Consider the following 226425-nt stretch of genomic DNA (forward strand, 5'->3'; position numbering starts at 1 on the left):
CGCTCCACTCCTTCGCCCGTGCAGCAAGTCCCTTCATCTGGGCCCCGTTACTCCACGCTAGGCTCTGCTCCGCAAGCTGCTTGAGCTGAGCACTTTCGCTCCACTCCTTCGCCCGTGCAGCAAGTCCCTTCATCTGGGCCCCGTTACTCCACGCTAGGCTCTGCTCCGCAAGCTGCTTGAGCTGAGCACTTTCGCTCCACTCCTTCGCCTGTGCAGCAAGTCCTTTCATCTGGGCCCCGTTACTCCACGCTAGGCTCTGCTCCGCAAGCTGCTTGAGCTGAGCACTTTCGCTCCACTCCCTCGCCAACGCAGCAAGTCCCTTCATCTGAGCGCTGTTACTGAAAGCCCGACTCTGATTAGCAATCTGCCTGAGCTGAATTTGTGCGGTGTCGATCTCGCTCACTACGTAGCACCTTGCCGAATTGTGTCTGGGTCTAGCGTAACCCAGCTTGCCTACCTGGGCGTAGTTAGGGCTGGAAGGAGGATTTTCGAGATTTTTTTCGAGATTTCCTCTCGCTTCAACCTTTCAAAGAATGGTCACTGTAAGTGCCGTCCAAATGACGGAGCTAACAGAAGTGGCCACCCATACATTCAAACATAAATTTGAAACATTTCTACTATCACTGAACCCTGCCGACCTCCCCGAAGCACGGCATCTCTCCATTGATTTTGTTCGCATGTATGCAAAAAGAATTAGCGAACACTTCATCACACACCCACCAACCCCAACAAAAAACAAAGAAATCTTCGAATATAAAAGCGATTTCTATGGAATAACAATAAGGTCAAAAATTCCTGAAGGGGTCATCAAGCGAGCCAAATGCAAAAAATTTTGGACACGATCAATCGAGAACAAAACAAACGAAGGCCGTCTACTTCATGAAGCCAGAAACCAAGTAGTCGGCGAGCAAAAAAACAAAAATGATAGCTCAGGCAAGCCAGTCGGTAATCCCCCCTGAAAACAGTGCTCGTCAGAAGTAGAATTTTCTCCTAATCGGATCAAGGAAATTTTGCGTGAAGACATCGCGTTTTTCGGACAGCCAGATCATCGCCATCCTCAAGCAAGCCGAAGCCGGCAGCCCAGTGCCAGAGCTGTGTCGCGAGCACGGCATCAGCTCGGCGACCTTCTACAAGTGGCGCGCCAAGTTCGGCGGCATGGACGCCTCATTGATGGCTCGGCTGCGCGAGTTGGAAGAGGAAAACCGTCGCCTTAAGAAGATGTACGCCGAAGAGCGCCTGAAGGCCGAGATCATCCAGGAGGCGCTGCAAAAAAAGTGGTGAAGCCATCTCGACGGCGAGAGATGGCGCAGCAGGCCGTTCGTTCAGGCCGGGTCAGCATCAAGCTGGCGTGCTTGGCCTTCGGGGTCAGCACCACCTGCTATCGCTACCAGCCACGCTTGTCGGCGGAGAATGCCGAGATCGCCGATCAGCTGATTCGGCTCACACACAACCAGCGCAACTGGGGTTTTGGCCTGTGCTTCCTGTATCTGCGCAACGTGAAGGGCCATCGCTGGAATCACAAACGGGTGTATCGGATCTATCGGGAGCTGGAGTTAAACCTGCGGATCAAACCGCGCAAGCGCATCGTGCGGGAGAAGCCTGAGCCGCTTGCCGTGCCGCCGGCCATCAACCACTGCTGGTCGATGGACTTCATGCACGACCAACTGGCCGATGGCCGCAGTTTCCGACTGTTCAACCTGATCGACGACTTCAATCGCGAAGCCCTGGCGATGGATATCGACTTGTCGCTACCGGCGGAACGCGTGATTCGCGCACTGGATCAGGTGATCGAATGGCGCGGTAAGCCGCAGGCCATTCGCAGCGACAACGGGCCGGAGTACATCAGCAGCAAGCTCGTGCTCTGGGCGGAAAAACATAGCATCCGCCTGGAGTACATCCAACCCGGCAACCCGCAGCAGAACGCCTACGTCGAGCGTTACAACCGCACGGTGCGTTACGACTGGCTGGGGCATTATTTGTTCGAATCCATCGCCGAGGTACAAGAGCACGCCACGCGCTGGATATGGACCTACAATCACGAGCGGCCAAACATGGCCCTGGGAGGCATCACCCCCAAACAGAAGTTGGCCCTCGTGGCCTGACCCCTACTTCTGGCGAGCACTAAAAATGGGGGGATTACCAGTCCAGCTGTACTGCTCTGATAAAACCTTAAAAAGAATTAAAGAAAAATCTGACAGAAACAAAAAAAGCCTATCCAAGCTGGCAGTCAAAAATATTAAAACCGGAGAAACAAAAAACCTCTTAGAGATTGCAACAAAAAACGAAGAAACCAGGGCTTTGGAGACGTATCACATCATCAAAAACCTTGAGCATCTCGCAGACGAAAATGGCTTTAAGTGGTTATTTATAACCCTAACAGCACCAGCGGAATACCACCCCAACCCCGCCAAAGGAAAGAGGCGCTACAACTATCAGCTGGGCATAGTCGCAAGCCATAAATATATAAGCACTAAGTGGGGACAAATTCAGTCAGTTCTTAGCGCACGAGACATCCCAGCATGCTCTGAGTCATATTTTGGAGTAAGGACAGTAGAACCGCATAAAGACGGAAGCATGCACTGGCACATACTGCTATTCGCAAGAACCACATTGATTGAGAATATAATCAAAGCAATAAGAGAGAAATTCAAGACCGAAGCATCAGCCACAATTGTTATCGGTAAAGACTACACAGAAAAAGGAAGTGCAAAAGCAGCATCATATATTTACAAATACATTTCAAAATCACTATCACAGAAAGAACAAGAGCAATGCGCACAAGACGAAATGCACGATGACATCCGTGAGGAAAACGACCTGGCAACCATCAGGAATAAAAGTCGAGTGCAAGCCGCCATCAAAGCAATCCGAGCACGCCAGTATCAGTACATTGGCGTCAATAGGCTAACAACCATGTACAGAAAAATAAACAAGCTAAAGATGGATAAGCTAGACATACCCCCAGGAAGCTTACCGGCCTTCATAAAAGAAAAAATCTGGAGAAATAGGCTTGGCTTTTACCACATGCTAAAAAACATCGAGCCATTTAAAAAGGGAGGTGACATACGCCTAGTAACTGAACCCTCATGCAACAGCTATGGCGAGCCAACCAAGAGGGTAATAGCTATCAGAATAGGAGACATGATGATTAGCACCGAGTCCGAATACAAGATAGAAAGGATCCGCCACATGAAGAGTTAGAGTTATACATAGTTATCCAAGTTCCGATCCCGATGGGATCGGCAGCACAGCAACCTACACTAGGAACCATAAATGAATAATCTTGATCAAACGATCTACCAAATTGAGCAGCTCCTCAGCCATGGGGGTGGTAGCTCGCAATGGTTCGCCCAAGCGTTTCTGTCTTGGTTGAGTCATGACACACCCTACCTGGTAAATCTTAGCGGTATAGATCGGCTCGACAGCGCGAATCTGGAGCTATTCACGACGATGCTTCGGATTCGCCGTGACCAACAATTGAACGAGTCGGAACGGCAAAAGCTGATAGCACTGGCCGATTATGCAAGACAGCGCTTCGGATTAGCCGCCAACTAAGTCAGGCGCTAGCTCAAGATTATCCAGGGATCTATTTCGTGGACGCCTAACGGGCCTCTCAGTCAAGGCCCGCTCCTGATTCAGCAACCGCTCCAGCATCTCGGCTTTGGCCTGAATAATCTCCAACTCCGGCAACCGTCTGGCCAGCATCTTCTCCCCCCGAGATAGCGACCGCTCGCGTTGTGCCAGCGCTACCTGCTGCTGTCTCAATAGGGTTGCGGCAGACTTCAATTCCAACGCGTTGCGCTCAAGTTTCTTGGCTCTTGCCTCCCGAGCTTTCTTGCGTTTTAACTCAACCGCTATCCCTTGAGCGTGAGCCTTTGAGATCGTTTCAGCATGCTGCCACGCGGGCGTCTGATGACCCAATGCCTTGGCTGCATAGTCGATGGCACTCAGCCGAGGAGCCGCGCCCGCATCGGCGAGCGTCCTGTAAAAGCTAGCAATATCGCTGTGCTTAGCCTTAGCCCCTTTGACTCCTCGTGATAACCCACGAGGTGCACCACAAGCAGCGTAGAAGCTGTCCTGCATAGCGGAAACAACCTTCGGGCCGCCCAAATAATCACGGGCGCTCAAACGTCCATCTTGGGTCAATGGAACCACGTAAGCCACCATGTGAGGAGTAGATTCATCCAGGTGAACTGCTGCGCAAAGTACCTGATCATTGCCGTGACGATGCCGCAGCCAAGCGAGGGCGTCCCGAAAATAGCCATTGCCGAGGTCATCCAAGGGGCCACCATAGCGCTGGAATGCTTCAGGGGAAGCGGTGATCAGATACTCAATACAAAGCACTGCGTCACGCCGTCTTCTGACTGGAAGCCGATCATTCAGCGCCCGAATCAACTGCTGGCAACTAGCGGCCCCCACCACACGGTTCTGACTCTGCTGGGCAGGATCAGCATTAGGCGTAGGTTGCTCTCTGAATGTATGCCGTGCTGACCGAGAGATGGCCGCCAAACTCTTGTGCTTATTCGCCCGAATGATCGAGTACATGTCAATCACCCCAGCTCGGGGGAGTCAATCTCGTTTCCTCGCTGGTAGCGGTGCCTTCGCCTTAATGCTGGCGAAGGCTCCAGCGTCCCAGTTAGTGCTGGCTCAGGAGCTTGCCCGGTCAGTAGCTTTACTATCCCCTCAAGGAGCAGTCGAATCGCTTTGATCACCAGTTCAAACAAGGCTTTGTCGGCAAGCAAAATTTCTCCGAGGTCAGGGTCAGCTGAGCGACGTGCGATACCCCAATCTTCAAGCTCTAAAAGGGCATTCCAGGCACTTGTGGGGAGGGCTTTGCGCGGAATGGCATAGACAAACTCGCCCATTTGCAGGCCCGGGCCCCATGTAATCGTTCGCTCAATCTCCTCGCGCAACTGCTGCTCTGGAAGAGCTAGGGCGGCTCTGATGAGGACTGTTTGATCCTCAGGGTTTAGCGGTATCACTTGGTTTGCCATGGCGCTTCTCCGTCACCTTAATACTGTATGTATGTACAGTATTATCCAGATAAGTGCGGAGCCGTGCAACTCCATTTTCACGATGTGTAACCCACTACACATCGGCAAGCCGATGGTGGGCCAGCGTGCCGCTGGGGTATCTGTGCGGAGCGATGCTCCTTGCAAGGTCGCGCCCCTTTGGCGCAGCCGGCGTGGGGTCTCGCCCCCACACGGCGACCGGGGAAAGCCCCCGGTGCTACTACGCGACGCCACTGCGTGCCGTCTTTGTCTTGTGATGTTTTTAAAAGCAGCTTCGAGGTTGCTCAGGAAAAGAACAGAAATCCTGTAGGCCTTTACCTGTCCAGATCATTTACCGTCGGCATCAATGAACTGCGGAGACAAGTTACTGCCGTGGGCGTGGGGCAGTAATCGGCCAGAAGATGCCCCTCAGAAATGTTGGCTAATGCCCCGACGCAAGCAGCAGTAGCCGGTCACAAACAGACCATGGACACGCCGCTACCGAATCCGTAGTCTCCGTTCAGGCTATGCCGCTTTTCTTTCCGCCTCATGTCGCGTTTAAACGCGCCCTGCACGCCGCTGAAGGAGTTGCTCATGGACACGGAACGTTATCAGCCACAAGTGACGGAAATTATTACCCCGCCTACGTCATCTACTTATAGTTAGGCAGCCTCCGGAAATTCATCTCCGGTTGGTTTTGATCGCAACACCGCGTCGCCTGTGAGGCGCCATTGTTAGTGGCATTATCAAAAGGAGTTGGTTTATGCCGGACAACGTAACAATTAACTTACCGCGCTCACCGTCTGTCTTGGCGGCGTCTGCCTTTTCTTTCTGCGTTGCGGCGGCTACCGTGTCGGGCAGGCCCGGCCTAACAACTGCTTCAAGTCGTTCGCTGCGCTCACTTGGACGGGCTAAAGCCCGCCCCTTAACCAAACGTTAGCAGGCACTCGCCATGATCTGGAAAATCAAGTTTGAGTCCGAATCCCTAATTTCACTCGAAACAGGTATGAAACGTGGCTATATCATTGAGCTCGCAGAAGAGCGCAGTGATGGAAATGAATATGTTTACTTCGAAAAAGCCGCTATAGGTGCACTCGGCGGTTTGAAAATGCATATCTATGCGGATGAGCACCCGCCTCCTCACTTCCACGTAAAATATAATGGCGAGGAAAATAGCTTTCGCATTGATGACGCCAGCCCACTTTATCCAGATGGCGGCTTGAAAAAATGGTTCAAGAATATTAAGAAATGGCATATGCAAAATAAGAGCGAGCTTATTTCTGCATGGAATTCAATGAGGCCTGAAGGATGTCCTGTTGGCCCTATCCGCTGCTAACTTTTTTACTCTCTGACATTATGCGTTAGACAATTTTAAATTTGGAGAAACCATGTACGAAAACACAAATGAAGTCCTCAATAAAATCAAGAATCACCTTGAAGAGAAGTTCGGAGAAGCATTTGAATTCTCAAAGAGCCGCTGCGATACCTTTGCATCATACAAATCGAATAGCTATTTCTTTGATGTAATGGCCGCTTTCATCCAGGCTCGTGTGCAAGCAGATTTTTCAACTCCAATCGAAATGCGTATTGATGAAGTTTTGGCAAAAGAAAAAATCGAGAAAGACACACATTACAAGCTGACATCAAAAATCGTATCAGCACCAATTCCTATTGAGTACTGCATCGAAACAATTTAAAACCGCATCCGTACATGCCTGCTAACAACCAGTTAAAACCGCTCACTTCGTTCGCTGGGACGAGCTAAAGCCCGCCCCTTAACCAAACGTTAGGGCCCAAGGATGTACCTCTATGAACCTAGATACAGAAGAAATATTTAACGCAATAGCTGAAGAAGTTAGCTATATAAATCTTCACTGGAAATATCTAACAGAGCTATTCATAGACGGCCCTGGCGAAAGAAAACAAGAAATACTAAATCGAGCCTCGCCAATTTTTTTCGACTTTGCATTTCACCTCTTCTACGACCACGTTATTCTTAAGTCTGCAAAACTTGCAGACCCCGCTATACAGGCAGGAAGCGAAAATCTGAGCATTCACAATCTAATCTCAAAGCTAGAACCTATCCCACAAGAAATAAGCTCTGACATTCAAAAGCATCTCGACCAAATCACGAGCAACCTTACCAGCATTAAATCTCATAGAAATAAGCGCATTGCACATAACGATCTAGAAGCAAGGTTAGCCAAACAACAGCTGCCGCAAGTTAATGAAACAGAAATATCATCCGTCATTAACGGACTAGGAGAGCTTCTTAATGCAATATCACTCCATTACTTCGGGTTCAGCCGAAACTACAAAGCTTCAGTCACAGCCAGTTGCGAGCCATCTCATTTGCTTAATATATTGAAATCTGGAGTTACGCTCTAACAATGTACCTGTTTCTGGCAGGGTTGAAATTGAAACTGAGCCGAGTCAAATACTGACCTTTCATCCATCTGCACCTTGGGGTAGCCTAGATGAGGCTAGAGATGACATTATCGTTCAAATAAAAAGGGTGATTGATGCCTGCGCTCCGTGATTTACCTTCTTCAAACTAATGCCTACAAGTGAATGTACCCGCACCGGAGCAACTGACCTCCAACGCCAGCCACCTAAAACCGCCAAAAATCACCCTGTTACCTCCACCAAGTTAATACAGGCACGTAGAACATGAGGACATTAAAAGCAGTCGGAACATCATTCCAGAAAGATAACTGGAAAAATCTCTTTAAAGAAGATACGAACCTCATAAATTGCAACATAAAGCTCGCCCCCGAATACGACAACCAATTCGACAAAAACGCAGTCAGAGTCACCTATGAGAACACTCACCTGGGTTATATGAGCAAACCTGATGCCGCGCTATATAAATCGAGATTTGGAGAGAGAAGCACTGAGCTGAAAGGGCAAATAGAAGTCAAGGGAGAAACAAACACCGTAACTTTTAATATTGATTTATGTGACATAAAAAATCATTATGTCTACAAAATCATCAACAACGTTAATGGGTGTTATTACATCGGAAAACGCTCCTGCTCTTGTGATATTGAAAAAGATACAAAATATATGGGAAGTGGGAGGCGACTCTTAGCTGCTATTTATGAGTATGGAATAGAAAACTTTACAAAGGAAATCTTGTATTCCTGTGAAAGCGAAAGAGAAGCGTATGAGAAAGAGGCTGAGCTTGTTACATTTAAGGGGATCCAAGATCCTCTTTGCTACAATTTAGTAGAAGGTGGCTCTGACGGGCATCAAAGAACCTTAAAATCCTTAAATGAACTATGGGAACAAATAGACATTATTAGCTATTTATCATTCTATAGAAATCTGGAAGATATGCCTCAAAACGAACTCGATACTATGGAAAAATCTCTTCGCGCCGAAAACTTAAATCTTAAAAGCTCTAACTCCAAAATCCGATCAGATGAAGATCGCATGAAGATCTGGGATATGAATTTCAAACGGGAACTTATTCGATTAAAAAAAGGACAAACAACAAAAGAAAGAATGGTTAACGTATTTTGCACCTGTGACATCACTCCACTTTTGGACGCTATTTCTGCACAACCATGTCATTGACCACATCAACCACTAAGTGCAATACCCGTGATTGGCTAGAGAACATCCCTAACATGACGTCTAGTGCTTTCCTTGACGCCCTCAGTTGCTGAATATATTTCATCAAGAAATTCTTTAACCCCACTAATCGGATAAAGGGGCTCATTACCAAACTGTACGTATTTTGGCCCCTGCCTTCTCTTTCTCCAGGCCTCAATAGTAGTAACTTTAACCCCTCCCAGGATAGCCAACTCACTAGCAGTCAGAAACCCTAGTGACCGAGCAATTTCTTGGCGCTTCTCAATATTAAAATTCGGCTCATTTACCATCGTATCTCACCCCAACTCGATCTGATGGCCCCAATTTAACCAACCAGCCGCTGTAGGCAGAGAAGGGAAATTCAGAAAAAATCCAAGATTTCCCTCCTCGTCATTTAGGCCGTTGCCAGACGAGCGCTAGCGCTGTGCACATCCGCTGCGTTTATCTCGGTATAGCGCTTAAGCATTGCCCAGGTCTTGTGCCCCGTCATAAGGGCCACATGCGGAATTGCCAGCCCATGGCGAAAGAAATCCGCTGTCGCCTTATGCCGTAGGTCATGGAACCTCAAGTCCTGGATCCCCAGCTGCTTACAGGCACGAGTAAATGCCGCACTAACTGAAGCCTCCTTAACACCAAAAATACTGCCGCGCATTCTATTAGACAAATAGGGCTCCAGTATTTCCCAAGCATCACCGAGCAATGGAACCACTTGATTGTTGCCATGTTTCTTCTTGGGATCTTTCCTATCCCTGATCAGCACAGTTCTTAATCGCCTATTAACATCCTCCACTTTAATTCTGGCTATTTCCCCTTGCCTCATCCCGGTAGCAAGTGCAAATTTCACCATGATAGTCATATCAATAATCTGCCTGGGATTTTGCGCCCAGTGCGCATAAAGCTGATCAAGTTCAGCATCTGTGGGCTCCCTTGACCGCTCAGAGCTTCTCGTCATAAGCCCCATATGCTTAAGACTCTCTCTAGCTTCAAGCGCTAGCCGAACAGGAATATCAAGCCGCCGCGAGTGTCGCGCCCACTTAAGCACGGAAGACAGAAAAGACAAATCCGCCGCAATTGTCACTCCACCGGCTCCGTCCTCAATCCTAGAGTCCACAAAGTCACGCATAACCAGCGCATTCAATTCCCTCAAGCGGACATGACCAATTTTCTTAATTAGCATATCGAGAGTGGCTGTCTTGGTTTTTCCAAAGCGAGCAACCGACATTTCAATGTATTTGCAAATCAAATCATCGACAGTCGCATCCTTCGGCGGCTGAGAGTAGCCTACAGCAGCCACATGTATTAGTTGCCGCTCAACCACTTCGGCCCAAGCCTTAGCTTCTGTTTTTGTCGTAAATGTCGCCCCTCGATAGACGCCAAACTTCCTGACCTGCGCGCGCCATTTCCCACTCTTCAGTTTAGTGAAAGTTGCCATATTCAATTCCTCATTCATTAGCGGTTGACTGCCTGCCGCCATGATTCTGAGAAAGCTTGCTAAACCCGAAGAGGAGGGAAATTCAGAAAAAAACTCCATTTCCCCCGCTGAACCTCCAGCACTCGACCCAACCAGCGTGTGCGCTACGATGCATCTGTATAATGCCCAGCACCTGTACCCGTTATGCCCCTTGTGTGCACCTCGTGTGCACCAATGCAGCAAAACATAGCTTTTTCCCTGGTCGCCAACTTGAAAAATATCCTTATAAATCAAATACATATAAGCAGGAAATTCAGCGTCGCCCCGATGATGGATTGGACCGACCTGCATTGCCGGTTCTTCCTGCGCCTGCTGTCGCGGCATGCCCTGCTGTACACCGAGATGGTCACGACCGGCGCCTTGCTGCGCGGTGATCACGAGCGTTTTCTGCGCCATACCGAAGCCGAGTACCCGCTAGCCCTGCAGCTCGGTGGCAGTGTGCCGGCCGAACTGGCGGCCTGTGCGCGGCTGGCTGAGGAAGCGGGTTATGACGAGGTCAACCTGAACGTCGGCTGCCCGAGCGATAGGGTGCAGAACAATATGATCGGCGCCTGCTTGATGGCCCATCCGGGGCTGGTAGCCGATTGTGTGAAAGCCATGCGCGATGCGGTCTCGATCCCGGTAACGGTCAAGCACCGGATCGGCATCGACGGCCGTGACAGCTACGCCGAACTCTGCGACTTCGTCGGTCAGGTGCGCGAGGCGGGCTGCCGGAGTTTTACCGTGCATGCTCGAATTGCCATCCTCGCCGGCCTGTCACCGAAGGAAAACCGCGAGGTTCCACCGCTGCGTTACGACGTGGCGGCGCAGCTCAAGCAGGACTTCCCGGACCTGGAAATCATCCTCAACGGCGGCATCAAAACCCTGGAGGAATGCCAGGAGCAGCTGCAGAGGTTCGACGGGGTGATGCTCGGCCGCGAGGCTTATCACAACCCCTATCTGCTGGCCGAGGTCGATCGGCGATTGTTCGGCAGTACGGCCCCGGTCATCAGCCGGGTTGGCGCGCTAGAACTGCTGCGCCCGTATATCGAAGAGCATCTGGCAGACGGTGGCGCCATGCACCATATCACCCGGCATGTGCTGGGTCTGGGTCAGGGCTTTCCGGGAGCACGACGTTTCCGCCAGTTGCTGTCCGTCGACATTCATAAAGCGGCCAACCCACTGGCACTGCTTGACCAGGCAGCCGATTTGCTCAGAGGTCGCTAGCCAACAGCAGTTGGATTTTACTCGGCGACTTGCAGCACCACCCGCCCATGTTTCGGGCAGCCTTCCATGTAGCGATGGGCTTCGACGAATTGCGTGAAGGGGTACACCCGCTCGATCCGTGGCAGCAGTACGCGATCACGGGTCAGTTGGTTCAATGCGTTCAGGGCACGCTCCAGTGCCACCTGATCCTGGGGAATGCCCAGTTCCGGCTTACCGGTGAAGTTGCCCAGGCAATGGACGAAGAACTGGATGTTCTTCTGGAACGCCGCACAAGCCGGGAATGGCGTTTGGTTGCCACCCTGCAGACCGTACAGCACCAGCCGCCCACGCGGCGCCAGCACATCGCCGAGCAGGCACATCTGCGGGCCACCCAGGCCGTCCAGGACCACGTCGACGCCACGCCCATCGGTGTACTTGCTGATTTGCGTCACCAGGTCCTGCTCTTCGGTGACTATGACTTTCTCGGCGCCGAGGGCCAGCAGTTGCTCACGATCTTCCGGGTCTTTGGTCGCCGCGATGATCCGCGCGCCCAGGGCCTTGCCCAACTGTAGGAATGCCGGTCCCGCACAGTGCGCGGCGTCCGTCACCAGCACGGTTTGCCCTGCTTTAATGTTGGCCAGATCGACGTAGGCGAAATAGGCGATCAGCAGCGGCGTGTAATGCCCGCTGGCTTCAATCGGGGTCAACAGTTCCGGATAGCGGGTCAATGAGCTGCGCGGCAACAGCACCTCATCGCCATACCCCGGGTATTGATTGGGGCTGTGGGCCGGGAAGCTGGCCACCTTGTCACCCACGGCCAGGTCATCCACACCCTCGCCGAGCGCCAGCACTACGCCGGCCAACTCATGCCCCAGCCCCGCCGGCAAATGCGCCTGCGAAGGCGCCAGGTTCTGCCGCCACAACACGTCGTACCAGCTGACGCTGATAGCCTCGACACGCAGCAACACCTCACCCGCCGCGGGTTGTGCGGTTGGTTGTTGCTCCAGCTTGAGCACTTCAGCCGGGCCGAACTGATGGAAACGAATCACGCGGGACATCTCTCACCTCGCATAGGGATCCCTAATGCCATGGACTTTATCGGGGCTTTGCCGGCAAAACCACCCGCGGCTATCGATAGTCGACATAAATGCCAATGATGCGGCGACTTGACGCCAACGGCGCAGCCCTTCAGCCTCATGCGCAAGGGATTTTTGAGAGCCGTCGAATGAATCGTAACGACCTGCGCCGCGTTGACCTGAACCTGCTGATCGTCTTCGAGACACTGATGCACGAGCGCAGTGTGACGCGGGCGGCGGAAAAACTGTTCCTCGGCCAGCCGGCGATCAGTGCCGCCCTGGCCCGTTTGCGCAGCCTGTTCGACGACCCGCTGTTCGTTCGCACCGGCCGCAGCATGGAGCCGACCGCCCGCGCCCAGGAAATCTTCGGCCTGCTGTCACCGGCGCTGGACTCGATCTCCACCGCCGTCAGCCGCGCCTCGGAGTTCGACCCGGCCACCAGCACCGCGGTGTTTCGCATCGGCCTGTCGGACGATGTCGAGTTCGGCCTGCTGCCTCCGCTGCTCCGTCGATTACGCGCCGAGGCCCCCGGCGTGGTGTTGGTGGTGCGCCGCGCCAACTACCTGCTGATGCCAAACCTGCTCGCCTCCGGGGAAATTTCCGTGGGCGTCAGCTACACCGATGAACTTCCGGCCAATGCCAAACGCAAGACCTTGCGCCGCAGCAAGCCCAAGCTGCTGCGCGCCGATGCCGCGCCCGGGCGGCTCAGCCTCGACGACTATTGCGCGCGCCCGCATGCCCTGGTGTCCTTCGCCGGCGACCTGAATGGTTTTATCGATGATGAACTGGCAAAGATCGGCCGCAAACGCAAAGTGGTACTGGCCGTGCCGCAATTCAACGGCCTGGGGACCCTGCTCGCCGGCACCGACCTGGTGTCCATAGTTCCGGATTACACCGCCGCGGCCCTTACCGCAGCGGGCGGGGTGCGCGCCGAGGACTTACCCATGGAAATCCCCACTTTCGAGTTATCCATGGCCTGGCGTGGCGCACAGGACAACGACCCCGCCGAACGCTGGCTGCGCTCACGCATCCAGATGTTCATCGGCGACCCGGATAGCCTGCAATAGAAGCCTCCCGTACTGAATCATCATTCCCGCTGATAGTCATCTTTAGCTCGTTCGATTCGCCGTCCCGGCGGCCCCACAGCACACTCCGTCCATTCAGAAAACCGATTGGCGGAGACACACATGGAACAGTCATTCAAGGCCTTGCGCGTGCCCCTGGCGGCACTTGCCCTAGTCATCATCAGCGCGTGCGGCAAAGCCCCGGAAGCGACCAGTGCGCTCCCCGCCGCCAAAGTCAGCGTGGCCCAGGTCCTGCAACAATCTATCAACGAGTGGGACGAGCTCACCGGCCGCCTCGAAGCGCCGGAAGCCGTGGATATCCGCCCACGCGTGTCCGGCTATATCGACCAGGTGGCCTTCACCGAAGGTTCGCTGGTGAAGAAAGGCGACCTGCTGTTCCAGATCGATCCGCGCCCCTTCGAAGCCGAGGTACGTGGCCTCGAGGCTCAGCTGCAACAAGTACGCGCCAACCTTGGGCGCACCGAGAACGAAGCCCGTCGCGGCGAACGCCTGCGTGCCAGCAATGCCATCTCCGCCGAATTGGCCGATGCCCGTGCCAGTGCCGCCCTCGAAGCCCGCGCCGGTGTGGCGGCGATCCAGGCGAAGCTGGAAAACGCCCGGCTGAATCTCAGCTTCACCCATATCACCGCGCCTATCGATGGTCGCGTCAGCCGTGCCGAGATCACCGCCGGCAACCTGGTCAACGCCGGGCAGACCCTGCTCACCAGCCTGGTATCGACCGATAGGGTCTACGCCTACTTCGATGCCGATGAGCGGGTCTTCCTCAAGTACAACGACCTCGCCCGCCAGGGCCAACGCGGCCAGAGCAGCCCGGTCTACCTTGGCCTGAGCGATGAAGAGGGCCACCCGCACCTCGGGCAGATGGACTTCGTCGACAACCAGGTCAACCCGCAAACCGGCACCATCCGCGCTCGCGCCGTGTTCGACAACAGCACTGGCCGCTTCACCCCGGGGCTCTATGCCCGCCTGAAGCTGGTCGGCAGCGCGACCTATGCCGCCGTGCTGATCAACGATGAAGCCGTGGGTACCGACCTGGGCAAGAAATTCGTGCTGGTCCTGGGTGCGGACAACCGCGTCAGTTACCGCAATGTCGAACTGGGGCCCAAGCTCGAAGGCCTGCGCATCGTCCGCAGCGGCCTGGCCAAGGATGAACGCATCGTGGTCAAGGGCCTGCAGCGCACCCGTCCAGGCATGGCCGTGGAGCCGCAGGTCATTCCGATGGCCAACGCAGCGACAGTCGCCGCCCTGGCCGAACAACGCAAGGCCGTGGAAGCCGCCAACCCGCCACGGGTTGTGCAGAAGTCCGACGCCCACTCCTCTGATCCACGCGGCTAAGAGACGACTCCGATGAATTTCTCGCAATTCTTCATCCAGCGGCCGATCTTCGCCGCCGTGCTATCACTACTGATCCTGATCGGCGGCGCGATCTCGCTGTTCCAGCTGCCGATCAGCGAATACCCGGAAGTCGTGCCGCCTACAGTCGTAGTACGCGCCAACTTCCCCGGCGCCAACCCCAAGGTCATCGGCGAAACCGTGGCCGCGCCCCTGGAACAGGCGATCACCGGCGTCGAGAACATGCTCTACATGTCCTCGCAATCCACCGCCGACGGCAAGATCACCCTGACCATCACCTTTGCCCTCGGCACCGATCTGGACAATGCCCAGGTGCAGGTGCAGAACCGGGTCACCAGGACGCAGCCCAAGCTGCCGGAAGAAGTCACGCGGATCGGGATCACCGTGGACAAGGCATCGCCCGACCTGACCATGGTCGTGCACTTGACCTCGCCGGACCAACGCTACGACATGCTCTACCTGTCCAACTACGCCTTGCTCAATATCAAGGACGAGCTGGCGCGGCTGGGCGGTGTCGGTGATGTGCAACTGTTCGGTATGGGCGATTACTCGCTGCGGGTCTGGCTCGATCCGAACAAGACCGCCTCACGCAATCTCACCGCCACGGACGTGGTCAACGCCATCCGCGAGCAGAACCGTCAAGTCGCCGCCGGCGCCCTCGGCGCACCACCCTCGCCGAGTGCCACCAGCTTCCAGCTGTCGGTCAATACCCAGGGCCGCCTGGTCAGCGAAGAGCAGTTCGAGAACATCATCATTCGCGCAGGTAGCAATGGCGAGATCACGCGCCTGAAGGACATCGCGCGGGTTGAACTGGGCTCCAGCCAATACGCCTTGCGTTCGTTGCTCAACAACCAGCCGGCGGTAGCGATTCCGATCTTCCAGCGCCCTGGCTCGAACGCCATCGAAATCTCCAATGAAGTGCGCGACAAGATGGCCGAGCTCAAGAAGAGCTTCCCCCAAGGCATGGACTTCGAGATCGTCTATGACCCGACCATCTTCGTTCGTGGTTCCATCGAAGCCGTGGTTCACACCCTGTTCGACGCCCTACTGCTGGTCGTCCTGGTGGTCATTCTGTTCCTGCAGACCTGGCGCGCCTCGATCATCCCGCTGGTGGCCGTGCCGGTCTCGCTGATCGGCACCTTCGCGGTGATGCACCTGTTCGGCTTCTCGCTCAACGCGCTGTCGCTGTTCGGCCTGGTGCTGGCCATCGGCATAGTGGTGGACGACGCCATAGTGGTGGTGGAAAACGTCGAGCGTAATATCGGCCTGGGCCTGACCCCGGTCGAGGCCACCAAACGCGCCATGCGCGAGGTGACCGGGCCGATCATCGCCACGGCGCTGGTGCTCTGTGCGGTGTTCATTCCGGCGGCGTTCATTTCCGGGTTGACCGGGCAGTTCTACAAGCAATTCGCCCTGACCATCGCGATTTCCACGGTGATCTCGGCCTTCAACTCCCTGACCCTGTCGCCAGCTCTGGCTGCCGTGTTGCTCAAGAGCCACGATGCGCCCAAGGATCGCTTCTCGAAATTCCTCGACGCGCTGTTCGGCGGCTGGCTGTTCCGCCCCTTCAACCGCTTCTTCGACCGCGCCAGCCATGGTTATGTCGGCGCCGTTACCCGCGTCATCCGTAGCAGCGGCATTGCCCTTTTGCTGTACGCCGGCTTGATGGTGCTGACCTATTTCGGCTTCGCCACTACGCCAACCGGTTTCGTACCGCCGCAAGACAAGCAATACCTGGTGGCCTTCGCCCAATTGCCGGATGCGGCGAGCCTGGACCGCACGGAGGCGGTGATCAAGAAAATGTCCGAGATCGCTCTGCAGCACCCTGGCGTCGCCAACTCGGTGGCCTTTCCCGGCCTGTCGATCAACGGTTTCACCAACAGCCCCAACAGCGGCATCGTCTTCACCCCGTTGAAGCCGTTCGATGAACGTACCGACCCAAGCGAGTCCGCGGGTGCCATCGCGGCGGCCTTGAATGCCAAGTTCGCCGGTATCGAAGACGCCTATATCGCGATCTTCCCGCCACCACCGGTACAAGGCCTGGGGACCATCGGCGGCTTCCGCCTGCAGATCGAAGACCGTGGTGGTCTGGGTTATGAGGAGCTGTACAAGGAAACCCAGAACATCATCGCCAAAAGCCAGAGCGTGCCGGAACTGGCCGGGTTGTTCACCAGCTATCAGGTCAATGTGCCTCAAGTCGATGCCGCCATCGACCGGGAAAAGGCCAAGACCCATGGCGTGGCGATCACCGACATCTTCGACACTATGCAGGTCTACCTGGGCTCGCTGTATGCCAACGACTTCAACCGCTTTGGCCGCACTTATCAGGTCAACGTCCAGGCCGAGCAGCAGTTCCGCCTCGAACCCGAACAGATCGGCCAGTTGAAGGTGCGCAACAACCGTGGCGAGATGGTTCCGCTGTCGACTTTCGTCAAGATCAGCGACACCTCAGGCCCGGACCGGGTGATGCACTACAACGGCTTTATCACTGCGGAAATCAACGGCGGTGCGGCCCCCGGCTACAGCTCCGGCCAGGCCGAGGCGGCAATGGAAAAACTGCTCAAGGAAGAACTGCCCAACGGCATGACCTTCGAATGGACCGAGCTGACCTATCAGCAGATCCTTTCCGGCAATACCGCACTGTTCGTGTTCCCGCTCTGTGTGCTGCTGGCCTTCCTGGTGCTGGCGGCGCAGTACGAGAGCTGGAGCCTGCCGCTGGCGGTGATTCTGATAGTGCCGATGACCCTGCTGTCGGCCATCACCGGGGTGATCATCTCCGGTGGCGATAACAACATCTTCACCCAGATCGGCCTGATCGTATTGGTGGGGCTGGCCTGCAAGAACGCGATCCTGATCGTCGAGTTCGCCAAGGACAAGCAGGAGGAAGGTCTCGGTCCTCTGGCTGCGGTGCTGGAAGCTTGCCGCCTGCGGCTGCGGCCGATCCTGATGACCTCCTTCGCTTTCATCATGGGTGTGGTGCCTCTGGTGTTCTCCAGCGGCGCCGGTGCCGAAATGCGCCATGCCATGGGTGTTGCGGTGTTCTCCGGGATGCTCGGGGTGACCTTCTTCGGCCTGCTGCTGACGCCGGTGTTCTATGTTCTGATCCGTGGGTTCGTGGAGCGCAGAGACTCCCGAAAAGTTGCCCTGCTGGAGGCAAAAGCATGACGTTCAAAGCCTTCACTCCTGCCCTCCTGGCCCTCGCGCTGAGCGCCTGCACCGTGGGCCCGGACTACCAGACCCCGGATATCGAGCCGGCGAAAATCAGCGCAGCCGAACAGCTCAATGAAGGGCGCGGCGACTACGACCGCAGCACATTCGAGGTCAGCTGGTGGCAACAGTTCGAAGACCCGACGCTGAACCAGTTGGTGGCGCAATCACTGCGCGAGAACCGTGAGCTGCGTGTCGCCTTCGCCCGCCTGCAGGCGGCGCGGGCGATCCGTGACGATGTCGCCAACGAGCGCTTCCCCACGGTCACCAGCCGCGCCAGCAGCGAGCACCGCAAGGCCCAGCAACCGGGCGTTAGCGAGCGACGGGTAAACAACGAGCGCTACGACCTCGGTCTGGACATGCTCTGGGAAATCGACCTGTTCGGCCGTATCCAGCGTCAGCTGGAAGCCAGCGATGCCGAGCAGGAAGTCGCCGAAGCCGAGCTCTATCAGTTACAGGTCAGCCTGATCGCCGAACTGGTGGACGCCTACGGCGAACTGCGTGGCGCCCAGCTACGTGAGCGGATCGCCCACAGCAACCTGAAAAACCAGCAGGAGTCCCGCGACCTTACCGAACGCCTGCGAGATGCAGGCGTTGGCAACGAACTCGACGTACTACGGGCCGATGCCCGTCTGGCGGCTACCGAGGCCAGTGTGCCGCAGTTGCAGGCGCAGGAAGTGCGAGCCAGAAACCGCATCGCCACCCTGCTCGGCCAGCGCCCGGAAGAGCTGCAGCTCGACCTCAGCCCGCGTGAGCTGCCAGCCATTGCCAAGGCCCTGCCGATTGGCGACCCGGCGGAGCTGCTACGCCGTCGGCCCGATGTGCATGTCGCCGAACGCCAACTGGCGGCGGCGACCGCGAATGTCGGGGTAGCCACCGCGGATCTGTTCCCACGGGTCAACGTCGCGGGCTTCCTCGGCTTTACCGCTGGGCGTGGCTCGCAGCTGGGTTCCTCGGCGGCACGCGCCTGGGGTGTGGCACCGACCATCAGTTGGGCGGCCTTCGATCTGGGCAGCGTGCGGGCCCGTCTGCGCGCTGCCGAGGCAGACGCCGATGGTGCCCTGGCCAGTTACGAACAGCAGGTGCTGGTGGCCCTGGAAGAGTCGGAAAACGCCTTCAGTGACTACGGCAAACGCCAGCAGCGCCTGATCTCGCTGCTGCGCCAGAGCGAGGCCAGCCGCGCCGCGGCCGAGCAGGCGTCGATCCGCTATCGTGAAGGCACGGTGGATTTCCTGGTGCTGCTCGACGCCGAACGCGAACGCCTGGCCGCCGAAGACGCCCAGGCCCAGGCGGAAGTCGAGTTGTACCGCGGCATAGTGGCCATCTACAAGGCCCTAGGCGGTGGCTGGCAACCTCAAACCTAACTCATTGCATTTCGTCCTCACGCTCCCCGGTCCCGCGGCTCCGCTCCTTGCCGCGGGGCCTTTTTCTGTTCCGCGGGGGCGCTCAACTGTCCTTCAGGCCGGCCTGTAGGCGTCGCGGCCAGGCTTAAACAGGGGCGGTAATCCGCTGACTGCCCCTTGGAAATGGCGAGAATTCGCCATTTCTGCCTCCCCCACCCCCGTCAGTTCTCCGCTGGAGCACGGCCGTGCTCATCACTAGGCGATTGGCACAGGCATTGCGTTAGACAGCCGGCTCCGCCCCGAACGAACAAGCGCGGCTATCGGCGCCGGCCGCTTCTGCCTTGGCCGGCCAGCCCGCTTCCAGGCCTGAGCCAGGCCGCAGCCGGTGTTCCGCGATGAACCCCGCCGCGCTAACTGCCCCATAACAAGAAAGGAATATGTATGCTCAAGTCGCTGTTCGCCGTGGCCGCCTGTGCCCTGGCCTTAACCTCTACCAGCACCCAGGACGCGCAGGCCGGCGCCCCCATCCTGATCAAGTTTTCCCACGTGGTGGCCGACGGCACGCCCAAGGGCCAGGGCGCGCTGTTATTCAAGAAGCTGGCCGAGGAGCGCCTGCCCGGCCAGGTGCGGGTCGAGGTTTATTCCAACTCCAGCCTGTATGGCGATGCCGACGAGCTGCAAGCCCTGCGTAACGGCGAGGTGCAGTTGCTGGCGCCGTCGCTGGCCAAGTTCGAGCAGTACACCCGGCAGTTGCAGGTGTTCGATCTGCCTTTCCTGTTCGACGACCTGGAGGCGGTCAACCGCTTCCAGAAGCGCGCCAAGGGCCGCCAACTGCTGCGCTCGATGGAGCAGCAGAACATCGTCGGCCTGGCCTATTGGCACAACGGCATGAAGCAGCTCTCGGCCACCCGCGCCTTGCGCCTGCCGACGGATGCCGCCGGCCTGAGCTTTCGCATCCAAGCCTCGACGGTGCTCGAAGCGCAGTTCGCCCAGCTCGGCGCCAGCCCGCGCAAACTGGCTTTCGCCGAGGTGTTCAAGGCCCTGCAAAGCGGCCAGGTGCAAGGCGCGGAGAATCCCTGGTCGAACCTCTACAGCCAGCGGCTGCACAGCGTGCAGCCCTATATCACCGAGACCAACCACGGGGTGCTCGACTATATGCTGGTGAGCAACCCGCGCTTTTGGTACGGCCTTCCGCACAGCGTTCGGGTCGAGCTGGAGACGATCATCGACGAGGTCAGCCTGGCCGTTAACCTCCAGGCCGAAACGCTCAACCGCGCCGACCGCGAACGCATCCTGGCCTCCGGCAGCAGCCAGCTGATCGGCCTCAGCGCCGAGGAACGCGCAGCCTGGCGCAGCGCCATGCGCCCGGTGTGGCAGCAGTTCGAAGCGGCGATAGGCGCGGACGTGCTGAAGGCCGCCCAGGCAGTCAATCGCCAGCCACGCGATTGAGTCTGACGCACTAGCTACTCAGGCGGTCAGGCGGTCAGGCGGTCAGGCGCGGATATAGCGAATCACCGCCTCGCAGATCATGTCCTTGTGGCGGGCACGGATGGCCGGGGCGCCGAGGTCGATCTGGTAGATGGTCGAGAAGGTATGGCGGTTGGAGACGCCCTGGCCGGGGAAACAGCGGAAATGCCGGCTCCTCTCCAGCACGTCCATGGCCAGCAGCGGCGCATCGGCCAGTTGCACGAAGAAGATCTTGTCGCCGGGAATCTGCGCGATGGCGCGCGGATCGACCTTCAGCGAGAGGGTGTGGCCACCGCGGATCTGTTCCCACGGGGCAACGTCGTAGACTTCCTCGGCTTTACCGCTGGGCGTGGCTCGCAGCTCGACTCCGCCGCCGCGCGCGCCTGCGGTGTGGCGCCGACCATCAGTTGGGCGGCCTTCGATCTGAGCAGCGTGTGAGCCCGTCTGCGCGTTGCCGAGGCGGACGCCGACGGCGCCCTGGCCCAGGCTGAAGTCGAGGTCTACCGCGGCATAGTGGCCATTTACAAGGCTCTGGGCGGCGGCTGGCAACCACAGGCCTGAGAACCTGTTCAATGTCTGCTGCGCTTGGTGATGTTGCGTTGAAAACAGGCTCGGACTGCTCATTTACAGCTCGTAAATTCCGCGTCCTCGCCTGTTTGACTCGCTACGCTCGCCCTGCGGGCCAGCCTTCGGCTGTTACTTCGCTCCGCTGCGTTGCGCCTTGTGACCCACATGGAAGTGGGGAATGCCGCTACCCGTAGGGAACGGGTGCGGCCCTGACCTGCGCTCGCGACGACCTTGAACAGGTTCTGAAGCAACTGATGGCAGTATGCATTCGTTGAGTGGCTTCGACGGCTCGGGTAAGGTCATAGCATCCGCCACGACAAGGCTTTGCCATGACCTCCAAGCTGGATCAACTCAAGCAGTTCACCACCGTGGTCGCCGACACTGGCGACATCGACGCCATCGCCCGCCTCAAGCCGGTAGACGCCACCACCAACCCCTCGCTACTGCTCAAGGCCGCCGCTATGCCCGGCTATGCCGAGCTATTGGATAGCGCGGTAGCCGGCTGTGGCGGCGACCTGGGGCTGGCCTGCGATCGTTTTGCGGTCGCCGTCGGTCAGGGCATTCTCGAGGTGATCCCGGGGCGTATCTCCACCGAAGTCGATGCACGCCTGTCATTCGACACTCAGGCAACCTTGCGCCGTGCCGAACGACTGATTGGCCTGTATGAGCAGGCCGGCATCGGCCGCGAACGGGTGCTGATCAAGATCGCTGCCACCTGGGAAGGTATCCGCGCGGCCGAACAGCTGGAGCGCGCCGGCATCCAAACCAACCTGACTCTGCTGTTCGCCTTTGCCCAGGCCGCCGCGTGCGCCGACGCCGGTATCTTCCTGATCTCGCCCTTCGTCGGACGTATCTACGACTGGCACAAGAAAGCCGAAGGCCGCGACTTTGTTGGGGCGGATGACCCCGGCGTGCGCTCCGTCACGCGGATTTATAACTACTACAAAGCCAACGGCTACAGCACCGTGGTCATGGGCGCGAGCTTCCGCAATCTGGGGCAGATCGAGCAATTGGCCGGCTGCGACCGCCTGACCATCAGCCCCGAATTGCTGCAACAACTGGCGGACGACCAGAGCCCGCTGGAACGTAAACTGGCCGCCGGCAACCCTGGCGAAGCACGCCAGGCATTCGATCAAGGCCGCTTCCGCTGGGCACTGAATGAAGAGGCGATGGCCACCGAGAAACTGGCCGAAGGCATCCGCCTGTTCGCCCGCGACCAAGAGAAGCTCGAGGCCCTGCTCGCCGCCAAAAGCTAGAACGCACAGCGCGCGAGGCCCATAAGGCATCGCGCGCTGTCATACGGATTTAGGGGTGCGCTTAGTCAGCTGCGTTCGAGCGCGTTGACCAGATCGTGGAAGGCTTCGCGATTGGAGTCATTGAGCCCCATCAGAATACGGTGAGCTTCCAGCACTTTGGCTTTCACCACCTCTTCCGATTGATCCTGCGACGGCAAGTCAGTCAGGCTCTCCGGGCATGGAACGGGGCGATCGACGATATTGAACACCTGATCGAAGCCCATCGACTGCAACAACCGGGTGATATCCGGGTGAGTCGTCACCACCGTCGGCAGCAGGCCGATCTTCTGCCGCGAGAGAATCGACAGCTTGGCCAGCAGCCCCAGCGTGGTGCTATCAATACTGCGCGTCTCCGTCAGGTCGATGACGATCGCCGAAAAATTCAGTGCAGTGAAGATTTTTTCAATCGTGGCATCCAGCGCCGAACAGAGAGTCAGGCGCACTTCACCGACAAACTTGAGAACGAAAGTGCCGTTCTGCTCGGCGAATTGAATTCTACCGGTACTCATGCAGCGGTACTCATGCAAGGTTCCTGCTTAACACCAGCAAGGCAATATCATCTGGCATATCACCTAGATTGGCCAGCCCAAGCACCTGGCGCAAACCATCCAGACTGCCGCCTGCCGCGCATACCAATTGCGGTAACAGTGCTTCCTTTTCTTTGAGTGTATCGCCCGGCAAAAGGTCCAAAATGCCGTCCGAGAGCAAGGTCAAACTGAATGACTCAGGCAGTTCCAGTACATGGTCGGTGTAGGTCGCGTCATTGAATAAGCCCACCGGTAGACCACGCCCATCGAGGTAGTGCGCCGCACCTTGGCTATACAGCACAGGCAGCGGCAGATGACCGCCAATGCTGTAAGTCAACTTACCGCTCTGCTCATCGATCACCCCGCCGAGCATGGTCACGTGCTTGCCCAATTTGCAGTTGATCAGCCCGCGGTTGATATGGCCGAGCACATCCGAAGGTTTGAACTCCGGCAGTATGCCGCCGCGGCGCGACTCGTACAGCAACCGGGTGGTCATGAATTTCAGCAGCACTGTGATGAACGCCGAGGAAGCGCCGTGCCCGGACACATCGGCCAGATAGAAGGCGATGCGCCGATCATCAAGGCGGAAGTAGTCGACGAAATCACCCGACAGGTACAGCGAAGGAATGATCTGATGGGCGAATTGCAGACCGTCGACCGCCCAGGGCGTGACCGGCAGCATGTTCATCTGCACCTGCCGCCCGGCGTTCTGATCTTCCTGCAACAGATGCAGACTGGCTTGCAGCTCGCGGTTGGCCACCTCGAGCTTCTCGCGATAGCGACGGTTTTCCAGCCGCAGGTGCGAGCGATCCAGCGCACGGCGCACCGAGTGCTCAAGCACTGCGAGGTCTTCTAAAGGCTTGATCAGGTAATCGGCGGCGCCAAGGCGCAAAGCTTCGACTGCGTCGCTCATCACGCCGGCACCGGAGACAACGATCACCGGCGTCTCGACTTCCAGCGCATTGATGCGGCGGATCAGCTCTAAGCCGTCGACCTGCGGCATGCGCAGATCGCAAATCACCAGATCGGGTTTTTCCTGTTCGAAGACCTGCAGTCCCTGCAAGCCATTACTCGCTTGCAGAACGCTGAAGCCACTGTCTTCCAAATAGGCCGCGAGGCTCGCGCGCACTACTTCGTCGTCATCAATAATCAGCAGCGAGGCACTGGAATTGTGCATGGGGTACCAGGCAAACGGCGCCAGGGAGAGTTGGCATAAACGTCAGGCCGATAAACCCGGACGCGTGTACTCGCAGAGCACTTCAAGGCGCAGACGGTACTCCCATCCGTTCATCGATTCAAGCTTAGGCCGATCATCGTCAGGCGCCTTTACAGCTTAAATAGGCGAAGGTTATAAGAAGCCTATAAAACCAGAGGAGCGGGTCAATGAGCCAAAGCGATCATGCTGACACTGAGAAACGCGACTACATTCGCATGCGACTGGAAGCATCCGTCACTTTGCAGCACGCCGGCCGGGACATCCCCGCACTCTGCCTCGACCTGTCTAGCACCGGTATGCAACTGGAAGCCGAGAGCACGCTGAGCGTGGGGGAAAAGGTTCGGGTGCATATCGCCTCCGAGCACAACGAACTCAAGGGCCTCGACACCGAAGCTGAGGTGGTACGGGTTAGCGCGCTGGGGGATGGTCGCCAGTCCTTGGGACTGGCGATCCTGTCGATGAACTAGCCCACACTCAGACATGACAAAGGCGGCTTAGGCCGCCTTTGTCATGTCTAGAATTGTTAAATCTGCACCAAGCGTTAGAAATCGTCTTCGACCTGACCGTCTTTCACCTTGAACTCTCGGTTCTGCAAAAAAGCGTTGCGGATAAACAGATACTTGTCGCCGCTGATCAACTTCTCAGCCGACAGCAGGCTGGCACGGGTATCGACCACATCCACCGCACGGGTCAGGTTACGCGCTGGCACATCATCGATGTAGGGATAGGGTTCGAGGAAGCTATCGGGAATCTTGCCCGCGGCATCCCGCACGGTGCTTGGCCCCAACAGCGGCAAGACCAGATAAGGACCGCTGCCCAAGCCCCAGGCGCCAAACGTCTGGCCGAAGTCTTCATCGTTGCGTTGCAGGCCCATTTTATTGGCCACATCGAAGAAGCCCAGCAAACCGAAGGTGGTGTTGAACATCAGGCGGCTGGTATCGACGCCGGCGTTATAAACCTTACCTTGCAGGAGGTCGTTGGCCAGGTTGCCGACATCGCCAAGGTTGTTGAACACGTTATGTATGCCATCCTCGAGAAACTGCGGAGTCACAGCCTGATAGCCCTGCGCCAGCGGCTTCAGCGCGTAGATATCGAGGGTATCGTTGAAACTGAACATCGTGCGATTGAAGCCCTCCCACGGGTCTTCTTCAGCGGCCTGCGCCACCACTGGCAGCAGCGCCAAACTGGCACAAACAAAAAGTTGACCTAGACGATCGACCCAACTGGTGGCGATCAAACGCATGTGCAATCTCTCCGTGAACAAAAGTAGTGTGGCGGCCCTGGGCCAGCCAGATAAGCGGCGCAGTATAAAGCCACAAACACCTGTCTTGGCAGCATAGCGAAGATCCGCGCAGCGAGAAAAACACCGCAAACTATTCTGGATCGACCTCAGCAGTGATCATTCCTCTCAACCCGAATAAACAGCCTCCAGCTCGATTTCCAAGGCATCCGGACGCCAGAATTCCTGATCGAACTCTACCGCTCGCCCGTCCTGAGCAAAGCTCAAACGCTCCAGATAGAGCGCCGGCGAACCTGGAGCCAACTGCAAGGGCTCTGCCTGCGCGGCACTCAATACCGTCGGGTGCGGCCAACTGGCAACGTGCCGGGACCAAGCCAAAACGCTCGCGCAGCAGGTTCATCAGCGATGTGTCCAAGTCGTGCTCGAGCAAGCCTGGGCACCAGCTAGCGTCGAGGGCGATCAGCTCGATCAGCACCGGGCGTTCGTCGACCCAACGCCGACGCTGCAGAAAGAACACCAGATCGCTCTCCGCCACCGTCATCCGCTGAGCCAGCCAGGCACCGGCCGGGCGACATTCGGCGAGTAAAGTTTCCGTGCGCGGCACTCGCCCCTGAGCGCTGACGTACTCCATGAAACCGGTGGTACGAGTCGGGTTGTAGCGAATTCGTGGCGGCGCGACGAACCAGCCGCGACGGTTCTCACGATACACCAGCCCTTCGACCTCCAACTGCTGCAACGCCTCACGCAGGGTGACACGGGTACAGGCGAAGCGCTCCGCCGGCAGCTTATTGCTGGCGAACACGCCTTGGGCAATGTCCACGGCCAACTGGTCGCGGATGCGCAGGTATTGCGGGGGCCGATTAGCCGGCATAAGAAGCACTCGAATCTTGGCACGGCGATTATAACGATAGGCGGGCGTTAGCGGCGCCCGTCACACAGCCTTCATCTAACCGTCATCCGCGCTGCTTACCTTGGACTAGGCCATTACCCGGATGCTCACCATGCCGCCCCTCGCCATACCCTCTCCCGCCTTTACCGCCGTGCTGTTCGGCCTGTCCGGCTGCTTGGTGGATTTCGGTGCGCGCACCCTGCCGGTGACGCTACTGCGCCTCCGCCCCGATGCCGCCAGCCAACGCCTGCCCACTCAGTTTGCGCCTGCCACGGCTTTAGCCGTCGTGCTTGGGCGCGACCCGCAGCCCGCGGAGTTACTCGGCCTGAACCAGGCGCTCGTGGAGACCGCGAGCGAGCACGCCGAAGTCACCCCGGGTGCGCTGGCGCTACTCGATCAACTGCAGCAGCAAGGCGTGCCCTGCGCCTGGCTCGATGAGCTGCCGTGCGATGCCGGCACCCGCCTGGCCACCCCCCTGCCCAGCTGGCTCCACGCGGCACAACTCTGCAACTCTCGGCCCTGGCCGGCACCGGATGCCTGCTGGCAGACGCTGATGGAGTTAAAAGTGGCTAATCTCGACGGTTGCGTACTGATCAGCGGCGAGCCGCGTTTGCTGCAGGCCGGGCTGAATGCCGGTCTCTGGACCGTCGGCTTGGCGGCCTGCGGGCCATTGTGCGGCCAGGCACCCGCCGACTGGCAGGCACTCCCGGCACGCGAACGCGATCAACTACGCGCACAAGCCACCCTCGAGCTGTACCGCCTGGGCGTCCATTCGGTAGTCGACCATTTGGCCGAACTGGGTCCAAGCCTGGCCGATCTTGCCATGCGCCGACAGAAAGGAGAGAAACCTTGATGCTTAATCGCCAGCATTTTACCGAGTAACTGGCTGAACTCTTCGCCCGACGTGCCGGCGAGCCGCTGCGTCTGCTGCGCGTTTGATCGAGATCAGGCAAAGCTGCCGCGCTTGGATTAACCTCTAAAGAGGCAGCGATCTTTCGCGTAGGCGCAGGATCAATGCTTTTGCCTATTACGGAGGAAGAACGCCATGCCTGCCCGCGAACTGCAGCAGCAATTGAACCAACTACGCGAGCAACTGGAAAAAGGCCCGCCACTCTCCGCCGAGGAACATGCGCATCTGCTGGAACTGGCGAAGCAGATCGAACTGCAACTTGAGCGCGAAGCCAGCGCACCGGATACCGGTCTGGTGGATGGCGTTAACCTCGCGGTGGAGCGTTTCGAAGTCGCACACCCAACCCTGGCCGGGACCCTGCGCAACATTGTGCAAAGCCTGGCCAACATGGGGATCTAAATCCCTAGCAAGCCCCCCGGCTGCGGCCGGGGTTTTCGTTATTGGCGCACCAGCCGGCGATTGTCCGGCTTGATCGGCCCAGTACTGCGGTAGGGGTTGATGTCCAAGCCACCGCGGCGCACATAACGCGCATACACCGTCAGCTTTTCCGGCCGCAGCAGACGCTGTAGATCGAGAAAGATGCGCTCCACACACTGCTCATGGAAGTCCGCGTGTTGGCGGAAGCTCACCAGATAAGCCAGCAGGCTGGCGTGATCCAGCGCCGCACCACGGTACTCCACCACCACACTGCCCCAGTCCGGCTGACCGGTAACCGGGCAGTTGGATTTGAGCAGATGACTGTGCAGGCTTTCCTCGACCACCCGCGTCGCGTCGCAGCGCAGCAGCTCGGGTTGCGGCTGCTGGTAACTGCTCACCCTGACATCCAGCTCGTCGATGCAGACGCCTGGCAATCGCCTCACGCCCTCCGCCTCCACTTCCGCCAGACTGCGCACGCGCACGCTGACCGGCTTACCGGCAGCAGCGGACAGGTCTTTCTCGAGGATCGCCAGCAGCGCAGCCGGATCGGCAAACACGCTCTGGTTGAGCGAGTTGAGGTAGAGCTTGAAGGATTTGGACTCGATGATATTCGGCGAATCCGCCGGAATCGCGAACTCACCAATCGCCACCACCGGCTTGCCCGAGGGCAGCAGCCAGGACAGCTCGAAACAGTTCCAGAAGTCCACGCCTTGATAAGGTAGCGTCTGCGCCGTCAACCCCAGCTCGGCCCACTTCGGCGCCCGCGGAATCGGAAACAACAGGGACGGCGTGTAGGTGGCGATGTATTCGCTGGATTTGCCTAGCGGCGAGTGTTCGGCGGCGGGGTGCATGGCGGGAACCTGGCTGATAAAACGCGGCAAGTGTATACAGTTTCCAGCGTTTTTTCAGCCATCAAAGCCAGTCCGCAGTGCCTGGCCGACAAAGCCCCTTATCGGCTGCGTTACCCGCAGGAACAACGCAGCAGATAGCTGGTTCAGCGGCTAAACATCTATCCCTGCGTCACCCCGAGCCTGCTTTTCCGAAGGTTACTGACGCATTCCACGACCACTCACCAGCAGGCGGACGCAGATCCCATACAACACCGCCGTAGCGACCAGCATAAAACCGATGGCAATGCTGATGCGGATATCCGAGACGCCCAGAATGCCGTAACGGAAGGCGTTGACCATGTGCAGCACCGGGTTGGCCATGGACACCGTCTGCCAGAACGGCGGCAGCAGGTTGATCGAATAGAACACCCCGCCCAGGTAGGTCAGCGGCGTCAGCACGAAGGTCGGGATGATCGAAATATCATCAAAATTGCGCGCGTACACCGCATTGATGAAGCCGCCCAGGGAGAAAATCGTCGCGGTCAGCAACACCACCAGCATGGTGATCCCCAGGTGATGCACCTGCAGCTCGGTGAAAAACAGCGACAGCAAGGTGACGATCAGCCCCACCGCCAGGCCGCGCAGCACGCCGCCGATGGTGTAGCCCAGCAAGATGGTGTGCGGCGAGACCGGCGCCACCATCAGCTCCTCGACCGAACGCTGGAATTTGCTGCCAAAGAAGCTCGACACCACGTTGCCGTAGGCGTTGGTGATCACCGACATCATGATCAGGCCCGGCACTATGTATTCCATGTAGCTGAAGCCACCCATGTCGCCGATCTGCCGGCCTATCAGATTGCCGAAGATGACGAAGTACAACACCATGGTGATCGCAGGCGGCAGCAGGGTTTGCGGCCAGATCCGCATGAACCGGCGGATTTCCCGATAGACGATGGTATTCAGGGCGACCCAGTTCGCCTGCAGCTCGGTATTGATTAGTTCCGAATTCATACCGCCACCTTCGCCAGATTTTTCTCCACCAGGGAGACGAACAGCTCCTCCAGGCGATTGGTTTTATTGCGCAAGCTGAGCACCTGAATGTTCTGCTGTGCCAGTTGGCGGAACAGTTCGCTGACCCCCTGGCTCTTCTCCACCTGCACCTCGAGGGTATGGCTATCCAGCAGTTGCGCGGGATAACCGATCAATTGCGGTGGGATCAACAGCGAGTCCTTGAGGTCAAGCAGGAAAGTTTCCACATGCAGTTTCTTCAGCAGTTCACGCATGCTGGTGTTCTCGACGATCCGGCCGTGGTCGATGATGCCGATATTGCGGCACAGCTGCTCGGCCTCTTCCAGATAGTGGGTGGTCAGAATGATGCTGATGCCCTGCTCATTCAGTTCGGTGAGAAAGGTCCACATCGAACGCCGCAGCTCGATATCCACACCGGCGGTGGGTTCATCGAGAATCAGCAGGCGCGGCTGATGCACCAGCGCGCGGGCAATCATCAGGCGGCGCTTCATCCCACCGGAGAGCTCCCGCGAGGGCGCGTTGCGCTTGTCCCAGAGCCCCAGTTGAGTCAGGTACTGCTCAGCGCGCTCCTTGGCGATACGCGCCGGAATACCGTAGTAACCGGCCTGGGTCACCACTATGTCGAAGGTCTTCTCGAACTGGTTGAAGTTGAATTCCTGCGGCACCACGCCCAGGCAGCGCTTGAGCGCGGACGGATTGCGATCGAGGTCATGGCCAAACACGCTCACCGTGCCACTGCTCTTGTTGACCAGGGTCGACAGGATGCCAATGGTGGTGGATTTACCAGCGCCATTGGGGCCGAGCAACGCAAAAAAGTCGCCTTCGGCCACTTCCAGGTCAATACCATGAAGGGCCTGAAAGCCATTGCCGTAGGTTTTGGTCAACTGTCGGATGGACAGAGCGGTAGTCATGAGGGGCACGCACACAATGAAAGGGGCTGGTTAGATAGAGGTTGACGCGGGCAATTGCAACCACCTGTTTTCAGGTTAGCGGAGTCATCACGCCGCGGCGGAAGGCCGGCCTGCTGCGCAGCCGTTCGTACCAGGCAGCCAGATGCGGCAGCTCGGGGCGGACGATGGGCATCTCAAACCAGGCATAGGCGATGCTGCCCAGAGGGATATCGCCCATGGCGAACTGCTCGCCGGACAGATATGGCCGACTGGCCAAAGCCTTCTCGGGGATCGCCAACAGCTCGCCACAGCGCTCCAGGGCAGCCTCGATCAGCACCAGGTCGCGCTGCTCCTGCGGCGTACGCACGGTGCCCACGAATAGATCGCTGAAGGGGTCGATCAGGCTGGAGGAGACCCAGTCCATCCACTTGTCGCCTTCCGCGCGCCGGGCGGGAGACTCCGAGTAAAGGCTGCCTGGCGCATACCGGGCGGCCAGGTAGCGAACGATGGCGTTGGACTCCCAGAGCACCAGGTCGCCGTCCTCGATCATGGGGATCAGGCCGTTAGGGTTCTTCGCCCGGTATTCCGCTTCATTCACCAGGCCGAACGCGCCGCCGGCGTCGATGGACTGATAGACCACCCCAGCCTCTTCGGCACACCACAACACCTTGCGTACGTTGGAAGAGTTCTTCCGCCCCCAGATCTTCAGCATGTCGTCCTGCTCCTCATTCGCGCTAGCTCAGGTGCGGGACCATGCCTCAGGCGGCCCCGGAGCAACGCACCCTAGCATGTCGATACCAGGAAGGAAGACACGAATTCTGATCTTAACTATCGATCCGCTTCATGCTGGTCACCTCGGCCTGCAGGTCGCCGGTCATGAACAGCGAGCCCGCCTCGAACAGGTGCGGGTAGCACTTCTCCAGATAGCCGAAGAACAGCGCCTCAGGCAGATCGGCGAACTGACCATGATCGGCCAGGTACTCCATATGGCGTTCGCCCTGCTGGTTGAACGGCTGAAACACGCTGTCGGTTCGCCCATCGAACTCCAGCGGCGCCACCTTGAATAGCCGACACTGGCTCAGATTGAACGCAGGCGTGGCCTTGATCCAACGCCCTTCGAGATAAAGTTCGGTGTAGCCGTGCATGGCGAACCGCGTAGTACAGGCTCACCGCCTGCGCGAGCGGGTCACGGCTGCTGCCGCGCATGCGCTCGGCGAACTCCACCAACGTCGGGTGGTCACTATCGATGAAGCGGCCGGGTTCGAGATATTCGCGCATGGGGACGTTCTCCTGGCGGCGTAGCGTCAATAAGGCAGGGTTTCATTCAAACCGAACCTCAGCCTAACGGCGCCAGTTCTGCCGCGCTCACGACGATTCGGCCAAGATCACCGCCCTTGTCGCCATCTTCTGTCGATGCCGACTAAGCTCGTGACGGCTGGCTATAGCCCCGCTGTCTTCATGGAGGATTCTGCATGCTCGCTGCCTGGTTGCTCGTTCTGCTTCTCGGCGTCGCCTTTCTGGCTCACCGTCGCACCGCCCCGCTACCTGCCCTGGCATTGGTCGCCACCTATTTGCTGGTGATGGCCGCGTTCAGTCGCGCGCCTATAGTGCTGCAAGCGATTTTCTGGTTGCTTTGGCTCGGCGTGGCTTTACCGCTGGCGTTGCCAGAACTGCGCCGCAAGTGGATCAGCACGCCGCTGTTCGCCTGGTTCCAGCGCACACTGCCAGCCATGTCGGAAACCGAGCGCGATGCCATCGAGGCCGGCACCGTCTGGTGGGACGGCGAACTATTCAGCGGCCGCCCGAACTGGGACAAGCTACTCGCCTACCCCAAGGCGCAACTGACGGAAGAAGAACAAGCCTTTCTCGACGGCCCGACCGAAGAGCTCTGCGCGATGGTCAGCGACTGGGAAATCGGCCAACTGCTGGATCTGCCGCCCGCAGCCTGGGAACACATCAAGCAACACGGCTTCTTCGCCCTGATCATTCCCAAGCAATACGACGGCAAGGGCTTCTCCGCCTATGCCCACTCGCAAGTCGCGATGAAACTGGCGACCCGCAGCGGCGACCTGGCCTCCACCGTGATGGTGCCCAACTCCCTCGGCCCCGCCGAACTGCTGCTGCATTACGGCACCGCTGAACAGCGCCAACACTACCTGCCACGCCTGGCCCGCGGCGCTGACATCCCCTGCTTCGCCCTCACTGGCCCGCTGGCGGGCTCGGATGCCGGCGCCATGCCGGATGTCGGGATCATCTGCAAAGGCCAATGGCAAGGCCAGGAAGTCATAGGCCTACGCCTAACCTGGGAGAAGCGCTACATCACCCTTGGCCCGGTCGCGACGCTGCTCGGCCTGGCGTTCAAGGCCTATGACCCCGAGCACCTGCTGGGCGAGAAAGAAGATCTCGGCATCAGCCTCGCACTGGTGCCCAGCGAAACCCCGGGAGTCGAAATCGGCCGCCGCCACCTACCGCTCGGCGCCGCCTTTATGAACGGACCAAACTCCGGCAAAGACGTGTTCATCCCGCTAGACTATTTGATTGGCGGACAGGCCATGCTCGGCAAGGGCTGGATGATGTTGATGAACTGCCTGTCGGTCGGCCGCTCCATCTCGCTGCCGGCAGTCGGCACCGGCGCGGCCAAGTACACCAGCCTGGTGACCGGCCAATACGCGCAGATCCGCGAGCAGTTCAACCTGCCTCTGGCGGCCTTCGAAGGGATTCAGGAAGTCCTGGCGCGGATCGGCGGCAATGCCTGGCTGATGGACAGCGCGCGCATCCTCACCGCCAATGCGGTGGATCTGGGCGAAAAACCCTCGGTGCTCTCCGCCATTCTCAAGTACCACCTGACCGAGCGCGGTCGTGAATGCATCAGCCACGCCATGGATGTGCATGGCGGCAAGGGCATCATCATGGGCCCGAATAACTACCTGGGCCGCGCGTGGCAAGGGGCGCCGATCTCCATCACCGTGGAAGGCGCCAATATTCTCTCGCGCAACCTGATGATCTTTGGCCAGGGCGCGATCCGCTGCCATCCCTATGTACTCAAGGAAATGGCGCTGGCTGGCCGTGAAGACCAGAAGCAGGCGCTGCTCGAATTCGACCGACTGCTGCTGCAACACATCGGCTTCGCCGTCAGCAATACCGCCAGCAGCTTGATCCTCGGACTGACCCTCGGCGGTTTCGCGCAGGTGCCCGGCGACAACCTCAGCCGCCCTTACTTTCGCGCACTGAACCGCCTTGCCGCCGCCTTCGCCCTGCTCGCCGACTTCAGCATGATGCTACTCGGCGGCGAGCTGAAACGCCGCGAACGCCTGTCCGCGCGGCTGGGCGATGTGCTCAGCCACCTGTATCTGGCCTCTGCGGCACTCAAGCGTTATCACGACCTCGACTCTCCCGAATACCTGCGCCCCTCGGTGCGCTGGGCACTTGAAGAAAGCCTGGGACAAGCCGAACAAGCGCTCGACGGGCTACTCAGCAACTTCCCCAACCGGGTATTTGGCTACCTGTTACGCGTCCTGGTGTTTCCCCTCGGGCGCCGCCACAAGGGCCCATCGGACGCACAGGATGCCGAGATCGCCGGCATTCTCGGGCGCGCCAGTGGCGACCCGGCGCTGGAGGCGCTGCTCGCCGGCTGCTATCGCCCGCCAGCGCAAAGCGACCCGGTCGGCGCCTTGCAGCATGCCGTCAACCTGCTGAGCGCCAGCCAACCACTGCAGAAAAAACTGCAGCAGGCGCTCAAGGATGACCGGGTACAACCGGCCGCAGGCGAAAACGCCATTGACGCCGCGCTCGCCGCTGGCGTGCTACTCCCTGAAGAGGCGCAGACCTTGCATCAGGCCGAAGCGGCGCGGCGCCAGGTGATCGATGTCGACGACTTCGCCAAGGACGAGCTCAAGCTCAGCCACGGTAAAGTCCGCTAGGAGCCTGTCGGGCTTAGGGACAGTTCCAAGTCCGACAGGCTTCTGGGGGACAGCGGGCGCCGGGAGCTCTATACTTGCGCGCCCGTTTTGCTCTTGAGGATTTGCGCATGGCCAGCCCCTATCTCGACCACCATCTCGCCTTGCTCGCGCACCTGCGCGGCATCCTGGTCGCCTTGGGCGAGGCCGAGCAGGTTCCCGAGGAAAGCCATGCGCTGTTCCTCGACCGTTTCGATGAGCTGCTGACACTGCTGCAGGCGTCTCCGGAAGAAAGCCTCTACCTGGGCCAGGATCTGCTCTGCCAGGTCATCCACCGCTACCCTCAAATCGCCCATCTGGTACCACGCGACCTGCTGTGGTTCTTCGGCGGCGATTGCCTGCATTTCATGCCGGATGAGGAAATCAGCCTGTTCCAGGCCCTCGACGAGCGTCGCTACGAAGCCGCGCAAAATGACGAACCCTTCGACTGGGAACAGGAAAAGCGCTTTCTCGCCATCCCCGAGGAAAGCAGCAAGCACTAAAAGCCCGGACGCAGAAAAGAGAAAGGCCCGCACGGCAATACCGGCGGGCCTTTTTCATATTTCATGCGCATACCCCACAAAGTATGCGGAAACAAAAACGCCGCTCAGAGAGCGGCATTTTTGTTTATTTGGAGCGGGAAACGAGACTCGAACTCGCGACCCCGACCTTGGCAAGGTCGTGCTCTACCAACTGAGCTATTCCCGCTTGGGTTGCATCTACAACTGCGAATCTACAACTGAAAATGGCGTCCCCTAGGGGACTCGAACCCCTGTTACCGCCGTGAAAGGGCGGTGTCCTAGGCCACTAGACGAAGGGGACAAACAACGCTTATCAGCATCGTTTGGAAAATCTGGAGCGGGAAACGAGACTCGAACTCGCGACCCCGACCTTGGCAAGGTCGTGCTCTACCAACTGAGCTATTCCCGCTTGGGTTGCATCTACCACGCTACATCTACAACTGAAAATGGCGTCCCCTAGGGGACTCGAACCCCTGTTACCGCCGTGAAAGGGCGGTGTCCTAGGCCACTAGACGAAGGGGACGTTGCCCGGAACTCATGACAAGCCATGACGCACATTTTCCGTGCTTTGCATGCTCTACCTGTTGGCCTAGCGCTGCAAAGTGGCGCGAATTCTAGGGAGCCTTTCCAAGGCCGTCAACACTTGAGTGAAAATTACTTTAAATCAACGACTTCAGGGCAGAAACAGATGCGTATCTAAGCGATCGCTCAAACAGCTGGAAAGCCAATTGGCGCGGCCAATTCGATGACGCTGGAAAATATTAAGCCAGAGGTCGACGAACCCAGCCAACTGACTGACGGTCTCAAGTCACTGGCAGGCGATGACGATTAGAAGAAGAATGTGCACGACTAAGGCCGGCGCTTTGCCCTTAGAACCTGTTCATGATCTGCTGCGCGTCGGCCATGCCGCGTTGAAATCGGGCTCAAAATGCTCATTTACTACGTGTAAACTGCGCTGCGCCTTGTGACCCACATGGATGAGGGGAATGCCGTTATCCGTAGGGAACGGGTGCGGCCCTGACCTTAGCTCGCGAGATCGTGAACAGGCTCTTAACACCAACCTGAGCAGAAGAGGACACTCCACATGAGCCTGACCGTCTACGGCGCACCACTCTCCCCCTTCGTACGTAAGCTGCGGCTGTTTCTGGCCGAGAAAGGCCTCGACTATCAGCTGGAAATCATCACCCCGTTCGGTCAGCCCGCCTGGTACCGCGAACTCAGCCCGCTCGGCCGCATCCCCGCGCTCAAGGACGGCAATTTCACCCTCGCCGACTCCAGCGTGATCTGCCAGTACCTGGAAGACAAACACGCCAACCTGCCGCCACTCTACGGCCACGATGCCGAACAACGCGCCCAGGTGCGTTGGCTGGAGAAATACGCCGACTACGAGCTGGCGCCGCTGACCACCTTTGCCATCTTTCGCAACCGCGCCCTCAAACCAACCATGGGCCAGCTCTGCGATGAAGCCGCGGTACACACCGCACTGAACGACAAGCTACCGACGCACTTCGACTACCTGGAGAAGACCCTGGGTAGTGCCGCCTACTTTGTCGGCGAGGCGCTGAGCGTGGCCGACCTGGCCTTCGCCTGCCAGTTGATCAACATGGAGCACGGTGGCGAACAACTGGATGCCCAGCGCTGGCCCGGACTGACGGCGCTATACGCCCGGATCAAGGCGCGTGAGTCGGTACAGGCAGTGCTTCCAGGCGAGCAGAAGATGCTGGCCAAGTTGAGCGGCAAGGCTTAACCGCCACAGCAACCAAGAAGCTCGGTGATGCCGGGCTTCTTGGTTGCGCGAATTTTATACCGACTGTTCAGCAGTCGGTCAGGCGCAGAAATAAAGTCGCGCTCATCGGCCAGCAATGACTCCAGCTGCGCCGCCAACAAACCATAGCCCTCCAGCCCCGCTGCACTTTGCTGTAGATCGATCAGCCCTGCACCTCCAACAACTTCAGCCCCACCCAATACCGCGCGAACTGATAGGCGCAGCAGCCATTGCGATTACCACGACCCAGCGCCCAGCGAATAGCGAGTATTGCCAACTCGTTATCCCACGCCCAAATCAGCCCGGCCTGCGTCGCCAACACGCCGATCCAGTGGCGCACCACGTCGAGGAAATGCTCCTGGCTAAAGGGATAGAACGGCAGCCACAGGCCGAAGCGGTCGGACAGCGCAATCTTGTCCTCCACCGCCTCATTCGGGTGTAGCTCGCCATCGACCATCTGCCAGTTTTCGTTGTCGCTTTGCTTTTCCGGCAGCAGATGGCGGCGGTTTGACGTGGGGCATACAGCAACACATTGTCCGGAGCGCGTTCCAGCGAGCCATCCAGCACACTTTTCAGCACGCGGTAGTCACCCTCGCCAGCCGCGAAAGACAGGTCATCACAGAACAACACGAAGCGCTGCGGCTGCTTCGCCAGCAGTTCGACCACGCGCGGCAGATCGGCCAGATGATCGCGCTCAATCTCGATCAACCGCAGCCCGGTGCCAGCGTGCCGCCAAGCTCTGACTCCAATCGAGCGGCACCCGCAGCGCCGGCAATAGGGGCTCGAGACGTGCCAGCACGGCATCCGCACGTTCTAGGAAAGCACTCAAACGGGAGTCCATGGCTTGCTCCTCAGGATCGATCAGAGGCATTGCGCCCCGCCAGCCAGCGAGTCAGATCGGCTATGCTTGGCGAGCGCACGGACACGAGGCTGGCCCAGCTACCCATGGATATATCGCTCACCCATCGCCTGTCATTCAAACAGGCCAGCCTGACGGTACTGGTAGCGTTTATCCTCGGCACCTTGCTCAGCCTGCTTCAGGTGAGCAGCGATTATGCCAGCGAAGATGCCTCCATCAACCGCGAGATGCGTGCGTTACTGGAGATCAGCCACAACCCCGCTACCCGCATCGCCTACAACATCGATACGGAGTTGGCCCAGGAGTTGGTTGTCGGCCTGTTGCGCTCGCCCGCCGTAGTCCGTGCCGAGCTCATCGACGACAGTGGCGTGAGCCTGGCCAGCGGCAAGCGCCCACGCATCGAGAGCGACTATCGGCTCTTCAGCGACTACCTGTTCGGCGAGCGCCGGCAGTTCGAAGATCCGCTGTTCATTGCCCACGCCCCCCATGAAACCCTCGGCCTACTGCACCTGGAAGTGGACACCTACGCCTTTGGCAGCCACTTCCTGCGGCGCGCCCTGCTCACCTTGCTCAGCGGCTTTGCCTACAGCTTACTGCTCTCGCTAATCCTGCTGGTGCTGTTCTACTTCATGCTGACCAAACCGCTCATCGGCGTCATCCACGCCCTCAGCGCGCGCGACCTACGCAGCCCGACACGCCAAATGCTGCCCTGCCCGGTCGGCCATGAGCACGATGAAATCGGCATTCTGGTGGATGTCACCAACCAGCAACTGACTAGCATCGCCGAGGAAATCGAACAACGGCGTGCGGCCGAGGATCGCCTGACCCAGTACCTCAGCGAGCTGGAGAACATCATCTCTGCCCGCACCACCGAGCTGAAAGCGAGTAACACCCGCCTGACTTTGTCGAATCAAGAACTGGAGGTCGCGCACAGCATGGCCCATGAGATAGCCCTGGCGCGCGCCACCTTTCTGGCCAACATGAGCCACGAGATCCGCACGCCCCTCAACGGCCTGCTTGGCATGCTCGCCCTGGCGCTCGACAGCCCGCTGAATACCGAGCAGCGCCAACAACTGTCGATCGCCCACGACTCCGGCAAGGTACTGGTGGAACTGCTGAACGACATCCTCGATCTGTCCAAGTTCGAGGCCGGCCAGCTGGAGCTGGAGTGCATTCCCTTCGACCTCGGCGCACTGGTCGAGGACACCGCCAGCCTGTTGTCGCAGAACGCCGGCCCCAGTGTCGAGTTAACCTGCCTGATCGATCCACTGCTGCCGGCGCAGCTGCTTGGCGACCCGACCCGTATCCGCCAGATCGTCAGCAACCTGCTGTCCAACGCCCTCAAGTTCACCCACTTCGGCCGCGTCGATCTACGCGTCAGCGCCACTGCCCTGGGCGTGCAGATCATCGTCGGCGATAGCGGCATCGGCATCGCCGAAGCGGCCCAGGCGCGGATTTTCCAGCCATTTGCCCAAGCCGGCGCGGCTATCACCCGCGAGTACGGCGGCACCGGGCTCGGCCTGACCTTGACCCGGCAGCTCTGCGAAGCCATGCACGGGCAACTCAGCCTGACCTCGCAGCTAGGCGTTGGTAGCCAGTTCTGCGCCGCGCTGCCGCTAACCGGTTCCACTCCTGCACTGGAGCTGCCGCCGCTGCAAGGCCGCGTGCTCGCACTCAGCCCCGCCAGCAGCGGCCTGAGCGAGCTACTGGGCAACCTGCTGCCGGCCTGGGGCCTGGATTATCAGCGCCTGGACGCCACCGCCGACCTTACGGAAATCGAGGCCGACCTGCTGATTAGCGACTACCCGGAAGCGCTGCTCGGCCTGCGCCCGGCCCTTTCGCAGCCAATCCTGCTCATCACCGCCTACGGCAACTTTATGCCCAGCGAGCAAGCCGCCGCCCTGGCCCCCATGGAGCAGCTGGCTCGGCCCTTGGCGCGCACGGCACTCTATCAAGCCCTGCAGCGCGTCCTGCAGCCGCACGCCGAGAGAGTTGCCAGCCCCGCTCACGCAGCGCCACAGGTACAAAGACAGGGACGCGTGCTCCTGGTGGAAGACAACCCGGTCAACCAATTGGTGGCCAAAGGCATGCTGAGTAAAATGGGCTACCAGGTGCTGATCGCCGCGCACGGTGGCCAGGCGCTCGACAGCCTAGAGCAAGAGCGCGTCGATCTGGTCCTGATGGACTGCAATATGCCGGTGATGGATGGCTATGAAGCCAGCCGCAGGATTCGCCAGAGCGGGCGCTGGCCGGACTTGCCGATCATTGCCCTGACCGCCAACGCCCTGCCGGACGAACGCGAGCGCTGCGCCGCCGCCGGCATGAACGACTACCTGGCCAAACCCTTTCGCCGTGAAGAGCTGGCCGCCTTACTGGAGCAATGGTTACCAGTTACGGCAAGGCCATAAGCCGATCGAGCAGATCGCCGATCCGGCTGCGCAACTCATCCAACTCATCCAGATTGACCCCGCTTGCGCAGAGCAACTGCGTCTTCAGCGGCAACACCTGCTCGCGCAAGGCCAAGCCCGCGGCAGTTAACGCCAGATGCACTTCGCGCTCATCCCGTGTCGCCCGCTGGCGCAGCACCAGCCCCAACTGCTGCAGACGCTTGAGCAGCGGAGTCAGCGTACCGGAGTCCAGCAGCAGACGCTCGCCCAAGGCCTTCACCGTCGGCTGCTCAGGCGCTGCACCCTGCCACTCCCAGAGCACCAGCATCACCAGGTACTGCGGGTAGGTCAGGCCGAGTTGATCGAGCATCGGCTTATAGGCTCGGGTCACCGCACGCGAGGCAGCGTACAGCTTGAAACACAGCTGATTGTCGAGCTGCAGCGCCGTTAACGCATCGAGTTGCGGCACATTCATCTCGGTCATTTCAAGAGGGCTTCGATCTCGGCAGTCAGGTCCTCTGGCTTGGTCGTCGGCGCGAAACGCTTGACCAATTTGCCGTCCCGACCGATCAGGAACTTGGTGAAGTTCCATTTCACGCCCTGGCTACCGAGCAGGCCTGGCGCGCGCTTTTTCAGCTGGACGAACAGCGGGTGAGCGCCCGTGCCATTCACATCGATCTTCTTGAACAGCGGAAAGCTCACGCCAAAGTTCAACTCACAGAATTCGGAGATCGCGCCTTCGTTGCCCGGCTCTTGCTTACCGAACTGATTGCAGGGGAAACCCAACACCACCAGCCCCTGATCCTTGTATTCCTGCCAGAGGTGCTCCAGACCTCTGTATTGCGGGGTGAAACCGCATTGACTGGCGGTGTTGACCACCAGCACAGCCTTGCCGCCGAAATCGGCCAGGGTCTTCTGCTCACCTTTGATCGTGGTACAGGGAATGTTGAGAAGTGCGTCGCTCATGGAATGGCTCCTGAATAGAGTGGGGACAACAATCAAAATAGCGAGCAATTCAATTGCGTGCAATTGAATTAACCCAAAATAAGGCCCACTGATCAGCAGGCCTTCTCTTGACTACTTATGGCCGCGGCTTGAGTTTGAGCGACGCCGAATTGATGCAATAGCGCAGCCCCGTCGGCTTCGGCCCATCCGGGAACAGATGCCCCAGGTGCGCATCGCACTTGGCGCAGGTCACTTCGATACGGTGCATGCCGTGGCTGAAGTCATCCTTGCTGGCGATCGCACTGTTGGACGCGGGCTGGTAGTAACTGGGCCAGCCGGTGCCGGAATCGAATTTCGCCTCGGAGTCGAACAACGCCGCGTCGCAGCAGGCGCAGTGGTAAACGCCCGGGGTTTTGTCAGCGTGATACTTACCAGTAAACGCGCGCTCCGTCCCGCCCAGCCGGCAGACGTGAAACTGCTCGTCGGACAGTTCGTCACGCCAGGCATCCAGGGGTTTCTCGAGCTTGTCCATGGGTACACCTCTTGATCTGAAAAAAGCCCGACCTGTACCTTTTCCGAGGCTCGGGCCACACGTATGATTGCCGCACTTTAGACGCCAGTCTGTCACCCGCGTTACAGGCTGCCAAGCCGCGCCCAGCTGACTTTTACCAGCCTGTTCTACGGCGTTCGTTCATTTCGGGATTACACACATGCAGGTCAGCAAATCGAACAAGCTCGCCAACGTCTGCTATGACATTCGCGGGCCGGTGCTCAAGCACGCCAAACGCCTGGAAGAGGAAGGCCATCGCATCCTCAAGCTGAACATCGGCAACCCGGCGCCGTTTGGCTTCGAAGCCCCGGAGGAAATTCTCCAGGACGTGATCCGCAACCTGCCGACCGCCCAAGGTTACAGCGACTCCAAAGGCCTGTTCAGCGCCCGCAAGGCGGTGATGCAGTACTACCAGCAGAAGCAGGTGGAAGGCGTCGGCATTGAAGACATCTACCTCGGCAACGGCGTGTCCGAGCTGATCGTGATGTCCATGCAGGCCCTGCTCAACAACGGCGACGAGGTGTTGATCCCGGCCCCGGACTACCCGCTGTGGACCGCCGCAGTCAGCCTGGCCGGCGGCAATCCGGTGCACTACCTGTGCGACGAGCAAGCCAACTGGTGGCCGGATCTGGACGACATCAAGGCCAAGATCACGCCGAACACCAAGGCGCTGGTGATCATCAACCCGAACAACCCGACCGGCGCCGTGTATTCCAAGGAAGTGCTGGAAGGCATGGTCGAACTGGCGCGTCAGCACAATCTGGTGCTGTTCTCCGATGAGATCTACGACAAGATCCTCTACGACGAGGCCGTGCACATCTCCACCGCCGCCTTGGCGCCGGACGTGCTGTGCCTGACCTTTAACGGGCTGTCGAAGTCCTATCGCGTCGCCGGTTTCCGCTCCGGCTGGGTCGCCATCTCCGGGCCGAAGCAGAAAGCCCAGAGCTACATCGAAGGCATCGATATCCTCGCCAACATGCGCCTGTGCGCCAACGTGCCGAGCCAGCACGCGATCCAGACCGCCCTCGGCGGCTACCAGAGCATCAACGATCTGGTGTTGCCGCAAGGCCGCCTGCTCGAGCAGCGCAACCGCACCTGGGAACTGCTCAACGCCATCCCCGGCGTCAGTTGCGTCAAGCCGATGGGCGCGCTCTATGCGTTCCCGAAAATCGACCCGAAGGTCTGCCCGATCCACAACGACGAGAAGTTCGTCCTCGACTTGCTGCTGTCGGAGAAACTCCTGGTCGTCCAAGGCACCGCCTTCAATTGGCCGTGGCCGGATCACTTCCGCGTAGTCACGCTGCCGCGCCTGGACGATCTGGATCAGGCCATCGGGCGAATCGGCAACTTCCTCAAGTCGTATAGCCAATAAGCAACTGAGCACTATGAGCCAGGCCAAACACTGATGGATCTGCAGATCGACGACTTTTATAAAGATGCCGCCGCCGGCCTGCTGCTGCTCTACCAAGCCTTCCCGCGCAGAGTCGGCCTGTATGTCGAGGACCTGATCGGCCGCGAAGAACCCGACGAGTTCGGCCTGCCGAGCAAACGGCACCAAAGCTGCTTTGGCGCCCTGCTCTGGCTGGCGGATGAAGGCTATCTGCGCTACGACTCGACCATCCACCAGGACGCCCTGGATCAGGCCGTGCTCAGCGAAAAGGGCTTCCTGCGCCTGTCGCGTGGCACCCCTCAGGCCCCGCGCGAAGGCGAAGCCCTGCCGCCTAGCGTGCGTCGCGTACACGCCAGCCTGGCTCACCAACTGCGCGAAGCGCTGGCCAGCCAGCACAGTGAACGCGTCGCGCGCCTGACCCGCCTGCTGTTCGCCAGCAACCTGCTTGGCGCAAGCGACACAGTTTGAAATAGTCCCTCGGTTGAATAGCGAGGGCGCGCGCCCTTATATAGCCCGCATTAGTCATACGTCTTTCGCCGTGAGGAGAAGCTTCACACCATGATGCGCATTCTGTTGTTCCTGGCCACCAACCTGGCGGTACTGTTGATTGCCAGTATCACCCTCAAGCTGCTCGGGGTAGACCGCTTTACCGGCCAGAATTACGGCAGCCTGCTGGTTTTTTGCGCCGTGTTCGGTTTCGCCGGCTCGCTGATCTCGCTGTTCATCTCCAAGTGGATGGCGAAGATGAGCACCGGCACCCAGATCATCAGCCAGCCACGCACCCGCCACGAACAGTGGCTGCTGCAAACCGTCGAGGAACTGTCCCGCGCAGCCGGGATCAAGATGCCCGAAGTCGGCATCTTCCCCGCTTACGAATCCAACGCCTTCGCCACCGGCTGGAACAAGAACGACGCCCTGGTAGCGGTCAGCCAAGGTCTGCTGGAGCGCTTCTCGCCGGATGAAGTGAAAGCCGTACTGGCCCATGAAATCGGCCACGTGGCCAACGGCGACATGGTCACCCTGGCACTGATCCAGGGCGTGGTGAACACCTTCGTGATGTTCTTCGCACGGATCTTCGGCAACTTCGTCGACAAGGTGATCCTCAAGAATGAAGAGGGCCAGGGTATCGGCTTCTATGTGGCGACCATCTTCGCCGAACTGGTACTGGGCATCCTCGCCAGCATCATCGTCATGTGGTTCTCGCGCAAACGTGAGTTCCGCGCCGACGAAGCCGGCGCCCGCCTAGCCGGCACCAGCGCGATGATCGGCGCCTTGCAGCGCCTGCGCTCCGAACAGGGCGTACCGGTGCACATGCCGGAAAGCCTGACCGCCTTCGGCATCAACGGTGGCATCAAGCACGGCCTGAAAAGCCTGTTTATGAGCCACCCACCGCTGGAAGCACGCATCGAAGCGCTGCGTCAGCGCGGCTAATCACCCTCGATGATGAAGATAGGGCGGCGTGAGCCGCCCTTTTTATTGCCTCAGATAAACTAACGTCGAACCATGCGATAAACCCGCTCATCCAGCCGATCCAACCCACGCTGCAGAAACTTCCAGTTCTGCGCCGGCAACACATCCCGCGCCTCGAGGAACTGCAGCTGCCAGCCCGCCGCTAGCAGCCGCTGCACCTCTTCATCGGCCACGGCAAAGGGCGGGCCATCCATCAGCGTCTGGTCATAGTCGAGAGTAATCAATAAACCCTCGCAGCCATGCGGCAGGATACTCGCCAGATGCAACCCATAACGCTCGCGCATCTCCAGCGGCAAGGCAATCAGCGCGGCGCGGTCATAGAGCGCCACGCAATCGGCCACGTCCTCGGCCGCCAGGGCGAAGAAGTCGCCACACCAGAGCTGCACGGCCCCAGCCCGATACACCTTGAAGGCGCCCCGCTGGCTGATCTGTGGCTGCAGCTGTTGCTCATTGAAGAAGTCCTCAACCGCCCTCTCCGCCAACTCGATACCCACTACCTGCAGGCCTTGCGCTGCCAACCACACCAAGTCGAGGCTCTTGCCGCACAACGGCACCAGCACTCGCGCACCCTCAGGAATACTCAGTGCAGGCCAATGCTGCTGCAGGCAGGGATTAATCTCGGTCAAATGAAAGCCAATCTGGTTGCGCGACCAACGCTTCTGCCAAAACTCTTCGTCCACTACACCCTCACAAATTCGATCAAATAGCCCAAAATTTTATACTGGATATCGATATATCCAAGCGTGAAGATGCTGGCATCCCACTCGAGGAACCGCTCATGCTACCTAGTCTGTTCATTTCCCACGGCTCTCCCATGCTCGCCCTCGAGCCTGGAGCCAGCGGCCCGGCGTTGTCCCGGCTGGCTGCCGAACTGGCCAAACCGCGCGCCATTCTGGTGGTTTCCGCCCACTGGGAAAGCAGCGAACTGTTGATCAACAGCAATCCTAAACCGGACACCTGGCATGACTTCTATGGCTTTCCAGCCGAGCTGTATGCCGTCCAATACCCCGCCCCAGGCGATCCCGAGCTGGCTACCGAAGTGCTGCGTCTGCTCGCCGCCGCCGACCTGCCGGCACGCCTGGACCCCGAACGCACGCGCGATCACGGTGCGTGGGTGCCGCTGTCATTGATGTACCCGCAGGCGGACATCCCCGTGACCCAGGTTTCCATTCCGACTCGCCTTGGCCCCGCCTTTCAGACCCGCGTCGGCCGCGCCCTGGCCTGCTTGCGCGAACAAGGCGTACTACTGATTGGCTCCGGCAGCATCACCCACAACCTCGGCGAACTGAACTGGCGCGCTGGCCCCGAGGTGATAGCACCCTGGGCCAAGGAATTCCGCGACTGGGTGGCAGCCAAACTCGCCAGCGATGATGAAGACGCCCTGCACGACTACCGCCGCCAGGCACCCTCGGCCGCCCGTAACCACCCGAGCGACGAACACCTGCTGCCACTCTACTTCGCCCGCGGCGCAGGTAAGGTCTTCAGCCTGGTGCACCAGGGCTTCACCCTGGGTGCGCTGGGCATGGATATCTATCGCTTCGACTAAGGCTTTTCTGGGTCCCCGCCTTCGCGGGGATGACGGGGCTCACGCCGAGCGTGGGAACTATCCGTCAGGCACAAAAAAGCCCCGCACTAGTAGGCGGGGCTTTTTCTATTCAGCTGATCAGCGCAGATCAATCTTCGCGATAGCGACGCAGCTTCAACTGCTTACCGGCCACGCGAGTGTCCTTGAGCTTGGTCAGCAGACGCTCAAGCCCATCTTCCGGCAGCTCAACCAGGCTGAAGCTGTCACGCACCTGAATACGACCGATCGCCTCGCGAGCCAGACCGCCTTCGTTGAGGATGGCGCCGAGCAGATTCTTCGCGGCGATACCGTCACGAGCGCCCAGCGCGGTACGGCAACGCGCACGGCCATCGGCCAGCGGCATCGGCGCGCGACGCTCACGCACATCACCACGCTCGGAACGCTCACCGCTACGCTCGCTACGTTCACGCGGCGCACTGTTCGGCACCAGCGGCTGCTCACGCTCGACTTCAGCCAGGGTCAGCGCCTGGCCGTTGGTGGCCTTGCGCAGCAAAGCCGCGGCCAGCGCACGCGGGCTGCAACCGATATCGGCGGTCAGGCGATCGAGCAGATCGCCATGGGTCGCTTCGGCATCGGCCACCAGCGGCGCCAGGCTGCTGGTCAGCTTCTTGATGCGTGCGGTTAGCACGGCGGCGGCATCCGGCAGGCGCACTTCGGCGACTTTCTGCCCAGTCACACGCTCGATCACCTGCAGCATGCGGCGCTCGCGCGGGGTTACCAGCAGCAAGGCGCGACCGGTACGACCGGCACGCCCGGTACGACCGATACGGTGCACATAGGACTCCGGATCGTAGGGCATATCCACGTTCATCACGTGGGTGATGCGCGGCACGTCAAGGCCACGGGCCGCGACGTCGGTAGCGACGACGATGTCCAGACGACCATCTTTCAGCGACTCGATCACACGCTCGCGCTGATTCTGCGCGATGTCACCGTTCAAGGCCGCGGCCTTGTAGCCTTTGGCTTCCAGCGCGGCGGCCAGATCCAGGGTGGCTTGCTTGGTACGGACGAAGGCGATCAGCGCATCGAATTCTTCCACTTCCAGCAGACGCAGCACCGCAGAATGCTTCTGGTCGGCATGCACCAGCAGGTGGGCCTGCTCGATGGCGGTCACGGTCTGGGTCTTGGTTTCGATCTTGACGTGCTTCGGGTTGCGCAGGTGCTTTTCCGCGATGGCGCGGATCGAATGCGGCAAGGTCGCGGAGAACAGTACGCTCTGGCGGGTTTCCGGCATGGCCTTGAAGATCACTTCGAGGTCATCCATGAAGCCCAGCTTGAGCATCTCGTCCGCTTCGTCGAGCACTAGGTGCTGAACGGTGGACAACACTTTCTCGTCACGACGCAGGTGATCGACCAGACGACCCGGGGTCGCCACCACGATCTGTGCGCCATTGCGAATAGCTTTGAGCTGCGGGCCCATCGGCGCGCCGCCGTAAACAGCAACGACGTTAACGCCCGGCATTTGCTTGGCGTAGGTTTCGAACGCGGTGGCCACTTGCAGGGCCAGCTCGCGAGTCGGCGCCAGAATCAGCGCTTGCGGCTCGCGCTTAGCCGGGTCGATGCGACTGAGGATCGGCAGGGCGAAGGCCGCGGTTTTACCGGTACCGGTCTGCGCCTGGCCGATCATGTCGTGGCCAGCAAGAATCACGGGGATGGACTGCAATTGGATCGCCGAAGGCTCTTCGTAGCCAGTGGCGATAACAGCAGCAAGAATATTGGGGTGAAGTCCGAGTGCGGCGAAGCCGCCGAGTACTTGGGTCATGGGTCTGCCTCTAGTGCATCCGCAAAGACCCATGTTCCAAAGCTGCGCATGCCGTGTAAGACCCGAAAGTCACCCTGGCAGCCCTGTCGGCGGGGATTTGCGAAAACGTATTGATGAATGAATCGTCAAGGACGCCCGCTGAGCGGACATGCAGCCGAAGCTGACTTCGGAGGGATTGCATTACCTGAACGCGGCCAGTCAAATGGCCGGCGCGCACTATACCGGAAAAACCTGACCGCTGTGCGGGTTTTTCCCATAAAAAAAGCCTGGCTCCGCCAGCCGGTCGGCAAACACGCTGGCCGCTGATCGGATCCGCGAATACTTTGGACAAGCCAAACCGGGGCGGCTATACCCCTCGGGTCATCCCTCCTGCACAAGGATTTCTGCCATGACTCAAAGCTCCAGCGGCCGTGTCAGCCGTGAAAAACGCGGCCATATCATGCTGATCGGCCTGGATCGTGCAGCTAAACGCAACGCCTTCGATCTGGACCTACTCAATGACCTGACCCTGGCCTATGGCGAGTTCGAGCGTGACAGCGACGCCCGTGTGGCCCTGGTATTTGCTCACGGCGAGCATTTCACCGCGGGGCTGGATCTAACCAATGTCGCGGCAACCTTCGCCAGCGGCTGGACACTCCCGCAAGGCGGCTTTGACCCCTGGGGCGTGTTCGGCGGCCCGCGGGTGAGCAAACCGGTGATAGTCGCCGCGCAGGGCTATTGCTACACCATCGGCATCGAACTGATGCTGGCCTCGGACATCAACCTGTGCGCCAGCAATACCCGCTTTGCGCAGATGGAAGTGCAGCGCGGGATCTTCCCCTTCGGCGGCGCCACCTTGCGCCTGCACCAAGTGGCGGGCTGGGGCAACGCGATGCGCTGGCTGCTCACCGGCGACGAGTTCGATGCCCACGAGGCCTACCGCCTCGGCTTGGTGCAAGAAGTGCTCGCCAGTGAAGAGTTGATGCCCCGCGCCCTGCAACTCGCCGAACGCATTGCCGCACAGGCGCCGCTGGGTGTACAGGCGACCCTGGCCTCGGCCCGCCAGGCCGTGCGTGAGGGTGACGCGGCGGCGGCCCTCGGCCTGGCGCCAACTGCACGCACCTTAATGGCCACTGAAGACGCCCAAGAAGGCGTGCGCGCCATGCAAGAGCGCCGCCCCGGTCACTTCAAAGGGCGTTAATTCGCCGACAGGTAGGCTGGGTAGAGCGTAGCGAAACCCAGCCTAGGTCGCCGGGCGCAGCACCTCAATCAGCGGCTGCAAGGAGTAACCCAGGCGCGACTTCAAAGCCTCGGCCCGGCGCTCCAATTCGTCAAAATCGAGCTGCTGTTCCAGATCGGCCGGCACCAGCAGGATCACATTGCCCTCCTTCACCGGGCACTCCCAATAATGCCGATGGAAGAGACCACGCAGCAAGGCGGCGCCGAGGGGCTTACCGTCATCTGTGGCCCACTGATTGATCACCAACCAGCCCCCCGGATTCAGGCGCTTCTGGCAACTGTCCAGAAAGCGCCACGCCAGATGGCCAACACCGGGGCCGTGATCGGTATACAGGTCGACGAAGATCAAATCGGCAGGCTCGGCGCTCTTAAGCAACTCCAGCGCATCGCCAATGCGCACATAGAGACGCGGGTCATCGTCCAGACCGAGGAACTCCATCGCCAGGCGCGGCACGGCCGGGCGCAGCTCGATGGCTTCGACATCTTCCAGCGGCAAGAATTTGAGGCAGGCCTGGGTCAGCGTGCCGGCGCCCAGACCGAGGAACAGCGCGCTTTCCGGTGCCTCGTGGCATAACGCACCGATCAGCATGGCACGGGTGTAGTCGTACTCCAGCCAGCTCGGGTCGGCGGTGAATACGCAGCTCTGCTCGATGGCATCACCGAACTCGAGGAAGCGGTATTCGCCGACTTCCATCACCCGGATCACGCCAAACTCGTCGTGCACCTCGGCAAGCAGAAGTTCCTCAGTCAGTTCATCCCGCGGCGGCAGCCCAGGCATTACGCACCCTCCAACCATGACACCCCCGACCAGCATGAATCCGGGAAAGGCGCCGATTGTCATTGAAGAGCCCGGCCTGGGTCACGCGCTAATTCGCCAACGGAAAAAACCGGCGCCACACTGCTGCAACGACAGAACAAAAACACTCTCGGGGTTCCCCTAGGTAGGCCATTAATAGCCAGCCTATGGCCGCCATCGGCTGGCAGCGCCGAGGCGAGCTGTTACCATGCAAGTTCCTAGAAAAGCAGCCGTATCGAGTCCGTGATGAGCCAAGCCTGGAGCCCCGAAAGCTGGAGAGCCAAACCGATCCAGCAGCAACCCCAATACCCCGACGCCGCGCACCTGGCACAGGTCGAGCAGACGCTGGCCGGTTATCCGCCGTTGGTATTCGCCGGCGAAGCCCGCGAACTGCGCCGCCAGTTTGCCGAGGTCACCCAGGGCCGCGCCTTCCTGCTGCAAGGGGGCGACTGCGCCGAGAGCTTTGCCGAGTTCTCCGCGGCGAAAATCCGCGACACCTTCAAGGTTCTGCTGCAGATGGCGATCGTCATGACCTTCGCCGCCGGCTGCCCGGTGGTGAAAGTCGGGCGCATGGCCGGCCAGTTCGCCAAGCCGCGCTCGGCCAACGATGAAACCATCGGCGGCGTGACCCTGCCGGCTTATCGCGGCGACATAGTCAACGGCATTGGCTTCGACGAGAAGAGCCGCGTGCCGGATCCGGAGCGCCTGTTGCAGGCCTACCACCAGGCCACCGCCACCCTGAACCTGCTGCGCGCCTTTGCCCAGGGCGGCTTTGCCGACCTGCATCAGGTACATCAGTGGAACCTCGACTTCATCGCCAACTCGGCGCTGGCCGAGAAGTACAGCCATCTGGCCGACCGCATCGACGAGACCCTGGCCTTTATGCGCGCCTGCGGCATGGACACCTCGCCGCAACTGCGCGAAACCAGCTTCTTCACCGCCCACGAAGCCCTGCTGCTGAACTACGAAGAGGCCTTCGTCCGTCGCGACAGTCTGACCGGCGGCTACTACGGCTGCTCCGCGCATATGCTCTGGATCGGCGATCGCACCCGCCAACTGGATGGCGCCCACGTCGAGTTCCTGCGCGGCGTCGGCAACCCGATCGGGGTGAAAGTCGGCCCGAGCATGGACAGCGAAGAGCTGATCCGCCTGATCGACATCCTCAACCCGGACAACGACCCCGGCCGCCTCAACCTGATAGTACGAATGGGCGCGGACAAGGTCGAAGCCGGCCTGCCACGCCTGATCCAGACCGTGCAGCGTGAAGGTTGCCAGGTGCTGTGGAGTTCCGACCCGATGCACGGCAACACCATCAAGGCCTCCAGCGGCTACAAGACCCGCGACTTCGAGCAGATCCTCGCCGAGGTCAAGCAATTCTTCGCCGTGCACCAGGCCGAGGGCAGCTACCCCGGCGGCATCCATATCGAGATGACCGGGCAGAACGTCACCGAGTGCATCGGCGGCGCCCGCCCGATTACCGAGGATGCTCTGTCGGATCGCTACCACACCCATTGCGACCCACGGATGAATGCCGACCAGTCGCTGGAATTGGCCTTCCTGATTGCCGAGACGCTGAAGCAGGTACGGCGCTAAAGAATGTCGGGTGAAATGACCGCAGGCCTTTTCCACCGCCGGGCTTCGTAGCCGGCGGCGGATGGGGAAAGCGTCAGCCACCCTACGCTGCTGCTCGATAACGCCTCTTACAAAGACGCCAGTGCGGCCTTTAACCGAGCCGCGCTGGCGCTTTTGCAGTTCAGCTGGATAGCCGCCAGCCCGAGCCAATCCGCCAGTTGGCGTAGGTTCAGCGACAACGCCGCCATACCCTCATCGTCCAAACCCCTTTCTTCCTCATGCACGGCATGCACCGCCAAGCGGCCATGGGCCCGCTCGGCACGCAGGTCGACCCGCGCGGCCAGGCGTTCGTCGTGCAGAAACGGCAGCACGTAGTAGCCATAGACCCGTTTGTGCTGCGGGGTGTAGAGCTCCAGACGATAACGAAAAGCGAACAGCCGCTCGGTACGCGCCCGCTCCCAGATCAGCGAATCGAACGGTGACAGCAATGCAGTGGCGCCGACCCTACGCGGGATTTTTAGCTCGCCCAGGCAGTAAGCCGGCTGCCGCCAGCCTTGCACCTGTACCGGCAGCAATTCACCGGCCTCGACTAACTCAACCAGCCGCGCCTGGCTGTCGGCAGCCTCCAGGCGGTAGTAATCGCGCAGATCCTTTTCCGTGGCAACCCCCAGCGCCGTGGCTGAGCGCAGCAACAATTGGCGTTGCGCCTCGGCTTCATCCAGCTCGGGATGTTCCAGCACGGCACTCGGCAGCACGCGCTCCGGCAGGTCATAGAGACGCTCGAAGCCACGGCGCCCGGCCACCGTCACTTCCCCTGCGGCAAATAACCATTCCAGCGCATGCTTTTCGGCGCTCCAGTCCCACCACGGTCCGGCCCGCTCCTCGCGCGTCGTCAGCGCACCGGCGCCCAGGGCGCCCTGCTCGCGTACGGCCTGCAGCACCCGCCGAATCACGCTTTGCTGCTCACGCCCAAAGCGCGCCAACTGGCCGTAGATACCTTCACCTTGGGCCGCACGGCGCATGCGCCAGCGCAGCAACGGATAGACCGACTGCGGCAACAACGAGGCTTCATGCCCCCAATACTCGAACAAGGTGCGCCGCCGCCCACTGCTCCAGGCCGCCTGCTCCAGCAGTTCTGCGGAGTAGTTGCCCAGGCGGGAAAACAGCGGCAGGTAATGCGAACGCACCAAGGCGTTAACCGAGTCGATCTGCAGCACACCCAGGCGCTCGATCATCTGATTGAGCCGCTGTGGTTTGACCGCTGCAGACGTAACCCGCCCAGCGAAGCCCTGGGCATTTAGAGCCAGACGACGGGCTTCACTCAAGGACAGGGAAATCGTGGCGGACATCGAGTCACTCCTGCCAGCTGAGCGCTCAATCGACCTCGAAGGCGGTGGATTGAAAGCTCTGCTCGGACGCAGCCGGCGAGTCAGATGGATGCGGTGCAGGATAAGGCTTAGTGAAGATAAATGCTGCCGGTGATGGGCCATTTTCCTGCAGCGCTGCCAGCGCCAGCTTAGCCGACTCGGGGGATGGGATATGCCCTTGCGGCACCCACCACAACACCAAGGAGGGAGAGTCGAGCTTCTCCATCCAGCTCTTCTTATTTCTTAACAGCGCCAAATGCTCGCCGCCATACACATAATCCTTGAGCGCTTCGAACGTCTCCCACACCGACATATTGACGATAATCCGCTCATCGTCGAACAGCTTGATCGCGGTCGCATCGCCCTCTTCGGTCTGCAAGCGCCAGACAAACCCCGGGCTGTTTTCTGCCAAGCGATTAATCGGCTCCAGCTGCTCCACAAAGCCCCTCATCAGCGGATCGTCGAGAGGGGCTTTGGCCCGAGCAATGTTGACCTGAGCGAGTTGGTATTTCTGACTCATTTATCCTTCCTTGATTACCAGCATCTTGCGTTAACCGCTGCTCACTTGTTTGTTTTAGCGCATTCAGCGCTTGAGCGGATCATCCCAGAACGGCCGCTCGCTTTCCCCCATCACATCAGCCCGACTGAAGCCAAGATCCTTAAGCGCTGCGTCACTCAAACTCGCCAACTGACGACGCTGTGCGGCTAACTGATGCCAGCGCTGCACTTGCAGCCAAACCCGGCTCAACAACCGCCCGAGACTAAAATGAGACTTGGGCAGTGCAGCGGCGATGGCATAACCTTTTTGACCTTTCATCATCAATCCCTCCGTTCGGCTCTGCTCCCCAAGGGTTGCGCGACTGCCTGCTGCGCTTGGGGATGGCGTAAGTGTCCGGCCGGGACTAAGATCAATCCAACGAATGTTTCTTATGCAACCCATCTTGGAGATTGATGAGATGAGCAGCTATCCAGGCATCGACAGCGAGCTATTGCGCACTTTCGTCGCGATTGCCGATTTGGGCGGCTTTACCCGCGCGGCCGAAGCGGTCAACCGCACGCAATCGGCGGTCAGCATGCAGATGAAACGCCTCGAGGAAGACGTGGTGCAGCGCTCACTGTTCGAGCGCGATGGACGTCAGGTTCGCCTGACCGCCGAAGGCCAAGTGCTCCTCGGCTATGCCCGACGCATCCTCAAGCTGCACGGCGAGGTCATCAATACCTTGCGCGAGCCACACATGGTCGGCTCGGTGCGCATCGGCACGCCGGATGACTATGTGATGCGCTTTCTGCCGGGGATTCTCTCGCGCTTCGCCCAGGCCTATCCGATGGTGCAGGTGGAAGTGCACTGCGAGTCTTCCTCGCAGCTCTTGCAACGCCAGGATCTCGACCTGTCGATTGTCACGCGCATGCCGGGCGATGAGATCGGCCAACTGCTGCGCCAGGAGCGCTTCGTCTGGGCCGAGGCACAGGGTTTCAGCCCCCATGAACAAACGCCGTTGCCGCTGGCCATGTTCAACAGCGATTGCTTCTGCCGCACCTGGGCCTGCAACGCGCTGGATGCCATGGAGCGTGACTATCGCGTTGCCTACACCAGCCCCAGCCTATCGGCGATCATGGCGGTGGTTAGCGCCGGCCTGGCCGTGACCGCGCAGTTGCAAAGCCTGATCACTCCTGACCTGCGCATCCTCGGCAAAGCCGAAAACCTGCCGGAGCTGCCTATGTCCAGCATCGTTCTGCTGCGCAACACTCGCACCCAATCACCGGTGACCGAATGCCTGGCCGAGCATATTGCCGAGGGTTTTCGTCTCTAACAGGCCGTTGAAAAACTACCTACGTTGCCGATACGGCGTTAAAAACGGCCTCAAAATGCTCATTTACAACACGTAAACTGCGCTTTTTCGGCCGTTTTTGCCTTGTCTCGGCTGCCTCGCCTACATTTTTCAACGGCCTGCTAAAGCCAAACGCCGTTCAGCCAGAGTTATCTACCGCAGCGCCAGCGACACTGCACAAAGCACCAGAAAGCCACAGAACAGCGAGCGCAGCACCCGCTCGGGTAGGACATGGGCCAGCTTTACACCCCAACTGATACTGAGCAAGCCGCCCACTGCCAAGGGGACTCCCATGGCCCAGGCCACATGGCCGTGCAGCCCGTAGGCCAGCAAGGTGACCGCCGTACTCGGTGCTGCCAGCGCCAGTGAAAGGCCCTGGGCCACGACCTGAGTGGTGCCGAACACGCTGGTCAAGACCGGTGTGGCCAGCACCGCGCCCCCGACACCGAACAGGCCGCCAAGCACCCCGGAGCAACTGCCCAACAGGCCAAACCAAGGCCAGGGATAACGCAACTCGCTGCTCGGCGGAGTCGGCCGGATAAACAGCCGACTCAGGTTGTAGACGCTCAGCGCCAACAGGAAACCGACGAACGCCATGCGCATGCTCCCGGCATCCAGGCTCACCGCATAGGTCGAAGCCAGCCAGGCACAGAAGAAGCCGGAGAGCCCCAGCGCCAAGGCATAGCGCAAGTCGATGCGGTTGTGCTGGTGATAGCGCCACAATGCCAGCAGCACATTGGGCACCACCATCACCAGTGCCGTGCCCTGAGCCAACTGTTGATCGAGACCAAAGAGTATGCCAAGCGCCGGAATGGCGATCAGACCACCGCCGATGCCGAAAAGCCCACCCACGGTGCCTAGCGCCAGGCCCAGGACTAAATTTATCAACAAGTCGATCGGGCTCATCGGCAACTCCAATTCTCAAGCTGCCTAGGGTACGCAGTGGCCGCTAGCATGGAAAAGCACAGCCACGCACAATACCTATGCGCTAACCGCACAGGCAAAAGTACCGCCATGAATCCAGATGCCCTGACCGACCAACTCAGCCTGTTTCTCGACGTACTGGAAAGCGGTAGTTTTTCCGCCGCCGCGCGCCGCCATCCCTTGACCCCGTCGGCAGTGGCACGCCGGATCGATGCCCTGGAACGCTCGCTGGGCAGCCGCCTGTTTAGCCGCAGCACCCACGCCGTGCGCGCCACGCCCGCCGGCCTGGCATTTGCGGAGCGGGCCAAACGCGTGCTGGCCGAGTTGCGCCTGGCACGCGCCGAGGCGGTATCCCTGAGCAGCGCGCCGGAAGGCTTGATCCGCATCGACGCCCCCTCGCCGTTCGGCCGCCGTCACCTGGCACCGGCGATTGCCGAGTTCCTGCTCGCCTACCCAGGCCTGGATGTACAGCTGCGGCTGATCGACAGCTTCGTCGACCTGCACGGCGAGCATCTCGGTGAAGTCGATCTGGTGCTGCGCATCGGTCCGCTGGCCGACACCCGCCTGGTCGCCACCCCCTTGGCGCCGCTGGTACGGGTGGTCTGTGTCAGCCCTGAATACCTCAAACGGCGCGGGGTGCCGCGCAATCCGAGTGAACTCGTCGAGCACGATGGCCTGGATTGGGATGCGCTGGCGCCGCCCCACGCCTGGCGTTTCGAACAGGACGGGCGGATCCAGGTTTTTCGCCCGCAGCGCCTGCGGATGACCGCCAACAATGCCGAAACGCTGGTCTTCGGTGTGCTGGCAGGCCTCGGCATCGCCCATCTGCCAACCTGGCTGATCAGCGAATACCTGCTGCGCGGCGAGCTTGTGCCGTTGTTTTGCGAAAATGGCCTACCACCGCCGGAGCCCAGCGGCATCTATGCCTTGCGCCTGGACAGCAAAACCAGCTCACGCAGCCGCTTGCTGCTGGAGTTTCTGAAAACCCGCTTCGGCCCGGTGCCGCCTTGGGATCTGGCGCTCCAGAGCGGCCTGGGCCGTAGCTAAGAACAGCACTAAAAACATGGCGAACGAAAGTTAAGCGCGCTAACTTTAGCCGCATCACCTGATGGAGGCTTTTATGGACCACCCCGCCCCTTGCGCACAGCTGCTGCTCGACAACCAACTGTGCTTTGCCCTCTATTCCACGTCCTTGATGATGACCAAGGCCTACAAACCTCTGCTCCAAGAGCTCAACCTGACCTACCCGCAATACCTGGCGATGCTGGTGCTATGGGAAGGTGACGGCATCACCGTCGGTGAACTCAGCCAGCGCCTGCTCACCGATCCCGGCTCGGTCACCCCGCTGCTCAAGCGCCTGGAAGGCGAAGGTCTACTGACCCGCACCCGCAGCAGTGTCGACGAGCGTGTAGTGGAACTGCGCCTGACGGACAAGGGCCGTGCGCTGCAACAACAAGCCCAAGCCGTACCGACCTGCATCCTCAAGGCCACCGAACAGTCAATCGAGCAACTGAAAGCCCTCACGAAAGACCTGGTCAGCTTGCGCAGCAGCCTGCAGAAGGCCGTTTAGAGCCTTATTCCAAAAAGCCGTAAGGCTTATCGAAAATCTCTCCATTAATTATCTTGCGCGCAAAGTGAATTAGCACTAACTTCTGCCTCGCTCAATTATTTAGCGCGCAAACATTTAGCTAACAAACATAATTTGGAGATACCCCCATGCAAACCATCAAAGCCCTTTACACCGCTACCGCTACTGCAACCGGAGGCCGTGACGGCCGCGCGGTTTCCTCTGACGGTTTCCTCGACGTCAAGCTGACCACCCCGCGTGAACTCGGCGGCCAAGGCGGCGAAGCCACCAACCCCGAGCAACTGTTCGCGGCCGGCTACTCGGCCTGCTTTATCGGCGCCTTGAAGTTCGTCGCCAGCCAGGGCAAACGCCAACTGCCGAACGACACCTCGATCACCGGCAAGGTCGGCATCGGCCAGATCCCGGGCGGTTTCGGCCTCGAAGTCGAATTGAACATCAGCCTGCCGGGTCTGGAGCAAGCCGACGCAGACGCATTGGTAGCCGCAGCCCACCAGGTATGCCCCTACTCCAACGCCACCCGCGGCAACATCCAAGTCAGCCTGAACGTCACCGTTTAAAACGTGACCCAGCCACCCCGGACACGAGAAGTTCGATGATGAAATCGTTTAGCGACGTTCTGACCGGTAGCGCTCTTGCCCTCTCCATCAGCAGCGCTTTCGCGGCGGGCAACGTCGACGGCTCACGCCTGGCCGTGGCTGGCAACAGCGTCGGCGGCAACATGGCCGCAGTGGTCAGCACAGTTCCAGCAGTTCGCTCGGCCCTGCTGCAAGCCAGCCAAGAGCTGAAAAACACCTGAAATAAACCATCGCCCATAAAAAAGCCCGACTCGCTGGTCGGGCTTTTTTATGCTCGCAACTTAAGCCAAGGCTCAGGCCTGTGGAGCCTTGGTGCGCCCTTTATAGGAGCCACCTTCGCGGGTATCGATTTCGATCCAGTCACCGATTTCCACGAAATCGGCAACGCTCATTTCGGTACCGTTCTTCAGTTTGGCCGGCTTCATCACCTTGCCCGAAGTGTCGCCGCGAGCGGAACCTTCGGTGTAGTCAACCTGACGGACGATGGTAGTCGGCAGATCGACGGACACCAGTCGGCCTTCGAAGAACACGGCTTCGCAGATATCGTTCATGCCTTCTTCGATGAAAGGCATTACCGCTTCCAAGTCTTCGGCATTGAGCTCGTACATGGTGTAGTCGGTGGTGTCCATGAACGTGTAGGTGTCGCCGCTGATGAAGGACAGGGTCGCTTCTTTACGGTCGAGGATCACGTCGTCCAGTTTGTCGTCTGCGCCGTAAACGGTTTCGGTCTTGTAACCGGTCAGCAGGTTTTTCAGCTTGGTCTTCATGATCGCGCTGTTACGACCGGACTTGGTGAATTCAGCTTTCTGAACCAGCCAAGGATCGTTGTCGATACGGATCACGGTACCGGGTTTCAGTTCTTTTCCAGTTTTCATTACGAATATCCGAATTTGGATGGAGATTTACAAAAATCTAGGCCACATATCATATCCAATTTAGGTAAAACTGCACCAGAGCCGCTGCAAGGTCAGGCTGGGAGGCCTGCCCCAGACACCATTTCTCGGCATGTTCGGCCACCTCCGGCCACTCCTGCAACAACGCCTGCCAGCTTTCAGCCATTCCTTCGCCCGCATTCCAGGCCCGCCACAGACCACTCAGCGCAGCACTCGCGGCAGGCGACAAACCCACGGTATAGAGCGCAAGAAAGGCTTCGAGCTTGTCCAGATGGACATCTTCATCCTGCTGGTAAATGTGCCAGAGCAGCGGGCGCCCGGCCCATTGCGCCCGGACGAAAGAGTCTTCACCGCGCACGGCATTGAAATCGCAGCTCCACAACAAACGGTCGTAATCATCCTGCTGGACGAACGGCAGCACGTGGACACTCAAGGTTCCGCGCGTCTGGCTATCGCCTGCCTTTAAGCCCTGCACGCCCAGCCAGCGCTCAAGATCCGCCAGGATCCGCCCCTCCGGCACCAGCAGCTGAGTGGGCTGGACGTCCCTGCACAGGGCATCCAGCCAACTGGCCAGCCCAGGATTCTCGTAGGCAAACAGCGAGATCAACCGCGCACCGGGCAGTGGTTGCACGCCCAATGAGCGCAAAAAAGCTACCCGCGCTGCCGCATCGGCTTGAAACGCCTGACGTCGCGCCAGCAGATCACGCTCACGCAGTAAGCCCCCCGTGTCGGTGCCAAAGCCTGGAAAAAAGAAGAACTTCTGCAACCCACCCGACTGCAACGAAGGCAAGCCGTGACAACCAGCCACCCAATCCTCGGCGCTGAGGTATTCCAGATTCAGCCACACCACTTTCGGCTTCGCCGCCATGGCGGCGATATAGGCTGCGGGTAAGTGGCAGGCAAAAGCTCCGATCACCACCTGCGCTGGCTCGACTGGCTGCCACTGCTTAGACCACAGGCAAATCTCTACCCCCTGCTGCCACTGACACGCTGCGCTGGCGTCGGCTTGCGGACAGAGCCGGACGAAAGCCTGCAGATCATCCACCCACAGCCGCACGGCTTGCCCCTGCTCGGCTACCAACTGCCGGGCCAAGCGCCAGGTCACGCCAATATCGCCGTAGTTATCGACAACGCTGCAGAAGATGTCCCAGGTGGCTTTCATGCCGGGCTCCGATGAAGGGATAGGAGGAACCTTAAGGGGTTGGCGGTCATTGGAGAAGAGCTTGAGTTGCCTTGATCCGGATGGCTCATCCTGCCAACCAGCAACGCCGAATGCAGAAACGCAAAAACCCGGCACATGGCCGGGCTTTTGCGTATTTCTATATGGCGGTGAAGGAGGGATTCGAACCCTCGATACGATTTCTCGTATACACACTTTCCAGGCGTGCTCCTTAAGCCTCTCGGACACCTCACCGAAGTCTCGACAGACTGTCAGGTCCGTCGAGGCGCGCTAATCTAGCCGAACAGCCCGCTAAAGGCAAAAGTTTTTTACAGGAGATTCATGCGCTTAAGCTAAATACTGATCCCAACCAGGGCTGGCTGAGTCTGCACCGCGAAACACTGGTTGCCGAACAGTAGCACCACGCCCGCTGCGCTGTGGCTGACTGGCCAGTCAGCCACAGCGCTTTACCTTGGCTGGACGGGTCGGTAACGTCTGCCCACCTTTCAGTACATGCCTCAGCAAGGATTCCCGCCATGAGCGACCTGATCAGCTACCAACTCGAAGACGGCATTGCCACCCTGGCCCTGAGCAATGGCAAGGTCAACGCCATCTCCCCCGACGTGATCGCAGCCTTCAATGCCGCGCTGGATCGTGCCGAGCAGGACAAAGCGATAGTGATCATCACTGGCCAGCCGGGCATTCTCTCTGGCGGTTACGACCTCAAAGTGATGACCTCCGGGCCGCAGAACGCGGTCAATCTGGTGGCTGCCGGCTCCACTCTGGCGCGCCGGATGCTGGCTCACCCGTTCCCGATCATCGTCGCCTGCGGCGGCCATGCGGTGGCCAAGGGCGCGTTTATCCTGCTCTCGGCGGACTACCGCATCGGCGTCGAAGGCCCGTTCAGCATTGGTCTGAATGAAGTGCAGATCGGCATGACCATGCATCACGTCGGCATCGAGCTGGCCCGCGACCGCCTGCGCAAATCGGCTTTCCACCGCTCGGTCATCAATGGCGAGATGTTCGACCCGCAAGGCGCCGTCGACGCCGGCTTCCTGGATAAGGTGGTGCCGGCCGAGCAACTGATGGCAAGCGCGATTGCCGCCGCCCAGCAGTTGAAGAAGATCAACATGACGGCGCACAAGAACACCAAGCTGAAAGTGCGCAAAGCGCTGCTGGAAACCCTGGACCGGGCCATCGAGCTGGACCAACAGCAGCTCATCTAAGACGCCCGCCTTGGGCTAGAAGCCCGGCCAAGTGCCGGGCTTTTTATTCGATTTAAATCCCGAGAAAGCTCGCGATCCACCTCTGATCGCCGTCGATTGCCGAAAATAGTGCGCATCCGTACACTGCGCGCCCTTTGTTCAGACGGGCGTATCCATGCTTTTTCTTCTACGCATGCTGCTTATGGCCCTGCATTTTATCCTGGCCGGCGTCCTCGGCATTCTGCTTGGCCTGTGCCGCCCGTTTAATCCGGACAACAGCCGCCTCTGCGCCCGCCTCTACTCTTGGCCAGCGCTGCGGATCTTGCGTCTACGCCTGCAGACCGACAGCCAAGCGCTGCGCGATCATCCACACGGCTGCGTGATCATCGCTAACCACCAATCCAACTTTGACCTGTTCGTGCTGGGCAGCGTGGTGCCCAGGCGTACCGTCAGCATCGGCAAGAAAAGCCTCAAATGGGTGCCCTTCTTCGGCCAGCTCTACTGGCTCGCCGGTAATGTGCTGATCGACCGTGGCAATGCCCGCAAAGCCAAACAGGCGATGCTCACCACCACCGACACCCTGCAGCATAAAGACACCTCGATCTGGGTTTTCCCGGAAGGTACGCGCAACCTTGGCAAAGGTTTGCTGCCGTTCAAGAAAGGCGCTTTTCAGATGGCCATCGCCGCTGGGGTGCCGATCATTCCGGTATGCGTCAGCACTTACAGCACGCACATGCAGCTGAATCGCTGGAGCAGCGGCGAGATCATGATTCGCGCCCTACCCGCTATTCCCACTGCGGGATTGACCCTCGAGGAGATTCCGGCCTTGATCGAACAGTGCCGCACGCAGATGCAGCAATCTATCTATGAGCTGGATCAGCAGATCGCTGCCACCTGGACAGGGACAGCCAAGCACGCGCTCCAGTGATCGGCAAAGCCCAAGCTCTAGCGAGGCCATGCGCTAACAGGCAAGACATTCCCGCCGGCTGAGGTAAGCTGCCAATGGGCCTCGCCCGCCATCTTCAACTGGAGAGAATGGATACCAACATGGGTCACGTCGTTGCAGCTGTGGTTTACGCCAAAGGCAAGAAAGTCACCGATATTGCTCTCGACGAAGGCATCAGCTGGGCCACAAAGCCTGGCCACTTCGTCTGGATTGGCCTGCATGACCCCACGACCGAAGAACTGCTCAACCTGCAAAAGCAGTTCAACCTGCACGAGCTGGCCATCGACGACGCGCTGATGCAGCACACTCGACCCAAACTGGAAACCTTCGGCGATGCGCTGTTTATGGTGCTCTACTCGCCCATCCTCGAAGACGGCGAGTTGCAGTTCATCGAGACCCAGTTGTTTGCCGGCAAGGGTTACGTCATCAGCGCCCGCTACGGAGAATCGCCCTCCTACGCCCACGTACGCCGACGCTGCGAAGCCCAGCCGCTGATGCTCGAGCACGGTGAAGACTTCGTGCTGTATGCGCTGCTCAGCTTCGTTATCGAGAATTACCGGCCGCTGATGGAACAAATCAACGATGAACTGGAAGAGCTCGAGCAGAACGTCCTGAATAATCCGATCACCCAGGCCAATGTCGAGCAAATCCAAGGCATGCGCCGCAACTTGCTGCGGATACGTCGCTACATCGCGCCCATGCAGGAGATTTGCCAGGAACTGCAACAGCTGGACTTCCCATTTATAGAAAAACAGATGCGGCCGTACTTCCGCGACGTCTCGACCCACGTCAAGCGCTCGCTGGAAGACCTGACCGGGCTGCGGGAAATGGCCGATCACGCGATCGAGATCGGCCTGCTGCTGCAGTCATCCCGGCAAAGCATCGTACAACGCAAATTCGCCGCCTGGGCCGCGATCCTGGCCTTCCCCACCGCCATCGCAGGGGTTTACGGGATGAACTTCAACAATATGCCGGAGCTGAGCTGGCAATACGGCTACTACGGCATTCTCGGCATCATCGCGGTTGGTTGTGTGGGTTTGTATGCCAACTTCAAGAGAATGGGCTGGCTGTAGCCCGGCGCCCGAATAGAAAAGCCCGGCAGCTAGCCGGGCTTTTTCGTGCAGAACGACAGGCGGCTTAAGCCGACTCAGCGGTCCGACTCTGCGCAACGAAGCGCATCATCCATTCCGCCACCGTGGTGCCCTGATGGTCGTGCTGCAGGCTGGCGATAGCTTGCTGGTAAATCTGCTCGCCCAGGTGCTGCTGACGAATCTCCAACAACGCCTTGGAGTAGTCATGGATGAACTCCGGATGGCCCTGGAAGCACAGCACCTGATCATCGATGCAGTACGCCGCAATCGGGCAGAACTCACTGGAAGCGATCACCGTCGCGTTTTCCGGCAACACCGTGACCTGATCCTGATGGCTGATCAGCAAGGTCAACTCGTCCATCGCCGGGCTCATCCAGGCTGGCTGTTCCGCCACCTGATAGCGGTGGGTGCCGAGGCCCCAGCCTTGGTGCGCACGCTCACTTTTACCGCCGAGCAACAGCGCCAGCAGTTGATGGCCAAAGCAGATGCCGAGCAATTTATCGCCGCGCTCGTAACGCTCCAGCAGGTAGGTCCTAAGCGTTTGAATCCACGGATCGGTGCCAAAGGAATCGGCCTTGCTGCCGGTCACCAAATAGGCGTCATAACGCTCGTCATCCGCCGGGTAATTGCCTTCCACCACGTTGTACACAGTGAAAGTGGCCGCTATTGGCTGCTGAGCAAACAGCTGCTCGAACATCCGCCCGTAGCCTTGGTATTGGTCAACCAGTTCCGGGCGGAGAAAGTCTGTTTCCAGAATGCAGATGCGTAGCGCCATGGGGGATTCCTGAAACGATGGGGGCGGTGCGGTTTGTGTGCGTTATTTTTAACACACAGAGCTCCACAAAAAAACCTCCGGGCAGCGCCCATCGGGTTTTTCAGACAGCTGCGTTCCCGCGAACTGGCGCGACGGCTTGCGCCGAAGCGGACTGCCGAACGACCAGCGTCAATAGAACTCAACAGCGACACACAAGGCCTAGGGTAAGCCACCCTAGCGTCCCACATAGGCAAAGCCCGGCATAAAGCCGGGCTTTCGCTTTCGCGTTTCGGACTCAGGCACTAAACCCCGCTCTTGTCGTCCTCTGGTTTACCTGCCGGTGTGCTGGGCAGGATCGTCACCCGACTAGTCATCGTCAACTTCGGCAACATCAACATCGGGTTCATCCGGAGCATCGGGTTCATCGGCAACATCGGGATCATCCGGTTCATCTGGATCATCCGGTTCATCGGCAACATCAGGATCATCCGGTTCATCTGGATCATCCGGTTCATCGGCAACATCGGGGTCATCTGCAGCATCTTTGGCAGCGTCTCTGGCTGCATCTGCGGCAGCTCTGGCAGCGTCTCTGGCTGCATCTGCCTCATCTTTGGCAGCGTCCCTGGCTGCATCTGCAGCAGCTCTAGCAGCATCTCTGGCTGCATCTGCGCCCTCTACGCCAGCCGCTTTGGCAGCGTCTCTGGCTGCATCTGCATCAGCTCTGGCCGCATCTCTGGCTGCATCTGCATCAGCTCTGGCAGCGTCTCTGGCTGCATCTGCATCAGCTCTGGCAGCGTCCCTGGCTGCATCTGCAGCATCGTTGTCATGCGCATTGCCTGGGCCTCTGTTCCCAGCAATACCACCATGGTCAGCGTCGCCGCGTCCCGGGCCTCCATGGTCTCCGCCGCCATCACCTGCATGGCCGCCACCGCTGCCACTGCCACTGCCACCGCCGCCTCCACTGCCGCTGCCACCGCCGCCTCCACTGCCACCGCCACCGCCGCCTCCACTGCCGCTGCCACCGCCGCCTCCACTGCCACCACCTTCACTGGCGTATGCGCTTGAGTAATCGGGCAGGCCATCGAGCAGCAGTGACCCCGAAGCGGACAGCGCCGCAAAAATCGAAACAGCCAACAAGCTTTTCTTGAGTTTCATGATTAACCTCCACATCAGGTCCCCATAACAAAACCCTATACGCTCCCACCAGCGGCGTGACCTGGGCTGACCAATGGCCGGGCTGCGCGAATAAAGGCGCAAAGCCGCGGCGCAGAGCCTCGGAGCCGGCAGGACCGGGAGTCCGAGCAGATTTCAGGCCGACCGTCCGGCAGAAAATCGCAAACTACCTTCGCCCTAACCGGTTCGTTTAACAGCCGACCGCCCTTTGCGGGAGGCCTGCGCAAAGGCGTCTTCATGGGGCAGGCCAGCCACCCCATAAAGACAAAACCGGCTCACAAGGAGCCGGTCTTTTTACATCACCTGAGCCAGCATCCCTGCCACTCAGGCCCATCACCACAAGCACTCAGACGCTCAAAACACCTCGCCCTTGGTCGCCTTCTCCAGCAACAGCGCCGGCGGCTCGAAGCGCTCGCCATACTGTTCGGCCAAGTACTGCGCCCGGGCGACGAAGTCCTGCAAGCCGTATTGGTTGATGAACTGCAACGCACCGCCGGTCCAGGCGGCAAAGCCGATGCCGAAGACCGAGCCGATGTTGGCGTCGGCGGTCGAGAGCAGTACGCCCTCTTCCACGCAACGCACGGTTTCGATGGCCTGGATGAACAGGATGCGGTCGCGCACATCGATCTGCGGAATTTGCGCATCAGGCTTCTCGAAGCGGGCTTTCAGCTCCGGCCAGAGCTGTTTCTTGCCGTTCGCCGGGTAATCGTAGAAGCCGCCATTGGCCGCTTTGCCTGGGCGTTTGAACTCATTGACCATCAGGTCGATGACCTTGAATGCCGGGTGCTGCACTATGGTTTTGCCTTCCGCTTGCAAGTCCTTGATGGTCTGCGCGCGGATGTGGGTCATCAGGCTCATGGAGACTTCATCGGCGATCGCCAGCGGGCCGACCGGCATCCCGGCTTTGCGCGCTTCAGTTTCGATCATCGCCGCACTCACCCCCTCACCGAGCATGGCCACACCTTCGTTGGTGAAGGTGCCGAACACGCGGGAGGTGAAGAAGCCACGGCTGTCGGTCACGACGATCGGCGTCTTCTGGATCTGCAGCACGTAGTCGAAGCCCCGCGCCAGGGTTTCCTCGCTGGTGTGCTTGCCCTTGATGATTTCCACCAGCGGCATCTTGTCCACCGGGCTGAAGAAGTGCAGGCCGATGAACTTGTCCTGCCGCTGCACCGCCTTGGCCAGGCCGCTGATCGGCAAGGTCGAGGTGTTGGACGCGATCACCGCATCGCTCAGCGCATTGCGCTCGGCGGCGGCGGTGACCTTGGCTTTCAGCTCACGGTCTTCGAACACCGCTTCGATGATCAGATCGCAACCGGCGAAATCCACATCAGAGTCGGTCGCCTTGATCCGCGCGAGGATGCCGTCACGCTTCTCGGCGCTCATCTGGCCACGGGCAACTTTCTGCTCCAGCAACTTAGCGGAGTAATTCTTGCCCTTCTCGGCCGCTTCCGCGGAGAGGTCTTTCAACACCACGTCGATACCGGCAAGCGCCGAAACGTAGGCGATACCCGCGCCCATCATGCCGGCGCCGAGCACGCCGACTTTCTGGGTGACATAGGCTGCCGGACCTTTCGGGCGCGAGCCGCCGGCGTTGATTTCATTGAGCTGGAACCAGAAGGTGCCGATCATGTTCTTCGCCACCTGGCCGGTGGTCAGCTCGGTGAAGTAACGCGCCTCGATGATCTGCGCGGTGTCGAAGTCGACCTGGGCGCCCTCCACAGCCGCGCACAGGATCTTCTCCGGCGCCGGGAAGCAGCCTTTGGTCTTGTCCCGCAGCACGGACGGAGCGATGGCGAGCATCTGGGCCACGTTCGGGCTGGACGGTGTGCCGCCGGGGATCTTGTAGCCTTTGACATCCCAGGGTTGCACGGCAGTCGGGTTGGCGGCGATCCAGGCGCGGGCCTTGGCCAGCATCTCGTCGGCGTTAGCGGCGAGGTCGTGGATCAGCCCGGCTTTCAGCGCATCCTGCGGCCGGACTCTTTTGCCTTCAAGCAGGTAGGGCAGCGCCTTTTCCAGGCCGAGGATGCGCACCATCCGCACCACGCCGCCGCCACCTGGCAACAGACCCAAGGTGACTTCCGGCAGGCCGAGCTGCACGCTGCTGTTATCCAGGGCGATCCGCTGATGGCACGCCAGGCAGATTTCCCAGCCACCGCCGAGAGCCGCGCCGTTGATGGCGGCGACCACGGGCTTACCGAGCGTTTCCAGACGGCGCAGTTGGCCTTTGATGCGCAGGATCATCTGGTAGAAGTGGTTGGCGTCGGCTTTGCCGACCTTGATCAACTCGTTCAAATCGCCGCCGGCGAAGAAGGTTTTCTTCGCCGAGGTGATGATTACACCGGCGATGGAGTCCTTCTCGGCTTCCAGCCGCGCAACGGTTTTGCCCATGGCCTCGTGGTAGACCGCGTTCATGGTATTGGCGCTCTGGCCGGGCATGTCGATGGTCAGGACGACGATATTGTCCTGGCCTTTTTCGTAGCGAATGGCGTCAGTCATTTTTATAACCCCATAGGTGGGGGAGCTCTTCAGGGGCGGCGCGAGCGAAGATCAGGCAAGGCGGAAATCGGCTGGGAAGCGGAGTTTACAACTGTAAATGAGCATTCCCGGACGATTTCAGCATGGTGCGCGTAGCCCGCAGCAGCCACTGAAAGCTCCTTAGATTCGTTCAATAATCGTGGCAATACCCATACCGCCACCGACGCACAGCGTGGCGAGGCCATAACGCAGATTGCGCGTCTCCAGCTCATCCAGCAGGGTGCCGACGATGGCGCAGCCGGTGGCGCCGAGGGGGTGGCCCATGGCGATGGAGCCGCCGTTGACGTTGACCTTGTCTTCCGCCACGCCCATGTCTTTCATGAACTTCATCACCACCGAGGCGAAGGCTTCGTTCACTTCGAACAGGTCGATGTCGTCCACACTCAGCCCGGCCTTGGCCAACGCCTTGCGGGTGGCCGGCGCCGGGCCGGTGAGCATGATGGTCGGGTCGGTGCTGGTAACCGCCGTGGCGACGATCCGCGCACGCGGCTTGAGGCCCAGTTCCTTACCTTTGGCCGCAGAGCCGATCAGCATGGCCGCGGCGCCATCGACGATGCCCGAGCTGTTGCCTGGGGTGTGCACGTGGTTGATGCGCTCGACATGGCTGTACTGGCGGATGGCCGTCGCGTCGAAGCCCATCTGGCCCATCATCTCGAAACTTGGCTTGAGCGCGCCCAAACCGGCGAGGGTCGAGTCGCCACGAATGAATTCGTCGTGGTCGAGCAGGACGATGCCGTTCTGGTCGGTGACCGGGATCAGCGATTTCTTGAACGAGCCGTCGGCGCTGGCACGGGCGGCTTTCTGCTGCGAGCGCAGGGCGAAGGAATCGACGTCGGTGCGGCTGAAGCCTTCGAGGGTGGCGATCAGATCGGCGCCAATACCCTGCGGCACGAAGTTGCTGCTGATGTTGGTTTCCGGGTCCATGACCCAGGCGCCGCCGTCGGAGCCCATCGGCACGCGGGACATGGACTCGACGCCACCGACCACTACCAGGTCTTCGAAACCGGAACGGATTTTCATCGCGCCGAGGTTGATCGCTTCCAGGCCCGAGGCGCAGAAACGGTTGATCTGCAGGCCGGAAACGCTCACGTCCCAGTTAGCCACCATCGGCGCGGTCTTGGCGATGTCGGCGCCTTGATCACCCACTGGGGTTACGCAGCCGAGGACAATGTCATCGACCTGGCTGGTATCGAGCTGGTTACGCTCTTCCAGGGCCTTGAGCAGGCCGGCGATCAAGTTGACGGGTTTGACGCTGTGCAGCGCGCCATCCTTCTTGCCTTTGCCGCGGGGGGTGCGCACCGCGTCGAAAATGAATGCTTCGGTCATGGCGTCCTCTGTCCTCCAATTAGGAGGTGTAGGTAGCGGCGTAAACCTCAGATTGCACGTCAGCAAACCTGAAATCGCCTGTTCTTGTTTGGCCGGTACACCTTAACGTTAGAGGTGACACGCTCAATGACCGAAATGCTCAGGGCCGTTGACCGCTTTGCTCAGACGAACGGTCGATAGCCACCCGGCCATTGGCCAGCATGAAAGAAATGTGTCTGGCGCAAGGCTTGCCCGAGCATTGTGCGCTGACTGGCATAACTGAGTGCTACTAGCCGCAAGCTGCTTGATACCAAGTCATCTAAGCGAAGTGTGATGCGGCCCCTAGAGTTGAAAGGGCTAGGTGTCGTTGCCGGGTTTTGCCGGAACGATTTGTGAGTCCACGCCTCGGCGTGACGCGGTGACCCGACGAGCCTTGAGAGCGGGTACTCGGCGCCACACCAACAAGAACAAAAGGCAGAAGGCCATGTTTAAACAGCCAAAAATCCGGCAAGCCAGCTTGATTGTGTTTGCCACCGCGGTGATTTTGATTCTTCCCAACCTAACGCGTCTGATCAGCTGACCGTCAGCCTTTCCAGTCGCTGCGCACTGCCTTTGGCAGTCAACGCAGCGCTGGCAGCCGCCACGGCAGCGGCAAGCAACTGAACGGCAAAAACGTCAAACAGCCTACGTGTCGCTTCACAGAACACAGCCTACAGACACCCTGTGCAGCCCGCGCGGTTCTGGCGCGGCTACTACCCCCAGTAGTCGCCCGGCGGCGCCGGCAATTGACCGAGCAACTCGCGCAGACCGCGGCACCATTGCTGGCGAATCTCTTCGAAGTAAGCATCGCCCTCGTGCACCCGAAAGCCTGTCGGCACTTCCAGGCTGTCGGCTCGGTACACCAGCAAGTCCAGGGGCATCCCCACCGAGAGGTTGCTGCGGATGGTCGAGTCGAAGGAAATCAGCGCGCAACGCAACGCCTGCTGCAAGGTCGTCTGGTGGCTGAGGGCGCGATCCAGGATCGGCTTACCGTATTTGCTTTCACCGATCTGGAAGTACGGCGTGTCCTCGGTGGAGGCGATGAAATTGCCCTGCGGATAGAGGTTGTACAGCGCCGGCGCTTCGCCGCGGATCTGCCCGCCGAGCAGAAAGGAGCAGCCCAGGTCTACGCCCTGAGTCAGGGTGGCCGCCCCACCGTCACGAGTCAGCACTTCACGCACGGTATCGCCCACCAGCGTGGCGGCGGCGAACAGGCTCGATACAGAGTGCAAATGCTCGCCCTCCCCGTTCAGACGGTGGCGCAGCAGGCTGATCACCGATTGCGAAGTGGCCAGGTTGCCGGCGCTTTGCAGCACGATCAAACGCTCACCCGGCACACCGAACACATGCAGCTTGCGGAAGGTCGCGATGTGATCGACCCCCGCATTGGTGCGTGAATCAGAAACGAACACCAGCCCTCCGGCCAGGTTCATGGCAACGCAATAGGTCATGCTTCACCTGTAACGAACAGATGCGCCCGCTGCAGCTGCAAAGGCTGCACCGGGCGCTATTGAGTATCCTGCTGGCGCAGTGCTACTGCTGTTGTACGCGCAACAGCGGGGAAACTTCCACATGCGCGTGCATCTGTTCGCTGCCGCCGCCGCGCCGCATGCCGCGCACCGGGCATGCGTCCAGGTAATCCAGACCGACTGCCAGCTTCAAATGCCGCTCGGGTTTGGCCAGGCAGTTGGTCACATCGAAGCTGTACCAGCCGCCGTCCAGCCAGGCTTCGGCCCAGGCGTGGCTGGCCAGGTGGGCGCTGCTGTCGGTGTACAGGTAGCCGGACACATAGCGCGCCGGAATGCCCAGGCTGCGGGTGCAGGCGAGAAACGCGTGGGCGTGATCCTGACACACCCCCTGACGCCCGGCGAAGGCTTCGGCCGCGCTGGTCTCGACCGCCGTAGTGCCCGGCAGGTAGCTGATGTGCGCATTCAAGGCGTGCATCAGTTCAATCAACCCGGTGCGGTCACGACGGTTCTTGCTTTGCTCTTTGGCGAACTCGCGCAGCGCCTGATCCGGCTCGGTCAGACGGGTGACGCGCAGAAACGGCAAGGCCGACTGGCGCTCGTGCTCGGCCTCGCTCAGCTCATCGATCTCGACCTGGCCGCGGGCACCGATGACGATGGACTCATGGGGCTCGTCCAGGGTCAGCACGTGCAGGATATTGCCGTAAGGGTCGAGCTGGGCACGCACCGGGCGCGGCAGGTTGAGCTGCCAGTTGAGCACCCGCTGGCGCTCACTGTCATGGGGGGTCATACGCAGGTACTGGATGCTCGCGCGCACCTGATCTTCGTAGTGGTAGGTGGTGTCGTGGCTGATGGACAGTCTCATGCGACCTCCAGGTAGGAACTGTGAATGGCTTGGCCCAACTGGCGCACCAGCAGGATGAAATCGGTGAGCCAGCCATGCAGGCCCTCACCCAGGACTTCGTTGATGCTGGTGTAGCGCAGGCGCGCCTCCAGCTCCGCCGCCAGGCGCTGAGCCGGGCGACCGTTCTCGCCCGGCAAGCTGGCGAGCATCAGGTTGAGTTCATCCATACAGGCGCGCAACGAACGCGGCACCTCTGGACGCAGCAGTAACAGCTCGGACACTTTGCGCGTGCCCGGCGAGCCCCGGTAAATCTCGGCGAAGGCCTCGAACGAGGACAGCGCGCGCAGCAGTGCGCTCCACTGGTAGTAGCTGCGCGCCGGGCGACCATCGGTTTCGTCGATATCCTCGCCGAGCATTTCGTAGCGCGCATCGAGCAGGCGCAGGGTGTTGTCGGCCCGCTCGATAAAGGTGCCGAGGCGGATGAAGCGGTACGGGTCACCCCGCATGATGGTGCCGAAGGTGGCGCCACGGAACAGGTGCGAACGCTCCTTGACCCACTCGCAGAAGCGGCTGATGCCATAACGCCCCAGCCCCTGCTCGGCGATGCCGCGAATCTCCAGCCAGGTGGCGTTGATGTTCTCCCACATGTCCGCGGTGATGCGCCCGCGCACCGCATGGGCGTTGCTGCGCGCCGCCCCCAGGCAGTTGTAGAGGCTCGCCGGGTTCTGCGCATCCAGGGCGAAGAAATGCAGCATGCGCTCGGCATGCAGCGGGCCGTGACGAGTCAGGTACTCGTCCAGGGTGCCGGTGATCAGCAGCGGCAGGGCCAGTTCTTCCAGGCCATCGCCGCGACCGTCCTGCGGCATCAGCGACAGCGAATAGCTGACCTCGAGCATCCGCGCGAGGTTCTCGGCACGCTCCAGGTAACGCGACATCCAATACAGATCAGAGGCAGTTCTACTGAGCATGATGCGATTCCTTAATCCTCGACGACCCAGGTGTCCTTGGTGCCGCCGCCTTGCGACGAGTTGACCACCAGCGAGCCTTCGCGCAGCGCCACGCGGGTCAGGCCACCGGGCACCAGGCGGGTTTCCTTACCGGACAGGACGAAGGGCCGCAGGTCGATATGCCGCGGCGCTATGCCGTTCTCGACAAAGGTCGGGCAGGTCGACAGACACAGGGTCGGCTGGGCGATATAGGCCTCCGGCTTGGCGATCAGCCGTGCGCGGAAGGCTTCGATTTCCGCCTTGCTCGCCGCCGGCCCGACCAGCATGCCGTAGCCGCCGGAACCCTGGGTTTCCTTGACCACCAGCTCCGACAGGTTAGCCAGCACATGGGACAGCTCTGCGGGCTTGCGACACTGCCAGGTCGGCACATTCTTCAGGATCGGCTCCTCGTCCAGATAGAAGCGGATCATGTCGCCGACGTAGGGGTAGATCGACTTGTCGTCCGCCACGCCGGTGCCGATGGCGTTAGCCAGCACCAGGTTGCCGGAGCGATAGGTCGAGAGCAGCCCCGGCACGCCGAGCATGGAGTCCGGGTTGAAGGCCAGCGGGTCGAGGAAGGCGTCGTCGAGCCGCCGGTAGATCACATCCACCTGTTTGGCGCCGGCGGTGGTGCGCATATAGAGCTTGTCGTCGCGGACGAACAGGTCGGCCCCCTCGACCAGTTCCACCCCCATCTCACGGGCGAGGAAGGCATGCTCGAAATAGGCACTGTTGAAGCGCCCTGGCGTGAGCACCACCACGTTGGGATTATCCAGCGGGCTGGAGGTCTTCAGGGTGTCGAGCAGCAGGTTCGGGTAGTGATCGATGGGCGCGACGCGCTGGGCGGCGAACAGCTCGGGAAACAGGCGCATCATCATCTTGCGGTCCTCGAGCATGTAGCTGACACCGCTCGGCGTGCGCAGGTTGTCTTCCAGTACGTAGTAGCTGCCGTCGCCGTCGCGCACCAGGTCGACGCCGGCGATATGCGCATACAGATCGCGGTGCAGGTCGAGGCCCTGCATCGCCAACTGGTAGCCCTCGTTAGCCAGCACCTGCTCGGCGGGAATGATCCCGGCCTTGATGATGCGCTGGTTATGGTAGAGGTCGGCGAGGAACATATTCAGCGCCTGCACCCGCTGGATGCAGCCGCGCTCGACCATGCGCCACTCGCTGGCCGGAATACTGCGCGGAATGATGTCGAAGGGGATCAGTCGCTCGGTGCCCTGGTCGTCACCGTAGAGGGTGAAGGTGATGCCTGCGCGATGGAACAGCAGGTCGGCCTCTCTGCGGCGCTGGGCCAGCAGCTCAGCCGGGGTGTCCGCCAGCCAGCGGGCGAACTCCCGGTAGTGCGGGCGGCAGTCGCCGTTCGCCTGGTACATCTCGTCATAAAAGGTGCGGTTCATGCCGTACTCCTTGTCACCCGGACGTACTAGAGCACTGCAAAGCCCGAGCCAGCAGACTTATTCCATACAGATCAAAAGGTTACAGGCAGAGCAAAAATTCGACGCACCACTACCGCGCAGCGCAGTACCCGCCTCGGTTCGCCACGCCCCATGGCGCAGCGGCCCGTCTCTGGCTCTAGCTTGGGCAGGCTCGATTTCACCGGGGGGGCGAGCTACGCATAATCGGCAGGACTATGTCTGAGTTAGCGGTTACAGGGCGCGCATTGGAAAAACGCAAACTCGTAGGCTGGGTAGAGTGCAACGAAACCCAGCCAGAACCGTTGCTGGGTTTCGCCGAAAAACGGCTCTACCCAGCCTACATCCTGTCGATGTTATGGCAGCACAGGGCCAGTGAAACCCGCGCTCCTTGTCGGCCGCTCGCCCCAGTCCCTGGAGGCTACGTCGGCGTTAGCGGTTACAGGACGCGGATTGAAAAAACGCAAAAACTGTAGGAGCAAGCTCGCTCCTAGGAGGAGCTGCAGTCCAGCGCCATCGGCAGCCTTTGGCGTGGATGTCGGCAGATCCGACTCAAGCAAACGCCAGTTTCAACCAATGCCGATAAAACCCTTCCGCCACCTGGTTGAGCGCCGCCACCTTAGTGGGCAGGTCGTCGAGCATCTGCCTGCGGGGCTGCTGGCTCGGTTGCGTTTCGTCGAGCAGATGAACCCAGTCGGTCAGCCACAGGCGCACCAACTCTTCGGTCATTTCCGGGTGGCCTTGTAGTGCTAGCACCTTCTCGCCCCAGGCAAACGCCTGGTTGGGACACCAAGGGCTGGATAACAGACGCTGCGCGCCTTCGGGCAGGTCAAAGGTATCGCCATGCCACTGATAAACCGGGAACTCCTCCGGCAGGTGTGCCAGCCAGGGGTTGCCTGCCGCTTGACTCGACTGACAGAGCGGCTGCCAACCAATCTCGCTGTAAGGCATGCGGTGAATTGGGGCGCCCAACGCCTTGGCCAGCAGCTGGCCACCCAGACAGTGACCGATCAGGGGAATATCGCGCCGAATAAAATGCCGCAATGCGGCAATTTCTGCCCCAATCCAGGGCAAGGGATCATTGACGCTCATCGGCCCACCCATGATGGCTACCGCCTTGGGCCGGTCGAGGTCATAGCCCTGCAACTCGCCTAAGTCGGCGCGTAACACGCAGAAGTCGAGCTGCTGCGCATCCAGCACACGGGCCAGATGACCGGCAGGACAAAAATCAGCATGGGTGAGAATCAGGATATCGGTCATGACTGAACTACCTCTTTTTCTCAGTCTGACGCAAACGCCGTGCCGTGGTCGAGTAAAGGAAACGTCTGATTTGGCGGGGTATTTGGCAACACCGACCAACCTCGCGGTCAGCCGGTGCGTTCTGGCCGAGGCTGCGCCTTAGAACCTGCTCACGATCCGCTCCGGGCTTCGCGCGTGATGCTGCAAAAATTGGATCGTGAACAGGTTCTTAGACTCGCAGCCCCTCGATCTCCTGAGTCACGCCCCAGCCATCGAGCACACCTCCGAGCGGTGCGACCACTAATTCCAAATCCTGCTCGAAGTCGCCAATGCCGTCGTAGGTGGCATACATCACTTTGCTGATCAGTAGGTGCCAGGCCCCGTCTTCGCGCGCGGTTACCTGGGCGTTTAACGACTCACTGCGAAAGTTTTTAGCCGCCATCCGGGCCCGCTCCTCGTCCGGGAAAATGGCGTAGAACTCGATAGGATGAATACGGGCGAAATCAAAGCCGCCCTCTTTCATGCGACGCAGAACAGTACTGCTGACATCATTGTGCAAGGACGTGTTCATGAAGCGACCCCCTCTCAAGCGATGGATGGATAGACCGCTTTCCCATTGCTGCTGCCAACCCAACGGCGCTGGCGTCGCGACACGCTCGTCAACCGTGTCGCCCGAGGATCAAGCGTGTGGCTGCTTGATATGGCATAAGCCAGACCTACGACAGAAGTCTGGTCGACGGCGGGCACTCAGAGCGAGTGACCAGAGCCGTCTCCTTCAGGGTAGTGCTCCCGGGTAAGGTCTGCTGGCCCGCGAGACAACTTATGGCAAGAGCGGCGACCGGCGGCGCCCAGCTCTGCCGCCAGACTGGCGAGCGCGGCATGGTTGATCTCCAGCAAGCCGACCTTCCAACCCCGCGCATGGAACAAGCGCGTGGTCGCGGCGCCGATGCCGGAAGCGGCACCGCTAATCAGAATATTGTCCATCTCAGCGCCCCGGCTGCTGGAGAAAATCCGCCACCCGGATCAAGGCCAGATCGGCCACATCGAGCAGGCCGGCATGAGCCTGGAAGACATGCCACAACCCCGCATAGCGCTCCAGTTTGACCGTCACCCCGGCGGCATCGGCTTGCTCGGCGAAGCGCAGGCTGTCGTTCAACAGCAACTCATCCTCGCCCACCTGAATCAGCAAAGGCGGCAACCCCGTCAGGTCGGCGTACACCGGCGACAGACCCGGATCGCGGCGATCCATGCCCGCCGGGCAATACAAGCCGACCGCCTGCTGAATCCAGGCCGGGTGAAGCAAGGGATCGCCGGCTGGCGGCTTATGCAGTTGGCTGCAGCTGGCATCCGTCCAGGGCGAGAAGCACACCAGCGCGGCCGGCAGCGGTAGCCCCAGCTGTTTTAAACGCAGCGCGGTGATCAGGCTCAGATTGCCGCCAGCCGAGTCGCCGCCGATCACGATCTGCGCAGCCGTATAGCCCTGCCCGAGCAACTCGCGATAAGCCGCCAGCGCATCCTCCAGCGCCGCCGGATAGGGGTGCTCGGGCGCCAAGCGGTAATCCAGCGCACACACCGCCATGGCGCAGCGTTTGGCCAAGTTGCCGGTGATGCTGCGATGGGTCGCCGGTGAGCCGATCAGGTAGGCGCCGCCATGCAGGTACAGCAGCACACGGCCACTGTCCTGCGCCGGACGATGCCACTCGCAGGCTCTGCCCGCCAAGGTGCCGCTGGAGCGTTCAACGTCACGTGGCGCCACGGAAGTAGCGGTGAGGCCACGGATAATCGCGCGCTGCCCGGCAATCGGCATCGGTGGGCGTACCAGGCCACGGAACAACAGGCGCAAGCTGCTGCGCAATACGCCAGCCAGCAGGCGTTGGCTCAGGCGCGGGCGGTCTGGCAGTTCAACGCGTGCAGTCATAGTGCTTCAGCTCCGGCGTGCGCGCGTGTTGGCGATAGGTGAAGGTGAAGCCCGGCCAGTTATTGGTGTTCTTGCCGGCCGCGGTCTTGTACCAACTGGTGCAGCCTTGCTCCCAGATCGAGTGCTGAATCACCTTCTGCAGACGCTGGTTAAACGCCTGCTGCACCGCCGGTTTCACATCCAGATAGCGCAAGCCCTGCGCAGCGAGTTGCTGGATGCAACCCAGCACATAAGGGAACTGGCTCTCGAGCATATAAATGATGGAGTTGTGCCCCAGGTTGGTGTTCGGCCCATACAGAATGAACAGATTGGGGAAGCCGCTGACGCTGATCCCCAGATAGGCCTCGGCGCCCTCCTGCCAGGCCTGATTCAACTCACGCCCGCCGAGCCCCTTGATCCGCATCGGCGCGAGAAAATCCGTGGCAGCAAAACCGGTGCCGTAGATGATCGCATCCACCTCGCGCTCGCGGCCGTCCGCCGTCACCACGCCCCGCTCCGTCACCGCGCTGATGCCGTCGTTGACGATCTCTACATTCGGCCGGGCCAACGCCGGGTAATAGTCGTTGGAGATGAGGATGCGCTTGCAGCCCATCGGGTAATCCGGGGTCAGTCGGCGGCGCAAGCCTGAGTCTTGGATGCCGCGCGTCAGGTGCAGGCGGAAGGCCAGTTTCATCAGCCGCATCAGCGGCGGAAAGGTGGAAAAACCCAACACCCGCGACTCGTGCTGGAGGTACTTGAGCATCCGGTCGAGCTTCTGCAACCCAGGCAAGCGGCGCATCACGGCCAACTCCCAGGGGCGGTAAGGACGATCCGGTTTAGCGATCACATAGGCCGCCGAGCGCTGGAACAGGTGCAACTGCGCCACCTGCGGCGCAATTTCCGGGATGAACTGGATGGCACTGGCCCCCGTGCCGATCACCGCCACCCGTTTACCGCTCAGGTCGTAGGCGTGGTTCCAGCGCGCCGAGTGGAAGGCCTCGCCCTGAAACCTCTGCAACCCCGGAATTCGCGGGTAAGCCGGGCGATTCAGCTGGCCACAGGCGCTGACCAAGGCCTGCGCAGTGAACAGCTCGCCCGCCACGCTGGTGACCCGCCAGAGCCCTGCCGACTCATCGAACTCGGCGCCGGCCACTTCCGTGTTGAAGCGGATCTGCCGACGCAGGCCGTACTTGTCCGCGCAGTGCTTGAGGTAAGCGAAAATCTCCGCCTGCGGGGCGAACTTGCGCGACCAGTCGGTTTTCGGCTCGAAGGAAAACGAATACAGGTGCGAAGGCACATCGCAGGCGGCGCCTGGGTAATGGTTATCGCGCCAGGTGCCACCGACTTCGGCGGCCTTCTCCAGCAACAGGAAGTCGCCGATGCCGGCCTTCTGCAACTGGATGGCCAAACCCATGCCGCCGAAACCGGAGCCGATAATCAGCACGCGCAAAGGCGCGGCCGATGGGGATGCTTTATTCATTGTTTGATCCCTGATGGTTCTCTGCGCTGACAGTGCAACCTGTGCAGCACCGCAGGCAATGCGGATCAGTAGATGCTAATGCGCCACTCGCCGGACCGTTATGGCATAGTCGGCCAATAATTGTGCGATTCGGACAAAGATGTCGGACAAGATGTCGAACAACCCGCAAACCACCTGGCCGCCCCGCCGCAGTGCCATCAGCGTGCAACTGCTGACCCAGTTCGGTCTCGACCAGGGGCTTGCGCTTGAGCGCTGCCTGGCAGGCACCGGCCTGGATCTGGCGTTATTGGCTGATCCGGGCGCGGAGATCGATGCCGAACAGGAGCTGAGCCTGATCCGCAACCTGGTGGTTGCCCTCGGCCACCTGCCCGGTATCGGCCTCAAGGCCGGCCTGCGCTACCACCTCAACACCTATGGCATCTGGGGCTTCGCCCTGCTCAGCAGCCCGACCTTTCGCAGCGCCGCGCAACTGGGCCTGCGCTACCTGGATCTGACCTACGCCTTCCACGGCATGCGCCTGGAAGAAATCGGCGATGAAGCGCATCTGCTGCTCGACGAACGCAAGGTGCCCGATGACCTGCGCAGCTTCATCCTCGAACGTGACGCCGCCGGGATGATGAGCATCCAGCGCGATCTGACCAACATCCGCCTGCCGCTCAAACGCGCCAGCTTCCGCATCCCCGCCCCCAGCGACTTGACGCCCTATCAAGAGTTGTTCGGCCTGACGCCAAGCTTCGACGCCACGGACAACCGCATCGTCTTCGCCCGCGACCTGCTCGACCGCCCCCTGCCCGGCGCCAACCCACAGGTAGCCCTGCATTGCGAACAACAATGCAATGCCTTATTGGCCAAACGCCGAGTACGGGCCGGCCTGAGTGGGCGCATCCGCAATCGCCTGCTGGCCCAACCCGGGCAACTGCCGGCTATGGAGCAACTGGCCAGCGAACTGCACATGACCTCCCGCACCCTGCGCCGCCGCCTGGAGGAGGAAGGCAGCAGCTTCCGCCACTTGCAGGAAGAAGTGCGCCAGGCCCTGGCCGAAGAACTACTGGCCACCGGCGGCCTGACCCTGGAAGAAATCGCCGAGCGCCTGGGTTATGGCGAAGTCTCCAACTTTATCCACGCCTTCAAACGCTGGAAGGGCGTGACGCCCAGGCAGTACCGGACGCAGCAACAGCTGTAGCCTTGTGGGCGGGTTTTACCCGCCCTACCAACTTTCACCCTTATCGACCAACCACTAAAAAGGGACCTCACGGCCCCTTTTTAGTGCTCAAGCAGCTGCCATCAATGGCTACCCGGCTTGCCGTCCACGACCCCTGCGGTGTTATCCAGCAAGCTCTTGGTCGCCGTTTGCAGGAAGGCTTCGAGGTTTTTCTTCAACGCGGGATCGATATCGCCCGGCACGCGTTCGGCTTTGGAGTTGGCCCCTAGCTGGTAATCGTACAGGCGCGGCTCGAAGCCCTTGGGCTGGATCAGGATGCGGTTGGGCGTGACGATGGCGACGGTCTGTTCGCCGCCAGAAGGTTTGATCACGCCAATACCCTGATCGCCTTTCGGCAGGTTGAGCAGGTCGCGGCCCCAGCACTGGTGGCGTACTTCGCCACCGAGGCGGCCCATGATGGTCGGCACTATGTCGATCTGGGTGCCGACGGTGTCGCGGCTGGCGCCGAATTTCTCCTGAATGCCCGGGGCGATCAGCAGCAAGGGCACGTTGAAGCGGTACAGGTCCATCTCCGTCAGTTGTTCGTTGCTGGCAAAACCGTGGTCACCGACGATGACGAACAGGGTGTCCTTGAAGTACGGCGCTTTGCGCGCCTTCTCGAAGAACTGACCCAGGGCCCAGTCGGAATAACGCATGGCGGTCAGGTGCTCATCCAGTGAGCCGTGACCGCTAACGCGCTCTACCGGCAGGTCTTTCGGCAAGGCGTACGGCGTGTGGTTGGACAAGGTTTGCAGCAAGGCATAGAAGGGTTTTTCGCCAAAGTTCTGCTCCAACTCTGCCGCGCCGCGGTCGAACATGTCCTGGTCGGACACGCCCCAGGTCGGGTCCATGAACACCGGGGCGACAAAGTCTTCGCGACCGATGAAGTCGGTCATGCCTTGGTTGCTGAAGAACCCCGACTGGTTGTCCCACTGGAAATTGCCGTTGTAGACATACAGGTTGTCGTAATCGCGGCCGCTGAGCAGTTGCGGCAAGCCGGAGAACTTGTGGCCGCCTTCCGGCATGCGCATCAGGTACTCGAAGCTGGGCAGGTTGGGGAAGCAGGCCATGGTGGCGAACATGCCCTGGTGGGTATGGGTGCCATTGGAGAAGAAGCGCTCGAACAGCAGGCCTTCCTTGGCCAGTTTGTCGAAGTTCGGGGTGATGTTGTCCGGGCTGCCCAAGGCGCCGACGTAGTGGCCGGCGAAGCTCTCCATCAGGATCACCACCACATTGCGGATCGGCAGGGTGCCATCGGCCGGCGGCGTGAAGTCGCGGCGGATGGCGGCCTGGCCGGCATCCACCAGCTTGTCGTTCGGCGTCAGTAGCATTGCACGGACCGCCTGCAGGGCTTCGGCATCCGCCATGGTCGACTTCCAGGCATTCTCCCGGTGCGACGAAAAGCTGGCCTGGGCCGCCGACACCAGGGTCAGGGTGCCGTTCAGGCCCAGCTGATTGGCGAACATCGAGTCGGTGGTGAAGGCATCGCCCCAGCGCAGCGGTGGCCCCTGACGTACGGTGCCGCGCGCCGCCAGAACGGCCAGTGCCAGACACAGCACAAACGCCATACCACGCCAGTGCCAAGGCGCCGAATGGCGGGCGGCAGAGGACGGCCGCGCCGCCGAGGCTGGCGGCCGGCTGAGGGAGTCGAGGCCCTTGAACAGATTGGCCAGCAGCCAGGTCGCCAGCGCCCAGCCCAGCAGGTAGCGGCCAACCGGGAAGCCGTGCCAGAGCATGCTGAGCACCGTCTGCGGGTCTTCCTGGAAGTACTGGAACACCAGGCTGTTCAGGCGCTGGTGAAACTGGCGGTAGAAATCCAGTTCGGTCAGCCCGAGAAACAGGGTGAGGCTGGCGAACGCCGTCAGCCAGAGGCAATGCAGGCCACGAGCCGCCATGGCACGAACGCTGAACAACGCCAGCAGCAACGGCACGCAGGCAAACACCACCACCCGCAAGTCGAAACGCACGCCGTTGAAAAAAGCTTCGGCAAAAGTCGCGGCGGGAGTGACACCGATCAACTCTCGGTTGTAGACCAGCAGGGCCACACGCAGCAGCGAGTACATCAGCAGCAAGACCAAGGCGCTCAAGAGCGTGAACGCGAGGTGACTCTTCACCGTGGGGCGGAATAAGCGCGATGAGGAATGCTGGTTACTCAGGGCGTCCGTGTTAGCCATGTTGTTTAGGATCCGTTCGGTAGACGTTTGATTTCGAGAATGCGGTTACGCCCTTGTTCGGCCAACAAATAGCGGCCAGGTTCCAGGGCGATGATGGTCTGAATCGAGCGCAAGTGCTGGAGAATGACTTGCAACTGTCCCGCCGGGTCGAGCAACAGCACCCGAGCCATATGGGTGGCGTCTTCGGTGATCCACAGACCGTCGGCGCTGCACAGCAGAAAGCCCGGCTCGTTGAGGTTGGCCTGCACCAGCTTGTCCTCGCCGGTGGCCTGCCACTGCTTGATCCAGCCTTTCTTCTTCTCGGTGAAGAACAGCCGACCATCGGCGCAGGCGGTGATGGCTTCGCCTTCATCCAAGCCGTCGCGCAGGGTCACGACCTCGCCGTTTGACGGGTCGTAACGCAGCAGGCGGCCGAGTTTCTTGTCCTCGATGGCATAGAGGTAGTGTCCGTCGCTGGCGACGCCTTCGACGTTATCGGCACTGAACAGCGGCTCGGCCTGGTTGCCCTGCAACAGCAGCACGGGCAAGCGCCCGCCTTCCTGGCTGACCGCCACGCCATCGCGATACAGGGCCAGGCCATCGGGTTTCGACAGGCCGCTCAACACTGCCTTGAGGCTGCCGTCGGTGCTGCGTCGGAGGATAGTGCCCTTGCCGTCGGCAAACTCCTGGCTGATGAACAGCGCGCCCTGCGCATCACGCACCAGCGCGCTGACCCGCTCGATGCCATCGTGAAAGACTCGGTAGTCCCAGCCAGGAGCGGCCAGCACCGGGCACAAATGCCGCCACGCCGGATAAGCCAGAGCAGGAACCAGCGCGGTGACGACAAAGAGCATCAGCCAACGCCGGAACTTAGGACGCAGTTGCATCGACATAACCCCAATCAGCAGCAGACGACTCGAAAAAAGCCGCGAGAGTCTCCTAAATGGGATGTGAAAATTCTGTCGAAAGGCCCTGGTCCAGCGTTCTGACCTGTAAATACAGGTTCCAACCAGGCACAAAAAAGGGCCCGAAGGCCCTTTTCCTGACGCAGTTTTGATTCAGTCGTTACTCGGCTTGTTCACCGCTTGCAGCACGTACTGCGGCAGGGCGAATGCGCCCAAATGAACTTCCGGGTTGTAATAACGAGTCACGATACCGCTGCCGGCGAAGCGCTGGCGCAGGGTGTCCAGCGGCAGCTTGCGCAGCTCGGCGTTGGTCGCGCCCCAGGCGAAGGTCATCGCGCCGCCGATATAGGTCGGCACTGCCGCCATGTAAAAGTGCCAGTCGGCGAACAGGCCATCCATGCGGCTGGCGGTGGTCTGTACCTCACTGAGCTGCATAAAGGGCGTACCGTTCTGGGTGACCAGGATGCCGCCCTCGTTCAGGCAGCGGCGGCAGGCCTGGTAGAAGTTCTCGGAGAACAGCACTTCACCCGGGCCGATCGGGTCGGTGGAGTCGGAGATGATGACATCGAACTTCTCCTCGGTGGTCGCGACGAACCGCATGCCGTCGTCGATCACCAGCTTCAGCCGTGGGTCGTCATAGGCGCCCTGGGAGTGGTTCGGCAGAAACTCTTTGCACATCTCGACCACGGTGCCGTCGATCTCGACCATGGTGATGTGCTCGACGCCGCGGTGCTTGCTCACTTCCCGCAGCATGCCGCCGTCGCCACCGCCGATGATCAGCACCCGCTTGGCCGCGCCGTGGGCGAGGATCGGCACGTGGGTGAGCATCTCGTGGTAGATGAATTCGTCGGCTTCGGTGGTCTGGATCACGCCGTCCAGCGCCATCACCCGGCCCATGCGCGGGTTCTCGAAAATCACCAGATGCTGGTGTTCGGTGCGCACTTCGTGCAACAGCTTGTCCATGCGAAACCGCTGGCCATAGCCTTCGTAGAGGGTTTCTTGATAATCGCTCATGGGTCTATCTCCTCTGTCCTGCCGTCAACTAAGGGCTATCGCCCCATGAAAGGCGCGCATTCTACGTGGGCAGCCCTGACAGGTCGAACCTTGGATCGGCTGCAACGGGCCAGAAGGCGCCGCGAAAAGCGGCCAAAGCGGATTCGAAAGCAAGTTTCGGGAAGACAATCCAGGGCGCTGAACGCTATCGTCAACCCATGAACGACGCCCCTGAACTGCCCGCCACCCTAGTCCGTCTCCCCTATCTGCCGCCCTGGAACTGGCAGCAGTTCCAGCAGTACTTCGCCCTGCGCTGCCTGCCCGAGGTGGAACGCCTGACGCCGCACGGCTACCAGCGCAACTTCCAACTGGGTACGACCAGCGGTTGGTTCAGGCTGCGCCCGCTGGCCGAAGAGGCGGCTCTGGAGCTCAGCCTGAGCCCTTCCGCCAGCAGCCTGACCCAGCCGCTGGTGACACGGGTGCGGCGGATGTTCGACCTGGATGCCGACACCGCGCCGATTGCCGCGCATCTGCGCAGCGACCCGCTGTTGGCGCCCTTGGTCGAGCGCTACCCAGGCCTGCGCCTACCCACGGCCTTCGATCCGTTCGAACAGGCGGTGCGCGCCATCGTCGGTCAGCAAGTCACAGTCAAGGCCGCGGTGACCATCACCGGACGGCTAGTGACGCGGCTGGGCGAAACGCTGGCGGACGCGCCGGCAGATAGCCCGCAACGGCTGTTCCCGACTGCCGAAGCCATCGCCGCTAGCGTGCTGGACGGCATCGGCATGCCCGGCAAGCGCGTGGAAACCCTGCAACGCTTCGCCCGCGCCGTACACGAGGGCAGCCTTGCCCTGCATGCCGATGACGGCGTGGAAGCACTGGTCGGGCGCCTCTGCGCACTGCCGGGCATCGGCCCCTGGACCGCTGAATATATCGCCCTGCGCGCGTTCGGCGTGGCGGATGCCTTCCCGGTTGCCGACTTGGGCCTGCTGAAAGCACGGATCTGGGGCGACGGTGGCATCAGCGCCCGCACACTCGCGGCCCGGGCCGAAGCCTGGCGCCCCTGGCGCGCCTACGCCGCCATGTATCTCTGGCAAAGCTACGCAGAGGATTGAAGCCATGTATTACCGCTACCACGACAGCCCACTCGGTCCCCTGCTGCTCGCCGCTGATGACCAGGGCCTGCGCCTGCTGCATATGGATGCGGCGCAACCCTGGGAACTGGCGCAGGACTGGCGAACCGCCACACAGCAACTGGATGACGCCTGCCGGCAACTCGACCAGTACTTCGCCGGCCAGCGCCAACAGTTCCAACTGCGCCTGGCGCCGGCCGGTACGCCGTTCCAGCGTGAGGTCTGGCAGGCCTTGCTGGAAATCCCTTTCGGCCGCACCTGTAGTTATGCCGATTTGGCCCAGCGGATTGCTCGGCCGCAAGCCGTGCGCGCCGTCGGCACCGCCAATGGTGCCAACCCGATCGCGGTGGTCATCCCTTGCCATCGCGTGATCGGCAGCAACGGCACCCTCACCGGTTACGCCGGCGGTTTGGAGCGCAAGCAACTGCTGCTACAGCTGGAAGGCGCGTGGTTGCTCTAGGCTCTGTTGACGTAAGCGAGCAATGTAGGGTGGGTTAGCCGCAACGCGGCGTAACCCACCATCGGCACCCAAGGTGTCGCCAATCGCCGGCCTACCGGGCCGGTTGGTGGATTATGGCCGGTGGCCTAATCCACCCTACGTCGAGATGCTTTAGAAGCTGTTGAGGTCGATCGGCGCAAAACTGGCCACAGTCGGATGCCCCGGCAATTCACCCCCCTCGCGGGCCAGGCCACAGGTCGGCATACCGGCCTGCTGCGCGGCGTCCAGCTCTTGCACTATGTCCGAGAGGAAGAGGATTTCATCCGCCGGGCGACCGATGCGCTCGGCGATGCGGGCGTAGGACGCGGCCTCGCGCTTGGGCCCGGAGGTGGTGTCGAAGTAGCCGGAGAACAGTGGCGACAGGTCACCGGCGACCGAACAGCCAAAAATCAGCTGCTGCGCCTGGATCGAGCCGGAGGAATAGACGTACAACTCATAGCCCTCCGCCTTCCAACGTTTCAGCGCTTCCACCGCATCCGGGTAGACGTGCCCCTTGAGCTGGCCCGCCTGATAGCCCTCGGCCCAGATCATGCCTTGCAGCGCCTTGAGCGGCGTGGCCTTGCGGTCTTCGGCGATCCAGCCCAGCAGTATCTCGATCAGCCGCGGCAAATCCGCCTGCGCTTCGCCACTCTCGGCCCGCACAGCCGCCAGTTGCGCCGCCACGTCCGGTTGCTCGGCATTCTTCCGGACAAAATCCGGCAGATGGCGCGCGGCATAGGGAAACAACACCTCGAAAACAAAACTCACCGCGCTGGTGGTGCCTTCGATGTCGGTGAGTATGGCTTTGATCGACATGATTAACTCCAGAAATTGCTGCTTAGGCGTCAGTCTTCCAAGCGCGGGAAGTGGCTGGCGATGTCTTCGCCCGTGAACTGCGCGACCCAGCCCTCAGGATTATTGAACAGCCGGATCGCCACGAAATGCGGATGTTCACCCATATCGAACCAGTGCCGGGTGCCGGCGGGCACCGAAATCAGGTCGTTCTTCTCGCAGAGCACGGCGTAGACGTAATCCTCGATGTGCAGGGTGAACAAGCCGCGACCGGCGACGAAGAAGCGCACTTCGTCTTCCGCATGGCGGTGTTCAGCGAGGAACTTGGCGCGTAGTTCGGCCTTCTGCGGGTGATCGCGGGTCAAGCTGACCACATCGACGGTGACATAGCCGCGCTCGCTCATCAGTTGCTCGATCTGCGGGCGATAGGCAGCGATCACTTCATCCTGCCCCGCGCCGGCGGCTATCGGTGCGGCGGCTTGCCAGCGTTCGAAACGTACGCCGACCGCCGCCAGGGTCGAGGCGATGTCTTCCAGATGGGTCAACACCTTGTTCGGCAGATCGGGGGAGGATTCGTGGTAGACGGTCAGGCTGCTCATTTTTTTATACTCGATGCTGGATGCTCAACACTTTCAATTCACATTCGAAGAGAAACTCGAAAGCCTCTATCTGGCGCAACGCGTCGCTCATGCTCGGCCCCCAAGTATAAAGACCGTGGCCACGGATCAGGTAACCGACGCAGTCCGGGTTGGCCTCCAGCCAGGGCTGCACCTTGCCGGCCAAACGGGCGATGTTCTGGTCGTTGTCGAAGATCGGCACCACGACTTTCGATTCATGGGTCGAGACACCGGAAAAAGCCTTCTGCAGCTCGTAATCTTCGAAGACCAGATGATCGCCTGCGGTCAGCCGCGACAGCACGGTGGCGTTGACCGAGTGAGTGTGCAGCACCGCGCCGATCTCCGCCTTCCAGGCATACAACTGCGTGTGCAGCAAGGTTTCCGCCGAGGGCTTCTTACCCGCTTCCAGGCTGTTGCCGGCCAGATCGGTGGCCAGCAGGTCATCCATGCCGAGCCGGCCCTTGTGCTTACCGGACACGGTCAGCAGCGCTTCGTGAACCGACAAGCGCGCCGAATAGTTGCTGCTGGTGGCCGGCGACCAGCCACGGCCGTAGAGAAAGCGTCCGGCTTCGATGATTTCCTGGGCCAGTTGTTCGCGATTGGCAGTCATGCCCCCTCCTCTTTCAGACCAGTGTCTTTTAACTGGCTGGCAATGATAACGGCGGCGGCCAAGGCCGCCAGGCTGGCGATGGCAAAGGTCCAGGCCGGGCCCAGGGTATTCCAGCTGTAGCCGGCGTACAGCGCCCCCAGTGCACCACCGATGCCGGAGACGCTGGCATACATTGCCTGGCCCTGGCCCTGCTGCTGGGCGCCGAAGCTGCGTTGCACGAAATGGATGGCGGCGGCGTGGAAGCTGCCGAAAGTCGCCGCGTGCATCAGCTGCGCGACCAGCAGCACCGGCAGGTGCTCGGCCAGATTGCCCAGCAGCAGCCAACGCACCACCGTAATCAGGAAGCTGGCCAGCAGCACCTGGCGCAACGAAAAGCGCTGGAGTATCCGCGCCATGCCGAGAAACAGCACGATCTCCGCCACCACACCGAGCGCCCAGAGCTGACCGATCAGACCTCGACTGTAGCCGAGCGCTTCCAGATGCAGGGTCAGAAAGGTGTAGTAAGGGCCATTGCTCAGCTGCATCAACGCCACAGCCAGGTAAAACGCCAGCACCCCAGGCCGGCGCAGCTGGGCGATAAAACCGCCCTCGCCCAGCCGGTTGGCCCGCGCCTGCGGCTGGGCGTTGGGCACCCAGCAACTGCTGATGACGATGCCGGCCATGATCAGCACCAGGGCCCAGGGGTAGACGTCCAGACTGAGCAGCTCGAACAGCTTGCCCAGCCCGACCACCGTGAGAATGAAGCCGATGCTGCCCCACAGGCGGATCTGGCTGTAACGCGCGGCCTGCTCTTTCAGATGAGCCAGGGTGATCACTTCGAACTGCGGCAACACCGCATGCCAGAAGAACGCATGCAGCGCCATGATCAGCGCCAGCCAGGCATAGCTGGTGCCGATGAAGATCAGGCAGAAGCAGAACAGGGTACAGAGCGCACCAAAGCGCACGATAGCCAACCGCCGTCCCGTGTGGTCACCGAGCCAGCCCCAGAGATTCGGCGCCACGCAGCGCATCAGCATGGGGATCGCCACCAACTCGCCGATGCGGGCCGCAGAGAACCCCAGGTGATCGAAATACAGCGCCAGAAACGGCGCCGTGGCGCCGAGCAACGCGAAGTAGAACAGGTAGAAACCGGATAGGCGCCAGTAGGGAATATCGCTCATAGGCACAACGTGGGCTTGTCGCTCACAGCTGCCCAAGCACCGGTGTAGCCACCCGCACTTCGGCGTTCTGCCCACGCTGACGCAGCAGGTGATCGAGCAGCACTATGGCCATCATCGCCTCGGCGATCGGCGTGGCACGAATGCCGACGCACGGGTCGTGACGCCCCTTGGTGATCACCTCGACCGGATTGCCGTCGACATCGATCGAACGACCCGGCGTGGTGATGCTGGAGGTCGGCTTCAGCGCCAGGTGGGCGACTATCGGCTGACCGGAGGAAATCCCGCCGAGAATGCCGCCGGCGTTATTGCTGAGGAAACCTTGCGGGGTCAGCTCATCCCGATGCTCGGTGCCGCGCTGGGCGACGCTGGCGAAGCCGGCGCCGATCTCCACGCCTTTCACCGCATTGATGCTCATCAGCGCGTGGGCCAGCTCGGCGTCTAAACGGTCGAAAATGGGCTCGCCCAGGCCGGGCATCACGCCTTCGGCGATAACTGTGATCTTCGCGCCGACCGAATCCTGGTCGCGGCGCAGCTGGTCCATATAGGCTTCCAGCTCCGGCACCTTGTCCGCGTCGGGGCTGAAGAAGGCGTTTTCTTCGACCGAGTCCCAGCTCTTGAACGGGATCTCGATCGGGCCGAGCTGGCTCATGTAACCGCGCACGCTGATGCCCAGAGTCGCCAGGTATTTCTTGGCGATGGCACCCGCCGCCACGCGCATGGCGGTTTCACGGGCCGAACTGCGGCCACCGCCGCGGTAATCGCGGATGCCGTATTTATGCTGGTAGCTGTAGTCGGCGTGGGCCGGACGGAACAGATCCTTGATCGCCGAGTAGTCCTTGGACTTCTGGTCGGTGTTGCGGATCAGCAGGCCAATCGGGCAGCCCGTGGTCTTGCCTTCGAACACCCCGGAGAGAATCTCGACCTCGTCGGCTTCCTGGCGCTGCGTGGTGTGGCGGCTGGTGCCCGGCTTGCGCCGATCGAGGTCGCGCTGCAAATCGGCCAGCGACAGCTCCAGCCCCGGCGGGCAGCCGTCGACGATGGCGACCAGGGCCGGGCCATGGCTCTCGCCAGCGGTGGTGACAGTGAACAGCTTGCCGTAGGTATTGCCGGACATGCAGGACGCTCCGCGAAAATCAGCCACAAACAAAGGCCGAGGAGTATACCCGCCGTGCCCAAGCAGTTCATCCTCGAACCTTATCCCCTGCGGCACGTCCAACCCCTGACTGTCCCTTGAAGTAGCTGCCCCATGCTGCGAGTGCTCGCCTTGATCCTCCCTCTGCTGACCGGCCTGGCCCAGGCTACGCCCTACACCCTGTTGCAACGCCCGATCAGCCTGGACACCGGCAGCGGCGAGTTGCACGGCACTCTGCTGCTGCCGAAAACCGCTGTCGCGGTGCCGGTCGCCCTGCTGATCGCCGGTTCCGGCCCGACCGACCGCAACGGCAACAACCCCAGCGGCGGGCATAACGACAACCTCAAGCGCCTGGCCCAAGCGCTGGCCAAACACGGGATTGCCAGCGTGCGCTACGACAAGCGTGGGGTGGCCGCCAGTCAGGCGGCCACCCCGGATGAGCGCGACCTCAGCGTCGAGCAGTACGCTGCCGATGCCGCAGCCTGGGGACAGCAGCTCAAGGCCGACCCGCGCTTCGGCCAATTGATCCTGATCGGCCACAGCGAGGGCGCGCTGATCGCCAGCCTCGCCGCCGCAACCGCAGGCGCCGATGCGCTGATTGCCATCGCCGGCAGCTCGCGCCCGATCGACCAGGTGCTGCGAGAACAACTGCGCTTGCGCCTGCCGCCGCCACTGCTGGCCAGGAGCGAACAGCTGATCGACAGCCTGAAAGCCGGGCAACCGGTGCCAGAGGTGCCCGCCGAGCTGCAGGTTCTGTTCCGCCCCAGTGTGCAGCCCTACCTGATCTCGCTGTTTCGCCAAGAGCCGGCCGCGGCCTTCGCCAAACTGCGGATACCGACCCTGATCATCCAGGGCAGCCACGACATTCAGGTCGGCATCAGAGATGCTCAGGCGCTTAAAACGGCCAAGCCGGATGCCCAACTGGTGCTGATCGAGGGCATGAACCATGTGCTGCGCATAGTCCCGAATGATGCCAAGCAGCAACTGGCGTCCTATAACAACCCGCAATTACCGCTGGCACGAGAGCTGACCGAGCAGATCATCGGCTTTATCCTGCGCAATAGCACAGTGCCAGCCTCCAGCGCCGCAAGCACTGGCCGATAGGTCTTAGGCCTGCACCTGTCTGGTGGCGTTCTGTGTGTTTCAGGCCGGCTTATTGATCTGGATGGCCACGCGCTAGCGGACGGCCTACGGCTTAGCCGTTAAGCCGCGAACGAAATAGCGCCTGATGCTGACGGCACTGCTCGGCAGCCAGGAGAAACACGCCATGGCCGCCGCGCTCGAACTCCAGCCAGGTGAAGTCCACCTCCGGATACAACGCCTCGACATGCACCTGGCTGTTGCCGACCTCGACAATCAGCACGCCCTTCTCGGTCAAATGCTCGGCCGCCTCAGCCAGCATGCGGCGCACCAGATCCAACCCATCATTCCCGCAAGCCAGGCCCAGGGCCGGCTCGTGATGATATTCCGCCGGCATCTCGGCGAAATCTTCGGCGTCGACATAGGGCGGATTCGACACGATCAAGTCGAAACGCTGCCCCGGTAGACCGGCAAAACCATCGCCTTGCACGGTGTAGACGCGCTCTTCCAGGTCATGCCGTTCGATATTCTGGTTCGCCACTTCCAGGGCCTCGAACGAGAGATCGGCGAGCACCACTTCGGCCTGGGGGAATTCATAGGCACAGGCGATGCCGATGCAACCGGAGCCGGTGCACAGGTCGAGAATCCGCACGGGCTCCTGTGGCAGCCAGGGCTCGAAGTGCCGCTCGATCAACTCGGCAATCGGCGAACGGGGGATCAACACACGCTCATCGACCACGAAGGGCATCCCGCAGAACCAGGCCTCACCGAGCAAATAAGCCGTCGGCACGCGTTCCTCGATGCGCTGTTTGAGTAGCGTCTGCAGATACTCGCGCTCATCGTCCTCCAAACGACAATCGAGGTAACTGTCGGCAATGTCCCAGGGCAGATGCACGGCGCCGAGCACCAACTGGCGCGCCTCATCCCAGGCATTATCGGTGCCGTGGCCGAAAAACAACGCTTCGGCATGGAAGCGGCTGACGGCCCAGCGGATATGGTCGCGCAGGGTGCGCAATTGGGAGGTCGAAGCAGTCACGGCGGCATCTCCAGAGTGAAGGCGAGCATTTTAGCCGAAGCCGCGCGCGCCTCCGTTGATTTCTTCCGGCGGCTCTGCGCCCGCGTCTGCAGCCGGACACAGGACGACAAAGAGTCTGCAAAAAGGTTCACAGCCAACACCGCGGAGGCGACAATGGTGACAATCTGCGTCTGTCAGGAGCCATGTCATGTCCCAACCACAAACCTTACTCCAGCTTACCGGCCGAAGTTACGCACCGGCCAGCCTGAGTCACGCCTGCCTGCTGATCATCGATGCACAGGAGGAATACCGCAGTGGTGCGCTGCCCTTGCCGGGCCTGGATGCGGCTGTCGGCGAAATCGCCAATCTACTCGCCGCCGCCCGTGCCGCCGGCTCGCCCATAGTGCATGTGAGACACCTCGGTGTGCCTGGCGGCTTTCTCGACCCGCAAGGCCCACGTGGGCGCTTCCTCCCCGAACTGGCACCACTGCCGGGTGAAATCGTGGTCGAGAAACGTCTGCCCAATGCCTTCTCCGGCACCGAACTGCACGACCGGCTGCAAGCCCTCGGCCGCCTCGACCTGATCGTCTGCGGTTTCATGACCCACTCCAGCGTCAGCACCACCGTGCGCGCCTGCAAGGATTACGGCTATCGCTGCACCCTGGTCGATAGCGCCTGCGCCACCCGCGACCTGCCCTATGGCGACGGACTGATCACGGCCCAAGCCCTCCATCGCGCCGAAATAGCCGCCCTGGCGGACAATTTCGCAGCCCTGGTGCCGCACGCCAAGGCGTTGGTCTAACAGGCCGGCTAAGCAACTCGCCCGGCACTTTGTCGCGGCGCCCAGGTCTACTCAGCAGCGCTGGCTGAACCTCGCCACCAGGTGTCGGTCATAGCGCCGATACCCTTAAAGGAAAGCGGCATGAAAATATCCGGTGGTTTCGATGCTCGCCGCCTCCGCCAACGCGGCCCGAGTAGCTGGCGCTGGCGCCTCGGCGCAGGCCTTAGCGCGCTGTTCGCGGCGCTCGGAGTCCTGCTGGCCATGGCGGGCGCCGCGACCCTGCTCGGCCGCCCGCCGGCATTAGGCTCGCTGAATGCGACCCCCAGCGCCGCCGGCATCTGGTTGGTGGTTGGCTTGTTGCTGCTGTGGGTCGGCGTGATTGCCTGGCGCAGGTGTCGGCGGCGTTTGCGCCGGCCCAGCGACCTGAGCCTGGCACCCCACCTGCTGAAGAAGCGCGACTGACGCCACTGCCGCGCGAATGGTTACACTAGGCGCCTTCGCGGAGGCCTCTATGCAAGACGACGACTTTTCCCTGTTCAAATCCGAGATTCGCGGCGTCAAGCCGATCCAGCACGACCGCGCCGACACCGGCAAACCCAAGGCCGATCGCGCGCGCATCGCCACCCTGCGCCAGGCCGCGACCGTGCGCGAGGGCTCGCTGAAAGTCGACGGCCTGTCCGATCAGTTTGTCATCGACGTCGGCCCGGAAGATGCCCTGAACTGGGCCCGCGACGGCGTGCAAGAAGGCCAGATGCGCAAACTCAAGCTGGGCCAGATCGGCTTCGAGGGCAGCCTCGACCTACACGGCATGAGCGTGGAAAAAGCCCGCGACACCCTGTGGGAATTCCTCGCCGAGGCGACCAAGCTCGAAGTGCGCTGCGTGCGCATCACCCATGGCAAGGCGGTGCGCCTGGATGGCAAACGGCCGATGCTCAAAAGCCACGTCAACACCTGGCTGCGCCAGCACCCGCAAGTGCTCGGTTTCACCTCCTGCCTGCCCAAACACGGCGGCACCGGGGCGATTTACCTGATGCTCAAACGCACCATGCTGGACGGTCGCGACGAGTAATCAGAAAGCTACTGCGCTTGCTCATACTGCGTTGAAAACCGGCTCAGGCTGCTCATTTACACGCAGTAAACTCCGTGCCCTCGCCGGTTTGACTCGCTACGCTCGCCCTGCGGGCCAGCCTTCGGCTGTTACTCCGCTTCGCTACGTTGCGCCTTGTCTGAGCGGCGCTCGTCACGCTTTCGAAAATCTCATGAAAGGGGAAACCGCGGCGCATGGGCCTCATGCTCGACCCTGAGGCCGTTCACCACGAAGGACACCGCGTGGTAGAGGCCGACCAGCATCAGGCATTCGATCAGTTGCTCCTCGGAGTAATGCCCGCCGAGCCGCGCCCAGAGCGCGTCATCCACCTGGGCCGTCCCATGCAGGCTGTCGGCCAGGGCCATCAAGGCCTGCTCCGGCTCGCTCCAGAGCGCCAGATCGGGCAGCGGCTGGCAGGTGTCGGCCAGTTGTTCGCGGCTGAAACCCACCTTGCCGTTGAACGCCGCCACATGCACGCCCCATTCGTATTCCGCACCGCACAGCGCGGTAGTGCGCAGGATCAGCAGCTCGCGTTCGCGCAGGCTGATGCTGCCGCGGTCCAGCAGTCCGCCGGCCATCATCCGCTGCAGCACGCGCGAGTTGCACGCCATGCTGCGGAATAACTTAAGCGGCGGCACACCAGCTGGCATGACACGGTCGAAGGCCGCCTGGATGGCCGGCTCATAGGGTGGGTTCAGAGGGGCGATACGGGGCGTACTCATGGTCAGTGCTCCTGGTGGGCTGTTATGCTATTAAAAACGTAGCATGCAAATTCGAGGCTAGCTACTAAAAAAGTAGCTACCTAAAAAATCAGCAAAAGGAGTGTCCGATGACCTTTCCTCGCCCCGGCCGTGCCGTACGCGGTTCCGACACAGGCCGCCCGATCATGGCGCTGCTCGACCTCCTCGGCCGACGCTGGAGCCTGCGCGTGTTGTGGGAATTGCAGCTGCACCCGGCAACCTTCCGTGAACTGCAAGCCCGCTGCGAAGGGCTGTCGCCCTCGGTCCTCAACACCCGCCTGAATGAGCTGCGCGAGGCGCTGCTGGTGCACAATGGCGATGCCGGTTACCAACTGACGGCCCAGGGCGAAGAGCTGATCCGCCGTTGCCTGCCGCTGACCGAATGGGCTGAAGGCTGGGCCGCGCAACTGCCGACCCAGCCGGAAAACTGACGCGATCTGTCGCGCGTCGCCCTTGCCAGCGTGGCGGCCGCTGCCCTACCCTGCGTCTTTGCACCCTGTCCACAAAAGCCTCACAGGTAGATCCATGTCCCTGGAACAGAACTACACCGCGATTCTCGGCCAGCTTGGCGAGGACGCTTCCCGAGAGGGCCTGCTCGATACGCCCAAGCGTGCTGCCAAGGCCATGCAGTACCTCTGCCGCGGCTACCAGCAGTCGCTGGAAGAAGTCGTCAACGACGCCCTGTTCAGCTCCGACAACAGCGAAATGGTGCTGGTGAAGCACGTCGAGCTGTACTCGCTATGCGAGCACCACCTGCTGCCCTTCATCGGCAAGGCGCATGTCGCGTACATTCCCAACGGCAAGGTGCTCGGCCTGTCCAAGGTCGCGCGGATCGTCGACATGTACGCGCGGCGCCTGCAGATTCAAGAAAACCTCACCCGCCAGATCGCCGAAGCCATTCAGCAGGTCACCGGCGCCCTGGGCGTCGCGGTAGTCATCGAAGCCCAGCACATGTGCATGATGATGCGCGGCGTGGAGAAGCAGAACTCCACCATGGTTACCTCGGTGATGCTCGGTGAATTCCGGGAAAACGCCGCCACCCGCAGCGAATTCCTCAGCCTGATCAACTGATCGGCTGCTCGTATGAAAACCGGTCTTGCGCCGGTTTTTTTATGTCTTGCAGGATTGTCCGACTCAGGTGCGCGTGATCGAGGCGCCGCCATCGACCAAGGAGGCCGTACCGGTCACAAACGCGGAGTCGTCGGAGGCGAGATAGAGCACCGAGCGGGCCAGCTCTTCCGGTTTAGCGACACGCTTCAGGGCGTGCAGGTTGGTGATAAAGGCTTGCGACTCCGCCGTGTCGTTCATGTCGCGGTACATCGGAGTATCCACCGCGCCCGGTAAAATCGAATTGACGCGTACACCCTGTGGACCGTATTCGGCGGCCAGCGCCTGGGTCAGCCCGATCAAGCCCGACTTGCTCGCGGCATAGGCGGCAACACCAGGGAAGGCGAAGGAATAGCCGACAAAGGTCGAGGTGAAAATAATCGAACCGCCACCCTGCTTGATCATCTCGGGGATCTGGTGCTTGGCGCCCAAAAAGGCACCGGTCAGGTTGATGGCCAAGGTCTCGGTCCAGCCTTTTTCAGACAGCTCGGTGGTCGGCGCCTGCTCGCCCAGAGTACCGGCGTTATTGAAGGCGATGTCGAGGCGCCCAAAGCGGCCGACTGCCAGGGCCACCAAGGCTTTCGCGAAGTCTTCCGACTGCACGTCACCGGCCAGGGCGACGGCCTCGCCACCGGCGGCGCTGATCTCGGCGACCAGCTTCGCCAGCTCGGCTTCACGGCGGGCGGCAACTACGACTTTGGCCCCCTCCTCGGCAAACAGTTTGGCGGTGGCCAGGCCAATGCCTGAACTCGCGCCTGTGACTATGGCTACTTTTCCAGTTAAACGTCCCATTTTTCACCTCAGCTCTGCGTTGTATCGGCTGGCGCCGGCTGCGCCAGTCGTTGGAGGTAAATCTATGCTTCAGATTGAGTTGGAAGAAGGCAGTAAAAATGCTCTTATCGTTCATCTTTTATGAACAAAGCGAGGGTGAAAAATGGACCGCTTGCGCGCCTTTGAGGTGTTCGTGACGGTGGTGAGTCGCGGCAGTTTCACCCGTGCAGCCGATGCCCTCGACACCTCGCCCGCCAACGTGACCCGCTACGTCAACGAGTTAGAGTCGCACCTCGGTACCCGCTTGCTGAATCGTAGTTCACGCAAACTCTCGCTCACCGAGAGCGGCGAAGCGCTCTTCGAACGGAGCAAATCCATCCTCGACGAGGTCGCGGAAACCGAGGCGCTGGTCTCATCCAGTTCGTTGCAGCCACGCGGCCGGCTGCGGATCAACGCACCGCTGAGCTTCGGCATTCTGCACCTGGCGCCACTGTGGCCCGAGTTCATGCAGAAGTACCCCGACGTGGAGCTCGATGTGGTCTTGATCGACCGGGTTGTCGATCTGGTCGAGGATGGCTACGACTTGGCCATCCGCATCTCCCGCGCCGGTACGACCAGCCACGCGGCGCGCAAACTGGCGACCTCGCAAAATATTCTGTGCGCCTCGCCTGACTACCTGAAACGCCACGGCCAGCCCCAGACCCCGGCTGATCTGCGCGAGCATGCTTGCGTTTGCTACACCTACTCGGGCGACGAGTGGCACTTCAGCGACGCTGACGGCAAGACCCATAGCGTGAAAGTGGCTGGCCAGATGCACTGCAACAATGGCGATACCGCTCGGGCTGCGGCATTGGCCGGGCGCGGGGTGATCTGGCAACCAACCTTTCTGATCGGCGACGACCTACGCTCAGGCCGGCTGGTGCCGCTGCTGCCAGGCTATCGCTTAGCGGAAATCGACGTACTGGCCATGTACCCAAGCCGTCGTCACCTGAGTGCCAAGGTGCGGGTGATGGTGGATTTTTTGGTCGAGGCGTTTAGCGGCGTGCCGCCCTGGGATCGCTAAGCGCCGTTTCGAATCAATAGCCTTGCTCCACGACTCGATCCAGGCTCGGCGCACGCATTGGTTGATCTGTGTCAGGCCGCGTTCTAGACGCCCTGGGTAGTCTTGGCGAAGCGCTCACATGCAGGTGAGCGGCACGCTAAGGAATGAGTTAAATGGCCTATTTGACCTGGCAAGACGACCTGAACACCGGCATTCAAGTCATCGACGATCAGCACAAACGCATCGTCGACATGATCAACCTACTGCACCAAGCCCAGGAGCATGGGCGCAGTCGCAGTGAAGTGGGCGATGTGCTGAACGAACTGGTGGATTACACCCTGTCGCATTTCGCCTTCGAAGAATCGCTGCTGGAGGAGGCGGGTTACGAGTTCAGCCGCCCGCACAAGCGCGTCCATGAAATCTTCATTGGCCGGGTGAGCGACTACAACCTGCGCTTCAAGGCCGGCGAAGACATTACCCAGGAACTCATCGGCTTACTCTCGCGCTGGCTGTTCAACCATATCCGCACCGACGATGCCGGCTATGTGCAGGCGGTGAAGGACAACATGAACACCCTTGTCAGTGATAAGCGCGCCGGCGGCTGGTTCTCGCGCTCGATCAAGCAGTTTTTCAACTAGGCCGGGCTTTTGTAGGGTGGGCTTCAGCCCACCGATACAGGCTGCGTGGTGGGCTGAAGCCCACCCTACGCCTACCTGCTGTCCTTAACTGGGGCCAGCCTCGGCACATTCAGGTAAGCTGCCACCCTCGAATCGTCACCGAAAGGGCAGGCTGCAGTGTTTATCAAGGCATTAAGAGTTGGCTTGGGCCAGCTGATCGTGTTCATCGACTTCATCACCCGGCCACGCAAGCTGCGTCGCCCCGCCGAAGCACAGGCCCAGGTCAATCAGGCCGCCGCGGGTCTATCGCTCTACCAATTTCACGCGTGCCCCTTCTGTGTGCGTACCCGTCGCACCCTTCATCGCCTGAACCTGCCAATCGCCCTGCGCGACGCGAAGAACAACCCACAAGACCGGCAAACCCTGCTGGCCGAGGGCGGTGCGATCAAGGTGCCGTGCCTGCGCATCGAAGAAAACGGCCAGGTCACTTGGATGTACGAGTCCAAGGTCATCATGCAATACCTGCAAGAGCGCTTTGCGGCGTACTAAACCGCTCTAGCTCATAAGCTCATGGCCTGGCGATGCTCGGGCTATGAGCCAGGGGGAGCTGTATGAAAACCGCTGCTTCACCGCTCAATACGCAACGCCCCCAGCGCTGCCGAACCCGCCGACGACTAGCGGCTGCGGCCATCGACCTTAGTCACCTTCAGCGTCTCCAACTCCACCCCAGCCAGGCAACGCACATTCACCGCGGCCATCTCGCCATTTCTGCCGGCAGAAAAAAACCGGCCAATGGCCGGTTTTAGTCTTAGTCCGCACGACGCTCAGTCGAGCATAGCGACATGCCGCGGGTGACTGGCGACGCGCTGCAACCAGGCCTGAATCGCCGGGTAGCCGCTCAAATCAAAACCGCCCTCGTCGGCCACATGGGTGTAGGCATAGAGCGCGATATCGGCAATCGAGTAACTCTCGCCGACCAGATACGCGGTGCGCTTGAGCTGCTGCTCCATCACCTTCAGCGCCTTGTGGCCGCGCACCTGGCAGGTCTGGTACTCCTCCAGACGCTCGGCCGGCATGCCCTGGTACAGCTGGATGAAGCGCGCGACGGCGATATAGGGCTCATGGCTGTATTGCTCGAAGAACTGCCACTGCAACACCTGGGTGCGCAGGCGCGGCTCGCTCGGCAGGAACTCGCTGCCGTCGGCGAGAAAATTCAGGATGGCATTCGATTCCCACAAGCAGCTGCCGTCTTCCAGTTGCAGCACCGGAATCTTGCCGTTGGGGTTCATCTCGAGAAACTCGGGGGTCTGGGTCTCACCCTTGAGGATATCGACCGGCACCCACTTCGACTCTTTGCCGAGCAGATGCAACATCAGCTTGATCTTGTAGCAGTTGCCCGAGCGGTAATCGCCGTAAACCTTGTACATCGCAACCTCCTGTTAAGCCGCCTCGGCGGCTTGTGCTTGGCGAATCACCTTGGCCAGTCGTTGGAGCCCTTCGCTCAAACGCTCCGGCGCGATATGGCTGAAATTCAGCCGCAGATAGCCCGGATTCTGCTCCGGATGGGTGAAGAACGGCTCACCCGGCATAAAGGCCACGTTCTGCTCCAGCGCCGGCTTGAGCAGCGTGCGGGTATCCAGCGGCTGCTTCAGGGTCAGCCAGAAGAACAGCCCACCCTGGGGAATGTTCCAGCTCGCCAGCTCGCCGAAATGCTCGTCCAGGGCGACCTGCATGGCATCGCGGCGCACCCGGTAGAAATCCCGCAGCTCGGCCAGATGCTCACGGTAATGCCGGGTGCCGATCCACTGCAGCGCCTGCCACTGGCCGATGCGGTTGGTGTGCAGATCCGCCGACTGCTTGAGCCGCAGCAGGTGCGGGAACAAGTCCGGCGTGGCAATCAGGAAGCCCACCCGCAGGCCCGGCAACAGGGTTTTCGAGACGGTGCCGGTGTAGATCCAGCTGGCCTTCTGCAGCCGGCTGACGATGGGCGTGGCACTGCCGGCGTCGAACACCAGCTCGCGGTACGGCTCGTCTTCGATCAGGGTCACGCCGAACTCGTCCAGCAGCGCCGCCACGGCATCCCGCTTGGCTTCGCTGTAACGCACGCCGGACGGATTCTGGAAGGTCGGGATCAGATAGGCGAACGCTGGCTTGTGCTGCTCCAGGCGCTGGCGCAGCGCGAGCAGTTCCGGACCATCGGCTTCCTGCGGCACTGTGATGCAGTCGGCGCCGAACAGCTGGAAGGCTTGCAGCGCAGCCAGGTAAGTCGGCGCCTCGAGCAGCACCTCGGTGCCCGGATCGATGAACAGCTTGGCGGCCAGATCCAGCGTCTGCTGCGAGCCGCTGACGATCAGCACCTGGCTGGCGTCGCAGGGTACGCCCAGCTCACGCGCTTCGGCGGCGATGGCTTCGCGCAGCTCCGGCTCGCCTTCGCTCATGCCGTATTGGCCCATGCCCGCCGGCATATCCGCCCACTCCACCCGCGGCAGCATCGGCTCGGCCGGCAGGCCACCGGCGAACGACATCACTTCCGGACGCTGCGCCGCGGCCAAGATTTCGCGGATCAAAGAGCTTTTTAGGCGGGTGATACGTTCGGAGAAGGCCATTCAAGTCACCGGTAGCAAAGGCAAAGAAAAATAAGTCAAACTGATTGACCGAAACTACGACGGCGCGGGCAGATACGTCAATATGCTTGACCTGAATGTTTAACCTAAAAAGCACAACCACTCAGCAGGCCGCCATGGAGGCGTTCTTCTTCGGCTACCAGGCGTTCACCGCCAAAGCCGACGAAATGCTGGCGCGCCGCGGACTGAGCCGGGTACACCACCGCATCCTGTTTTTCATCGCCCGCCATCCAGGCTTGAGCATGAAGGAGTTGCTGGCCGTGCTCGGGGTCAGCAAGCAAGCGCTGAACATCCCGCTGCGGCAACTGATGGAAATGCACCTGGTGCAGAGCATGACCGCCGAGGATGACAAACGTAAACGCCTGCTCGGATTTACCAGCGAGGGCGCCAAGCTGGAACTGGCCCTGCGCCGCGAACAGGCCAAGCTGCTGCAACGGGTGTTCAATGAGGCCGGCGAAGCCGCGGTCAACGGCTGGCTGGAAGTCAACCAGGCACTCGGTCGAACCCGCCAGCCGGGCGGCGCCGAAGACTAATCGCAACACCACCTCGCCACACTCTCGATAAGCCGAGCCAGCTCCGGCAGAGCTCCCATGCTCACCCCCGCGGGCAATCCCAGCCGGTCAGCCCATCGGCAAAATCGAGCGCACCAGGCTCCAACAGTTAACCGACTAGAGCCGATCCCGAGCGACTGTATGGCCAATTGCGCCAACCGCTGTATCGGGACGCCGTCCACCGCCGCGCTTAGGCTGAGCGCTGTCGCTGGAGAGAGCCACCATGAGCCCGGAACTGCTGATCGCCTTTATCGCCTTTGCCTTCGTCACCTCGGTGACGCCCGGGCCGAACAATATGATGTTGCTCGCCTCCGGCGTGAACTTCGGCCTGCGCCGCAGCCTCCCGCACATGTTCGGGATCAGCCTGGGCTTTATGCTGCTGGTGTTGGCCGTCGGCTTTGGCCTGGGCCAGCTGTTCGAGCAAGTGCCGCTGCTCTACACCGTGCTGCGCTATGCCGGCGCCGCGTACCTGCTGTACCTGGCCTGGAAAATCTCCCGCTCCGGTGCACCGGACACCGGCGGCACAGAACACGGCAAACCCTTTACCTTTCTCCAGGCGGCCGCCTTTCAGTGGATCAACCCCAAGGCCTGGGTGATGGCCATCGGCGCGATCACCACCTATACGCCGCAAGAAAACTTCCTGGTTAACGTGCTGCTGGTCGCCGGGTTGTTTGCCTTGGTCAATTGCCCCAGCGTCGGCTTGTGGACCGTCGCCGGCAGCCTGCTGCGCAACTGGCTGAGCAATCCGCGGGTGCTGCGCGGCTTCAATGTCGGCATGGCGCTGCTGCTGGTCGTCTCGCTCTATCCTATTCTCGGAGACTTTTAAGTGAGCGACGCCAGGAACCCTGCAATGACCGAAGCCTCTGACTCCCGGGCAAATCCTGCACCGCTGCGCCCGCTGGCCGACTCCTCGCCCTCGGCCGTGGTAGCGGGCTTTATTGCGATGATGACCGGCTATACCAGCTCGCTGGTGCTGATGTTCCAGGCCGGCCAAGCCGCCGGGCTGAGCAGCGGGCAAATCTCCTCCTGGATCTGGGCGCTGTCGATTGGCATGGCGATCTGCAGCATCGGCCTGTCGTTGCGCTATCGCACGCCGGTCACCGTGGCCTGGTCGACCCCCGGCGCGGCGCTGCTGATCACCAGCCTGTCCGGCGTGAGCTACGGCGAGGCGATCGGCGCCTACATCACCTGCGCGCTGCTGGTGACCCTCTGCGGCCTGACCGGTAGCTTCGAGCGCCTGGTGAAGCGCCTGCCCGCCTCGCTGGCCGCGGCCTTGCTGGCCGGCATCCTGTTCAAGATCGGCAGCGAGATTTTCGTCGCCGCGCAGCATCGCACCGGCCTGGTGCTCGGCATGTTCTTCACCTATCTGCTGATCAAACGGCTGCAGCCGCGCTACGCCGTACTCGCCGCCTTGCTGGTCGGCACCGCACTGTCCGGCGCGCTGGGCCTGCTGGATTTCAGCGGCTTCAGCCTGGAAATGGCCACCCCGGTCTGGACCACGCCGTCGTTCTCCCTGGCGGCCACCATCAGCATCGGCATTCCGCTATTCGTGGTGGCGATGACCTCGCAGAACATGCCCGGCATCGCCGTGCTGCGTGCCGACGGTTATTGGCTGCCCGCCTCGCCTTTGATCACGGTGACCGGTATCGCCTCGTTGCTGCTGGCGCCATTCGGCTCCCACGGGATCAACCTGGCGGCGATCAGTGCCGCGATCTGCACCGGCCCGCACGCCCATGAAGATCGCCGCAAGCGCTACACCGCCGCCGTCTGGTGCGGGATCTTCTACGGTATCGCCGGGATCTTCGGCGCCACCCTGGCGGCGCTCTTCGCGGCGCTGCCCAAGGAGTTGGTGCTGTCGATTGCGGCGCTGGCGCTGTTCGGCTCGATCATCAACGGCCTGACCAATGCCATGAGCGAGGCGAAGGAGCGCGAAGCGGCGCTGGTCACCTTTATGGTCACCGCCTCGGGCTTCAGCCTGTTCTCCATCGGTTCGGCGTTCTGGGGCATAGTCGCCGGCGTGCTGACGCTACTGATCCTGAATTGGGGCAAGGACTGAGCGACTCAGGCACAAAGAACCAAGCCCTGGCCGCGCGTCAGATCGCCGTAGCCCCGCCATCCACCGCCAGCGCATGGCCGGTGGTGAAGGCCGCACCGTCGCAGCACAGATACAGCACCGCCGCGGCGATTTCCTCGACCTTACCGATGCGCCCAACCGGGTGCATGGCCGCCGCGAACTCGGCCTTCTTCGGGTCGGCCTCATAGGCGCGCCGGAACATGTCGGTGTCGATCACCGCCGGGCATACCGCGTTGACGCGGATTTTCTTCTTCGCATACTCGATGGCGGCGGATTTGGTCAGGCCGATCACCGCATGCTTGGAGGCGCTGTAGATGCTCATCTTCGGCGCGGCGCCGAGGCCCGCGACCGACGCGGTGTTGACGATGGCACCGCCACCCTGGGCCAACAGCAGCGGCAGTTGGTACTTCATGCACAGCCACACGCCTTTGACGTTGACGCCCATGATCGCGTCGAATTCCGCCTCGCTGCCCTCAGAAAGCCGGCCCTTCTCGATCTCGATGCCGGCGTTGTTGAAGGCATAGTCCAGGCGACCGTAGGCCGCGACCACGCCGTCCATCAGCGCCTTGACCTCCGCGTCCTTGGTCACGTCGCAGCGGATAAAGGTCGCTTCGCCACCGGCTGCGCGGATCGATGCAACCGTGCCTTCGCCGCCCGCGGCATCGACATCGGAAACCACTACCTTGAGGCCTTCGGCTGCGAAAGCCTGTGCGCTGGCGCGGCCAATACCGGCGGCACCGCCAGTTACCAGGGCAACCTGGCCGGAGAAGGTCATGCTCATCTATCAGTCCTCTGAAGCAGTGGGGGGGGTGGATTCGCGTTCAGTCTAGCCACGCCGAAGAATGACGTGGCAGCACTATTACGAGCCGCGCTATGAGCTTATCCAAAAAAATGATAAAGCCCCGGATCACTTCATCATCCAGATGGATAAAGCCCCATTCCGCAACTCGCCAAGCCTTGCTCGATGGCCCGCAGAGGTTTATCACCGAGGCTTTCCCGCCATTGAGTGCCTGCCATGCCTGTCCAGCTCAACCGTCAGTTCCTCCTCGCACAGCGCCCAGTCGGTCTGCCGAGCCGCGAAACCTTCAGCTATGTGGAAAACCCGCTGGGCGAGCCTGGCCCCGGGCAAATTCTGGTCAAGAACGAATACCTGTCCCTCGATCCGGCCATGCGCGGCTGGATGAACGATGCCAAGTCGTATATCCCGCCGGTCGCTATCGGCGAAGTGATGCGCGCGCTGGGCGTCGGCAAAGTCATCGCCTCGCAGCACCCGAACTTCGCGGTTGGCGACTACGTCAACGGCGCCCTGGGCGTGCAGGACTACTTCCTCGGTGAGCCGAGAGGCTTCTATACCGTCGACTCCAGCCGCGCCCCGCTGCCACTGTACCTCTCGGCCCTGGGCATGACCGGCATGACCGCCTACTTCGCCCTGCTCGACGTCGGCCAGCCGAAAGCCGGTGACACCGTGGTGATTTCCGGCGCCGCTGGCGCGGTCGGCAGCGTGGTCGGGCAGATCGCCAAGATCAAAGGCTGCCGGGTGATCGGCATCGCCGGTGGGACGGAGAAATGCAAACTGCTGATCGACGAACTCGGCTTCGACGGCGTCATCGACTACAAGAACGAAGACCTTCACGCCGGCCTCAAGCGCGAGTGCCCGAAAGGTGTCGATGTGTATTTCGATAACGTCGGCGGCGACATCCTCGACGCCGTGCTAACCCGCATCGCCCCCAAAGCCCGCATAGTCATCTGCGGCGCCATCAGCCAGTACAACAACAAGGAAGCGGTGAAAGGCCCGGCCAACTACCTCTCGCTGCTGGTCAACCGCGCACGCATGGAAGGCTTTGTGGTGATGGACTACGCCGCGCAATTCGCCGACGCCGCGAAAGAAATGGCTGGCTGGATGGCCAGCGGCCAACTGAAGAGCAAGGAAGACATAGTCGAAGGCCTGCAAACCTTCCCGGAAACCCTGTTGAAACTGTTCAGCGGGGAGAACTTCGGCAAACTGGTGTTGAAAGTCAGCTAAACCCGCGCGGCAAACAAAAAGGGCAGTCTGCGAGAGACTGCCCTTTTTTATTCAACCGGAGCCTTACAGCCCGATTACTTGTATTTAGCGTGAAACGCCTTGATCGCCGCCTCGGGCTTCTTCTCTTCCTTGGCCAAGACATAAACGATACGTTCGCCTTTAGGCCCACCGCCGACTTCTACATAGCTAAAAGTGGGCTCGCCAATCTTGGCCATGTCGACCATGTCACCGTAACGGCTGAACACATAGATCACCTGTTCTTCGCGAATCTCGCCATAGAAGGGGTAGGCCGGAGCCATACTGACATTCCACAAGCGACTGGCCGCGATGGCATCCAAGCTTTTGCTTTGATCTTCGGCGGCCAATGCCAAAACGATGCTGCGGTCGAAGTTATCTTTCTTGTCCAGCGCCTTGGTGTAGGGCGCTTTGCCGGTTTGCAGGAACTGGCTGAACACCGCGTAATCATCGAACAGGTACAACTCAGTTTCCGTACGAACCTGATACCAATCCGTATTGTTCTGCACCACGTCCACGGCTTTGCTACTCGCTGGCTTGCTAGCAGTCGCAGCGGTGGGCGTATTCGTACTGCACGCGGCGATTGCTGCGGCGAGCAATGCGATGGATACGGGTTTGATGAAACGCGGTTTGATGAAAGACATAGCAACTCCTGCTCAAGAAAACACTGGCTTGCAAAACTGCCTGAGTTCCGTGACGGAGGAATTAAATCTTTATGTAGGATTGATGACAGCCCCTGTTGTGCCGGAGCTCCCGCCTGCGCGGGAGCCCCGCGCCAGGCTTATGCCAGTTCCGCGACCACTGCCGCCAAGGCCTGCGCCGGGTTGGCGGCTTGGCTGATGGGGCGGCCGATCACCAGATAGTCGGAGCCGGCCTCCAGCGCCTGACGGGGCGTGAGGATGCGGCGCTGGTCGTCCTGCGCACTGCCGGCGGGCCGAATCCCCGGAGTGACCAGTTGCAGCCCCGGGTACGCGGCTTTCAGCGCCTGCGCCTCCTGGGCCGAACACACCAGGCCATCCAGCCCGGCTTTGGCCGCCAGACCGGCCAAACGCAGCACCTGCTCCTGCGGCTCGATATCCAGGCCGATGCCGGCCAGATCCTCGCGCTCCATGCTGGTCAGCACGGTGACGCCGATCAGCAGCGGCTTCGGCCCAGTGAACTTATCCAGGGTTTCGCGGCACGCGGCCATCATCCGCAGGCCACCGGAGCAGTGCACGTTGACCATCCACACGCCCATCTCCGCCGCCGCCTTCACCGCCATCGCCGTGGTATTCGGGATGTCGTGGAATTTCAGGTCGAGGAATACGTCGAAACCCTTGTCGCGCAAGGTCGTGACTATGTCCGAGCCGCAACTGGTGAACAGCTCCTTGCCGACCTTGACCCGGCACAGCCGTGGGTCCAGCTGATCGGCCAGCTGCAACGCGGCTTCGCGAGTGGGGAAATCCAGGGCGACGATGATAGGAGTCTGGCAGGCGGGCATGGTCGGGCTCTCAGGCAAGTCGAAATCGGCGCGCATTGTAGCGCAAGCGCCCGCCTCCCGCCTCCGCCTGGGTGGCGTGGCTGGCGTGGCTGGCGGGAATGGCGGGCCAGCGGCTCGACTGCGCACGCCGGCTTGGCCAAGCCTGGGTCGGAGCGGGCATACTGGCCTAAATTTCCGCCTATCACTCGGTGTTCAGTTTCCCCGCATGCGCATTCACGTCACCTTTATCGACCGCGTCGGTATCACCCAGGAAGTGCTCGCCCTGCTCGGCGGGCGCAACCTCAATCTGGACGCGGTGGAGATGATCCCGCCCAACGTCTATATCGACGCCCCGACCCTCAGCCCGAACGTGCTGGAAGAACTGCGCACGGCCTTGCTCGGCGTGCAGGGGGTGGAGGACGTGCATGTGGTGGACATCCTCCCCGGCCAGCGGCGGCGCCTGCAACTCGATGCCCTGCTGGCCGCCATGGCCGACCCGGTGCTGGCGGTGGATGACTCCGGCCATGTGCTGCTGGCCAATCCGGCGTTGATCGCCCTGTGTGGCCGCGAACCCGCCGGCGAGCCGCTGGCGGCGCTGTTCGACGATCCGGCCCTGCAACGCACGCTGATCGAGCACGGGTTTCGCCTGCCGCTGCGCGAGGTCTCGCTCAAGGGCCAGGCTCTGCTACTCGATGCCATGCCGATCAGCGAAACGGGCGAAAAGGCTGGAGAGGGCAACCAGCCACTGGCCGGCGGCCTGCTGACCCTCTATGTGCCGAACCGCATCGGTGGCCGCCTGGCCGCCCTGCACCACGACCATGCCGAGGGCTTCGACGCCCTGCTCGGCGACTCGCCGCCGATCCGCACCCTCAAGGCCCGCGCCCAGCGCGTCGCCGCCCTAGACGCGCCGCTGCTGATCCAGGGCGAAACCGGCACCGGCAAGGAGCTGGTGGCGCGCGCCTGCCACGCCCTCAGCACGCGGCGCGACGCGCCCTTCCTGGCCTTGAACTGCGCGGCCCTGCCGGAGAGCCTGGCCGAGAGCGAGCTGTTCGGCTACGCCCCGGGGGCCTTCACCGGCGCCCTGCGCGGCGGCAAACCCGGCCTGCTGGAGCTGGCCAACCAGGGCACTGTGTTCCTCGACGAGATCGGCGAGATGTCGCCCTACCTGCAGGCCAAGCTATTGCGATTCCTCAGCGATGGCTGCTTCCGCCGGGTCGGCGGCGACCGCGAAGTGCAGGTCGACGTGCGCATCCTCAGCGCCACCCACCGCGACCTGGAGAAGATGGTCGGCGCCGGCAGCTTCCGCGAAGACCTGTTCTACCGCCTCAACGTGCTCAACCTTCAGGTGCCGCCGCTGCGCGAACGCGGCCAGGACATCCTGCTGTTGGCGCGTTACTTCATGCAGCAGGCCTGCACCCAGATCCAGCGCCCGCCCTGCCGCCTGGCCCCGGGCACTTACCCGGCGCTATTGGGCAACCGCTGGCCGGGCAACGTGCGCCAACTGCAGAACGTGATCTTCCGCGCCGCCGCCATCTGCGAGAATCCCCTGGTGGACATCGGCGACCTGGATATCGCCGGCACCGCCGTGGCGCGTCAGGGCGACGGCGAAGTGAACAGCCTGGAAGAGGCCGTCGAAGGCTTCGAGAAGGACCTGCTGGCCAAGCTCTACAGCAGCTATCCCTCCAGCCGGCAACTGGCCGCGCGCCTGCAGACCTCCCACAGCGCCATCGCCACCCGCCTGCGCAAATACGGCATTCCCGGCAAGGGCTGAGTTCCTGGCCACAGACCAAGCGGCCCCTATTGGCCGCGGTGACCGGCCCGCAAGGCATGCGTTAACGGGCTATTGGACAGCGGCCACTGCCGGTCGTAGCCCTTCTACTCTAGGTTTCCCTCGCGCTGAACAGCTTCGTCGGCTTAAACCCCGACATTCCGTTTCGGCGAACTTGTCCGCTGGCGAGTTTGCCAATTCTCGGCAAGACCGACTGGCGCAGCGGACTCGGGCAAGAGCCGACGCCCGCGCACCAGATCGGCGGCGCGCTCGGCGAGCATGATGGTCGGCGCGTTGAGGTTGCCGTTCGGCTCGGTGGGGAACACCGAGGAGTCGATCACCCGCAAGCCCTCGATGCCGCGCACCCGCAGCTGGGAATCGACCACCGCCATCTCGTCCTCGCCCATGCGACACGAACCGCAGGGGTGGTAGGTGCTCTCCAGGTTGGCGCGGACGAAGGCGTCGATCTCCGCGTCGCTGTTCACCTGCGGGCCGGGGGCGATCTCGCCGTCGCGGAAGCGGTCCATCGCCGGCTGGCCGATGATCTCGCGGGTCAGGCGCACGCAACGGCGGAAGCCCTCGCGGTCCTCCTCGCGTTGCAGATAGTTGAAGCGGATCTCCGGATGCTCGTAGGGGTCCGCCGAGCGGGCCCGCACATGGCCGCGGCTCTTGGGTTTGTTCGGCCCGGTGAGGACCATGAAGCCGTGGCCCTTGATCGGCTTCTTGCCGTCGTAGCGCATCGCCGCGGGGAGGAAGTGGAACTGGATATCAGGCCAACGCAGCCCCTGCTCGGAGCGGATGAAGCCGCCGGCCTCGAAGTGGTTGGTGGCCCCCAGGCCGTCCTTGAACAGCAGCCAGCGCAGGCCGATCAGCAGCTTGCTCAGCGGGTCCATCTTGCTGTTCAGGGTCACCGGCTCCTTGCAGCCGAACTGGATGTAGATCTCCGCGTGATCCTGCAGGTTTTCCCCCACCCCAGGGAGTTCGTGGCGGACTTCTATTCCGGCCTTCCTCAGCACCTCGAGCGGACCGATGCCGGAGCGTTGCAGCAGGTGCGGCGAGCCTATGGGCCCGGACGCCACCAGCACTTCCCGGTTGCAATAGACCTTGCGGGTTTCGCCCTCGCAGTCGTATTCGACGCCCACCGCGCGCTGGCCTTCGAGGATGATCCGGCGGGTCATCGCCTGGGTCACCACGGTCAGGTTCGGCCGCCCCATGGCCGGCCGCAGGTAGGCGTTGGCGGTGGAGCAGCGCACGCCATTCTTCACCGTCATGTGCATGGCGCCGAAGCCTTCCTGCATGAAGCCGTTGGTGTCCTCGGTCTTGATGTAGCCGGCCTCGGCCCCCGCCTCGACCCAGGCGCCATACAGCGGGTTCTGCATGTTGTTGCCGTTGTTGGTGTGCAGCGGGCCGGCATCGCCTCGATAGGCGTCGCCCCCCGCCTCGTAGCACTCGGCCCGCTTGAAGTACGGCAGACAATTGCGGTAGCCCCAGTCGCGGGCGCCGAGCTCTTCCCACTCGTCGAAGTCGTAGGCATGGCCGCGGATGTAGACCAGGCCGTTGATCGACGAGGAGCCACCCAGCACCTTGCCCCGCGGGCAGTGGATCCGCCGCCCATCGAGATAGGTCTCTGGCTCGGTCTCGTAGCGCCAGTTGTACTTCTTGGTATTCATCGGCATCGAGAATGCGCTCGGCATCTGGATGATCACGCTGCGATCGCTGCCGCCGTACTCCAGGACCAGGACGGAAGTGCCGGCATCCTCGCTCAGGCGGTTGGCCAGCACGCAACCGGCGGAGCCCGCACCGATGATGATGTAGTCAAAACGCTTAGTCATTGCTGTAACTCCGCGCATTCAGGTCGAGAGTCCGGGTCTTGCCGGTCTTGCTGTTCGGGTAGGCGCCCCAGCCCATGCGCTCCGCCAGCACGCGGGTCAGCACGTAGTGGACGACGCCGGCGAGCAGGCAGGACGGCAGCGAGGCGCTGACGAAGGTGAACAGCGTGGTGTTGGCCAGCGTCTGTGGGTTGAACACCAGCACGTAGATGCCGAAGCCGAGTGCCAGCGCCACCAGGGCGATGGGGTTGAAGCCCTTCCAGTAGCGATAGGGCGACTGCTGCTCGGGCGCGTACAGGTGGCGCAGGTTCATGCGCTGGCGGCGCAGGAAGAAGTAGTCGGCGATGCCGATGCCGGCCAGGGCACTGTTCAGGGCCGAGGTCCAGACCAGGAAGATGAAGAAGCCATCGTAGATACCCGGCGCGAAGCAGACGATCAATGCCGGCACCACGCAGAACAGCGCCACCAGCAGCTCCCAGTTCATCTCCCGGAGCTTCTTCCCGGCGAGCTGACGCAGGCCGACTATCGAGGTGTAGAGGATGTTGATCATGCTGGTCACGTTGGCGAAGGCCACGAACCCCAGGGCGATGACACCGAAGGCGATGCCGCCGATATGGGTCATCCACACGGTCGGGTCACTGTTGCCGAGCGCGGCGGCGGCCAGCAGGCCGACCACCTCGCCCAGTGCTGCGGCGCCGAAGATGCCGATGATGTTCGGCCAGAACGCCGTCCTTTCGTTCTTGCTCAGGCGCGCCAGGTTGCCGACGTAGGGCCACCAGGAGAAGCCCGCCGCCATGTTCACTTCGACCGCGATCATGAAGTTGACGCGTTTATCCGGGAACGGCGCATCCAGTGCCGGCATTGCCATCAGCTCGGCGAAGGAGTGTTTGCTGAGGATCATGTAGAGCATCACGCCCATGATGATCACCAGCGCCGGCGCGACTATGGTGTTGAACACCTTGATCGAGGTGGGCCCCTTGGCGACCACGAAGCCGGTCAGCAGGATGGCAACGAAGCCCGCGGCCAGGACCAACATTCCGTTCGGATCGGTCTGGTGTTCTGCGACCAGCCCGGCCAGCCCGTCGATCGAGCGCCCGAACATCAGCCCCAGCACCGCCAGCCAACCCATGGTCAGGAACACCACCGCCAGCACATAGACCAGGCGGCTGCCATTGCTGCCGAACATGCTGCGCAGGAAGGTGAACTGCTCGGTGCCATACTTGCCACACGGCACGCAGGTGGCGAAGGTCGCCAACAGCACGCCGAAGATGTTGCCGATGACGATGGCGGCGATGCCCTCCATGGGGCCGACGAACAGCGCCGTGGCGCCACCGATCAGGAAGGCCCAGGTGGCGATGGCCAGGGCCGAGTTGGCGTAGGTGAACTCCCAGAAGCCCCACATCCGCTCCGTGGGTAACAGCGGGGTATCACCGCGTTCAGCCTCGAGGCTGTGATCGACTTGCTCATGCTTGGCCATGGTTCAGTACCCCCATAGGTAGAAGCCGGCGACCAGCACCAGCGTCATCAGGGTGATAGCGGTGTAGTCGGTGGCATTTAGCGCCCCCGGCCAGTCGTTGCTGTTCTCCAACTCCTCATAGACGCGGATGCGTCTTTCCAACTCTTGCGCTCTTGCGATGTCCGCTTGGCTGTTCATCTGGCATAACCTCATCTGGTTCTTGTTGTGAGCTACGCGATGCATCCCGGCATATCGACGTTCTGTCGTGCTGCAGGTGAGTGGACTGCCCCGTCTCTCAGGGCAGTGTGATCCACACCGCCTTGGTCTCCAGCAGGTGATCGAGTTGTTCGGCACCCAGGTCCTTGCCGAACCCGGACTGTTTGTAGCCGCCAAACGGCATGGCCGGATCGATGGTGCTGTGGGCATTGACGTACACCGAGCCCGCGCGCAACCGCGGGATCAAGCCGTGCACGCGGCCCAGGTCGTTGGAGTAGAGCGCGGCGGCCAACCCGTAGGGCGAGTCGTTGGCCAGGCGCAGCGCCTCGTCTTCATCGTCGAAGGGCGCGGTGACCAGCACCGGGCCGAAGATCTCCTCCTGGACGATGCGCATGTCGTTGCGGCAATGGGCGAAGATGGTCGGCTCGACGAAGTAGCCGGGGCCCTCGATAGGCTGGCCGCCGTAGACCAGCTCGGCGCCCTCGCGTTTGCCGGTTTCGATGTAGCCCAGCACCCGCTCCTGCTGCTGCTTCGATACCAGCGGGCCAATAAAGCAGTCGGGATCGAGGCCGGGCGCGATTTTCAGGGTGCGCGTGTAGGCGACCAACTCACGCAGGAATTCGTCGTAGATGCTGCGATGGATATAGGCGCGGGTGCCGGCATCGCAGACCTGCCCGGAGTTGAAGAACACCCCGTTGGCCACCGCCTGGGCGGCGGCCTTGATGTCGGCATCGTCCAGCACTATGACCGCCGACTTGCCGCCCAGCTCGAGGGTCAGCCGCTTCATCTGATCCATAGCAGACTTGCCGACCGTGCAGCCGACCGGGGTCGAACCGGTGAAGCTGAGCTTGTCGATCCCTGGGTGCGTGGCCATCGCCGCACCGACCAGGCTGCCGCGCCCGGTGACTATGTTGACCACCCCGTCCGGGATGCCGGCTTCCTGCACCAGCTCGGCGAAGCGCAGCGCCGACAGCGAGGTCAGCTCGGCCGGTTTGACCACCACGGTACAGCCGGTGGCCAGGGCGGCGCCGAGCTTCCAGGCCATGGTCTGCAATGGGAAGTTCCACGGCACTATGGCGCCGACCACGCCCACCGGCTCCTTGCGCGTATAGGCCAGGTAGTTGCCCGGTAGCGAGGGCTCGACGGTGCGCCCGTGGATCTTGGTGGCCCAGCCGGCGAAATAACGGAAGCAGTCGACGGTGCCCTGGATATCGACGTCGCGCGCCTGGGCGGCGGATTTGCCCATGTCGATCGACTCGATTTCGGCCAGCTCGGCGGCGTTGGCCTCGATCAGGTCGGCCAGACGCTGCAGCAGGCGCTCGCGCTCCAGCGGCTTGAGCAGGCGCCAGGCGCCACCGTCAAACTGTGCACGGGCGGCTTGCACGGCGCGATCGAGATCGGCCGTGGTGCCCATGGGGATACGGGTGAGCAGGCCCTCGGTCGAGGGCTCGATCACCTCGGCGCTGCCGCCGTCGCTGGCATCTACCCACATGCCGCCGATGAACATCTTCTGCGCCTTGGCGAGGAACCGCTGGGTGGCCTTGGATACCCCGAACTTCTGCAGGTACTGCTTAACGATTGTGTCCACTGTCATGCCCTCTGGTTAGCGCGTGCCTGGGCGCGCTCGTGGAAGATGAAACCGATGCTGTTCAGCAGCAGTTGCGCGGCGAGAATCGAGGTGACACCCGCCGGGTCGTAGACGGGCGCGACCTCGACCAGGTCCATGCCGATGATCTTGCCTTTGCTGCGTTTGGCCAGGGCCTGGATGATTTCCAGCACCTCGTAGTAGAGGAATCCACCGTGACTGGGCGTGCCCGTGCCGGGCGCGATGGACGGGTCGAAGCCATCGATGTCGATGGTGATGTAGTAGTCGATGCCTTGCGGAATCAGCTCCAGCACGCCCTCGGTGCCGAGGCGGCGGACATCCCGTACCGAGAGGATCTTCGAGCCGGCGCCACGGGCGGCCTCGTAGTCATCGCGATTGGAGGAGGACACGTTGCGGATGCCCATCTGGGTCATGCCGACTATGTGGTTCATTTCCGAGGCGCGGCGCAGCGGGTTGCCATGGCCATAGCGCACGCCATGGCGCTCATCGACGAAATCCAGGTGCGCATCGAAGTGGATGATATGGATCGGCCCGCGCCCCTCGAACGCCTTGATCACCGGCGCGTGGACCGAGTGGTCGCCGCCGAGCACCACCGGCATGGCGCCGGCTTCGAGAATCTTGCGCACGGCGAACTCGGTGTTCGCGTTGCTCGTGGCCATGTCGGTATGCACGATATCGGCGTCACCGACGTCCACCATGCGCAGGTCCGACTCGGTCAGGTACATGACATCATCTTCGTGGTCATAAGCCCCGGCGTGGCCGAAGGAGAACAGCGTCGATGCCTCGCGAATCCCACGCGGTCCGAAGCGGGCGCCGGAACGCCACTGAGTACCCATGTCGTTGGGCGCACCAAGGATGGCCACGTCCGCATCGAGCGCATCCCAATCGGTGCAAACTGGGGATTTGGCAAAGGTGCAGTGACCTACGAACGGCAGGTTCAAGCGACCCGATTCATAACCGTGCTTCGACATGCTCATGCTTCTCCACTTCTTGTTATCGGCGAGGGGCGGAGCTAATAAGCGACCGCCGTTGAAGTGACTATGGGCGCAGGTTTTCATGGAAAAAATGCTAAACATCAGATACTCATATCGGCATTACCGATGCATCAACGGGCGGGAGGTTTGGGGTGATTCAGCTGCACGATGTCGACCTGAAGCTACTCAGGGTCTTCGCCACTATCGTCAAGTGCGGGGGATTTTCCGCCGCGCAGGCGGCCTTGAATGCCGGCCAGTCGACCATCAGCGAGCAGATGACCCATCTGGAAACCCGGCTCGGGGTCAAGCTCTGTGAGCGCGGCCGCAGTGGCTTTCGCCTGACCGAGCAAGGCGTGGCTATCCATGAGGCCACCCAGCGCCTGTTATCGGCAGTGGAGAACTTCTGCATGGATGCCGATGTGCTCAAGCAGTACATCACCGGCAAGCTCAACCTCGGCATCATCGACAGCACCATCAGCGACCCTGACTCGCCCCTGCCGAAGACCACCCAGCGCTTCGTCTCCAGGGGGCACGACGTGCACCTCAACGTCTATGTCGGCTCCCCCGCGGAACTGGAGGAGCGCGTGCTCGACGGCCGCCTGCACCTGGCCATCGGGCACTTCCCCATCCACGTGCCCGGTCTGTCGTACCTACCGCTGTATCAGGAGGCGCTCGGGCTGTATTGCGGTCGGCGCCATCCGCTGTTCGGCAGCCAGGCCGAGGATGCCGAGCTGCTCGAGGAGATCGGCAGCAGCCGTATAGTCGCCAGGGGTTATATGCAGCAGTACGACCTGGAGCATCTGGGCGTCAGCAAGGCGGCGGCTACGGTAGACAACATCGAGGCCCTGGCCATCCTGATCATCTCCGGGGCCTACATCGGCTTTCTGCCCGTGCACTTCGCCACCCAGTGGGTGAGGACCGGCGACATGCAGCAATTGGGGCCGGAGAGCCTGCGCCTGATGTCGCCCTTCGACGCGATCACTCGTCGCGGCGTGGCCCCACCGCCGATTCTCCGGGCCTTCCTCGAGGATCTGGCGGCCTGTTCCCACAACCCGCTTCGCGCCTGAGCCCCGCTGCGCGCCCGCCGTCAGGCAAGCGCGGAAACCGCACCACAAGCTGTCGGCTGCCCCCTGCACCTGGCCAGGGCTGACCACGGCGCTTGCCCCTGCGCCCCTAGGTTGGCGCCGAGCCCAGCGCAGCCGAACAATAGCTTCCAGCACACAAGCATTCCGACACTGTATTTAAATCAATACAGCGTATCGAACTCCAGACAACGAGCCCTAACCAGCGCCCTCCGTGGTCTTGCCCACCGCAAAGCTTGTTCGGCTCGGACATCTGTATTGAATTCACTACGGGAAACGACCACTCGCCGCCACAAATACAGGCTAACTATTTGATTATTAAAGAATAAATACAGATGGCACCACACTTGCTATGGACCCTTCAGCACCGCTCGCTGCCCGGCACGAGCACCCGAATCATCGTCTGGCACAAGAACCGGGCGAGTCATACCCGTTGAGGAGTTCACATGAGCGAATTGCGTTTTACCGTCGATCACGAATGGCTGCGTCTGGAGAATGATGGTCTGGTCACCGTTGGCATCACGCCCTTCGCCCAGGAAGCGCTGGGCGACGTGGTCTTCGTGCAGCTGCCGGAACTCGGCGCACACAGCGCCGGCGCGGAAGTCGCGGTACTGGAATCGGTGAAAGCCGCCAGCAACATCGCCATGCCGCTGGACGGCGAAGTGGTCGAAGTGAACCAGGCACTGGAAGACTCCCCCGATCTGATCAACGAGGACGCTCTCGGCGCCGGCTGGTTCTTCCGCATGCGCCTGGCCGACACCAGCCAGCTGGCCGAGCTGCTCGACCAGGCCGGCTATGAAGCACTCATCAAAGCCAACGGCTGAGGACCGACCATGACCATCAACACCTCCTTCCTCGGCACCGCCAACGAATTCATCGCCCGCCACATCGGCCCGCGTGACGCCGATGTACAGGCGATGCTCGACCTGCTCGGCTTCGCCGACCTCGAAGCCCTGAGCGCCAGCGTCATCCCCGACAGCATCAAGGGCACCAGCGTGCTCGAGATGGGCGCCGGCCAGAGCGAGGCCGACGCCCTCGCCGCGATCAAGGCCATCGCCAGCAAGAACCGGCTGTGCAAGACCTACATCGGCCAGGGCTACTACGGCACCCACACGCCCTCGCCGATCCTGCGTAACCTGCTGGAAAATCCCGCCTGGTACACCGCCTACACCCCGTACCAGCCGGAAATTTCCCAGGGCCGCCTGGAAGCCCTGCTGAACTTCCAGACCCTGATCAGCGACCTCACCGGCCTGCCGATCTCCAACGCCTCGCTACTCGACGAAGGCACCGCCGCCGCCGAGGCCATGACCTTCTGCAAGCGCCTGGCGAAGAACAAGGCCAGCAACGCCTTCTTCGCATCAAAGCACTGCCACCCGCAGACCCTCGACGTGCTGCGCACCCGCGCCGAGCCGCTGGGCATCGAAGTGGTGGTCGGTGACGAGCGTGAAATCCTTGATGCCAGCGGCTACTTCGGCGCCCTGCTGCAGTACCCGGCGAGCAATGGCGACATCTTCGACTACCGCGAGCTGGTCGCGCGCTTCCACGCAGCTGGCGCCCTGGTGGCGGTGGCCGCCGATCTGCTGGCCCTGTGCCTGCTCACCGCGCCCGGCGAGTTCGGCGCCGACCTGGCTATCGGCAGCGCCCAGCGCTTCGGTGTGCCGCTGGGTTTCGGTGGCCCGCACGCCGCCTACTTCGCCACCCGCGACGCGTTCAAGCGCGACATGCCGGGCCGCCTGGTCGGCGTCTCCATCGACCGCCACGGCAAGCCGGCCCTGCGCCTGGCCATGCAGACCCGCGAGCAGCACATCCGCCGCGAGAAGGCCACCAGCAACATCTGCACCGCGCAGGTCCTGCTGGCCAATATCGCCAGCATGTACGCCGTCTACCACGGTCCGCAGGGGCTGACCCGCATAGCCCAGCGCGTGCACCAGCTCACCGCGATCCTCGCCCAGGGCCTGGCCAAGCTCGGCCATGCCGTTGAGCAGCAAAGCTTCTTCGACACCCTGACCGTCGCCAGCGGCAGCCAGACCGCCGAACTGCACGCCAAGGCCCGCGCCGCGCAGATCAACCTGCGTGAAGTGGATGGCGGCCGCATCGGCCTGTCCCTCGACGAAACCAGCAGCCAGGCCGACATCGAGCAGCTCTGGGCGCTGTTCGCCGAAGGCCAGGCGCTGCCGGACTTCGAGGCGCTGGCCGCGAGCATCCCCAGCCGCCTGCCGACCGCGCTGCTGCGTGAGTCGGCAATCCTCAGCCACCCGGTATTCAACCGCTACCACTCGGAAACCGAGCTGATGCGCTACCTGCGCAAGCTGGCCGACAAGGACCTGGCGCTGGACCGCAGCATGATCCCGCTGGGCTCCTGCACCATGAAGCTGAACGCCGCCAGCGAGATGATCCCGGTGACCTGGGCCGAGTTCGGCAACCTGCACCCCTTCGCCCCGGCCGAGCAGAGCCAGGGCTACCAGCAGCTCACCGACGAGCTGGAAGCCATGCTCTGCGCCGCCACCGGCTACGACGCCGTGTCGCTGCAGCCCAACGCCGGCTCCCAGGGCGAATACGCCGGCCTGCTGGCGATTCGCGCCTACCACCACAGTCGTGGCGATGAGCAGCGCGACATCTGCCTGATCCCCTCCTCCGCCCATGGCACCAACCCGGCCACCGCCAACATGGCCGGCATGCGCGTGGTGGTCACCGCCTGCGACGCCCGCGGCAACGTCGACATCGCCGACCTGCGCGCCAAGGCCGAGGAGCACAAGGAGCGCCTCGCCGCGCTGATGATCACCTACCCGTCCACCCACGGCGTGTTCGAGGAAGGCATCCGCGAGATCTGCGCGATCATCCACGACAACGGCGGCCAGGTGTACATCGACGGCGCCAACATGAACGCCATGGTCGGCCTCTGCGCCCCGGGCCAGTTCGGCGGCGACGTCTCGCACCTGAACCTGCACAAGACCTTCTGCATCCCCCACGGCGGCGGCGGTCCGGGCGTCGGCCCGATCGGTGTCAAGGCGCACCTGGCGCCCTTCCTCCCCGGCCACGCACAGATGGCCCGCAAGGAAGGCGCGGTGAGCGCCGCGCCGTTCGGCAGTGCCAGCATCCTGCCGATCACCTGGATGTACATCCGCATGATGGGTGGCGCCGGCCTGCGCCGTGCCTCGCAGCTGGCGATCCTCAACGCCAACTACATCGCCCGCCGCCTGGAGGAGCACTACCCGGTGCTCTACACCGGCAGCAACGGCCTGGTGGCGCATGAGTGCATCTTGGATTTGCGCCCGCTCAAGGACAGCAGCGGCATCAGCGTCGACGACGTGGCCAAGCGCCTGATCGACTACGGCTTCCACGCGCCGACCATGTCCTTCCCGGTGGCCGGCACCCTGATGATCGAGCCGACCGAGAGCGAATCCAAGGAAGAGCTGGAGCGCTTCTGCGACGCCATGATCCGCATCCGCGAGGAAATCCGTGCCGTTGAAACTGGCGAGCTGGACCCTGAGGACAACCCGCTGAAGAACGCGCCGCACACCGCCGCCGAACTGGTGGGCGACTGGACGCATCCGTACAGCCGCGAGCTGGCCGTGTACCCCAGCGCCAGCCTGCTGGAAGCCAAGTACTGGCCACCGGTCGGTCGCGTCGACAACGTCTTCGGCGACCGCAACCTGGTCTGCGCCTGCCCGTCCATCGAGGCCTACCAGGAGGCCTGACCTCCCGCACAGCGCCCCGCGCCCGTGAAGGGCAAAGGGCGCCCGACCAGAACAACAGAGGATTGCGCAATGTTCAGCAAGCACGACCAGATCCAGGGCTACGACGACGAACTGCTGGCGGCGATGAATGCCGAGGACGCGCGGCAGGAGCACCACATCGAGCTGATCGCCTCGGAGAACTACTGCAGCCAGCGGGTGATGGAGGCCCAGGGCAGCGGGCTGACCAACAAGTACGCCGAGGGCTATCCGGGCAAGCGCTACTACGGCGGCTGCGAGTACGTCGATGTGGTCGAGCAGCTGGCCATCGACCGCGCCAAGCAGCTGTTCGGCGCCGATTATGCCAACGTCCAGCCGCACTCCGGCAGCCAGGCCAACGCCGCGGTCTATCTGGCCCTGCTGCAAGCCGGCGACACGGTGCTGGGTATGAGCCTGGCCCACGGCGGTCACCTGACCCACGGCGCCAAGGTCAGCTTCTCCGGCAAGCTGTACAACGCCGTGCAGTACGGCATCGACAGCGTTACCGGGCTGATCGACTACGACGAGGTCGAGCGCCTGGCCGTCGAGCACAAGCCGAAGATGATCATCGCCGGCTTCTCCGCCTACTCCAAGACTCTGGACTTCCCGCGCTTTCGCGCCATCGCCGACAAGGTCGGCGCCTATCTGTTCGTCGACATGGCCCATGTCGCCGGGCTGGTGGCTGCCGGTCTGTACCCGAACCCGCTGCCCTTCGCCGATGTGGTCACCACCACTACCCACAAGACCCTGCGCGGCCCGCGCGGCGGCCTGATCCTGGCCAAGGCCAACCCGGAGATCGAGAAGAAGCTCAATGCCGCGGTCTTCCCCGGCGCCCAGGGCGGCCCGCTGATGCACGTGATCGCCGCCAAGGCCGTGTGCTTCAAGGAGGCGCTGGAGCCAGGCTTCAAGGCCTACCAGCAGCAGGTGATCGACAACGCCCAGGCGATGGCTAAGGTCTTTATCGAGCGTGGCTACGACGTGGTCTCCGGCGGTACCGACAATCACCTGTTCCTGGTCAGCCTGATCCGTCAGGGCCTGACTGGCAAAGACGCCGACGCCGCCCTCGGTCGTGCCGGGATCACGGTGAACAAGAACGCCGTACCGAACGACCCGCAATCGCCGTTCGTCACCTCGGGCCTGCGCATCGGCACCCCGGCGATCACCAGCCGTGGTTTCAAGGTCGCCCAGAGCGTCGAGCTGGCGGGCTGGATCTGCGACATCCTCGATCACCTCGGCGATGCCGATGTCGAGGCACAAGTCGCCCGGCAGGCCGCCGCGTTGTGCGCCGACTTCCCGGTCTATGCTGATTAAGAGCTTCTGCTCGGCGCTCCCGTTTGCGCGCGCATTTCCCTCTCCCTCCAGAAGAGAAGCCGCAGCTGGGGAAGCCCGACGAAGCATCGGAGATAACCATGTCACTCAGCGTTTTTGATCTGTTCAAGATCGGTATCGGCCCGTCCAGCTCGCACACGGTCGGCCCCATGCGCGCCGCCGCGCGCTTTGCCGAAGGCCTGCGCCGCGACAATCTGCTGCAGGCCACGACAACGGTAAAAGTCGAGCTGTACGGCTCCCTCGGCGCCACCGGCAAGGGCCACGGCAGCGACAAGGCGGTGCTGCTCGGCCTGGAAGGTGAACACCCGGACACGGTGGACACCACCAGCATCGGCGCGCGGTTGGAGGCTATTCGCAGTGCCGGCCAACTCAATCTGCTGGGCGAGCGGCCGATTCGCTTCGTCGAGAAAGAACACCTGGCGATGATCCGCAAGCCGCTGGCCTTCCATCCCAACGGCATGATCTTTCGCGCCTTCGATGCGGCCGGCCTGCAGATCCGCAGTCGCGAGTACTACTCGGTCGGTGGCGGTTTCGTGGTCGACGCGGACGCCGCCGGCGCCGACCGCATAGTCGAAGACCGCACGCCCCTGACCTACCCGTTCAAGAGCGGCCAGGAACTGCTGGCCCACTGTGTCGAACAGGGCATCTCCTTCAGCCAGGTGATGCTCACCAACGAGTCCGCCTGGCGCCCGGAAGCGGAAACCCGCGCCGGCCTGCTGCGGATCTGGCAGGTGATGCAGGACTGCGTCGAGGCCGGCTGCCGCAACGAGGGCATCATGCCCGGCGGGCTCAAGGTCAAACGCCGGGCCGCGGCCCTGTATCGGCAACTCTGCCAGCACCCGGAAGCCGCCCTGCGCGATGTGCTGTCGGTGCTCGACTGGGTCAACCTCTACGCCCTCGCGGTCAACGAGGAAAACGCCAGCGGCGGCCGGGTGGTCACCGCGCCGACCAATGGCGCCGCCGGCATAGTCCCGGCGGTACTGCACTACTACACGCGCTTCATCCCCGGAGCGAACGACGACGGCGTGGTGCGTTTCCTCCTCACCGCCGCGGCGATCGGCATTCTCTACAAGGAAAACGCCTCGATCTCCGGGGCCGAAGTCGGCTGCCAGGGCGAGGTCGGCGTGGCCTGCTCGATGGCGGCCGGGGCACTCTGCGAAGTGCTCGGCGGCACCCCGCAACAAGTGGAGAACGCCGCGGAAATCGGCATGGAACACAACCTCGGGCTGACCTGCGACCCGATCGGCGGGCTGGTGCAGGTGCCCTGTATCGAACGCAACGCCATGGGCTCGGTGAAGGCGATCAACGCCGCCCGCATGGCCCTGCGCGGCGACGGCCAGCACTACGTCTCGCTCGACAAGGTGATCCGCACCATGCGCCAGACCGGCGCCGACATGAGCAGCAAATACAAGGAAACCGCCCGTGGCGGCCTGGCCGTGAACATCATCGAATGCTGATTCCGTAGGGTGCGCCCTGCGCACCACAGCCATTTATCATCGGTGCGCACGGCGCACCCTACTGGAGAAATTTGCATGTCCACCGAAACCCTCGCGAAAACACCGCTAGACGCCCTGCACCTGGAACTCGGCGCACGCATGGTGCCCTTCGCCGGTTACTCCATGCCGGTGCAGTACCCCCTCGGTGTACTCAAGGAGCACCAGCACAGCCGCGACCAGGCCGGCCTGTTCGATGTCTCGCACATGGGCCAGATCATCCTGCGTGGCGAAGGCGCCGCCAAGGCCCTGGAAGCCCTGGTGCCGGTCGACATCATCGACCTGCCGGTGGGCCTGCAGCGCTATGCCCTGTTCACCAACGAGGAAGGCGGCATCCTCGACGACTTGATGGTGGCCAATGCCGGCGACCACCTGTTCCTAGTGGTCAACGCGGCCTGCAAACACCAAGACCTGGCCCGCCTGCAACTACAGCTGGCCGGCCAGTGCGAAGTCGAAGCGCTGTTCGACCGCGCCCTGCTCGCCCTCCAGGGCCCGTCCGCGGTCGAGGTGCTGGCGCGCCTGGCGCCACAAGTCGCGCAGATGACCTTCATGCAGTTCGCCCACGTCAAGCTGCTCGGCATCGACTGCTTCGTCAGCCGCTCCGGCTACACCGGCGAGGATGGCTTTGAAATCTCCGTCCCGGCCGAGCACGCCGAAACGCTGGCGCGCAGCCTGCTGGCCGAGCCGGAAGTGCAGCCGATTGGCCTCGGTGCGCGTGACTCGCTGCGCCTGGAAGCCGGCCTGTGCCTCTACGGCCATGACATGAACAGCAGCACCACGCCGATCGAAGCGGGCCTGGGCTGGGTCATCTCGAAAGCTCGTCGGGCCGGCGGCGCGCGTGCCGGCGGCTTCCCCGGCGCCGAGCGCATCCTCGCGCAACAGCAAGACGGCGTAGCGAGCAAACGCGTCGGCCTGCTCCCGCAGGAGCGCACACCGGTGCGTGAAGGCTGCGAAATCGTCGATGCCGACGGCACGCTGATCGGCCAGGTCTGCAGCGGCGGCTTCGGCCCGACCCTGGGCGCGCCGCTGGCCATGGGTTATCTACACAGCACCCACGCCGCGCTGGATACCCCCGTGTGGGCGGTTGTGCGCGGTAAGCGCGTGCCGATGAAGGTGGCGAAGACGCCGTTCGTGCCGCAACGCTACTACCGCAGCTAAATCGCAACGAGTTTCTCTGGGTCCCCGCGCAGGCGGGGACCCAACAAACAGCGACCTACGCCGTCAGCCGCTCGCGCAGGCGCCCCAACATGCCGAGCAAACTCCCCACCTTCTCGCTCTCGCGCTCATCCTTGGGTATTGCAGCCACCCGACCCACCACCCGCGCAGGCTCTGCCCGCCAGATCGACGCCTGCTCCGCCGCCGCTTTCAGGCCCTTTTCGAACAAGCCGCGGCGAATCGGTTTGGGCAGGTAACGAAAGATCTGCGCCTCGTTGATCAACTTCAACAGCGCCTGGGTATCGCAGAACGGCGTGACCACCAGGCTGAGCAAACGCGGATGGGCCTGGGCCAGGCTTTTCAGCAAGGGCGCGGTGTCTTCACCGGCCAGTTTAAGGTCGCTGATCAACAGCTGTACCGGCTCCAGGTTCAGCAGCGCCAGGGCTTCGGCCAGGCTGCGTGCGCGCAGCAGGCGGTGGCCGCCAGCGCGGCAAAAGTCGTCGACGCAGGCCAGCGTGTCGGCATCCTCATCCAACAGCAGCACATTCAGCGGCGCAGACACTTCGCTGGTCGCGGCCGTCACCGGCGCTTGCGCCTGGCGCGCGGCAATTTCGGCGGCCTGGCGCAGGGTGAAGGCCATTTCCTGCTGATCCCAGGGTTTGGTCAGGTAACGGAAAATCCCGCCGCTGTTCAGCGCTTCGACGGCCGCATCCAGATCCGAGTAGCCGGTGAGCAGAATCCGCAGGGTTTCCGGCGCGATCTCTCGGGCCTGCGCCAGCAGTTGCGCGCCACTCATCTGCGGCATGCGCTGGTCGCTGACGATGATATGCACCGGCTCGCTTTTCAGGCGTTCCAGGGCGCGGTGCGGATCGCTCTCGGTCAACACCTCGTATTGGCGCCGGAACTGCAGGGCGAGGCTGCGCAGGATGCGCTCTTCGTCGTCGATAAAGAGGATGCGGATCGGCTGGCTCATCTCAGGCGCTCCATTTCAGTTCGGCGGCTTGCGCGCGCGGCAGGCGGAGCAAAAACCGCGTACCACGCCCCGGTTCCGAGACGACGCGGATCAGGCCGCCGTGGTCTTGGATGATCTTGAAGCTGATCGACAGGCCCAAGCCGGTGCCCTGCCCGACTGGCTTGGTGGTGAAGAACGGATCGAAGATCCGCGCCAGCACCTCCGGCGGCATGCCGCGGCCATTGTCCTGGACCGAGACGAACACCGCCGCCTCGTCGGCCCAGGTTTTCAGCTGAATCTGGCCGAAACCGTCGATCGCCTGGGCGGCATTGGTGAGCAGGTTGAGCAACACCTGGTTGATCTGCGAAGGCGCACAGGCAATGCGCGGTAGCTCGCCGAGTTGCGAGACCACTTCGGCCTTGTCCTTGATGCTGTTGCGGGCGATCACCAGCGCGCTGCGGATGCAGTCGTTGAGGTCGACTTCTTCGCTCATGGCGCGATCCAGGCGGGCGAAATCCTTGAGGCCGACGACCAATTCGGCAATCTGCCCCAGGCCATACAGGGTGTCGCCGAACAGCTGGCTCAAGTCCTCCACCAGCAACTCCGGCGCGGCCTGCTCGCGAGCGCTGGCGGCCTGTTCCAGCGCCTGCGCCAAGCGGGCCTCGGTGCAGGCCGGGTCGTTCAGGCAAGCGGCCAGGGCGGCCTGGGTCTCGGCCAACAGAAACAGCGGCGCACTCAACTCACGCAGCAGTTCGACGTTGTTTTTCACGTAGCCCAGCGGGGTGTTCAACTCGTGGGCGACGCCGGCGACCATCTGCCCGAGGGAGGCCATTTTTTCCGATTGCACCAGTTGGGTCTGCGACTCCTTGAGATCGACCAAGGCCTTGCGCAGCACCGTGTTGCGCTGGGCGATGCGCGCTTCCATGGCCTTGAGCAGGTCGAGCACCGTGCCGATACCCTGGTAGCGACCCGCTGCATCGACCAGGATGAAGTCTTCGGTGATCGGATATTGCAGCTGGCCGGTGATCTGCTTGGCCGCGTCGTCCAGGCTGGTGTCCAGGCTGACCACCAGTGGCGCCGGGTTCATCACCTCATGGATCGGATGGCGGCCGCGCAGGTCGCGACCGAAGCGCTGCATGAAGATGTCCTGCAGCTTGGAACGGCTGACTAGGCCCACCGGGCGCTCGGCAGCGTCGACCACCGGCAGGGAGAGAAAGGCCTTGTGTTCAGGCGTCAGCAAACGGTCGGCCACATCGCTGATGCTCATGCTGGACAAGAGTGGCGCGACCGGTTTGAGCAGGCGACTTAGAGCAGTTGGAGCACTGGGAGCACTGGCGGCGATCATTGGCGAACACTTCCCGGAGTAAGGAGTCGGCCATTCAAACAGTGCCAAGTTGCCAGCATGTGACAGCTGTCACGTCTGCCCAACGTTTTGCTGCTTCAGTCATCAGTTGGTCACGCCGTTCCAGGCTGCTGCGGCGCAGCGGTTGATACTGGATAGGCAATCCGGTGTTGGTTTTTAGTTCCGAGTCATTGGCCGTTTTGCGTGCCGACTGGACGCTTGGTTTCGCCCTGCTGGGCGAGTTTCTTTTGGCATTGCCCCAAAAGAAACCAAAAGGTCTAGCCCCGACATCCGGCCCGCCTACGGCGGGTCCCCTCGCGCCATCATTGCTCCGGGGGCCCGCACCGAAGGGCCATCCATGGCCCATCGGCGCTTGCGCGGCATCCTTGCCGCGCAACCCCCTCTACAACGATGGCACTCGGCCTCCTGAAAGGGGCGCCCCCCCCCCCGCCCCACCTGATGTGTCAAATCTACCAGGCGGCAGAGGCTTCAAGTTATTCAAGCAACGTGCAGGCGACACCCGGGGGCCCCGTCAGGAGGCCGAGTGGAGGTACTGCGCAGGGGGGACGCGCGGCAGGACGCCGCGCGAGCCACGATGGGACAGGGACGTCCCTTCGTGGCGGCCCCCTGCGCAGTGCCGGGAATGAGGGCAGTCTTCGCGCAGCGAAGACCCGGATGTCGGGGTGCGCTTTCTTTTGCTTACTTTTCTTTTCGCATAAAAGAAAAGTGAGGCGCCCGAGGGGGCGCAACCAGAAGCATCGGCCCAGGCGATAACAGGCTCGGGCACAGCTTCAAGGCCAACACGCAACTGGCTCTTGCGATCCTCTTGCCTATCCGGTGTTACCCCTCATGCCCCCGGTAATCTGTAAAGAACCTTTTCCCTGACAGCGTCGGGGCCCAAGCGTATGGTGAAAACATGCAAAGATTTCAGAAACACTCGAATCGCTGGGTGATCGAAACTGTGCCGTGACGTGAACATTCTGTTGTTAAGCACGACCTGTTGTTAACCACAAATCAGGGAGAACGCTATGCCTTGGTACGCTTGGCTGATTATGGTTCTTGCCCTCGGCTCAATCGTCGGTGGCTTGCTAATGTTGCGGGACACCGCAAAGAAGTTACCGCTGACCGACGAACAACTGAAACGCATCCATGAACGCAACGCCGAGATGGACGCCAAAGACGCGCGCAACCGCTAGCCTCGCCGTACTTCTGCTGCTAGCCGGCTGCGTCCACGCGCCCCCTGCCCCAAGCGATGCGTGCGTCGCCCTGTTCGCTGCGCGCGATCGCGTTAGCGCGGCCACCCACGACGCCCAATATCAACCCTTAGCCGATTTTCATGGGCTGCGCAGCGACCGCGTACTGGCTGCCCTTGGCCCGACCGCACAGAGCCCCGAGCAACGCCGCCTGTGGTTGCAACGCCTGGCCGAACGCGATGCGGAGGCCAGCGCCATCGAGCTGGGCAATCTACCGCCGCGGACACAGCAGGACTGGAACAGCCCCGCGCGCCAAAGCCAGCTGCACAGCTGCCGCACGGCGCAGCGAGAGCGTTTGCTCCACAACGAGCATGACTTCAGCAACGCCGTCGCCGCGGCGCAGGTGCCCGACGATTACCGCGACTGGGCCCGCACGCTGGGCCTCTATCCGCTGTTCAAGCCGATCTATCAACGCAGCATCGCGGCGTGGCAGGCCGAGGCGGCCAAGGCCCAAGAGCCGGTGGATAACGCAAATTGGCTGGCCTATCAGCCACTGCCGGACGCAGCGGCGTTCAACCCAGCGCTGCAGGAGGATGCCTTGGGCCTGCCGCAGCCTGACCCGCAGCAGCGCGCCGCCCTGTTCGCCCATCATGCGCCCTGGCTGCGGATCGCCCAACGCAGCCCTGCCGACCGCCTAGGCAGCCCATTTTTCCTGGACGATGGCCAGCGCGGCTTCGATCAGCAGGCGCCGCAACTGTTTCAACAAATTGGCTGGAGCAAGCTCAACGGGCACTGGCGTCTGCAGTTGATCTATCAGTTCTGGTTCAGCCAGAGGCCCAAAGCCCATGCGCTGGATATCTATGGCGGCGAGCTGGATGGGCTGCTCTGGCGCGTCACCCTGGACGAGCACGGGCGAGCGCTGCTGTACGACAGCATCCACCCGTGCGGCTGCTGGCAAAACTTCTTCCTGCCGGCAGATTCGTCCTTGAAGTTTCGCCAACCGGCGGATCTGGAAGCTCGCACGGCACGGCGCCTCGAAAGTACTGGCGATCGGGCGCCGACACTCTGGCTGAGCGCCAGTGAACACAGCGTGTTGTGGGTCGACGGACGCCGCCCGCAATACCCCGCCATCGGCTATCAACAGCGCGAACTCAGCAGCCTGCGGCAACTGCGTCACCCACAAGGGCAGCGCAGCCTGTATGCCAGCGATGGCCTGGTACCTGGCAGCGAGCGCCTGGAACGTTGGCTGTTGTGGCCTTCGGGGGTCGTTTCGCCTGGCGCCATGCGCCAATGGGGCCGACACGCCACGGCCTTTTCCGGCCGCGCGCAGTTCGATGATCCCGCGCTATTGGAGCGGTATTTCTCCGCACCCTGAGCGAACGCTCCGAGGGTGGCGCGCCTTTATTGAGCTCAGCGCCCGCTCATCGGTAGACTCCGGCAGCGCAAAAGGAGCTGCCATGCCGCTGCATCTATCTTTACTCCTGCCGGCCCTGGGGCTGGCACTAGGTTTCGCCCTCGGTTTTATCCAACCGCTGGGCTTGGCCGGCGGCAGCCTGTTTGTCGGCTTGCTGTTGTTCGCGCAGGGGCGCCTGCCCAAGGCGCTCTGGTGGACGCTGAGCTTTCTGGCCGGCATCGCCCTCGCCGCTCATCTGCTGCCCGGTTTCCACCCCTGGCAACTCTGGCCGCCGCGCCGGCTCAGCGCCGATGCCGCGCCTTACGCCCTACGCCTGTCGTGGGACAAGTTGCTGGTCGGCCTGACGTTGCTCGCCTGGTGGCTCGGGCAAAAACCTCGGTCCGCGCTGCAACCGCAGCGGGCCGGCTGGGTCGTGCTGATAACCTGGCTGGCGGTGCCGTTGCTGGCCCTGGCTTTAGGCCTGGTCGGCTGGCAGCCGAAATGGCCGTCAGGCTTGGCGCTCTGGCTGCTGGTGAATCTCGGGGTGGCGGTGCTGGCGGAGGAGCTGCTGTTTCGCGCCTGGCTGCAACCTGCGTTGATAGCCCGCCTGGGCACCTGGCCGGGGATAGTGCTGACGGCCAGCCTATTCGGCGCCGTGCATATCCCCTTCAGCCCGTTGTTCGCCCTGGTCGCCGGTGTGGCTGGGCTCGGTTACGGGCTGGCCTTCCACTACAGCGGTCGCTTGCTGGTGGCGGTGGCCCTGCATGCCACGGTCAATCTGCTGCACCTGTTGTTGCTGAGTTACCCGCTGCGCCTGAGCTGAGCCGGCCTCAGGGCTCGGCCAGCTGGGTCGACAGGTTCAACTGGTAATGACTGAGCAACTTGCCCAGCTGCCCCTGGGCGCGCAGTTGCTGGAGCAACGCCGTGAAAGTCGCGGCACTGATAACCGACTGTGGGCGCAGCAGGGCCTGGTGATGGTAAGTCTGGTCCACCCGCGTCGAGACCAGCATCTGCGAACGCCGTTCGGGATAAAGCTGCTGGTAGTGGTGCAGGTAAGAACGGGTAACCACCGTCACATCGGCGCGCCCACGCAGCACCATCAGCAGATTGCTGTCATGCGAGTAGGTCAGCACGGCATTGAAGTGGCGGATCAGGTAGTCCGGGTCGGCATTGTAATTGGCAAAACCGTAGTGATAGCCGCTATACAGCGCCAGGCGTTTGCCACTTAGCTGATTGAAATAGTCCTGGCCACCCTCGGACCCGGCCCTTGCCACATACAACTCGGCATCCTCAATCTGCAAGTCGACGCTCGTCAGCGGGATGTTCTGCCAGCCCCAGCTGGGTGACTCAAACAGGATGATGTCGAACCGCCCGTTCTCGAAATCCCGGAAGCGGCGCGTCACCGAGGTCATCACCAGTTCGAAGCGGTACTCCGTCTGCTGCTGGTTCAGCGCCTCGAGCAAATCCGGCAACAGCCCTTGCGGCTGGGCACTCTCGGGCTTAATCGCATAGGGCGGAAAATGGTAGGCCCCAACCTTGACCACTTGCGCGGCCAGCAGCGATTGCGTAGCAAAAAAACTGAGTGCTAACAGCAGCAATACGTGAGCAATGCGCACCATACACCCCCCGCAGAGACCTTAACGAGGCGAGTGTAATCGAAGATCCGCGCGGCGGCGCAGTGCGTAATAGCAAATAGCCTTCCCTACTGGGTAAAGATCCGCCGCAGGCGCCCTCGATCACCAGTGACAGTGCCTCTTCCGCCAGTTGATCGAGTCATTCCAAAGAGACCAGCAGCGCGGCTTTCACCCGTATATGGACTCCTCCCGCCCTTGGGCGCGGTTAAGCGTGCGCAAATGTCCGACTACGTCAAACCGGCTCGCTTCGTCCATCCTCGGAATTCAGCTACGGCCCCCGGTCATCTCCGACCGCGCCCAAAAGCGGGTTTCGACGATCTTCCAGGCGCAATCGCGGACGCACAGCGGGCGCTGCCGACGCCGGCCATCCGGCCACAGCCCGCATCTGAACTAGACTTAAGCGTTAAGCGGGTATTCCAACTCCCGGCAGGAGGCCAGGCTAGGGCGGTGCTGACCCAGCCGTTTCAGCGCGCCGTCACGTCTTGTCCGGGGTGTTCCTGTGGATGGCAGAGTCGACTGCCCAGGGACAGGCCGATCCGGCCCGCACTTTTGCCTTGTCACGTCCAAGCCAAAGCATCCAGGAGCAGCACGGATGTCTACAGAAGCGAAGATCGCATCCCACCCCGAGGCCTTGGCCCAAGAGCCCGACCCGGCTTTGCCAGAGCCGAGCCCTGGGCCTACGCCGAATCGGCGCTTGTCATGGTGGCAAAGGGCCCGCGCGCCACTGGAGCACTTGAGCCGCTCGGCCCAGTTCGTCATTGCCGCGTCGATCATCCTGGGCCTGACGATGACCTTCGTCGGCAATCTCGTCAGCAAGAGCATCGAACGATCCGCGGTACAGGCGGCAGCCGAGGCCGGCGCGCTGTACATGGCGACCTTCCTGGAACCCTACGTCCAGGAGTTGTCCACGGCCAGGCGCCTTTCCGCCGAGACGGCCCAGGCCATTGACCACCTGATGTCGAGCCCCTCGCTGAACACCCACATCAGGTCCGTGAAGATCTGGAGCCCAGACGGCACCGTGATCTACAGCACGAACAAAACCGTGGTGAACAAGACGTTCCCGGCATCCGACGAAATCATCCATGCGCTGAAGGGCAATACCGTCACGGAATGGGGAGAACTGGTCGATGAAGAGAATATCTATGAGCGCAGTCTGGGTATTCCGTTATATGAAATTTATGCGCCACTGCGGGAGTTCGGCTCCGGCAGGATTGTGGCTGTCGGCGAGTTCTACGAAACAGCGGAGGTGCTGCAGCGCGAAATCGATCGCATCCGTCGGGAAGTCTGGACCATAGTCGGCGCCGCCACCCTGGCCATGCTGGCGCTGCTGTTCTGTATCGTACGCCGTGCCGACCGGATCATTGAGCGGCAACAGGTGACGCTCAAGAATCAGATGCACGAACAAGCCCAACTCCTCTCGCAGAACCTCAGCCTGCAACGCAAAATCGCCACCGCCAGCCAGGAGTTCTCGCGAATCAACGAACTCACCCTTCGCCGCCTCGGCGCGGATCTCCATGATGGCCCCGCCCAGCTGTTGACCCTGATCCTCGTCCGGCTCGATGAACTCGGCATCTTGCAAGACCGCTACCGACAGAATGGCGGCCAACTGGACGGGGATGCGCTCGAAACGCTGAGAAATGCCGCCCAGGACGCGCTACGAGAGATTCGCGACATTTCTCGCGGCCTGGCACTTCCGGAGATCAACGGCATGCCCTTGCGCCAGGAGTTGGAACTCGTCGTGCTGCGGCATGAGCAGCGGACCGAGACCAAGGTCAAGTTGAGCTGCGGAGCACTGCCAGAAAGCGTGCCGCTGCCGCATAAGATCTGTCTCTATCGCTTTGTCCAGGAGGCGCTGAACAATGCCTACCACCATGCCGGCGGGATAGGCCAGGCCGTCCACGCCACCTATGCCGGGGGCGTGCTCGAAGTGCAGGTCTCTGACGCCGGCCAGGGAATCACGGCCGAGTGCTCGGCTGCGGCGAACCAAGGCCGGACCCAACTGGGCCTGGCCGGCATGCGCTACCGAGTCGAGTCGCTTGGGGGACTATTTCGCATCGAATCCACGCCCAACGTCGGAACCCAGGTGATCGCGCAACTCAAACTCTGAGCAGCGCCACGCCCGGCAGCTTGGCCAACACGGGTCGCTGCGGCTACTCCGGCTCGTTGTCCGGCTTACAGGAAGCCAGCTGCTGCCCGGCCAAGCGATGCTTGATGCTCGATGCTTGCTCGCTCTGCCAGTGCTGCCTGATGGCCGTGACCGCTTCCACCCGGTTGCGCACCTGGAGCTTCTGCATGACGCTGCTCATGTAATGTTTGACGGTTTTCTCGCTCAGCGAGAGCTTGAGGGCAATCTCGCGGTTAGTCAGCCCATTGGCAACCTCGCGGATAATCTGCTCCTCGCGGTGCGTGAGTTCGGCGATGTGCCTCTCACCCTCGTTATGCTGCTTGAGATTGCTGATCAGCTTGCCCGCGAACCCTGGCGTGATGAAGGTTTCACCCTTCGCAACGTGTCTGATCGCCTGCACCAGTTCCGGCCCGCTCACGCCTTTCAACACATAGCCTTGGGCGCCCGCCTCCAAAGCCGCATAGGCATCATCTTCGGATTCAGACACGGTCAGCACCAAAACCTTGACCGAGGGTGTGGCTGAGGCGATGGCCCGCACCGCGGCAAAGCTGTCGCCGGGCATATTCACGTCCATCAGCAGGACATCGGGCTGGAACTGCGTGGCCATGAGCTTGGCCTCGTCGGCGGAGCCGCCCTGCGCCACCACCTCGAAGTCGGCTATTCTCTTGAGCGCCGTGGCGACCCCCTGCCGCAAGAGCGGGTGATCGTCGACTATCCCAATCCTGATTTTGGAACTCATACAGGTCCCTCCTCTGCCACGCTCCGATCACTCGGCGTGAGTGCCTTCGCCAAGCCACTCAAATCCTTTTGAGTGTAGTAAAACCGAGCGCAGATCGCCGAAGCGGGCGCTCACCCCTCGCGGGCAACCAGGGCTTGGCCTGGCGACGATTCGCCGCTTCAGGCTATCGGCCAGATCATTCAGTCCCACAGTCGTCCCCGCATTGCTGCAAACACCCGTCCCCTCCGGCTCACCCGGAGCGGAATAGGAACGACCATCGGTTCCCTGTCCATCCCAAGTCTTATCAGACCAAAGTCTGACCCTTATGCCGGACCAAAGTCGCCAAATTTGACTCGACTTCCGCATCTTTAGCTATTCCGGAAACGCCTACATGCTCTAGGTCTAGAAGGAGTCTGTGGATAAGTAACATGGCCTTTATAGTCAGAAATGCCCTTGATGTAGATCAACGCCAGCAGTTTGGCGCCGCTAACGACTATGCCAACTGGCGTCTGTCGAAGGGTGCCGCCCCGGCATTTATACTGCTGAGCCTGGCCGCTGCAGAAGAACCCGCACAGAGCAAATACAGACAGCCCAGCCCCGCGAAACAGCATAAGTCCATCGATTACGCACAGGCGCTCGATGCCACTCATTTGTATCTGAACGAAATCGGGTTTTCCCCCCTGCTCTCCCCGCAGGAAGAACTGCACTTCGCGCGCCTGGCGCAGCAAGGCGATCCGCAAGGACGCAAGCGCATGATCGAGAGCAACCTGCGGCTGGTGGTGAAGATTGCCCGCGGCTACGTCAACCGCGGTCTGTCTCTGCTGGACCTGATCGAAGAAGGCAACCTCGGCCTGATCCACGCGGTGGATAAGTTTGACCCCGAACTTGGCTACCGCTTCACAACCTATGCCACCTGGTGGATTCGCGAAAACATCGAGAAGTCCATCATGAGCCAGACCCGGACCATCCGCTTGCCGATCCATGTGGCCAAGAGGCTCAATGCTTACCTGGGTGCCGCCCACGAGCTGACGCGCAAGCTCGATCATGAGCCCTCGGCCGAAGAGATCGCCAGACTGTTGGAAAAAACCGTGAGCGAGGTCGAGCACATACGGGACTTGAATGTACAGGTGTCATCGGTGGAGACCGCCCTAGGCCCGGAGTCCGGCAAGACCCTCTTGGACACCCTCACCGCCGACCAGCCAAGCGATCCCTGCGAGTTGCTGCAGAACAACGAGCTGGCGCTGAGCATCAGAGAGTGGCTGTTGGAACTCACCGATAGACAGTGCGAGGTGCTGGTGCGTCGTTTTGGCCTGCACGGCGATGAGGGCTGCACCCTGGAGGAAGTAGGCCAGAGCATCGGCCTGACCCGCGAGCGGGTGCGGCAGATCCAGGCCCAGGCGCTCAAACGCTTGCGCACGATTCTGGAGAAGAATGGCTTCTCCAGCGACGCCCTGTTCCAATAACCCAGCCCCAGCCGCTGGGCGAGCACCGACGTGATGGTCAAGTGCATGCGATTACGCAGTTAGCCCCCCACTAGCCTTCTTAGCGCGCTGAGCGCTCATGACTTGATGACTAAGGACAAGGCCTCTTCAGCCAACTGATCCAGAGTCATCGGCCCTTCCGGGCGGAACCAGGTGGTGGTCCAAGACAAGGCCCCGGTGAGAAAACGCCGCTGAATGAACGGATCGCCGTTGAAGTACCCGGCGCTCTTGGCCTCGCCGAGCACCTCGAGCCAGAGCTGCTCGTAGGTATCACGCAGATCGAGGATGTAGGCCTGGCCCTCGTCGGACAATGAACGCCACTCATAGACCAGCACCGCCATGGCCTCGCCAGTGCCGCCCATGATCGATTGCAGCTCGCAACGAATCAGCGCCAGCACCCGCTCGCGGACGTTGCTCGCCTCGGCCAAGGCCGCATTCATCAAGGCCGTGTTGTAGCGGATGGTTTCCTCCATTACCGAACGGAGGATTTCATCCTTGCTCTTGAAGTGATGAAAGATGCTGCCGGACTGAATCCCCACCGCACCGGCCAGATCGCGCACCGTGGTGCGCTCGTAGCCCTTGCTGCGAAACAGGTGCGCGGCGGTCTGCAGCAGCTTGCCGCGCGCGCTGTCCGGATCGGTGAGCTGGCCGCTGGCTACCAAGTCACGCATCACCGCCTGGGCTTGTCGATCATCCACGCTTGTCTCTCTCCCACCGGTCTTATCGCTTGCGCAACCTGTAAACCCCTGGCAAAGCGCACAGAGGGTCCGAGATTCCAGCAAGTGCTTGTCGTAATTGGTGAAATCTATGCTTGAAGGGTCAACCAAGCAAGCGCTTGGCCACTCTTTAGGTTAGAAAGCTCACCCATAGGGCTTTTCAACCAAGCGCTTGCTTGGTAGTGTCTATCGCACCACTTCAGGTGTTGCGGATAACGCCAATGACCAAGACCGTACGCATCGGTTGCGCCTCTGCTTTCTGGGGCGACACCTCCACCGCCGCCGCTCAATTGGTCCGCGGCAGCGACCTCGATTATCTGGTGTTCGACTATCTGGCCGAGATCACCATGTCGCTGATGGCCGGCGCGCGGATGAAAAACCCCGAGCAAGGCTATGCCGGCGACTTCATCGAAGTGCTCGCGCCGCTGTTGCAAGAGATCGCCGCAAAGAACATCCGGGTGATCAGCAACGCCGGCGGCGTCAATCCGCAAGCCTGCGCCAAGGCCCTGGCCGCCGCCTGTGAAAAGGCCGGCGTGCAGTTGAAGATCGCCGTGCTGTATGGCGACAACCTGCAGCCAAAGCTCGCCGAGTTGAGCAAAACCGGCATCCGCGAGATGTTCACCGGCGCCGCACTGCCGCCGCTGTGCGTCTCGGTCAACGCCTACCTCGGCGCCCCGGGAATTGTCGAAGCACTCGAGCAAGGCGCCGATATCGTCATCACGGGCCGCGTGGTCGACAGCGCGGTGGTCAGCGCCGCGCTGGTGCATGAGTTCGGCTGGAGCTGGAGCGATTACGACAAGCTCGCCCAGGCCGCACTGGCCGGGCACATCATCGAATGCGGCGCGCAGTGCACCGGCGGCAACTTCACCGACTGGGAGTCGGTGCCGGACTATGAACATATCGGCTTCCCGGTGATCGAGGTGCAAGCCGATGGCCGTTTTGTCGTGACTAAACCGGAAGGTTCCGGCGGTTTGGTCACGCCTTTCTCCGTTGGCGAGCAGATGCTCTATGAGATTGGCGACCCACGCGCCTATCTGCTGCCGGATGTGGTCTGTGACTTCAGCCAGGTGACCCTGGCCCAAGCGGGGCAGAACCGTGTCGCCGTCGCCAGCGCCCGAGGTCTGCCAGCCACCGCGCAGTACAAGGTGTCGGCCACCCATCCCGATGGCTTCCGTTGCACCGCCAGCTGCCTGATCGCCGGGATCGACGCGGTGAAAAAGGCCGAACGGGTGAGCCAGGCGATCATCGCCAAAACCGAGGAAATTTTCGCCGAACGCGGCTGGGGGCCTTATCGGGAAGTCAGCGTCGAGTTGCTCGGCAGCGAAGCGACCTACGGCCCCCACGGCCGACGCCAAGACACCCGCGAAGTGGTGATCAAGCTGGCCGTCCGCCACAGCAAGAAAGAAGCATTGGTGCTGTTCTCCCGCGAGATCGCCCAGGCCGCCACCGGCATGGCGCCAGGGCTGACCGGCATAGTCGGCGGCCGGCCGACGGTGTACCCGGTGATCCGCCTGTTCTCCTTCCTGGTCGATAAGAGCGCCTGCCAGCTTGAGGTCGAGCTTGACGGCGAACGCCGCGCGGTAGCCCTGCCACAACTCGCCACTTACGACCCCGCCGCCCTGCCTGACGCCAGCGAACCCGAGCAGCCGCGCGCAGTTGGGGATGGAGTTGCCGATGCCAGCGTGGCCCTGATCAAACTAGCGGTGGCGCGCTCCGGCGACAAGGGCAACCACAGCAATATCGGGGTCATGGCGCGCAAGCCCGAGTACCTGCCCTGGATCGCCGAGGCACTCAGCGTCGAAGCACTCGCCGACTGGATGAACCATGTGCTCGATCCGCAGACCGGGCGCATCAGCCGCTGGTACCTGCCGGGCTGCCATGGCCTGAACTTCCTGCTGGAAAACGCCTTGGGCGGCGGCGGTGTCGCCAGCCTGCGTATCGACCCGCAAGGCAAGGCCTTCGCCCAGCAACTGCTGGAATTCCCGGTGGCGGTGCCCAAGGCCCTGGCCGAGCGTCTGGCCGGTGCGCACGGCGCACCCTACAAAACCGCTGCCGATGCCACGTAGGGTGCGCTGTGCGCACCGAAGGCTTGCAACAAGAACAAAAAGGACAACGACAATGGCATACGACTCAGTCTTCAAATCCGGCCTGTTCAGCGGCCAGACCATCCTGGTCACCGGCGGCGGCAGCGGCATCGGCCGCTGCACCGCCCATGAACTAGCGGCCCTCGGCGCCCATGTGGTGCTGGTCGGGCGCAAGCTGGACAAGCTGGAAAAGACGGCCGGCGAAATCGTCGAAGACGGCGGCAGCGTCAGCTGGCAGGTCTGCGATATTCGTGAGGAAGACTCGGTCAAAACCATGGTCGCCGCGGTGATTGCCGAACGCGGGCCGATCCACCATCTGGTCAATAACGCCGGCGGCCAGTACCCCGCCCCGCTCGCCTCGATCAACCAGAAAGGCTTCGAGACCGTGGTGCGCACCAACCTGGTCGGTGGCTTCCTGGTCGCCCGCGAAGTGTTCAACCAGTCCATGAGCAAGCACGGCGGCAGCATCGTCAACATGCTCGCCGACATGTGGGGCGGCATGCCCGGCATGGGCCATTCAGGGGCAGCAAGGGCAGGTATGGAGAACTTCACCAAGACTGCGGCGTTCGAGTGGGGCTACGCCGGGGTGCGGGTGAATGCCGTGGCGCCGGGCTGGATCGCCTCCAGCGGCATGGACACCTACGAAGGCGCGTTCAAGGCCGTGATCCCCACCCTCCGTGAGCACGTGCCGTTGAAGCGCATCGGCACCGAATCGGAAGTCTCGGCGGCCATCGTCTTCCTGCTGTCGCCGGGCGCGTCCTTTATCAGCGGCAACTGCATCCGCATCGACGGCGCCGCCACCCAGGGCAGCCGCGCCTGGCCGCTGCACAAGGCGCAGAACAGCAAGTCCTACAACGGCTTCCACCGGGCCTTCCTACCGGATGTATTGAAGGATCAGGAGTAACGCGATGCCGGTTATTCAGTCCGAACTAGACGCCCACAGCGAAGGCTACGCGCAGAACCGCGAGGCCATGCTGGCGAGCATCGCCAGCTTTCGCGAGCTCGAGCAGAAGGTGCTGGACAAGGCCTTCGAGGCCAAAGCCAAGTTCGATAGGCGCGGCCAACTGCTGCCCCGCGAACGCTTGAACCTGCTGCTCGACCCCGGCGCGCCCTTCCTCGAACTGGCCTCGCTGGCCGGCTACAAATTGCATGACGACAAGGATGGCACCCAGGCCGGTGGCGGGATCATCTCCGGCATCGGTTATATCGCCGGCGTGCGCTGCCTGATCAATGCCAGCAACAGCGCGATCAAGGGCGGCACCATCTCGCCCAGCGGCCTGAAGAAAACCCTACGCCTGCAACAGATCGCCTTCGAGAACAAACTGCCGGTGGTGACCCTGGCGGAAAGCGGCGGCGCCAACCTCAATTACGCGGCGGAGATCTTCGTCGAAGGCGCACGCGGCTTCGCCAACCAGGCCCGCATGTCGGCCATGGGCCTGCCGCAGATCACCGTGGTGCATGGCTCCAGCACCGCCGGCGGGGCTTACCAGCCGGGCCTGTCGGATTACGTGGTGGTGGTCCGTGGCAAGGCCAAAATGTTCCTCGCCGGCCCGCCGCTGCTGAAAGCCGCCACCGGTGAAGTGGCGAGCGATGAAGAACTCGGCGGCGCCGAGATGCACGCCCAGGTCGCCGGCACCGCCGAGTACTTGGCCGAGAACGACGCCGATGCCGTGCGCATCGCGCGGGAAATCGTCGGCATGCTGCCGTGGAACGCGCAACTGCCGCAGCGCCCGCAAAAAACCTTCAAGCAACCGCTGTATCCGGTCGAGGAACTGCTCGGCATTGTCCCCGCCGACCCGAAGAAGCCCTACGACGTGCGCGAGATCATCGCGCGCATCGCCGACGGCTCGGAGTATCTCGACTTCAAGCCGGAGTTCGACAACCAGACCCTCTGCGGCCACCTGCAGATCGAAGGCCAGCCCTGCGGCTTTATCGGCAACAACGGGCCGATCACGCCGAAGGGCGCGGTCAAAGCCGCACAGTTCATCCAGCTCTGCGACCAGAGCAACACGCCGATCCTGTTCTTCCACAACACCACCGGCTTTATGGTCGGCACCGAGTCCGAACAGCACGGCGTGATCAAGCACGGCTCCAAACTGATCCAGGCGGTGGCCAACGCCCGCGTACCCAAGCTGACCATCGTCGTCGGCGGCTCCTACGGCGCCGGCAACTACGCCATGTGCGGCAGAGGACTGGATCCGCGCTTTATCTTCGCCTGGCCCAACAGCCGCACCGCGGTGATGGGCGGCGCCCAGGCCGGCAAGGTGCTGCGCATCGTCACCGAGGACAAGCACCGCAAGGAAGGCAAAGACGCCGATCCTGCGATGCTCGACATGCTGGAAAGCGTCACCGCGCAGAAGCTCGACAGCCAGTCCACCGCGCTGTACGGCACCGCCAGCCTGTGGGACGACGGCCTGATCGACCCGCGCGACACTCGCAAACTGCTCGGCTACCTGCTCGATATCTGTGCGGAGGCCGAAGTGCGTCCGCTCAAGGCCAATACCTTTGGAGTTGCCCGTCTGTAGGGCGGCCTCGCCGCGCAGCGGCAGCCCGCCAAGCGCTTACGGCGTACTGCCTTCGGCGAGTACGCCCTACAAACACAGGAGAACAAGAAGATGATCTTTACCCAGGAACACGAAGAGCTACGCCGCACCGTCCGTAATTTCGTTGACAGGGAAATCAACCCGCACGTCGACGAATGGGAAAAGGCCGGCACCTTTCCCATCCACGAGATCTTCAAGAAAGCCGGCGACCTCGGTTTGCTGGGTATCTCCAAACCGGAAAAATTCGGCGGCATGGGGCTCGACTACAGCTACTCGATAGTCGCCGCCGAAGAATTCGGCACCATCCATTGCGGCGGCATCCCGATGGCCATCGGCGTGCAAACCGACATGTGCACCCCGGCCCTGGCTCGCTTCGGCTCCGATGAGCTGCGCGAAGAGTTCCTGCGCCCGGCGATCAGCGGTGAGAGGGTCGGCTGCATCGGCGTCTCCGAAGTCGGCGCCGGCTCCGACGTCGCCGGACTGAAGACCACCGCTCGTAAAGACGGCGACGACTATGTCATCAACGGCAGCAAGATGTGGATTACGAATTCCCCATCAGCCGACTTTATGTGCCTGCTGGCCAATACCTCGGACGACAAACCCCACATCAACAAGTCGCTGATCGTGGTGCCGATGAACAGCCCGGGCATCAGCCTCAGCCCGCACCTGGACAAGCTGGGCATGCGCAGTTCGGAGACCGCCCAGGTGTTCTTCGATAACGTTCGCGTGCCGCAGCGCAACCGCATCGGTCACGAAGGCGCCGGCTTCATGATGCAGATGCTGCAATTCCAGGAAGAACGCCTGTTCGGCGCCGCCAACATGATCAAGGGCCTGGAGTATTGCGTCGACAGCACCATCGAGTACTGCAGGGAGCGCAAAACCTTCGGCACTGCGCTGCTCGACAACCAGGTGATCCACTTCCGCCTGGCCGAGCTTTCGACCGAAATCGAATGCCTGCGCGCCATCGTCTACCAGGCCACCGAGCTGTATGTGCGCGGTCAGGACGTGACCAAGCTGGCCTCGATGGCCAAGCTCAAGGCCGGCCGCCTCGGCCGTGAAGTCAGCGACAGCTGCCTGCAGTACTGGGGCGGCATGGGTTTCATGTGGGACAACCCGGTATCGCGGGCCTACCGCGACGTGCGGCTGGTTTCCATCGGCGGCGGCGCCGACGAGATCATGCTCGGCATCATCTGCAAACTGATGGGCATCTTGCCCGGCAAGAAAAAAGGCTGAACACGTAGGGCGGACTCAGGAGCGAAGCGAACAGTCCGCCAATCAATCCGAAGAAATGGCAGCCCGCCAATCAATGGCGTACTGCCTTCGGCGAGTACGCCCTACGAGTTAACCCACACCGCTGGCAAGGCCCGGATTTGATCGACGCCCGGCCAGCCGTGAAAAAATCAACCATGAGGACGCAGGCATGAGTCCATTGCCGAACTGCGAAACCCTGCTGATGGAAAGCCAGGGCGGCGTGTTGCACGTCACCCTCAACCGCCCCGAGAGCCGCAATGCCATGAGCCTCGAAATGGTCGAGGAACTTCGCGCGGTGCTCAAGGCCGTACGCGCTGACCGCGACGTGCGCGCCCTGGTGCTCTGTGGTGCGGGGGGGCATTTCTGTGCCGGTGGCGACATCAAGGATATGGCCGGTGCCCGCGCACGCGCTCAAGCCGAAGGCGCCGAGGCTTACCGCGAACTGAACCGCGCGTTCGGCGCCCTGCTCGAGGAAGCGCAAGGCGCGCCGCAGGTGGTGATTGCCGTACTCGAAGGCGCGGTGCTCGGGGGGGGCTTCGGCCTGGCCTGCGTGTCCGATATTGCCATCGCCCAGGTCAACGCCAAGTTCGGTTTGCCGGAAGCCAGCCTGGGGCTCATCCCGGCGCAGATCGCGCCGTTCGTGGTCAAGCGCATCGGCCTGACCCAGACCCGCCGCCTGGCCCTGACCGCCGCCCGCTTCGACGGCCGTGAAGCCGAACGGCTGGGCCTGGTGCATTTCGTCGAGAGCGATACGCAGGCACTGGCCAAGCGCTTGAGCGAGGTACTGGAACAGGTTCGCCAGTGCGCGCCGGGCGCCAACGCGGTGACCAAAGCCTTGCTGCTGGCGACCGAAAGCGAGCCCCTTGGCCCGCTGCTCGATCACGCCGCCGGGCTCTTCGCCGCAGCGGTAGTCGGCGCCGAAGGGGTCGAAGGCACCCTGGCCTTCGTGCAAAAACGCAAGCCGAAGTGGGCAGAGTGATGGCCTTTTACTCCCCTCTCCCTAACCCTCTCCCCAACGGGGAGAGGGAACTGAACCTCGTGGTTTGAACGTCAGGAGTCCGCTAACAAAATGCCAGCCTTCAACAAGATCCTGATCGCCAACCGCGGTGAGATCGCCTGCCGGGTAATCGCCACGGCGCACCAGTTGGGCTATCGCACCGTTGCCGTGTACAGCGAGGCGGACGCCGATGCCCGCCATGTACAACTGGCCGATGAGGCCGTGTGCATTGGCCCGGCGCAGGTCAATCAGTCCTACCTGAAGATCGACAACATCATCGCCGCGGCCCGCAAGACCGGCGCCGATGCGATACACCCCGGCTACGGCTTTCTCTCGGAAAACGCCGAATTTGCCCAGGCCTGCGAAACCGCCGGCATCGTGTTTATCGGCCCGACCATTCAAGCCATCCATCTGATGGGCAGCAAGCGTCTGTCGAAGATCGCCATGCTCGCAGCCGGCGTGCCGTGCATCCCCGGCTACGAAGGCGCGGCGCAGGACGAGGCGGTCTTGAGCTTCGAGGCCGAGCGCATCGGCTACCCGCTGATGATCAAGGCCAGTGCCGGCGGCGGCGGGCGTGGCATGCGTCTGGTACATGCAGCCGGCGAGCTGCTCGCACAGCTGCGCACCGCCCGCTCGGAGGCACAAAACGCGTTCGGCTCCGGCGAGCTGATCCTGGAACGCGCGGTGATCCAGCCACGCCACGTCGAGATCCAGGTCTTCGGCGACCAGCACGGCAACATCGTCTACCTCGGCGAGCGCGATTGCTCGGTGCAACGTCGCCATCAGAAAGTCGTCGAGGAAGCCCCCAGCCCGGTCATGACCGCCGAGCTGCGCCGAGCCATGGGCGCAGCGGCGGTGAAGGCCGCCGCTTCGGTCCATTATGTCGGTGCCGGCACGGTGGAGTTTCTGCTCGATCGGAGCGGCGAGTTCTTCTTCCTGGAAATGAACACCCGCCTGCAGGTGGAGCACCCGGTGACCGAGCTGATCACCGGGCAAGACCTGGTGGCCTGGCAGATCCGCGTGGCCGAAGGTCAGCCGCTGCCGCTTAAACAGGAGGAGATCAGCCTCACCGGCCATGCCATGGAGGTGCGCCTGTACGCCGAAGACTCGACCAACGACTTCCTCCCGCAAACCGGCGAAGTGCTGCGCTGGGAACCGGCGTTGCTGGAGGGCATCCGCATCGATCACGGCCTGGTCGAAGGTCAACAGGTCACGCCGTTCTACGACCCGATGCTGGCCAAGATCATCGCCTACGGCGCCAGCCGTGACGAGGCGCGGCGCAAGCTGATCCGTGCAGTCGAGGACTGCGTGCTCCTGGGCGTGAACGGCAATCAGCGCTTCCTCGCCAACCTGCTCAAGCACCCGGAGTTCGCCGCCGGGAACGCCACCACGGCCTTTATCGGTGAGCACTTTCAAGCTGACCCGAGCCTGAGCCCGCAAGCACCCTCAGCGGCTGAGCTGGCGAGCGCTGCGACCCTGCTCTACCAAGCCTCGGCGCAGGCCCGCGCGCATCAGCCCGGTTTGTCCGGCTGGCGTAACGCCGGCAACGCACCCTGGCGTTTCGTGCTCAAGCATGGCGAGCACAAGCTGGCGGTGGAACTGGCAGTGATCGAGTCCGGCACTCAGCCACAACTGCATGCCCGCGTCGGCGAAATCGAGCTCAGCCTGCGCCTGCTCAAGGCTGACGGCCGCTGGGCCAGCTTGGAGCTGGACGGTGTGCGCCAGCGCCTTGCCTATCATCACTCCGGCGAAAACCTCTGGCTGTATGGCCGCAACGGCAATCTGGAACTGACCGACGTCACCCACGAACCGGCAGGCGGGCAGAACGCCGCCAGCTCCGGCTCGCTCAAGGCGCCCATGGATGGCGCCATAGTCGAAGTGCTGGTGGCCGAAGGCGAAAGGGTCAGCAAGGGCCAACTGCTGGTGGTGCTGGAAGCGATGAAGATGGAGCACCCACTCAAGGCCGGGGTCGACGGCATAGTCCGGCGCGTGCAGGTGAGCCAGGGCGAGCAGGTGAAAGGTCGGCAGTTGCTCCTAGAGGTAGAGCCGGAGGTGGAAGCGGACTTGTAGAACGGAATCGTCGCTTGCGAGGTAGCTGATGTCTTTTAGGCTGGTTAAGCTGTCCGCCGATTGATGGCACAAGGCTTTTTTGCCGTCATGCCTGCGCGCAGATAAGGATAGTGAATGTCATTTTCCCAGCATGAAAGCCAAGCCACCCTGCAAGGCTCGCCTCGATTCAGTGCTGCTTTTAACCGCCGTACCTTGCTGGCTATTGCCGGGCTGCTCTTGACCGCCTTCGTCGTGACCGCCATCTCCCTGGTGCATATCGCCCTCGATCAGGACCGCCAGGCCCGCGAGCAGAGCCTGTTCTTCGCCAGCAAGGCGCTCGAGGCGCGCAAGCAGAATATAGCCCGGACGATTGGCGACTATGCCTTTTGGGGCGATGCCTATCAGCATCTGCATACCCAAGTCGACCTCGAATGGGCCTATACCCGGCAGAACATGGGCCCCTCCTTGTACGAAAACTTCGCCTACGACGGCCTATTCGTCGTCGCTCCCGACGGTAAGACCGTCTACGCGGTGATCGAGGGTAAGTTGCAGACACTGGAGGCGCGGCAGTGGCTGCAAGGCGATGTCGCGGCGCTGCTGGCCCGGGCCCGCGCGGCGGCGCAAGACGAACAACCCCTAGTCGAGATCATGTGGGTCGGGCAACGCCCCGCGCTGGTGGCCGCCGCCGGCTTCACCACCGGCAGCGACCCGCAGATCGCCACGATTCCAGGAGCCCCCTCGGTACTCTTGTTCGTCGATGTCTTGAGCGCGGAAAAACTCCACGAATACGGCCAGGATTACGCGCTGGCCAACTTGCGCATCCCGACCGATACCGCGGACGCCGCCACCCCTACCCTGTCACAGCCTAGCGCCGCGGGGGCGCCGCTGCTGTTGCGCTGGGACCAGGCCCAGCCGGGCCGCGACCTATTGAGCGTGGTCCTGCCGCTGCTGGCCCTGGTGGGGCTGGTACTGGCCGTGCTGACTTGGCTGGTGCTGCGCAACGCCATGGCGACGGCGCGCCTGATGGATCTCAACTACAACCGCCTGACGAACAGCCGCACCGCACTGGCGGCCAGCGAGGAACGCTTTCGCGACGTCGCCGAAGCCGCCTCGGACTGGCTCTGGGAAATCGACGCCGAGCACCGTCTGACCTATCTCTCCGAGCGTTTCGAGGCGGTCACCGGCCACCCCCCCAGCGCCTGGCTCGGGCGCTCCCTGGACCAGCTGCTCAGCGGCGACGGCCAGCCCCTGCTCGACTGGTTGCAGAGCCGCCAGGGACAAAGCGACGACCGCGCGCCCCTGCACTGCCGCTACCTGGCCCGGGATGGCCGCCAGCACATCTGCCGCATCGCCGCTCGTCCGATCCTCAAGGAAACCCCCAGCCTGGGCGGCTATCGCGGCACCGCCAGCGACATCACCGAGGAGGTCGAGGCGCAGGCCAGAATCCAGCACCTGTCGCAGCACGATTCGCTCACCGGGCTGCCCAACCGCAACCGCCTGCGCGAATTTCTCGAAGGCAAACTCAGTACCCTGCCGTCCATCGACCAGCCGCTGGTGATGCTGAGCATCGACCTGGATCGTTTCAAACCGATCAATGACGCCCTCGGCCATGCGGCCGGCGACCGGGTGCTGCATGAGGTCTCCCAGCGCCTGCGCCAGTGCACCCGCGACGAGGATCTGGTGGCCAGGCACGGCGGCGACGAATTCATCATGGTGCTCAGCGGTATCTACGCGCAGCAGGACGTCGAACACCTGTGCGCGCGCCTGATCGAGAAGATCGAGCAGCCCTACCGGCTCGAGGACCAGGAGGTATTCATCGGCGCCAGTATTGGCATCGCCATGGCCCCGCACGACGCCAGCCAGGTCGATGAACTGCTGCGCTACGCCGATATCGCCCTCTACCAGGCCAAGGCCGGTGGCCGCGGCACCTGGCGCTTCTATGCCAGCGAGATGAACGAGCGCATCGTCGAACGCCGCCGACTGGAACAGGACCTGCGCCTGGCCCTCGGCCGGGACGACCAGCTGTGCCTGCACTTTCAGCCGCGCTACCGGCTCGACGGCTTGCGCCTGGCCGGCGTCGAGGCCCTGGTCCGCTGGCAGCACCCGCAACGCGACCTGCTCGGCCCGGAGCGCTTCATTGCCCTGGCCGAGGAAACCGGGCTGATCGCCCCGCTGGGCGCCTGGGTCCTGCGCAGCGCCTGCCGCGAGGCAATGCGCTGGCCGCAGCCGCTGCTGGTGTCGGTGAACCTGTCGCCCTTGCAGTTCCGCCGTAGCGACCTGGTCGCCCAAGTCAAGGCCGCCCTCGACGAGAGCGGCCTGCCCGCCGCCCGGCTGGAGCTGGAGATCACCGAGAGCGTGATGCTCGAGGATGCCGAGGGCGCACTGGTGACCCTCAAGCAACTCAAGGCGCTCGGCCTACGCCTGTCCATGGACGACTTCGGCACCGGCTATTCATCCCTGAACTACCTGCGCGCCTACCCCTTCGATGCCCTGAAGATCGACCGCAGCTTTATCGCCGGCCTCGACGGTTCGGCGGACAGCCGCGCCATTGTCCAGGCCATCATCGGGCTGGGACACGCGCTGTCCATGACTGTCACCGCCGAAGGGGTGGAGAACCAGCAACAACTGAGCCTGTTGCAGCGGGACGGCTGTCACGAGGCACAAGGCTTCTACCTGAGCCAACCGCTGCCCGTCGAACAACTGCGCGCGCTGCTGCGCCGCGAGGTCGACGCCTGAGGCCGCCACCTAGATCGATCAGGATTGTTTTTTGTCAGCTCAAGCCATAACAACAACACCGGAGGAGCCACATGACACTCGCCAACAAGACCCTGTTTATCACCGGCGCCAGCCGCGGTATCGGCCGCGAGATCGCCCTGCGTGCGGCCAAGGACGGCGCCAATATCGTCATCGCGGCCAAAAGTGCCGAGCCCCATCCCAAGCTCGCCGGCACCATCCATAGCGTCGCCGCTGAAGTCGAAGCGGCAGGCGGCAAGGCCTTGGCCCTGCAACTCGATGTACGTGACGAGCACGCCGTCAAAGTCGCCATGGCCCAAGCCGCCGAGCACTTCGGCGGGATCGACGCCCTGGTCAACAACGCCGGGGCGATCAAGCTGGTCGGCGTCGAGCACTTGGAGCCCAAGCGCTTCGACCTGATGTTCCAGATCAACACCCGCGCGGTGATGGTCTGCAGCCAAGCGGCGCTGCCCTACCTGAAAAACAGCGCCGGCGGCCACATCCTCAACCTCTCGCCGCCGTTGAGTATGGACAGCAAATGGTTCGCCCAGCACGGCCCCTACACCGTGACCAAATACGGCATGAGCATGCTGACTCTGGGCATGAGTGAGGAATTCAAGAAGTACGGCATCAGCGTCAACTCGCTGTGGCCGAAGACCATGATCGCCACCGCCGCCATCGAGTTCGAACTGGGCAGCCGCGAGGCCTTCAAGCGCGCGCGCCTGCCGGCGATCATGGCCGACGCGGCTTACGCCATCCTCTCGAGCAGCGCTCGCAGCATCAGCGGCCGCCTGCTGATCGACGAGGAAATCCTGCGCGAACAGGGCCAGAGCGAGTTCGAGCACTACCGATTCGATCCGGCCGGCGGTTCGCTGATTGCGGATTTGTTTGTGGATTGATTGGCGTCACATCTCCCCAGCCCCTCTCCCGTCGGGAGAGGGGTACAAACCCGATTTGCCGATCTGCCCTTGGTCATTCGCGTGAGGGCCATAGCCGCAAACCAGCGCCCGCACTAGATTGCTTGTCACGCCGTTTCGCCTGTGCACAACAACGACAAAAGCCAGAGCCATGACCCACGCCGATCTGATTACCCCTGCCCGCTTTATCGCCCAGCTACCCGCCACCCTCCGTCGTGTGCCACGCATGTTGCGCGGCCTGTATTACGCCGGCATCCGCAACCGCGAGAAAACCCTCTCGCTGGCCTGGGCCTTGGAGCGCGCGGCCAAGCTTTACCCGAACCGGCCGGCGGTGCTGGACGAGCAACGGCAGCTCTCCTATGCCAGCTTCAACGCCTGGGCCAATCGCTTGGCACGCGCATTCAAGGCAGAAGGTGTGTGCCACGGCAGTGTCGTGGCGGTGATGCTGGAGAGCCGCATCGAGGTGCTGGCGGTGCTCGCCGCCCTGGCCAAGCTCGGCGCGGTCGGCGCCCTGGTCAACACCACCCAGCGTGGCCAGGTGCTGATCCACAGCCTGAATCTGGTCAAACCCAGCCATTTCGTGATCGGCGAAGAACTACGCGGGCCTTTCGAAGACGTCCGTGGCGAGCTGCTCAATAGCAGCGGCCACTGCTATTGGGTCGCCGATGGCGACAGTTTCAGCGATCCCGGCCTGGCGCCGGCAGGCTGGCAGAACCTGATCGCCCTGGCGCAAAACCTGGCGAGTGAGAACCTGCCGGAAACCGCTCGGGTGCGGCTGAAGGATGCCTGCTTCCTGATCTACACCTCCGGCACCACCGGCCTGCCGAAGGCCTCGATCATGAGCCACGGCAAATGGATCAAGGCCTACGGCGGCTTCGGCCATTCCGGCCTCGGCCTGAACAACACCGACGTGCTCTACCTGACGCTGCCTTGCTACCACAACAACGCCGTCACCGTGTGTTGGAGCGCGGTGCTGGCCGGCGGTGCGGCCATCGCCCTGCGCCGGCGCTTTTCTGCCAGTGCCTTCTGGAAAGACGTCAAACACTACCAAGCCACCTGTTTCGGCTATATCGGCGAGCTGTGCCGTTACCTGCTGAACCAACCGCCCTGCCCGGAAGAACGGCACAACAGCCTGACCTGCATGATCGGCAACGGTTTGCGCCCCTCGATCTGGAGCGAGTTCAAGCAGCGCTTCGGGATCGAGCGGATCACCGAGTTCTATGCCTCCAGCGAAGGCAATATCGGTTTCACCAACCTGTTCAACTTCGACAATACCGTCGGCTACTCCCCGGCGCCCTACGCCATAGTCCGCTACGACCTGGAAAACGATCGGCCGCTGCGCAACCCAAAGAACTTCATGGAGAAGGCCAAAAAAGGCGAGCCCGGCTTGCTGATCAGCGAGATCAGCCCGAAATGGCCGTTCGACGGCTACACCGACCCGGCGAAAAGCGAGGCGGTGATCCTGCGTAACGTCTTCAAGCAGGGCGACGCCTGGTTCAACAGCGGCGACCTGATGCGCGACATCGGCTTCAAGCACACCCAATTCGTCGACCGCCTGGGCGACACCTTCCGCTGGAAAGGCGAGAACGTCTCCACCACCGAGGTGGAAAACGCCCTCGGTGCCTTCCCCGGCATCGAGGATGCGGTGGTCTATGGTGTGGAAATTCCCGGCACCAATGGTCGCTGCGGGATGGCTGCCCTGCGCTTGGCGCATGGCGTCGAACTGCATACCGCAAGCTTGGCCGCCCATCTGGAGCGCGAACTGCCGCCCTACGCCGCGCCGCTGTTTTTGCGCTTACTGAAGGAAGTCGAAACGACCGGCACCTTCAAGTACAAGAAAACCGACTTGAAAAAAGTCGCCTACAATCCAGACGACGTCAACGACCCGCTGTTCGTTCGCCTACCCGGCGCTGCCTATTTCCAGTGCCTGGATGCCGGGCTTTACCAAGCCATCCAGTCGGGTCACTACCGCTTCTGAAGAGCGCCATTTTCCCCTTAGCGCCGGCCGTGAGGTCGGCGTTTTTTTTATTGCGGACTCAATGTTTGAACTCGAACTGCACTTCAGCCCCTTCCACCGACTGCCAATAATCCTCTTCACGCTCATTGGTGATCAGCTTGCCATTCAATTGAAACGGGCTCTGCGCTGGCGGCTTCTCAACGAACAAGGGCGGCAACAAGGACTTGTTGGTTGTCTCGTCCACGGATTCACCCAGCTCCAGTTGCCCCGCCAGATCCGACGGCAAGCGCAGGTCCAGTTTGGCCTTGGGCAGCTCTGCTTCAGCCTTGGGTAGCTCTAGTCTGGCCTTAGGTAGTGGCTCTTTATCAGCCTTGCTGATGCTGGGCTCAGGACGGGGTTTGGGCACGACAACCGGCGTCGCCTGCACCTGTTTGACTACCGGTTTGGGCTTCTCGACTTTGACCGCGGCCGGCTCAGGGGCGACTTCGGCAGCCGCAGCCGGCGCGCTGACAACCGGCGTGGGGGGTGTCGGAGGTGACTTGGGAGGTGTCGGCTCGACAGGGTCACAGGCGCTCAACAGCACCAGCGCCACAGCAAGCCCCAGGTAGCGGGTAGCAATCATTGGGGGCACAAGTAGCTAACGGAATCCGTTAATGCTCTCTCGGAGCCGATTGACTGGCAAGTCCTGTGTTTAAGTCGCCTGGTTGCGAAGCAAGGCAAAACAGCGCTCAGCCAGTGCCTGACCGACTAACGTGAACCTCTGGAGTTTTCTGCCTCAGTAGCCGGCAAACGTTCGAGTTCAGCCTGCAGATCCAGCCCTGGATAGCGGCGCTGCAACGCTGCGAACTGCTCGCTGGCGAGCCTCTGCTTGCCGCTGTCGCGTAACTGGATGATCTGCTGCAAAGCGCTCTGCAGTTCTTCACTCAGTTCTTGCGCGGCTTGAACGGGGGCGACCGCAGCCATGGGCGCTTCGGCCTTGGCCGCGCTATCGGCCGGACGGCCACTGGGGCTGGCTACGGCTTTGGCGTTCACTCGCTCCTCAGCCATCGGCATTTGCGCCTCGGTCATCGGCGCGACCAGCGCAGGCGCCTCACTCATAGGCAACTGCACGCTGCGCTTTTTCTCCGCCGACAGCGGCGGTGCGTCTGACTGAACAGCCTCCGTGGCAGGCGCCGGAGCTAGCATCGGCACAGGCGCTATATCGTAACGCTCAGGGCTGCGCTCGAACGTGCGCAGCGTCAGCCCCACACCTAAGCCGAGGGTCGCCAAGCTGGCGAACGCCACGGACCAACGTGCCCGTTGGCTGCCGCCAAACAACCAGCCATGCAGGCGCGCCATGACGCCCGGCTGTGGCGCCCGCTGAGCGTTGCTGGTTGGCAATGCCGCTGTCGCGGCGGCCAAGATGCGCGCATCCAGGGCGGCCGAAGGCTCGTGCGGGTCATGCGCACGGTAGTGTTGCAGCAACGCCTGCTCGTGCGGAGCGAGCGGCGACGAGTCGGGGCTATGCCCAGCAGGATCATGCGGATCGTGGCTCATACAGATACCTCTTCGGCAGTGGCCGGGTCGGCCAGCAACCGACGTAACTTTTGCAGCGCGTAACGCAGACGGCTTTTCACGGTTTCCGCCGGGGTGTGGGTCAGCTCGGCGATCTCGCTCAGCTCCAGATCGCCATGGGCGCGCAGCAGGAACACCTCGCGCTGTTCGGCCGGCAGATCGTCCAGCGCGGCCTGTAAGCGCTGTTGATCACGCGCGAGGCTGAGTTGCTGTTCAGGATTCGGCTCGCTGGCGGCCTCACCGTGCAGTTGCTCGTCGAACTCATCCTGCAAGGCCTGGCGCTTGCCGTGCTTGCGCCAATGGTCGATCAGGCGGTTGCGCGCAATCTGGTACAGCCAGGTCTTGAACTGCACCGCTTCGCGCAGCGAAGACTCGCTGCGGATCAGGCTCAACCAGGTTTCCTGGAATACCTCCTCGGCCAGCGCCGTATCGCTGCACAAGCCACAGAGAAAACGAAACAGGCCAAGACGATGGCGCGCATAGAGCACGCCGAACGCCTCAGCATCGCCGCGCCGATAACGCCGCAGCAGATCGGCGTCGCTATCGGCGAGGAACCTCGCAACAGGGGCGGATGTCACTCTCAGTCGACCTTGGCCATGCCGGAAATTGAACTCGAGCTTGAACCGGCAGTTTGCAGGCTCTGCGCCAGTTCGACTAGCTGGACGAACTCGGCACGCAGACCAAAGCGGTCTTCGCCCTTGGCGCTGCGGGCCAGTTTGGCGCTGGCCGCCATATCGAACGTACCGGTGTATTGCCCGCCCTTGAGCTGCTGAGCGAAACCGGCAACGGCCGCGGCGAAACGCAGATCCTCGCTGGCCTGGGCAATCGGAGTAGGGTTTTGCTCGGCCTTGATCGGTACTTCCAGCAAGCGGCTCTGGCTTTGCTGCGGCCCTTTGTAGCGGATGCGCAGCAACGCCAGCTCGCCCGTCTTGGCCGCGGTTTTCGCCGCGCTCTGATAGCGCAGCGGCTCCAACCAGCCTTGACTGCCCGTCGGCACTATTTCGTACAGTGCGGTGACGCTATGCCCGGCACCAATCTCGCCGGCGTCGACCTTGTCGTTGCTGAAATCTTCACGCTTGAGCGCACGGTTCTCATAACCGAGCAGGCGGTATTCACTGATTTGCGCGGGGTTGAACTCGACCTGGATTTTCACGTCCTTGGCCACCACCGCTAGGGTCGAACTCAGCTGTTCGACCAACACCTTGCGGGCCTCGCGCAGGTTGTCGATATAGGCATAGTTACCGTCGCCGGCATCGGCCAGTTGCTCCATCAGTCGTTCGTTGTAGTTATCGGTACCGAAGCCGAGGGTGGTCAGCGAAATACCGCTTTTACGTTTGTCGGCCGCCAGTTTCTTCAGCGTCTCGAAATCGCTGACACCGACGTTGAAGTCGCCATCGGTAGCCAGCAGGATGCGGTTGATGCCCTGGTCGATGAAGCCCTGTTGCGCCTGCCGATAGGCCAACTGGATACCCGACTCGCCCGCCGTGGACCCTCCGGCTGTGAGCTGCTCGATGGCCGCACGAATCTTGGCTTTCTGCGCCCCCGAAGTCGGCTCCAGCACCACCCGCGACTCACCGGCGTAGACCACCAGCGAGACCTTGTCCTGAGCGCGCAATTGCTCGACCAACAACTTCAAGGTGCTCTGCACCATGGGCAGACCTTCACGCCTATCCATCGAGCCGGAGACATCCACCAAAAACACCAGATTGGCGGCGGGAAGCTGTTCGACCCGCAGATCCGACGCCTTGATCGCCACCTTGAGCAGGCGGCTGTTGGCATTCCACGGCGAGGTCGCCAGCTCGGTGCTCACGCCAAAGGGGGTATCGCCCTTGGGCAGCGGATAGGCATAGGGGAAGTAGTTGACCAGCTCCTCCAGACGCACCGCCTCTTCGGGCGGCAGCCGGCCATCGTTGAGAAAGCGCCGCACATTGGCATAGCTGCCGGTATCCACGTCGATGCTGAAGGTCGACACGGGGGCCTCGGCCACCGCGTGAATCGGGTTAGCCGCCAGCTTTTGATACTGCTCGCGCGGCACATCACGATAGCCCGGCGGCAGCGCCTCGCTCATCGGTGCCGGGGTAACCTGGCTCGGCATGGCCATGCCCGTGATTGCGTACGTCGCCGACTCGGCCTTCTGCGCCAACGGCTGTGTGCGTGACGCTTGGCTTCGCGCCTCATCAGCGACGGCGGCGGCCCGCTTCTCCTCGGCTACCGGCGCGTTCGGCTGCTCGGATTGCGAGGCACTGCAGGCGGCTAGCGCCAGCAGCAAACCGCTGGCGAAACCACAGAGCAGCGGTTGGCGGGAAATAACGCGGTAACGGGACATGTTGGGCGCCTCCTGGGGACGAAAGATCCATTCGTCCTAGTAGACGCAGAGGCCACAGCGCTCGGGTTAAACCTGCTGAAAGTTTTTAGAGTCTGCTCAAGATCGTCGCGAGCGCAGGTCAGGGCCACACCCGTTCCCTACGGGTAGCGGCATTCCCCACATCCATGTGGGTCACAAGGCGCAACGCAGCATCACGCGCGAAGCCCGCAGCGGATCGTGAATAGGTTCTCAGAAGGCGCTGGCCGCCTCCTGGCAGAGCTGGCTGGCCAGCATCCCCAGCGTCATCAGCGCGCGCTCGGCTTCGCGGTTCCAGGGAATGCCGCAGTTCAACCGTACACAGTGATTGAACTGCTCGGTGTTACTGAAAATCAGCCCCGGCGCGATGCTGATGCCCTGCTGCAAGGCGCGCACATGCAGATCCTTGGTATTCACCCGCCGCGGCAGACTGACCCAGAGGATGAAACCGCCCTTCGGCCGGGTGATTTGCGTGCCTTCGGGGAAGTACTGCTGGACTGCCAGTTGGAAGGCGCTGAGGTTCTTGCGGTACTCCTGGCGGATATAACGCAGATGCCGGTCGTAGCCGCCGTTCTCCAGATAAGCCGCGACGCCCATCTGCGTCACACTGCAGGCCGAATGGGTGCTGAAGGTTTGTAGGCGCTGGATATCGTCCTGGTACTTACCGGCAATGATCCAGCCGACCCGCACACCAGGCGACAGAGTCTTGGAGAAACTCGAGCAATACAGCACCCGCCCCTCACGGTCATGGGACTTGAGCGCCTTGGTCGGCCCCTGCTCGAACATCAACTCGCCGTAGATATCGTCCTCGATGATCTGGATATCGAAATCTTTCGCCAGGCGCAGCAATTGCTTTTGCCGCTCCTCGGGAATGGTGCCGCCGAGTGGGTTGCTCAGCCGCGCGGTGAGCACCATGGCTTTGATCGGCCATTGATTAGCCGCCAGTTGCAAGGCTTCCAGGCTGATACCGGTGGCCGGATCGCTGGGGATCTCGATCACTTTCAGGCCCAGCAGATCTGCCAACTGCAGCAAACCGTAATAAGTCGGCGACTCGGTCGCAATCAGATCTCCCGGTTTAGTCAGCACCCGTAGCGACATCTGCAAGGCATCCACGCAACCATGGGTGATCACCACCTCTGCCGGGTCGACCACCACCCCGGCGTCGCGCATGCGGATCGCCACTTGGCGGCGCAGCGGCTCAAACCCTGGGCTGAACATGTAACTGAAGGCGCGCGGGCTCTGAAACCGAGTGACCTTGGCCAATTGTTGATGCAGCGCCCGCACGGGCAGGTAATCCACATGCGGCACCGCGGCCCCAAGGGGAAACACCCCTTCGCGCCGCGACTCGGTGAGCACCTGATTGATAATGCTGCTGCGGGTGACCAGGCCCGGCCGCTCGACCCGGGCGATATCCGGGGTTGGCGCCGTCAGCGCCGGAGTCTGGTGGACATAGAAGCCGGACTGCGGCCGCGCACGGATCAACCCCTGATCCTCCAGATTGGCGTAGGCCTGGAGCACCGTGGCATGGCTGACATTCAGCTGCGAACTCATCTTGCGCACCGACGGCACCCGCTCACCCGGCTGGTAGACGCCACGGCGAATATCCTCAGCCAGTTGCTGAGCGATGCGTTGATAGAGCAACAGATTGGTCATGGCAGCCTTCCCCAGGTCACTGAACCGAAACAGTAGCCGAGCAGACCAAAACTGCACCGGCACAGTTGCCTGTATTGTTGCCGGTACAGTACAAGTTCGCTAGCGACTGTATCCATCCAATTAGCAGCAAGCCGGGATTGCAATCAGCGCTGATGCACATAAGAAAAAACCCCGGCGCTTTACAGCCACCGGGGTTCGGCTCCAGCGCCTGGAGGTTTAGCGGGCCGAGCCGAGATGGCCCTGCTCATCGGAGAAGACGATCTCCACCCGACGATTTTGTGCTCGCCCACGGGCGGAAGCATTCTCCGCCACCGGGAAGTCAGCCCCGTAACCACTCACCTGGATACGTTTGCCATCGATGCCCAAGTCGACCAACAGATCGGCCACGGTTTGCGCGCGCGCACGCGACAGCTCGAGGTTCTCCTCTTTGCTGCCACGGCTATCGGTGTAGCCCTCAATACGCACGACGCGCCTTGGGTTGAGCTGGAGAAACTGCACCAGTTTGAGCACCGTGCGATTGGCTGAGGCTTTCAACTCGACACGGTTGGCATCGAACAGCACATCGCCCAAGGTCATCACCAAACCACGCTCGGTCTCGGTAGTGGCCAAGCTGACGATCTGCTCCTCCAGCCACTTGCCCTGCTGTTGCACGCTGAGCAGTTTGGCTTCACGCAGGGCGAGTTGCAGTCGCTCACGCTCCAGCTCAAGCTTGGTCGCGCGCTCCTGGTTCAGGCTCAACGCACTGTGCTCAGTGGCGATCTCACTGTAACGCTGGCTCAGGTAGGCGTAATGGCTGACGTCAGCTTCACTGCCCCAGTAACTGGAGAGACGATCGGCACGCGCCAACGACTCACCGGCACGAATCACATCCTTAGGCGCGCTGCGCAGCACATCCGAGTCTTCTTTGACCTGCTGGAAGCCCGCCCGCGCTGTTTCCAGAGCGTGCTCGCTGTCTTGTTGACCGGCACAACCCGCCAGTAATGCGATGGTCAGCCCCAGGCTGCCATTCAGGTAAGGTTTGCAGCTCACTGCAGATCCCCCAACTGCTTACGCAGACGATTGATCCGGGCGCTCAACTCCACCAATTGTTTCTGGCTTTTCAGCGTCAGCACGCGAGCCTCGGCCAAGCGAGCATCCAGCTCGGCTTGTTCGGCGAGCATCCGCGCTCTCTTGTAATCCTCTTCGAGCATGTTCTTCTGCGCCAGCGCCAGCTTCTGCTCGGCCAGCAGCATTTCCGGAATCTGCTCATCCGCCCCGACGGCCTTGGCTTGCACTACAGCCTGTTCAGTCAGGCGCATCTGCTCGTTCGGCGCAGGGTCGTTAGCACAACCGGCCAAGGCCATAACGACCAGGCTGGTTGCCAGTATGCGTCTATGGATCACGAAAATTTTCCTACTGATTCGGGGCGGTTGCCGGTTGCAACTGCTGCTCTTTCCAACGCTCTAGATTGCGCTGCAGCAAGGTCTCCGGCACACCGGCGGCGGCCAATTCTGTCATCTTTTTCGCCAATTGTCCGCGCAGCCAGGGCTCGTTGCAGGCCGAGTTGTGCGACAAGGTCAAAAACAACCCCTCACTGGAGATCGGCGGCTCAAGCACCTCCAGATCATTCTGCATACCGAGCGTGTCCGCCAGCGCCGCCCCGGGGTAGCGCTCGTACAGCACATATTCGGGACTCCCCAACAACAGTTTCTGGAACGCCTGGGTCAGGCTGGGCAGCTGTTCGAGGGTCAAATTGGCCTTGGCAAAGGCATCGAACGGCTGACCGAAGCGGTCATTCGCCAAGATCGCGCCTGTATGCCCACGCAGATCCTCCCAGCCGCTATAAGGAAAACCATGCCCCTTGCGCACCCACACCACACTCGGTGTAGAGAACAGAGCCGGATGGATGTAATCCATACTCTCCAACCGCGACAGAGTCAGAGAGCCCCCCGCAAGCAGATCGACACGTCCGCTGCGTACCTCTTCCTTGGCCTGCGACCACGGGCCGGTGTAGATAATCTCCAGCTTCAGCCCCAAGGCCGTGGCGATTTGCTGCAGCAGATCGGCATTGGCGCCGATCAGTCGCTGCGGGTTCTGCGGATCGCGCCAGAGATACGGCGGGTACTCTGGATTACCGGTGGCCACCAGCCGCTCGCATTTGCCGATCGCTGAAGCCCAGCCCGGGAGCAGGACCAAGCCCATGAGCAGCAATAGTTTGAAGAAGGAATGTTCACGCATGGAGTGCTTCTCAACAAAACGTTCGATTGGATGAAGGCCACACTCGAACGCCGGGATTGATCTTCATGCTAGCTTAACGCCAGCCACAATAATTATTAGCGATAAGGACATGCCATGAAAAAACTGTTTCTCGGTTTAGCGCTGGTTTTAGCTGCGGCTATTGGGCTGCTGTACTTCTCCCCTGCCACCCTGATGACCAGTGCGCAACTGGTCGAGCGTCAGTTGGCGGGGCTCTCGGCCAAACACCTTGAGGTGGGCGATCTTAGCATCCATTACTACGAGGGCGGCCCGGCGGACGGCGAAACCATCCTGATGGTTCACGGCTTTGGCGCCAACAAGGACAACTGGCTGCGCTTCGCTAAACACTTCACTCAGCACTACCACGTGATTGCGCTCGACCTGCCAGGCTTTGGCGAGAGCAGCAAACCGGAGGCCAGTTATGACGTCGGCACCCAGGTGGAACGCCTTGCTGCCTTTGCCAAGGCCCTGGGCATCGAAAAACTGCACTTGATCGGCAACTCCATGGGCGGGCACATCAGCGCCCTGTATGCCGCGCGCCACCCGCAACAGGTGCTGTCTGTGGCATTGCTGGACAACGCCGGGGTCACCGCACCGATCAAGAGCGAGCTGTTCGAGATTCTGGAGCGTGGCGAGCCCAATCCCCTGGTCGTGAGGAGCCCGGAAGACTTTTCCCGTATGCTGAGTTTTGTCTTCGTCGAACCACCGCCACTGCCGGGCACACTCAAACGCTATATGGCCGAACAAGCCATCGCCAACAGTGCGCACTACGACAAGATCTTCAAACAGTTGCGGGAACGTTACATTCCGCTGGAACCGGAGCTGCCGAAGATCCAAGCCCCCACCCTGCTGCTCTGGGGCGAGCAGGACCGCGCACTGCATGTTTCCAGCATCGAGGTGATGCAGCCACTGCTGAAGAAGCCGAGCGTGGTGATCATGAAGAATTGCGGCCATGTGCCAATGATCGAGCGCCCCGAGGAAACCGCCGAGCACTACCAGGCCTTTCTCGACAGCGTGAAAAGCTAACCCCTACAGCCGGACAATAAAAAACCCGCTCGATGAGCGGGTTTTTTATTGGGCGAGGAAGCTGGATTAAACCAGCTTCTCGAACTCCGGTATGGCTTCGAACAGGTCAGCCACCAGGCCGTAATCCGCCACCTGGAAGATCGGCGCTTCTTCGTCCTTGTTGATCGCGACTATGACCTTGGAGTCTTTCATCCCGGCCAGGTGCTGGATCGCACCGGAAATGCCGACCGCGATGTACAGCTGCGGCGCGACGATCTTACCGGTCTGACCGACCTGCATGTCGTTCGGTACGAAGCCCGCATCGACGGCGGCGCGCGAAGCACCGACGGCGGCGCCGAGCTTGTCGGCCAGGGCGTACAGGTGCTTGAAGTTATCGCCGTTCTGCATGCCGCGACCGCCAGAGATGACGATCTTGGCCGCGGTCAGTTCCGGGCGATCGGACTTGGCCAGCTCTTCACCAACGAAGGCCGACTTGCCGGCATCGTGAGCGGCTGCGACAGCTTCGATGGCCGCAGAACCGCCTTCAGCCGCCACCGGGTCGAAACCTGTGCTACGCACGGTGATCACTTTCACCGCCGCCGAAGACTGCACGGTAGCGATGGCGTTACCGGCATAGATCGGCCGCTTGAAGGTGTCCGCGCTTTCAACCGCGATGATCTCGGAGATCTGATCGACATCCAGCTGCGCGGCAACGCGCGGCAGAATGTTTTTGCCGTTGGACGTGGCGCAAGCCAAGACATGGCTGTAGCCCTTGCCCAGCTCTGCGATCAGCGGCGCGACGTTTTCCGGCAACTGATGCGCGTAAGCGGCGTTATCGGCGACCAGGACCTTGGCCACGCCGGCGATTTTGGCCGCGGCTTCAGCAGCGGCGCCGACGCCTTGACCGGCAACCAGCACGTGAATATCGCCACCGATAGCTTTCGCTGCGGCAACCGTGTTCAGCGTGGCGGGCGCCAGAGCGGCGTTAGTGTGTTCAGCAACAACCAAGATAGTCATTTAGATTACCTTCGCCTCGTTCTTCAGTTTCTCGACCAATTCAGCCACCGACTTGACCATGATACCGGCGCTGCGAGCAGCCGGCGCCTCGACTTTCAGGGTCTTGACGGTGGAGGCGGTGGAGACGCCCAGCGCATCCGGAGTCAACACCTCCAGCGGCTTCTTCTTGGCTTTCATGATGTTCGGCAGCGACGCGTAGCGCGGCTCGTTCAGGCGCAGGTCGGTGGTGACGATGGCCGGCAGGTTCAGGGCCACAGTCTGCAGGCCGCCGTCAATTTCGCGCGTCACATTGACCTTGTCGCCCGCCACTTCCACCTTGGAGGCGAAGGTGCCTTGCGCGAAGCCGGTCAGGGCACCGAGCATCTGGCCGGTCTGGTTGTTGTCGCTGTCGATGGCCTGTTTGCCAAGGATGACCAGCTGCGGCTGCTCTTTGTCGACCACTGCTTTCAGCAGTTTAGCCACGGCGAGAGAGTTCAGCTCGTCATTGCTGTCGACCAGGATGGCACGATCGGCGCCCAGGGCCAGTGCGGTGCGCAGCTGCTCTTGAGCAGCGTTCGGACCGATGGAAACGACGACGATTTCGCTGACCACGCCTTTCTCTTTCAGGCGCACAGCTTCTTCCACGGCGATTTCGCAGAAGGGGTTCATCGACATTTTGACGTTGGCGAGATCAACGCCGGAGTTGTCCGCTTTGACGCGAACCTTGACGTTGTAGTCAACCACTCGTTTGACAGCTACAAGAACCTTCATGGATTCCTCGTTACTCTCCGGTGAAAAAAGAATGTCGCCAAGGCGAACCTGGCCAGTGATGCCCGTCAGCCGGAACCGACGGTCAGCCTATAGAATGGCCAGCGCAAAACCGCCCGTATCTTGACCGTATCGCCCATGCCGGTCAATACGGCAAAATGGTCACTTATAAGCCGTTATAAGCCGTGGACACCCGATTCTAGCAGGGCTTAACGAAATTCAAACAAACGTTTGTATTGGACCTGCCAAAGGCAGTAGATATAATGCGCCCGCACTGCTCAAGGAACGAGCCTAGTCCGCCACTATAAAACATCGAAAGAGCCTGAGTAGGAGATAGCCTGTGGAACGCGAATTTATGGAGTTCGACGTCGTCATCGTCGGCGCCGGCCCAGCTGGCCTGTCCGCCGCCTGCCGACTGAAGCAGAAGGCCGCAGACGCTGGTAAAGAAATCAGCGTCTGCGTGGTCGAAAAAGGCTCCGAAGTCGGCGCCCACATCCTCTCCGGCGCAGTGTTCGAACCGCGCGCGCTGAATGAATTGTTCCCTGACTGGAAAGAACTCGGCGCTCCGCTGAACACGCCCGTCAAGCGCGATGACATCTACATGTTCAAAAGCGCCGAAGGCGCGATCAAGGTTCCCCATCTCTTTGTGCCGAAAACCATGCACAACGAGGGGAACTACATTATTTCCCTGGGCAACCTCTGCCGCTGGCTGGCCCAGCAGGCTGAAAACCTTGGCGTAGAAATCTACCCAGGCTTTGCGGCTCAGGAAGCGCTGATCGATGAAAACGGCGTAGTCCGTGGCATCGTCACCGGCGACCTCGGCGTCGACCGTGAAGGCCATCCAAAAGAGGGTTACTACACCCCTGGCATGGAGCTGCGCGGCAAATACACCCTGTTCGCCGAAGGCTGCCGTGGCCATATCGGCAAACAGCTGATCAAGAAGTACAACCTCGACTCCGAAGCCGACGCCCAGCACTACGGCATCGGCATCAAGGAAATCTGGGACGTGGATCCGGCCAAACACGAGCAAGGTCTGGTGCTGCACACCGCCGGCTGGCCGCTGGATGTAGTCGGTAACCAGAACACCGGCGGCTCGTTCCTCTATCACCTGGAGAACAACCAGGTGGTGGTCGGCTTGATCGTCGACCTGTCCTACAGCAACCCGCACCTCTCGCCGTTCGATGAGTTCCAGCGCTACAAGCAGCACCCGGTGATCAAGCAGTACCTGGAAGGCGGCAAACGCGTAGCCTACGGCGCTCGCGCCATCAGCAAGGGCGGCCTGAACTCGCTGCCGAAGATGGTATTCAACGGCGGCGCGCTGATCGGCTGCGACCTGGGCACCCTGAACTTCGCAAAGATCAAGGGCAGCCACACCGCCATGAAGTCCGGCATGCTGGCCGCCGAAGCGGTCGCCGATGCGCTGTTCGCCGGCCGTGAAGGCGGCGACGAGCTGACCAGTTACGTCGATGGTTTCAAGGCCAGTTGGTTGTATGACGAGCTGTTCCGCAGCCGCAACTTCGGCGCTGCTCTGCACAAGTTCGGCGTACTGGCGGGTGCTGCGTTCAACTACATCGACCAGAACATCTTCGGCGGCAAAATCCCGGTTACCCTGCATGACACCACACCGGATTACGCCACCCTGAAGCCGGCCGCAGAGTCGAAAAAGATCGACTACCCGAAACCCGACGGCAAGATCAGCTTCGACAAACTGAGTTCGGTATTCCTCTCCAACACCAACCATGAAGAGGAACAACCCTGCCACCTGAAGCTGACCGACCCGAGCATTCCGCTGCTAAAAAACCTGCCGCTGTATGACGAGCCGGCACAACGCTACTGCCCGGCCGGCGTGTATGAGGTAGTAACGCAGGAAAACGGCGAGAAGAAGTTCCAGATCAACGCGCAGAACTGCGTGCACTGCAAGACCTGCGATATCAAGGACCCGGCCCAGAACATCACCTGGGTCACACCGGAAGGCGCCGGTGGTCCGAACTACCCGAATATGTAATTCGCTCGGGTATGAAAAAGGGCTCCTTCGGGAGCCCTTTTTTGTGCCGGCCATTTATTCCGGTTGCGGACCTATGGGAAAGAACTGCCCGCCGCTCCACACCCCCAACCAGCACCGACCATCGATCTCACGCGGCACGGCCAGCTCGACCAACTGATAGAACACGTTGCGGTGAATCAGTGCTTCAAGGTTGGCCCGCACTTGCACATAGGGCGCCGGCTCCTGGGTCAGCGGATTGTGCTCTACGCGCAGCGGGTGCTCGGCTCCGACAACAGTTTCATCATCCACATTGGTGGCGAAGCGCAGCACCTGCCCTTCACCCTCGCCTTCCACCTGCACACTGATGGCGACAAACGGCGCATCATCGACCTTGATCCCGACCTTCTCCACCGGCGTGATCAAGAAGTACGCCTCGCCGTCACGGCGAATGATGGTGGAAAACAGCCGCACCATCGGCTTACGCCCGATGGGCGTACCCAGGTAAAACCAGGTGCCATCGCGGGCAATCCGCATGTCGATATCACCGCAGAATGGCGGGTTCCACAGATGCACCGGCGGCAGCCCCTGTTTCTCGCTCTTGGGGATCTGCGCCAACAGATCACCGGCCTTGCCTGGGTCACTCATGCCCTCTTCCTCTTATTAATCACTCAGTCCCAGCAAACGGCGCGCGTAATCCTGCAGGGGCGGGCCAAGCAGAGCATCCGGCTCGGCCTCATAGAACGTCAGAAAACCGCCTCGACTGCGAATGCGCGCGGTGTCCACCAAGTAGCGGGTATTGGTTTCGATCAACATCAGCCGGCTCGGGGCCGTATGACCACTCCCTCAGCGATCTACTGTCAGGTGAATGCCCATCACCACACAGCCAACGAAATAGTATTCATGAAAAGGGGGAACTAATCGCAAAAACTGCACTGATTCCAGGAGCAACTATTAGTCACCGGCAAAATCAGCGAGTGCGCCTCACTCGGCGGGCGAAACACCGGCTCGATATAGCTGACGGGAAAATGGTTCGGCGCTCATGGCAGCACGCAGCTCCTTAGATACTAGAAATAATCGGGTTTCTGCCAAGGCGGAACGATGCTGCCGGGCGTTTAGCGGATTAGATCCGGGCTGCACAAATCGCGGCATAGCCCGGACTTCAATCCAGGGCCTGGGTTTGTCCGAAGACTGAAACCAGCCGACGAATCAGCCGCCAATAATCTTCATGACCGTCACGCCGCCAGAGAACGCCATCTCCTGCTTGTCGCCCAGCGCCTGGACCAACAACCGCTGTAAGGCCGGCAGGGCCTGATGGCGTGGTTTGTCGAGCAAGTCCCCGACATAGTGGCGATTACTCGATGACAGGCAGCCATGCAGCCAGCCCGTAGAGGACAAACGCAGCCGCGAGCAGGTGCGGCAGAACGGCACACTTTCGTTGGCGATCACGCCGAAAAACCCCTGCCCGGGGATCTGGTAACGCAATGCCGTGGCATCCAACGGCGCATCGGCCTGCTGGTATTCATAACGCTCGGCGATCAGCGCCAACAGTTCGGGCATACCGATGAACTGCTGCAAAAAGCTATTCGGATCGCGTGCTAGGTGGCCCATGCGCATCAGCTCGATAAAGCGTAGTTCGAAGCCGCGCTCCAGACAGTAATCCAGCAACGGCAAGACCTGATCGAAGTTCTGCCCGCGTAGCGGCACCATGTTCAGCTTGATCTTCAACCCAGCCGCCCGTGCCTGCTCCAGACCATTCAGCACGGTGGCCAGGTCGCCACCACGGGCAATCCGCCGGAAGGCTTCCGGGTCGAGGGTATCGAGGGAAATGTTTAAACGGCGGATGCCCGTTTCGAGTAGCAGCGGCAGTTTGCGCGCCAGCAGCTGGCCATTGCTGGTCAAGCTGATGTCGTGCAAACCCAGTTGACTGACCCCGCGCAACAGCACCTCCAGCTTCGGGCTGACCAGTGGCTCGCCACCGGTGATGCGCAGCTTCTCGATCCCAGCCGCCTCAATCAGGTAAGCCACCCCACGGACCATGGCCTCGGCCGATAACTCATCCTGCGCCGCGACCAGACGTTTGCCGTCGGGCACGCAATAAGTGCAGGCGTAATTGCAGGCGGCGGTCAGGCTGATCCGCAAATTGCGAAAACGCCTGCCCTGGCGGTCGACGATCATGGGCAACTCCGACGGGTGATACGCCGCAGTATATCCCCGCAGCCAGTCCACCCACATGCCTGGCATGCCGATATAGACCGGCTGAATGGCATCAAACCGGAGGCGTCTCGCCGTCACGCTTGCGCTTGTTGCCCATGCGCACACCGATATCCATGAGGAACTGGAAGAAACCTTCCTGGTCTTCCAGCACGTTGCTCCAGAACGGCGAGTGGTACAGCGCCACGGCGCCATGCACCAACGCCCAGGCAGCGCAGTAGTGGAAGTAGGGCGGCACGTCTTCCAGCTTGCCTTCGGCGATCCGGCCCTTGATCAGCAGCGTCAGGCGTTCGAAATTGGAGGCTCGGATCTTGTGCAACTGCTCGACCATCTCCGGCACTTGGTTGCCTTTGACGACTTTCTCTTCCAAGCGGTCGAACAACCGGTAGCGCTGCGGATCACGCATGCGGAACTCGAAATAAGCGCGCGACAAGGCTTCCTTGTCACGATCCACGTCGGCCGAGTGCAGCAACTCGTTCAAATCACGCTCGTAGTCGAGCATCAGGCGCAGGTAGATCTCCGCCTTGGACTTGAAATGCTTGTAGATGGTGCCTTTGCCAATCCCTACGGCGTCAGCGATCATCTCGACGGTAACGCTATCCTCCCCCTGATCGAGGAAGAGTTTGAGCGCGACATCGAGAATTTCCTGCTCGCGGCGGCGAAATTCACGGATCTTACGGGGTTCTTTCTGCATAAAGAGACTGCGGGGTCAAAAATCGAAGGCGCGTATTATGCCTATTTAGGGCCAAATTGCACGGATCATCAGACCATGTACGCCTTTCATGACGAGTTTACCCAAGACCCAGGGCTGCGCTATCTGAACCACGCGGCCGTAGCGCCCTGGCCACGCCGGGCGGCGTTAGCGGTCAGCCGTTTCGCCGAACAGAATGTGCTGCTCGGCGCCCGCGACTACCCGGATTGGCTAATAGTAGAGCAGCGCTTACGCGAGCGCCTGATGCGGCTGCTCAATGCGCCCTCCACGGCCGACATTGCCTTGGTGAAGAACACCTCGGAAGCCTTGTCCTTCGTCGCGTTCGGCCTCGACTGGCAAGCGGGCGAGCAAATCGTGATCAGCGATGAGGAGTTTCCCTCCAATCGCATCGTCTGGGAGGCGCTGAAACCGCTGGGCGTCGAGGTGATTCAAGTCAACCTGACTGACAGCGACCCCGAGCAAGCGCTACTTGCCGCCTGCGGGCCGCGTACGCGGTTGATGTCGATCAGTGCCGTGCAATACGCCAGTGGCCTGCGCCTCGATCTTGAGCGCCTCGGTCATGGCTGCCGCCAGCGTGGCGTGTTGTTCTGCGTGGATGCCATCCAGCAGCTCGGCGCCCTGCCCTTCGACGCCCAGGCCTGCGACTGCGCCTTCGCCATGGCCGACGGGCACAAATGGCTGCTCGGCCCAGAGGGGCTGGGTGTGTTCTATTGCCGCAGCGATCTGCGCGAGCAGCTCAAACTGCACGAGTACGGCTGGCATATGCTCGAACACGCCGGCGATTACAACCGTACGGACTGGCAGCCCGCGCGCACCGCCCGGCGTTTCGAGTGTGGCAGCCCGAATATGCTGGGGACCATGGCCCTGGAAGCCAGCCTGTCGCTGTTGGAGGAGGTCGGTATGACCGAGGTCGGCAAGGCCCTGGAAGAGCGCATGCAGTGGCTGCAGGACGGCCTCTCCAGCATACCTGGCATCAACCTGTACAGCCCGAGCGATCCGGCGCGACGTGCAGGGATTCTGACGTTCAGCCTGACTGACTGGGAGAAACCAGCGCTATTTGAGCAGCTTAAACGCGAGCAGGTAATTTGTGCGCAGCGTGGCGCGGGCATCCGCCTGTCACCCCATTTCTATACCGAACCGAGGGTGATCGACGAGACTTTGGCACTGCTACGCCAGTTGGCTGCTAGGTGAGGACTCAGCAGCGGCGCCAGTATTCCAAATCTGTTTAAAAAATGAACGGAATCGGCCTGGACGATCGCCAGTCTTCACCAATACTCAAAGATACTGGTGTGCGGCATCTCCCCCAAGTGCCCTGCCAGGCAAGGTACCGTGGATTGTGTACCTTGATTTACTCCTAATGGTCTTAACCCGGATTCATCCCCCAGAGTCCGGGTTTTTTTTATCCGCGATTTAAGTGCGCAAGGGGGAACAGGCGCTGAAAGCTCGTCGTAGTCTGCTCGGCAAACATCTCGAAACTCACCCCACGCAACTCCGCCAGAAACTCCGCCACCTCACGCACGTACTGCGGCAGATTGGGCCTACCCCGATAAGGGATCGGCGCCAGGTAAGGCGAGTCGGTTTCCACCAGCAGGCGATCCACTGGAACTTGCCGGGCCACCTCACGCAAAGCCTCAGCATTGCGAAAGGTGACGATGCCGGACAACGAGATGTAAAAACCGATATCCAGCGCGGCCTTGGCCATCTCCCAGTCTTCGGTAAAGCAGTGCAACACCCCACCCTGCGGTAAGGCTGCATCGCGCAGCAACGCCAAGGTGTCGGCACGCGCTTCGCGGGTATGCACGATAACCGGCTTACCGGTGAGCCTTGCCGCCTCAAGGTGCAGACGGAACGCCGCCCGCTGCAGCTCGGCGGCTTCCGGCTCGTAGTGGTAGTCCAGGCCGGTTTCACCGATCGCCACGACCCGCGGGTGATTCAACTCGGCCAGCAGCCAATCCAGCGCAGGGGCGACACCCGGCTGCAGATCGAGCGGATGCACGCCCACCGAGCAATCGACATCGGCGTATTGCTCGGCCAGCCCTTTGACCGCGGCCGCGTTATCCGCGCTAACGCCGATACAGAGGAAATGCCCAACGCCACGCGCACGCGCGGCATCCAGCGCGGCATCCAGAGAGCCGCCATGGGCAGCCAGGTCGAGACGATCAAGATGACAGTGGGAGTCGACAAGCATGGGGAAATAACGCTTACATCGTGTGAGTTGGGCGGTCGGACGTCAGCGCCCCGGCCAGGTAGGTTTCGATCTTGTTGCGGGCCGTGTTGTCGCCATCATTGAACTGCACGCCGACACCGGCGGCACGGTTGCCCTGGGCACCTTTCGGGGTTATCCAGACCACCTTCCCAGCGACCGGAATCTTCTCCGGCTCGTCCATCAAGTTGAGCAACATAAAGACTTCGTCGCCCAACTTGTAGCTTTTGTTGGTCGGAATGAACAAACCGCCGTTTCTGATGAAGGGCATGTACGCGCCATAGAGCACGGATTTGTCCTTGATCGTCAGGGACAAGATTCCGTTACGCGGGCCAAAATTCGGTGGCAGGCTCATGCGGCATTCCTAGCTTACTGATCAAAGGGCCGATTCTAGCCCTGTCCGGGCAGGCTTGCCCACTGCACGAGCAGGGCTTCGAGAAGCAAGACACGGTTCAGGTTAGCCTTGCCGAGCACTTTCTGCCGCTGCGCGAGCAACCAATCCTGCACAGCCAGGACCTTGGCTTGCGCCGACTTGTCGGCAAGGTATTGCACGACCTTACGCATATCGCCGAGGCCCAGCCCTTCTTCATCCTTGGTCAACTGATAGCGCAAAATCAGCTGCGACCAGTCGCAAAACCAATCGAACAGCAGCAGCAGCGGTACGCTATTCCAGCCCTCAGCCAGTTGGCTCGGCGCTTGTTGCTGCTTGAGGAGTTTCTTCACCCCCTCCACCACCTGCGCCCGCTGTTCACGCACCCCCTGCCCCTGCAAGCTAACGGCGGCGAGGGGCGAACCCGCAGCCAAGCTCAGCAGCTCGCGCCGCTCCTCTGTGCTGCTCTCGGGTAGCGCCTGCGCCAACCAGGCCAAGCTATCCGCCTCGCTGGGCAACGGACAGGCCTGTTGCACGCAGCGGCTTTTCACTGTGGGTAACAGTCGACTGGGCTGGTGACTGACCAACAACAAGACCGTATCGCCAGACGGCTCTTCCAGGCTTTTCAGCAGGGCGTTGGCGGCATTCAGGTTCATCGCCTCAGCCGGCTCGACCAGCACCACCTTGCGCCCGCCGAGCTGCGCAGTCTGCACGACGAAGCTCACCAGCTCACGCACCTGGTCAACCTTGATCGCCTTGTCAGCCTCTTCCGGCTCCAAGATGAAGTTATCCGGGTGAGTGCCGGCCGCCAGCAGCAGGCAGGCCTTGCACTGGCCACAGGCATCCAGGCCGACCGGGCTACGGCAAAGCAGCCGCGCCATCAGCCGCTCAGCCAGGGCACGCTTACCAATACCAATCGGACCATGCAGCAGATAGGCATGCGCATGCTGCGTGCGCCCCGCCAAGGTCTGCCAGAGCGCCGCCTGCCAGGGATACACAGGGCGTGTCATCAATTATTTCCCGCTCCGCGTTGTCGCCTGAAGGGCCAGGCCTGCTGTTGCGCAGGGCGGTGTTACTCGTCGTTGATTTGGAACGACCAAACCACACTCCTCGCGCCTTGCCCTACGCAACAGCAGGCTCCGGCGCGGCGTGGGAAATAACTGATGACACGCCCTAACCACGGGCCAACTCCAGCAACTCTGGCAACAAGGCATCCAGCGACTGCTGCACCTCGACCAGCGACTGCGCGGCATCCACTACACGATAACGTGCGGGTTCGGCCGTGGCGCGACGCAGATAGGCCTGGCGGACAGACTCAAAGAAGTCACGACCTTCCTGCTCGAAACGATCCAGCCGCCCACGGGCCGCGGCACGGGCCAAACCCACCTCGACTGGCAGATCGAAAATCAGCGTCAAATCGGGGCGCAGCTCGCCCTGTACGAAACTTTCCAGAACTGCGATGCGCGCCTCCGACAAGCCCCGGCCACCACCCTGATAGGCATAGGTCGCATCGGTAAACCGATCACACAACACCACCGCCCCACGCGCCAGCGCCGGGCGGATCACCTCGGCCAGATGCTGAGCGCGAGCGGCGAACACCAAGAGCAGCTCAGTATCCGCAGCCATCGGCTCAGCGCTGGACGCCAGCAAGAGTTCGCGAATCCGCTCGGCAAGCGGCGTGCCACCGGGCTCACGGCTCAGCAACACATCAATACCCTGCGCCCGCAGACGCTCGGCCAGGTACTCGCGGTTAGTGCTTTTACCGGCGCCTTCCGGGCCTTCCAGGGTAATAAACAGGCCGGTCACAGGCTGTCCTTATTCATGATTCATGGCGTGCCCGCGTCCGGGCTCGGACTGGAACGGTAATCGGCACGGCGCTTGAGTTGATACTCATGCACCGCACGATTGTGCGCATCGAGGTCATCGGAGAATACATGGCTGCCATCGCCACGGGCGACAAAATACAGACTCTTACCGTCCGCCGGATGGAGTGCCGCTTGGATCGCTTCACGCCCGACCAAGGCGATCGGCGTCGGCGGCATACCAGTAATCATGTAGGTGTTATAGGGCGTCGGCTCGCGCAGATGGGCACGTGTCAGCTTGCCGGTATAGCGCTCACCCAGGCCGTAGATCACCGTTGGGTCAGTCTGCAGCAACATGCCGACCTGCAGACGACGGACGAATACCCCGGCAATCTGCCCACGCTCCTGCGGCACACCGGTTTCCTTCTCGATCATCGAGGCCATGATCAAAGCTTGATAGGGCTCGCGGTACGGCAGATTTCCCGCACGCGTTTGCCACTCCTCGGCCAGCACCTCATCCAGACGAGCGTAGGCCTGCTTGAGCAACTCCAGATCGCTCATACCACGGACAAAACGGTAAGTATCCGGAAAAAAGCGCCCTTCGGGATAAACACCGGGCTCGCCGAGACGGGCCATCAACTCCGCATCGCTGAGCCCCGCCAGGAGCTGTTCGAGCTTGGGCTGACGCGCCAGAGCCGCACGGACTTGGCGGAAGTTCCAACCCTCGACCAAGGTCAGGCTGTACTGCAGCACCTCACCACGCTGCCACAGGCCGAGCAGATCGCGCGCACGCAATCCCGGCGTCAGTTGATACTCGCCACTGTGCAGCGACTGCCCAGCCAAGTTGAAACGCCAGTACAGACGCAACCAGAAGGCATCGCGCAGCACCCCCTCGCCTTCCAGGCGATTGAGCACGCCGCCTGGGGTGGCGCCAGCAGAGACATCCAGCACGTACTCTTCAGGCAGGTTCAGTGGCTGCTCAAGTGCATCGTGCTGCTGCCAGGCGGCGAACGCCAGCAGCAGACCGGCCAGCAGCAGTCCGCCTTCCAATAGCAGCAATAATTTGCGTATCACGAATCAGCAGTCCAGTAGATCGCGGGCGATGCTCTGCAGTTTACGGGTGAGCGGGCCGACCGGCCAGTCGTGCCCTTGCAGCGCACGCACCGGCCAAACCCCATAAAGGCTGTTGCACAGGAAGACTTCGTCAGCCTCGAGCAACTCGACGGAACTGATATCGCGTACCGCCACTGGAAGCGCCAGGCGCTCGGCTTGGGACAACAACTCAGCCCGCATCACCCCAGCGACACCCGAACGGGACAGGTCAGGCGTAAGCAATACGCCATCCCTCACCAGAAACAGATTGCTGTATACGCCTTCAATCACGCGCCCAGAGACATCCAACATCAAGCCTTCAGCATGCTCGAGATCCTGCCACTCAGCCCGAGCCAACACCTGCTCCAAGCGATTGAGATGCTTGAGTCCGGCGAGCAGCGGCTGCTCGGCTAAACGCGTCGCACAGGGGAACAGGTGCACGCCCTGCTCGGCATTGGCCGCCGGATAAGCCGGAGCAGAACCGCCTTGCAGAATGCGGCGAGAGTGAGCCGCTTGCGGCGGCGCGTAGCCACGTACGCCATTGCCACGGGTGAGGATCAACTTGGCTACACCCTCACCCAGCGCAGCAGAAAAAGCCAAAAGCTCCGTGCGGATCAGCCCCTCATCACACGGCATGGCCAGACGCGCACAGCCTTCAGCCAAGCGCGCCAAATGCCGCTCAAGCAACTGTGGCCGCCCGTGCTTGACGCCAATGGTTTCGAACAACCCATCGCCGTAGGCCAGGCCTCGGTCCTTGACGGACAAGGCCTCGGCCGGCTGACCATCAATCCAGCTCGACATCAGTCGACGAACCGGCGGAACACCAATGAGCCGTTGGTACCGCCAAACCCAAAGGAATTGGACAACACCACATCGATGGGCATGCTCCTGGCCTGGTGTGGTACGAAATCGAGATCACACCCCTCGTCCGGCTCGTCCAGGTTGATGGTTGGCGGCGCAACTTGGTCGCGAATCGCCAACACACTGAAGATCGCCTCTACCGCGCCGGCAGCACCCAGCAAATGGCCGGTCATCGACTTGGTCGAACTGACAGCCAGGTTATAAGCATGCTCGGCAAATACCGACTTGATCGCCGCCACCTCAGCCTTGTCGCCAGCCGGCGTCGAAGTGCCGTGGGCATTGATGTACTGCACCTGCTCAGGATCCAGGCTGGCATCGCGCAGAGCATTGCGAATGCAGCGCGCAGCACCGGCACCATCTTCCGGCGGCGAAGTCATGTGGTAAGCATCGCCGCTCATGCCGAAACCGATCAGCTCGGCATAGATAGTCGCGCCACGCGCCTTGGCATGCTCCAACTCTTCCAGCACCAAGGCACCCGCGCCATCGGACAGTACGAAACCATCCCGGCCCTTGTCCCACGGACGACTGGCACGGGCCGGATCGTCATTGCGGGTCGAGAGCGCACGGGCCGCCGCGAAACCGCCGATACCCAGGCCGCAGGCGGCCATCTCGGCACCACCGGCAACCATCACATCCGCTTCGCCATAGGCGATATTGCGCGCCGCCATGCCAATGCAATGCGTACCCGTGGTACAGGCGGTGGCAATCGCATAGTTCGGCCCCTGTAGCCCCAGATGGATCGACAGGAAACCGGAAATCATATTGATGATCGAGCCGGGGACAAAGAACGGCGAAATTCGCCGCGGCCCTTGCTCATGCAAAGACTTGCAGTTGTTCTCGATATTGGTCAGACCGCCGATACCCGAACCCATGGCCACGCCAATGCGTTCACGGTTGGCGTCAGTGACCTCCAAGCCCGAATCACGCACAGCCTGGAAGCAGGCAGCCAAGCCATATTGAATAAACAGGTCGATCTTGCGTGCCTCTTTGGCCGACAAGTATTCCTCGACATTGAAGTTCTTTACCGAGCCACCAAAGCGAGTGGTGTAGGCGGAAAGATCCATATGCTCGATCAGGCCGATACCACTACGACCGGCCAGAATACCCTGCCAGCTGCTCGGAACATCGGTACCCAGGGGCGACAACATGCCCATACCGGTGACCACGACGCGTCTACGCGACACAGCAATCTCCTCTTATTCGGTTTCGCAGCGCGTTGCATGCGCTTAAAGAAAAACCGCACGCCTTTTGGGCAGTGCGGCTTTTCCAAGTCGGGAATCGACGATTACAGGTTATTACGCGTGCGCAGTAACGTAATCGATAGCTTCCTGAACTGTGGTGATTTTTTCGGCTTGCTCGTCCGGGATTTCGGTCTCGAATTCCTCTTCCAGAGCCATCACCAGCTCAACGGTGTCAAGAGAGTCGGCACCCAGGTCTTCGACGAAGGAAGCGCTGTTGGTTACTTCCTCTTCTTTGACGCCAAGTTGCTCAGCAACGATTTTCTTGACGCGTTCTTCGATGGTGCTCATACCTTGTTTTCACTCCTAATGAACAAATCCAGGCAGCTGGTCTGTGGGTAAGTGTATAGAAAGGGTTTTCCGCATTTCAAGCTGAATACCGAGGACCTTCTCGATCACCCAACGATCTGTCTATAAACCAGTTGCAGCTTTATAACGGATTTTAGACAGCACGTATGACAGTTTTCTGAAGGCTCCCGTCACATTCAGCTCATATACATTCCGCCATTCACCGGAATAGTAGCCCCGGTGACATAGGCTGCGCCATCGGAAGCCAGGAAAGAAACCACTTTAGCAATCTCTTCTGCCTGCCCCAAACGACCCAGCGGAATCTGCGCCTGCAGCGCTTCGCGCTGTGCTTCCGGCAGTTCGCGAGTCATATCCGTATCGATAAAGCCCGGCGCTACCGCGTTCACGGTAATAGCTCGCGAGCCGACTTCACGAGCCAGAGCACGACTAAAGCCCTCAAGACCGGCTTTAGCCGCCGCGTAGTTTACCTGCCCAGCATTGCCCATGGCGCCAACTACTGAACCGATATTGATAATCCGCCCCCAGCGCGCCTTGGTCATGCCACGCAGCACCCCTTTGGACACGCGGTACAGACTGTTGAGGTTGGTGTTGATCACGTCATGCCATTCGTCGTCTTTCATCCGCAACATCAGATTGTCACGGGTGATGCCCGCATTGTTAACCAGGATCAAGGGCTGACCAAGATGCTGCTGGATATGCTCGAGAGTACTGGCTACCGACTCATCATTGCTGACGTCGAGCACCAAACCGGCACCTTCGATGCCATGTTCTTTCAGGGTTTCCGCGATACGCTCAGCACCGGCGGCCGAGGTAGCAGTGCCGATCACTACGGCGCCTTGGCGCCCCAGTTCCAGAGCGATAGCCTGGCCAATACCGCGGCTAGCGCCGGTGACCAATGCAACCTTACCTTGCAGGCTCATGAAAGTTTCTCCTAATTCAGGCCAGCGCCGCGCGCGTGGCGGCGAAGGCATCCGGGGTATCGAGGTTGTAGGTATTGACGCCTTTAACGCAACGCTTGTTCAAGCCCGAGAGCACTTTACCGGGGCCACACTCGACCAGGCCGGTCACGCCAAGCGCAGAAAGACGAACCATCGACTCAACCCAACGCACCGGGTTATAGAGCTGCGCCAGCAGATCACGCTTGAGGGCATCGAGATCAGCCACGACGGCCGCACTGACGTTCTGCACCAGCGGAATCTGCGGGGCTTGCCAGGCGATCGCTGAGACCGCCTCAGCAAACCGCTCAGCCGCCGGGCGCATCAAATCGCAATGCGACGGCACGCTGACCGGCAGCGCCATGGCACGCTTGGCGCCACGCACCTTACACGCCTCGATAGCGCGCTCGACTGCCGCCGCTGCGCCGGCAATCACTACCTGGCCGGGGGCATTGAAATTCACCGCACTGACCACCTCACCCTGTGCGGCTTCAGCACAGGCGGCCAGTACATCAGTGTCTTCCAAACCGAGAATCGCGGCCATACCACCCTGCCCGGCCGGCACAGCTTGCTGCATCAACTGACCACGACGCTCCACCAGCTTCACCGCATCAGCGAAGCCCAGGCTGCCCGCAGCCACCAGCGCCGAATATTCGCCGAGGCTATGACCGGCAACGAATGCCGGGCGCGCACCAGCCTCAGCCAACCACAGACGCCACAACGCGATGGACGCGGTCAGAATAGCCGGCTGGGTTTTGTCGGTCTGATTGAGATGTTCTTCCGGGCCTTGCTGAGTCAAGGCCCAAAGATCGTAACCGAGAGCTTCGGAAGCTTCGGTAAAGGTATCCAGAACCAGCTTCTGCTGTGCGCCATGCTCAGCGAGCATGCCCAAGGATTGCGAACCTTGGCCTGGAAAGACGAATGCGAGGGATGCAGACATTTAAACGGTCCCTAATGGTCTTAGCGTCGGGAGGATTACGCTCAACCTAGCCAAGCGCAACAAACTGACAGTTGGATGACAGGCTGGCAAGTGCGGTCACATCCTACAACAACAGATGCTCGAGACGGCCATGCAGACGCTGCGGCAGATCTTCGTGAATTTCAACCAAGGCGCGGCGAATGGCGCTCTGAAACCCCTCAGAGCCGGCAGCGCCATGGCTCTTCACCACGATACCCTGCAAACCGAGAAAGCTCGCACCGTTATGCCGCGCCGGCGCCAGATCAGCCTGCAAACGACGTAATAGCGGCAAAGCAAGTGAGCCCACCAGTCGCGAACCCAAGCCTTGCTTGAACAAGGCCTCCATCCGCGCAGAGATCATGGCCGCCAGGCCTTCGCTGGACTTCAACAGAATGTTACCGACAAACCCGTCGCACACCACCACATCAGCTTCACCGCGATAGAGGCCGTCGCCCTCGATGTAACCGATGTAATTCAGCTCTTCGACCCGTTGCAGCAAACTGGCCGCCAGCTTGACCTGCTGATTGCCCTTGATGTCTTCGGTGCCAACATTCAACAGCGCAATGCGCGGACGAACGACACCAAGCGCCTCGGCCGCTACCGCCCCCATCACCGCGAACTGATAGAGATGCTCAGCACTGCAATCGACATTGGCGCCCAGATCAAGCAGATGACAATGCCCGCGCTCAGTCGGAATGGCCGTGACCATCGCCGGCCGGTCAATGCCGGGCAGGGTTTTCAGCACATAGCGCGAAAGCGCCATCAGCGCACCGGTATTACCGGCACTGACACAGGCTTGGGCACGCCCATCACGCAGCAGCTCCAGGGCCACACGCATGGAAGAGTCAGGCTTGCCACGCAAGGCCTGGGCAGGACGATCGTCCATACCGATCACCTCGCTGGCATGTTCAACATGCAGGCGAGCGCGATCGACACCCGGGTGGCGTGCAATCAATTCGTTCAGTAAGGAGGTTTGGCCAACGAGGACCAGATGCAGCGAGGGGAACTCGGCCAAACAGGCAATGCAGGCCAGAACAATGCTGTGGGGACCGAAGTCCCCACCCATTGCATCAATCGCGATGATCGGAGCGGACAAGGATTACTCGTCAGCGCCCTTGTCGATCACTTTGCGACCACGATAGAAACCGTCCGGAGACACGTGGTGACGCAGGTGAACTTCACCAGTGCTCTTCTCAACGGACAGAGTGCTAGCCTCGAGAGCGTCGTGCGAACGGCGCATATCGCGAGCGGAGCGGGATTTTTTATTCTGCTGAACAGCCATAATTAATAACTCCTAAACGTTTGGGTCACGCTTTAACTGTGCCAATACACTGAACGGGTTGGACCGCGATACCTCGTCCTCGCTCGGCTCTGGCTCTTCAAGGCCCGCCGGCTGCTGGCAATCTTCAGGATCATGAGCCGGAACAATGGGCAAGGCGAGCAACAGCTCCTCCTCAACCAACGCCAGCAGATCCAATGGATCCTCACCCAATTCCAGCACGTCATAGCCTTGCGGCACAGACTGGGTATTCGCACCTTCTTTCACCACGGCGTAACTGCATTCGCTGTGGATCGGCAGAGCGACCAGTTCCAGACAACGCTGGCAAACCATCTTGACCTCAACGTCGATCGAACTGTGGATTACCACAGCCTTGCGCTCGTCGCGCTCGAAAAAAAACTTCGCACGGACAACACCGACATTATCGGCAAGCGGATCGCAGAGTCGCTGCAATTCAGCCAGCGGCAGCTCACCTTCAAGGGTGGCGCCACGATCAGCTAGCTTGCGCGGATCAACGTGAGGAGGAATCGGGCCATTCAACATAGGCGCAGCATTTTAGGGATGCACCCTGCAGCTGTCAAAGGAAATTCGGCCTGTCCGTCAACTGGCACGCTCGCTAGAATCGCACCTCACACTCAAGGAAAACGCCATGCTGCCTCTGGTGCTCGCCTCCAGCTCCCCTTATCGCCGCGAACTCCTCGCCCGCCTACGACTACCCTTTACCTGGAGCGCGCCCGCCATAGACGAAAGCCGCCATCCACACGAGGATGCACCAAGCTTGGTGCGCCGTCTGGCCGAAGAGAAAGCCCGCGCCCTCGCCGAGAGCCACCGACAGCATCTAATCATCGGCTCCGACCAGGTCGCCGTACTCAACGGGCAGATTCTCGGCAAACCGCACGACCTTGCCCGCGCCCAAGCTCAACTCCAGACCGCCAGCGGCAGCAGCGTAACCTTCCTGACCGGACTGGCCCTACTAAACACCGCCACCGGCACCTGCCAGGTCGACTGCATACCTTTCACCGTTCATTTCCGCAACCTGGATGAAGCGCGCATCAAACGCTACCTGGAGACCGAGCAGCCCTTCGACTGTGCCGGCAGCTTCAAGGCTGAAGGCCTAGGCGTCAGCTTGTTCCGCGCCACCGAAGGCACTGACGCCACCAGCCTGGTCGGCCTACCCCTGATCCGCCTGGTAGACATGCTGCTGCTCGAGGGCGTCGATCTCCCCTGACACCTATATAAATGAAAGAAACCCGATAAATAGAAGCCCGGCAAATGCCGGGCTTCTATTTGAGCCAAATCGGACCTAGCGCAAAGCCGGCCCCTGAAACCCCGTCCAGATTGCCAATTGCTCGGCAACACTAGCGCCAAGCTTCTTCGCAAAGCGATCGAACGGCGTTTCTTGCACGGTGTAATCGACCAACTCTTTCTCGCCAATCACATCCCGCGCCACCGAACTGGTATTGCCCAACGCATCGATCAGGCCCAGCGTCAGCGCCTGCTCACCCGACCAAATCAAGCCCGAGAACAGCTCCGGATGCTCTGCATCCTTCAAGCGCTCACCGCGCCCCTGCTTAACGCTGGCAATAAACTGACGATGGGTGGTATCCAGAACGCCCTGCCAGAAACGCGTTTCCTCATCCTTTTGCGGCTGGAACGGATCCAGGAAAGCCTTGTGCTCGCCCGAGGTGTAGACCCGGCGATCCACCCCCAGCTTCTCCATCACACCAACAAAACCGAAGCTGGCCGCCGTCACACCGATAGAGCCAACCAAACTGGCCTTATCCGCATAGATCGCATCTGCCGCACTGGCAATGTAGTAAGCACCAGACGCACCAAGATCGGTGATCACCGCATACAGCTTGATATTCGGATGTTCTGCACGCAGCCGACGAATTTCATTGTAGATATAACCCGACTGGACAGGACTGCCGCCTGGGCTGTTGATTCGCAGAATCACACCCTTGGTCTTCGAATCCTCGAAGGCCGCACGCAGGCTACCGACGACATTGTCAGCACTGGCAGACTCCTGATCCGCAATCATCCCACGCACTTCGATCAGCGCCGTATGATTAGCGCTACGCGCAGCACTTTTCTGCCAATTCAGCGCCGGAGAAAACAGCGCGAGCGCGCCAAACAGATAGATAAAGGTCAGCGCCTTGAAGAAAATCCCCCAGCGTCGCGCACGGCGCTGCTCTTGCACACCGGCAAGCAGGGTCTTCTCCAACAGCTTCCAGCTCTTATCGTCACCATTACTGGCGGTCGACGCATTCCATTCATCCGACATAATCACTCACCCCAAGTAATGGCTCACCTGCACGCAGCTCAAGCCAGGCGCGCAATTCAGTAAAATGCTCAATTGCCAACCGCGGCCCGTACGTTCGCAGAGTGTCCAGCGGCTGCGCACCATAGCCGACCGCAACCGAATCCACGCCCGCCCGCCGCGCCATCTCCAGATCGAATGACGAATCACCGATCATCAGCGCCCGCTCAGGCGCGACCTGACAATCCGCAAGAATTTCCTGCAGCATCAGCGGATCAGGCTTGCTGGCCGTTTCGTCGGCACAGCGGGTGACATCGAAATAATCCAGCCAACCCTGCCCCGCCAGCACCCGCTCCAACCCATGCCGCCCCTTGCCAGTCGCCACCGCCAGGCGATAGCCCGCAGCACGAAACCCTTCCAGCGACTCAGCCACCCCGGCAAACAACGCTGACGGCTCAGCCTCCAGCGCTAGGTAATGCTCACTGTAAAGCCGACAGAAACGCTCGACACGCACCGACTCAACGAGCTCCGGATAGAGAGCACGAATAGCCTCGGGCAGGCCAAGGCCGATAATGCCCTTAATTGCAGCATCACCCAGCGGCGGCAGCTCAGATTCAACAGCCGCCAAGCGCATGGCATCGACAATGCGCCCAATCGAATCGACCAGCGTGCCATCCCAATCAAAGATCAGTAGCTGATAATCAGGCACTCAACCGCTCCAGAGTCTTGAGCCACATATCATCCACCGGAGCCTCCAGCTTCAACTCGCCGCCCTCAGGCAAGGGCACGGTCAAAGCATAGGCATGCAGAAACAGGCGCTTACCGCCCAGTTCGCGAATCTCGCGAGAGAAGTCATCATCGCCATACTTGGAGTCACCCGCGATGCAGTGGCCGGCATGCTTGGCATGCACACGGATCTGATGGGTGCGCCCGGTAACCGGCTTGGCCTCGATCAGCGTGGCAAAATCGCCAAAGCGACGCAGCACGCGAAACAGCGTCATGGCCTCCTTGCCATCTTCACTCACCTCAACCATGCGCTCGCCGGAGCGCAGATTGCTCTTCTGCAACGGCGCCCGCACCTGCTTCTTGGCCGTCGCCCAATGGCCACGCACCAAAGCCATGTACCGCTTGTCCACTCCATCCTTGCGCAAGGCCTCATGGAGATGGCGCAGCATGCTGCGCTTCTTGGCGATCATCAAAAGACCCGAGGTATCGCGATCCAGGCGATGCACCAACTCCAGATCCTTGGCATCCGGACGCAACTGGCGAAAGGCCTCAATCACCCCGTAATTCAGGCCACTACCACCATGCACGGCAATCCCGGCCGGCTTATTAAGGACGATCAGCGCCTTATCTTCATAGACAATCGCCGCCTCAAGACGCGCAAGCAACCCTTGCGCCAAAGGCACAGGCTCATCGCGCTCAGCAAGGCGCAAAGGTGGAACACGCACAATATCCCCCGCCTGTAGTTTGTACTCAGGCTTGATCCGTCCTTTATTCACACGGACTTCGCCTTTACGCAAAATCCGGTAAATCAAAGTCTTGGGCACACCTTTGAGACGAGTGCGGAGGAAGTTATCGATTCGTTGGCCGGCAAGTTCCGGTTCAACCTCGAGCAGCTGGACGCCGGAGGTCGGAGAGGCAGATTCTGTCATCTATCAATCATAACAATTTTTTATTGAATTGAAGCACTTAATCATTGCTGCTATAGTCCCGAGCGCCGCCAAAAGCGGCCCGGTTTGCGGATGATCGCTAAAACTGCCATCCCCAACCGATTGCAACTACATTCAGGACGTAAGGCCGTCCGACGGGACTTTCGCCGCAAAAGGCCGCGAATAACTCGGAAATAAAGCCTTGAGCCATGACGCGTTATCTACCCTTGAGGGAGATAGCGGTAAATGCCAACCCGCTGCAGATTCTGCGAGCGGCACCCGATTTTCAGCGATACGTGTAGGGTGGAGATGCACAACCGTCGGACTGCGTAGCTTTATTGAAGACGCTTTATCTCGTCCGCTACCGATGGTTGATTCCTCCTCCTGACTGAGTGCTTCTGTCACCACAGCAAGCAGGAGACGTCCGTCGCGACCCCGGCCCTATTGGCCGACGTCGCTAGACATGGGAACGACTTACAACCGTTTCTGACGCGCACCTGACACCGACCCTGAGAGTCGTGTGTGCCGAACGCCGTTTCCGGCAGCCCGGAAACCGACGGTACTACATGAAAAGAATGCTGATTAACGCAACTCAACCCGAAGAGTTGCGTGTTGCCCTGGTAGACGGCCAACGCCTGTACGACCTGGACATTGAATCGGGTGCACGCGAGCAGAAAAAGGCCAACATCTATAAAGGCCGCATCACTCGTATCGAACCCAGCCTGGAAGCCGCCTTCGTTGATTTCGGCTCCGAGCGCCACGGCTTTTTGCCCCTCAAAGAAATCTCCCGCGAATATTTCAAGAAAGCGCCTGAAGGCCGCGTCAACATCAAAGATGTGTTGAGCGAAGGTCAGGAAGTTATCGTTCAGGTCGAAAAAGAAGAGCGTGGCAACAAGGGCGCAGCCCTGACCACCTTCATCAGCCTGGCCGGTCGCTATCTGGTGCTGATGCCGAACAACCCACGCGCCGGTGGCATCTCCCGCCGCATCGAAGGCGAAGAGCGCAATGAATTGCGCGAAGCCTTGAACGGCCTGGTCGCCCCCAGCGACATGGGCCTGATCGTGCGCACTGCCGGCCTTGGCCGTAGCAGCGAAGAAATGCAGTGGGACCTCGACTACCTGCTGCAACTGTGGACCGCCATCAAGGAAGCGTCCCTCGATCGCTCTGCTCCGTTCCTGATTTACCAGGAAAGCAATGTCATCATTCGCGCCATCCGCGACTACCTGCGCCAGGACATCGGTGAGGTCTTGGTCGACAGCGTCGAGGCCCAGGAAGAAGCGCTGAGCTTCATCCGTCAGGTGATGCCGCAGTACGCCAGCAAGATCAAGCTGTATGAAGACAGCGTGCCGCTGTTCAACCGCTTCCAGATCGAAAGCCAGATCGAAACCGCCTTCCAGCGCGAAGTGAAGCTGCCGTCCGGCGGCTCCATCGTGATCGACCCGACCGAGGCCCTGGTGTCCATCGACATCAACTCGGCGCGTGCGACCAAAGGCAGCGACATCGAAGAAACCGCACTGCAGACCAACCTGGAAGCGGCTGAAGAAATCGCCCGCCAGCTGCGTCTGCGCGATATCGGCGGCCTGATCGTGATCGACTTCATCGACATGACGCCGGCCAAGAACCAGCGCGCCGTGGAAGAGAAAGTCCGCGAAAGCCTGGAAGCCGACCGTGCCCGCGTCCAAGTCGGGCGCATCTCGCGCTTCGGCCTGCTGGAAATGTCCCGCCAACGCCTGCGCCCATCGCTGGCCGAAGGCAGCGGCATCGTCTGCCCGCGTTGCAACGGCCAGGGCATCATCCGCGACGTCGAATCGCTGTCGCTGGCGATCCTGCGCCTGATCGAAGAAGAAGCCCTGAAGGATCGCACTGCCGAAGTGCGCGCCCAGGTGCCGATCCCGGTCGCCGCTTTCCTGCTCAACGAGAAACGCAATTCGATCACCAAAATCGAGCTGCGTACTCGTGCCCGTATCGTCATCCTGCCGAACGATCACCTGGAAACGCCGCACTTCGAAGTGCAGCGCATCCGTGACGACAGCCCGGAAGCCCAGACCTCGCAGTCCAGCTACGAGATGGCGGCTGCCGAAGTCGAAGAAGTTCAGCCGGCCAGCGCCACCCGCACCCTGGTTCGCCAGGAAGCCGCGCTCAAGACTGCCCCGCAGCGCCCCGCTCCGACCCCGGCCGCCCCAGCAATCGAGCCGCAGCCAGTAGCCGAGCCGAGCCTGTTCAAGGGCCTGGTGAAGTCGCTGGTCAGCCTGTTCGCTGGCAAGGAAGAAGAAAAGCCGGTCGTTATCGAGAAGAAGCCCGCCGCCGAACGCCAGCCGCGTAGCGACGAGCGCCGTAGCGGTCGCCAACAGACCCGCAACCGTGGTGGTCGTCGCGACGAAGAGCGCAAACCGCGCGAAGAACGCGCGCCACGTGAAGAGCGTGCCACTCGCGAACCGCGTGAAGAACGTCAACCACGTGAACCTCGCGAAGTCCGCGAAGTTCGCGAGCCTCGTGAGCCACGCGAAGACAGCCAACAGCCACGTGAAGAGCGTCAGCCTCGCGCCCCCCGCGAAGAACGCAAACCCCGCGAGCCGCGTGAAGAGCGCAAACCCCGTGAAGAGCGCCAACCGCGCGAACTGCGTGAGCCGCTAGACGCGCAAGGCCAGGAAAGCCCAAGCGAGGAGCGCGCCGAGCGTAAGCCGCGTGAAGAGCGTCAGCCCCGTGCACCGCGTGAAGAACGCCAACCACGCGTAACTGCTGAGCAAGCCGTGAGCGAAGAAGAACTGCTGCCGAACGAAGAGCAACTGCAGGACGAAGATCAAGACGGCGCCGAAGGCGATCGTCCACGTCGCCGTTCGCGTGGCCAGCGTCGTCGCAGCAACCGTCGTGAGCGTCAACGCGATGCCAACGGCAACCTCATCGAAGGTGGCGAAGAGAGCACCGAAGAAGGCAACGCTGCCGTAGCGGCCGCCACTGCGGTCGCCAGCAGTCTGGTAAGCGAGGCGGTTGAAGCCAGTGAAGCCGTTAGCGAACCCGTTGTTGCCACGGCTGAACCTACTGTAGAAGTCGAAGCCGCCGTACCTGCTGAAACCTTCGAGGCAGCGGTCGCCGAAGCCAAGCCCGTAGAAGCTGCCGCTGTCGCGGATAGCCCTGCCGAGCCGGCTGTTGAGGTTGCCGCACCGACCGCAGTCGAAGCCGCACCCGCTGTAGCCGAAGAAGCTGCGCCTGAGCCGACCGTGGCTCCAGTGGCTGAAGTAACGGAAGTAGCGGAAGTCGTTGAAGTGACTGTTGAGGCTCCAGCCGCACCAGTCAGCACCAGCGGCCGCGCACCGAACGACCCGCGCGAAGTGCGTCGTCGCCAGCGCGAAGCTGAACGCCTGGCCAAGGAAGCTGAAGCCGAGCAAGCAGCTGCAGCGCAAGCAGTGGTTGCTGCCGAACCCGCCGCGGATGTCGCCCAAGCAGCTGCTGAGGTCGAGCCTCAAGCCGAATCTGCTCAGCCTGCCGAAGAAGTAGCCGAAAGCGCCCCTCAGCAGCCAGCTGAAGTCGCTGCCGAGCAGGACGTCGAAGCGAGCAGCGAAACAGAGCCACACGTAGAAGCGCCGAAAGCAACAGAAGACGAGTCCAAACCGCTCGTGTAACGTTTCGATCAGCACTAAAAAGGGGATGCCTAGGCATCCCCTTTTTATTGTCTGCGCCTTACTGAATCGCCACTGCAGCCCACGCGGCAAGCGCTAACCGCGCCCGCGAATAAGCCGTACGCAAGCTGAAACACGAGCAATGGGATAAGCCAAAGAGATTAGCAGCAGTACAAAGCCTGCTCAGCGATCAACCCAGGACGAGTTGATCGACTCGCGGTTAAAGCACGTTCGGTTCGATTTCCAGGCTGACGCCATAGCGAGCCAGCACATCTGCCTGAATGCGCTGCGCCAGCCCGAGCAACTGCTGACCTGTGGCCCCGCCATAGTTGACCAGCACCAAGGCCTGCAAGCGATGCACACCAGCATCGCCCTCACGAAAACCCTTCCAGCCAGCACGCTCGATCAACCAGCCAGCCGCCAGTTTTACCTGGCCATCGGCCTGCGGAAAGGCCACCAAGCCCGCCTGCTCAGCACGCAAACGCTCGGCCAACTCAGGAGCAACCAGGGGGTTCTTGAAGAAACTGCCGGCATTCCCCAGCTCGGCCGGATCCGGCAGTTTTTCACTGCGTATGGCGCAGATAGCCTGGCTGACATCCGTCGCGGTCGGCGCACCAATGCCCTGCTCCGCCAGGCGCTGACGCACCGGGCCATAGTCCAGATGCAGTTCGCTCGCGCGACTCAGGGCAAAACGCACCCGCAGGATCAGCCAGCGCCCGGCTTCACGCTTGAACAGGCTATCGCGATAGGCGAAGGCACACTCCAGCAGCGAGAACTCTCGCAGCTCTCCCGTCTGGCGATCCAGTGCAGTCAGGCCAACAAAGACATCTTTCAGCTCGACGCCATAGGCACCGATATTCTGCATCGGCGCGGCACCGACAGTGCCCGGGATCAGACTGAGGTTCTCCAGCCCGGCCAGCCCCTGCTGCAGGCTCCACAGCACGAAAGGATGCCAGGGCTCACCCGCCTCGGCCTCGACTATTACCCGCTGTCCGTCCTCGCCGAGGATGCGGATGCCGCGACTGGCCATGCGCAACACCAAAGCCTCGACATCGCGAGTCAGCAGCAGATTACTGCCACCACCGATCACCAACAGCGGCAATTCACGCTGGGCAGCCGCGAGCAACGCCGCGCGCACATCCTGCTCGTCATGCGCATCGGCAAACAGCTGAGCGCGCACATCGACACCGAAGGTATTGAAGGCCCTGAGAGACACCCACTCCTGCAATTGCAGGCTCATAGACGCCCCTTCACTTCATTGAGCAGCGCATCGCTAGCCTGCTCAATCAAATCCAGCACCTGCTCGAAGCCATCTTCGCCACCGTAATAGGGGTCCGGCACTTCATCCAAAGCCAACTGGTAACGACGCAGGAACAGATCCAGCTCGGCCTTGGCACTAGCCGGCCGCATGGCTTTGAGGTGCTGCAGGTTGCTTTGATCCATGGCCAGGATCAGATCGAAAGCCTGGAAGTCCGCCGTGCTGACTTGCCGCCCACGCAATTGCGCAAGGTCATAGCCACGTAACTGGGCGGCGCGGCGGGTACGCGTATCCGCCGCCTTACCAACGTGCCAGTCGCCGGTACCCGCCGAATCCACTTCAACCCGAGCTTCCAGCCCCGCCTCCCGCAGCTTGTGGCGGAACACCCCTTCGGCGGTCGGCGAGCGACAGATATTGCCCAGGCAGACAAACAGAACGCGCATCAAGCCCCCAACAGGCGCCGTACGCGCTCGAGATCTTGCGGCGTATCGACCCCCGTCGGCGGCGCCTCCAAGGCATCCGCGACATGGATACGCACGCCATGCCAGAGCGCCCGCAACTGCTCCAGGCACTCGGTATCTTCCAGCCAGCACGGGCCCCAGGCCACGAAGTCATGGAGAAACTGCGCACGGTAGGCGTAGATGCCAATATGCCGGCGGTACGGCACGCCCACCGGCAACTGCTCACGACTGACGGCAAAAGCATCGCGCGCCCAAGGCAATGGCGCACGACTAAAGGTCAACGCCAGACCGTTCAGGTCAGTCGCCACCTTCACCACATTCGGATTAAACAGCGCGGCAACGTCCTCGATCGGCTCTGCCAGAGTGGCGATCGCCGCCTCGGGATGGGCCGCCAGATTGGCCGCGACCTGATCGATAATCGCAGGCGGAATCAGCGGCTCGTCACCTTGCACATTGACCACAATCGCGTCGCCGACCAAGCCCAACTGGCTCGCCACCTCGGCTAAACGATCGGTGCCCGAGTTGTGATCCTCACGAGTCAGCAACACCTCGGCGCCAAAGCCGCGACAGACCTCGACGATGCGCGCATCGTCAGTGGCGACCAGCACACGCTGGGCGCTGCTTTTCCGAGCCTGCTCCCAAACGTGCTGAACCATGGGCTTGCCGGCAATCTCCTGCAGCGGTTTGCCAGGCAGGCGGCTGGAAGCGAACCGTGCGGGAATGACAACGGTAAAAGCGCTGCTCATTTACTTGTCCAGACGTTCATCGACATTGAGACTGCGCGCTTCGTTTTCCAGCATCACCGGAATCCCATCGCGCACGGGAAAGGCCAGCGCATCGGCCTTGCAGATCAGCTCAGATTTATCGTCGGCAAGCTTGAGCGGGCCCTTGCACAGTGGGCAGGCGAGGATATCGAGTAGTTTCGGGTCCATGGGGGAATCCTTGAAAGCGGTTTAACTGCTTAGCTGTTGCACAGAGACGGACGGCGCCTGGTAATCCTGCGCTCGCGGCGCATTCAACAGCCTTATCAATGACCAGGTAGCAAGCGAGCCAGTTGCGCATCGAACCAGGCCAAGAACGCTGGCGAAGGCACGGCATCCACGGCCAGATACCACCAATCGGCGGCGGCGAAGGCGCGGCATTTCACCGCGTCCTTCTCGGTCATCACGACAGGTTGCGGCGGACTGAAATTCAGCTGTTCGGCGCCAAACTGCGCATGATCGGCAAAGGCATGTGGAATCGGCCGCCAGTGTAACGCCTCGAGCGTATTGAAGAAACGCTGCGGGTTGCCGATGCCGGCGACCGCGTGCAGTGCCTGCCCGGCCGGGAAATGCGTGAGTGGGTAGCGCTCACCGCTGACTAGATTAACCAGTGCCGTCGGTTGCAGTTGAAAGGCGTAGCCGCCGTGAACATCCGCCGGCGCGCCGTTATACAGCAGCGCGTCCACGCTCTGCAGACGCTCGATCGGCTCGCGCAAGGGCCCGGCCGGCAAGCAGCGACGATTGCCGAGGCCGCGCGCGGCATCGATCAGCACCAACTCAAGATCACGCGCCAGCCGGTAATGCTGGAGTCCATCGTCACAGAGGATCAGATCCAGCGGTTCGGCTGCGAGCAAGGCGCGCACCGCCCGCGAACGATCCGGATCGATCATCAAGGGCACGCCGCTGCGCTGGACGATCAGCAAAGGTTCATCGCCCGCCTCGCTGGCGCTTTGCTCGGCACGGACTCGCCAGGGCAACTGCGCAGGCTTTGCGCCGTAGCCGCGACTGACCACGCCGACCTTGAGGCCACGGGCGCGGCAGTGCTCGATCAAGCAGAGAATCAGCGGGGTTTTGCCGGTACCGCCAACGGTGATATTACCCACCACCACGACCGGCACCGGCGCTTGGTAAATCTCACCCTCGCCGGCTAGGAACTGGCTGCGTTTGCGCCGCACCACCGCGCGGTAGAGCCATTCCAGCGGCCGTAGCAGGCTCAGCGCCGGATGGCCGCGATACCAGGCGTCAAGCAGGCGCTCGGAGATTGTCATTAGAACCGGCTCATCGAAGACCGACCATTAAAGAGCCGCCATCAGGGAGCCGCCTGCGCCTCAACGGTGGTGATGCGCAAATGGCTGAAGCCGAGCTTGCCGGCCGCATCCATCGCCGTGATCACCGCCTGATGGCTGGTTTTGCCGTCGGCGCTGATGGTCAGCGGCAAGCTATTGTCACCCTCCGACTCCTTCTGCAAAGCCGACATCAGGGTGTTCAGATCGCTCTTCAACAGCGCCTGGCCATTCAGCGTATAGCTGCCGTCGACACCGATGGCCACCTCCAACTGCTTCAGCTCACTCGGTTGCGGCGCTGTACCGCTGACGGCTTCGGGCAACTCGATTTTCAGCTGGGTGGGTCGGCTGAAACTGGTGGTCACCACAAAGAACAGCAGCAACACGAAGATCACGTCGATCAACGAGGTCAGATTGAGAAAGACCTCATCGCGGGCCGCACCGCCCGCTCTACGGCGGAACTTCACGGTTTAGCGTCCTCGACGAAATCGACTTCCCGATCGCCCTGCACCACTTCCACCAGCTTGATCGCTTCCTGCTCCATCGCGACCACTATCTCGTCGATCCGGCGCAGCAAATAACGATGAAAGAACACCGCCGGAATCGCCACGATCAGGCCCGCAGCCGTGGTGACCAGCGCCTTGGCGATACCGCCAGCGAGTACCGGGGCATTGGCCATGCCGTTATCCATAAAGCCGCCGAAAATCTCGATCATGCCGAACACGGTGCCCAGCAGACCCAGCAACGGCGCCATGGCAGCAATGGTGCCCAGGGCATTCAGGTAGCGCTCCAGCTCATGGATAACCCGGCTGGCCGACTCCTCGATGCACTCTTTCATGATCTCGCGACCATGCTTGGAGTTGGCCAGACCGGCGGCCAGGATCTGGCCCAGCGGCGAGTGGACGCGCAACTCTTTGAGCTTCTCCTTGCTCAGCTGTTTGTCCTTGATCCAGCGCCAAACCTGCCCGAGCAGATGCGGCGGAGCAACCCGGCTGACTCGCAGAGTCCACAGGCGCTCGGCAGTGATGGCCATGGCTGCGATGGAACATAGAATAATCGGCAGCATCATCCAGCCGCCTGCTTTGACTAGCTCCCACACGGTGTTGGCTCTCCTCGAAAAAGTGGCGCCACTCTAGCATAGGGTCGCAATGTCGCCGACCGCCGCGGTTCTCATTTTTCCCGCCAAAATCTCGCCTGTTCGCGCAAGCCTTGCGCCGACCCATAAGCACCCAATTCAAAACGCAGAGCGCCGCTGTTGACGCTGTCGAACACTTCCAGCGACATAGCCCGGTAGCGCGCCATTACCTGCGGATGAGGATGACCGAAGGCGTTGTTCCGACCACGGGAGATCAGCACCGCGCGCGGCGCCACCGCCTGCAAGAAGGCCAGCGACGATGAACTACGGCTGCCATGGTGTGGCGCCTGCAGCCAGTCGGCGCGCAGGTCACGGCCACTGTCGATCAGGGCCCGCTCCGCACGACTGTCGATATCACCGGTTAGCAGCAGGCGCTCGCCATTGGCTTCGACCATCAGTACGCAGGAGGACTGGTTGCCCTCCTCGGCGTGCAGCCAACGCCAGGTCGAGAAGCGTACGGAGTCCCACTCCCAGCTGGCACCAGCGCTACAGGGCTGCGCCCGCAACTCCGCCGGCAAAGCCGCCACCTCACCACTCAATACCTGCGTGACCGGCATGCCGCGCCGCACTGCCAGCGCCCCACCGGCATGATCGCTATCGGCGTGGCTAAGCAGTAGCAGATCCAGCTGACCAACACCCAACTTGCGCATGGACGGCAGCACTACGCGCTCGCCCAGATCGAAATCGCCATAACGCGGGCCGGCGTCATACAACAACGCATGCTCATGGGTACGCAGGAGAAAGGAGAGGCCCTGGCCGACATCCAACTGCCAGACCTCGACCCGCCCTGGCGGCGGCTTATGCAACGGCGGGAAGAACAGCGGCAACAACAACGCCAGCCCCAAACCGCGCAACGGTACGCCACTCGGCAGCAGCAACAGCAAGGCACCCAGGCTGCCAAGCAGCCAGGCCCACAGCGGCACTGCCGGCGCGAGCCAGGCCGGCAGCCAGGTGGCGATCTGCGCCAGCACGAGGAATAACCATTCCAGCAGACCACCGGCAAGCCAGAGCAGCATCTCGCCCAGCCAAGGGACCGGTAATAACAAGGTGCCCAGCAACGCCAGCGGCACCACCGCCAAGCTCACCCAGGGCACGGCCAGCAAATTCGCCAGCGGGCCACTGGCGCTGATCGGCAAGCCCAGCGCCAGCAACAGCGGCAACAGGCCAATCGCCATGGTCCATTGCGCGCGGCCCCAGGTGCGCCACCAGGGCCAGGCACCCAGCCGCCCGCTGAAGACCCAGGCCAGAATCGCCACCGCCCCGAAGGACAGCCAGAAGCCTGCCTGCAAGCTGGCCAGCGGCTCAGCCAGCAGCACCGCATTCAGCGCCAGCAACAAGGGCATCCACACCCCCAAATGGCGAAAACGCAGGCGCCACAGCAACACCACGGCCACCATCACACAGGCGCGCCGGACTGGCACCTCGAAGCCGGCCAGCAGGCCATAACCGAGCGCCCCCGCAAAAGCCAGGCCACAGGCCCAGGGCAACCAGGGTAAAATGCGTGGCCACCAGCCCAAGCGCGCCAAACCGGCGATCAAGCCATAAATCAACGCCGCCAGCAGCGCGATATGCTGGCCCGAGATCACCAGCAGATGCACCGTGCCGGTGTCCTGCAGCAGACGCCAATCGGCCATGGACAAGCCGGAGTCATCGCCCAGTACCAAGGCGGCCAGGGCGCCCTGCCGCCCGTGAGCATCGACACTGAGCAACCGCCTACGCAAAGCATCCCGCCAAGCCGACGGCCCTTGGGCGGGACTCAGCAGTTCGCCGCGCTTGACCGTACCGCCGGCACCGACCCGCTGCGCCAGCAGCCAGGCCTCGTAATCGAAGGTTTGCGGGTTGACCAGTCCATGTGGCTGTTTCAGCTTTACCGCCAGGCGCCAATGCTCCCCGGCATGCAGTTCGGGGCCGTCGTACCAGGCCAGGCGCAGCAGATTCGGCAACTGTGCGCGGCGCGACTCGGCACCTTGCAACTGAAAGCGCACCACGCCGTCACGGATTTCCGGTAAACCCACCACCTGCCCTTCCAGCCACAGCGTCTGGCCATCCAGACTGACGGCCAGACGATCCTCCAGCGCCCAGTGCGCCGAAGTGCAGGCCCAGGTAAAACCGAACAGGAAGAGCGCCACGGGGTAACTGCGAAAGGGCAGCAGCATCAGCCCCACCATAGGCAACACCCACAGCACCCAGGCGGGCGGCAATGCGGGAAGAAACCGCAGGAGCAAAAGCCCAGCGGCAAGCGCCAACATCCCTGTGCGCATAGGATCGAGCTCCTGAATATTCATCCCTGAATCAGCCGGCGCCGACCCGGCTCGGCTTATTTGTTGTCACAAAGTGAGAAAGTAGAACCCCTACAATCTAGGCATAATCGACGCTTTACGCCCCGCCTGAGAGTTCTTATGCCGCGCCGCCTGTTCAAGCGCTACATGCCCAATCCGCAAAGCATCAGGGAACATGAGTCTCTGCGCTTTCTGGGCAGCTTGCTGCACGACCCCAATCTCTGGCACCTCAACCGCCATTCCGTGGCCCGCGCCATGGCCATGGGCCTCTTCGCCGCGTTTATCCCCCTGCCCCTGCAAATGCTGCTTGCGGCAGGGCTCGCGGTGATGGCGCGAGGCAATCTGCCCATTGCGGTCGGGCTGGTGTGGTTGACCAACCCCATCACCATGCCGCCGGTTTTTTACTGCACCTACAAGATGGGCGCCTGGATCTTACAGGTTCCGGCGGATGAGATAAGCGGGCAGCTCTGGCCGCGGATCAGCCACTTTTTCGACGAGCCGTCCTGGGCGCTGATCCAACTGCTGTGGAAACCCATTCTGCAACCCTTCCTGCTCGGCTCGGTTGTCTGCGGCGTACTCGCGGGGCTCTGTGGCTATATGCTGACCATGCTGTATTGGCGCTGGTGGGTACGGCACAACTGGCAAAAACGCCAGGCCGCTCGGCGCCAGCCCAGTGCGTGAAATTCCGCCGACTAGAAAGCAAAAACGCCGCTATCGAGCGGCGTTTTTGATTTGCGTACCGGTCACTCGTAGCGCAAGGCTTCCGCCGGCTGAATCTGCGCGGCACGCCAGGACGGATAGAGCGTCGCCAGGAAGCTCAGGGTAAAGGCTGCTGCACCAATCAGCAGAACATCGAAGCTCTGCAGGTCGGAAGGCAGATTGCTGACGAAGTAGACGTCCGAACTGAAAATCTGTTGGCCACTGACTTTCTCCAACCAGCCGACCAGGCCACTGACATTCAAGGCGGCGATCACCCCCAAGACACCGCCAATCAGGGTCCCAATCACCCCGATCACCGTGCCCTGAACCATGAACACCGCCATGATCTGCCCGGGTGTGGCGCCCAGGGTGCGCAGGATCGCGATGTCCCCGCCTTTATCGGCCACCACCATGATCAGCGTGGCGATGATGTTGAACGCCGCTACCGCCACAATCAGCAGCAGCAGCAAACCGATCATGGTTTTTTCCATCTTCATCGCACTGAACAAACTGCCCTGGGTGCGCGTCCAGTCGCTGGCACGGTAGTCCGCGCCCAGCTCATTGGCTATCGCCGCGGAGACCTGCGGCGCCTGGTACAGATCCTTCAGCGCCAGCCGCACACTCTGCACCTGCTGCGGCTGCATACGCTGCATCTGCGCGGCATCGGCCACATGGATCAGCGCCAGCGAGCTATCCAGTTCAGCGCCAACCTTGAACACCCCGACCACGTTGAGGCGCTGCATCCGCGGGGTAATTCCGCCGGGTGCCGAGCTGACTTCCGGGATGATCAGGGTCAACTTATCGCCGACATTCAGGCGAAAACGCCGGGCCGTGATTTCGCCGATGACGATGCCAAACTCGCCCGGCTGCAGATCAGCCAGACGACCTTGCACTATGTGCTGGCCGATAATCGAAACCTTGGTCTCTTCCTGCGGATCGACGCCATTGATCTGGATCGGCTGCATGGCGCCCTTGTACGAGAGCATGCCCTCCAACTCGCTAAACGGCACGGCCGCGATCACCTGCGGATTCTTCAGCGCCGCGGCGGCGACCGAGTGCCAATCCTCCAGCGGCTGCACGCCGGCGATGGTCGCGTGCGGCACCATGCCGAGAATCCGCGAGCTCATTTCCTTCTGAAAGCCATTCATCACCGACAGCACCACGATCATCGCCAGCACGCCCAAGGCGAGACCGATCATCGAGGTCAACGAGATAAAGGAGATGAAATGATTACGGCGCTTGGCGCGGGTATAGCGCATGCCGATGAAGACACTCAGCGGGCGAAACATCAGGCAGACACCAGCTTGCCGTCTTCCAGACGCAGCACGCGATCCATCTGCCGCGCGAGATCCAGATCGTGAGTCACCACCAAGAATGCCGTTTTCGATGCAGTGCTCAGCTCGCGCATCAAATCCTGAATACCTTGCGCCGTATGGTGATCGAGGTTGCCGGTCGGCTCATCGAGCAGCACCAGGCCAGGCTGATTGACCAGGGCACGAGCGATGGCCACCCGCTGGCGTTCGCCACCGGACAGCTCGGCGGGTTTGTGCGCCAGGCGATGGCCCAAGCCAACCCGCTCAAGCAATGCCGTCGCCCGCTGCCGCGCTTCGGCAATCGCGACACGACCGATCAACAACGGCATGCAGACGTTTTCCAGCGCAGTGAATTCCGGCAGCAGATGGTGGAACTGGTAGACGAACCCGAGCGCGCGATTACGCAGCAGCCCACGGGCCTTCTCATTCAACGCCGAGAGTTCTTCGCCGGCCAACCAGACGCTGCCGCTGCTGGGCGTATCGAGACCCCCGAGCATGTTCAGCAGCGTGCTCTTACCCGAGCCCGAGCTGCCGACAATCGCCACCCGCTCGCCCGGATGCAGCTCCAGCTCGAGACCGGAGAGCACCACCACCGACTGCGGGCCTTCCTCGTAGTTCTTGCCCAGGTTGCGGCAACTCAGGACGGCCCGATCTTGCATAGCCAAGTTACTCATAACGTAGCGCCTCCGCGGGCTGAGTGCGCGCCGCACGCCAGGCCGGATAAAGAGTGGCGAGGAAGCTCAGCAGCAACGCGGCGGCACAGACCAGCAACACGTCTTCGCTCATCAGCTTCGAAGGTAGATAGTCGATGAAGTACACATCGGCATTGAGGAACTTGAGGCCCAGCAGGCGCTCCAGCGCAGCGATCCAGTTGCTCACGTTAAGCGCCGAGAGAATGCCGAGCACTGCGCCGATCAAGGTGCCGACCACGCCGATTACCGTACCCTGGACCATGAAAACCAGCATGATCTGCCGCGGAGTGGCGCCCAAGGTGCGCAGAATGGCGATATCACCCTTCTTGTCGGTGACCACCATGACCAGCGTGGAGATGATGTTGAACGCCGCCACCGCCACTATCAGCAGCAGCAACAAACCGATCATGGCCTTCTCCATGCGGATCGCCTGATACAGGTTGCCATGGGTGCGAGTCCAATCCCGCGCGTAGTAATCCTTGTCACCCAGTTGCCCGGCAATCTCCCAGGCCGTACGCGGCGCCTGGAACAGATCGGCGAACTTCAGACGCAACCCCTGCACCTGATCGGCCTTCCAGCGATGCAGCCGGGCAATGTCATGCAAATTGGTCAGCGCCAGGTAACCATCGATCTCACCGGCGCCCACGTGGAAAATTCCGACCACGGTGAAGCGTTTCAGCCGCGGAAACATACCGGCCGGCGTTACCGTGACCTCCGGGGCCACGAAGGTAAGTTTGTCGCCAATCACCACACCCAGCTTGGCCGCGGCCTTATCGCCGATGACGATGCCGAATGCGCCAGGCTTGAGGTCATCGAGGCTGCCCTGCAGGAAGAACTTGTCGATGATCGACACCTTGCGCTCTTCCAGCGGATCCACCGCATTGATCAACACCTTCTGCACCTTGCCATCGTGGGTCAGCAGGCCTTGCATCTGGGTGAACGGCGCAACCGCCAGCACCTGCGAATGTTTGAGCACCTTGGCGGCCATGCTGCGCCAGTCGCCGATCGGCTCGGCCGACTCGACGGTCGCGTGCGGCACCATACCGAGTACGCGCGTGCGCATCTCATAATCGAAGCCATTCATCACCGACAACACCACGATCATCACCAGCACGCCCAGGGCGAGCCCGATCATCGAAGTGAGGGAGATGAACGAAACGAAATGGTTGCGGCGTTTTGCGCGCGTATAACGAGCGCCGATAAATACGGGCAGCGGTCTGAACATAGAGGAAGTTGATTCGCTGGCGAAAGAGGAGACGTCCTGCTGGCTCGAATTGCAGAGTGGCGAGGCTTGGCGAGCGGCCTTACACTCAGACCACCACTGCTGCCATGGGTTCGCCGTGACGTCACAAGATACAGATGATCGCCGCGAATACTATCGTATCGACGACCCGATCGCACTGGAATTCAGCCAACTGTCCGGCGCCAATGCGCTCGCCAGTGAGGCGCTGCATGACGCCTCGCCACTGTGCAATCCGCTCGGCGATCCGCACCTCAGCGACTTCGAATCGCAACACCTAGCCACCCGCCAAAGAGATGACGATGTCGCGATTTCTTCTGCTATTGGTCCTGCTGCCGCTCCCCGGCTTCGCTGAAAGCCTTGAGATCCCCCTTGGCCAACAAGGGCCGACGACTATCGCCCGGCCCGCTCGCGGCCAAGCGCAGCACGCGGTGCTCGAACGTTTCGGCCTGCCCGATGAGGAACATCCTGCCGTCGGCAAACCACCCATCAGCCGCTGGGACTACCGCGAGTTCAGCGTCTACTTTGAAAGTGCCCGGGTGATCGATAGCGTGCGCCACCACCAGCCGCGCTATCCAAACCAGACCAAAGTGCCGGAACAGCCAGTTAAGGAGCAACCGTGACCCAGATCTACGGCCACCGCGGCGCCAAGGGCGAAGCACCCGAAAATACCCTGACCGGTTTCCAGCAATGCCTGGCGCACGGCGTCCGCCGCTGCGAGCTGGATCTGCATCTGTCGCGCGACCGCGAGCTGATGGTGATTCACGACCCGACCTTGAAGCGCACTACCGGCCATCGCGGCAAGGTGGTGGAGCACGAGGCTGCCGAACTGGTGACCTACGACGCGCGCAAAGGCGGCCCAGGCTGGGTGCAACCCTGCCCGATCCCACGGCTGGCCGAGCTGTTCGAGAAGTGCGACTTCGAGCACTGGCAGTTGGAGGTGAAAAGCGCCTCACGGGTTCGTGCGGCGCGCACCGTGCTGGCGATTCAGGAGTTAGCGCAGCGTTTTGGCCTGGTCGACAAGGTCACAGTCACCTCCAGTTCCCGCGAGGTGCTAAGCGCGTTGAAACGCCTGACGCCGCAGTTATCCCGCGGCCTGGTCGCGGAATATGCCTGGCTCGACCCACTGAAGGTCGCCAAGCATTATGGCTGCGAGATACTGGCGCTGAACTGGACGCTCTGCACCCCGGAACGCCTGCTGAGAGCCCAGAAGCAGGGGCTGCATGTGTCGGTGTGGACGGTCAACGAACCGGCGCTGATGCGCCGGCTCGCCGACTTCGGCGTGGACAGCCTGATTACAGACTTTCCCGGTTTGGCCAGCGCCACCCTCGGGAATCGCTGCTGACTCCTAAGAAGAAGTCATCCCCCCCGACCGGCTCAGGCCACCGGTCGGAGCCGCTCAAAAAAGCCGGTTGAGACCGTCGAACGCCGCCACCCGATAGGCCTCGGCCATGGTCGGGTAGTTGAAGGTGGTGTTGACGAAGTACTTGATGCTATTCGCCTCGCCCTTCTGGTTCATGATCGCCTGGCCGATATGGACGATCTCCGAAGCCTGGTAACCGAAGCAGTGCACACCGAGCACTTCCAGGGTCTCGCGGTGAAACAACAGCTTCAGCATGCCCACCGGCTCGCCGGCAATCTGCGCGCGCGCCATACCCTTGAAGAACGCCTTGCCGACCTCGTAAGGAATCTTCGCCTGAGTCAACTCATGCTCGGTCTTGCCGATCGAGCTGATCTCCGGAATCGTGTAGATGCCCGTCGGCACGTCGTCGACAAAACGCCAGCTACCGTCCTCGATGATGCTCCCGGCGGCCGAACGGCCCTGGTCGAAAGCGGCACTGGCCAAGCTCGGCCAGCCGATCACGTCACCCGCCGCATAGATATTCGAGACACTGGTGCGATAGTGCCCATCGACCTCGATCTGGCCCCGGCTGTTGACCTTGATGCCAATGTTTTCCAGGCCCAACTTGTCGGTGTTGCCGGTACGCCCGTTACACCAGAGCAGGGCGTCGGCCTTGATCTTCTTGCCCGATTTCAGGTGCAGCACCACACCGTTATCCACGCCTTCGATACGCTCGTAATCCTCGTTGTGGCGGATCAGCACATTGTTGTTGCGCAGGTGGTAACTGAGCGCATCGGAGATTTCGTCATCGAGGAAGCTCAGCAGTTGCTCACGGTTGTCGATCAGGTCGACCAAGACTCCCAGACCGCTGAAGATCGAGGCGTACTCGCAACCTATCACCCCGGCGCCATAGATGATCAGGCGGCGCGGCGTGTGGCTGAGGTTCAGAATGGTGTCGCTGTCGTAGACCCGCGGATGGCCAAAATCGACGTCGGCCGGGCGATACGGGCGCGAGCCGGTAGCCACCACGACTTGCGTGGCGACCAGTTTTTCCACCACACCGTTCGGGCACACCACCTCAACGGTCTGCTCGTCGGCAAAACTGCCGGTGCCGAAGAACACGTCGATGCGATTGCGCGCATAGAAACCGGTGCGCGAGGTGACCTGCTTGGCGATCACCCGCTCGGCACTTTTTAGCACGTCGGGGAAGGAGAACCAGCGCGGCTCACCGATCTGCCGGAACAGCGGGTTGGTGTTGTACTGCATGATCTGCCGGACCGAGTGACGCAGCGCCTTGGACGGGATGGTGCCGAGGTGCGTGCAGTTGCCGCCGACTTCGCGACGACTGTCCACCACCGCTACTTTTTTCCCGGCTTTGGCGGCGTTCATCGCCGCCCCCTCGCCCGCCGGCCCCGAACCCAGCACCACTACGTCGTAGTTGTAGACCGCCATGTTTACTCCTCTGGAACAGACCCGGACGCTCGCTTGCGCCCCTGGCAAGGCCGCGACAACCTGTGCCACGGCAGATCGAATCGCTGATGCAGCTTAACCACGCCGCTTGGCGCTGCACATTAGCGCTTGGTCGCGCGGTAGGCGAGCTTTGCCGCCACTACATCGCGCTCGCAACGCAGTTTTTCAGACTTATCGGGTCAGCCGCGCAGATCGAACAGAGGTTCTCGCACCCGGCTGGCGATTCGCCAAAGGCTCCCGGCAATCGGCCCATCACTCATGCGCCGCAAATAACCGCTCGAAGGCTGTCGTGCTCTGTGTGACGAAGCCCTCGCCTGCGCGGGTCACGAAAAAAGCGGCAATCCCGGCCTGCTCGGCGAACGCCATACCGCGCTCCGGGCCCAGCACCATCAGCAGAGTCGACAGCCCATCGGCTTGCAGGGCCGACGGATCGGCCACTGTGACCGCCGCCAGTCTGTGCGTGATCGGCGCACCGGTGTGCGGGTCGAGGGTGTGGGAATAGCGCTGGCCGTTCGCCTCGAAGTAGTTGCGGTAGTCGCCCGAGGTGGAAAGGCCGTAGCCATCCAGCTGCAGCACCCGCTGCGCCACCTGCCGATCATCGCGCGGCGCTTCAAGCGCCACGCGCCAGGGCGAACCATCGGCTTTCCTGCCGCGCGCCTTCAGCTCGCCGGTGACCTCAACCAGGTAACTGCCGATGCCCAGCTCGTCCAGCCGGCGCGCAATCCGATCCACCGTATAACCGGCGGCAAGGCTATTGAGATCCAGCTGGACGGCCACGTCCTTACACAACTGCTGGCCGTCAATCCGCAGATGCTGATACCCGACCAAGGTGCGCACCTGCGCCACTTGCGCGGCGCTCGGCACCCGCTTGCCGCGTGACTGCGGACCAAAGCCCCAGAGGTCGAGCAAGGGCCCCAGCGTCAAATCGAAGGCCCCGGCGCTTGCCTGCGCCAGGCCTTCGCCGACCCGCACCAGTTCCAGCACCGGCTCCGGCATGGCCTGGCAGCTATTGGCCGGCAAATCATTGAAACGCGACACGGCAGAATCGCCGCGGTAGGTGGACATCTGCTGGTCCACCTCGGCGAGGATCGCCTCGACCGCCGGTTGCACCTGCTCGACCGCCGGCGCCTGGGCACTGCGCACGTACTTGATCGAATAGCTGCTGCCCATGGTTGGGCCGCCGAATTGCTCGACCTGGTCGCCGCAGCCGGCCACTAGCAGAGCGGCCAGCAACAGCAGCAGGATTCGTACTCTAACCACCGAAATCGTCCAGCACGTTAAAGGGGTCGAGTTAAAGGGCTGATTGTTTGGAACATAGGGCTCACCTCATTGCATGTCTATGGCTACGATATTGATCCTTGATCGTTCCCACGCCAGAGCGCGTAGGGTGGGTTAGCCGCGCAGCGGCGTAACCCACCACCCTGAGAGAAGATTCCCTTTTTCTCAGTTGCCGAAACATGGATGGTTAAAGCCTACCTTACCTGCCGCCCCTGCTTTATGTTTTCACGTGATGGTTTGAGCTACGGGCTCAACCAAGCGGCAGCGGATTAACGTTTTTACCGCGTGGGTTTCACCCGCCCTACCAGGCTTGAGAGATTTTCAGGGTTCCTCAGTTGCCGGAGCATAAGGGGAGTTAAAACCCACCTTACTCGTTGCTCCTTAAGCAATGGGTATCGCTACGTGTTTGGCTGGGAGATAGTCCGTCCAATCGAACAACATCACGCAGCCAACGGATAAACGCTTTTACCACGTGATTTTCACCTGCCCCACATGGTTAGGCCGTTAAGGAATTAGCAGATTATTTGTACTCACAGGTTTTATTCTCATAATTCCAGCGACCTCCATTATCTAGGCACTTATCGATATCTATCTGCTCACAACCGGTCACGCCAATCAGTAAGAACGCAAGTAAAAAAAACATCCTGAACATAATAAATTAATACCTCTGGTCTAATCCGCTTGGGCGAAAAGCTGAGCAAAGTTGGCTGCAGCTTTGACTGGGGTTGTATTGACCCCATGTCCTCCCATGGTTGTTCGCAATTTGATCCGCAGTTGATGCCGAAGCAGGATCCCCTTTGATATTTTGATCAGTCCATTCGCGAGTATTGCTAATGAGGCATGCCATATCGCTTCCACCCCATCCCCTTTGGCCCGCTTCACAGTTGGCTTTGCAATGGAAGTACTTGTCAGCACCTATTGTATTCGCCTTGCGCATGTCTATGTAATTGCTGCCAAAATCTCCAGTAGCATAGACTGCCCCTTTTCCATAATTGACAGCGGCTTTTGCACCTTCTTGAGTGGTTGGAGCGCCAGGTACTGGAAAGAAAGCACCGGCACCATCAAATAGACCATATAAATCCATTCTTGAAATTGGATTGCCTCTTACATACTCAAACGTATTCAGCCCACCCTCAAGCCCAATCGGATCACTCTCCACATAGCGCCCAGTCTCCGGATCATAGTCCCTGAAGTAGTTGTAGTTAAGGCCGCTGTGGCCGTCGTATTGCTGGCCGGGGAAGCGTAGGGGGATGTCGGTTTGGATGCCGTTGCCGTCCACGTCCTGGTTGGGCTTGCCGACGCCGAAGGCGTCGCTGTTCCAGCTCCAGAGCAGTTTCTGGCTCTGGTCGGTGGCCAGGCGTGGGGTGTTGAGGTGGTCGCTGTGCAGGTAGTACTTGGTGGTGCTGGCGACGGTGGTGCCGTTGCTGGCGTACTTCAGTTCGATACCCGCCAACGGCAGGCCGTCGAGCCAGATCCAGTATTGCGCCAGAGTCTTAATGCCGGTGGCACCGTACTGCACTTGCCCAAGCAACTGGCCATCTGCGCCATAGAGATAACTGGTGGTGTAGCTGATGGTTGCGCCGCTGTACACCCGCTTCAGGGTGCGCTGACCCAGGGCGTTATAGCTGTAGTCAACATACAGCGCAGTCGGGTTAAGCACCTGCTGCAGGCGGCCTTGTACGTTGTAGACGTAGGTCCGGCCGGCGAACTGCGTCAGGCTGTTGCCGGCGGCATCCAGCTGCACCACGACGCTGCCGCTTTTCAGCAGTCGATTGCTGGTGGTCGCGGTGGTGAGCGTTTGGGTGGCAAGCGGAGTCTCAACGCCAGCGGTGGCGCTGTAGCTGATGCGGCTTTTGCGGTTGCCGCTGGCGTCGTAGCTGTAGACCTTACGCTGGGCGGCGGCCTTTTCTTCAGTGAGGCGATCGAGGGCGTCGTAGCCGTAGTTCAGGTTGCCGAACAGGCTATGGCTGTGGCTACGGATATTGCCGTTGGCGTCGAAGCTGTATTTGCTCTGCCAGGAGCCGATGTCCTGCTGGGCCAGTTGATAGTCTTTGTCATATTGGCGCACAAGCTGAATGCCGTTGCCCCAGGTCAGACTCTTGAGTGGGCCGAATGGCAGGTAGCGGAGGTTGCTGGCGAGGCTGGTGGCCGGCTGTGTGCCCATGACCAAATTAACCCCGGTGACTTGACCGGCGCTGTTGCGCGGGTAAGTGACGCTGAAGCCGCCGGGGTAGCCGATGCCGGTCAGTTGGTTGGCAGCGTCGTAGGCGTACTTGAGGCTTTCATCCTTGGGCAGCGTGGCGACCGTCAATGAGCGGACCTGCTGCGTCAGGTTACCGCGCGCGTCGTAGCTGTAGCCGATCAGGCCGCCGGAGTCTTTGAGGGCCGTGAGCCGGCCGATGCCGTAGTTGCCGCCGGTGGTCATGTCATAGGCGTAGGTGACGTTCAGCGCGGGCTTGGCCGGGTAAGTGCGCGCGGTGAGGCGATTGAGGGCGTCGTACTTATAAAGGGTGACTACGCCACGGGCATCGGTCTTGCTGATGACGTTGCCGGCGGCATCGTGGGCGTAGCTGGTGGTGCCGCTGTCCGGGCTGATCAGTTGAGTCAGGTTGCCGAGGCCGTCGTAGACGTAGCGGGTGGTGACGCCGCGCGGGTCGCTGACCTGGGTCAGGTGGTCCTGGGCGTCATAGGCCAGGGCGGTGACGCCATTGAGCGGATCGGAGCTGGCGACCAGGCGGTCGAGGGCATCGTAGGCGCGGACGTGACTGTTCTGCTTGGGATTGGTCAGGGCGGTGGGGTTGTCATTGAGATCGTACTGGACGCGACTGGTCTGCCCGGCGGCGCCGACCGAACGGAGCAGGCGGCCCAGTTCGTCGTAGGCCCACTGCTGCTGTTGGGTAAGACTGCTGGAGGAGTCTTTGATCCGCTGCGCGGTGCGGTTGCCCATGGCGTCCAGGCTGTATTCGACGGTCTCGCCGAGGTTGTTGGCGATGCGGGTCAGGCGCCGCGCATGGTCCCAGGTGTAGGCCAGCCAGCTACCGTCACCGCGGGTGACCCGAGTGATCTGGCCCACGGCGTCGTGCTCGAAGGATGTGGTGCTGCCCGCCGTGCTGATCGAGGCCAGCCAGCCCTGCGGGGCATAGGTGAGGCTGGTGCTGACGCCGTTGGCGTCGGTGATGCTCTGTGGATGGCCGTCGGCGTCGTAGTTCGACAGCTGGGTGATATGGCCGAGGGCGTTGGTCACCTGGGTCAGGTTGCCCTGGGCGTCGTAGGCGTAGCGGGTGATGTCCGCCACATCGGTGCGCGGGCCGTCGGCGCTTTCGATCAGGCCGAGACTGTTGTAGCTATAGCTCCAACTGCGCTCGGCGGCTTGCAGCGGCAGGCCTGCGGCGCTGGCCAAGGCCACGACCAGCAGGGTGCGGGTTAGCTTCATGCTCATGGTTCAAGTCCTTCCTTGGGCTTAAAGGGCTGTGCTGGTCTGGCCGGTTTGGCGACCTTGGGCATCGTAGGTGTAGGTGGTCATGCGGCCGGGCTCGGTCACTGTCAGCGGCAGGTTGAGGGCCGCATGCCATGTGGTGGTAATCGTCCGAGCCTGCGGCGTGCCGGAGGCTTCGGTTCGGGCAACCTCCAGGCCGCGCTCGTTGTAATCGTAAGTGGTGACGAAGCCTTTGTTGTCGGTCTTGGTCTTGAGCAGGCCACGGGCGTCGTAGGTGAAGGTCGAGTTGCTGTTGGGGCAATTGGCCGAAGGTTCGCCTTCGATGGCGGTGATGCGCTTGGCTCCCTCAATGGTGACAAAACGGTAAGTTGTAGTTTTGCCTAGCTCATTGGTGACAGTGCGCGAGCCGTCAGAGTTATAAACGATGGTCTTCCGCTCGGCACCGCCAGCATGCTCGCTGGAAATAGCGCGGCCTTTGTCGTCATATGCCCAAGTTGCAAAGCGTATGCCGCGTTCGTCAGTAATCCCGGTAAGCAGGTTGAGGTCGCGACTATCTTCATAGTGGTAGCTGCGCCGCCTTACCTCGCCGCCAGAAGAGAGTTCAAACTGAACAAGGCGCTTGTTCGAGTTGTAGCTGTAGGTCGCTTTCACGGCGCCAGATTTAAGACTGAGCGGTTGTTTGTAAGCGTCCTCGGTAAAGGTAAGAGAGCGACCGAAACTATCCGTCACCGTCACTGCACCGCCTACATAGGTTAGCTTTCGCTCTAAGCCAGATGGGTCTTTCTGGAGAAGTAATCGCCCACTTGAGCTAAACACGAAGCTGTCATTATTGGGCGCCGTATACAGCCAATTAGTCGAGATCTTGGCTAGGCTGCCGAGTTCTGTTGGCTCGGCCGTAGCTATGCCGTTCTGAACAGTAAAGTAGCTCATCCTGCCGTCGGCTCTAGTCAAATAAATTTTATTTTGACCGAACTCCAAATTCGTGGAGTAGTTATGCCGCCAAAGGCCATCGAGACTGTTGTATGCGCGGCTAAAGGTTAATGGGTATGTACCGGAGGTCTGAAAATCCAGCTCTTCTTGGAACTTGTTGCCCACAGAGAAGTTTATGGGGTTTCCCGTGTAGCTTGAGGGGGGTTGAGCTGAATCGCAACTGCTGGGCGGGGCGCCTTTGTGCTCGCCGATATCGCGACCTGGCAGAACGCACTCATATATCAGCGCATTCGGGCCTACTGTCCTGGGGAATTTACCGTAGGGTGCTGGGCATGTCCAAGTAACCCCCGCACCCAGCGCCCCATTAATTGGATATGAACCGCGCTCTATGGCTCCTCCCGAAACACGCTTTGTTTGATAAAACACAGTTCGGTTTAGTGAATAGTAACTTGGCTCACCGTTTATCATGCCAGATCCAGGACCTGGCGTGGTAGATGTAACGAGGGCCTTATCGCAACCATATGTAGGCTTGGCTATGCAGACATTAAATCTATTTTCCTGCCATGAATTTATGTAGCTTACTATTCCCTCGAGCGTGTCGGTAATAATAGGCCGGTTATCCCATCCTGGAAATGTATACGTCCTCTTTGGCTCTACTGTTATAGAGCCCGCCATGGCAATCGCGCCTTGCAGCATCGAGAAAACTGCAACAAACGCTAATAAATACTTACTGCAAGCTTTAGTAATCAGGGACAGACCACGATTAGCGATCTGCTGCGCTTCGGACAATCTATCGAGCGCAAACAGGCGGATGTGATGCAAACTCTTGTTCATCTTCAATTCCCTTTGAAGTCAGCGATGGGTAATGCTCTGGCCGAGCTGTCGGCTTGGCTAGGCGCAGTGGTTGCGGATAATACGGTTCTGCTTGGGCACTGTCACCGCAAGAAGCGCTGCGTGCCCTCAGGTTCAGGCAGAAGGCGTGAGAGCTTTTTATCGGGTGATCGCCGGGCTGGCCTCAAGGCGAGGGGCTATTGGGCGGCCGGGAGTCTGGCCTTCGATTGCAGAAAGCCTGAGGTGATTGGCCCTATCGGCCAGCGCAGCTGTCGCGACCAAGGCCCCTCTCAGCAAAGCGGCACTGGGTTCTTGCTGCGGGATTGGTGACGTTCTCGGGTTCGGTTTCGCGGATAAATCCGCTCCTACAAAAACGCGTAGGGTGGGTTAGCCGCGTAGCGGCGTAACCCACCTGCTTGAGGAATTTCCAGCGGCCTACAAGGCTTTACAACGCTGGGTATCGCTACGCCCCACCCATCCTCAGTGGCTGCGGCTGGCAGCGCAGCCTACCGGCGATGACCACTCTTCCGTTCAGCCTTTAGCCTTCAGCGGCTTCTCGGTTTTTGGTGCGATCAATCGCAGCCTAGGCTTTCTCCTCGATCAACCAATCCATCCGCCAGCCGCCCTGGGTTTGCGCCAATTTCTCGGCCAACCAGGGCATTAGCTGCTTGAGCTCCTCCTCCAGCCCCCAGGGCGGGCTGGCGATGACCAGACCCGAGCCGTTCAGACCAAACTCGGCGCTGTCGACGGGATGCACGTACAACTCGACGCGCAGCAACTTGGGTGCGCCACTCTTGGCCAGGTCGTTATAGAAGCGCTTGAGCTGGCGCTGATCCTTGATCGGGTACCAGATCGCCGCCACCGTCTGGCGCATGCGACTGATCGCTTCCTTCAGCGCGTGCGCGCAGCGTTGCAACTCATCGGCCTGCTCGAAAGGCGGGTCGATCAGCAGCAACGCACGCTTCTCGGCCACCGGCAGCAACGCCCGCGGAATGTGCCAGCCTTCGCCCAGGTGCACCGCAACGCGGCGGTCGTGCTTCATATTGTCCTTGAGCAGGCGACCATCTTCCGGGTGTTTTTCATTCAGGTGCAGACGATCCTGCGGGCGCGTCAGCTGGCGCGCCAACTCGGGCGAACCCGGGTAGTAGCGCAGGCTGCCATTCGGGTTGAGCTCACGTAGCACGCGCAGGTAGTCGGCGGCCAACTCCGGCACATCGCCGGCCTCCCAGACGCGATTGACTCCCTCCAGCCACTCACCGGTGCGGCTGGCCTGGTCACCCTTGAGGTCGTACAGGCCGATGCCCGCGTGGCTGTCGAGGTAGGCGAACGGCTGTTCTTTACGCCCCATCAGGGCGATCAGACGGGACAGCAGCAAGTGCTTGAACACATCGGCATGATTGCCGGCGTGGAAGGCGTGGCGGTAGTTCATGGAAGGCTCCTCGCGAGGCGGCGAATTCTACCTATAAAGGCCCTGGCCCGCTCGCCTGTGGGTTTTGCGCCTTTATCACTCCGATGGATGTTGCTAGGCGCGGTTCATTCACCGACCTAGACTCCAGCGATCCCATTGGAGGTGCGCCCATGTCCGAGACCCTGCTCAGTTCCCGCAACCTGGCCTTCGAGCTGTACGAAGTACTGGACGCCGAAGCCCTGACCCAGCGCGAACGCTTCGCCGAGCACAACCGCGAAACCTTCGACGCCGCCCTCGGCACGGCACGCAGCATCGCGGAAAAATTCTTCGCCCCGCACAACCGCAAGGGCGACGAGCACGAGCCGGAGTATGTCGACGGCGCCGCCGTGCTGATCCCGGAAGTCAAACCGGCGGTCGACGCCTTCCTCGAGGCCGGCTTCCTGAATGCCACGCGCAGCTTCGAGCAAGGCGGGATGCAGCTGCCGACCCTGCTGTCGCAGGCCTGCTTCGCGCATTTCCAGGCGGCCAACGTCGGCAGCTCGGCCTACCCCTTCCTGACCATGGGCGCGGCCAACCTGATCGAGACCTTCGGCAACGAGGAGCAGAAGCAGCGCTTCCTGCAGCCGATGATCGAGGGTCGCTTCTTCGGCACCATGGGCCTGACCGAGCCGCACGCCGGTTCCTCCCTGGCGGATATCCGCACCCGCGCCGAGCCCGCAGAAGACGGTACTTACCGGATCAAGGGCAACAAGATCTTCATCTCCGGCGGCGATCACCCCTTGAGCGAGAACATCGTGCACATGGTACTGGCCAAGCTGCCGGACGCACCGCCCGGGGTGAAAGGCATCTCGCTGTTTATCGTGCCGAAGTTCCTGGTCGACGCCGACGGCTCCCTGGGCCCGCGCAACGACGTGCTCCTCGCCGGCCTGTTCCACAAGATGGGTTACCGCGGCACCACCTCCACCGCGCTGAATTTCGGCGATAACGGGGAATGCGTCGGCTATCTGGTGGGCAAGCCCCATCACGGCCTGGCCTACATGTTCCAGATGATGAACGAGGCGCGCATCGGCGTCGGCATGGGCGCGGTGATGCTCGGCTATGCCGGCTACCTGTATTCGCTGGACTACGCCCGCGAGCGCCCGCAAGGCCGGCTGCCGGACAGCAAAGACCCGACCACGGCGCCGGTCAGCATCGTCCAGCACGCCGATGTGAAACGCATGCTGCTGACCCAGAAGGCCTATGTCGAAGGCGCCTTCGACCTGGCGCTGTATGCCGCGCGCCTGGTCGACGACACCCTGACCCTGGAAACCGCGGAGGCCCGCCAGCAGGCCCATGAGCTGCTCGACCTGCTCACCCCGATCGTCAAGTCCTGGCCCTCGGAGTTCTGCCTGAAGGCCAACGAACTGGCGATCCAGATCCTCGGCGGCCACGGCTACACCCGCGAATACCCGGTGGAACAGTACTACCGCGACAACCGCCTGAACCCGATTCACGAAGGCACCCATGGCATCCAGTCGCTCGACCTGCTCGGCCGTAAGCTCGCGCAGCACGGCGGCGCCGGGCTCAAGCAGCTCACCGCACTGATCCAGGGCACCTGCCAGCGCGCCGGCCAGTACGCTTCGCTGAATACGCTGCGCGCACCGCTGGAAAAACTCCTCGCGCACCTGTCCAGCGTCACCCTGGCGCTGCTCGGCGACCTGGCCCAAGGCCAGGTCAGCCAAGGCCTGGCCAACTCGGCGCTGTACCTCAAGGCCTTCGGCCATGCGGTGATCGGCTGGCGCTGGCTGGAACAGGCGATCCGCGCCGAAGAGGGGCTGGCCAAAGGCAACGCCGCCGACCTCGACTTCTATAAGGGCAAGCTGCAGGCCGCGCGCTACTTCCTGACCTGGGAAGTCCCGAGCTGCCACCACGAGTTGGCGATCCTGGAAAACCGCGACGACACCTGCCTGACGATGCAGGACGCCTGGTTCTAGATCGCCCATAACCCTCGCAACCAATGCCCCGCCCTGTGCGGGGCGTTTTTTTGACAGGCCGTTCGAGGCACGGGTTAGAATCGCCTGGCATGGGTACTGCATACGCCGCACCTATTCCGTCTATCTGTTACCACCTGGAGCCCGCCCGTGGATGCAAGCGCCGTCAACAGCCTGTTTCTGATCGGTGCGCTGCTGGTGGCCGCGAGCATTCTGGTCAGCGCGTTCGGCTCGCGCTTCGGCATCCCGATCCTGGTGATTTTCCTCGCGGTCGGCATGCTCGCCGGCAGCGACGGCTTCGGCGGCATAGTCTTCAACGATTACTCCACCGCTTACCTGGTCGGTAACTTGGCGCTCGCGGTGATCTTGCTCGACGGCGGCCTGCGCACCCGCGTGTCGAGCTTTCGCGTGGCACTCTGGCCGGCCTTATCCCTGGCCACCGTCGGGGTGCTGGTGACTGCCGGACTGACCGGCGTCGCCGCCGCCTGGCTGTTCGACCTGAGCTGGCTGGAAGGCCTGTTGATCGGCGCCATCGTCGGCTCCACCGACGCCGCCGCGGTATTCTCCCTGCTCGGCGGGCGCGGGCTGAACGAGCGGGTCAGCGCCACCCTGGAGATCGAGTCCGGCAGCAACGACCCGATGGCGGTGTTCCTCACCGTGACCCTGATCGAGATGCTCGCCAGCGGCCAGAGCGGCTTCAGCTTCAGTTTCATCGGCCATCTCTTCAGCGAATTCGGCATCGGCGCCGTGCTCGGCCTCGGCGGCGGCTGGCTGCTGCTCCATTTGGTCAACCGCATTCATCTGGCTAACGGCCTCTATCCCTTGCTGGTGGTCAGTGGCGGCCTGCTGCTCTTCGCCCTGACCAACGCCGTCGGTGGCAGCGGCTTCCTCGCCGTCTACCTGTGCGGCCTGCTCCTGGGCAACCGGCCGATCCGCAGCCATCACGGCATCTTGCATATGCTCGACGGCCTGACCTGGCTCAGCCAGATCGGCATGTTCCTGGTGCTCGGCCTGTTGCTCACCCCCCACGAACTGCTGCCCATCGCCCTGCCGGCACTGGGTCTGGCGCTGTGGATGATTCTGTTCGCCCGCCCGCTGTCGGTGTTCCTCGGCCTATTGCCGTTCCGCGCCTTCCATGACCGCGAGAAGGCCTTCATCGCCTGGGTCGGCTTGCGCGGCGCGGTGCCGATCATTCTCGCGGTGTTCCCGCTGATGGCCGGGCTGCCGAATGCCCAGCTGTTCTTCAACGTGGCCTTCTTCATCGTCTTGGTCTCGCTGCTGTTGCAGGGCACCAGCCTGCCCTGGGTGGCCAAATGGCTGCGGGTCACGGTGCCACCGGACCCGGCCCCCATCTCGCGGGCCGGCCTGGAGATCCACCCGACCAGCCAGTGGGAGCTGTTCGTCTACCGCCTCGGCGCGGAGAAATGGTGCATCGGCGCCGCCCTGCGCGAGCTGCGGATGCCCGAGGGCACGCGCATCGCCGCGCTGTTCCGCAGCCGGGAGCTGCTGCACCCCTCCGGCAGCACCCGCCTGGAGGCCGGCGATATCCTCTGCGTGGTCGGCCACGAACATGACCTGCCGGCGCTCGGCAAGCTGTTCAGCCAGGCGCCGGAGCGCGGTATGGACCTGCGCTTCTTCGGCGACTTCGTCCTCGAAGGCGACGCCGAACTGGGCGCGGTGGCCGCGCTCTACGGCCTGAAACTCGAGGCTATCGACGGCAACCTGTCGCTCGGCCGCTTTATCGCCAATGAGATCGGTGGCGAACCGGTGGTCGGCGATCAGGTCGAGTGGAACGCCCTGACCTGGACGGTCGCCGTGATGGAGGGGAACAAGATCCGCAAAGTCGGCGTCAAATTCCCCGAAGGCAGCCGCCCCGGGCCAAGCCTGTTCCTCTAAACTCCATTCCTTCACGAGCCCCACGATCAGCCCCCATGCCATTTTTACCTAGCCTTTTTACTGCCAGCCTGCTCGCGCTATGCCTGAGTACCACGCCTCTGCAAGCCGCCGAGCCCCCGACTAGCCGCGACGTGCAGAGCAGCCTGGACGGCCTCGAGGCGCGCAAACTGCCCGAAGCCGAACAACAGGCCGTCAAACAAAGCCTCGACAACACCTTGCGCTGGCTCGCCGCTAAAGAGGATAGCGAGCAGCGCTTGCGCGACCTCAAGCAGAAACTGGCCGAAGCGCCGCGGCTGATCGGCGAAACCCAGCGCGAACTGACCAGGCTGAAAGCCAGCCCGCCCATCGTCATCGCCCAGCGCTATGCCAACAGCTCGGTGCAGCAACTGGAACAACAGTTAAGCGACCGCAGCAGCCAACTGAGCGACTGGCAGAAGGCAATCGCCGAGGCCAACAGCCAGATCATCACCGCCCAGACGCGCCCCGAACGCGCGCAGGCGGAAATCAGCAGCAACCAGACCCGTGCCCAGGAGCTCAACGGCCTCCTGAAGAATGGCAAAGACGGCGCTAAGCCGCTAAGCCCAGAGCGCCGCGACCTGCTCAACGCGGAACTCGCCGCGCTGACCGCGCAAACCTTGCTCCGCCGCCAAGAGTTGGCCGGCAACAACCTGCTGCAAGACCTCGGCAACAGCCAGCGCGATCTGCTGGGTGAACGCATCACCCGCGCGGAGCAGGAAAGCCGCGACCTGCAATCGCTGATCAACGACAAGCGCCTCGCGCAATCGGAACAGACCGTCGCCGAGCAGTCGCTGGAGGCGAAGAAGGCCGGCTCCGACAGCCTCCTGGCCAGCGAGAGCGATGCCAACCTCAAGCTCTCCGATTACCTGCTGCGCACCACCGACCGCCTCAACCAACTGACCCAGCAGAATCTGCAGACCAAGCAACAGCTGGACAGCCTCACCCAGAGCGACCAGGCCCTGGACGAGCAGATCAGCGTGCTCAAGGGCAGCCTGCTGCTGGCGAAGATTCTCTATCAGCAGAAGCAAGCGCTGCCGCAGCTCAAACTCGACCGCAACCTGGCCGATGAAATCGCCGACATCCGCCTCTACCAGTTCGAGGTCAGCCAGCAGCGCGAGCTGGTCAGCAATCCCACCACCTATGTCGAGCAGTTACTGGCCAAGCAACCGGCCGAAGAAGTCACCCTGCAATTGCGCAAGACCCTGCTGGAGCTGATCACCACCCGCAGCGAGCTGCTGGAGCGACTGAACCGTGAGCTGAATACCCTGCTCAACGAGTCGATCACCCTGCAACTGAACCAGAAGCAGCTGAAGAGCACGACGCAAGCCTTGCGCGCGACCCTCGACGAACAGATGTTCTGGATTCCCAGCAATAAAGTGCTGGATCTGAGCTGGTTCAAGCTCCTGCCCCAGCGGCTCGAGCTCCAGCTCCGCTCGATGCCCTGGGGCTCGGGGATCCGCGAGCTAGGCTCCGGCCTGAGCGACAACCCGTTGCTGTTCTTGCCGCTCTTGCTGCTGATCGGCGTGCTGCTGTGGAAGCGCGACTACCTCTCGCAAAAGCTGGCGGAGCTGCATCGGGACATTGGCCACTACAAGCACGACAGCCAGTTGCACACCCCCCTGGCGCTGTTGCTGAATGTCCTGCTGGCCCTGCCGGGCGCGCTGTTCCTCGCGCTGTGCGGCTTCGCCCTGCAAATGGACGCCCGGGGGCAGAACGCCACCCTGGGCGCCGCCCTGATGGAGATGGCCCAGGCCTGGCTGGTGTTCTATACCGCCTACCGCATCCTCGCGCCCGGCGGCGTCGCCGAATTGCACTTTCGCTGGGCTCGGCCGCAAGTCGAGTTCCTGCGTGTTCAGGCCCGCCGTCTGGGCCTGGTGGTCCTGGCGCTGGTCGCCATCGTCACCGTGGCCGAACATCAGCCGGCGGCCCTGGCCGAGGACGTCATCGGCATCGGCGTGGTCCTCACCTGTTATGCCTTGATGACCTGGCTGATGAGCCGGCTGCTGCTGAGCGGCCCGGTGGGCGAGCACCCCTCGGCCTTCCGCCTCTGGATCGTCGTAGGCTTCACCGCGCTACCGATCGCCCTCTTCATCGCCGTCGGCTTCGGCTACTACTACACCGCGCTCAAGCTCAGCGACCGCTTGATCAACACGCTCTACCTGCTGATGCTCTGGCTGGTGGTGGAGGCCGCCCTCGCCCGCGGTCTCGGCGTTGCGGCGCGACGCCTGGCTTATCAGCGCGCCCAGAGCAAGCGCCAGGCGCCGGTCAAGGAGGGGGCCGAAGGCGGCGAGGTGCTCGAGGTGCCGACCCTGGACATCGAGCAGATCAACCAGCAGTCCTTGCGCCTGATTCGTCTGGCCTTGCTCGGCGTATTCGTCGTCATGCTGTACTGGGTCTGGGCCGACCTGATCTCGGTCTTCGCCTACCTGGATAACGTCACCCTGTACGAATACACCAGCGGCACCGGCGTCACCGCCAGCCAAGTGCCGATCAGCCTCAGCGACCTGCTCGGCGCGCTGCTGATCATCGGCCTGACCGTGGCCCTGGCCGGCAACTTGCCGGGCCTGCTGGAAGTGTTGGTGCTGTCGCGCCTGAACCTGGCGCAGGGCAGCGCCTATGCCGCCACCACCCTGCTGTCCTATGCCATTGCCGGCATTGGCTTCGTCGCCAGCCTGTCGGCGCTGGGGGTCAGCTGGGACAAGCTGCAATGGCTGGTGGCCGCGCTCTCGGTCGGCCTGGGTTTCGGTCTGCAGGAGATCTTCGCCAACTTCATCTCCGGCCTGATCATCCTGTTCGAGCGCCCGGTGCGGATTGGCGACGTGGTGACCATCGGCAACCTGTCCGGCACGGTCAGCCGGATTCGGATCCGCGCCACCACCATCACCGATTTCGACCGCAAGGAAATCATCGTCCCGAACAAGACCTTCGTCACCGACCAACTGATCAACTGGTCGCTGACCGACACCGTCACCCGCGTCATCATCAAGGTCGGCGTGGCCTACGAGACCGATCTGCCACTGGCACGCAAGCTGATGATGCAAGCCTGCGTGGAGAACCCGCGAGTGCTGCGCGACCCGGAACCCTTGCTGTTCTTCCTCACCATCGGCGCCAACACCTTCGATTTCGAGCTGCGTTTCCATGTGCGCGAACTGGGCGACCGTAACCCGGCGACCGACGAGATCCTCACCCGCATCGCCCTGAGCTTCCGCGAGCAGGGTGTGGAGATGGCCTTCAACCAACTGGATATCTTCGTCAAGAACCTGCAAGGTCAGGAGGCCCAGTTGGTCGCCGGCAAACCGCTTCCGCCACCACAACCGCAGCTGTCCTAGCGGGCAGGCGCCTGGACGCACTCCAGTAATTCCGAGGACAATACTCGGAATTACTGGAGGCGCATCTTGTTGAAGTCGCTCACCGACCTGACCTTCGATAACCGCTTCGCCCGCCTGGGCGATGCCTTCTCGACCGCAGTGTTACCCGAACCCATAGCCGAGCCACGCCTGGTCGTCGCCAGCACGGCGGCGCTGGCCCTGCTCGATCTCGACCCGGCTCAGGCTGAAGAGCCGGTGTTCGCCGAACTGTTCAGCGGGCACAAACTCTGGGAACACGCCGAGCCACGGGCGATGGTCTATTCCGGACATCAGTTCGGCTCCTACAACCCGCGCCTGGGCGATGGCCGTGGCCTGTTGCTGGGCGAAGTCCTGAATGACGCGGGCGAGCACTGGGACCTGCACCTCAAGGGCGCCGGGCAGACGCCCTACTCACGCATGGGCGATGGCCGCGCCGTGCTGCGTTCGTCGATCCGCGAGTTTCTCGCCTCGGAAGCCCTGCATGCGCTCGGCATTCCCAGCAACCGGGCGCTCTGCGTGACCGCCTCGAGCACCCCGGTCTGGCGCGAGAAACAGGAGCGTGCGGCCATGCTGCTGCGCCTGGCACCGAGCCACGTGCGCTTCGGCCACTTCGAGTACTTCTACTACACCAAACAGCCGGAACTACTGAAGCAGCTCGGCGAGCACGTGCTCAACTGCCATTTCCCCGCCTGCCTGCAGCAGCCCGAACCCTACCTGGCCTTCTTCCGTGAAGTGGTCGAGCGCAACGCCGAGCTGATCGCCTACTGGCAAGCCTACGGCTTCTGCCACGGGGTGATGAACACCGACAACATGTCGATCCTCGGCATCACCTTCGACTACGGCCCCTATGCCTTTCTCGATGATTTCGACGCCAACCACATCTGCAACCACTCGGATGACAGCGGCCGCTACTCCTTCAGCAACCAGGTGCCGATCGCCCACTGGAACCTCTGCGCGCTGGCCCAGGCGCTAACGCCGTTCATCGGCGTCGACCAGCTGCGGGAGAGCCTCAACCTGTTCCTGCCGCTGTACCAGGCCCATTACCTCGACCTGATGCGCCGCCGCCTGGGCTTGAGCCAGGCCGATGAGCAAGACGCGGCCTTGGTCGAACGCCTGCTGCAACTGATGCAGGGCAGTCCGGTGGATTACAGCCGGTTCTTCCGCGAACTCGGCGACAGCGCCCCGAGCGTGGCGCTCAAGCGCCTGCGTGAAGACTTCATCGATTTGGCGGGTTTCGATGCCTGGGCCGCCGACTATCAGGCCCGCAGCGCCGCGGAAGGCGTCAGCCAGGCGGACCGGCAACGCCGCATGCACGCGGTCAACCCGCGCTACATCCTGCGCAATTACCTGGCACAACTGGCCATCGACGCCGCCGAACAAGGCGACTACAGCGAAGTGCGGCGCCTGCATGCGGTGCTCAGCAACCCCTTCGAGGAGCAGCCCGGCATGGAGCGTTACGCCGAGCGTCCACCGGAATGGGGCAAGCGCCTGGAGATCAGCTGCTCGTCCTGACACGCCCCCTTGCAGCAGCCAGCCCGGCGTTATTTTCCAGGCGCTAACAACCACTCCAGCCCCATCGCCACATGCCGCTCGCTGCTGTCGATCAGCGGCAAGGGGCTGGTTACGCCCTCCAGCAGCAGGCCAATTTCCGTGCAACCGAGAATCGCCGCCTCGGCCCCTTCTGCGCGCAGGCGCTCCAAGCTTTGCAGATAGAAGCTGCGCGCAGGCGCATTGAACTGCCCACAACACAGCTCCTGAAAAATCACCCGATCGAGCTCGACCTGGTCCGACGCCTCTGGCACCAGCACCTGGATACCGAAGCGCGCGCTTAACCGCTCACGGTAGAACGCCTCCTGCATGGTGAAGCGGGTGCCGAGCAAGGCCGCCCGCTGCACACCGTCCAGCTGCAGGGCCTGGCCCACCGCATCACCGATATGCAGCAGGGGAATCGTCAGCGCGGCTTCGATCGCCGGCGCGACCTTGTGCATGGTGTTGGTCGCCAGCAGCAGAGCCGTCGCCCCGGCACGCTGCAGGCCCTCGGCCGCACGGGCCAAACGCTCACCTGCGGCAACCCAGTCGCCGGTTTGCTGCAACGCGGCGATTTCCGCGAAATCCACCGAATGCACCAGCAACGGCGCCGAATGCAGACCACCCAGGCGCTCACGCACGCCCTGATTCAATAGCCGATAGTAGGTTGCCGTGGACTCCCAACTCATCCCACCCAGCACGCCCAGTGTACGCATCGCATTGTCCTTCTTTAGTCCATCTGTGAGCCTAACCCCCTGGACAGAGTGGTCACCAGATACAGGCAGCGCCCCGGCGAGCGGTACAGCGGCTCTCAATAACCTAAAAGCATATAATGCTGCTCAATTATTCTTAGACTCTCTAAGCAAAGCCCACTATCTTGGCGCCCGTGCGGCAAACCGCCCGTCATCTTCCAGCCCAGGCTAGCTGTACATGAAAATCCGCGATCTCGACTTCACCGCTAACCCGATCAATGCCGAACACGAGGCATTGGGTTTACCGCCAGTTGAAGATCTCGTCTCGCACCCCGCCAATCACCCAATACTCAGAGCGGCCATGTGGCTGGCGATTGCCATACTGCTCAGTCTGCTGTCGTTCCTGGCCTGGCGCCTGTTCTTCGGCGACCATGAAAGCAGCGGCCTCGAGATCATCGAGGGCGCGCTGCACAGCCCGCTGTTCTGGAGCGCCGTGGCCGTCGGCTTTTTCGCCCAGGCCATCGATGGCGCCCTCGGCATGGCCTACGGCATTACTGCCACGACCTTTTTATTGGGCGCTGGCGCCTCGCCTGCCGCGGCCAGTGCCAGCGTGCATATCGCCGAAGTCTTCACCACCGGTTTGTCGGGCATCTCTCACGTCAAATTGGGCAACGTCAACAAATCCCTGTTTCTGCGCCTGCTGATCCCCGGCATCATCGGTGCCGTATTGGGCGCGGTGGTCATCACCCAATTCGATGGCAAGGCGCTGAAGCCGTTTATCTCCGCCTATCTGTTGTTAATGGGGCTGTACATTCTGAGCAAGGCGTATCGGCATGTGTTGCACAGCAAACAGCCCAAACACACGGCCAAGCTGGCCCTGTTCGGCGGCTTCGTCGATGCCGCCGGTGGCGGTGGCTGGGGCCCGGTGGTGACCAGCACCCTGCTCGGCTCCGGCAGCGATCCGCGCACCACCATCGGCTCGGTCAACTTTGCCGAGTTCTTCCTGACCATCGCCAGCGCCACGTCCTTCATCCTCCTGGCCGGTCAGCCGAGCACCTGGCTATTGGTCGCCGGGCTGGTATTCGGCGGCTTGTTTGCGGCGCCGTTTGCCGCACTGCTGTGCAAAAAGCTCCACGCCAAGACCCTGCTGACGATGATCGGCAGCCTGATTAGCCTGCTCAGCGCCTACAACGTGTACACGGCACTGGCCTAACGGGCTGGTCGCCGAACGATTTGTCACGGCCGGCATAAGCTTAGGTTCAACTGATTTAGAGCCGCCGCCGCAACGCGGGCCAGGACTGATTGACCGCCTCGCCCCAGCCGGCCAACTTGATAGCCGTCGGCCGCGGCTCCAGATAGTAGGCCTACCGCCCTGGAGCCTGTTATGCCCGCCCCTCTGCTGATTCCCTGCCCGCACTGCAACGGCCTCAACCGCATCCCCGGCGAACGCCTCGGTGATACACCGCGCTGCGGTCGCTGCAAAGGCGAGGTCCTGCCCGGTAAACCCTTCGACCTGACGCACAGCAGCTACGCCAGCCAGCTCAAAGGCGACCTGCCGCTGCTGCTGGATGTCTGGGCCGGTTGGTGCGGGCCCTGCCAAGCTTTTGCGCCGATCTTCCAGCAGGCCGCCGGGCAATTAGTTGGGCGCTGCCGCCTGGCCAAGCTCGACAGCGAAGCCAATCAACCGCTGTCGGCACAACTGGGCGTGCGCTCGATCCCCAGCCTGATCCTGTTCAAGGGCGCTCGTGAACTGGCACGCCAGGGCGGCGCCCTGCCGTTGCCGCAGCTGCTGGCCTGGCTACACAGCCACGGCATCTGAACACCCAGCGCTCTGCAAAACCCTGTGTGAGCATTTCGGTCAGCCGCGGCGAGCACCGCGGTCATTGCCGCAGGGTGGGTAACGGCTAGGCTGGGGAACCATCGATAAGAAGGAGCACGCCATGCCGTTTCCCATTGAGATCGCCCGCCAGTTCACCGAAGAAAAGATCGCCTTCGTCAAACGCATGAACCTCAAGGCCGAGGTGCTCGAGCCGGGCTTCGTCCGCCTGCGCGTGCCCTTGGCGGGCAACGAGAACCACATCGGCAGCATGTACGCCGGCGCGCTGTTCACCCTGGCGGAAATCCCTGGCGGTGCGCTGTTTATCACCAGCTTCGATGCCAGCCGCTTCTACCCCATAGTCAAAGAAATGAACCTGCGCTTCCGTCGCCCGGCCACCGGCGATATCTGGGTCGAGGCGCGCCTCGGCGCGGAAGACATCGAACGCCTGCAAGCAGAGGCGACGAGCCACGGCAAAGCCGAGTATTCGCTGGAGCTGAAGCTGCTCGATGCTAGCGGCCAAGTAGTGGCCGAAAGCCGCGGCCTCTATCAATTGCGTGCGCACTGACGCATGACCTTGCTCTAGATCAAAATGGCAACTATTGAATATAGGTTAACTCCCTGAAGAATCGAGTCGGCCAAGCGCACGGAGGGGTCGCCCCATGGTCATCAAACATATCCTTATCGCCCATGACTTACGCAGCACGGCGGATCTCGCGCTACGCCGTGCCGCCCAACTGGCGCGCCAGCATCACGCCCGCCTGACCCTGCTGCATGTCATCGAGAACCCGCAGCCGGCTGCCGTACGGGAAAAAGCCGAGCAGGCGCTCGATAGCAGCCTGACCCGCTTCGCGCCGCCCGGCAGCGAGCTGCGCCTGCAGATCGGCCACCCGGCCGATGTGGTCTTGAGCCAGATTCAGGAACTGCAAGCCGATCTGCTGGTGCTCGGCGCCCATCATCATCGCCACGAGTTCTTCTCCGGCACTACCCTCGACCGCATCGCCCGCGGCTGTCCGATCCCGCTGCTGCTGGCCTCGGTCGACGACGACAGGCCCTACCAGCGCGCCCTGGCCGCCTTGAATTTTTCCGTCTGCGCCTGCAATGCGTTCGGCCATGCCTACCGCCTGCTGCCGACAGCGGCCGAACTGCATGCCCTGCACGTGTTCGAGGCGCCCAGGGGCAACCCAGCGGAAGTCGAGGCCCTGCTCGCCACCCAACGCATGCTGATCGAGCAATTGCTGCTCGACGAAACGCGGAACCTGCCGGCCAAGGGGCCCAGGCTCAGCCACGAGGTCCAGTTGGGCAGCCTGCCGCGCACGCTGCATGAGGCCATCGGCACCCACCAGCCGCAACTCCTGGTGCTCGGCAGCCATGGCCGCAGCGCCCTGTTCCAGGCCCTGCTCGGCAGCCTGGCGCAACACTGCCTGCACAAGGCGCCCTGCGATGTGCTGGTGACGCGGTAGCGCACGAGCGGTCAAACGATAAAGGGCGCCGAGGGGCGCCCTTTATTTTTGCAGCGGGCTGTTAGCCCTCGCTTTCCAGCAAACGGTGCAGCTCGACGAACTGCTGAGTCAGCTTGTGCCGCGGCTCGAGGAAGATCAGCGGGGTGCAAGCCTGGTGCGACTCGCGCATCTTCACCGAGCTACTCAGATACACCGGCAACACCGGCAGATTCTCGGCGATCAGCTCATCCAGCAACTGCTGCGGCAGCGTCGCGCGCGGCTGGAACTGATTGACCACTATGCCCTCGACTTCCAGCCCCTCGTTGTGGTCCTCCTTCAGTTCGTCGATCTCGGCGAGCAGGCCATACAGCGCCTGACGCGAGAAACTGTCGCAATCGAAGGGGATCAGGCAGCGGTCGGCGGCGATCAGCGCGGAAACCGTGTAGAAGTTCAGCGCCGGCGGGGTGTCCAGGTAGATCCGGTCGTAGTCCTCGGCCAAGTCATCCAGCAGCTTTCGCAGCTTGTTGATCTTGTGCTTGGCCTCGAGCTTGGGCTGCAGATCGGCCAGCTCGGCGGTGGCGGTGACCACATGCAGGTTGTCGAACGGGGTCTCGTAGATATCGACCTTGCCCTTCCTGGCAAAAGCCCCGGCGGCCAGGGTCTGCTTGAAAAAGTCGGCGATGCCCATGGGAATCTCGTCGCCGGTCAGGCCGGTGAGATACTGCGTCGAGTTGGCCTGCGAATCCAGGTCGACCAACAGCGTGCGATGCCCCTGTGCCGCACTCACCGCCGCCAGGTTGCAAGCGATACTGGACTTACCCACCCCGCCTTTCTGATTGAATACCACGCGCCGCATATCGCACCTCCCTGAGCCACTCGAATAGCCTGGGATTCTAAGCAAAGCGCGTGACGAGGGCGAGGTGGATAGTCGAACGGTGACCAGTGGCGCGGTTATTTCCCGCAAATACCGGCACACTGGCCGCCCATTTGCGCAGTTGGCGGGCAAAATGCGGCTTTTCGCCGTCATCGACAGGCCCGCGCCTCGCCCGGAATAATGCAGCCAACGTTTGCCTGAGGGTCGCAGGGCCTGGATAATGCCCGCCCTTTGCTATGGCGCTATCGACAAGGCCTTTGTCGTTCAGGAATCACCCTCGTCGACATGAATGTCCACAGGGGCCGAAAAGAGCTCTTCGCCCGATGCATTTCAGTATTACTCAATGGCGCGCCTGGGCCCCCGGACTAGAGAGCCTGCACGACTGGCAAGCCTGGGCTCGGCAGCCGTGGCGGCCGGCCGCTGGCGCGGCGCAACCGGACGTGGCGTTTCTCCCCGCCCTGCAACGCCGCCGTCTCAGCCGTTTGGCGCGCATGGCCTTCAGCGTCGCCTGGCCCCTGGCCGAATCGCGCGTAGGGCAGCCGCAGCTGCCACTGGTATTCGCCTCCCGGCACGGCGAAACCCCACGCACCTTCGCCCTGTTGAGTGACCTGGCCGAGCAGACGCCGCTCTCACCGACGCAGTTCAGCCTCTCGGTGCATAACGCGATCATTGGCCTCTGGTCGATCCTGCGCGGCGACACCAGCGAGATGACCGCATTGGCCGCCGAGGGTGACGGCCTCGAGCACGCGATCCTCGAAGCCGGCATGTTGCTCACGGCAGGCGCGCCGGCGGTGCTGGTGGTGATTGCCGAGGATCTACCGCCAGCGGCCTATGCCCCCTGGATCGACGACGTGCCCTTTCCCTATGCCGTTGGCCTGTTGCTGACGCCCGGCACGGACTGGCAACTGAGCCTCGGCGAAAATACCGCGCCCGCGGCAACGGCCGAGTGGCCGCATGCCCTGAGCCTGCTGCACACCCTGTTAAGCCACCACTCTCACTGCCAGCATCATTGGAAGAGTCGCGCATGGACCTGGCAACACAAGCCCTGAAGCGGCGCGCCAACGCGCCCTACCCGTGGCGGCTGCTCGCCACCGGCGCCAGCTTCGCCCTGTTCGGCCTCGGCGGCCTGTGCCTGCGCGTGCTGGTTTTCCCGCTGCTGGCGCTGCTGCCGGGCGATGCCCCGAGCCGGCGACGCCGGGCGCGCGCCACCATCAGCCGGCTGTTCTGGCTGTTCGTGCAATTCATGTATCGCAGCGGTGTGCTGACGTTTGCAGTGGAAGGTGCCGAGCGCCTGGGGCGACCGGGTCAGCTGATCATCGCCAATCACCCGTCGCTGATCGATGTGGTGGTACTGGTCGCGCTGATCCGCGACGCCAACTGCGTGGTCAAACAGAGCCTGTGGGACAATCCCTTCATGCGTGGGCCGATCCGCGCCGCGTGTTACATCAGCAACAGCGGCAGCCTGGACATGCTCGACGAAGCCGCCGACGCCCTGCGCCAAGGCCAGACGCTGATCGTCTTCCCCGAAGGCACCCGCACCACGCCCGGCCAAGCCCCGGAATTTCACCGCGGCGCCGCGGCCATCGCCCTGCGCGGCGCCACGCTGGTCACCCCGGTGGTGATCAGCGTCAGCCCGACCACCCTGACCAAGGCCGAGCCCTGGTACCGCATTCCGTCGCGACGTTTCCACTTTCAGCTGCGCGTCGGCGAGGATATCGACCCGCAACTGTTCGCCGCACAGGGCCCCGCGCCCAGGGCCTCACGCAAGCTCAACGAGCATTTGCACCAGCATTTCATTAAGGAGCTCGGCAAAGATGAGCGATCTGCAGCTTGAGATTAAAACGCTGATCATCGAGGCCCTGGGCCTGGAAGACCTCGGCCCAGACGACATCGACGCCGAGATGAGCCTGTTCGGTGAAGGCCTCGGCCTCGACTCGGTCGACGCCCTGGAGCTGGGCCTGGCGATTCAGAAGCGCTTCGGCTTCAAGATCGACGCCGACGCCAAAGATACCCGCAAGCATTTTACCAACGTGGCCAGCCTCGCCGTCTTCGTGACCGCCCAGCAAGCCGCGTGAGAGAGAACGAGCATGCAAAACCGTGACGAAATTTTCAGCACCCTGCGCGACGCCCTGGTGGAACTGTTCGAGCTCGAACCCGAGCGGATCGACCTGCAAGCCAACCTCTATCAGGACCTGGAAATCGACAGCATCGACGCCGTCGACCTGATCGACCACATCAAGCGCAAAACCGGCAAGAAACTCGCCGCCGAGGAGTTCAAGGCGGTGCGCAGCGTCGGTGACGTGGTCGAGGCGGTGTATCGCCTGGTCAATGCACCCGCGGCATGAGGAGCCGACTGATCGGCCTGGTACTGCTGTTGGCCGGCCTGAGCTACCCCTTTGCGGTGTATTTCGGCCAGCAGCACCTGTCGCCACGCGTCTTCGCCCTGCTGCTCGGCGGCCTCTGGCTGGCGCGGCTGCTGAGCCATGCGCGGCGCCCCGGCAGCTGCTGGATGGCCGCGGCCGCGTTGGTGTTCTGCCTGCTGCTCGGGCTGGCGGACAACCCCGAACTGCTGCGCTGGTATCCGGTGCTGATCAGCCTGTTTGGCCTGTGTCTGTTCGGCCTCAGCCTTAGCCAGCGCTTCGGCCCGCCGCTGGTCGAGCGCATTGCGCGCCTGCGTGAGCCGGAACTGCCGGAAGTTGCCGTGCGCTATACCCGCCAGGTGACCAAGGTCTGGATCGGCTTCTTCCTCGGTAATGGCGCCCTCGCCAGCGCCTTGACCCTGTGGGCGCCGCTGAGCTGGTGGGCGCTGTACACCGGGCTGATTGCCTACGGGCTGATGGGCCTGCTGTTCGCCGGCGAATGGCTGGTGCGCCAGCACGTGCGAGGCCTGGCATGAACTGGCTCGGTCTTGAGCGCTTACTGCTGGCGGAACAACCGGCGCGCCCGGTCACGCTGGAGCCCATGCTGCTGCACGCAGAGCTGCGCGAGCAGGCGCTGCGCCTGGCCGCCGGCTTGCAAGCGCGGGGCGTCCGGCGCCTGGCCGTGCACCTGGAGGATGCCGCCGAGCTGGCCATCGCCCTGCTCGGCGCCTGGCGTGCCGGGGTCAGCGTGCTGCTGCCGGCCGACCTGCAGGCGCAAACCCGCCAGCGCCTGAACGCCGAGGTCGACCTCTGGCTGAGCGATCAACCCGGCGACGCCAGCCTGGCCAGCCTGCTCGCCGAGCCGCTGCCGGGTGCCCTGCTGGATCTTGAGCACTGCCGCCTGACCCTCTGTACTTCAGGCTCCAGCGGCGAGCCCAAGCCGATCGACAAATCCCTGCGCCAGCTAAGCAATGAAGTCCAGGCCCTGGAGCGCCTGTGGGGCGCCGAGCTGGGCAATGCCTGCATCATCGGCAGCGTGGCCGCGCAACATATCTACGGCCTGCTGTTCCGGGTGCTCTGGCCGCTGTGCGCCGGGCGGCTGTTCCTGCGTCACGCGCAACCGTTCCCGGAAGACCTGCAACGCACCAGTCTGAGCCTCGGGGGCTATGGAAGCGTAGCGAGCGCAGATGAGCCTGTTTTTAACGCAGCGGCATCAAGCGCAGTAGCTTCCACGGCCCTCGACTTTGCCTGGGTTGCCAGCCCCGCCCTGCTCAAGCGCATGGGCGACAACCTCGACTGGCCGGCGTTGCGCCGCGTACGTCGGGTGTTTTCCTCCGGCGGCGCACTGCCACTGGCGGCCGCACAGCAGTTGCAGGCGAACCTCGGCCAGTGGCCGACGGAGATCTTCGGCAGTTCGGAAACCGGCGGCATCGCCTGGCGCCAGGGTGCCCGCCTGTGGCAACCCTTCGCCGACGTGCAGTTGAGCCTGAATAGCGCAGGCGCGCTGCGCATCGAATCGCCGTACCTGCCCCGCGGGCATAGCGAACAAACCGCCGACGGCGCCAAGCTCGAGGCCGACGGCCGCTTCGAACTGCTCGGGCGCCTCGACCGCATCGTCAAGCTGGAAGAAAACCGCATCTCCCTGCCGATGCTCGAACAGGCCCTGGCCAGCCACCCTTGGGTACAGGAAGCGCGCCTCGGGGTGGTTCAGGACAATCGTGCCTACCTCGGCGCCCTGATCGCCTTGAGCGACGCCGGCCTGCACGCCTTGCGCAATCAGGGCCGGCGCACGTTGACCGGCAGCCTGCGCCAGCATCTTAGCCAGCACTGTGCCGCGCTGGCCCTGCCGCGCCGCTGGCGACTGGTGCGCCAGCTACCGTTGAACGCCCAGGGCAAGCTGCCACAGGCCGAGTTGGACGCGTTGCTCTATGCCCCGCGCCCCCTGCAACCGCAGTTGCTCAGCCAGCGCGAAGAAGACGGCCAGTGGCAACTGGAGCTGGAAGTACCGCTGGATCTGGCGCACTTCAGCGGGCACTTCCCGCAAACCCCGGTGCTGCCCGGTGTGGTGCAGATCGATTGGGCACTGAGCCTGGCCCGGCAACTGATGTGCCTGCCGCCGCGCTTTGCCGGCATGGAAGTGCTGAAGTTCCAACAACTGGCCCGCCCCGGCGACCGCCTGCACCTGAGCCTGCGGTTCGACGCTTTACGCAGCAAGCTGTACTTCAGCTATCGCCATGGCGAGGCGGCCTGTTCCTCGGGAAGGATCTTGTTGGGAGGCGCGCATGCTTGATCCCAACGCAGCCCCCATCCCTTCTCCCTCCGGGAGAAGGTGGCCCGAAGGGACGGATGAGGGAAACACCGACGCGCAAAGGGACTCGGAGTTTCCCTCACCCCCAGCCCCTCTCTCGGAGGGAGAGGGGCGTTTTCGCCCCTGCGCGGTGATCCCGGTGTACAACCATGAACAGGCGGTGAGCGCGGTGCTGCAGCGGCTACTCGCGGCCGGACTGCCTTGTGTCTTGGTGGACGACGCCTCGCGGCCGAGCTGCGCCCTGGTGCTCGATCGACTCGCCGAGCAGCCGCAGGTCCACCTCGTTCGCCTGGCGGAAAACCAGGGTAAAGGCGGCGCGGTGATGGCCGGCCTGCGGGCAGCGGCGAACCTGGGCTTCAGCCATGCCCTGCAGGTCGACGCCGACGGCCAGCACGACCTGCACAACCTCCCACAGTTTCTCGCCCAGGCGCGCCAGGCGCCGCAGGCCGTGATCTGCGGCTACCCGCAGTACGACGCCAGCGTGCCCAAGGGCCGCCTGTACGCACGCTATGCGACCCACGTCTGGGTCTGGATCAACAGCCTGTCGCTGCGCATCCGCGACTCCATGTGCGGCTTTCGCGTCTACCCGTTGGCGCCGACCCTGGCGCTGATCGACTCGGTGCAAGTCGGCACCCGCATGGACTTCGACACGGAAATCCTCGTGCGCCTGAGCTGGCGCAATCAGCCGATGCACTGGCTGCCGGTTCGCGTGCATTACCCGGCGGACGGCGTCTCGCATTTCCGCCTGCTGCAGGACAACCTGCTGATCTCGAAGATGCACGCCAAACTGTTTTTCGGCATGCTCTGCCGCTTCCCGCTGATTCTCTGGCGCAGGTGGCGCGGATGAACCGCGAACACTGGGCCAGGCACGGCGAACGCGGCAGCTTCCTGCTGATGCGCTGCACCGCCTGGGCCGCGCGCCACCTCGGGCGGCGGCTGCTCAGCCCGCTGCTGCATCTGATTGTCCTGTACTTCTTCCTGTTTGGCCGCCGCGCCCGCCTGAGCATCTGGGACTATCAGCAGCGCCTCGCCGCCTGGAGTGGCCGCAGCGAACTGCGGCCGACCCTGAGATCGATCTTCGGCCAATTTATGGCCTTCGCCGACGCCCTGCTGGACAAGCTCGACGTCTGGAACGGCCGCCTGCGCCTGGAGCAGATCGACATCCGCGACCCGGCCAACCTGCGTGCCCAGCTGCGCGGCTCGCGCGGGCAGATGTTGGTCGGTGCGCACCTGGGTAACCTCGAGGTCTGCCGCGCCCTGGCCGAGCTCGGCGAGCAGGTGCAGATGAACGTGCTGGTGCATACCAAGCACGCCGAACAGTTCAATCGCCTGCTCGGCCAGGCTGGCGCCAGCCACCTGCGGCTGATCCAGGTCAGCGAGCTGGACCCGGCGATCATGCTGCAACTGAGCCAGCGCCTGGAGCGCGGCGAGTGGCTGGCGATCGCCGGCGACCGCGTGCCGCTGCACGGCGCACGCACCGCCAGGGTGGATTTCCTCGGCCAGCCCGCCGACCTGCCGCAAGGCCCGTGGCTGCTGGCCGGACTGCTGCAATGCCCGATCAATCTGCTGTTCTGCCTGAAGCACGAGCAGCGCTACCAGCTGATTCTCGAGCCCTTCGCCGAACGCATCGAATGGCGCCGTAGCGAGCGCGAGCAGGTGATCCGCCACTGGGCCCAACGCTATGCCGAGCGCCTGGGCCATCACTGCCTGCAAGCGCCGCAACAATGGTTCAACTTCTTCCCTTTCTGGACTACCCATGACGACACATCAGCCTGAAGCCGTAGTCTTCGGTGAGCGCCCGCTGAGCATCGAGCAGGTGGTCAGCCTCGCCCGGCAGCACAGCCCGAGCCAGCTGCAAGGCGACGGCGCGTTCCGCCAACGCATCGCCAAGGGCGCGCAGTTCCTCGACTCGTTGCTGGACAAGGAAGGGGTGATCTACGGCGTCACCACCGGCTACGGCGACTCCTGCGTGGTCGCGGTGCCGCTGGAGCATGTCGAAGCGCTGCCGCGGCACCTGTTCACCTTTCACGGCTGCGGCCTGGGCAGGCTGCTCGAACCGGCCGCCACCCGCGCGGTGCTGGCGGCGCGTTTGCAGTCGCTGTGTCAGGGCGTTTCCGGGGTCCGTGTCGAGCTGCTGGAGCGGCTGCAGGCCTTTCTCGCCCACGACATCCTGCCGCTGATTCCCGAAGAGGGTTCGGTCGGCGCCAGCGGCGATCTGACCCCGTTGTCCTACGTCGCGGCGACCCTGGCCGGCGAGCGCGAGGTGCTCTGGCGTGGCCAGGTGCGCAGCGCCGCCGAGGTGCATGCCGAGCTGGACTGGCAGCCGCTGACATTACGGCCGAAAGAAGCGCTGGCGCTGATGAACGGCACCGCGGTGATGACCGGCCTGGCCTGCCTGGCTTATTCCCGCGCCGATTACCTGCTGCAACTGGCCACCCGCATCACCGCGCTCAACGTGGTGGCGTTGCAGGGCAACCCGGAGCATTTCGACGAGCGCCTGTTCGCCGCCAAGCCGCACCCGGGGCAGATGCGGGTCGCCGCCTGGCTGCGTCAGGATCTGGCCATCGACGCGCCGACCGCGCCACTGCACCGCCTGCAGGATCGCTACTCGCTGCGCTGCGCGCCGCATGTGCTGGGCGTATTGGCCGACAGCCTGAGTTGGCTGCGGCAGTTCATCGAAATCGAGCTGAACAGCGCCAACGACAACCCGATCATCGACGCCGAGGCCGAGCGCGTGCTGCACGGCGGGCACTTCTACGGCGGGCATATCGCCTTCGCCATGGACAGCCTGAAGAATCTGGTGGCCAACGTCGCCGACCTGCTCGACCGGCAACTCGCCCTGCTGGTGGACTCGCGCTACAACCACGGCCTGCCGAGCAACCTCTCCGGCGCGCCAAAGGCCACGGCGATGCTCAACCACGGCTTCAAGGCGGTGCAGATCGGCGCCAGCGCCTGGACCGCCGAAGCCCTGAAGAACGGTATGCCGGCCAGCCTGTTCTCACGCTCCACCGAGTGTCATAACCAGGACAAGGTCAGCATGGGCACCATCGCCGCCCGCGACGCCCTGCGCAGCCTGGAGCTGTGCGAACAGGTCGCCGCCGCCACCCTGCTCGCCGCCAATCAAGGGGTCTGGCTGCGTGGCCGTGAAGCCGAGGCGCGGCCGTTGCCGGCGCCACTGGCGAGCATGCGCGCACAACTGGCCGAGGACTACCCGCCGGTGATCGAAGACCGCGCCCTGGAAGCCGAACTGCGCCTGTGCCTGACGCACATCCGCAGCCGGCACTGGAGTCTCTATGCATAACGTAGGGCGGACTCAGGAGCGTAGCGAACAGTCCGCCGTTCGAAACCGCTGGCGTACTGCTTCGCGAGTACGCCCTACGGAGCCGACGCTCATCCGCAGCC

General features: G+C 61.8%; 209 protein-coding genes, 5 tRNA genes and 10 pseudogenes. 100 read left to right on the forward strand and 124 right to left on the reverse strand.

Annotated elements, in window-relative coordinates; all coding sequences use genetic code 11:
* A partial coding sequence (locus FFS12_RS10510) for a hypothetical protein (protein WP_137886788.1) occupies positions 1-403 on the reverse strand: 403 nt, incomplete at its 3' end.
* Between the two features lie 154 nt (positions 404-557).
* Between FFS12_RS10510 and FFS12_RS10515 the strand changes: the two genes are divergently transcribed.
* From FFS12_RS10515 to FFS12_RS10530, 4 genes are all read left to right on the forward strand, one after another.
* Positions 558-959, forward strand: coding sequence for a hypothetical protein (locus tag FFS12_RS10515; RefSeq protein ID WP_137886789.1), 402 nt, complete (start codon positions 558-560; stop codon positions 957-959).
* A gap of 55 nt (positions 960-1014) precedes the next feature.
* Positions 1015-2102 (forward strand): IS3 family transposase gene (locus tag FFS12_RS10520; protein WP_137886790.1). Its coding sequence is split into 2 segments (ribosomal slippage): positions 1015-1264 and positions 1264-2102, totalling 1089 coding nucleotides; the frame shifts between segments, so codons are not numbered across the junction.
* Between the two features lie 25 nt (positions 2103-2127).
* Positions 2128-3201 carry a replication endonuclease gene (locus FFS12_RS10525; RefSeq protein ID WP_137886791.1) on the forward strand — a complete coding sequence of 358 codons (1074 nt, stop codon included), beginning with the start codon at positions 2128-2130 and terminating at the stop codon, positions 3199-3201.
* Between the two features lie 72 nt (positions 3202-3273).
* Positions 3274-3555 carry a hypothetical protein gene (locus FFS12_RS10530; protein ID WP_137886792.1) on the forward strand — a complete coding sequence of 94 codons (282 nt, stop codon included), beginning with the start codon at positions 3274-3276 and terminating at the stop codon, positions 3553-3555.
* Here FFS12_RS10530 and mobV read toward each other — a convergent pair.
* On the reverse strand, positions 3541-4545 hold the full coding sequence (gene mobV / locus FFS12_RS10535) for a MobV family relaxase (protein ID WP_137886793.1): 1005 nt from the start codon (positions 4543-4545) through the stop codon (positions 3541-3543). The two genes, FFS12_RS10530 and mobV, sit on opposite strands and share 15 nt — an antisense overlap.
* A 5-nt stretch (positions 4546-4550) precedes the next feature.
* Entirely contained in the window at positions 4551-4994 is a 444-nt protein-coding gene (locus tag FFS12_RS10540) for a hypothetical protein (protein ID WP_137886794.1), read from the reverse strand.
* Positions 4995-5943: 949 nt separating this feature from the next.
* Between FFS12_RS10540 and FFS12_RS10545 the strand changes: the two genes are divergently transcribed.
* From FFS12_RS10545 to FFS12_RS10560, 4 genes are all read left to right on the forward strand, one after another.
* Positions 5944-6327, forward strand: coding sequence for a DUF4160 domain-containing protein (locus FFS12_RS10545; protein WP_137886795.1), 384 nt, complete (start codon positions 5944-5946; stop codon positions 6325-6327).
* A gap of 52 nt (positions 6328-6379) precedes the next feature.
* Positions 6380-6688, forward strand: a complete 309-nt coding sequence (locus tag FFS12_RS10550) for a hypothetical protein (protein WP_137886796.1) — start codon at positions 6380-6382, stop codon at positions 6686-6688.
* 112 nt (positions 6689-6800) lie between these two features.
* Positions 6801-7379: a hypothetical protein gene (locus FFS12_RS10555; protein ID WP_137886797.1), complete on the forward strand. Its 579-nt coding sequence runs from the start codon at positions 6801-6803 to the stop codon at positions 7377-7379.
* Between the two features lie 282 nt (positions 7380-7661).
* On the forward strand, positions 7662-8570 hold the full coding sequence (locus FFS12_RS10560) for a GIY-YIG nuclease family protein (RefSeq protein WP_137886798.1): 909 nt from the start codon (positions 7662-7664) through the stop codon (positions 8568-8570).
* Between the two features lie 412 nt (positions 8571-8982).
* Here the strand turns inward: FFS12_RS10560 and FFS12_RS10565 are convergent, their stop codons facing one another.
* Positions 8983-10350, reverse strand: coding sequence for a site-specific integrase (locus FFS12_RS10565; protein WP_256657363.1), 1368 nt, complete (start codon positions 10348-10350; stop codon positions 8983-8985).
* Between FFS12_RS10565 and dusA the strand changes: the two genes are divergently transcribed.
* Complete coding sequence (gene dusA / locus FFS12_RS10570) at positions 10327-11265, forward strand: tRNA dihydrouridine(20/20a) synthase DusA (protein WP_256657364.1); 939 nt, start codon at positions 10327-10329, stop codon at positions 11263-11265. The two genes, FFS12_RS10565 and dusA, sit on opposite strands and share 24 nt — an antisense overlap.
* A gap of 17 nt (positions 11266-11282) precedes the next feature.
* On the opposite strand, the gene FFS12_RS10575 is transcribed toward dusA, so the two are convergent.
* Positions 11283-12302, reverse strand: a complete 1020-nt coding sequence (locus FFS12_RS10575; RefSeq protein WP_137886801.1) for a zinc-dependent alcohol dehydrogenase family protein — start codon at positions 12300-12302, stop codon at positions 11283-11285.
* Between the two features lie 167 nt (positions 12303-12469).
* On the opposite strand from FFS12_RS10575, the gene FFS12_RS10580 reads away from it, so the two are divergent.
* From FFS12_RS10580 to FFS12_RS10600, 5 genes are all read left to right on the forward strand, one after another.
* On the forward strand, positions 12470-13387 hold the full coding sequence (locus tag FFS12_RS10580; protein ID WP_137886802.1) for a LysR substrate-binding domain-containing protein: 918 nt from the start codon (positions 12470-12472) through the stop codon (positions 13385-13387).
* 120 nt (positions 13388-13507) lie between these two features.
* Complete coding sequence (gene mexE / locus FFS12_RS10585; RefSeq protein ID WP_137886803.1) at positions 13508-14740, forward strand: multidrug efflux RND transporter periplasmic adaptor subunit MexE; 1233 nt, start codon at positions 13508-13510, stop codon at positions 14738-14740.
* 12 nt (positions 14741-14752) lie between these two features.
* On the forward strand, positions 14753-17923 hold the full coding sequence (locus FFS12_RS10590) for an efflux RND transporter permease subunit (protein WP_137886804.1): 3171 nt from the start codon (positions 14753-14755) through the stop codon (positions 17921-17923).
* A complete protein-coding gene (locus FFS12_RS10595) occupies positions 17920-19329 on the forward strand; it encodes an efflux transporter outer membrane subunit (protein WP_137886805.1) in 1410 nt (469 codons plus the stop codon). Before FFS12_RS10590 ends, FFS12_RS10595 begins: the two co-directional genes overlap by 4 nt.
* Positions 19330-19749: 420 nt before the next feature.
* The gene (locus FFS12_RS10600) at positions 19750-20757 is read left to right on the forward strand and encodes a TRAP transporter substrate-binding protein (protein WP_137886806.1); all 1008 of its coding nucleotides are present in this window, start codon (positions 19750-19752) and stop codon (positions 20755-20757) included.
* Positions 20758-20799: 42 nt separating this feature from the next.
* On the opposite strand, the pseudogene FFS12_RS20035 reads toward FFS12_RS10600, so the two are convergent.
* Both FFS12_RS20035 and FFS12_RS20190 read right to left on the reverse strand, forming a co-directional pair.
* Positions 20800-20916 (reverse strand): annotated as a pseudogene (locus tag FFS12_RS20035) (TetR/AcrR family transcriptional regulator); the annotation flags it as partial.
* Positions 20917-21063: pseudogene (locus tag FFS12_RS20190) on the reverse strand (hypothetical protein); the annotation flags it as partial.
* Between FFS12_RS20190 and FFS12_RS10605 the strand changes: the two are divergent.
* Positions 21058-21336 (forward strand): annotated as a pseudogene (locus tag FFS12_RS10605) (hypothetical protein); the annotation flags it as partial. The pseudogenes FFS12_RS20190 and FFS12_RS10605 overlap by 6 nt on opposite strands.
* 335 nt (positions 21337-21671) lie before the next feature.
* Positions 21672-22598, forward strand: coding sequence for a transaldolase (gene tal / locus FFS12_RS10610; RefSeq protein WP_137886807.1), 927 nt, complete (start codon positions 21672-21674; stop codon positions 22596-22598).
* 65 nt (positions 22599-22663) lie between these two features.
* Here tal and rssC read toward each other — a convergent pair whose 3' ends face one another.
* A complete protein-coding gene (gene rssC, locus FFS12_RS10615; RefSeq protein WP_119956592.1) occupies positions 22664-23146 on the reverse strand; it encodes an anti-sigma factor antagonist RssC in 483 nt (160 codons plus the stop codon).
* A gap of 10 nt (positions 23147-23156) precedes the next feature.
* A complete protein-coding gene (gene rssB, locus FFS12_RS10620) occupies positions 23157-24341 on the reverse strand; it encodes a two-component system response regulator RssB (protein ID WP_137886808.1) in 1185 nt (394 codons plus the stop codon).
* Between the two features lie 206 nt (positions 24342-24547).
* Here rssB and FFS12_RS10625 point away from each other — a divergent pair, with 206 nt between their 5' ends.
* Positions 24548-24847: a PilZ domain-containing protein gene (locus FFS12_RS10625; RefSeq protein ID WP_137886809.1), complete on the forward strand. Its 300-nt coding sequence runs from the start codon at positions 24548-24550 to the stop codon at positions 24845-24847.
* Positions 24848-24921: 74 nt separating this feature from the next.
* Here the strand turns inward: FFS12_RS10625 and FFS12_RS10630 are convergent, their stop codons facing one another.
* Together FFS12_RS10630 and FFS12_RS10635 are read right to left on the reverse strand one after the other, a co-directional pair.
* Positions 24922-25623, reverse strand: coding sequence for a VacJ family lipoprotein (locus tag FFS12_RS10630; protein WP_137886810.1), 702 nt, complete (start codon positions 25621-25623; stop codon positions 24922-24924).
* 165 nt (positions 25624-25788) lie between these two features.
* A pseudogene (locus FFS12_RS10635) lies at positions 25789-26491 on the reverse strand (UTRA domain-containing protein).
* Between the two features lie 130 nt (positions 26492-26621).
* On the opposite strand from FFS12_RS10635, the gene FFS12_RS10640 reads away from it, so the two are divergent.
* Both FFS12_RS10640 and FFS12_RS10645 read left to right on the forward strand, forming a co-directional pair.
* A complete protein-coding gene (locus FFS12_RS10640; protein ID WP_137886811.1) occupies positions 26622-27362 on the forward strand; it encodes an HAD family phosphatase in 741 nt (246 codons plus the stop codon).
* Between the two features lie 192 nt (positions 27363-27554).
* Positions 27555-27818, forward strand: coding sequence for a DUF4404 family protein (locus FFS12_RS10645; RefSeq protein ID WP_137886812.1), 264 nt, complete (start codon positions 27555-27557; stop codon positions 27816-27818).
* 38 nt (positions 27819-27856) lie between these two features.
* Here the strand turns inward: FFS12_RS10645 and queF are convergent, their stop codons facing one another.
* From queF to FFS12_RS10670, 5 genes and pseudogenes are all read right to left on the reverse strand, one after another.
* A complete protein-coding gene (gene queF / locus FFS12_RS10650; RefSeq protein WP_137886813.1) occupies positions 27857-28687 on the reverse strand; it encodes an NADPH-dependent 7-cyano-7-deazaguanine reductase QueF in 831 nt (276 codons plus the stop codon).
* A gap of 195 nt (positions 28688-28882) precedes the next feature.
* A complete protein-coding gene (locus FFS12_RS10655) occupies positions 28883-29662 on the reverse strand; it encodes an ABC transporter permease (protein ID WP_137886960.1) in 780 nt (259 codons plus the stop codon).
* 11 nt (positions 29663-29673) lie between these two features.
* Positions 29674-30606 carry an ABC transporter ATP-binding protein gene (locus FFS12_RS10660; protein ID WP_137886814.1) on the reverse strand — a complete coding sequence of 311 codons (933 nt, stop codon included), beginning with the start codon at positions 30604-30606 and terminating at the stop codon, positions 29674-29676.
* A 70-nt stretch (positions 30607-30676) separates the two neighbouring features.
* Positions 30677-31297 (reverse strand): glutathione S-transferase family protein, encoded by a 621-nt coding sequence (locus tag FFS12_RS10665; protein ID WP_137886815.1) that lies wholly within the window; start codon positions 31295-31297, stop codon positions 30677-30679.
* Positions 31298-31409: 112 nt separating this feature from the next.
* Positions 31410-31863 (reverse strand): annotated as a pseudogene (locus tag FFS12_RS10670) (hypothetical protein).
* Positions 31864-32057: 194 nt separating this feature from the next.
* Here FFS12_RS10670 and FFS12_RS10675 point away from each other — a divergent pair.
* Positions 32058-34505, forward strand: coding sequence for an acyl-CoA dehydrogenase (locus FFS12_RS10675; protein ID WP_137886816.1), 2448 nt, complete (start codon positions 32058-32060; stop codon positions 34503-34505).
* A 107-nt stretch (positions 34506-34612) separates the two neighbouring features.
* A complete protein-coding gene (locus FFS12_RS10680) occupies positions 34613-35023 on the forward strand; it encodes a PA2817 family protein (protein WP_137886817.1) in 411 nt (136 codons plus the stop codon).
* Positions 35024-35152: 129 nt separating this feature from the next.
* On the opposite strand, the gene FFS12_RS10685 is transcribed toward FFS12_RS10680, so the two are convergent.
* The 4 genes from FFS12_RS10685 to FFS12_RS10700 form a co-directional block, all read right to left on the reverse strand.
* A tRNA-Gly gene (locus FFS12_RS10685) sits at positions 35153-35228 on the reverse strand.
* A 38-nt stretch (positions 35229-35266) separates the two neighbouring features.
* Positions 35267-35342: transfer RNA gene (locus tag FFS12_RS10690), tRNA-Glu, on the reverse strand.
* A gap of 32 nt (positions 35343-35374) precedes the next feature.
* Positions 35375-35450, reverse strand: a tRNA-Gly gene (locus FFS12_RS10695).
* Between the two features lie 38 nt (positions 35451-35488).
* Positions 35489-35564: transfer RNA gene (locus FFS12_RS10700), tRNA-Glu, on the reverse strand.
* Between the two features lie 561 nt (positions 35565-36125).
* Between FFS12_RS10700 and FFS12_RS10705 the strand changes: the two genes are divergently transcribed.
* Positions 36126-36788 carry a glutathione S-transferase family protein gene (locus FFS12_RS10705; protein WP_137886818.1) on the forward strand — a complete coding sequence of 221 codons (663 nt, stop codon included), beginning with the start codon at positions 36126-36128 and terminating at the stop codon, positions 36786-36788.
* Between the two features lie 86 nt (positions 36789-36874).
* Here the strand turns inward: FFS12_RS10705 and FFS12_RS10710 are convergent.
* Both FFS12_RS10710 and FFS12_RS20465 read right to left on the reverse strand, forming a co-directional pair.
* Positions 36875-36973: pseudogene (locus tag FFS12_RS10710) on the reverse strand (GAF domain-containing protein); the annotation flags it as partial.
* A pseudogene (locus FFS12_RS20465) lies at positions 36970-37647 on the reverse strand (ATP-binding protein). The pseudogenes FFS12_RS10710 and FFS12_RS20465, both read right to left, overlap by 4 nt.
* A gap of 62 nt (positions 37648-37709) precedes the next feature.
* On the opposite strand from FFS12_RS20465, the gene FFS12_RS10720 reads away from it, so the two are divergent.
* Complete coding sequence (locus FFS12_RS10720) at positions 37710-40073, forward strand: response regulator (protein ID WP_256657365.1); 2364 nt, start codon at positions 37710-37712, stop codon at positions 40071-40073.
* On the opposite strand, the gene FFS12_RS10725 is transcribed toward FFS12_RS10720, so the two are convergent.
* The 3 genes from FFS12_RS10725 to msrB all read right to left on the reverse strand — a co-directional run bounded on the left by FFS12_RS10725 (position 40057) and on the right by msrB (position 41529).
* The gene (locus tag FFS12_RS10725; protein ID WP_137886961.1) at positions 40057-40527 is read right to left on the reverse strand and encodes a MarR family winged helix-turn-helix transcriptional regulator; all 471 of its coding nucleotides are present in this window, start codon (positions 40525-40527) and stop codon (positions 40057-40059) included. The two genes, FFS12_RS10720 and FFS12_RS10725, sit on opposite strands and share 17 nt — an antisense overlap.
* Before the next feature lie 5 nt (positions 40528-40532).
* Positions 40533-41018 carry a glutathione peroxidase gene (locus FFS12_RS10730; RefSeq protein WP_137886820.1) on the reverse strand — a complete coding sequence of 162 codons (486 nt, stop codon included), beginning with the start codon at positions 41016-41018 and terminating at the stop codon, positions 40533-40535.
* 115 nt (positions 41019-41133) lie between these two features.
* The gene (gene msrB, locus FFS12_RS10735) at positions 41134-41529 is read right to left on the reverse strand and encodes a peptide-methionine (R)-S-oxide reductase MsrB (protein ID WP_137886821.1); all 396 of its coding nucleotides are present in this window, start codon (positions 41527-41529) and stop codon (positions 41134-41136) included.
* Between the two features lie 178 nt (positions 41530-41707).
* Here msrB and FFS12_RS10740 point away from each other — a divergent pair, with 178 nt between their 5' ends.
* From FFS12_RS10740 to htpX, 3 genes are all read left to right on the forward strand, one after another.
* Complete coding sequence (locus tag FFS12_RS10740; RefSeq protein WP_137886822.1) at positions 41708-42919, forward strand: pyridoxal phosphate-dependent aminotransferase; 1212 nt, start codon at positions 41708-41710, stop codon at positions 42917-42919.
* Positions 42920-42952: 33 nt separating this feature from the next.
* Positions 42953-43405 (forward strand): hypothetical protein, encoded by a 453-nt coding sequence (locus FFS12_RS10745; RefSeq protein WP_137886823.1) that lies wholly within the window; start codon positions 42953-42955, stop codon positions 43403-43405.
* A 90-nt stretch (positions 43406-43495) separates the two neighbouring features.
* Positions 43496-44368: a protease HtpX gene (gene htpX / locus FFS12_RS10750; RefSeq protein WP_137886824.1), complete on the forward strand. Its 873-nt coding sequence runs from the start codon at positions 43496-43498 to the stop codon at positions 44366-44368.
* 59 nt (positions 44369-44427) lie between these two features.
* On the opposite strand, the gene FFS12_RS10755 is transcribed toward htpX, so the two are convergent.
* Complete coding sequence (locus tag FFS12_RS10755) at positions 44428-45087, reverse strand: thiopurine S-methyltransferase (RefSeq protein WP_137886825.1); 660 nt, start codon at positions 45085-45087, stop codon at positions 44428-44430.
* Positions 45088-45185: 98 nt separating this feature from the next.
* Here FFS12_RS10755 and FFS12_RS10760 point away from each other — a divergent pair, with 98 nt between their 5' ends.
* Entirely contained in the window at positions 45186-45953 is a 768-nt protein-coding gene (locus FFS12_RS10760) for a class III extradiol ring-cleavage dioxygenase (RefSeq protein WP_137886826.1), read from the forward strand.
* A 127-nt stretch (positions 45954-46080) separates the two neighbouring features.
* On the opposite strand, the gene FFS12_RS10765 is transcribed toward FFS12_RS10760, so the two are convergent.
* A complete protein-coding gene (locus FFS12_RS10765) occupies positions 46081-47787 on the reverse strand; it encodes a DEAD/DEAH box helicase (protein WP_171011859.1) in 1707 nt (568 codons plus the stop codon).
* 355 nt (positions 47788-48142) lie between these two features.
* On the opposite strand from FFS12_RS10765, the gene FFS12_RS10770 reads away from it, so the two are divergent.
* Complete coding sequence (locus FFS12_RS10770; protein ID WP_137886828.1) at positions 48143-48934, forward strand: crotonase/enoyl-CoA hydratase family protein; 792 nt, start codon at positions 48143-48145, stop codon at positions 48932-48934.
* 42 nt (positions 48935-48976) lie between these two features.
* Here FFS12_RS10770 and FFS12_RS10775 read toward each other — a convergent pair whose 3' ends face one another.
* Positions 48977-49750, reverse strand: a complete 774-nt coding sequence (locus FFS12_RS10775; RefSeq protein ID WP_137886829.1) for a spermidine synthase — start codon at positions 49748-49750, stop codon at positions 48977-48979.
* Between the two features lie 264 nt (positions 49751-50014).
* On the opposite strand from FFS12_RS10775, the gene FFS12_RS10780 reads away from it, so the two are divergent.
* Positions 50015-51361 (forward strand): class II 3-deoxy-7-phosphoheptulonate synthase, encoded by a 1347-nt coding sequence (locus tag FFS12_RS10780; RefSeq protein WP_137886830.1) that lies wholly within the window; start codon positions 50015-50017, stop codon positions 51359-51361.
* 107 nt (positions 51362-51468) lie between these two features.
* Here FFS12_RS10780 and FFS12_RS10785 read toward each other — a convergent pair whose 3' ends face one another.
* From FFS12_RS10785 to FFS12_RS10795, 3 genes are all read right to left on the reverse strand, one after another.
* Positions 51469-52689 carry a winged helix-turn-helix domain-containing protein gene (locus FFS12_RS10785; protein WP_137886831.1) on the reverse strand — a complete coding sequence of 407 codons (1221 nt, stop codon included), beginning with the start codon at positions 52687-52689 and terminating at the stop codon, positions 51469-51471.
* 25 nt (positions 52690-52714) lie between these two features.
* Positions 52715-53227, reverse strand: a complete 513-nt coding sequence (locus FFS12_RS10790) for a DUF3291 domain-containing protein (protein WP_137886832.1) — start codon at positions 53225-53227, stop codon at positions 52715-52717.
* Between the two features lie 63 nt (positions 53228-53290).
* A complete protein-coding gene (locus tag FFS12_RS10795; RefSeq protein WP_137886962.1) occupies positions 53291-53524 on the reverse strand; it encodes a DUF1127 domain-containing protein in 234 nt (77 codons plus the stop codon).
* 139 nt (positions 53525-53663) lie between these two features.
* Here FFS12_RS10795 and FFS12_RS10800 point away from each other — a divergent pair, with 139 nt between their 5' ends.
* Positions 53664-54518, forward strand: coding sequence for a LysR substrate-binding domain-containing protein (locus FFS12_RS10800; RefSeq protein WP_119954932.1), 855 nt, complete (start codon positions 53664-53666; stop codon positions 54516-54518).
* Positions 54519-54689: 171 nt separating this feature from the next.
* On the opposite strand, the gene FFS12_RS10810 is transcribed toward FFS12_RS10800, so the two are convergent.
* Complete coding sequence (locus tag FFS12_RS10810; protein ID WP_137886833.1) at positions 54690-55442, reverse strand: sulfite exporter TauE/SafE family protein; 753 nt, start codon at positions 55440-55442, stop codon at positions 54690-54692.
* Between the two features lie 108 nt (positions 55443-55550).
* Between FFS12_RS10810 and FFS12_RS10815 the strand changes: the two genes are divergently transcribed.
* The 4 genes from FFS12_RS10815 (at position 55551) to FFS12_RS20470 (ending at position 57844) form a co-directional block, all read left to right on the forward strand.
* Entirely contained in the window at positions 55551-56507 is a 957-nt protein-coding gene (locus tag FFS12_RS10815) for a LysR family transcriptional regulator (RefSeq protein ID WP_137886834.1), read from the forward strand.
* A 73-nt stretch (positions 56508-56580) separates the two neighbouring features.
* Entirely contained in the window at positions 56581-57030 is a 450-nt protein-coding gene (locus tag FFS12_RS10820) for a MarR family winged helix-turn-helix transcriptional regulator (protein ID WP_137886835.1), read from the forward strand.
* A 146-nt stretch (positions 57031-57176) separates the two neighbouring features.
* Positions 57177-57605, forward strand: a complete 429-nt coding sequence (locus FFS12_RS10825; RefSeq protein WP_137886836.1) for an organic hydroperoxide resistance protein — start codon at positions 57177-57179, stop codon at positions 57603-57605.
* Between the two features lie 35 nt (positions 57606-57640).
* A complete protein-coding gene (locus FFS12_RS20470) occupies positions 57641-57844 on the forward strand; it encodes a hypothetical protein (RefSeq protein WP_372239461.1) in 204 nt (67 codons plus the stop codon).
* Between the two features lie 72 nt (positions 57845-57916).
* Here FFS12_RS20470 and FFS12_RS10835 read toward each other — a convergent pair whose 3' ends face one another.
* The 3 genes from FFS12_RS10835 to FFS12_RS10845 form a co-directional block, all read right to left on the reverse strand.
* Positions 57917-58498, reverse strand: coding sequence for an elongation factor P (locus FFS12_RS10835; protein WP_137886837.1), 582 nt, complete (start codon positions 58496-58498; stop codon positions 57917-57919).
* Between the two features lie 49 nt (positions 58499-58547).
* Complete coding sequence (earP, locus tag FFS12_RS10840) at positions 58548-59678, reverse strand: elongation factor P maturation arginine rhamnosyltransferase EarP (protein WP_137886838.1); 1131 nt, start codon at positions 59676-59678, stop codon at positions 58548-58550.
* Positions 59679-59840: 162 nt separating this feature from the next.
* A tRNA-Ser gene (locus tag FFS12_RS10845) sits at positions 59841-59930 on the reverse strand.
* 281 nt (positions 59931-60211) lie between these two features.
* Here FFS12_RS10845 and FFS12_RS10850 point away from each other — a divergent pair.
* The 3 genes from FFS12_RS10850 to corA all read left to right on the forward strand — a co-directional run bounded on the left by FFS12_RS10850 (position 60212) and on the right by corA (position 62899).
* Positions 60212-60901: a crotonase/enoyl-CoA hydratase family protein gene (locus FFS12_RS10850; protein WP_137886839.1), complete on the forward strand. Its 690-nt coding sequence runs from the start codon at positions 60212-60214 to the stop codon at positions 60899-60901.
* Between the two features lie 154 nt (positions 60902-61055).
* Positions 61056-61808 (forward strand): 1-acylglycerol-3-phosphate O-acyltransferase, encoded by a 753-nt coding sequence (locus tag FFS12_RS10855; RefSeq protein WP_137886840.1) that lies wholly within the window; start codon positions 61056-61058, stop codon positions 61806-61808.
* 119 nt (positions 61809-61927) lie between these two features.
* Positions 61928-62899: a magnesium/cobalt transporter CorA gene (corA, locus tag FFS12_RS10860; protein ID WP_137886841.1), complete on the forward strand. Its 972-nt coding sequence runs from the start codon at positions 61928-61930 to the stop codon at positions 62897-62899.
* 64 nt (positions 62900-62963) lie between these two features.
* On the opposite strand, the gene FFS12_RS10865 is transcribed toward corA, so the two are convergent.
* The 14 genes and pseudogenes from FFS12_RS10865 to FFS12_RS10925 form a co-directional block, all read right to left on the reverse strand.
* Positions 62964-63692: an amidotransferase gene (locus FFS12_RS10865; RefSeq protein WP_137886842.1), complete on the reverse strand. Its 729-nt coding sequence runs from the start codon at positions 63690-63692 to the stop codon at positions 62964-62966.
* Between the two features lie 281 nt (positions 63693-63973).
* Positions 63974-64324, reverse strand: a complete 351-nt coding sequence (locus FFS12_RS19995; RefSeq protein ID WP_178084017.1) for a hypothetical protein — start codon at positions 64322-64324, stop codon at positions 63974-63976.
* A 21-nt stretch (positions 64325-64345) separates the two neighbouring features.
* Positions 64346-64720 (reverse strand): hypothetical protein, encoded by a 375-nt coding sequence (locus tag FFS12_RS20385; RefSeq protein WP_178084018.1) that lies wholly within the window; start codon positions 64718-64720, stop codon positions 64346-64348.
* 478 nt (positions 64721-65198) lie between these two features.
* Positions 65199-67343 (reverse strand): 3-hydroxyacyl-CoA dehydrogenase NAD-binding domain-containing protein, encoded by a 2145-nt coding sequence (locus FFS12_RS10875; protein WP_137886844.1) that lies wholly within the window; start codon positions 67341-67343, stop codon positions 65199-65201.
* Positions 67344-67502: 159 nt separating this feature from the next.
* Entirely contained in the window at positions 67503-68708 is a 1206-nt protein-coding gene (locus FFS12_RS10880) for an acetyl-CoA C-acetyltransferase (protein ID WP_137886845.1), read from the reverse strand.
* Positions 68709-69439: 731 nt separating this feature from the next.
* Positions 69440-70177: a proteasome-type protease gene (locus tag FFS12_RS10885; RefSeq protein ID WP_137886846.1), complete on the reverse strand. Its 738-nt coding sequence runs from the start codon at positions 70175-70177 to the stop codon at positions 69440-69442.
* 82 nt (positions 70178-70259) lie between these two features.
* A complete protein-coding gene (locus tag FFS12_RS10890) occupies positions 70260-71057 on the reverse strand; it encodes a transglutaminase family protein (RefSeq protein ID WP_137886847.1) in 798 nt (265 codons plus the stop codon).
* A complete protein-coding gene (locus FFS12_RS10895; RefSeq protein WP_137817773.1) occupies positions 71054-72004 on the reverse strand; it encodes an alpha-E domain-containing protein in 951 nt (316 codons plus the stop codon). Before FFS12_RS10895 ends, FFS12_RS10890 begins: the two co-directional genes overlap by 4 nt.
* An 11-nt stretch (positions 72005-72015) precedes the next feature.
* On the reverse strand, positions 72016-73425 hold the full coding sequence (locus tag FFS12_RS10900; protein WP_137886848.1) for a circularly permuted type 2 ATP-grasp protein: 1410 nt from the start codon (positions 73423-73425) through the stop codon (positions 72016-72018).
* Between the two features lie 567 nt (positions 73426-73992).
* Positions 73993-74700, reverse strand: coding sequence for a type 1 glutamine amidotransferase (locus tag FFS12_RS10905; protein WP_137886849.1), 708 nt, complete (start codon positions 74698-74700; stop codon positions 73993-73995).
* Between the two features lie 208 nt (positions 74701-74908).
* A complete protein-coding gene (locus FFS12_RS10910) occupies positions 74909-75250 on the reverse strand; it encodes a ribonuclease E inhibitor RraB (protein ID WP_137886850.1) in 342 nt (113 codons plus the stop codon).
* Positions 75251-75507: 257 nt separating this feature from the next.
* A pseudogene (locus FFS12_RS10915) lies at positions 75508-75663 on the reverse strand (SDR family NAD(P)-dependent oxidoreductase); the annotation flags it as partial.
* A gap of 1 nt (position 75664) precedes the next feature.
* Positions 75665-76597 carry an alpha/beta hydrolase gene (locus tag FFS12_RS10920; RefSeq protein ID WP_137886851.1) on the reverse strand — a complete coding sequence of 311 codons (933 nt, stop codon included), beginning with the start codon at positions 76595-76597 and terminating at the stop codon, positions 75665-75667.
* Positions 76581-78056, reverse strand: coding sequence for an NAD(P)/FAD-dependent oxidoreductase (locus tag FFS12_RS10925; protein ID WP_137886852.1), 1476 nt, complete (start codon positions 78054-78056; stop codon positions 76581-76583). The genes FFS12_RS10920 and FFS12_RS10925 overlap by 17 nt, the downstream gene beginning before the upstream one ends.
* A gap of 139 nt (positions 78057-78195) precedes the next feature.
* On the opposite strand from FFS12_RS10925, the gene FFS12_RS10930 reads away from it, so the two are divergent.
* The gene (locus tag FFS12_RS10930) at positions 78196-79239 is read left to right on the forward strand and encodes an AraC family transcriptional regulator (RefSeq protein WP_256657366.1); all 1044 of its coding nucleotides are present in this window, start codon (positions 78196-78198) and stop codon (positions 79237-79239) included.
* A 101-nt stretch (positions 79240-79340) separates the two neighbouring features.
* On the opposite strand, the gene FFS12_RS10935 is transcribed toward FFS12_RS10930, so the two are convergent.
* The 3 genes from FFS12_RS10935 to speE all read right to left on the reverse strand — a co-directional run bounded on the left by FFS12_RS10935 (position 79341) and on the right by speE (position 83329).
* A complete protein-coding gene (locus FFS12_RS10935; RefSeq protein ID WP_137886853.1) occupies positions 79341-81431 on the reverse strand; it encodes an LTA synthase family protein in 2091 nt (696 codons plus the stop codon).
* A gap of 5 nt (positions 81432-81436) precedes the next feature.
* Positions 81437-82297, reverse strand: a complete 861-nt coding sequence (locus tag FFS12_RS10940) for a strictosidine synthase family protein (protein WP_256657367.1) — start codon at positions 82295-82297, stop codon at positions 81437-81439.
* 171 nt (positions 82298-82468) lie between these two features.
* A complete protein-coding gene (speE, locus tag FFS12_RS10945; protein ID WP_137886855.1) occupies positions 82469-83329 on the reverse strand; it encodes a polyamine aminopropyltransferase in 861 nt (286 codons plus the stop codon).
* A 197-nt stretch (positions 83330-83526) separates the two neighbouring features.
* Here speE and FFS12_RS10950 point away from each other — a divergent pair, with 197 nt between their 5' ends.
* Positions 83527-84423, forward strand: a complete 897-nt coding sequence (locus FFS12_RS10950) for a DNA-3-methyladenine glycosylase (RefSeq protein ID WP_137886856.1) — start codon at positions 83527-83529, stop codon at positions 84421-84423.
* 4 nt (positions 84424-84427) lie between these two features.
* Positions 84428-84901, forward strand: a complete 474-nt coding sequence (locus tag FFS12_RS10955; RefSeq protein ID WP_137886857.1) for a methylated-DNA--[protein]-cysteine S-methyltransferase — start codon at positions 84428-84430, stop codon at positions 84899-84901.
* Between the two features lie 150 nt (positions 84902-85051).
* Here FFS12_RS10955 and mtnC read toward each other — a convergent pair whose 3' ends face one another.
* Genes mtnC through aroC form a run of 5 tightly spaced genes read right to left on the reverse strand, consistent with a single transcriptional unit; the run spans position 85052 to position 89212 of the window.
* On the reverse strand, positions 85052-85735 hold the full coding sequence (gene mtnC / locus FFS12_RS10960; RefSeq protein WP_137886858.1) for an acireductone synthase: 684 nt from the start codon (positions 85733-85735) through the stop codon (positions 85052-85054).
* A gap of 29 nt (positions 85736-85764) precedes the next feature.
* Positions 85765-86310, reverse strand: coding sequence for an acireductone dioxygenase (locus FFS12_RS10965; protein ID WP_137886859.1), 546 nt, complete (start codon positions 86308-86310; stop codon positions 85765-85767).
* A gap of 4 nt (positions 86311-86314) precedes the next feature.
* On the reverse strand, positions 86315-86938 hold the full coding sequence (locus tag FFS12_RS10970; protein ID WP_137886860.1) for a methylthioribulose 1-phosphate dehydratase: 624 nt from the start codon (positions 86936-86938) through the stop codon (positions 86315-86317).
* On the reverse strand, positions 86935-88098 hold the full coding sequence (locus FFS12_RS10975) for an MFS transporter (protein ID WP_137886861.1): 1164 nt from the start codon (positions 88096-88098) through the stop codon (positions 86935-86937). The genes FFS12_RS10970 and FFS12_RS10975 overlap by 4 nt, the downstream gene beginning before the upstream one ends.
* Before the next feature lie 22 nt (positions 88099-88120).
* The gene (aroC, locus tag FFS12_RS10980; RefSeq protein ID WP_137886862.1) at positions 88121-89212 is read right to left on the reverse strand and encodes a chorismate synthase; all 1092 of its coding nucleotides are present in this window, start codon (positions 89210-89212) and stop codon (positions 88121-88123) included.
* A 132-nt stretch (positions 89213-89344) separates the two neighbouring features.
* Between aroC and FFS12_RS10985 the strand changes: the two genes are divergently transcribed.
* Positions 89345-90334 (forward strand): alpha/beta hydrolase, encoded by a 990-nt coding sequence (locus FFS12_RS10985; protein ID WP_137886863.1) that lies wholly within the window; start codon positions 89345-89347, stop codon positions 90332-90334.
* A gap of 91 nt (positions 90335-90425) precedes the next feature.
* Here FFS12_RS10985 and prmB read toward each other — a convergent pair whose 3' ends face one another.
* The gene (gene prmB / locus FFS12_RS10990) at positions 90426-91346 is read right to left on the reverse strand and encodes a 50S ribosomal protein L3 N(5)-glutamine methyltransferase (RefSeq protein WP_137886864.1); all 921 of its coding nucleotides are present in this window, start codon (positions 91344-91346) and stop codon (positions 90426-90428) included.
* Positions 91347-91533: 187 nt separating this feature from the next.
* Between prmB and FFS12_RS10995 the strand changes: the two genes are divergently transcribed.
* The 3 genes from FFS12_RS10995 to FFS12_RS11005 all read left to right on the forward strand — a co-directional run bounded on the left by FFS12_RS10995 (position 91534) and on the right by FFS12_RS11005 (position 93175).
* Positions 91534-92127 carry a cysteine hydrolase family protein gene (locus FFS12_RS10995; RefSeq protein WP_137886865.1) on the forward strand — a complete coding sequence of 198 codons (594 nt, stop codon included), beginning with the start codon at positions 91534-91536 and terminating at the stop codon, positions 92125-92127.
* Positions 92128-92247: 120 nt separating this feature from the next.
* Positions 92248-92568, forward strand: coding sequence for a hypothetical protein (locus FFS12_RS11000; RefSeq protein ID WP_137817789.1), 321 nt, complete (start codon positions 92248-92250; stop codon positions 92566-92568).
* Between the two features lie 49 nt (positions 92569-92617).
* Positions 92618-93175 (forward strand): Smr/MutS family protein, encoded by a 558-nt coding sequence (locus tag FFS12_RS11005; RefSeq protein WP_137886866.1) that lies wholly within the window; start codon positions 92618-92620, stop codon positions 93173-93175.
* A 188-nt stretch (positions 93176-93363) separates the two neighbouring features.
* Here the strand turns inward: FFS12_RS11005 and FFS12_RS11010 are convergent, their stop codons facing one another.
* Entirely contained in the window at positions 93364-93915 is a 552-nt protein-coding gene (locus tag FFS12_RS11010) for a carboxymuconolactone decarboxylase family protein (protein ID WP_137886867.1), read from the reverse strand.
* Between the two features lie 107 nt (positions 93916-94022).
* Between FFS12_RS11010 and FFS12_RS11015 the strand changes: the two genes are divergently transcribed.
* Positions 94023-94364, forward strand: a complete 342-nt coding sequence (locus FFS12_RS11015) for a helix-turn-helix domain-containing protein (RefSeq protein ID WP_137886868.1) — start codon at positions 94023-94025, stop codon at positions 94362-94364.
* 94 nt (positions 94365-94458) lie between these two features.
* Entirely contained in the window at positions 94459-95004 is a 546-nt protein-coding gene (folE, locus tag FFS12_RS11020) for a GTP cyclohydrolase I FolE (protein ID WP_137886869.1), read from the forward strand.
* Between the two features lie 63 nt (positions 95005-95067).
* On the opposite strand, the gene FFS12_RS11025 is transcribed toward folE, so the two are convergent.
* Complete coding sequence (locus FFS12_RS11025) at positions 95068-95832, reverse strand: SDR family oxidoreductase (protein WP_137886870.1); 765 nt, start codon at positions 95830-95832, stop codon at positions 95068-95070.
* Positions 95833-95974: 142 nt separating this feature from the next.
* On the opposite strand from FFS12_RS11025, the gene FFS12_RS11030 reads away from it, so the two are divergent.
* The 3 genes from FFS12_RS11030 to FFS12_RS11040 all read left to right on the forward strand — a co-directional run bounded on the left by FFS12_RS11030 (position 95975) and on the right by FFS12_RS11040 (position 98019).
* Positions 95975-96874 carry a LysR family transcriptional regulator gene (locus FFS12_RS11030; RefSeq protein ID WP_137886871.1) on the forward strand — a complete coding sequence of 300 codons (900 nt, stop codon included), beginning with the start codon at positions 95975-95977 and terminating at the stop codon, positions 96872-96874.
* 152 nt (positions 96875-97026) lie between these two features.
* Positions 97027-97491 (forward strand): bacteriohemerythrin, encoded by a 465-nt coding sequence (locus tag FFS12_RS11035; protein WP_137817794.1) that lies wholly within the window; start codon positions 97027-97029, stop codon positions 97489-97491.
* 156 nt (positions 97492-97647) lie between these two features.
* A complete protein-coding gene (locus FFS12_RS11040) occupies positions 97648-98019 on the forward strand; it encodes a glutathione S-transferase N-terminal domain-containing protein (RefSeq protein WP_137886872.1) in 372 nt (123 codons plus the stop codon).
* A 275-nt stretch (positions 98020-98294) separates the two neighbouring features.
* On the opposite strand, the gene FFS12_RS11050 is transcribed toward FFS12_RS11040, so the two are convergent.
* Both FFS12_RS11050 and FFS12_RS11055 read right to left on the reverse strand, forming a co-directional pair.
* A complete protein-coding gene (locus FFS12_RS11050; RefSeq protein WP_137886873.1) occupies positions 98295-98897 on the reverse strand; it encodes a glutathione S-transferase family protein in 603 nt (200 codons plus the stop codon).
* A 12-nt stretch (positions 98898-98909) separates the two neighbouring features.
* Positions 98910-100076, reverse strand: a complete 1167-nt coding sequence (locus FFS12_RS11055) for a PLP-dependent aminotransferase family protein (RefSeq protein ID WP_137886874.1) — start codon at positions 100074-100076, stop codon at positions 98910-98912.
* 95 nt (positions 100077-100171) lie between these two features.
* Between FFS12_RS11055 and FFS12_RS11060 the strand changes: the two genes are divergently transcribed.
* From FFS12_RS11060 to FFS12_RS11070, 3 genes are all read left to right on the forward strand, one after another.
* Entirely contained in the window at positions 100172-100627 is a 456-nt protein-coding gene (locus FFS12_RS11060) for a MarR family winged helix-turn-helix transcriptional regulator (protein WP_137886875.1), read from the forward strand.
* 241 nt (positions 100628-100868) lie between these two features.
* A complete protein-coding gene (locus FFS12_RS11065; RefSeq protein ID WP_137886876.1) occupies positions 100869-101471 on the forward strand; it encodes a LysE family translocator in 603 nt (200 codons plus the stop codon).
* Positions 101472-101495: 24 nt separating this feature from the next.
* The gene (locus tag FFS12_RS11070) at positions 101496-102701 is read left to right on the forward strand and encodes a benzoate/H(+) symporter BenE family transporter (protein WP_137886877.1); all 1206 of its coding nucleotides are present in this window, start codon (positions 101496-101498) and stop codon (positions 102699-102701) included.
* A 37-nt stretch (positions 102702-102738) separates the two neighbouring features.
* Here FFS12_RS11070 and FFS12_RS11075 read toward each other — a convergent pair whose 3' ends face one another.
* Positions 102739-103500, reverse strand: coding sequence for an SDR family oxidoreductase (locus FFS12_RS11075; RefSeq protein ID WP_137886878.1), 762 nt, complete (start codon positions 103498-103500; stop codon positions 102739-102741).
* Positions 103501-103734: 234 nt separating this feature from the next.
* Here FFS12_RS11075 and FFS12_RS11080 point away from each other — a divergent pair, with 234 nt between their 5' ends.
* Complete coding sequence (locus tag FFS12_RS11080) at positions 103735-104742, forward strand: NADP-dependent oxidoreductase (RefSeq protein WP_137886879.1); 1008 nt, start codon at positions 103735-103737, stop codon at positions 104740-104742.
* Between the two features lie 74 nt (positions 104743-104816).
* On the opposite strand, the gene FFS12_RS11085 is transcribed toward FFS12_RS11080, so the two are convergent.
* Entirely contained in the window at positions 104817-105401 is a 585-nt protein-coding gene (locus tag FFS12_RS11085; protein ID WP_137886880.1) for a hypothetical protein, read from the reverse strand.
* 137 nt (positions 105402-105538) lie between these two features.
* The gene (gene pyrF / locus FFS12_RS11090; protein ID WP_171011861.1) at positions 105539-106237 is read right to left on the reverse strand and encodes an orotidine-5'-phosphate decarboxylase; all 699 of its coding nucleotides are present in this window, start codon (positions 106235-106237) and stop codon (positions 105539-105541) included.
* Between the two features lie 205 nt (positions 106238-106442).
* Here pyrF and FFS12_RS11095 point away from each other — a divergent pair, with 205 nt between their 5' ends.
* Complete coding sequence (locus tag FFS12_RS11095) at positions 106443-107987, forward strand: sigma-54-dependent transcriptional regulator (protein ID WP_137886882.1); 1545 nt, start codon at positions 106443-106445, stop codon at positions 107985-107987.
* 143 nt (positions 107988-108130) lie between these two features.
* On the opposite strand, the gene betA is transcribed toward FFS12_RS11095, so the two are convergent.
* The 5 genes from betA to speB all read right to left on the reverse strand — a co-directional run bounded on the left by betA (position 108131) and on the right by speB (position 114062).
* A complete protein-coding gene (gene betA / locus FFS12_RS11100) occupies positions 108131-109816 on the reverse strand; it encodes a choline dehydrogenase (protein WP_137886883.1) in 1686 nt (561 codons plus the stop codon).
* The gene (locus FFS12_RS11105; RefSeq protein WP_137886884.1) at positions 109809-111290 is read right to left on the reverse strand and encodes a cytosine permease; all 1482 of its coding nucleotides are present in this window, start codon (positions 111288-111290) and stop codon (positions 109809-109811) included. The genes betA and FFS12_RS11105 overlap by 8 nt, the downstream gene beginning before the upstream one ends.
* A gap of 3 nt (positions 111291-111293) precedes the next feature.
* Positions 111294-111467 (reverse strand): hypothetical protein, encoded by a 174-nt coding sequence (locus tag FFS12_RS19915; RefSeq protein WP_171011862.1) that lies wholly within the window; start codon positions 111465-111467, stop codon positions 111294-111296.
* A gap of 97 nt (positions 111468-111564) precedes the next feature.
* Positions 111565-113073 carry an aldehyde dehydrogenase gene (locus FFS12_RS11110; protein WP_137886964.1) on the reverse strand — a complete coding sequence of 503 codons (1509 nt, stop codon included), beginning with the start codon at positions 113071-113073 and terminating at the stop codon, positions 111565-111567.
* 2 nt (positions 113074-113075) lie between these two features.
* Positions 113076-114062 (reverse strand): agmatinase, encoded by a 987-nt coding sequence (gene speB, locus FFS12_RS11115; RefSeq protein ID WP_137886965.1) that lies wholly within the window; start codon positions 114060-114062, stop codon positions 113076-113078.
* 155 nt (positions 114063-114217) lie between these two features.
* On the opposite strand from speB, the gene FFS12_RS11120 reads away from it, so the two are divergent.
* From FFS12_RS11120 to gcvT, 6 genes are all read left to right on the forward strand, one after another.
* Complete coding sequence (locus FFS12_RS11120) at positions 114218-115132, forward strand: LysR family transcriptional regulator (RefSeq protein WP_137886885.1); 915 nt, start codon at positions 114218-114220, stop codon at positions 115130-115132.
* 461 nt (positions 115133-115593) lie between these two features.
* Complete coding sequence (gcvH, locus tag FFS12_RS11125; protein WP_137886886.1) at positions 115594-115971, forward strand: glycine cleavage system protein GcvH; 378 nt, start codon at positions 115594-115596, stop codon at positions 115969-115971.
* A gap of 9 nt (positions 115972-115980) precedes the next feature.
* On the forward strand, positions 115981-118845 hold the full coding sequence (gene gcvP / locus FFS12_RS11130) for an aminomethyl-transferring glycine dehydrogenase (protein WP_137886887.1): 2865 nt from the start codon (positions 115981-115983) through the stop codon (positions 118843-118845).
* Between the two features lie 69 nt (positions 118846-118914).
* Positions 118915-120171: a serine hydroxymethyltransferase gene (gene glyA, locus FFS12_RS11135; protein WP_137886888.1), complete on the forward strand. Its 1257-nt coding sequence runs from the start codon at positions 118915-118917 to the stop codon at positions 120169-120171.
* Positions 120172-120269: 98 nt separating this feature from the next.
* A complete protein-coding gene (locus tag FFS12_RS11140; RefSeq protein ID WP_137886889.1) occupies positions 120270-121646 on the forward strand; it encodes an L-serine ammonia-lyase in 1377 nt (458 codons plus the stop codon).
* Between the two features lie 75 nt (positions 121647-121721).
* Entirely contained in the window at positions 121722-122840 is a 1119-nt protein-coding gene (gene gcvT, locus FFS12_RS11145; RefSeq protein WP_137886890.1) for a glycine cleavage system aminomethyltransferase GcvT, read from the forward strand.
* A gap of 55 nt (positions 122841-122895) precedes the next feature.
* Here gcvT and FFS12_RS11150 read toward each other — a convergent pair whose 3' ends face one another.
* A complete protein-coding gene (locus tag FFS12_RS11150; protein WP_137817811.1) occupies positions 122896-123810 on the reverse strand; it encodes a response regulator in 915 nt (304 codons plus the stop codon).
* A gap of 1 nt (position 123811) precedes the next feature.
* Positions 123812-125134: an ATP-binding protein gene (locus FFS12_RS11155; RefSeq protein ID WP_137886891.1), complete on the reverse strand. Its 1323-nt coding sequence runs from the start codon at positions 125132-125134 to the stop codon at positions 123812-123814.
* Positions 125135-126159: 1025 nt separating this feature from the next.
* On the opposite strand from FFS12_RS11155, the gene FFS12_RS11160 reads away from it, so the two are divergent.
* The 3 genes from FFS12_RS11160 (at position 126160) to FFS12_RS11170 (ending at position 128540) form a co-directional block, all read left to right on the forward strand.
* A complete protein-coding gene (locus FFS12_RS11160) occupies positions 126160-126327 on the forward strand; it encodes a DUF2897 family protein (RefSeq protein WP_137817813.1) in 168 nt (55 codons plus the stop codon).
* Positions 126281-127699, forward strand: coding sequence for a hypothetical protein (locus tag FFS12_RS11165; protein ID WP_137886892.1), 1419 nt, complete (start codon positions 126281-126283; stop codon positions 127697-127699). Before FFS12_RS11160 ends, FFS12_RS11165 begins: the two co-directional genes overlap by 47 nt.
* Positions 127700-127781: 82 nt before the next feature.
* The gene (locus FFS12_RS11170; RefSeq protein WP_137886893.1) at positions 127782-128540 is read left to right on the forward strand and encodes a CPBP family intramembrane glutamic endopeptidase; all 759 of its coding nucleotides are present in this window, start codon (positions 127782-127784) and stop codon (positions 128538-128540) included.
* Between the two features lie 7 nt (positions 128541-128547).
* Here FFS12_RS11170 and FFS12_RS11175 read toward each other — a convergent pair whose 3' ends face one another.
* Positions 128548-129336 carry an ABC transporter substrate-binding protein gene (locus FFS12_RS11175; RefSeq protein WP_137886894.1) on the reverse strand — a complete coding sequence of 263 codons (789 nt, stop codon included), beginning with the start codon at positions 129334-129336 and terminating at the stop codon, positions 128548-128550.
* A gap of 748 nt (positions 129337-130084) precedes the next feature.
* Here FFS12_RS11175 and FFS12_RS11180 point away from each other — a divergent pair.
* Positions 130085-131458 (forward strand): sensor histidine kinase, encoded by a 1374-nt coding sequence (locus tag FFS12_RS11180; RefSeq protein ID WP_305955921.1) that lies wholly within the window; start codon positions 130085-130087, stop codon positions 131456-131458.
* Positions 131459-131501: 43 nt separating this feature from the next.
* On the opposite strand, the gene FFS12_RS11185 is transcribed toward FFS12_RS11180, so the two are convergent.
* Positions 131502-132215 (reverse strand): response regulator transcription factor, encoded by a 714-nt coding sequence (locus FFS12_RS11185; RefSeq protein WP_137886896.1) that lies wholly within the window; start codon positions 132213-132215, stop codon positions 131502-131504.
* A gap of 407 nt (positions 132216-132622) precedes the next feature.
* On the opposite strand from FFS12_RS11185, the gene rpoS reads away from it, so the two are divergent.
* Positions 132623-133657 (forward strand): RNA polymerase sigma factor RpoS, encoded by a 1035-nt coding sequence (rpoS, locus tag FFS12_RS11190; protein ID WP_137886897.1) that lies wholly within the window; start codon positions 132623-132625, stop codon positions 133655-133657.
* A 95-nt stretch (positions 133658-133752) separates the two neighbouring features.
* Here rpoS and FFS12_RS11195 read toward each other — a convergent pair whose 3' ends face one another.
* Positions 133753-134373, reverse strand: coding sequence for a TetR/AcrR family transcriptional regulator (locus FFS12_RS11195; protein ID WP_218568973.1), 621 nt, complete (start codon positions 134371-134373; stop codon positions 133753-133755).
* Between the two features lie 239 nt (positions 134374-134612).
* On the opposite strand from FFS12_RS11195, the gene FFS12_RS11200 reads away from it, so the two are divergent.
* The 9 genes from FFS12_RS11200 (at position 134613) to FFS12_RS11240 (ending at position 148943) form a co-directional block, all read left to right on the forward strand.
* Positions 134613-136457, forward strand: coding sequence for an acyclic terpene utilization AtuA family protein (locus FFS12_RS11200; RefSeq protein WP_137886898.1), 1845 nt, complete (start codon positions 134613-134615; stop codon positions 136455-136457).
* Positions 136458-136509: 52 nt separating this feature from the next.
* Positions 136510-137379: an SDR family oxidoreductase gene (locus FFS12_RS11205; RefSeq protein ID WP_137886899.1), complete on the forward strand. Its 870-nt coding sequence runs from the start codon at positions 136510-136512 to the stop codon at positions 137377-137379.
* A gap of 4 nt (positions 137380-137383) precedes the next feature.
* Entirely contained in the window at positions 137384-139000 is a 1617-nt protein-coding gene (gene atuC, locus FFS12_RS11210; RefSeq protein WP_137886900.1) for a geranyl-CoA carboxylase subunit beta, read from the forward strand.
* A 90-nt stretch (positions 139001-139090) separates the two neighbouring features.
* A complete protein-coding gene (gene atuD / locus FFS12_RS11215) occupies positions 139091-140251 on the forward strand; it encodes a citronellyl-CoA dehydrogenase (protein WP_137886901.1) in 1161 nt (386 codons plus the stop codon).
* 187 nt (positions 140252-140438) lie between these two features.
* On the forward strand, positions 140439-141248 hold the full coding sequence (locus tag FFS12_RS11220) for an enoyl-CoA hydratase/isomerase family protein (RefSeq protein WP_137886902.1): 810 nt from the start codon (positions 140439-140441) through the stop codon (positions 141246-141248).
* Between the two features lie 90 nt (positions 141249-141338).
* A complete protein-coding gene (locus tag FFS12_RS11225) occupies positions 141339-143336 on the forward strand; it encodes an acetyl/propionyl/methylcrotonyl-CoA carboxylase subunit alpha (protein ID WP_137886903.1) in 1998 nt (665 codons plus the stop codon).
* Between the two features lie 114 nt (positions 143337-143450).
* Positions 143451-146051, forward strand: coding sequence for an EAL domain-containing protein (locus FFS12_RS11230; protein ID WP_137886904.1), 2601 nt, complete (start codon positions 143451-143453; stop codon positions 146049-146051).
* Positions 146052-146122: 71 nt separating this feature from the next.
* Entirely contained in the window at positions 146123-146947 is an 825-nt protein-coding gene (locus tag FFS12_RS11235) for an NAD(P)-dependent oxidoreductase (protein ID WP_137886905.1), read from the forward strand.
* Between the two features lie 169 nt (positions 146948-147116).
* On the forward strand, positions 147117-148943 hold the full coding sequence (locus tag FFS12_RS11240) for a long-chain-acyl-CoA synthetase (RefSeq protein WP_137886906.1): 1827 nt from the start codon (positions 147117-147119) through the stop codon (positions 148941-148943).
* A gap of 58 nt (positions 148944-149001) precedes the next feature.
* On the opposite strand, the gene FFS12_RS20210 is transcribed toward FFS12_RS11240, so the two are convergent.
* The 8 genes from FFS12_RS20210 to FFS12_RS11280 form a co-directional block, all read right to left on the reverse strand.
* Positions 149002-149544: a hypothetical protein gene (locus FFS12_RS20210; RefSeq protein WP_256657371.1), complete on the reverse strand. Its 543-nt coding sequence runs from the start codon at positions 149542-149544 to the stop codon at positions 149002-149004.
* A 125-nt stretch (positions 149545-149669) separates the two neighbouring features.
* A complete protein-coding gene (locus FFS12_RS11250; RefSeq protein ID WP_137886907.1) occupies positions 149670-150458 on the reverse strand; it encodes a hypothetical protein in 789 nt (262 codons plus the stop codon).
* Complete coding sequence (locus FFS12_RS11255; RefSeq protein ID WP_137817826.1) at positions 150455-151054, reverse strand: RNA polymerase sigma factor; 600 nt, start codon at positions 151052-151054, stop codon at positions 150455-150457. The genes FFS12_RS11250 and FFS12_RS11255 overlap by 4 nt, the downstream gene beginning before the upstream one ends.
* A gap of 2 nt (positions 151055-151056) precedes the next feature.
* Positions 151057-152802, reverse strand: coding sequence for a VWA domain-containing protein (locus FFS12_RS11260; RefSeq protein ID WP_137886908.1), 1746 nt, complete (start codon positions 152800-152802; stop codon positions 151057-151059).
* A gap of 228 nt (positions 152803-153030) precedes the next feature.
* Positions 153031-154470: a PLP-dependent aminotransferase family protein gene (locus FFS12_RS11265; protein ID WP_137886909.1), complete on the reverse strand. Its 1440-nt coding sequence runs from the start codon at positions 154468-154470 to the stop codon at positions 153031-153033.
* A gap of 216 nt (positions 154471-154686) precedes the next feature.
* Positions 154687-155499 carry an OmpA family protein gene (locus FFS12_RS11270; protein ID WP_256657368.1) on the reverse strand — a complete coding sequence of 271 codons (813 nt, stop codon included), beginning with the start codon at positions 155497-155499 and terminating at the stop codon, positions 154687-154689.
* The gene (locus FFS12_RS11275) at positions 155496-155849 is read right to left on the reverse strand and encodes a DUF4398 domain-containing protein (RefSeq protein ID WP_371922933.1); all 354 of its coding nucleotides are present in this window, start codon (positions 155847-155849) and stop codon (positions 155496-155498) included. The genes FFS12_RS11270 and FFS12_RS11275 overlap by 4 nt, the downstream gene beginning before the upstream one ends.
* 13 nt (positions 155850-155862) lie before the next feature.
* The gene (locus tag FFS12_RS11280; protein WP_137886910.1) at positions 155863-156687 is read right to left on the reverse strand and encodes an ABC transporter substrate-binding protein; all 825 of its coding nucleotides are present in this window, start codon (positions 156685-156687) and stop codon (positions 155863-155865) included.
* 114 nt (positions 156688-156801) lie between these two features.
* Between FFS12_RS11280 and FFS12_RS11285 the strand changes: the two genes are divergently transcribed.
* Positions 156802-157731, forward strand: coding sequence for an alpha/beta fold hydrolase (locus tag FFS12_RS11285; protein ID WP_137886911.1), 930 nt, complete (start codon positions 156802-156804; stop codon positions 157729-157731).
* A gap of 66 nt (positions 157732-157797) precedes the next feature.
* Here FFS12_RS11285 and FFS12_RS11290 read toward each other — a convergent pair whose 3' ends face one another.
* Both FFS12_RS11290 and FFS12_RS11295 read right to left on the reverse strand, forming a co-directional pair.
* Positions 157798-158727 carry an electron transfer flavoprotein subunit alpha/FixB family protein gene (locus FFS12_RS11290; RefSeq protein WP_137886912.1) on the reverse strand — a complete coding sequence of 310 codons (930 nt, stop codon included), beginning with the start codon at positions 158725-158727 and terminating at the stop codon, positions 157798-157800.
* Complete coding sequence (locus tag FFS12_RS11295; RefSeq protein ID WP_137886913.1) at positions 158728-159477, reverse strand: electron transfer flavoprotein subunit beta/FixA family protein; 750 nt, start codon at positions 159475-159477, stop codon at positions 158728-158730.
* 337 nt (positions 159478-159814) lie between these two features.
* Between FFS12_RS11295 and FFS12_RS11300 the strand changes: the two genes are divergently transcribed.
* Entirely contained in the window at positions 159815-161479 is a 1665-nt protein-coding gene (locus FFS12_RS11300; protein ID WP_137886914.1) for an electron transfer flavoprotein-ubiquinone oxidoreductase, read from the forward strand.
* A 54-nt stretch (positions 161480-161533) separates the two neighbouring features.
* Here the strand turns inward: FFS12_RS11300 and FFS12_RS11305 are convergent, their stop codons facing one another.
* From FFS12_RS11305 to FFS12_RS11325, 5 genes and pseudogenes are all read right to left on the reverse strand, one after another.
* Complete coding sequence (locus tag FFS12_RS11305; RefSeq protein ID WP_137886915.1) at positions 161534-162103, reverse strand: DUF1285 domain-containing protein; 570 nt, start codon at positions 162101-162103, stop codon at positions 161534-161536.
* Between the two features lie 15 nt (positions 162104-162118).
* Positions 162119-162277, reverse strand: a pseudogene (locus FFS12_RS11310) (DUF4823 domain-containing protein); the annotation flags it as partial.
* 98 nt (positions 162278-162375) lie between these two features.
* Positions 162376-162468 (reverse strand): annotated as a pseudogene (locus FFS12_RS11315) (radical SAM protein); the annotation flags it as partial.
* A 196-nt stretch (positions 162469-162664) separates the two neighbouring features.
* Positions 162665-163633, reverse strand: a complete 969-nt coding sequence (locus tag FFS12_RS11320) for a GTP 3',8-cyclase MoaA (RefSeq protein ID WP_137886916.1) — start codon at positions 163631-163633, stop codon at positions 162665-162667.
* Positions 163634-163724: 91 nt separating this feature from the next.
* Positions 163725-164363, reverse strand: a complete 639-nt coding sequence (locus FFS12_RS11325; protein ID WP_137817837.1) for a TetR/AcrR family transcriptional regulator — start codon at positions 164361-164363, stop codon at positions 163725-163727.
* A gap of 75 nt (positions 164364-164438) precedes the next feature.
* Between FFS12_RS11325 and FFS12_RS11330 the strand changes: the two genes are divergently transcribed.
* On the forward strand, positions 164439-165572 hold the full coding sequence (locus FFS12_RS11330; RefSeq protein WP_137886917.1) for an aminotransferase class V-fold PLP-dependent enzyme: 1134 nt from the start codon (positions 164439-164441) through the stop codon (positions 165570-165572).
* Between the two features lie 208 nt (positions 165573-165780).
* Here FFS12_RS11330 and FFS12_RS11335 read toward each other — a convergent pair whose 3' ends face one another.
* The 13 genes from FFS12_RS11335 to FFS12_RS11395 all read right to left on the reverse strand — a co-directional run bounded on the left by FFS12_RS11335 (position 165781) and on the right by FFS12_RS11395 (position 175971).
* Entirely contained in the window at positions 165781-166569 is a 789-nt protein-coding gene (locus FFS12_RS11335; protein WP_137886918.1) for a TatD family hydrolase, read from the reverse strand.
* A gap of 13 nt (positions 166570-166582) precedes the next feature.
* On the reverse strand, positions 166583-166939 hold the full coding sequence (locus FFS12_RS11340; RefSeq protein ID WP_137817840.1) for a PilZ domain-containing protein: 357 nt from the start codon (positions 166937-166939) through the stop codon (positions 166583-166585).
* 35 nt (positions 166940-166974) lie between these two features.
* Entirely contained in the window at positions 166975-167964 is a 990-nt protein-coding gene (locus FFS12_RS11345) for a DNA polymerase III subunit delta' (RefSeq protein WP_137886919.1), read from the reverse strand.
* 163 nt (positions 167965-168127) lie between these two features.
* Positions 168128-168760 (reverse strand): dTMP kinase, encoded by a 633-nt coding sequence (gene tmk, locus FFS12_RS11350; RefSeq protein ID WP_137886920.1) that lies wholly within the window; start codon positions 168758-168760, stop codon positions 168128-168130.
* 20 nt (positions 168761-168780) lie between these two features.
* A complete protein-coding gene (gene mltG / locus FFS12_RS11355; RefSeq protein ID WP_137886921.1) occupies positions 168781-169830 on the reverse strand; it encodes an endolytic transglycosylase MltG in 1050 nt (349 codons plus the stop codon).
* Positions 169831-169833: 3 nt separating this feature from the next.
* Positions 169834-170649 (reverse strand): aminodeoxychorismate lyase, encoded by an 816-nt coding sequence (gene pabC, locus FFS12_RS11360; RefSeq protein WP_137886922.1) that lies wholly within the window; start codon positions 170647-170649, stop codon positions 169834-169836.
* Positions 170649-171893 carry a beta-ketoacyl-ACP synthase II gene (fabF, locus tag FFS12_RS11365; protein ID WP_137886923.1) on the reverse strand — a complete coding sequence of 415 codons (1245 nt, stop codon included), beginning with the start codon at positions 171891-171893 and terminating at the stop codon, positions 170649-170651. Before fabF ends, pabC begins: the two co-directional genes overlap by 1 nt.
* A gap of 111 nt (positions 171894-172004) precedes the next feature.
* A complete protein-coding gene (gene acpP / locus FFS12_RS11370; protein ID WP_058066290.1) occupies positions 172005-172238 on the reverse strand; it encodes an acyl carrier protein in 234 nt (77 codons plus the stop codon).
* 194 nt (positions 172239-172432) lie between these two features.
* Positions 172433-173176: a 3-oxoacyl-ACP reductase FabG gene (gene fabG, locus FFS12_RS11375; RefSeq protein WP_137886924.1), complete on the reverse strand. Its 744-nt coding sequence runs from the start codon at positions 173174-173176 to the stop codon at positions 172433-172435.
* 16 nt (positions 173177-173192) lie between these two features.
* Positions 173193-174131, reverse strand: coding sequence for an ACP S-malonyltransferase (fabD, locus tag FFS12_RS11380; RefSeq protein ID WP_137886925.1), 939 nt, complete (start codon positions 174129-174131; stop codon positions 173193-173195).
* A 103-nt stretch (positions 174132-174234) separates the two neighbouring features.
* Positions 174235-175245 (reverse strand): phosphate acyltransferase PlsX, encoded by a 1011-nt coding sequence (gene plsX, locus FFS12_RS11385; RefSeq protein ID WP_137886926.1) that lies wholly within the window; start codon positions 175243-175245, stop codon positions 174235-174237.
* 3 nt (positions 175246-175248) lie between these two features.
* Complete coding sequence (rpmF, locus tag FFS12_RS11390) at positions 175249-175431, reverse strand: 50S ribosomal protein L32 (RefSeq protein ID WP_119954222.1); 183 nt, start codon at positions 175429-175431, stop codon at positions 175249-175251.
* Positions 175432-175443: 12 nt separating this feature from the next.
* Entirely contained in the window at positions 175444-175971 is a 528-nt protein-coding gene (locus FFS12_RS11395; RefSeq protein WP_137817848.1) for a YceD family protein, read from the reverse strand.
* Between the two features lie 106 nt (positions 175972-176077).
* On the opposite strand from FFS12_RS11395, the gene FFS12_RS11400 reads away from it, so the two are divergent.
* Positions 176078-176656 (forward strand): nucleoside triphosphate pyrophosphatase, encoded by a 579-nt coding sequence (locus tag FFS12_RS11400; protein WP_137886927.1) that lies wholly within the window; start codon positions 176078-176080, stop codon positions 176654-176656.
* Positions 176657-176731: 75 nt separating this feature from the next.
* Here the strand turns inward: FFS12_RS11400 and FFS12_RS11405 are convergent, their stop codons facing one another.
* From FFS12_RS11405 to rluC, 3 genes are read right to left on the reverse strand one after another with little or no spacing between them, the layout of a single operon-like run.
* The gene (locus tag FFS12_RS11405) at positions 176732-177712 is read right to left on the reverse strand and encodes a S49 family peptidase (RefSeq protein WP_137886928.1); all 981 of its coding nucleotides are present in this window, start codon (positions 177710-177712) and stop codon (positions 176732-176734) included.
* Positions 177702-178397: an HAD-IA family hydrolase gene (locus FFS12_RS11410; RefSeq protein WP_137886929.1), complete on the reverse strand. Its 696-nt coding sequence runs from the start codon at positions 178395-178397 to the stop codon at positions 177702-177704. The genes FFS12_RS11405 and FFS12_RS11410 overlap by 11 nt, the downstream gene beginning before the upstream one ends.
* Positions 178390-179343, reverse strand: a complete 954-nt coding sequence (gene rluC / locus FFS12_RS11415; protein WP_137886930.1) for a 23S rRNA pseudouridine(955/2504/2580) synthase RluC — start codon at positions 179341-179343, stop codon at positions 178390-178392. Before rluC ends, FFS12_RS11410 begins: the two co-directional genes overlap by 8 nt.
* Positions 179344-179906: 563 nt before the next feature.
* Here rluC and rne point away from each other — a divergent pair.
* The gene (gene rne / locus FFS12_RS11425) at positions 179907-182960 is read left to right on the forward strand and encodes a ribonuclease E (protein WP_137886931.1); all 3054 of its coding nucleotides are present in this window, start codon (positions 179907-179909) and stop codon (positions 182958-182960) included.
* Between the two features lie 217 nt (positions 182961-183177).
* On the opposite strand, the gene murB is transcribed toward rne, so the two are convergent.
* The 8 genes from murB to FFS12_RS11465 form a co-directional block, all read right to left on the reverse strand.
* Positions 183178-184197: a UDP-N-acetylmuramate dehydrogenase gene (gene murB / locus FFS12_RS11430; RefSeq protein ID WP_137886932.1), complete on the reverse strand. Its 1020-nt coding sequence runs from the start codon at positions 184195-184197 to the stop codon at positions 183178-183180.
* Positions 184194-184658, reverse strand: coding sequence for a low molecular weight protein-tyrosine-phosphatase (locus FFS12_RS11435; protein ID WP_137886933.1), 465 nt, complete (start codon positions 184656-184658; stop codon positions 184194-184196). The genes murB and FFS12_RS11435 overlap by 4 nt, the downstream gene beginning before the upstream one ends.
* On the reverse strand, positions 184658-185422 hold the full coding sequence (kdsB, locus tag FFS12_RS11440) for a 3-deoxy-manno-octulosonate cytidylyltransferase (RefSeq protein WP_137886934.1): 765 nt from the start codon (positions 185420-185422) through the stop codon (positions 184658-184660). The genes FFS12_RS11435 and kdsB overlap by 1 nt, the downstream gene beginning before the upstream one ends.
* Positions 185423-185608, reverse strand: coding sequence for a Trm112 family protein (locus FFS12_RS11445; protein WP_119954232.1), 186 nt, complete (start codon positions 185606-185608; stop codon positions 185423-185425).
* A 95-nt stretch (positions 185609-185703) separates the two neighbouring features.
* Entirely contained in the window at positions 185704-186705 is a 1002-nt protein-coding gene (gene lpxK, locus FFS12_RS11450) for a tetraacyldisaccharide 4'-kinase (protein WP_137886935.1), read from the reverse strand.
* Positions 186706-186746: 41 nt separating this feature from the next.
* Positions 186747-187187 carry a biopolymer transporter ExbD gene (locus FFS12_RS11455; RefSeq protein ID WP_137886936.1) on the reverse strand — a complete coding sequence of 147 codons (441 nt, stop codon included), beginning with the start codon at positions 187185-187187 and terminating at the stop codon, positions 186747-186749.
* Positions 187184-187819, reverse strand: coding sequence for a MotA/TolQ/ExbB proton channel family protein (locus FFS12_RS11460; protein WP_137886937.1), 636 nt, complete (start codon positions 187817-187819; stop codon positions 187184-187186). Before FFS12_RS11460 ends, FFS12_RS11455 begins: the two co-directional genes overlap by 4 nt.
* A gap of 71 nt (positions 187820-187890) precedes the next feature.
* Positions 187891-190116, reverse strand: a complete 2226-nt coding sequence (locus FFS12_RS11465; RefSeq protein WP_137886938.1) for a DNA internalization-related competence protein ComEC/Rec2 — start codon at positions 190114-190116, stop codon at positions 187891-187893.
* A gap of 138 nt (positions 190117-190254) precedes the next feature.
* On the opposite strand from FFS12_RS11465, the gene FFS12_RS11470 reads away from it, so the two are divergent.
* Entirely contained in the window at positions 190255-190815 is a 561-nt protein-coding gene (locus FFS12_RS11470; RefSeq protein ID WP_137886939.1) for a DUF2062 domain-containing protein, read from the forward strand.
* A gap of 62 nt (positions 190816-190877) precedes the next feature.
* Here the strand turns inward: FFS12_RS11470 and FFS12_RS11475 are convergent, their stop codons facing one another.
* Genes FFS12_RS11475 through FFS12_RS11485 form a run of 3 tightly spaced genes read right to left on the reverse strand, consistent with a single transcriptional unit; the run spans position 190878 to position 194063 of the window.
* Complete coding sequence (locus tag FFS12_RS11475) at positions 190878-192122, reverse strand: lipoprotein-releasing ABC transporter permease subunit (protein WP_137886940.1); 1245 nt, start codon at positions 192120-192122, stop codon at positions 190878-190880.
* A complete protein-coding gene (lolD, locus tag FFS12_RS11480) occupies positions 192122-192805 on the reverse strand; it encodes a lipoprotein-releasing ABC transporter ATP-binding protein LolD (RefSeq protein ID WP_137886969.1) in 684 nt (227 codons plus the stop codon). The genes FFS12_RS11475 and lolD overlap by 1 nt, the downstream gene beginning before the upstream one ends.
* 7 nt (positions 192806-192812) lie before the next feature.
* Positions 192813-194063: a lipoprotein-releasing ABC transporter permease subunit gene (locus tag FFS12_RS11485; protein ID WP_137886941.1), complete on the reverse strand. Its 1251-nt coding sequence runs from the start codon at positions 194061-194063 to the stop codon at positions 192813-192815.
* Positions 194064-194178: 115 nt separating this feature from the next.
* Between FFS12_RS11485 and FFS12_RS11490 the strand changes: the two genes are divergently transcribed.
* From FFS12_RS11490 to FFS12_RS11500, 3 genes are read left to right on the forward strand one after another with little or no spacing between them, the layout of a single operon-like run.
* A complete protein-coding gene (locus FFS12_RS11490) occupies positions 194179-194433 on the forward strand; it encodes a hypothetical protein (protein WP_372239459.1) in 255 nt (84 codons plus the stop codon).
* A complete protein-coding gene (locus tag FFS12_RS11495) occupies positions 194375-194701 on the forward strand; it encodes a phosphodiesterase (RefSeq protein ID WP_372239460.1) in 327 nt (108 codons plus the stop codon). Before FFS12_RS11490 ends, FFS12_RS11495 begins: the two co-directional genes overlap by 59 nt.
* Positions 194698-195423 (forward strand): glycerophosphodiester phosphodiesterase, encoded by a 726-nt coding sequence (locus tag FFS12_RS11500; protein WP_137886943.1) that lies wholly within the window; start codon positions 194698-194700, stop codon positions 195421-195423. The genes FFS12_RS11495 and FFS12_RS11500 overlap by 4 nt, the downstream gene beginning before the upstream one ends.
* A gap of 54 nt (positions 195424-195477) precedes the next feature.
* Here the strand turns inward: FFS12_RS11500 and sthA are convergent, their stop codons facing one another.
* From sthA to FFS12_RS11525, 5 genes are all read right to left on the reverse strand, one after another.
* The gene (gene sthA, locus FFS12_RS11505) at positions 195478-196872 is read right to left on the reverse strand and encodes a Si-specific NAD(P)(+) transhydrogenase (RefSeq protein WP_137817867.1); all 1395 of its coding nucleotides are present in this window, start codon (positions 196870-196872) and stop codon (positions 195478-195480) included.
* 270 nt (positions 196873-197142) lie between these two features.
* Positions 197143-198150: an FAD:protein FMN transferase gene (locus tag FFS12_RS11510; RefSeq protein ID WP_256657369.1), complete on the reverse strand. Its 1008-nt coding sequence runs from the start codon at positions 198148-198150 to the stop codon at positions 197143-197145.
* Between the two features lie 676 nt (positions 198151-198826).
* The gene (locus tag FFS12_RS11515) at positions 198827-201607 is read right to left on the reverse strand and encodes an RHS repeat-associated core domain-containing protein (protein WP_137886944.1); all 2781 of its coding nucleotides are present in this window, start codon (positions 201605-201607) and stop codon (positions 198827-198829) included.
* Between the two features lie 21 nt (positions 201608-201628).
* Positions 201629-203368: a DUF6531 domain-containing protein gene (locus FFS12_RS20215; RefSeq protein WP_256657370.1), complete on the reverse strand. Its 1740-nt coding sequence runs from the start codon at positions 203366-203368 to the stop codon at positions 201629-201631.
* A 580-nt stretch (positions 203369-203948) separates the two neighbouring features.
* Entirely contained in the window at positions 203949-204794 is an 846-nt protein-coding gene (locus tag FFS12_RS11525) for a 23S rRNA (adenine(2030)-N(6))-methyltransferase RlmJ (protein WP_137886945.1), read from the reverse strand.
* Between the two features lie 149 nt (positions 204795-204943).
* Here FFS12_RS11525 and FFS12_RS11530 point away from each other — a divergent pair, with 149 nt between their 5' ends.
* The 4 genes from FFS12_RS11530 (at position 204944) to selO (ending at position 213516) form a co-directional block, all read left to right on the forward strand.
* Positions 204944-206746, forward strand: a complete 1803-nt coding sequence (locus FFS12_RS11530) for an acyl-CoA dehydrogenase (RefSeq protein ID WP_137886946.1) — start codon at positions 204944-204946, stop codon at positions 206744-206746.
* A 147-nt stretch (positions 206747-206893) separates the two neighbouring features.
* A complete protein-coding gene (locus FFS12_RS11535; protein ID WP_137886947.1) occupies positions 206894-208639 on the forward strand; it encodes a potassium/proton antiporter in 1746 nt (581 codons plus the stop codon).
* 35 nt (positions 208640-208674) lie between these two features.
* Positions 208675-211986 (forward strand): mechanosensitive channel MscK, encoded by a 3312-nt coding sequence (gene mscK, locus FFS12_RS11540; RefSeq protein ID WP_137886948.1) that lies wholly within the window; start codon positions 208675-208677, stop codon positions 211984-211986.
* 69 nt (positions 211987-212055) lie between these two features.
* Positions 212056-213516 carry a protein adenylyltransferase SelO gene (selO, locus tag FFS12_RS11545; RefSeq protein ID WP_137886972.1) on the forward strand — a complete coding sequence of 487 codons (1461 nt, stop codon included), beginning with the start codon at positions 212056-212058 and terminating at the stop codon, positions 213514-213516.
* 29 nt (positions 213517-213545) lie between these two features.
* On the opposite strand, the gene FFS12_RS11550 is transcribed toward selO, so the two are convergent.
* On the reverse strand, positions 213546-214247 hold the full coding sequence (locus FFS12_RS11550) for an aspartate/glutamate racemase family protein (RefSeq protein WP_137818662.1): 702 nt from the start codon (positions 214245-214247) through the stop codon (positions 213546-213548).
* 214 nt (positions 214248-214461) lie between these two features.
* Between FFS12_RS11550 and FFS12_RS11555 the strand changes: the two genes are divergently transcribed.
* From FFS12_RS11555 to FFS12_RS11570, 4 genes are all read left to right on the forward strand, one after another.
* Positions 214462-215436: a sulfite exporter TauE/SafE family protein gene (locus tag FFS12_RS11555; protein WP_137886949.1), complete on the forward strand. Its 975-nt coding sequence runs from the start codon at positions 214462-214464 to the stop codon at positions 215434-215436.
* A gap of 171 nt (positions 215437-215607) precedes the next feature.
* A complete protein-coding gene (gene trxC, locus FFS12_RS11560; RefSeq protein ID WP_137886950.1) occupies positions 215608-216042 on the forward strand; it encodes a thioredoxin TrxC in 435 nt (144 codons plus the stop codon).
* 121 nt (positions 216043-216163) lie between these two features.
* The gene (locus FFS12_RS11565; protein ID WP_137886951.1) at positions 216164-216607 is read left to right on the forward strand and encodes a YiiD C-terminal domain-containing protein; all 444 of its coding nucleotides are present in this window, start codon (positions 216164-216166) and stop codon (positions 216605-216607) included.
* Between the two features lie 94 nt (positions 216608-216701).
* Positions 216702-217502 (forward strand): universal stress protein, encoded by an 801-nt coding sequence (locus FFS12_RS11570; RefSeq protein WP_137886952.1) that lies wholly within the window; start codon positions 216702-216704, stop codon positions 217500-217502.
* Positions 217503-217563: 61 nt separating this feature from the next.
* Here the strand turns inward: FFS12_RS11570 and FFS12_RS11575 are convergent, their stop codons facing one another.
* On the reverse strand, positions 217564-218337 hold the full coding sequence (locus tag FFS12_RS11575) for a ParA family protein (protein ID WP_137818667.1): 774 nt from the start codon (positions 218335-218337) through the stop codon (positions 217564-217566).
* Between the two features lie 341 nt (positions 218338-218678).
* Here FFS12_RS11575 and FFS12_RS11580 point away from each other — a divergent pair, with 341 nt between their 5' ends.
* The 9 genes from FFS12_RS11580 to hutH all read left to right on the forward strand — a co-directional run bounded on the left by FFS12_RS11580 (position 218679) and on the right by hutH (position 226324).
* Entirely contained in the window at positions 218679-219404 is a 726-nt protein-coding gene (locus FFS12_RS11580) for a beta-ketoacyl synthase chain length factor (protein ID WP_137886953.1), read from the forward strand.
* A complete protein-coding gene (locus FFS12_RS11585; protein WP_137886954.1) occupies positions 219380-220189 on the forward strand; it encodes a 1-acyl-sn-glycerol-3-phosphate acyltransferase in 810 nt (269 codons plus the stop codon). Before FFS12_RS11580 ends, FFS12_RS11585 begins: the two co-directional genes overlap by 25 nt.
* On the forward strand, positions 220170-220430 hold the full coding sequence (locus FFS12_RS11590) for a phosphopantetheine-binding protein (RefSeq protein ID WP_137818670.1): 261 nt from the start codon (positions 220170-220172) through the stop codon (positions 220428-220430). The genes FFS12_RS11585 and FFS12_RS11590 overlap by 20 nt, the downstream gene beginning before the upstream one ends.
* A 12-nt stretch (positions 220431-220442) precedes the next feature.
* Positions 220443-220700: an acyl carrier protein gene (locus FFS12_RS11595; RefSeq protein WP_137818671.1), complete on the forward strand. Its 258-nt coding sequence runs from the start codon at positions 220443-220445 to the stop codon at positions 220698-220700.
* On the forward strand, positions 220697-221251 hold the full coding sequence (locus FFS12_RS11600) for a hypothetical protein (protein ID WP_137886955.1): 555 nt from the start codon (positions 220697-220699) through the stop codon (positions 221249-221251). The genes FFS12_RS11595 and FFS12_RS11600 overlap by 4 nt, the downstream gene beginning before the upstream one ends.
* Positions 221248-223005 carry an acyl-CoA synthetase family protein gene (locus FFS12_RS11605; RefSeq protein WP_137886956.1) on the forward strand — a complete coding sequence of 586 codons (1758 nt, stop codon included), beginning with the start codon at positions 221248-221250 and terminating at the stop codon, positions 223003-223005. Before FFS12_RS11600 ends, FFS12_RS11605 begins: the two co-directional genes overlap by 4 nt.
* A gap of 148 nt (positions 223006-223153) precedes the next feature.
* On the forward strand, positions 223154-223870 hold the full coding sequence (locus FFS12_RS11610; RefSeq protein ID WP_137886957.1) for a glycosyltransferase family 2 protein: 717 nt from the start codon (positions 223154-223156) through the stop codon (positions 223868-223870).
* Entirely contained in the window at positions 223867-224799 is a 933-nt protein-coding gene (locus FFS12_RS11615; protein ID WP_137886958.1) for a glycosyl transferase, read from the forward strand. Before FFS12_RS11610 ends, FFS12_RS11615 begins: the two co-directional genes overlap by 4 nt.
* On the forward strand, positions 224780-226324 hold the full coding sequence (gene hutH, locus FFS12_RS11620; protein ID WP_137886959.1) for a histidine ammonia-lyase: 1545 nt from the start codon (positions 224780-224782) through the stop codon (positions 226322-226324). Before FFS12_RS11615 ends, hutH begins: the two co-directional genes overlap by 20 nt.
* The last annotated feature ends 101 nt before the right edge of the window (positions 226325-226425 follow it).

The organism is Pseudomonas sp. 2FE, from assembly GCF_005503735.1.
Lineage (GTDB): Bacteria > Pseudomonadota > Gammaproteobacteria > Pseudomonadales > Pseudomonadaceae > Aquipseudomonas.

Bases quoted from the DNA above. Each gene is read 5' to 3' on its own strand.
- FFS12_RS10515 (WP_137886789.1), top strand. From the start codon at position 558: ATGACGGAGCTAACAGAAGTGGCCACCCATACATTCAAACATAAATTT.
- FFS12_RS10525 (WP_137886791.1), top strand. From the start codon at position 2,128: ATGGGGGGATTACCAGTCCAGCTGTACTGCTCTGATAAAACCTTAAAA.
- FFS12_RS10530 (WP_137886792.1), top strand. From the start codon at position 3,274: ATGAATAATCTTGATCAAACGATCTACCAAATTGAGCAGCTCCTCAGC.
- mobV (WP_137886793.1), bottom strand. From the start codon at position 4,545: ATGTACTCGATCATTCGGGCGAATAAGCACAAGAGTTTGGCGGCCATC.
- FFS12_RS10540 (WP_137886794.1), bottom strand. From the start codon at position 4,994: ATGGCAAACCAAGTGATACCGCTAAACCCTGAGGATCAAACAGTCCTC.
- FFS12_RS10545 (WP_137886795.1), top strand. From the start codon at position 5,944: ATGATCTGGAAAATCAAGTTTGAGTCCGAATCCCTAATTTCACTCGAA.
- FFS12_RS10550 (WP_137886796.1), top strand. From the start codon at position 6,380: ATGTACGAAAACACAAATGAAGTCCTCAATAAAATCAAGAATCACCTT.
- FFS12_RS10555 (WP_137886797.1), top strand. From the start codon at position 6,801: ATGAACCTAGATACAGAAGAAATATTTAACGCAATAGCTGAAGAAGTT.
- FFS12_RS10560 (WP_137886798.1), top strand. From the start codon at position 7,662: ATGAGGACATTAAAAGCAGTCGGAACATCATTCCAGAAAGATAACTGG.
- dusA (WP_256657364.1), top strand. From the start codon at position 10,327: ATGATGGATTGGACCGACCTGCATTGCCGGTTCTTCCTGCGCCTGCTG.
- FFS12_RS10565 (WP_256657363.1), bottom strand. From the start codon at position 10,350: ATGCAGGTCGGTCCAATCCATCATCGGGGCGACGCTGAATTTCCTGCT.
- FFS12_RS10575 (WP_137886801.1), bottom strand. From the start codon at position 12,302: ATGTCCCGCGTGATTCGTTTCCATCAGTTCGGCCCGGCTGAAGTGCTC.
- FFS12_RS10580 (WP_137886802.1), top strand. From the start codon at position 12,470: ATGAATCGTAACGACCTGCGCCGCGTTGACCTGAACCTGCTGATCGTC.
- mexE (WP_137886803.1), top strand. From the start codon at position 13,508: ATGGAACAGTCATTCAAGGCCTTGCGCGTGCCCCTGGCGGCACTTGCC.
- FFS12_RS10590 (WP_137886804.1), top strand. From the start codon at position 14,753: ATGAATTTCTCGCAATTCTTCATCCAGCGGCCGATCTTCGCCGCCGTG.
- FFS12_RS10595 (WP_137886805.1), top strand. From the start codon at position 17,920: ATGACGTTCAAAGCCTTCACTCCTGCCCTCCTGGCCCTCGCGCTGAGC.
- FFS12_RS10600 (WP_137886806.1), top strand. From the start codon at position 19,750: ATGCTCAAGTCGCTGTTCGCCGTGGCCGCCTGTGCCCTGGCCTTAACC.
- tal (WP_137886807.1), top strand. From the start codon at position 21,672: ATGACCTCCAAGCTGGATCAACTCAAGCAGTTCACCACCGTGGTCGCC.
- rssC (WP_119956592.1), bottom strand. From the start codon at position 23,146: ATGAGTACCGGTAGAATTCAATTCGCCGAGCAGAACGGCACTTTCGTT.
- rssB (WP_137886808.1), bottom strand. From the start codon at position 24,341: ATGCACAATTCCAGTGCCTCGCTGCTGATTATTGATGACGACGAAGTA.
- FFS12_RS10625 (WP_137886809.1), top strand. From the start codon at position 24,548: ATGAGCCAAAGCGATCATGCTGACACTGAGAAACGCGACTACATTCGC.
- FFS12_RS10630 (WP_137886810.1), bottom strand. From the start codon at position 25,623: ATGCGTTTGATCGCCACCAGTTGGGTCGATCGTCTAGGTCAACTTTTT.
- FFS12_RS10640 (WP_137886811.1), top strand. From the start codon at position 26,622: ATGCCGCCCCTCGCCATACCCTCTCCCGCCTTTACCGCCGTGCTGTTC.
- FFS12_RS10645 (WP_137886812.1), top strand. From the start codon at position 27,555: ATGCCTGCCCGCGAACTGCAGCAGCAATTGAACCAACTACGCGAGCAA.
- queF (WP_137886813.1), bottom strand. From the start codon at position 28,687: ATGCACCCCGCCGCCGAACACTCGCCGCTAGGCAAATCCAGCGAATAC.
- FFS12_RS10660 (WP_137886814.1), bottom strand. From the start codon at position 30,606: ATGACTACCGCTCTGTCCATCCGACAGTTGACCAAAACCTACGGCAAT.
- FFS12_RS10665 (WP_137886815.1), bottom strand. From the start codon at position 31,297: ATGCTGAAGATCTGGGGGCGGAAGAACTCTTCCAACGTACGCAAGGTG.
- FFS12_RS10675 (WP_137886816.1), top strand. From the start codon at position 32,058: ATGCTCGCTGCCTGGTTGCTCGTTCTGCTTCTCGGCGTCGCCTTTCTG.
- FFS12_RS10680 (WP_137886817.1), top strand. From the start codon at position 34,613: ATGGCCAGCCCCTATCTCGACCACCATCTCGCCTTGCTCGCGCACCTG.
- FFS12_RS10705 (WP_137886818.1), top strand. From the start codon at position 36,126: ATGAGCCTGACCGTCTACGGCGCACCACTCTCCCCCTTCGTACGTAAG.
- FFS12_RS10720 (WP_256657365.1), top strand. From the start codon at position 37,710: ATGCTTGGCGAGCGCACGGACACGAGGCTGGCCCAGCTACCCATGGAT.
- FFS12_RS10725 (WP_137886961.1), bottom strand. From the start codon at position 40,527: ATGAATGTGCCGCAACTCGATGCGTTAACGGCGCTGCAGCTCGACAAT.
- FFS12_RS10730 (WP_137886820.1), bottom strand. From the start codon at position 41,018: ATGAGCGACGCACTTCTCAACATTCCCTGTACCACGATCAAAGGTGAG.
- msrB (WP_137886821.1), bottom strand. From the start codon at position 41,529: ATGGACAAGCTCGAGAAACCCCTGGATGCCTGGCGTGACGAACTGTCC.
- FFS12_RS10740 (WP_137886822.1), top strand. From the start codon at position 41,708: ATGCAGGTCAGCAAATCGAACAAGCTCGCCAACGTCTGCTATGACATT.
- FFS12_RS10745 (WP_137886823.1), top strand. From the start codon at position 42,953: ATGGATCTGCAGATCGACGACTTTTATAAAGATGCCGCCGCCGGCCTG.
- htpX (WP_137886824.1), top strand. From the start codon at position 43,496: ATGATGCGCATTCTGTTGTTCCTGGCCACCAACCTGGCGGTACTGTTG.
- FFS12_RS10760 (WP_137886826.1), top strand. From the start codon at position 45,186: ATGCTACCTAGTCTGTTCATTTCCCACGGCTCTCCCATGCTCGCCCTC.
- FFS12_RS10765 (WP_171011859.1), bottom strand. From the start codon at position 47,787: ATGGGTCTTTGCGGATGCACTAGAGGCAGACCCATGACCCAAGTACTC.
- FFS12_RS10770 (WP_137886828.1), top strand. From the start codon at position 48,143: ATGACTCAAAGCTCCAGCGGCCGTGTCAGCCGTGAAAAACGCGGCCAT.
- FFS12_RS10775 (WP_137886829.1), bottom strand. From the start codon at position 49,750: ATGCCTGGGCTGCCGCCGCGGGATGAACTGACTGAGGAACTTCTGCTT.
- FFS12_RS10780 (WP_137886830.1), top strand. From the start codon at position 50,015: ATGAGCCAAGCCTGGAGCCCCGAAAGCTGGAGAGCCAAACCGATCCAG.
- FFS12_RS10785 (WP_137886831.1), bottom strand. From the start codon at position 52,689: ATGTCCGCCACGATTTCCCTGTCCTTGAGTGAAGCCCGTCGTCTGGCT.
- FFS12_RS10790 (WP_137886832.1), bottom strand. From the start codon at position 53,227: ATGAGTCAGAAATACCAACTCGCTCAGGTCAACATTGCTCGGGCCAAA.
- FFS12_RS10795 (WP_137886962.1), bottom strand. From the start codon at position 53,524: ATGAAAGGTCAAAAAGGTTATGCCATCGCCGCTGCACTGCCCAAGTCT.
- FFS12_RS10800 (WP_119954932.1), top strand. From the start codon at position 53,664: ATGAGCAGCTATCCAGGCATCGACAGCGAGCTATTGCGCACTTTCGTC.
- FFS12_RS10810 (WP_137886833.1), bottom strand. From the start codon at position 55,442: ATGAGCCCGATCGACTTGTTGATAAATTTAGTCCTGGGCCTGGCGCTA.
- FFS12_RS10815 (WP_137886834.1), top strand. From the start codon at position 55,551: ATGAATCCAGATGCCCTGACCGACCAACTCAGCCTGTTTCTCGACGTA.
- FFS12_RS10820 (WP_137886835.1), top strand. From the start codon at position 56,581: ATGGACCACCCCGCCCCTTGCGCACAGCTGCTGCTCGACAACCAACTG.
- FFS12_RS10825 (WP_137886836.1), top strand. From the start codon at position 57,177: ATGCAAACCATCAAAGCCCTTTACACCGCTACCGCTACTGCAACCGGA.
- FFS12_RS20470 (WP_372239461.1), top strand. From the start codon at position 57,641: ATGATGAAATCGTTTAGCGACGTTCTGACCGGTAGCGCTCTTGCCCTC.
- FFS12_RS10835 (WP_137886837.1), bottom strand. From the start codon at position 58,498: ATGAAAACTGGAAAAGAACTGAAACCCGGTACCGTGATCCGTATCGAC.
- earP (WP_137886838.1), bottom strand. From the start codon at position 59,678: ATGAAAGCCACCTGGGACATCTTCTGCAGCGTTGTCGATAACTACGGC.
- FFS12_RS10850 (WP_137886839.1), top strand. From the start codon at position 60,212: ATGAGCGACCTGATCAGCTACCAACTCGAAGACGGCATTGCCACCCTG.
- FFS12_RS10855 (WP_137886840.1), top strand. From the start codon at position 61,056: ATGCTTTTTCTTCTACGCATGCTGCTTATGGCCCTGCATTTTATCCTG.
- corA (WP_137886841.1), top strand. From the start codon at position 61,928: ATGGGTCACGTCGTTGCAGCTGTGGTTTACGCCAAAGGCAAGAAAGTC.
- FFS12_RS10865 (WP_137886842.1), bottom strand. From the start codon at position 63,692: ATGGCGCTACGCATCTGCATTCTGGAAACAGACTTTCTCCGCCCGGAA.
- FFS12_RS19995 (WP_178084017.1), bottom strand. From the start codon at position 64,324: ATGCTGCTAGAGCTGCTGCAGATGCAGCCAGGGACGCTGCCAAAGATG.
- FFS12_RS10875 (WP_137886844.1), bottom strand. From the start codon at position 67,343: ATGACTGACGCCATTCGCTACGAAAAAGGCCAGGACAATATCGTCGTC.
- FFS12_RS10880 (WP_137886845.1), bottom strand. From the start codon at position 68,708: ATGACCGAAGCATTCATTTTCGACGCGGTGCGCACCCCCCGCGGCAAA.
- FFS12_RS10885 (WP_137886846.1), bottom strand. From the start codon at position 70,177: ATGACCTATTGCGTTGCCATGAACCTGGCCGGAGGGCTGGTGTTCGTT.
- FFS12_RS10890 (WP_137886847.1), bottom strand. From the start codon at position 71,057: ATGAGACTGTCCATCAGCCACGACACCACCTACCACTACGAAGATCAG.
- FFS12_RS10895 (WP_137817773.1), bottom strand. From the start codon at position 72,004: ATGCTCAGTAGAACTGCCTCTGATCTGTATTGGATGTCGCGTTACCTG.
- FFS12_RS10900 (WP_137886848.1), bottom strand. From the start codon at position 73,425: ATGAACCGCACCTTTTATGACGAGATGTACCAGGCGAACGGCGACTGC.
- FFS12_RS10905 (WP_137886849.1), bottom strand. From the start codon at position 74,700: ATGACCGATATCCTGATTCTCACCCATGCTGATTTTTGTCCTGCCGGT.
- FFS12_RS10910 (WP_137886850.1), bottom strand. From the start codon at position 75,250: ATGAACACGTCCTTGCACAATGATGTCAGCAGTACTGTTCTGCGTCGC.
- FFS12_RS10920 (WP_137886851.1), bottom strand. From the start codon at position 76,597: ATGACTGCACGCGTTGAACTGCCAGACCGCCCGCGCCTGAGCCAACGC.
- FFS12_RS10925 (WP_137886852.1), bottom strand. From the start codon at position 78,056: ATGAATAAAGCATCCCCATCGGCCGCGCCTTTGCGCGTGCTGATTATC.
- FFS12_RS10930 (WP_256657366.1), top strand. From the start codon at position 78,196: ATGTCGGACAAGATGTCGAACAACCCGCAAACCACCTGGCCGCCCCGC.
- FFS12_RS10935 (WP_137886853.1), bottom strand. From the start codon at position 81,431: ATGGCTAACACGGACGCCCTGAGTAACCAGCATTCCTCATCGCGCTTA.
- FFS12_RS10940 (WP_256657367.1), bottom strand. From the start codon at position 82,297: ATGCAACTGCGTCCTAAGTTCCGGCGTTGGCTGATGCTCTTTGTCGTC.
- speE (WP_137886855.1), bottom strand. From the start codon at position 83,329: ATGAGCGATTATCAAGAAACCCTCTACGAAGGCTATGGCCAGCGGTTT.
- FFS12_RS10950 (WP_137886856.1), top strand. From the start codon at position 83,527: ATGAACGACGCCCCTGAACTGCCCGCCACCCTAGTCCGTCTCCCCTAT.
- FFS12_RS10955 (WP_137886857.1), top strand. From the start codon at position 84,428: ATGTATTACCGCTACCACGACAGCCCACTCGGTCCCCTGCTGCTCGCC.
- mtnC (WP_137886858.1), bottom strand. From the start codon at position 85,735: ATGTCGATCAAAGCCATACTCACCGACATCGAAGGCACCACCAGCGCG.
- FFS12_RS10965 (WP_137886859.1), bottom strand. From the start codon at position 86,310: ATGAGCAGCCTGACCGTCTACCACGAATCCTCCCCCGATCTGCCGAAC.
- FFS12_RS10970 (WP_137886860.1), bottom strand. From the start codon at position 86,938: ATGACTGCCAATCGCGAACAACTGGCCCAGGAAATCATCGAAGCCGGA.
- FFS12_RS10975 (WP_137886861.1), bottom strand. From the start codon at position 88,098: ATGAGCGATATTCCCTACTGGCGCCTATCCGGTTTCTACCTGTTCTAC.
- aroC (WP_137886862.1), bottom strand. From the start codon at position 89,212: ATGTCCGGCAATACCTACGGCAAGCTGTTCACTGTCACCACCGCTGGC.
- FFS12_RS10985 (WP_137886863.1), top strand. From the start codon at position 89,345: ATGCTGCGAGTGCTCGCCTTGATCCTCCCTCTGCTGACCGGCCTGGCC.
- FFS12_RS10995 (WP_137886865.1), top strand. From the start codon at position 91,534: ATGTCCCAACCACAAACCTTACTCCAGCTTACCGGCCGAAGTTACGCA.
- FFS12_RS11000 (WP_137817789.1), top strand. From the start codon at position 92,248: ATGAAAATATCCGGTGGTTTCGATGCTCGCCGCCTCCGCCAACGCGGC.
- FFS12_RS11005 (WP_137886866.1), top strand. From the start codon at position 92,618: ATGCAAGACGACGACTTTTCCCTGTTCAAATCCGAGATTCGCGGCGTC.
- FFS12_RS11010 (WP_137886867.1), bottom strand. From the start codon at position 93,915: ATGAGTACGCCCCGTATCGCCCCTCTGAACCCACCCTATGAGCCGGCC.
- FFS12_RS11015 (WP_137886868.1), top strand. From the start codon at position 94,023: ATGACCTTTCCTCGCCCCGGCCGTGCCGTACGCGGTTCCGACACAGGC.
- folE (WP_137886869.1), top strand. From the start codon at position 94,459: ATGTCCCTGGAACAGAACTACACCGCGATTCTCGGCCAGCTTGGCGAG.
- FFS12_RS11025 (WP_137886870.1), bottom strand. From the start codon at position 95,832: ATGGGACGTTTAACTGGAAAAGTAGCCATAGTCACAGGCGCGAGTTCA.
- FFS12_RS11030 (WP_137886871.1), top strand. From the start codon at position 95,975: ATGGACCGCTTGCGCGCCTTTGAGGTGTTCGTGACGGTGGTGAGTCGC.
- FFS12_RS11035 (WP_137817794.1), top strand. From the start codon at position 97,027: ATGGCCTATTTGACCTGGCAAGACGACCTGAACACCGGCATTCAAGTC.
- FFS12_RS11050 (WP_137886873.1), bottom strand. From the start codon at position 98,897: ATGTACAAGGTTTACGGCGATTACCGCTCGGGCAACTGCTACAAGATC.
- FFS12_RS11055 (WP_137886874.1), bottom strand. From the start codon at position 100,076: ATGGCCTTCTCCGAACGTATCACCCGCCTAAAAAGCTCTTTGATCCGC.
- FFS12_RS11060 (WP_137886875.1), top strand. From the start codon at position 100,172: ATGTTTAACCTAAAAAGCACAACCACTCAGCAGGCCGCCATGGAGGCG.
- FFS12_RS11065 (WP_137886876.1), top strand. From the start codon at position 100,869: ATGAGCCCGGAACTGCTGATCGCCTTTATCGCCTTTGCCTTCGTCACC.
- FFS12_RS11070 (WP_137886877.1), top strand. From the start codon at position 101,496: ATGACCGAAGCCTCTGACTCCCGGGCAAATCCTGCACCGCTGCGCCCG.
- FFS12_RS11075 (WP_137886878.1), bottom strand. From the start codon at position 103,500: ATGAGCATGACCTTCTCCGGCCAGGTTGCCCTGGTAACTGGCGGTGCC.
- FFS12_RS11080 (WP_137886879.1), top strand. From the start codon at position 103,735: ATGCCTGTCCAGCTCAACCGTCAGTTCCTCCTCGCACAGCGCCCAGTC.
- FFS12_RS11085 (WP_137886880.1), bottom strand. From the start codon at position 105,401: ATGTCTTTCATCAAACCGCGTTTCATCAAACCCGTATCCATCGCATTG.
- pyrF (WP_171011861.1), bottom strand. From the start codon at position 106,237: ATGCCCGCCTGCCAGACTCCTATCATCGTCGCCCTGGATTTCCCCACT.
- FFS12_RS11095 (WP_137886882.1), top strand. From the start codon at position 106,443: ATGCGCATTCACGTCACCTTTATCGACCGCGTCGGTATCACCCAGGAA.
- betA (WP_137886883.1), bottom strand. From the start codon at position 109,816: ATGACTAAGCGTTTTGACTACATCATCATCGGTGCGGGCTCCGCCGGT.
- FFS12_RS11105 (WP_137886884.1), bottom strand. From the start codon at position 111,290: ATGGCCAAGCATGAGCAAGTCGATCACAGCCTCGAGGCTGAACGCGGT.
- FFS12_RS19915 (WP_171011862.1), bottom strand. From the start codon at position 111,467: ATGAACAGCCAAGCGGACATCGCAAGAGCGCAAGAGTTGGAAAGACGC.
- speB (WP_137886965.1), bottom strand. From the start codon at position 114,062: ATGTCGAAGCACGGTTATGAATCGGGTCGCTTGAACCTGCCGTTCGTA.
- gcvH (WP_137886886.1), top strand. From the start codon at position 115,594: ATGAGCGAATTGCGTTTTACCGTCGATCACGAATGGCTGCGTCTGGAG.
- gcvP (WP_137886887.1), top strand. From the start codon at position 115,981: ATGACCATCAACACCTCCTTCCTCGGCACCGCCAACGAATTCATCGCC.
- glyA (WP_137886888.1), top strand. From the start codon at position 118,915: ATGTTCAGCAAGCACGACCAGATCCAGGGCTACGACGACGAACTGCTG.
- FFS12_RS11140 (WP_137886889.1), top strand. From the start codon at position 120,270: ATGTCACTCAGCGTTTTTGATCTGTTCAAGATCGGTATCGGCCCGTCC.
- gcvT (WP_137886890.1), top strand. From the start codon at position 121,722: ATGTCCACCGAAACCCTCGCGAAAACACCGCTAGACGCCCTGCACCTG.
- FFS12_RS11150 (WP_137817811.1), bottom strand. From the start codon at position 123,810: ATGAGCCAGCCGATCCGCATCCTCTTTATCGACGACGAAGAGCGCATC.
- FFS12_RS11155 (WP_137886891.1), bottom strand. From the start codon at position 125,134: ATGATCGCCGCCAGTGCTCCCAGTGCTCCAACTGCTCTAAGTCGCCTG.
- FFS12_RS11160 (WP_137817813.1), top strand. From the start codon at position 126,160: ATGCCTTGGTACGCTTGGCTGATTATGGTTCTTGCCCTCGGCTCAATC.
- FFS12_RS11165 (WP_137886892.1), top strand. From the start codon at position 126,281: ATGAACGCAACGCCGAGATGGACGCCAAAGACGCGCGCAACCGCTAGC.
- FFS12_RS11170 (WP_137886893.1), top strand. From the start codon at position 127,782: ATGCCGCTGCATCTATCTTTACTCCTGCCGGCCCTGGGGCTGGCACTA.
- FFS12_RS11175 (WP_137886894.1), bottom strand. From the start codon at position 129,336: ATGGTGCGCATTGCTCACGTATTGCTGCTGTTAGCACTCAGTTTTTTT.
- FFS12_RS11185 (WP_137886896.1), bottom strand. From the start codon at position 132,215: ATGAGTTCCAAAATCAGGATTGGGATAGTCGACGATCACCCGCTCTTG.
- rpoS (WP_137886897.1), top strand. From the start codon at position 132,623: ATGGCCTTTATAGTCAGAAATGCCCTTGATGTAGATCAACGCCAGCAG.
- FFS12_RS11200 (WP_137886898.1), top strand. From the start codon at position 134,613: ATGACCAAGACCGTACGCATCGGTTGCGCCTCTGCTTTCTGGGGCGAC.
- FFS12_RS11205 (WP_137886899.1), top strand. From the start codon at position 136,510: ATGGCATACGACTCAGTCTTCAAATCCGGCCTGTTCAGCGGCCAGACC.
- atuC (WP_137886900.1), top strand. From the start codon at position 137,384: ATGCCGGTTATTCAGTCCGAACTAGACGCCCACAGCGAAGGCTACGCG.
- atuD (WP_137886901.1), top strand. From the start codon at position 139,091: ATGATCTTTACCCAGGAACACGAAGAGCTACGCCGCACCGTCCGTAAT.
- FFS12_RS11220 (WP_137886902.1), top strand. From the start codon at position 140,439: ATGAGTCCATTGCCGAACTGCGAAACCCTGCTGATGGAAAGCCAGGGC.
- FFS12_RS11225 (WP_137886903.1), top strand. From the start codon at position 141,339: ATGCCAGCCTTCAACAAGATCCTGATCGCCAACCGCGGTGAGATCGCC.
- FFS12_RS11230 (WP_137886904.1), top strand. From the start codon at position 143,451: ATGTCATTTTCCCAGCATGAAAGCCAAGCCACCCTGCAAGGCTCGCCT.
- FFS12_RS11235 (WP_137886905.1), top strand. From the start codon at position 146,123: ATGACACTCGCCAACAAGACCCTGTTTATCACCGGCGCCAGCCGCGGT.
- FFS12_RS11240 (WP_137886906.1), top strand. From the start codon at position 147,117: ATGACCCACGCCGATCTGATTACCCCTGCCCGCTTTATCGCCCAGCTA.
- FFS12_RS20210 (WP_256657371.1), bottom strand. From the start codon at position 149,544: ATGATTGCTACCCGCTACCTGGGGCTTGCTGTGGCGCTGGTGCTGTTG.
- FFS12_RS11250 (WP_137886907.1), bottom strand. From the start codon at position 150,458: ATGAGCCACGATCCGCATGATCCTGCTGGGCATAGCCCCGACTCGTCG.
- FFS12_RS11260 (WP_137886908.1), bottom strand. From the start codon at position 152,802: ATGTCCCGTTACCGCGTTATTTCCCGCCAACCGCTGCTCTGTGGTTTC.
- FFS12_RS11265 (WP_137886909.1), bottom strand. From the start codon at position 154,470: ATGACCAATCTGTTGCTCTATCAACGCATCGCTCAGCAACTGGCTGAG.
- FFS12_RS11280 (WP_137886910.1), bottom strand. From the start codon at position 156,687: ATGCGTGAACATTCCTTCTTCAAACTATTGCTGCTCATGGGCTTGGTC.
- FFS12_RS11285 (WP_137886911.1), top strand. From the start codon at position 156,802: ATGAAAAAACTGTTTCTCGGTTTAGCGCTGGTTTTAGCTGCGGCTATT.
- FFS12_RS11290 (WP_137886912.1), bottom strand. From the start codon at position 158,727: ATGACTATCTTGGTTGTTGCTGAACACACTAACGCCGCTCTGGCGCCC.
- FFS12_RS11295 (WP_137886913.1), bottom strand. From the start codon at position 159,477: ATGAAGGTTCTTGTAGCTGTCAAACGAGTGGTTGACTACAACGTCAAG.
- FFS12_RS11305 (WP_137886915.1), bottom strand. From the start codon at position 162,103: ATGAGTGACCCAGGCAAGGCCGGTGATCTGTTGGCGCAGATCCCCAAG.
- FFS12_RS11320 (WP_137886916.1), bottom strand. From the start codon at position 163,633: ATGATCGTCGACCGCCAGGGCAGGCGTTTTCGCAATTTGCGGATCAGC.
- FFS12_RS11325 (WP_137817837.1), bottom strand. From the start codon at position 164,363: ATGCAGAAAGAACCCCGTAAGATCCGTGAATTTCGCCGCCGCGAGCAG.
- FFS12_RS11330 (WP_137886917.1), top strand. From the start codon at position 164,439: ATGTACGCCTTTCATGACGAGTTTACCCAAGACCCAGGGCTGCGCTAT.
- FFS12_RS11335 (WP_137886918.1), bottom strand. From the start codon at position 166,569: ATGCTTGTCGACTCCCACTGTCATCTTGATCGTCTCGACCTGGCTGCC.
- FFS12_RS11340 (WP_137817840.1), bottom strand. From the start codon at position 166,939: ATGAGCCTGCCACCGAATTTTGGCCCGCGTAACGGAATCTTGTCCCTG.
- FFS12_RS11345 (WP_137886919.1), bottom strand. From the start codon at position 167,964: ATGACACGCCCTGTGTATCCCTGGCAGGCGGCGCTCTGGCAGACCTTG.
- pabC (WP_137886922.1), bottom strand. From the start codon at position 170,649: ATGTCGAGCTGGATTGATGGTCAGCCGGCCGAGGCCTTGTCCGTCAAG.
- acpP (WP_058066290.1), bottom strand. From the start codon at position 172,238: ATGAGCACCATCGAAGAACGCGTCAAGAAAATCGTTGCTGAGCAACTT.
- fabG (WP_137886924.1), bottom strand. From the start codon at position 173,176: ATGAGCCTGCAAGGTAAGGTTGCATTGGTCACCGGCGCTAGCCGCGGT.
- fabD (WP_137886925.1), bottom strand. From the start codon at position 174,131: ATGTCTGCATCCCTCGCATTCGTCTTTCCAGGCCAAGGTTCGCAATCC.
- rpmF (WP_119954222.1), bottom strand. From the start codon at position 175,431: ATGGCTGTTCAGCAGAATAAAAAATCCCGCTCCGCTCGCGATATGCGC.
- FFS12_RS11395 (WP_137817848.1), bottom strand. From the start codon at position 175,971: ATGTTGAATGGCCCGATTCCTCCTCACGTTGATCCGCGCAAGCTAGCT.
- FFS12_RS11400 (WP_137886927.1), top strand. From the start codon at position 176,078: ATGCTGCCTCTGGTGCTCGCCTCCAGCTCCCCTTATCGCCGCGAACTC.
- FFS12_RS11405 (WP_137886928.1), bottom strand. From the start codon at position 177,712: ATGTCGGATGAATGGAATGCGTCGACCGCCAGTAATGGTGACGATAAG.
- rluC (WP_137886930.1), bottom strand. From the start codon at position 179,343: ATGACAGAATCTGCCTCTCCGACCTCCGGCGTCCAGCTGCTCGAGGTT.
- rne (WP_137886931.1), top strand. From the start codon at position 179,907: ATGAAAAGAATGCTGATTAACGCAACTCAACCCGAAGAGTTGCGTGTT.
- murB (WP_137886932.1), bottom strand. From the start codon at position 184,197: ATGAGCCTGCAATTGCAGGAGTGGGTGTCTCTCAGGGCCTTCAATACC.
- FFS12_RS11435 (WP_137886933.1), bottom strand. From the start codon at position 184,658: ATGCGCGTTCTGTTTGTCTGCCTGGGCAATATCTGTCGCTCGCCGACC.
- kdsB (WP_137886934.1), bottom strand. From the start codon at position 185,422: ATGAGCAGCGCTTTTACCGTTGTCATTCCCGCACGGTTCGCTTCCAGC.
- FFS12_RS11445 (WP_119954232.1), bottom strand. From the start codon at position 185,608: ATGGACCCGAAACTACTCGATATCCTCGCCTGCCCACTGTGCAAGGGC.
- lpxK (WP_137886935.1), bottom strand. From the start codon at position 186,705: ATGACAATCTCCGAGCGCCTGCTTGACGCCTGGTATCGCGGCCATCCG.
- FFS12_RS11465 (WP_137886938.1), bottom strand. From the start codon at position 190,116: ATGCGCACAGGGATGTTGGCGCTTGCCGCTGGGCTTTTGCTCCTGCGG.
- FFS12_RS11470 (WP_137886939.1), top strand. From the start codon at position 190,255: ATGCCGCGCCGCCTGTTCAAGCGCTACATGCCCAATCCGCAAAGCATC.
- FFS12_RS11475 (WP_137886940.1), bottom strand. From the start codon at position 192,122: ATGTTTCGCCCGCTGAGTGTCTTCATCGGCATGCGCTATACCCGCGCC.
- lolD (WP_137886969.1), bottom strand. From the start codon at position 192,805: ATGCAAGATCGGGCCGTCCTGAGTTGCCGCAACCTGGGCAAGAACTAC.
- FFS12_RS11485 (WP_137886941.1), bottom strand. From the start codon at position 194,063: ATGTTCAGACCGCTGCCCGTATTTATCGGCGCTCGTTATACGCGCGCA.
- FFS12_RS11495 (WP_372239460.1), top strand. From the start codon at position 194,375: ATGACGATGTCGCGATTTCTTCTGCTATTGGTCCTGCTGCCGCTCCCC.
- sthA (WP_137817867.1), bottom strand. From the start codon at position 196,872: ATGGCGGTCTACAACTACGACGTAGTGGTGCTGGGTTCGGGGCCGGCG.
- FFS12_RS11515 (WP_137886944.1), bottom strand. From the start codon at position 201,607: ATGAGCATGAAGCTAACCCGCACCCTGCTGGTCGTGGCCTTGGCCAGC.
- FFS12_RS20215 (WP_256657370.1), bottom strand. From the start codon at position 203,368: ATGAACAAGAGTTTGCATCACATCCGCCTGTTTGCGCTCGATAGATTG.
- FFS12_RS11525 (WP_137886945.1), bottom strand. From the start codon at position 204,794: ATGAACTACCGCCACGCCTTCCACGCCGGCAATCATGCCGATGTGTTC.
- FFS12_RS11530 (WP_137886946.1), top strand. From the start codon at position 204,944: ATGTCCGAGACCCTGCTCAGTTCCCGCAACCTGGCCTTCGAGCTGTAC.
- mscK (WP_137886948.1), top strand. From the start codon at position 208,675: ATGCCATTTTTACCTAGCCTTTTTACTGCCAGCCTGCTCGCGCTATGC.
- FFS12_RS11550 (WP_137818662.1), bottom strand. From the start codon at position 214,247: ATGCGTACACTGGGCGTGCTGGGTGGGATGAGTTGGGAGTCCACGGCA.
- FFS12_RS11555 (WP_137886949.1), top strand. From the start codon at position 214,462: ATGAAAATCCGCGATCTCGACTTCACCGCTAACCCGATCAATGCCGAA.
- trxC (WP_137886950.1), top strand. From the start codon at position 215,608: ATGCCCGCCCCTCTGCTGATTCCCTGCCCGCACTGCAACGGCCTCAAC.
- FFS12_RS11565 (WP_137886951.1), top strand. From the start codon at position 216,164: ATGCCGTTTCCCATTGAGATCGCCCGCCAGTTCACCGAAGAAAAGATC.
- FFS12_RS11570 (WP_137886952.1), top strand. From the start codon at position 216,702: ATGGTCATCAAACATATCCTTATCGCCCATGACTTACGCAGCACGGCG.
- FFS12_RS11575 (WP_137818667.1), bottom strand. From the start codon at position 218,337: ATGCGGCGCGTGGTATTCAATCAGAAAGGCGGGGTGGGTAAGTCCAGT.
- FFS12_RS11580 (WP_137886953.1), top strand. From the start codon at position 218,679: ATGCATTTCAGTATTACTCAATGGCGCGCCTGGGCCCCCGGACTAGAG.
- FFS12_RS11585 (WP_137886954.1), top strand. From the start codon at position 219,380: ATGGACCTGGCAACACAAGCCCTGAAGCGGCGCGCCAACGCGCCCTAC.
- FFS12_RS11590 (WP_137818670.1), top strand. From the start codon at position 220,170: ATGAGCGATCTGCAGCTTGAGATTAAAACGCTGATCATCGAGGCCCTG.
- FFS12_RS11595 (WP_137818671.1), top strand. From the start codon at position 220,443: ATGCAAAACCGTGACGAAATTTTCAGCACCCTGCGCGACGCCCTGGTG.
- FFS12_RS11600 (WP_137886955.1), top strand. From the start codon at position 220,697: ATGAGGAGCCGACTGATCGGCCTGGTACTGCTGTTGGCCGGCCTGAGC.
- FFS12_RS11605 (WP_137886956.1), top strand. From the start codon at position 221,248: ATGAACTGGCTCGGTCTTGAGCGCTTACTGCTGGCGGAACAACCGGCG.
- FFS12_RS11615 (WP_137886958.1), top strand. From the start codon at position 223,867: ATGAACCGCGAACACTGGGCCAGGCACGGCGAACGCGGCAGCTTCCTG.
- hutH (WP_137886959.1), top strand. From the start codon at position 224,780: ATGACGACACATCAGCCTGAAGCCGTAGTCTTCGGTGAGCGCCCGCTG.